This window comes from Luteimonas sp. A478 (assembly GCF_054052025.1).
In genome coordinates this window covers 114,000-339,262 of sequence record NZ_JBSVRF010000004.1, presented here as the reverse complement: position 1 = coordinate 339,262, position 225,263 = coordinate 114,000, and the positions used below count along the sequence as shown (strand labels likewise).

Here is a 225,263-nt window from a genome sequence, read left to right as displayed (position 1 = left end):
TCAGCTCATAGCGGGCTTCACCCAGCGCCTGCAGCGGCGCGGACGGATCTTCCGCCGTGGCTGCTTGCTGCGAAAGCCGCGACAGCCCGCTCCATACCCGGTTCAGGGCCATCGGGCTGCGGCCGATGAACCCGAGCGGGTTGGCCACCTCCATGCGGATCGCCGAAAGCAGCGGGAAACGCCGCTCCGAAGCATCCCGGCTGGGCCGCAGGTGGCCACAAACCACCAGCCGGCTGCGCGAGCCCAGGAACGAAAAATGCACCGGGGCCGCTCCGTCATACAGCCGCTTCCAGTCCGGATTGCGGCTCAGCAGCTCGATCCCGCCGCCCGCCCAGCGGTCCAGCAACGCCATGAGCTGGTGGTTGCCCGCCGCGCGCACGAAGTCCCCTCGCGCGGGCACCTTGCCGAAATAGCCGACCTCTGCCGTCATCGTCTGCGTCATGCACCGTCCTCCGCTTCCTGCGTCCCTTCCCCTGCCACTGACGACACCGCCGCCTGCTGCCCCACCACAACCGCGGGCAGGCGCAGCCCCCCCTGCCAGTCCCCACCGCCGCCCGAGTGTCCCTGGGTGCGCATATCAACCGTGACCGACACGTTCTGCACGTTCCAGGTCAACGTGCTGCTGTCCTCACGCTGCTGCACCTGGGCCAGCTGCATCATCCTGGCGAAACCGTTGGCCCCCGGGGCATCCACCACGTCCACGGTGCGCCCGTCACTGGTCACCGCGGTGACCTTCGCCCCCGGTATCGCGCCCGGATTGGGCCACTGGAAGCTTTCCCACACCGGCGGCGTGTTGCGATAACGCAGGCTCTGGCCATCGATCACCAAGGTGTATTCGATCGCCCCCGTTGCCGGTTCGGGCCGGATCTGGAAGACGGTGATCTCCTGCCCCTCGGCCCCGGCCGCCTGGCCGCTGACCCAGTCGCCGTAGCCGGCCACCAGCTGTGGCGCCAGGGCAACGCCAAGACCCGCCCACCGGCGCGGCTCAAGCAGGTTCCCGCGCTGGATCACCAGTGAGCCCAGCGCATCCCGGTTGAATTCGGCCACGGCGCCCGACGGACCAAAAATACGGGCGATATCCGCCGCCGCCGCATCGACATCGGCGTTCTGGTCAAACGGATAGCGACGCCCGATGCCGGTGCTGTATGGCTCATGCACCTGCGCCGCCCAGATGCGGTTGATCTCCGCTTCCGTCACCGGCACAAGCGCCGCGAAGGTCTCGGTCAGCGGGCGCAGCAACAGGCTGCGCAGCGCCGCACGCTGGGCCTCGTCCAGCCCCGACAGCAGCTGCTCATCCACCAGCGCCAGCGCGGTGTTCAGCTCGGAGCCTTCATTGCTGAGCGTGTCGCGCATCAGCCGGGCCGCGCCCGGACCCGGCTCACCTTCGGTCTGGATGGCATTGAGCCTGCTGCGCAGACCGCCCAGAGTCTGGAAGTAGTTGTCGATCAGCGGCGCGTTGCCGTCACGCGGCGCCACCAGCCGGGCGAAGCCTTCGAACGCCTTGCCGATTGGCCCCATAGGCGCCGGCCCCGACTCGCCATCCGGGCCGGTCTGGGCGCCGGGCGAGGGCGATCGGCGCAGGATCACCCGCTGGAACCAGGCCACGAAACCGCCCTCCTTGCCGCCCTGGGAGCGCATGGCGCCCGGGTTGTCCCAGATGGTCTGTTCGTTGACCGCCTCAAGCAGCGCCCGCAGCGGCGAGTTGCGCGGATCGCCGATCGCGTTCATCCGCGCAATGGCCACATCGAAGTTGGCAAACCCCGACATGCCCACGCCCTGCAGGAACTTCCTCCATTCCTGCGCGTATTCCTGCTTGTACAGGGCCACCATTTCTCGGGCGATGTGCTCGGGACTGCCCGCCAGCGAGAGGTCGCTGCGCTCGGTCGTGTCCAGCACCCAGTCTGTGGTGCTCAACTCGGTATTGGCGGCCTCGTTGATCGCACCGCGGATGTAGTCCTCCCAGGCCTTGCGGGTGAAGGCGCCGGAAATGGCATAGCTGCCGGTAATGATGTCGTTGTTGGCTTCCTCACCGATCAGGGTATTGACCGTCACCGTCGGGAACCGCGTGGCCGCCCGCGCCTTCACCTGTGTATACACCCGACTGATGGCCGGCTCGCCGCGGGTAGCCTGGGTCAGGGCGGCGCGTGCGTCGGACACCAGCGACACCTTGCTGTCGATCTGCGGCCAGCCAGGTGCATCGGCGCGGGCCACATGGAAACTCATCAGGCGCTCGGCGGCGCGGGCCACGTCCTCGCGCGACATCTGTCCGCGATTGGCTTCCAGCCATCCGCGCCAGAAGCGGGTCAGCTGGTGCGCAAGGTGGGCCTGCTCCACGCGATCGCTGTTGCCCAGCATCAGGTAGGTCTTGAGCGCGTTGTAGGCATCATCCGCGTCGGTCGGGGACGGCTCCTGATACAGCCCCTGGCCGCGCTCATCGTCACCGGGGCCGGCCTGGGAAAGGTCTGCCCCATGCGCCACCACCTGTCCAAGATAGGCCTCCAGGCGGGCATTGGTGGGCGCCAGCATCACCTGGCGCATGCCATTGAAATATTCGTGCTGGAGCTTGGTCTCGATCCGGTCACCCTGGTACAGACCCAAGCGCGCGATGACTCCCCGCTGCTGGCGGTGGCGGGACAGCTGTTCCAACCGGTCCTGCAGCAACAGCAGCGCGTCGATCCGCGATTCCAGGTCCACCCGTTCGTCCTGCAGCCTCACTGCCTGCTCCAGGTCGCGGGTGGCATTGGCCACCAGTTGGCGGTTGGTGGTGTAGGACCAGGTCCACAGGCCGACCACCAGCGCCAGCGCGGCCACCGCACCCAGGAACACCGCATAGCGCAGCCGCGTCCTGTGCGGACTGGAGTACTGGCGCACCAGGTCGCGGTCGGCAAAGACCACCTTGCGGAACAGGTCCTTGAGGAAGTGCGCGGTCTGCCCGGCAGGTTCGCTCGCCTCCCGTCCGGGCTTGGCCTGCAGGCTGAACTCGCGCCCCACCCGCTCGGAGGCGTAGTGCACCGAATGGCCTTCCTGCAGCGCGCTGGTGAAGTAGAAGCCGCGGAACACCGGCTGGTACTGGTAGGGGTTGTCCTCGAACAGGGTCGCGATGAAGGTGCGCAGCGCCGGCTTGATACCGGTGAACTCCAGCGGCAGGGTCAGCAGGCCGGGCGACACCTCCCGCCCGCGCGCCATGGCCATCTGCGCCAGGCTCATCTCGCGCAGCCCCTCGGCCAGTTCATCAAAGTGCTTGTCGAAGCTTGCCAGCGCGTCGGTTGCCGCACCTGGCTCGAACGGCAGCGTCGCACCCCAGACGTTCTCGCGTTCGGACGGATCCAGCCCGCGGAAGAATTCGGTGAAGCCGGCGATCAGGTCGGCCTTGGTGAACACCACGTACACCGGTGCGAACACTTCCAGCCGCTCGGTGACCTCCTGCACCCGCTGGCGCAGGTTCTTGGCCAGTTCGATGGCGAACTCCGGCTTGCTGCCCGACAGTTCGGCGATGCTGGCCGCAATGATGATGCCGTTGACCGGCGCACGCGGCCGGTTCTTCTTCAGCAGGTCCAGGAAGGTCAGCCACTCCAGCCGGTCCTCGACGCTGACCGAGTAGCGGCCGGCGGTGTCGAGCACGATGCCCTCGGTGGTGAAGTACCAGTCGCAGTTGCGGGTGCCGCCAATACCCTGGATGACGTTGCTGCGATTGTCCTCGAACGGGAACTTGAGCCCGGAATTGAGGATCGCCGAGCTCTTGCCTGCGGCGGGGTTGCCGATGATCACGTACCAGGGCAGCTCGTACAGGGCGGCTTTTCCCTTGAGCACGCCGATGCGCGAGGATTTGATGGCCTTGACCGCCTCCAGCATGCGTTCGCGCAGCGCCTCGGTATCGGCACGCGCGGCAGGCGCCGCGGCAGCGACGGCACGGCCGGTCTCTTCCTCGACCATGTCATCAAGCTTGCCGGCTGCCCGCCGGCCCTGGACCCTGCGCACGATCCACACCAATGCCCAGACCAGGGCGAGGAGCACGATCAGGGCGACGACCCACACGCCCAAAGTCGCGAGCCCATCGCTGCCGAAATACATCAGCGCGGCGGCGGAAACGATCCCGGCCACCGCCAGCACGCGGTAGTCGGTGAGGTAGTACCTGAGTCTGTAGAACATCGAGAACATCGGCGGCAACTTCCGTATCAGGCGGCAGGGTCCGGCTTGGGGCCGGCATCACTGGACAGGGGTTCATTGGCTACCGCAGCGCTGCCAAGCAGCGCCGCGTAGCGCATATGTGCAGGCTCGACCGACAGCGCCACCACCGGGGCATCGGCCTCGCGGGCAGCGGCAGCAGCGAGGGCAAGCAGCACCAGCGGCCCTGCGTGGCCCAGGTAACCGCTGGCATTACCCAGCGCCGGGCATTGGGCGACGGGATCAAGTTCGGGACATGCACGGGCTGCAGCCACGGCGGCCTCGACCGAGCGGCTTGGCCGCTGGTCGGCATCGGTGAGCACCATGGCAACCGACTCAGCGGGGAGCGCGGCCGAATCCAGCAATTCCTGCAGCAGCCGGGCGGTGGCATTCGCGGCCTGGCGCGGGGTCCCCCCCTCCGCGGCCGCCTGCTTTCGCAGGGCAAGCAGTTCAATTCCGGTCTGGCCGCTGTCCTGCAGCAGCGCGGCACCGGCCGGGCGCAACAGCACGCCCGCCGCGCCTTCCCCGGGCACCATGCCTTCGACATTGCGGCCTGATGCCAGCCCGCCCCCGGCAGCCAGGGCCTGCACTCCGCGCTCCCCGATCAGCGAGGCCGAAGTCAGCAGCAGGTGCCAGTCGCCCTGGTTGGTAGCCTGTCCAGCAAGCAACGACCGGATCCGTTCCCATACCGCCGCCGCGTCCGCCACGGCGACTGCTTCGAACGTGCTCCGGCGCGGGTCCAGCCCGGCATCTGCGGCCAGACCGTGCAGCCAGCCCACGCTAGCATCGCGCAGCGTGGATGTCATGTCCTGCGGCAGCAGCGCCAGCACATGCACGCTGCCGCTGTTGCGTGGTGCGGATTCCACCCGGCGCCGCAGCCCTGCCACCACCCGCTCTTCCACTTCGGGAAGCGGCGGCAGCAGGCGTTGGGCTGCTGCAAACAGGTCCAGGGCCACCGGCTCAAGTAGCGCGAGCGCGCGCAGGTGTTCTTCCGGCGAGCGCCGATCCGAACCGCTGCGCACCTGGTCTTCGATCAGCGTGGTATCCAGCTCCTTGCAGAAAGCCGCCAGCACGGGCAGACCATCCCGGTCGCGCAGTGTGGGATGCAGGCCCGGGCGGCGAAGCTCCCCCAGGCGCGGAGCCAGCACGGCGGCATCATCGCCACAGGGAAGGTTGATCGCCTGGGCCAGGACGCCCCGTGGGGGCGTGTCTGGAAGGGTTTCCTCATCTGCCGGCAGTGCTTCGACAGACGGTTCGGCATCGGAGCCTGCCCTCGCGCGGCGGCGCAGTCGCACTGCAAGCCAGAGGGTGGCCAGGACCGCCAGCGGCACCAGCACCAGCCAGCCGAACATCGCAGCGCCGCCGGGCGCGGCACCGCTGGAACGCCACCACAGGATCGCGCACGCCCAAGCCGCTGCGAACACCGCCAGCACCACCAGACCCACACGCAAGATCCCCGACACCCTCACATCCCGCTCCCTGCGCATACCGCTTCCGCGGTTTTCCCTGCGTCGCGCCGAAGCGCGCAATCCATGGCATCCATCTTTGCCGTTCCCGGCCGCCATCAGCGACCGGTCCGGAAAGATAGCAGGACTTGGGGCTGGATATCACCCGGCGCGGCGGCGCGCTTCGCGTGCAGCCAGGCAGGCCTGGCGCATCTCCACGTGGCCGAAGTCCCCCCAGCTCCAGCTGCCGCCCCAGACCAGGCCGGCCTCCTCGGCCAGTTCGCCATAGAGGAAATACGCGCGCTTGGTCCACGGATCCCCCATGTCCCACTGCAGCTTTCCGTCGCGCATGGGCGCGCTGTCCAGGGCCAGGCCGTACTGGTGGCAGCTCTGCCATGCGCCGGCCCGGGTCACCCGGCCTTCGCGGTACAGCTCGGCCTGGCGCTCAGGACTGCGATAGCCCTGCACCAGCACCATGCGGATGCCGTGCTCCTGGGCCAGCACCCGGTAGATCGCCAGCACGCGCTGCTGCAGATCCGGATCCAGGCGTTCCCAGCGGCGATCGGCGGTGGCGATCTCCGGCATCGCCCGCTGCGCTTCGGCGGTGGTGAACACTTCCGGCGGCGGCGCGGGCGGCGGCACCAGCCGCTCCCCCCGCATCAGCACGGCAATCGTGGATCGCGATACAGACAGGTCCTCGCCGGCAAAGCCTTCCAGCACCACCTGCTGGCGCAACACGAGGATCAGCACCGGCGGCACGCACAACACCAGTGCCGCGACCACCAGCACCACGCGGTGGCGCCGCATCGCCGCTGCCGTGCCGGAACCGCCAGAGCGTACTGCCCTTCCTGATTCGCCTACCCGGCGCGCTACCCGGCCGCTTCCGGCGGCAGCCCTTCCCGCCAGTGCCCGCCAGGCGCGTGCCGCCATCGCTGCCAGTCGTCCCCCCGCTTCCGGAAACACCAGCAACCAGGTCACCACGCACACGCCAAGGAACCCCAGCGCGATCCATGCCAGGATCATTCCCGCGGCTCCCGTCGGGTCGACCACGTTGACGCGCACGGGGCCACGGCTAGAATGCGGAAAAGGACTTTCTCCGGCGCCTGCCGGTCAAGAGCGGGATTGCACTTGAATATCGAAGGATCGAACCGTCCAAGTCTGGTCGCGGGGAACAGCGCCAGCGCATCGAACCAGGGATCCGCCAGCCGGATCCTTGCCGACATGGAAAATCGCAAACCAGGCACCGGCGACGCCGTACCCCGGGGCGGCACGCATCGTCTGCGATGGCTGCTGGCTGGTGCTGTCCTTGTCATCGTTCTCATCCTTGTTGCCGCCGCGCGCCTGTCCGGTTCCACCGGGGCTGACCCCTGGCGGGCCGACGGGGCAGGAACTGTCGGCCAAGCAACCCCCGCGGTGCAAGCACCTGGCAAAGATGCAGCCGCCAGGACCGCCTCGCAGCCGGCGCGGATCGTGGATGAGCGCGCTGATATCCCGGATCCGGAGTTGCGCCAGAATCCGCTCAGCCGCCTGCAGGTGCCCTCCTCGGATAGAAGCGCCACGGATGGAAGCGTGGCGGCCGGTCCGCAGGGTCAAGCAGCGTCTGCTGACGACAGGATTGCCGCGCCAGCTGTTGCGACGCGTGCCGCCTCCGCGCAAGGGCGACCCACTGGTTCGGCCCGGTCATCCCGACCCGGCCCCGAGACGAGCACCCAATCAGGCAACGACCTGCTCTCGACCCTGCTCGGCATCATCAGACAGGACAGCCCTGCCACTGCCACGAGCAGCCCGATGGATGACCTCATCGCCCAGGTGCTCACCGAGAACGAGCGGACCTACAACGAAACCAGCGCCGCGCTTGCTTCGCTGGGCCAGCCGCAGTCCGCTCAGACCGAGTCAAAGCCCGTCCGCCTGAGTCGTGCCCAGCGGGCCCTGCAGTCCTGCCCGGCCGCCAACACCGTCCAGGGCATCAACTGCCGCGACCGCGTCTGCGCGCGATGGGCCGGCCGCGACCCCGCCTGCCCGGGGCGCTGACTACTACTGGTCCAAGTGCTGCTCCAACGCCTGCTCCAGGCGCGCGAACGCGGGGCCAAGCTGGCGGCGGGCAGCGTCCGGCAGGTGTCGCAACGCAGCGCCCGGCTCCAGTTCCCCGGGCCGCAGATCGTCGAGCCACGCGAACGCCACCCGGTTGCTCATCTTCGGCTCCTCCAGCATCACCACGCGGTCGCCAAAGCTTTGTTCCAGCAGATCCGCATGCCCCGCCGCATCGGTACTGAACAGGTTCACCGCCATCACCCCGCCTGGGGCCAGTGCGGCGCGACAGTCCTCATAGAAAGCCAGGGTGGATAACGCCTGCGGGATCCCGCGCTCGTCGTATCCGTCCACCAGCAGAACGTCGTAACAACCCTGCCGCGTGCGAAGGAACTGGGCGCCATCGCCGAGATGCACCTGCAGGTGCTCGTCATCGTCGGGAATCGAAAACTCGCGGCGCAGGGCAATCACCGCCGGGTTGTTCTCCACTACTTCCACCCGCGACTGCGGCAGGTGGCGATGGCAGAATTTCGCCTGGGAGCCCCCACCCAGCCCAACCATGCCGATGCGGGCCGGCTCCGGCTGCAACAGCAGGGCCGCCATCATGGTCCGGGTGTAGTCGATCAGCAGAGCATCAGGATCTGCACTGAGCATCCGGCTCTGGGTCTGGGAACGGCTGAACTGCAGCGAGGTATAGCGGCCGTGCCTGCGCACGAACGGCCGCGGCAAGTCGCCGGGCTTACGGCCACCGAACAGGAGCGCCAGGCGTGCGGCCAGGCCAACGCCGGCCTTCTTCCCGTCCTCTCCACCCATCGTCGATACACACCGCGCAGCTGCCAGCAGGCCAGCGTAACGCACCGGCAAGGGCCGCGTCACCGTTGCCGCGCGTCCAGCGGCCGGGCCGCTGCGCCCGGCCTGCCATCCGCGTTAAGCTGATTGATTACCCGAACCACAGTGATTTCAACATGCGTCTTCAACTTTGCACCTGGCCGGAAGTCGAGGCCCGCCTGGCCCGCTCGACCGGCATCATCGTCCCGATCGGCTCCACCGAGCAGCACGGTCCCAACGGCCTGATCGGCACCGACGCGATCTGTCCGGAAGTGGTGGCGGAGGCCGCGGCCGAACGCATCGATGCACTCGTGGCACCGACCATTTCCATCGGCATGGCCCAGCACCACCTGGCCTTCCCCGGCACGATCTCTCTGCGCCCGGAGACGCTGATCGCGGTAGTCCGTGACGTGGTGCAATCGCTTGCCCGTCATGGTTTCCGCGAGATCTACTTCCTCAATGGCCACGGCGGCAACGTAGCCACGGTGCAGGCCGCCTTCGCCCAGTTCCATGCCGAAGCCAGCTTTGCCGGCACGGACGGTCCCGCGCCGCGGCTGAAGATCGCCAACTGGTTTGCCGGCCGCCGGGTGGCCGCGCTGTCGCAGGAGCTGTTCGGCGAGGCTGAAGGCAGCCATGCAACACCGTCGGAAATCTCACTCACCTGGCATGCCTACCCCGATCGCGCCCGGCCCATGCAGATGGAACCCAAGCTCGCACCCAAGGGCGCGTTCGGTGACGCCTTCGATTACCGGCGCAGGTTCCCGGATGGACGCATCGGTTCGGACCCGTCGCTGTCCAGCGTGGAAGCCGGCACCCGCCTGTTCGAAGCAAGCGTCGACGACACGATCGAGGATTACGGCGCCTTCGCCGCCGGCCACTGAACCTCATCCGTGACATCCCCCCGCCCGTGCCATTGGGGGGATGTCACCCCGGCGACGACATTGCTAAGGTGCAGGCCGTTGCGGCAGCCGCCCGGCAGCCAGTCAAACTTGGGGAACCGCGTCGATGGAGCAACTGCAAGCCACCCTGGACCAGATCAGCTCATTCGTCTGGGGGCCGTTTCTCCTCATCCCGCTGCTGCTGCTGACCGGCCTGTACCTGACCATCCGCCTGCGCGGCCTGCAGTTCCGCGTGCTCGGCCACGCCCTGTGGCTGGCGCTGGTGCGGCGCAAGGAATCCGCCGCGTGCGCCGGTGACGTTTCCCATTACCAGGCGCTGGCCACCGCCATGGCGGCGACCATTGGCGTGGGCAACATTGCCGGCGTGGCCACCGCCATCGGAATCGGCGGCCCGGGCGCGCTGTTCTGGATGTGGATGACCGGTCTGGTCGGCATGGCCACCAAATACGCCGAAGGCCTGCTGGGCGTGAAGTACCGGCAGTTGGACGCCAAGGGTGAACAAAGTGGCGGCCCGATGTACTACCTGACCAACGGTATTGGCGGTTTCTGGGGCAAGAGCCTGGGGGTCGCCTTTGCCCTGTTTGGCGCCATCGCCGCTTTCGGCATCGGCAACATGGTCCAGGCCAACACCGCCGCTGGCCAGCTGCAGGCCACGTGGGACATCCCGCCAGCCTGGAGCGGCATGGCCATGGCGGTCTGCGCCGCGGCGGTGATCCTGGGCGGGATCAAGAGCATCGCCCGGGTCGCGGCCGGCGTGGTGCCGCTGATGTGCGTGATGTTCATCGGCGCCAACCTGCTGGTGCTGGTGGTGTTCGCCGACCAGCTGCCCGCCGCGATCGCGCTGATATTCACCGATGCGTTCAGCGGCAGCGCGGCTGCGGGCGGCTTCGCCGGCTCTGCCGTGATCCTGGCGATACAGATGGGCGTGGCACGCGGCATCTTCTCCAATGAATCGGGCCTGGGCACCGGCGCCATCGCCGCCGCCTCGGCGATCACCGATCAGCCGGTGCGGCAGGCGATGGTGTCCATGACCCAGACCTTCATCGACACCCTGATCATGGTCACCCTGACCGCGCTCTCGATCATCGTCACCGGCGCCTGGATGCAGGAAGGCCTGACCGGCGCGCCGATGACCGCCTGGGCACTGGAGCAGGCCATGGGAGGTGGCTGGGGCAACGTGACGATTGCGCTCGGGGTGCTGGTGTTCTCGTTCACCACCATCCTGGGCTGGTGCTACTACGGCGAACGCTGCATCGAGCGCCTGGTCGGCCGCCGCGGGGTGATTCCCTACCGGCTGGTGTTCTCGGTGGTGGTGTACTTCGGCGCGGTGTTGTCACTGGAACTGGTGTGGACGTTCTCCGATATCGCCAACGGCCTGATGGCCCTGCCCAACCTCGTCGGTTTGCTGCTGCTGTCGGGCGTGGTGGTGAACGAGACCCGCAAGTACTTCGCCAATCCAGATTGGCGCGACGCCTCGTAGGTCGGCCCTGCGTGGCCGACGTGCGCGGTGGCCGGAGCCACGATGTCGGGGGCGTAGCCCCGACCTACCGCAGCTGGCTGTCCTTGCTGCCGCGGCGGTTGTAGCCGCTGTCCAGGGCTTCGCGCGCGTCTTCCTGCTCCTGGCAGGCCACGCACAGCCGCACCCCTGGCACCGCCTGACGGCGCGCCTCGGGGATCGGGGCTTCACAGTCTTCACAGTGGGTCAGCCCCGGACCCTGGCGGAGCTGGCTGCGGGCACGATCGATACCGTCCTTCACCGTGGCGTCGATCTGATCCTGGACAGCCCCATCACCTGCCCATCCGGTTGCCATTGCGTTACCTCCACAAAAAATGCCACCGCAGCACAGTGCCACGGCATGACTGAATATCGGGTCGATGGCGCGCCCGGACAAGTGTCACCAATCGGGATGGGTTAGGCTTGCAACCGGCCTGCGCTGATGCAGCGCGGCCCCCTGCCCATAGCACCTGCCGGACACCCTCATGCTGCGACTGTTTCTTACCTGCACCCTGCTTGCCCTTGCCACTGCTCCGGCCATGGCCAGCAGCTTCGCCGGCACCACCGCGGGCTCCGCGGCTGGCGGCTCTTCAGCGTCCAGCGGGGCGACCTCGGGCTCCACTTCAGGCAATGACAAGGTAGTGCTGCAGGCGCGTGAGGATGCCGCCGGGTTCGTGGCCAGCGAAGGCCGCATCCGCGGCGCCTATCTGGAAGCCGCCCTGCGTCACCTGCGTGAGCGCAGCGACGAGCCTCAGGTGCTGCAGGCCAGCGACATGGCCCTGGCAAAGGCCATCCTGGCCCTGTGAACCAGCCGTTGTGAACCAGCGGCGCCGCTGGCGCCCGCTGCGCTGGCTTGCCACCTGCCTGCTTGCCTGCGCGGCAGGCGCTGCGTCAGCAGACCCCACACCATTCGAGCTGGACACCTCCAGCCTGCGCGCCGAAGAAATCCAGGCCACCCGACGCCTGCTCGATGACGCCTGGTCGCGGCTGCCTGCAGCCTGGTCGCGCTCGCTGGAATCGCCCATCCGGGTGCAGTGGCGCAGCGACCTGCCCAGTCACGTGCAGGGGCGCATTCGTGGCCAATCCATGCGCCTGCAGCGCACCCTGCTTGACGACTGGATGCGCGACGACGACCCTGCCGCGCTTTCGGCAGTCATCCATGAATTGGCACACCTGCATGACCGGTCCGCCGCGGGCGGGCTGTCACGCGATCCCCGCCTGCTTGACCTCGCCGGCTGGCAGGTGCGCCCGTTCCGGCTGCTGCCCCGGCTGGGCCGGAATTCTTTCGGCGATCGCAGCCCCGATTCTTACGAACTGGAGAGCCCGGCCGAATTCGTTGCGGTGAACCTGGAGCACTTCGTGCTCGACGCCAGCTACGCCTGCCGGCGACCGGCACTTGCCGACCACTTCGCCCGCCACTTTGAAGTCACGCCCGATACAGAGAACTGCGCATCCGGCCTGCCTTTCCTGGCGCCCGGCGAGACCGGCGCCGCCCAGTCACTGCTGCAACTGGATCCGGACCGGGTGTACCAGGTCGACTACCTGCTGGCCGAGGGCAACGAGCGCCTGATGAGCCACTGGGGTCACAGCATGCTGAGGCTGGTGGTCTGCGCTCCCGACCGCCCGCTGGGGCCTGATTGCCGGCTGGATCTGGACCATCACTTGGTGCTCTCATTCCGCGCATTCGTGGACGACGTTCAGATTTCCAACTGGCGCGGGCTCACCGGCTCATATCCATCGCGGCTGTTCGTGTTGCCGCTTGACCAGGTAGTGGAGGAGTACGCGCGGACCGAGCTGCGCGGACTGCTCTCATTGCCCCTTCAACTGGAACCGGGGGAAGTCTCTTCGCTGCTGCAACGCGCCGCGCAGCTGCACTGGAGCTACGACGGCCGCTACCGCTTCATCGGCAACAACTGCGCGGTCGAAACCTTCAAGCTGCTCCACGATGGCGTGCCCCGACTGGGCGCGGAAGATCTGGCCAGCATCACCCCGACCGGCCTGCAACGGCGGCTGGAGCGCGCCGGGATGCTCGATGTTTCCGTGCTGAAAAACACGGATGAAGCGACCCGTCTGGGCTACTACTTCCCGCCGCTGAGTGCGCACTACGCCGAACTGTTTGACACCGCGCGCGACGCTCTTGGCCTGCCCTACCAGCATCTTGAGCATTGGCTGGACCTTGCTCCAGAAGAGCGCGCAGGCTGGCTCACCCAGACCAGCCTGCGCGCCGGTGCAGCCCTGCTGCTGCTGGAACAGGCTGCCCTGCGCCGGGAAGAACTGATGGCCCGGGATGAGCTCAAGCGCCGCTTCCTCAACCCGTCCAGCGTTGACGGGACAGCGGCCGTGGAAGCGCGTGCGGCACTGGATGAACTGCTGCAGCTGGAAGACTTCCTGACCCGCCCGGCGTCACTGCTGCCCGATTCGGGCTACGGGCTGCCACAGCAGGCGGAGCGGACTGCGCTGGAACACGCGGCACAAGAGCACATGGAGCGGCTGAGCGAGGGTGGTCTGCAGCTGCGGAACCAGGCCCGGCGCTGGCTGCCGCCACAGCGGCGCGCCACGTTGGAGGGCATCGAAGCCAACCTCGGCCAGCTAGGCGAGCATCTGCGCAGCCTGCACCGGACGCAGGATGGCCTGCGCCTGTGACGCTGCATCGCCGCCCGGCGCGCCGTCCTGTGTAAGATTCCCACCTCAATCGACAACCCGAGTACCCGCCATGCTGGAACTGGATGACCTGCTGGCCCCGATCTCCCCAGATCACCCCGCAGGCGAAGATCTTTCTTTCTCCGCCGAATTCGACGCGATCCAGGAAGCCCGTCGCGCCGACGATCCAACCCTCGACCAGGGGGAGTGGATCACCGATATCAAGTACGCCGACTGGCCGACCGTTGCCCGGATCTGCGAGGAACTGCTGCGTGCCCGTACCAAGGATCTGCGCGTGGCGGCCTGGCACACCGAGGCCAGCGCCCAGCTGCGCGGATTCCCCGGGCTGGCCGCCGGCCTGCGCGCGATGGCCGGCCTGTGTGAACACCACTGGGATCATGTGCACCCTCAGGACCACGATGCTGGCCACGAAGAGCGCATCGGCAATCTCGGCTGGCTGCTGGCCAATGCCGGGCAGTGGGTACGGACGCTGCCGATCACCCAGGCGCCGCAGGGCAGCTTCGGCGTGGGCGACTTCGAAGCCGCCCACGCCCGCGGCGGCGACGGCGGGGACAACCCCGACGGCCAGCCCGGTCTGGAAGTGCTGGAAGCCGCCCGGCGCGGGACTTCGCACGGGTTCTACACCCAGTTGCTGGCCGACCTGCCCGACTGCAGGGCAGCGCTGGAACAGCTCCGCGACGCGGTTGATGTGCGCCTGGGCGCCGACGGCCCCAGCTTCAGCGCGCTTTTCGACCAGCTCGAACACCTGCAGCACACCGTGGCCCGCTCGGCGCGCGAGGCGGGACTGCTGGTTGACGGCACCGAAGCAGCCGACGACACACCGGCAACCGCCGGCGCGACGGAAAGCGGCGCCCCTTCACCCGGCAATGGCGGCCCCATCGCCTCACGCCGGCAGGCGCTTGCCCAACTGCGCGAAGTAGCCGAATTCTTCCGCCGCACCGAGCCGCACAGCCCGGTGGCCTACCTCGCCGACAAGGCCGCCAGCTGGGGAGAAATGCCCCTGCACGTATGGCTCAAGCGGGTGATCAAGGACGACAGCACGCTCTCCCAGGTGCAGGAGCTGCTGGACGTAGCCGAGAACCAGGAGTCACTTGGCGGCTGAGGACGCCGGGCTCATGGCAGCCGCAGCTGGCACCACCGCTGCGGCGATGCAACATCGCCCTCCTCCAGGGCGACGTAGAATGCCGCCATGAGCACTCCCAATCTGCCGGACATTCCTTTCCAGGGCCGCGACAAGCTGATCGCCGCGGTGGACGAAGCTGTCGCCGGTGAAGATGTGCACGCCATTACCGCGGCGCTGCGCGGCGCCATGTGCGAGCTGATCCGCGATCCCGCGGTACAGCTGCCCGATTGCGTGCATCAGCCCATCCAGCACCACTACGCCCGCCGCGAGCTGTACCGCAGCCCGGAGCATGGCTACAGCATCGTCGCGATGACCTGGGGCCCCGGCCAAGGCACACCGATCCACGATCATTGCGGCCTGTGGTGCGTGGAGGGCGTCTGGGACGGCGAGCTGGAAATCACCCAGTACGAACTGCTGGAAAGCCTCGGCGAGCGCTGCCGTTTCCGCCCCGCTGGCGGCCTGCGCGCGGGCCCCGGCAGCGCCGGCAGCCTGATTCCGCCGCACGAATACCACACCATCCGCAATGCCAGCGACGATCGCGTGGCCATCTCCCTTCATGTCTACAAAGGGCCGATGGACCGCTGCTGCACCTACCAGCCCGAGGAGGGCGAGTGGTACCGGCGCGCCGATGCGGCGCTCAGCCTGGACGGCGTCGCCTGATCCGCTGCGGGTCCGTTATAATCCACGACCGCGCCGGAATGGCGGAATCGGTAGACGCAACGGATTCAAAATCCGTCGCCCTTAAAAGCGTGAGGGTTCGAGTCCCTCTTCCGGCACCAAACGGCCTGTCCCAGGCCAGGTCACGGCCTACGCTCCGGCATCCCCGGACAGCTTGGCCGGCAGCTCAAAGCACTCCACGAACCGGCGCGCCAGCCGGCGGTCGCCTCCCAGCCGCAGCGCGCCCTCCTCTTCGGCCTGCTTGAACGGCCGCTTGCCGTAGATCAGGGTCACGAAGGTGGTGGTGTCGGTGTCGAATGTCGCATCGGCTTCCTCCGCCTCGCCGCGCTCGATCTCCAGCCCCTCCGCCGTAAGCCGGCCCACGAACGCGTTGCCGGGGAAGCGGAACGCCACGCTCATCGACAGCGGCTTGCGATCAGCACGCAGCGTGGTCCGCAGCGAGAGCATGGCCGAGACCGCCGACAACGGCCGCATCGGGTCGTGCAGCGGCGAGCGCATCGCCCAGCGACCCAGCGTCTGGAAGATCGGCTCAGCCTCCAGGCCCCATTCAGTCAGCTCGTAGACCTGCACGCTGGCCGGCGGAGGCAGCTTGCGCCTGCGCACGATCCCCGATCGCTCCAGTCCCGCCAGCCGCTGGGTCAGGACGTTGGCACTGATTCCAGTGAGATCGGCCCTGAGCTCGGAGAAGCGGCGCGGGCCCAGCATCAGCTCGCGCATGACCAGCAGCGACCAGCGCTCGCCGACGAATTCAAGCGCGAGCGCGGTCCCACAGGCGTCGTCGTACCAGCGCCTGGAAACGGGCCCATCACCTTCACTAATTTTTTCTAACTTCATAGTTGTTTTTTATAACTCATAGGCGCAGGATCTTCAACGAGTCCCGACGTGAGACCGCCCTCGCATCCTGTCAACGGACACGGGGAACACACAACCCGAGAGCAAGAGGAGCAAATCCAATGACCTATATCCAAGGCTTTGTTGCCGCCGTGCCAAGCGCGAACCGGGAGGCCTATCTTGATCACGCACGCAACACGCTGCCTCTGTTCAAGGAGTTCGGTGCCACTCGAATGGTCGAGGCGTGGGGGGACGACGTGCCACCGGGCAAGCAGAACGATTTCCAGGGCGCAGTGCTGGCAACCGCAGAGGAAACCGTGGTGTTCAGCTGGATGGAGTACCCGGACAAGGCCGCGCGCGATGCCGCATTCGAGAAGATGATGGCCGATCCGCGCATGCAGGAGATGCCGCAGATGCCTTTCGACGGCAAGCGCATGATCTTCGCCGGCTTCGATGCGCTGGTCGATGCCGGCAGCGGGCGTGGCGGCTACTTCGACGGCTACCTGCTGCCGGTGCCGGCCAGCAATCACGAAGCCTACCGGGAGATGGCACGCAAGGCCGCCGAGGTGATCCTCGAATACGGTGCCCTGCGCGTGGTTGAGACCTGGGGCGACGACGTGCCCGAGGGCAAGCTCACCGATTTCCGCCGCGCGGTCCTGCTCGAGGACGGGGAAAATGTGGTGTTTTCCTGGGTCGAGTGGCCCTCCCGGCAGGTGCGTGACGAAGCCTGGCCGAAGCTCAGCGAAGACCCGCGCATGAAGCCGGCAGGCGGCATGCCTTTCGATGGCAAGCGCATGATCTACGGCGGCTTCGCGCCGCTGCTGGACGACTGAGGAGACGACGATGAGCGAAATGATCACTTGCCTGTGGTTCGACCACGGCCAGGCCCATAAGGCGGCGGAATTCTACGCCGCCACCTTCCCCGACAGCCACGTCGGCGAGGCCATGCATGCGGCCGTCGACTATCCCGGCGGCGAACGCGGCAAGGAACTGACCGTGGACTTCACCGTGCTGGGCCGGAAGTTCCTCGGCCTCAACGCTGGCCCGGGGATCACGCCGAACGAGGCGGTCAGCTTCATGATCCTGACCGAAGACCAGGCCGAGACCGACCGTTACTGGAATGCCATCGTCGACGGCGGCGGGAGCGAGAGCGAATGCGGCTGGTGCAAGGACCGCTGGGGATTTTCCTGGCAGATCACCCCGCGGGCGCTGATGGAGGCGATGACCGATCCGGATCGCGAGGCCGCCGGGCGCGCCATGCAGGCGATGATGACGATGAAGAAGATCGACATCGCCGCGATCGAGGCGGCGCGCATGGGAGGTCCCGGGCATGCGTAGGGTGATCGGCGGTGCATTCATTTCGGTGGACGGCGTGGTCCAGGCGCCTGGCGGACCGGAAGAGGATCCGACCGGCGGCTTCGACTTCGGCGGTTGGGCGACCCCCTACTTCGACGACACCCTGTCCGGCTTCCTTGGCGAGGTCTTCGGTGCGCCCGAGTACGACCTGCTGCTCGGGCGCAGGACCTACGAGATCTTCGCGGCCCACTGGCCGTACCAGACGGACGATCCGATGGGCCAGATGTTCGACCGCATCCGCAAATACGTGGTCACGTCAACGCCCGAGCTCCTGACGTGGAAGGGATCGCAGGCGCTGGTTGGAGATCCCGCAAGTACGGTCGCCGAGCTGAAGCACGGCGACGGCCCGGACCTCCTGATCCAGGGCAGCAGCGAGCTGTACCCGGCCCTGCTCGGCGCCCGCCTGATCGACCGCCTGTTCCTGGTCACGATGCCGGTGATCCTGGGACGCGGCAAGCGCCTGTTCTCCGGTGCTGCGGCGCCGACTGGGCTGAAGCTGGTGGACCATCGCATCGCCTCGACCGGTGCCGTCGTCACGGTCTACGAGCAGGCAGGTGAGGTGGCAACCGGGAGCTTCGCCAGTGAAACCCCGAGCGCCGCCGAACTTGCCCGGCGCGACAAGATCAAACACGAGGCCCAGCCATGACCGTCGAACTGTTCGCACTCCTATCGCAGGCCTGACGATCCCTGCGGCCGTCCCCGGCTGCAACGGGCTTTGCCGGGCCGGGGAGACCGTGTACGGTTTGGTGCATGTGCCTGATCGCCCTGGCCTGGAATGTCCACCCCCGCTACCCGCTGGCGCTGATCGCAAACCGCGACGAGCTGCACGCGCGGCCCACCGAACCCGCCGGATTCGATCCTGAAGCGCCGCATGTCTACGGCGGCCGGGACCTGGTGGCCGGCGGCGGCTGGCTGCAGGCATCCACCCGCAGGCGCCTGGCCGCGGTCACCAATGTGCGCAACGGCCTCTCGCAGGACCAAGCACCGCGCTCGCGCGGAGCGCTGGTGCGCGACTTCGTGCGTGCCGACGGCGGAGCGATGGAATCGGTCCGCGCACTGGACGAAGAGTCGGCCCGGTTCGGCCCGTTCAACCTGTTGCTGTGGGACGGGCGCGAGCTTGCCTTCGCCAGCAACCAGCCCCGGGCCCAGCACGCGCCGGTGACATCGGGCGTCCACGCCATGTCCAACGGCGCCTTCGACGCGCCTTGGCCCAAGAGCACCTTCGCCACGCGCGCGCTGGAGGCCTGGATCAGGTCGACCCCGGACAGCGGAACAACCACGCACGATCCGCCGGATATCGAACCGCTTTTCGCCGCGTTGGCCGACAGGGGCATCGCCCCCGACGACACCCTGCCCGATACCGGCGTGGGCATCGAGCTTGAACGCGTGCTGTCACCGCCGTTCATCCTGGACGAACGCTACGGCACCCGCTGCAGCAGCGTTGTGTTGGTGGGCGAAGAAGGCATCCTGTTCGCCGAGCGTCGCTTCGATTCCAGCGGCGCGTCCATCGGCGAATCCTCGGCGGTGCTGGCGACGGACTGCAGCAGGTACGGTCCGCAACACAGCGGTTGAGGATCACGCAGGACACCGAGCATCGCTTGCCCATAAAGCAGAAGGCCCAGTCTGCCGGGTTTGACCCCGGACGGCTGAGCCTTCCTTTGTCGAAGCTGTTGCGTTCCGGCTTTCGCCTTCCCGCTTTTTCTTCGACAGTTGGAGGTTGCCACAGGCTTCGTTAGCACGGCGTCAAATCGGATGACCGTTCGTCGGCAAGCCCATGCTCAACCCCATGGCCACCAGCCGCGGCCGGTGAGTGCGTAGCGATCCGCCGCACGCTCGAACCGGTTGCGCACGCTGATCCCGCCGCACAGCAGGTACAGCGGCAGGAACAGCGGACCCAGCACCATGTACTGATGGACGTGGGCGCGCTCATGGTCGCCCAGGCGCATCGCCGGCTCCTGGCATTGTCCAGCCCGGTGCGCATAGCTCATGCAGCGTGCGTCCAGCGACGCTCCGGTGTGGATGATCACATTGCCGAATGTGATCGCACCGCCCGGCCCCCAGGGCCAGCGGTTGAACACCACGGCGAGCTCGCCGCGATCCAGGTGCATGCGCGCGCCAAACGGAAGACCTGCCGCGCCAAGCATCAGCCCGAGCACCGTGTTGGGCAGCGTCCAAGCCATCCCCAGCCCGCGCAGCACGGACAGACCGAACCGGCCCATGCCGCCGCTCAGTCGCCCTCGGGCATCAGCAGCCACAGGATCAGGTAGACCAGGATCCCCGGGAAAGCGGCCGAGAGCACCGAAGCGACGACGTACACAACGCGCAGCATGGTGGAGCTCCAGCCGAAGCGGCGGGCAATGCCGCCGATCACCCCGGCGAGCACGCGATCATCTGTGGAGCGGGACAGGGTGAGTTTGGCCATGGTGGCGATTCCCTTGCTTACGACCTTTCGGCCAGCCATTGATGAATTGCACTGGGCACTTCCTTCTGCGCCCGGCCGGACACGTAGATGCCGATATGCCCGCCGCGGAATGACAGTTCGGAATAATCCCGGCTGCCCACCACGTCCTTCAGCGCGCGCGACGCGTCGGGCGGCACCAGGTGGTCATGCTCGGCATAGATATTGAGCACCGGCATCTCCACCAGGCCAAGGTGCACTTCATCATCACCAATGGTGATGCCGCCGTTGATGAAACCGTTGCCCTGGTAGAACTGCTTGATGAACTGGCGGAAAGCTTCGCCGGCCTGGTCGGGTGAATCGAAGATCCACTTCTCCATGCGCAGGAAATCCTCAAGCGCCTTGCTGTCGTCGAGGATGTCCACCAGCCCCACATACTTCTGCACGAACAGCCGCCAGGGCTTCAGGGTGAGGTAGGTGAAGTTCATCAGGTCCGCCGGCACGTTGCCAAGCGTGTCGACGAACAGGTCCACGTCCAGGTCGCGGGTCCAGTTGGACAGCATGTTGTCCGGGGTATGGAAGTCGACCGGCGTGACCATGGTGATGAGGTTCTGCACCTTCTCCGGATGCAGCGCCGCGTAGCACAGCGAAAACGCCCCGCCCTGGCAGATGCCGAGCAGGTTGATCGCGTCCAGCCCGGAGGTTTGGCGCAGGTGGTCGACCGCGCCGCCGATGAAGCGCTGGATGTAATCCTCCAGGGTCAGGAACCGGTCCGAGCGGTCCGGGTAACCCCAGTCGATGATGTACACATCCTCGCCCCGCTCCAGCAGGCCCTTGACGATCGAGCGGTCGGCCTGCAGGTCGACCATGTACGGTCGATTGACCAGCGCGTAGCTCATCAGCAGCGGCACCTTGGCAGTGGGCGCCTTCTCGCCAATGAAGCGGTACAGCACCACCTTGCCATCGCGCCAGACTTCCTGTTTCGGGGTTGCGCCGTAGTCGAAGTCCTCCACCTCGCGCAGGGTCTGCAGGCCTGCGCCGAGCTTGCGCTGCATGCGCGCGGCGTCTTCCACGATCCGGTCCATGCCGATGTTGAGCGGTCCGTTCATCTCAACCCTCCGTCCGTTTGGTAGCGGCCTTGCGCGCCAGGGCTGTCTTCTTTGCAGCCTTGGCGACAGCCTTCTTCACGGTTTTCTTCGTGGCCGCCTTCTTCGCCGCAGTCTTCTTGGTTACCTTCCTTGCCGGTGCCGCCGACTGCCCGGCCTCGACCAGGTCGCGCAGCCGACGCACTGCGCGCTCCAGCTCGACGATCTTGCGGTGGGCGCCGTCCAGCTCGCTGCGGGTCGGCAGATCAAACTGGCGACTGGCCTGCTCTATCTGGGCCTGGATGCCCGCGCGCAGGCGCATCTGGGCGTTGGCCAGTCCGGCATAGGCCTTGCGGAACTCCACTGACAGCGCGACCTCGGCATACGCCTCTTCGGCGGCATCGATCCACAGGTCGAACAGCGCCCGCGGCGATTCGATCTGCCGCCCCGGCTCCTCATGCTCAACCAGTTTGCGTTCGAAGATGTCGAATGCGGACCGGGAGGCCTTGCGCATCAGCGCGTTGTAGACGCTGTCAGCTTCCTGGTATTCCATGTGCGCCTGCGCCAGCTGCTGCAGCCGCTCCTGGTGCTCGCGGGTGACGCCGAAGGCAGGCAGGCCCAACCAGGCCTTGCCCTCCCGCAGGGTGGCGTCCAGGTAGGGCGCGGCGCTCTCCATCCACTGGTCGATGCCCTTGAGTCCCTCGCCGCGCATGCTGCGCAGCATCCCCGCAAACAAGTCCTCGCCGCCGGTCCGCAGCGACTCGCGCCAGGCGGAGGCGACGTCGCGCGCCGCATGATCGCGCCCCGCAAACTGTGCGGCGATGTCCTGCATCTGGCCGAACCATGCGCGCGCCTGGCTGTTGAAGCGTCCGACCACGTCGTCGGCGCCGCTGCTGTTTCCGCGAGCCTGGCGGCTCCACCAGTCGATCGCATCCTGCCAGCCCTGCATGCCTGCGGCCAGACCGGTGGGGGCGCCACCGAGCGTTGCGCCGGAGCCCGGCGCCGCACTGCGCATCGTCTCCGCCCAGGCACCCCAATACTGCTGTGCAAGCTGCTCGAAATCAGCCGGGCTCCACGGCCCCTGCTGCCACCTGTTGTCCGCCATTACGCTCTCCCGGGATACGGGCCGATCATAGCAACGGCCCATGCACCACAGTGCGACCGGTTGCACCCGGCAATGCGGCTATGGGATCGAAAGCTGCGCCCGGGTCGGCACGGCTGCACCTTCACGGCTGGCGGGCCTGATGTCCGCATCCACCGGAAGCGGAGCTTCACCGTCGAGATGAGCCGTCACCTGGTCCAGCGTCGCATGCACATAGGGAATCAGCGGCACATAGCGCGCTGCGTAATCGGGCAGCACCAGGAAGCCGTCGAAATGCTGCGCTCCATGCACCCGCCACAGCGAGACGTCGCGGCCCGCGGCCCGAGCCCATGCAACGTAGGGATCGCTGGTGAAAGCAATCGGGATCAGGCCGTCGTCCACGCCGTGCACCAGCGCCACCGGCAGCCCGGCCCGCGGCAGGCCGGCACGGGTGGCGGTCACGCCCTCGCCCACCCGTCGCGCCGCCTCACTGTCGTCCTCGGCCAATGCCCGCAGGCATTGCACCCCGGCCAGGGTGGGATCCGGCATCGCGGCCTGCGGATCAATGATGCCCACGCCGTTGCCGGGGGGAATGCCGCTGGCGTCGCTCCACCATGCGGCACGCTCGACCGCCGTGGTTGGACGCGGACTGAAGTCGGCGTTCTGGGCGGCGAACCCGAAGCCGCAGGGGTGTTCCCCAGCGCGATAGCGACCATAGGCGGAGGCGTAGGTCACCGCCACCGAGCGCCACAGGTCGAAATCCACCGACAGCGCTCCGGCGCGCAGCGCCTCCTCGCTCCAGCCCGCATCACGCAGCTGCTGCCATGCCGAAGCCGCCTGCTGTTCAATGTCCGCGCCTTCCACCAGGCCGGCCGCGGCCAGCGAGGCGCAGCGTGCCGCGCGCAGCGGCGCGGAAACCGGCGACAACGGCGACATGGGCAGGTCTTCGCGACCAGCCAGGGCACAGGACATCAGCAGGGCCGCTTCGGTGGTGTAGTCATACAGGCTCCGCGAGCCTTCGCCCGGCGAATAGACGCTGGGCTCCCCGGCCACCACCGCATCCAGCCAGTCACCCTCCAGTTCGGCGGCGCGCAGCACCGCGCCGCCGCCGTTGGAGATACCCACGGCGATGATGCGGGTGTTGGCGAAGGTAAAAGGCCCCAGCCCGGGAAGGGCTTCACCCAGGGTGTGCAGGGCGAACTCGGCCGCCTGGCGCACATGCCGGCCCCAGTCCGCTTCCGGGTTGTCCTGGGAGTGCGCATGGGCAAATGCCACGCCGGATGCGTCGGCGGCGGCATCGGGGGCAAACACCGCCGCGCCACGGTTGGCGCCGGACTGGCCGGCGGCATCGATGCCCATGCCCAGATCCAGGTCGAAATAATCGCTGCCCGCGCCCTTGTCGGTATAAGCCACCGCGCACCCGCGCGGCAGGCCCCAGCCGCCGGCGACGGCGATCGATCCGTAGATGCCGCGTGAGCCGGAGGAAGCCGTCACCACCAGGCAGGGACGGCTGGCATCGAACGCGTCGGGAAGCTGCAGCATCACCCGGTGCGGATGGCTTGCATCCGGCAACCGCGCCAGCGCATGGAACTCGCGCCCGGGCACCGGATCCAGGCCGCCGTACTCGTCGCCCACTCCGCCCGGCCGCAAGTCGGCGATGCCACGCCAGCTGGTCCACAGCGCACGCTGGCGCAGTTCTTCAGCGGCAGGCTGTTCCGGATCGGCGAATGCCGGGGCGACCGGCGTGCGCAGCCCGGCCACGCCCAGCCCGGCGCTGAGCAGGTCGTCGCCATCACGGTGGACGCTGTTGCGATGGTCGGTGAATGTCATGGCCTGCGGAGCCGCCGGGCCGGCGCCGGAAGCGCAGGCCACCAGCAGCGTTGCCAGCGCGAGAGTGGGGATACGGACGGATTCTGCCTTCATGCGCCGACGATATCAGCCACTGCCCGAAGCAGCATCGTACCTTCGTACAGCCAGCACACCCTGCAGTGGCCCCTACAATCAGACCATGCCCACCCTGTTGATTGCCGACGACCACCCCCTGTTCCGCGCCGCATTGCGGGGTGCGGCGCTGGAAGCCGTGCCGGACACGGTGGCCTGCGAGGCGGACTCGTTCGCCGGCGTCATCGAACTGCTCGAGACGCACGCGGAGATCGACCTGGTGCTGCTGGACCTGCACATGCCCGGCAACCACGGCCTTGCAGGGCTCGCCGCCATCCGCGCACAGTTCCCGGCGGTGGCGGTGGTGCTGGTCTCGGCCAACGAGGATCCGCAGGTGATCCGCCGCGCCCTGGACCACGGCGCCGCCGGCTACATTCCCAAAAGTGCGGGCCTGGACGAGATGCGCGAGGCCATCCGCACCGTGCTCGCCTGCGAGCAGTGGCTGCCGCAGGCGCTGCGCGGTGCGGTGGAGCGCGCCGATTCGCTGCCCGGCGATGCCGACTTGGCGGGGCGCCTGGCCAGCCTGACTCCGCAGCAGTTCCGGGTGCTGACCCTGGTGGCCGAGGGCCTGCTCAACAAACAGATCGCCGACCGCCTGGACGTGCAGGAACGCACGGTGAAGGCGCACCTGTCGGCCATCTTCGAGAAGCTGGGCGTGCGCAACCGCACCCATGCCAGCGTGGTGCTGCGCGAGCTGGAGATCGGCGACCCCGCGCGCCAGCTCGAGGCCTGACCGCGAGACTCAGATCCGCCCTGAGCCGGAGGCTCAGATCCGCGAATAGTTCCAGGACAGCATGCGCCCGTCGCGGTACGGCATCACCCCGTGGAAGGCGCGCAGGTCGGCGTCGAACACCAGCGGCAGGAACTCGCGGTCCCCCTCCCAAAGCGGCAACTCCATGATCCGGTCCACCGCCACCCATTCCAGGGTGCCTTCCGGATTGGATGTGTACGGCGTGCCGCTGAAGCGGTCGATCACGAATACGAAGCCCAGCCAGTCCTCGCCGTTCTTGCCAAAGCCGGGCCAGCTGATGGTGCCGCGCAGGCGCAGTTCGTCGCACTCGATCCCCGCCTCTTCGCGGATCTCGCGGCGCATGCCGGCGACCACATCCTCGTCAGCCTCGATCTTGCCGCCCAGGCCGTTGTACTTGCCCAGGTGCTGGTCGTCCTTGCGGGCGTTGCGATGGATCAGGAGCGCTTTGCTGCCATCGGGCGAGAGCACATAGCCAAGGGTAGCGACGATCGGTGTGTAAGGCATCCCGCCATTGTATCCGCCGATCGATGTCACGCGGCTTCGCGCGCATGGCGCGCTCCTACAGCTGGGCGGCGAGCATGCGGTCGAGGACGGATTTGAGCGCCAGCGGCCGCACTGGTTTGGACAGCAGCGCCAGCCCGATGTCGAGCGTTTCGCGGCGCACCTCGGCGGTCCCGTCCGCGCTCAGGATCAGCGTGGGCCGCGCCCCGAACCGCTCCATCAACCGTGCGTGCAGCGCCACCCCGGTATCGCCGTCGTCGAGGTGGTAATCGAACAGCCACAGCGCACAGGGGCGCGATTCGAGCACCGCGGCGGCCTGTTCGCCATCGGCCACGGCTTCCACCTCGCAGCCCCATCCCCGCAACACACCCGCCAGTGCCTCCAAAGCCACGGGATCGTTGTCCACTGCCAGGATCCTGGTCCCTGCCAGCCGCGCACGGGGCGCCGCAGGCGCAGCAACCCGCGCCCCGGGGGCGCGCGGCAGCAGCAGGCTGAACGTGGTGCCCCGGCCCACCGTGCTGCTGACCCGCAGCGGCGCATCCAGCAGCCCCGCGATGCGCTCGGCGATCGCCAGGCCCAGGCCAAGCCCCTGCCCGGCCGCACCTTCACCACGACGGAACTCCTCGAAGATCGAAGCCAGTTGCGCCGGCTCAATCCCCGGCCCGGTGTCATGCACTTCGATGCGCAGCCGTTCGCCCTCCGACCGTACCCCCAGAAGCACCCGGCCGCTGTGCGTGTAACGCACCGCGTTGGCCAGGAAGTTCTGCAGCACCCGTCGCAGCAGCTGTGGATCGCTGCTGGTCCAGGCGTGGCTGGGGCGATAGCGGAACATAAGCCCGCGCGCCGCGGCCAGCGCACCGAATTCGGATGCCAACGGATCAAGCACCTCGGCCAGGGGGAACCGGCGCGGCTGCGCCACCAGTCCCCCGGCTTCCAGCCGCGACATGTCGAACAGACCGGTCAGCAGATCGCTGGTCGAATCCAGCGCACCGCGGATCTGCCCCAGCTGCTCGTGCTGCGGGCCGCCCGGCAGCTGCCGGCTCAGCGAATCGGTGAATAGCTGCGCCGCGTGCAGCGGCTGCATCAAGTCGTGCCCCACTGCGGTCAGGAACCGGCTCTTGGCGTCATTGGCACGCTCCGCCTCGCGCCGGGCCTGGTCCAGGCTGGCGGTGCGATCGGCCACCCGCTGCTCCAGCGTTTCATTGGCCTGGCGCAAGGCTTCTTCGCTGCGCCGGAACGCAGTCACGTCGGTGAAGGTGGCCACAAATCCGCCGCCCGGCATCGGGTTGCCGCGGATCTCGATGATTCCGCCACCCGGGAACCGGCGCTCGGTCACGTAGGGGGTTCCAAGGCGCATGTGGGCCAGGCGCTTGTCCACCTCCATCTGCACATTGCCCGCTTCCACCAGCCCGGCGCCCACGTTGTGGCCCACCAGTTCGGCCACCGGCACGCCCACCCGCAGCAGCTCAGGCGGATAGTCGAACAGCTCGGCATACGGCGTGTTCCACGCCACCAGCCGCAGGTCGTAGTCCACCACGCTGATGCCCTGGCTCATGTTTTCCAGGGCTGCCTCCAGCACCCGCTGGTTGAAGCGCAGGTCCTGCGATGCCTCGCCCACGATCGTGGCCACGGTATCCAGGTCCGGCCCGGCTTCCCGCCGGGCGGCGTCCAGCAACAGGCGGGCCGAGGCGCTGCCGAGCACCGCCGAGAGCTCACGCTCCAGGCGTGCTTCGATCGCCGCCGGCACCGGTCCGCTGGCCGGCGCCTGTTCCAGCACCTGGTCCACCAGCGCCGGCGGCAGGAACCGCCGCCCGGCCCGACGCAGCGTCTGCCGGTCGGCCGTGCCGGAGCGGCGATCCCCTTCGCGATGCTCGGCCAGCCCCGCCAGCACCGTTACCAGCGTGCCAATGAACAGCGTCGCCCCGACCGCGCGTCCCAGCCGGCTCCATCCGGTGAGCCCGAACAGCCCGTCCGGTGACAGCCAAGCCAATCCCAATGGTCCCTGCACCAGCCACGTGGAATCGACGCCTGCCAAGGCCGGCACCAGCATCACCCACGCCCAGATCGCGAATGCGGCCAGCACCCCGGCGATGGCCGCCCGCGGCGGCGTATGCGGTCGCCAGACAGCAAATCCCAGGGCCGGCGCCAGCGTGGCCAGCGCGGAGAACGACACCGCGCCGATATCGGCCAGCATTTCGCTCTCGCCCACCACCCGACCGTAGGCCCAGGCCAGCAGCATGATTGCCAGGATCCCGACGCGCCGCAGCAGCAGCAGGCCGCCGCGGTGGTCCCGCTCCCCCGCACCGCTCCGCGACCAGGCGCCGCGCAGCAGCCCCGGCGCGAACCAGTGGTTGCCGATCATCAGGCTCAGGGTGAGCGTGCTCACGATCACCATGCCGGTGGCCGCGCTGAGGCCGCCGAGGAACGCGAACAGCGCGATCCCGTTCGCCCCCTGCGACAGCGGCACCGCCAGCGCATACATATCCGACGGCACGCTGTCGCCCAGCAGCGCCATGCCCGCCTTCGCCAGCGGCAGGCCCGGTATCGCGATCAGCAGCAGGTACAGCGGGAACTGCCAGCGCGCCGTACGCACGTGCGCCTCATCGCGGCACTCCACCACCGCCACGTGGAACTGGTGCGGCAGGATGAACATGGCCAGCCCGCCCAGCAGCACCAGCGGCACCAGGCCGCCAGTGGACGCCGCCACCGGCGCCGGCGGCACTTCCGGCAGCGGCCCCAGCGCCAGCCAGACGAACGCGCCCAGCGCCAGCATCGCCCCCAGCTTGAACAGCGACTCGAACGCCAGCGCCAGCACCAGCCCGCGATTGTGCCCGGCCGCACTGACCCGGCGGGTGCCGAACAGCATGGTGAACAGCGCCATCGCCAAGGCCACGTACAGGGCACTGTCACGCCACGGTGGCACCTGGGCTACGTCCACCACGACGGCCCCGGTCAGCGTGCCGAAGCTCATGGTCACGGCTTTCAGCTGCAGGGCGATATAGGGAACCAGCCCCAGCGCCGCCACCAGGGTGACGGTGGCGGCCAGCCACGCATCCTTGCCAAGCCGGGTGGCGATCAGGTCGGCCAGGGAGGTGGAATTGCTTTCCCGCGCCAGCCGCACCAGGCGCATCATGAATGCAAAAGCCAGCGTGTAGAACAGGATCGCGCCGAGGAAGGTCGGCGGCAGCGGCCAGCCATGCCGGGTGGCCTGGGTGATCGTGCCGTAGAAGGTCCACGACGTGCAGTGCACCGCCAGCGACAGCACATACACGTGCCGCCAGTGCCGGGCAAAGGCCTGCGGATGGCGCTCGCCGAACAGCGCCGCGGCAAACAGAACGCCCAGCCACAGCAGCGCCGCCAATCCCACCGCACCCACGCTCAGCATGCGCGGCCCACCCCTTTTTTATGCTGTGTCCGCATGCTGCCCGTGGCCGCCCATGCCCGCGATCGCGACCTTGCCGAGCATAGCGCAGCCATCACGCCCGCCGCGTACCCTGAAGTTCCTCGAGCAGCCTTGGGCCAAAGCCCGGAGAGGCGTCATGGCAAGACACACAGACCCCGGCCCCTACGTCCTGGACGAGCGCCTGGCCACGGACTCCCATCCCGTCCACGTGCTGCCGCTGTGCGAGCTGCGGCTGATGGACGATGCCAACTACCCGTGGCTGGTACTGGTGCCCCGCGTCGCCGGCGCACGCGAAATGATCGACCTGGATCCCGCCCAGCGCCTGGAACTGTCAGACGAAATAGACCTGGCCCAGCACCTGTTGAAGGAAGGATTCCGCCCGCACAAGCTCAACGTGGCCGCACTCGGCAATTTAGTGCCGCAGCTGCACGTGCACGTGATCGCCCGGTTCGAGCACGACCCTGCATGGCCCGCCCCGGTATGGGGACGGGTGACCGCGCGGCCCTATTCGCCCGAAGCGCTGGTGGAACGGATCCGGCTGCTGCAGGGAGCCCTGCTGGGATGAGCCCGGCGCTCAGGTGCGCGGCAAGGTGACCCCAGTCTGGCCCTGGTACTTGCCGCCACGATCCTTGTACGAGGTCTCGCAGACGTCGTCCGCGGCCGCCTGGAAAAACAGCATCTGCGCCACGCCCTCGTTGGCGTAGATGCGCGCCGGCAACGGCGTGGTGTTGCTGAACTCCAGCGTCACGTGGCCTTCCCACTCCGGCTCGAGCGGGGTCACGTTGACGATGATCCCGCAGCGCGCGTAGGTGCTCTTGCCCAGGCACACCACCAGCACATCGCGGGGGATGCGAAAAAACTCCACCGTGCGCGCGAGCGCAAACGAGTTGGGCGGGATGATGCACACGTCATCCACCACGTCCACGAAACTCTTCGGGTCGAAGTTCTTCGGATCGACGATGGTGGAATTGATGTTGGTGAACACCTTGAACTCGCGCGAGCAGCGCACGTCATAGCCGTAGCTGGAAGTGCCGTAGCTGACGATCCGCTCGCCATCAGCCGCGTGCTTCACCTGGCCGGGCTCGAACGGCTCGATCATGCCGCCGGGAACCTCGGACACGCGCCGGATCCAGCGGTCGCTCTTGATGCTCATGCAGTGATATCCCTCAGCAGGCGGGCGGTGAGCCGCGCATTGTAGCCGTCACCGTGCACGGCGACGGCCCCCTACGACGCTTACAGCAGCGATGCGGAAATCGAGACTTTTGCCCGTGGACGCTTCTCCAGCTCTTCCACCAGTCGCTGCGCCACTTCCCGATAGGCTTGCGCGGCGGACGAGTCCGGCTGCGCCGCCACCAGCGGCGTACCCACGTCGCCCTGCTCGCGGATCCGTGCTTCCAGCGGCAGCGATCCAAGCAGGGGCACGCCGTACTTTTCAGCCATCTGCATCGCGCCGCCCTGGCCGAACAGGTGTTCCACGTGGCCACAGTTGCTGCACACATGCTGGGCCATGTTCTCAACCAGCCCCAGGGTGGCGATATCCACCTTCTCGAACATCTTCAGCGCCTTGCGCGCATCCAGCGTGGCCACTTCCTGCGGCGTGGTCACGATCACCGCACCGGCTACAGGGATCTTCTGCGCCAGGGTCAGCTGGATGTCGCCGGTACCCGGCGGCAGGTCCACGATCAGGTAATCCAGCCCTTCCTCGCCGCCCCAGCGGGTATCGGCCAGCAGCTGGCTGAGCGCCGAGGTGGCCATCGGTCCGCGCCAGATCATCGGCGTGTCGGACTCCACCAGCAGGCCGATCGACATTGCCTCCAGCCCGTGGGCGCGCAGCGGAATGATCGACTTGTTGTCAGGGCTTTCCGGCCGGCCCGAGATCCCCAGCATGGTGGGAATGCTTGGCCCATAGATGTCGGCGTCCAGCACTCCTACCCGTGCTCCGGTAGCTGCCAGAGCCAGAGCCAGGTTGACCGAGGTGGTGGACTTGCCGACCCCGCCCTTGCCGGAGCCGACCGCGATGATGTTGCGGACGTTAGGGAGGGGAGTCAGCTCCCCTTGGACTGCTCGGGGATGCACCTTCATCTGCATGTTGCCTCTTGCACGTTACGCCCCACTGGGCGATGAGACGACTAGTTTATCAACTGCATCAGGCGCGCAGGTCAGCGCCTTTCCAGTCGGGCGCCTGCGCACAAATTAACGGCAACTGAACCCACCTTGAAAATCAGCTAATCTCGGCCGTACTGGAGCCGAAATTTGGCGCTCACTCCAAGATGGGAAGGGATGCATGATCACCAGAGCCACACAAATTCACCTTGCACTTCTGTCGCTCACATTGGCGACTGGGACCTTGTTCGCACGCGAACCTATCCCAGCCGATGCCTTTGCCCGCACACCGGACATCCAATCCGTCTCAATGAGCGTAGACGGCAAGAACCTCGTGGCCCTGGTTGCTGCGCCTGGTACGAACTATCGTGATACCGCCCTGGCCACCTGGGATCTTGATGATCTGGACGCCGGACCAGTGATCACTCCCTCGGGCGACCGCATGAAATTCATCGCGGCCAACGCCATGAAGGCTGATCGCGTCCTTGTCATAGGTCGCCAGGAATGGACGGGACAACTGGGCGGTTGCGGTGAGGGCCGGACAACCGGCGCAACGAGAACTTTTGTCACCAAGGCCTACCTGACCGATTCCAAACACCGCGATTTCGACGAGGCATTCGCAAACAATACCCGCCGGATCGGGGTGAGCGAGCAAACACAACGTTGTATGGAGCTAGCCGGCACGGCCTCGCTGGTCCATACCCTGCCTCTGGACCCGGACAACGTCATCGTCAATCAGATCAGTACGGCCACCCTGGGCGGCAACTACTATCTCTACAACCTGCGCACCGGGGCGACGACTCTGCTGTTTCGTGCTGGTGGACGCACCAGTCCCGGACTGTTCAACCCGCGCGACGGCACGTTGCTCACCCGCACGCAGCTCGAGCCAATTTCGAGCGATGAGTACGAGCAAAGAATCCTGATCAAAAACCGGGAGACAGGCGAATTCGAAACGCACGAGAACCTGACCCGCCGCTTGAGCGAACGCTACACAGTGGAGGTCGTGGGTATCGATGAAGAGACCGGTAAGTTCTATGTACTCACCGACCTGTTCTCCGACCAGGTCCAGGCGACGATGTACGACCCTGACACTCGTGACTTCGATCACGAGCCGCTGATCGCCCATCCGGACTACTCCATCGCCCGTCTGATTTTTGGGAATCAACCCAGCGACTTCAACCGCGTTCTGGGCTTCGTCGTCGATGGCCCCCAACGTGAAGTCACTTACGTGGATCCGGAGATGCTGGCAATCCACACTGCGCTGCAAGCCGCGTACCCTGGGCAAAGTGTTTCTATCGACGGCTATAACGACGATCTTTCGCGAGTGCTGTTCACCACCTCCACCGCTCAACACTCACCAACCCACCAACTTCTCCTTGATCGTGAAAAAGTGGTCCCGCTGGGCAGCCAACGCCCACATGTGAATCCTGACAGCATCGGTGAACAGCGCTGGGTGACTTACCCGGCCCGCGATGGCATGCAGATTCCAGCCATCCTCGACTTGCCGGCCGGATGGAGCGCGGAAGATGGCCCTCTGCCCACCATCATTCACCCACATGGCGGCCCTTGGGCTCGCGACTACGCTGGCTGGGACGGAACCGGCTGGGTTCCGTTCCTTACTTCCCGTGGCTACGCAGTGCTGCGCCCACAGTATCGAGGCTCCGCCGGGTTGGGCCGGGATCTTTGGCTCGCCGGGGACGCGGAGTGGGGTCAGAAAATGCAGGACGACAAGGACGACGGCGCTGCTTGGCTGGTGGAACAGGGAATTGCCGATTCGGGGCGGCTCGCGATCTTTGGTTATTCGTACGGAGGGTTCGCGGCCGCAGCCGCTGTGGTCCGCCCGAACAGTCCTTATCAATGCGCCATTTCTGGCGCCCCGGTCACCGATCTTGGGCGGTTGAGCACCACTTGGAGTGACAACAGGCTGCAACGTATCTTGCAAGGCCGGACGGTCAGCGGCATGGATCCGATCCGCCATTCGGATCAAGCCAACATCCCGGTGTTGTTGTATGTCGGTGACCGCGACGTACGCACTCCCGCCTTGCACGCCCGCAACTTCTACAACGCGGTGCAGGGAAGTGTTCCCGCCAGATTCGAACTCATTGCTGACATGCCGCACAGCATGCCTTGGTACTACAGCCACCAGGAAAAGATGCTCAATCTGATCGAAGGTTACCTGGCAACGGAATGCGGCACAGATGGCCTTTGATCAGCGGACAAAGCTGACTGCTTGATAAACGGTAAATCCTCAGCAATACTCGCCTTAACAGCAGAGTAACAATCAGACTTCATGGGGAAAGGGGAAGTAGCTATGCGTCAAACCATTAAGCGGGGACTGGCTTTCAAGAAAAAAATGCCGCTGTTCATTGCGGTAATGGGTTGCCTGTACGGAGTTCCAGCGCTGGCCCAAGAGCAGAGCGATCCGGCCGATCTGGATCAAGTCGATCAGCAGCAGGAAGAGCAGCCAGCGCAGCAGACCAGGTCTGCTGAACAGCCCACCGAGCTGGACAGGATGACGGTTACCGGCTCGCTCATCAGACGCGTTGAATACGACTCGACTTCCCCGGTCCAGGTAATCACGGCGGACACCAACGTATCCCTGGGGCAGATTGAAGCTGCGGAGTTTTTGCAGAAGTCCAGCATCGCCGCCGGCTCTACCCAGATCAGCCACCAGTTCGGCGCTTACGTCACCGAGGGTGGTGTTGGCGCTCAAACCCTCTCCCTTCGTGGTCTCGGCGCCAACCGCACTCTGGTCCTGCTGAACGGCCACCGCCCTGGCCCCGCCGGCACACGCGGCCAAGTCGGCGCCTTCGATTTGAACGTGTTGCCTACTTCGGTAATTCAGCGCATAGAGCTTTTGAAAGATGGGTCTTCGTCCATCTACGGCTCGGACGCCGTTGCCGGCGTGGTGAACGTGATCACCCGCAAGAACATTGACTCGCCGGAGGTGTCCTTCAATTTCCGCGTCCCGGTGTACGGCGGCGGCGAAGTGTTCAACATCTCTGCCGCAAACGGCTGGAACTTCAACACCGGAAGCGTGGTGTTGGCCGGTGAATACTACAAGCAGGAGCCGCTCCGGCTTGGCGATCGCGACTTTTTCCGCTGTGCGGAAGATCTCGTGTGGGATGCCCAGGGCAACCGCATTGACCGCGTTGACAGGTCTACGCTGGCAGGTACGCGTTGGGGCGGATGTTCAGCAACCAACCTATATGCCAACACAGTCATGGATGCGCTCTTTGGTGACCGCTGGGTTCCTTCATGGGATGGCACGACTGTCGGCAATATTCCCGGCTATCGCCCACGTGTGAGCACCAACTACCAGAACTCCGACCAGGCAAGCTACACCGACTGGTTGAACTTCCCGTTTTTCGGCGACGGAATGGTCGTCCAGGATATGGAACGGCAGAGCGTCTATGCCGCCGCCGACTTCTCTTTTGGCAGCGTCAACTGGAACGCCGAATTCCTGTACAACCGCCGCAAGACCAGCTACGAAGGCTTCAGGCAATTCTTCCCGATCATCGCGGGTAGCCCCCAGTACGGCTACACGTACGCCAATGATCCCGACTTTCTCAATACGGCAGTCCCCAGTGGCGTCGCCCAGCCGGTAATGCCGTTCCGCTCATCCAGCAACCAGACCGTTGACTATTTTTACTTCAACACTGGTCTGGACGGACTTTTCGCTGACACCTGGTCCTGGGAAGTCAACGCCTCCTATTCGCGCTCCGATGGCGACTACAACAACCTGGTCATCGACGCATCGAAGACGGGCGACTGGCAGTACAGCGACAACGCACCAACGATCAACTATTTCGACCCTGGCTTCCTCAGCGGCGAGCGCATGGATGAGCTGGTGGGTCTGATTGGCACATGGGACGGCGGCAACACTGTCTACGACCAGACCATCTTCAGCGGTGTGGTCACCGGCGAACTGTTCAGCCTTCCGGCCGGCGCTGTTGCCGCCGCAATTGGCGCGGAGTACCGCAAATTCAGCATCGACGACCAGCCGGGCCCGTTGTCCGCCGCCGGCTTGCTTTGGGGCCAAAGCTCCGCACAGCAGACCAAGGGCGACGATTCAGTAAAGGAGATCTTCACCGAGCTGGACATTCCGCTGCTCCGCGGCCTGCCTGGCGTGGAAGCTCTTACTTTCAACGTGTCCGGCCGGTGGTTTGACTACGATTCCGTCGATGGGTCGGACTCTGTCTGGAAAGCTGGTCTGGGCTGGCAGATCGTACCTGCCCTGCGCCTGCGCGCGACCAAGGGCACCTCGTACCGCGCCCCGGGGCTTTACGAGCTTTACCTGGGTAACCAGTCCGGTTTCCAGGGCCAGCTCGCCATTGACCCCTGCATCGACTGGGGCGAAAGCACCAACTCCTTCCTGAGGGCGAACTGTGCAGCCTCGGGTATTCCGGATGACTACAGCGGCGCACCGTCATCAGCCATTGTGTACTCGGGCGGCGGCCAGGGCTTCCTGGAGCCCGAAACCTCAGAAGCCTTCACCACCGGGCTGATCTGGACTCCGGAGTTTGCACCGATCAGCATCGCCCTCGATTACTTCGAGATCACCGTTAATGATCAGATTGCGCAATTAGGAGCGGCTGCAATCGTGGGCAGCTGCTATGGCGCCGAGATCTTCCCGAACGACTTCTGCGGCATGTTCACCCGTAACCCCGCCAACGCAGATGTCGAGCCAAACAAGATTGACGACATCTATGCCAGCTACGTCAACATCAACAAGCAGAAGGTCAAGGGCTACGACTTGCTGATGCGCTACGACGATGACTTTTCGTTCGGCTCTTTGACCATGGAAAGCCAGATCACCTATACCAAGGAGGACGTTACGCAGCTGTTCGACAGCCCCTTGGCTGGTGGCGAATCGATCTCCGACTACGTTGGCGGTATTGGGCGGCCCAAGCTGGTGGGCAACCTCGTCACCTCGCTCAAGCGTGGTGACTGGACTTACACCTGGGGCATGGACTACGTACACAACACGAAGCGCCTGACACCCCTCTCCGCCAGCGGGAGCTACAACTATCTGGGCTGGGAGGACGCAGTGGTGGATATAACGGCCGACAGCCGCCTCTACCATTCCATCTCAGCCAGATTCGATCAGCCGAAGTGGTCGGTGCTGGCCGGCCTCCGAAACGTGCTCAATACAAAGCCGGACACTGTTTCGGCCGCAGCCACCGGATCACGCTACGGAAACGTGCCAGTCAATGCGACGCAGTACGACTACTATGGCGTCTCTCTGTTTGCACGCTTCAACTACAAGTTCTGACAGCCAGCTGAAAGGGACGCAATAAAGGCAGCCCAAGCCTGAACTGCCGCTTGCGCTCAATGACCAGCAATGCCCGCAACCCAGTTGCGGGCATTTTTTTTAGTCGATGGAACGCATGGTTTATTGGCTGCGAAGTTCACACTTAGTGCGTACGAAATGGCAGGATGAGGCCTGAATTTTCTGATCCTCCGGAGGCCATCTTGACGCTCTTTTTTCGAACAGCATTATTCGCCGCCGCCCTGCTGGGAGCCATGGCGGTGCACGCCCAGCAGGGCCCCGAGGGCCGCTGGAAGACCATCGATGACGAAACCGGACAGACCAAGTCGATCGTGGAGATCAGCCGCGCCTCCAATGGCACCCTGTTGGGCACGGTGGTCGAAATCCTGCAGTCGGACAGCGGCCCCGACCCGGTATGCGATAAATGTTCCGGCGCCCGCAAAGGCCAGCCCATCCAGGGCATGACCATCCTCTGGGGAATGACGCAAAAGGGCGAGGAATGGGCCAACGGCACCATCCTTGACCCCGTCAAAGGTCGCACCTACCGCTCGAAGATGCAGATGCACGGCGATGACCGGTTGGGCGTGTCCGGCTGCATTACGTTCATCTGCCGCGAACAGGTGTGGCAGCGCGAATAGAGCGGCTTCTGCTTCCAGTGGCCATTGCGGCCCGGCCTCGGTCGGGTCGTTTCTTTTCCTGCGGAGCGGCCGGGCGGCATCGCGCGGCCCGCATGCGATAATCCCCTGCCCTTCAAATACTGCCTGCCATGTCCCGCACTGCGATTGTCTCTACTGCCCTGCCCTACGCCAACGGCCCGCTGCACCTGGGCCACCTAGTCGGCTATATCCAGGCCGACATCTGGGTACGGGCACAGCGAATGGCCGGCAGCACGGTGCACTTCGTCTGCGCCGATGACACCCACGGCACGCCGATCATGCTGGCGGCGGAGAAGGCCGGGACCACTCCGGAGGAGTTCATCGCCGGCGTCCAAGCCGGGCACGAGCGCGACTTCGCCGATTTCGGCGTCGCCTTCGACCATTACGACTCCACCCACTCACCGCGCCATCGCGCCCTGACCGAGGCGTTCTACGCCCGCCTGGAAGCCAACGGCCACATCAGCCGGCGCTCGGTGGAGCAGTTCTATGACCCGGCCAAGGGCATGTTCCTGCCCGACCGCTACGTGAAAGGCACCTGCCCGCGCTGCGACACGCCTGACCAGTACGGCGACAACTGCGAGCACTGCGGCGCCACCTATGCTTCCACCGAGCTGAAGAACCCCTACTCGGTCCTGTCCGGCGCGGCGCCGGAGCTGCGCGAGTCCGAACATTTCTTCTTCGAGCTGGGCCACTTCGAGGGTTTCCTGCGCGAATGGCTGCGCGGCGATGTCGCCGTGCCCGGAGTCAAGGCCAAGCTGCAGGAATGGCTGGACGGCGAAGGCGGCCTGCGCGCCTGGGACATCTCCCGCGACGCGCCCTACTTCGGCTTCGAGATCCCCGGCCATCCGGGCAAGTTTTTCTATGTCTGGCTGGACGCGCCGATCGGCTACCTGTCCAGCCTGCAGGCGCTGAGCGAGCGCGAGGGCCTGGATTTCGAGAGCTTCCTGGTGCCGGACAGCAAGGCCGAGCTGCACCACTTCATCGGCAAGGACATCGTGAATTTCCACGGCCTGTTCTGGCCAGCCGTGCTGCACGGAGCCGGCAAGCGGGCCCCCAACCGCCTGCACGTGAACGGATACCTGACGGTGGACGGCGCCAAGATGTCCAAGTCGCGCGGCACCTTCGTGATGGCCCGCACCTACCTGGACAGCGGCCTGCGCCCGGAGGCGCTGCGCTACTACTACGCGGCCAAATCTTCCGGAGGCGTGGACGATCTGGATCTCAATCTTTCCGACTTCGTCAGCCGGGTCAACTCCGACTTGGTGGGCAAGTTCGCCAACCTCGCCAGCCGCTGCGCGGGCTTCATCAGCAAGCGTTTTGACGGCCGCCTGGCAGCGGCGCTGCCCGAACCGGAGATGTACGCGCGCTTCGTCGAGGCGCTAGGCCCGATCCGCGAAGCCTATGCCCGCAACGAGGCCGCCACGGTCCTGCGCCGCACCATGGCGCTGGCCGATGAGGCCAACCGCTACATCGACGACCACAAGCCGTGGGTGATCGCCAAGCAGGGAGGGGCCGACGCCCAGCTGCAGGCGGTGTGCACACAGGGATTGAACCTGTTCCGGGTGCTGGCCGGCGCGCTGCGTCCGGTGCTGCCCGGCGTGGCTGCGGAGGCCGAGGCCTTCCTCAACGCGCCCGTTACATCCTGGGCGGACCTGGACGCACCGCTGCTGGCCCATGATGTGTCCAGCTATGCCCCCCTGTTCACCCGCGTCGACCCCAAGCACATTCAAGCCATGATCGACGCCAGCAAGGACACCCTTGCCCCCGCAGCCGACGCCGCCAGCACCGCCGCCCCGGAAAAGAAAGCCGACGGCAAGGCCAAGGCAAAGGCGGACGACGACTTCATCAGCATCGACGACTTCGCCAAGCTGGACCTGCGTGTCGGCAAGGTCCTGGCATGCGAGCTGGTGGAAGGATCGGACAAGCTGCTGCGCTTCGAACTGGACGCTGGTGAACTGGGCAAGCGCCAGATCATCTCGGGCATCCGCGCCAGCTACGGCGAGCCGGAAAAGCTGGTGGGGCGCAGCGTGGTGTTCGTGGCCAACCTGGCGCCGCGCAAGATGCGCTTTGGCGTCAGCGAAGGAATGATCCTCTCCGCCGGTTTCGATACCGGTGAGCTGGCCCTGCTGTCCGCCGACGAGGGTGCGCAGCCGGGCATGCCGGTGCGGTGAGTCCGCCGGGCCTGGTCGAGCGCATCGACCGGATCCTGCCGCAGACCCAGTGCCGCCAGTGCGGCTTTGATGGCTGCCGCCCCTATGCCGAAGCGCTGGCCCGGGGCGAAGCGGATATCGACCACTGCCCTCCCGGCGGCGATGCCGGGGCACGCGCCCTTGCCAACCTGCTGGGCGTGCCAGCCAAGCCCTACGATCGCGCCCGCGGCAGCCACAAGCCGCCGCAGGTAGCGCTGGTGATCGAGGCGGATTGCATCGGCTGCACCAAATGCATCCTCGCCTGCCCGGTGGATGCCATCGTCGGCGCGAGCAAGCACATGCATGTGGTGATCGAAGCGCTCTGTACCGGGTGCGAGCTGTGCGTGCCGGCCTGCCCGGTCGACTGCATCGTCATGCTCACGCCTACCGGTTCACCGCTCCGGTAGGAGCGCGCCATGCGCGCGAAGCCGCGTCAACCAAGGCATCGCGACAAGCCTTCGGCCACCCCGTCGTGCCCGAAGCCCCGCGCATAGCCAAATGTCACGCGGCTTCGCGCGCGCGGCGCGCTCCTACAAGACCAGGGCGGCCTGGATCATTCGGAACAGGCGGTGCAGATCCTCTCCAGCTGGTAGCCCTTGGCCCCCAGCTTCTCCACCACGCCATCCTCACCCAGCAGGTGCAGCGCACCGACTACGACAAGGGTGTTGCCAGTGCCATCACCATCCAGCATGGCCTCGATCTGCGGCACCCAGGCGTCATTGCGTTCAACGTTGATGCGCTGGTAAAGGGCCGGGAATTCCTCGGCCATTTCCACCGCCATGCCATCCCAGATGGCCTGCGCATCACCACTGCGCCAGGCGTCGTGGAGCTTGGCGATTTCCACCTGCCCTTCTTCCCCGGTGCCCTCCAGCGACGACTGCAGGAACTGCAGCTGCTCCTGGTCAGACATGCCGGTGAAAAAAGCGATCTGCTGGTCGGCGGTTTCAAGGCCCGAGGTGCGCTTGCCTGCCTCTGCAGCGCGCTTGGCCATGTGGTTGTCCAGCCCGATTTCCGGATCCAGTCCGAACTTGCCCATCTCGGTCACGGTGACCATCAGCGAGACGAACCAGGGCTGGAACATCTGCAGCACCTGCGGTGCCAGCTGCATCTGCTGCAGCTGCGCGGCGTTCTCCGTGGTCCAGGCATCCAGCGCGGCCACGGTCTCCTCGGGCAGCTCGCTGTTGAGCGGGGTACCGTCGGTGCGCATCGCCGCCTGGCCCATCTTCATGCCGAGCTCGGGCGACTGCAGCTGCTCGGGTGGGATCTCGAACACCACCGCTTCCGAATCGGCAAACGCGGCGTCCACGTCCGACGACAGCGGGTAGTCATCCGGCTTGAGCAGGTGGAAGGAGCCCAGCAGGTAAACCACACGTTCGCCGCTGCTCGCCTTCCACAGCAGCGGGACCGGCGGCTGATGGCCGACCGCCGGCCCGGTGGCAGCAGCGGTCTGCGGCTGATCGGCCAGTGCAGCAGCGCAAAACAGGCCGGCCGAGACCAGCAGCAGGGTTGATAGGGTCTTGCGTCCAGCCAGGCGTGTCATCAGCTTCATCTGGATCTCCAGTTGGTGATTGGTCAGCCTGCCGGGGCCTGGTAAGCCTTTTCACCGGCAGTAATGGCCAGGTCCAGGCGATTCTCCAGCGGCGGCAGCGGGCAGGTGGCGTAGTTGGTGAAGGCGCAGGGTGGATTGTAGGCACGGTTGAAGTCCAGCATGACCCGGCCATCGGCATCCGGTGCGCTGGCGTCCAGATAACGGCCGGCGCCGTAGCTGCCCTGGCCCGAAGTCCGGTCGGCCAGGATCAGCAGCAGTCCATCGGCACCGTCATCCAGTGCCTGCAGGCGGAATACCTGTCCATCGCGGTCGAATTCGACCACCCCCGGATTGCCCATTCTTTCGGTACCGCCGATGAGTGACGCCACTTCAAGCATCTGTCCCAGCGGATGGGCTGAAAACCGCCCTTCGATCAACCATGAAGCATCGACCGGCCAGTAATCGATGCCGGCAAAGCGCAGCCGCGAGTCGGCGTCGAGGTGCCGCACGCGGAGCGCCCGGCGACCACCGCGTTTGATCACGCCGATCTGTCCCTGCCCGGCATCGAAATCGATCAGGGTCGGTGTGCTGCTGCGATCCGAATGCAGTTCCGCACGTCCGGTCAGACGCTCCCCGTCCACCGTCAGATCCACGCCGCGCTCCGGGGTGAAGTACAGCCGCCCCTCGCGCTGCTGCAGCATTCCCAGCCGTGGCGGCCCCTTCGCCAGGCGCATGCCGCTTTCGCGACTGCTGCCAATGTAATGCGCGTTGAGTTCAATCCAGTGCAAGCCCACCAGCGTGGTCCAGCCGTCCGGCGCAAGCAGCCGGTCGCGGCGCTCGGCACGCCAAGCCTCCTGCCCGGTAACAAAGGCCGCATCGGCCGCGGCCGTGGCGACGGCGTCCTTCGCATCTTCGCTGCGATCGCCACTGCAACCGGCCACCGTCAAAGTCATGCCCAGCAGCAGCGCGGCAAACATCCGGCCCCTCCCCCTGTCCAACAGCCTATCCAACAACATTTCCCCTTTGTCGCGAAAGCGGCGCTCAGCGTCCGCGCATGAACCAGCGATCGATCTCGGCCAGGCTGAAGCGCGCCCAGGTCGGACGCCCATGGTTGCATTGTCCCGAGCGTTCGGTCTCTTCCATCTGCCGCAGCAGTGCGTTCATCTCGGGAATGGTCAGGCGCCGGTTGGCGCGCACGGACCCGTGGCAGGCCATGGTGGACAGCAGCTCGTCGCGGGCACTGGCCACCCGCAGGCTGTCGCCATGCTCACGCAGGTCTGCCAGCACATCACGCAGCAGCGCCTCTGTATCGCCCTCGGCCAGCAACGCCGGCACGCCGCGCAACAGCAGCGACTGCGGTCCGGTACGCGACACCTCGAAACCCAGCGCCTCGAGGATGGCTGCCCCGCTTTCGGCCACGTCCGCCTCGCGCTCGGCCACGGCCAGGGTCTGCGGCACCAGCAGCGGCTGCATGCGCAGGCCTTCGCTGTCATGAGCGCGCTTGAGTTTCTCGTAGCCGATACGCTCGTGCGCGGCGTGCATGTCGACCACGATCAGGCCGTCCGCACACTGGCTGAGGATATAGATGCCATGCAGCTGCGCGATCGCATAGCCCAGCGGCGGCGCAGTCGTAGCATCGGCAGCCGGCAGCGACGACAGGCTGCCAGCGTCCATGCCCGGTGGCTGCGATGCGACAGGCCAGGACTCCGGCGCCGCGGCAGGCGATACGTCGCCGTACAGGGCCGCGTAGCCGGCACGGGCTTCATCGGTACGCAGCGCCAGACCTGATTGCGCGGCCATCCACTGCTCCGGCCGCGCAGGGGCCGCACCACCGAAGGCGCCTGCCCCGGCCGTTTCCGCAGCCGCGGCCTGCTGGCCGGCACGGGTCCCGGCCAGCACCTCGTGCAGGGTGCGGCGGACGAAGTCGTAGATCAGGCGGGACTCGCGGAAGCGCACCTCATGCTTGGCCGGGTGCACGTTCACATCCACCCGGGCCGGATCCATTTCCAGAAACAGCACGTAGGCAGGCTGCCGGCCGTGATAGAGCACGTCGGAATAGGCCTGCCTGACCGCGTGCGCCACGCTGCGGTCGCGCACGCTGCGGCCGTTCACGTACAGATACTGCTGGTCGGCGCTTGCACGTGAATAAGCAGGCTGGGCGATCCATCCATGCAGTCGCAGCCCGGCACCTTCCTGCTCCACCCGCAGCGCATGCCGCGCGAACTCCGCGCCCAGCGTTTCATGCAAGCGCTCGTCGGAAAACAGCTCGGCGCTGCCCTTGTAGCGGCGGGAAGGCTTGCCGTTATGGCTGACCCGCAGTTCCACATCCGGCCGGGCCAGCGCTAGCGAGCGCAGCCACTCTTCGATATGCCCGGTTTCGGTCCGTTCGGCACGCAGGAACCGGCGCCGCGCGGGCACGTTGTAGAACAGCTCGCGCACTTCGATGGTGGTGCCGTGCGGGTGCTGGCGCGGTTCCACCTCTCCTACCGTGCCGCCTTCCACCGCCAGCGCGCTGCCGTGCTCGTCTTGCGCCTGGCGCGAGACGATCAGGAACTGGCTGACCGAAGCAATCGAGGGCAGCGCCTCGCCACGGAAACCCAGCGTGGCAACCGACTCCAGGTCATCAAGCGAAGCGATCTTGCTGGTGGCATGGCGCGAGACGGCGAGCGGCAGGTCCGCTGCCGGGATCCCACCGCCATTGTCACGGATCCGGATCAGGCGCACGCCGCCTTCCTCCAGCTCGATGTCAACGCGGGTGGCGCCGGCATCCAGCGCGTTTTCCACCAGTTCCTTGACCACGGACGCCGGCCGCTCTACGACCTCGCCCGCGGCGATCTGGTTGATGAGGACGTCGGAAAGCTGCTGGATACTCACTGCGGGCGGCGCGAGGCCGTCATTGATATCGGTCAACGATGATACCGGGCTGCGACCGTGCCGTATGCAGCGCGGCCCGCGGCGTGTCCCCGCCTGTCAATCAGGGGCTGCCGCCGGAAACAGCCGCGGCCTGGCCGGCCGCTTCCGCCCTGGCTCGCGCCGCGAACAGGGTGCCCGGCGGTGGCTGGTCGGAGAAGTAGGTGTTCACCCCGTCCAGGACAGCGCGCGCCACCGTGCGCTGGAACTGTGGATCGATCAGCCGCTTTTCCTCTTCCGGATTGGAAAGAAACGCGGTTTCCACCAGCATCGAGGGCATGTCCGACGTGCGCAGCACGGCAAAATTGGCCCGTTCGATATGCGGCTTGTGGTTGTTGCCGATGCGCTTGAGACCGTCGAGGATGTGCCGGCCAGCGTCTTCCGAGGCCTTCATCTGCCCGCTCTGGGTCAGATCCAGCAGCACCGAGGCCAGGGTGTCGTCGGTTTCCTCAAGGCGCACGCCACCAATCAGGTCGGCAGCGTTCTCTTTGTCGGCCAGCCACCGCGCCCGTTGCGAGGACGCGCCGCGCAACGACAGCACGTACACCGATGAACCCTGGGCATTGCGATTGTGGGCGGCGTCGGCATGGACGGAAATGAACATGTCCGCCCCGGCCTCACGCGCGAGCCGGGCGCGGTGGTTGAGGGGAATGAACACATCGGTGTCGCGGGTCAGGTAGGACTTCAGCCCGGGGGTGGTATCCACCTGGCGCGCCAGCTCGCGGGCAATGGCCAGGGTGACGTCCTTCTCGCGGGTCCCGCTGGGACCGACGGCACCGGGATCCTGCCCGCCATGGCCGGCATCGATCGCGATGACCAGCGGACGCATCACGGCCGCGGGCTGCACCGGAACAGGCGCCTGTTGTACAACGGCCTGCTGTACGACGGGAGGCGGAGGAGTGTCGATCACAGCGGGTGGCGGCGCTGCGGCCGTGGCTGCAGGCGGTGCCGGCGTCGGCACGGACGCCGCAGGCGTCGAGACGGCCGACACCTGGGAAACCAGCCGGTCGGTCGCCGCCCGGGAAGCCGCGGAAGGATTGGCAGGCGGCTGTGCAGCCGTGTCCGGCTGGGATACCTGGGCGATGATCCGTCCGATCGGATCGGCTCCGGCCGGGCCGTCACCAGGCCATTCCACCACCAGTCTGGCCCCCTCGGCCGAGGGTTCCATGCGCGGCCCGATCGCCGCCACGCTGGTGGCCAGGTCAAAGACGATCCGGGTCACGCCGGGCTCAGGCTGTCCATTACGCACGGCCTTGACCAGCCCGGCGGCCGCCGGAAGCCGGAAACCGCTGGCCAAACGGGCACCCGGCAGATCAATCACCAGCCGATCCGGGTTGGACAGCCTGATCACCTTGAATTCCGTCTCCCCGGCCAGCGCCAGCTCTGCACGCGTGCCGGTGGGACCGCTATCGAGGCGCAAGTGATTGATTTCCGTTGCCTTGGCAACGTTCCACACCAACCCGGCCAGCAGCGCTAGGCCGAGCAGCAGTTCCTGGAGTCTGGCGCCGCGAATTCGCATGGGGCCCAGTCAATCATTCCAGCCCCCCCATTGCAAGCACTTTCTCCTTGTAAATCGGGCACCTGCCGTCCCTTCCTGCAGTTACGGTTCAGGAAAGGACGCCAACTCGTCTTCATCTGCCAAAGCTGCCAGCCAGCACTCGCCCAGCGGACTGCTTGCGACAAGCCTGGCGCTGCGGCCTGGACCATGGATCGCCAGCGCGATCGAAAGGTCGGCCGGAGGCAACCCGCCCGCACCGCGCTCCGGCCATTCCACCAGCCATAGACGGGCCGGCTCATCGTCCAGGCCGAGGAATTCAAGTTCTCCACCCGATCCGATGCGGTACAGGTCCAGATGCAGCGCTTCCGAGTCACCCAGCGGATAGCGTTCCACCAGCGTGTAGGTGGGGCTGCGGATGGTTCCGGTGACGCCCAGGCTGCGCAACCAGGCCCGGGCCAGGCTGGACTTGCCCGCACCCAGGTCACCTGCCAGGTACACCACACCCGGTCCTGGCTGGCTGTTCGCCAGCAGGCGCGCCAGGCGCGTGGTTGCCGCCTCGTCGGGCAACACCAGCTGCAGGGACGGTCCGCTCATGCGTTTACCAACCGGCGCAGCGGGGCGAAAAGATCCGAGGCAAGCATTCCGCGCTCTCCTTCCTGTGCGGCCATATCGCCAGCGGCGGCGTGCAACAGCGCTCCCGTGCAGGCTGCTTCGAACGCCGGGTAACCTTGCGCGCGCAGCGCGGCAATGATGCCGGTCAGCACATCACCGGTACCCCCCGTCGCCAAGCCCGGATTACCTGCGCCAATCACCCGCGGTGTTTCATCCGGTGCCGCCACCACCGTGCCGGCCCCCTTGAGCACCACGACGCAGCCGAACTGTTCGCACAGGGCGCGTGCAGCCACCAGACGATCAGCCTGCACCTGGGCGGTGGTGGCTCCGAGCAGGCGTGCGGCCTCGCCCGGATGCGGTGTCAGCACCGTGTCCGGCGCAAGTTCCGGGCGGTCCCGCTTGGCCAGCAGGTTCAGCGCGTCGGCGTCGAGCACCAGCGGCTTGCCTCCACCCAGCGCCACTGCGAACTGCGCCGAACCCCATGCTCCCTGTCCCAGCCCGGGGCCGATGGCGACCACGTTGGCGCGTTCGATCAGCTCCCGCAGCGCCCCCGCGCCTTCTACCGCCCGGGCCATCACCTCCGGTCGGCGGGCCAGCATGGCGGCCACGTGCGCGGCGCGCGTGGCCACGCCCACCAGTCCAGCGCCGCAGCGCAGGGCCGCTTCGGCCGTGAGCAGTACGGCTCCTCCAGTGCCCTCGTCTCCTCCGATACACAGCAGGTAACCGGCATCGCCTTTGTGCGCACCGCGGCGCCGCGGCGGGAAGCGGCCGGCCAGATCCGCCGGGCGCAGGCACACGGCAGCGGGTTCGATTGCGGACAACAGCTGTTCCGGCAGATCCAGCGTGGCTACCGAGGATTCGCCAGCCCAATCGAGCGCTGCCCCCGTGTGCAGGCCCACGTGGGCACCGATGAACTGCAGCGTCACCTGCGCCCGAATCGCTGCGCCGGGCACCGCGCCGGTATCGGTGTCGACGCCGCTGGGCGCATCCAGCGCCAGCACCGGTGCGCCGCTGGCATTGATGGCCTCGACCAGCCGCGTGGCATCCATCTCCAGCGAGCGCGACAGGCCGATGCCGAACAGGGCATCCACCCATATATCCGCCGCCGGCAGCCGGCCCTTGAATTCTGCGACACTGCCGCCCGCAGCAACGTACTCACGGCATGCGCGCACTGCCAGTTCCCCACGCGGCTCATGCCCGGGCAATCTCAGCACCGTTACCCGCCGCCCCGATTCCAAGGCATGGCGTGCAAGGACATAGCCGTCGCCGCCGTTGTTTCCGGGGCCGCAGACCGCCACGATCTCCTGTGCCTGCGGCCAGCGCCGCAGCAGCTCGCGCCAGGCGGCCTGTCCCGCCCGGGACATCAGCGCAAAGGGATCCCCGCCCAGGTGCCCAGCAGCCGCCACCTCCAGCGCGCGCATCGCCGCACGCGTGTTCAAGCATCCGGACCGGACTGGCGAGCTCGCACTCATGGCCCAGATTCTATACTTGGCCACCATGTCCAGCCCCGACGCCATCTCCGGTTCCTGCGATCCGGCCGCAATTGCCGCGCGGATCCGGGCGCTCGTCAGCGCGGCCGGGTTCCAGCGCTGCGGTATCAGCGGCATTGAACTCGGTGAAGACGAGGCCCACCTGCACAGCTGGCTGGCCGAGGGCCTTTACGGGGACATGGACTGGATGGCCCGCCACGGCAGCAAGCGCTCGCGCCCGCAGGAGCTGGTGCCCGGCACCCTGCGTGTGGTGTCGGTCGGCCTGGATTACGGGCCCGACAACCACGACGAAGCCTGGGCCACCCTGGCCGACGGTGAGCGTGCCTACGTGGCCCGCTACGCCCTGGGGCGCGATTACCACAAGCTGATGCGCAGCCGCCTGCAGAAGCTGGCGGCACGGATCGCCGATGAGATCGGCCCGTTCGGCTTCCGCGTTTTCGTCGACTCCGCACCGGTGCTGGAACGGGCCCTGGCGCGCAACGCCGGCCTGGGCTGGATCGGCAAGCACACCTGCCTGATCGACCGCGATGGCGGCTCCTGGTTTTTCCTCGGCGAGATCTACCTCGACCTGCCGCTGCCGGTCGATACGCCCGCCACCGCGCACTGCGGCAGCTGCACCCGCTGCATCGATATCTGCCCGACGCAGGCCATCGTGGCTCCGAACCGGCTGGACGCGAGGCGCTGCATCTCCTACCTGACCATCGAGCACGAAGGGTCGATCCCGGAACCGTTGCGCCCCGCCATCGGAAACCGCATTTTCGGCTGTGATGACTGCCAGCTGGTCTGCCCCTGGAACAAGTTCGCCCGCCGCACCGACGAGCCCGACTTTCGCGCCCGCAACAATCTGGATACCGCCAGCCTGGCCGAACTGTTCGCCTGGGAAGAAGACGAATTCCTGCGCCGCACCGAAGGCTCGGCGATCCGCCGCAGTGGCCATCGCCGCTGGCTGCGCAACATCGCCGTGGCCCTGGGCAATGCGGCCACCACGCCCGAAGTACTGTCCGCCCTGCGCTCGCGCGCCGACAGCGAAGACCCGCTGGTGCGCGAGCACGTCGCCTGGGCCCTGGCCCGCCACCAGCGCCCCGCGTAGGAGCCGTTCTCCCTACAATTGGAGCGCTGCCCGGGGAACATGCGACCGATGATGACCAAGCGAATCAAAAGGATCTTTGGCTGGGGCCTGTTTACCCTCGGCACGCTGGTGCTCAGCGGCATCCTGCTGGCCGATCATTTGACCCCACCCGCCACTGGCACACCCAGCCATGCCCTTCCGGTACAGGCCGACCAGACCCTGCTGGACCAGGAGCTGGCGCCGCTGCTGGCCCGCCGGCCCGGGCAGAGCGGCGTGGTGATGCTGATTGACGGGCGCGACGCGTTCGCCGCCCGCGCCATCGCTACCCGCCGCGCCGGGCGCAGCATCGACCTGATGTACTACATCTGGCAGGACGACCTGGCCGGGCACCTGCTGCTGGGCGAGCTGCGGGAAGCCGCCGAGCGCGGGGTCCGGGTGCGCATGCTGCTCGACGACATCAATGCCAAGGGCAAGGACGGTGCCCTGCTGGCGATGGTGGAACACCCGAACATCGAAGTGCGGGTCTACAACCCGTTCCGCAACCGCGACGGCATCGGGCGGCTGCTGGAGATGGTGCAGCGCAGCTGGAGCATCAACCACCGCATGCACAACAAGGCATGGATCGCCGATGGCCGGGTGGCCGTGGTGGGCGGGCGCAACGTGGGCGTGGAATATTTCGACGCCGCCGAGGACACCAATTTCCGCGATCTGGACGTGGCCCTGTTCGGCCCGGCGGTTGAAGAGGCCAGCGCCATCTTCGACACCTTCTGGAACAGCGAGCAGGTGGTGCCGATCTCGGCCCTGAACCGCAAGTCACGGCGCACCCTGGAAGCGGTGATGGAACAGATCCGCGAGGAAACCCGCAGCCCGCAGGCGCGACGGTTCCTGGACAAGGTGGATACCTCCGACAACGTGCGCCGCTACATCACCCAGACCCTCACCCCGTACTGGACTGATCGCATCCGGGTGCTATCCGATCCTCCCGACAAACGCCCAAGCGAAGACCGCTCGCAGTGGCTGATCCACGCCATCCTTGAGGATCTGGCGTCTGCCCGGCACAAGGCCCTGCTGATCTCGCCCTATTTCGTCCCCGGCAGCGAGGGCGTGGTCGCCCTTGCCAACGCCGCGCGGCGCCATGACGCCCACGTAGGCGTGATCACCAATTCGCTGGTCGCCAACGACGTGCTGGCCGTGCACAGCGGTTACAGCAAATACCGCGAACTGCTGCTCAAGGCCGGGATCCACCTGTACGAAACCAAGGCCGATGTCGCCACCGATTCCAGCCTGTTCGGCAGCAGCGGCGCCAGCCTGCACACCAAGGCCTATCTGGTGGACGACCGGCGCGGGTTCGTGGGCTCGTTCAACATGGATCCGCGCTCGATCAACCTGAACACCGAAATGGGGGTGCTGTTTGACGATCCCGAGCTGGCGGGCGCACTGCGCGAGGAGTACCTCACTCTCTCGAGTGCGGAACTGAGCTACTGGCTGTATCTGGACCAGAAAAACAAGCTCCGCTGGCTCGACGGTGCTACCGATCCACCCACCGTCCACACCACCGAACCGGGCGCCTCACTGCTGCAGCGCAGCATCGTTCGCGTGCTGCGCTGGCTGCCGATCGAATCGCAGCTGTAGCCCGGGAAGCGTAGAATACCGGCCCTATCGGCGCCCCTGCGGCGCCGCGCTCACGTTCAGATTCCACCCACCAGACACGCCGGTCCGTGCACATCACGGGCCGCCACGGAGCCAGCAATGATTTTCGAACAACTCGACACTTCCGGCCACGAACAGATCGTGTACTGCCACAACAAGGACGCGGGCCTGAAGGCCATCATCGCGATCCACAACACGGTGCTGGGCCCGGCCCTGGGCGGCACCCGCATGTGGCCCTACAAGAACGAAGCCGAGGCACTGAATGACGTGCTGCGCCTGTCGCGCGGCATGACCTACAAGAACGCGGTGGCCGGCCTGAACATCGGCGGCGGCAAGGCAGTGATCATCGGCGATCCGGCCAAGGACAAGTCCGAAGCGCTGTTCCGCGCCTTCGGCCAGGCCGTGGAATCGCTGGGCGGGCGCTACATCACCGCCGAAGACGTGGGCATCGATGTCAACGACATGGAGTTCGTGTTCCGCGAGACCCAGTACGTGACCGGCGTGCACCAGGTCCACGGCGGCTCGGGCGATCCGTCGCCGTTCACCGCCTACGGCACCCTGCAGGGCCTGCTGGCGACCCTCAACCGCAAGCACGGCAACGAGGAAGTGGGCAATTACAGCTACGCGGTCCAGGGCCTGGGCCACGTGGGCATGGAGTTCGTGAAGCTACTCAAGGAGCGCGGCGCGAAGATCTTCGTCACCGACATCCACCAGAACCTGATTGACCAGGCCGTGACCGAATACGGCGCCGAGGCTGTGGCTCCGGACGAGATCTACGACGTCGACGCCGACGTGTACTCGCCGTGCGCGCTGGGCGCCACGGTCAACGAGGACACAGTGCAGCGTCTGAAGGCGAAGATCATCTGCGGCTCGGCCAACAACCAGCTGGCCAACAACGAGATCGGCGACGAGCTCGGCAAGCGCGGCATCCTCTACGCCCCGGACTACGCGGTGAACGCGGGCGGCGTGATGAACGTGTCGCTGGAGATCGAAGGCTACAACCGCGAACGCGCCATGCGCATGATGCGCACGATCTACCACAACCTGACCCGCATCTACGAAATCGCCGAGCGCGACAGCATCCCGACCTACAAGGCGGCCGACCGCATGGCAGAAGAGCGGATCGAGCTGATCGGCAAGCTGAAGCTGCCGCTGGGCCGCGCGGCACCGCGCTTCCAGGGTCGCGTCAAGGGAAGCTGATCCCAGGCTTCGCCTGGATCAGCCCAAAGTTGCTTTGCAACTTCGGGTCCCGCTTTGTGCTTCCAAAACCCCGCCGCTTCGCGGCGCCCCCTTTACTAAAGGGGGCTTGGGGTTCCCAGCTTCACCGAGAGATTTGAGGTCGTATATGCGAGCGTTTCCGCTGGGCGAAGAGATTGATGCACTACGCGATGCGGTGAGGCGCTTCGCAGAAGCGGAGATCGCCCCTCGCGCGGAAGAGATTGACCGCGACAACGCGTTCCCCCAGGAGCTGTGGCTGAAGCTCGGCGAGATGGGCCTGCTGGGCATGACCGTGCCAGGCGAATACGGTGGCAGCGAAATGGGCTATCTCGCCCATCTGGTGGCGATGGAGGAAATTTCCCGCGCCTCCGGATCGGTCGGGCTGAGCTACGGCGCCCACTCCAACCTCTGCGTCTCCAACCTCTACGCCAATGGCAATGAAGCCCAGCGGCAGAAGTACCTGCCGAAGCTTTGCAGCGGGGAGTGGAAAGGCGCGTTGGCAATGAGCGAGCCGGGTGCCGGCTCCGATGTGGTGGGCTCGATGGCCTGCCGCGCGGAATTCCGTCCTGAAGCCGGGCGTGACGGCGAGTGGATCGCCAACGGCAGCAAGATGTGGATCACCAACGGCCCCGAGGCCGACGTGCTGATCGTCTACATGCGCACTGCCGGCAAGGAGGCAGGCAGTCGCAGCATGACCGCCTTCCTGGTGGAAAAGGGCATGCCCGGATTTTCCACCGCGCAGAAGCTCGACAAGCTCGGCATGCGCGGCTCCAACACCTGCGAGCTGGTGTTCGAGGACTGCCGGATTCCACAGGAAAACGTGCTGGGCGAAGTCCACCTTGGCGTCAAGGTGCTCATGCGCGGGCTCAACACCGAGCGCCTGGTTCTCACCGGCGGTCCGCTGGGACTGATGCAGGCGGCGATGGATATCGCCCTGCCCTACGTACGTGATCGGCGGCAGTTCGACGTCGCCATCGGCAGCTTCGGGATCATGCAGGCCAAGATTGCCGACATGTACACCGCGCTGCAGTCCAGCCGCGCCTTTGCCTACCAGGTGGCGCGGGATTTCGACGCCGGCCAAAGCTCACGGGTCGACGCCGCCAGCTGCCTGCTGCATGCCTCGGAGTCCGCCGTGCAGGTGGCACTGGAGGCCATCCAGTCGCTGGGCGGCAATGGTTACATCAACGAATACCCTACCGGCCGGATCCTGCGCGACGCCAAGCTCTACGCCATCGGCGCCGGCACCAACGAAATCCGCCGCATGCTCATCGGCCGCGAGCTGTTCGAGGACCGCTGAGCGCCGGGGCCGCAGCCCCGGCGATCAGTGCCGGGCGCCGGGGTCAGAACCCCTGCGCGTACCTCAACGACACCATCCGCGCATCGCCACGCGGGCCGAACCGCTGGTCATAGCCCAGCGTGACCAGGCCGCTGCGTCCGACCGGCGCATCCAGGCCCAGCCCGAACAGCCCGCCCGAACGCGCCGGCTGCAGCCCCATCAGCGGCGCCCAGGCATCGACGCCGGTAAAGCCGGCCTCCAGGTCGAGCCCCTGCGCGGACAGGGTCTGCTGCCACTCTGCATAGCCCTGCAGCCTCAGCCCCGACAGCCACCGGCGCTCACCGCGCAGGCCGGCCATGGCCTGACTGCGGCTTGAACTCCAGGCATCAGCACGCAGACCCAGTCCGTCCCCGCCCAGCTCGTTGAACCCATCGCTGCGGATGCGGCTGTATTCGACGCCCACATACGGGGTGACTCCCGCCTCCGCGTCGCCCAGCCGATAGCCCGACTCCAGGCTGGCAGTCATGAAATCGCCCGCGTAGTTGCTGAACACCCCCATCGAACGCTGGCCGGTGAACAGATGGCGCTCCAGCTGGCGGTCGAAGCGGCCAAACCCGACCTGGCCCAGTGCGTAGGCCTGGCTGCCGGCAATACCGGCATACATCAGGCTCTGCGCCTGGCGGTCGCGACCACGGTCGCGGCTGCCGTCGCGGCGACTGTCGGCCGTGGTTTCGCCGAAGGCAAAGCCGGCGATGGCATTCCCCAGCCGCACGTCGCGGCCGATCATCCAGCCATCCATCGCCTGCTCGCTGCCGGAGAACCCGCCCTGGCCCCCTCCTCCAAGCTGCCGTGCCCAAGCCGCTGGCCGCTCAACAAGGTTGGCCCCCGAAGCAAATTGGTCGGACAGCGCCCGCCGGTTCATGTCGATCGCGTCGAACGTGGTCGAAGACGCCAACGCGTGCAGCTCGCCGGACAGGCTGGCCAGTGAAACATGCGCCATCCGCGCATCGGCAATCCGCTGGAACTCGCCGGCCGCGCGGATCAGGCCGCTGGCCACCGGTCCGTCCCCTGACTGCTGGCCGTCCAGCTCACGGAACGCGTTCTCGACCCGTTGGGCCGAAGACAGCGAGGCGGCCGTAGCGTTGGCCAGGCGGGCCGCGGTGGCATGCACGTCCAGGCGGGCAATATCCAGCCAGACATTCTGCAGGTCATAGGCCAGGTGCGCCTGCAGAAACATGGTGTCGGCGTTGTAGGTGAGCTCTTCGAAATAGCCGTTCATTTCGCCGTACACCTGCAGGACGTGCTCGCGGTCGCTGGTGACATAGCTGTCGCTCACTCCGGCCACGTGCACGCTGCCACCGTCGATATCCGCATCGCCATTCACCACCAGCGGGCCATGTCCCAGCACCAGCGCCAGGGTCGCGCCGTTGGCATGCGTGTAGTTGCCGGTGATCTCGAACTGATCCGCCCGACCGATATCGCCCTGGTTGACCAGCACCGTGCCGTGGTTGGTGACGCTGCCGAAAACGGTCCCGCCGCCGCTGAGGGTGCCATCCGAGCCAACGGTCACGCCCGACCCGGCAACCGAGCCGCTGACGTGCAACGTGCCCCCGTCAACGCGCGTCGCACCGCGATAGGTGTTGGCCCCGGACAGTTCAAGCGTGCCGCTTCCACGCTTGGTCAGTCCGCCCGCACCGGCGATATCGTTGGCCCAGATCGACGTCTGGTCGCTGAAGTTCGCAGTCACCGTGCCCCAGTCGAACCTGCCCGGCCCCTGCACCGCCTTGCCGACATCCAGCAGCCCGTAGCCGAAGATCTCATCTACCCCGGCCGGGCCGATGTCCTTCGCGGTGCCAAGGATGGTCTGGCGCACCAGGTCGTTGTTGAACCAGGGGAAAGCCTCCCACACCAGCGCCGCCGCGCCGGACACCTGCGGGGCTGCAAACGAGGTCCCCTCAGAGATCCAGTATTCCGGCGAATCCGGAGCATCATCAGTGCCGGTGAAAACCACCTGGCCGGGTGCGGCCAGGCAGTAGTTCATCGCGACACCGCAGGCGTTGGAATATTCGGCCAGCAAGTCCGGGTCGTCACCGTCCAGGGCCACGACTGTCAGCCAGCCAACCTCCAGGTCCGCAGCCGGCGTGCTGCCGCCGGTGCCCTGCTGGCTCGGCAGCGCAGCCATGTCGGTCGGGTCGTCACGCCCCACGTTGCCAGCCGCAAACACCACCAGCCCGTCATGGCTCAGGATGAAGCTCCTGTACTCGGCCGCGATCGGCGAGGTGGCCGCCGGATTGCTCCAGTACAGCCCGCCCCAGGAGTTGTTGAGGATCTTCACCCCGCGGGAAATCATGTCGTTGTGGATCGGCTCCAGACCCAGCGCGCCGCCCACCTCATTGCCGTCACCGCTCCCATCATCCTCGGGCGGTTCGTCATTGATGATCCGCGCTGACACGATCTCCGCGCCCTGGGCGATGCCCCCCGGCCACTGTCCGAACGGCGTGCCGGCCGCAATCTGCGCGACCGAAGTACCGTGTCCGTCCTTGTCATCCACGGACATGTCGTTGGTATTGCGGTTGACGTAGATCAGGTTGTCCACCACCCGACCGGCCAGTGACGGGTGGTTGCGATTGACACCCGAGTCAATGACGCCGATCCGCACGCCCTCGCCGGTCAAACCCGCATCGATCGCCGGCTGGGCGTTGGTCAGCGTGATGTGGTCGCTGAAGTCGGGATTGGCCGGCTCCACCACCGTTGGCGGCGGAGTAGGAGGCGGTCCTGCGGGCGGTGGATCCGGACGCAACGGACCTCCCCCGCCACCGCCACAAGCCGTCAGCGCCAACCCTACAGCTGCCGCAAGCAGCGAACGCTGCGCGGCCCGCGATTTCGCCACTCCCTGCCAAACACCAGTCATCGATCAACTCCCTCTGTGGGTCAGATGCGCATACCTATACCGCAACGCGGCAGCCCACGATATGCCATGGTTCCCAGAATCGCACTGAATGCAGTACACGGTTCCCTCGGCGGTTTGCCGCGTGGGAGCGCAGGCACGATAATCGGACACATTCCATACCCCACACCCAGGTGGAGCAACTCCATGAGCGACATCATCATCGCCGGTGCCAAGCGCACCGCCATCGGCTCTTTCCTCGGCCAGTTCAATGGGGTCCCGACGCCGACCCTCGGCGCGGCGGCCATCCGCGGCGCTCTCGAGCACGCCGGCCTTTCCGCAGACAAGGTGGATGAGACCATCATGGGCTGCGTGCTGCCCGCCGGCCTCGGCCAGGCACCGGCGCGCCAGGCTTCGCGCGCAGCCGGGATCCCCGATGCTGCTGGTTGCACCACCATCAACAAGGTGTGTGGATCGGGCATGAAGGCAGTGATGTTCGGCCATGACCTGATCCGCGCCGGATCGGCGAAGGTGGTCGTCGCCGGCGGCATGGAATCAATGACCAATGCCCCGCACCTGCTCAACGGCTCGCGCAACGGCGTGCGCTACGGCAGCGCAGAATTCCTCGACCACATGGCCTGGGACGGCCTGACCAACCCCGATGACGGCAAGGCCATGGGCGTATTCGGTGATGAAGCCTGCCGCAAGTACGGCTTCAGCCGCGAAGATCTGGACGAGTTCTCGGCCGAAAGCGCCCGTCGCGCCCAGACGGCGATTGCCGACGGCTCATTCAAGGACGAGATCGTCCCGGTCACCGTCAAGACCCGCAAGGGCGAGCACGAGGTGGCCACCGATGAGGAGCCGGGCCGGATCGACCTGGCACGGATCCCCACCCTGCGCGCCGCGTTCGGCAAGGAAGGCCTGCTCACCGCAGCGTCGTCCTCGAAGATCTCCGACGGTGCTGCCGCGCTGGTTCTCACCTCAGCCGAGGAGGCATCGAACCTGGGACTGACCCCGCTGGCCCGGATCGTTGCCCATGCCGGACACGCCCACGAACCGGAATGGTTCACCACTGCGCCGATCAAGGCGATCGACAATGTGCTCAAGCGCGCCGGCTGGACTGTGGAAGATGTGGACCTGTTCGAGATCAACGAAGCCTTCGCCTGTGTGGCCATGGCACCGATGAAAGACCTCGGAATTCCCCACCAGAAGCTGAACGTGAATGGCGGTGCCTGCGCCCTCGGCCACCCCATCGGAGCCAGCGGCGCACGCCTTATCGTGACCCTGCTGCATGCGCTGAAAGCCCGTAATTTGAAGCGTGGCGTGGCTTCGCTGTGCATCGGCGGAGGCGAAGCCACTGCAATTGCAGTGGAACTGATCTGACCTCGTTAACATCCTCTTTACTTAAAAAATCAAACAGATACTTGACAGCGATTGCGCGACCGTCATGATGTTTCCCGGCACGTGCTAACCAGCGCGTTTGTCACTTTGATTACAACGACGAGGAAATCCACAATGTCCATCAACAAGGCTCTGCTGGCCCTGACCATGGGTTTCGCCCTGGCTGCGTGCTCGAACCAGGACGCCGCTCAGGACGCAGCTGCTGACGCTGCTGAAGCCGCTGCCGAAGCGCAGGCCCAGGCCGATGCCGCCTACGGCCAGTTCGAAGATACCGCCCAGGCCGCTGCCGACACCGCTGCCGAAGCCGCTGACCGCGCCACCGACGCCGCTGCCGACGCAACCGACGCGACCAGCAACGACATCGAAGACGCTGCTGCCGACGCTGCCGAGACTGCAGCCGACGCCGCCGAAGAAGCTGCCGACATCGCCGAAGACGCTGCTGACGCGGCCGACGACGAGATCTGATCCAGCCGGAAGCCTTCGGGTTTCCAGCAAAGGAAAGATCGAAGGACCGCCGGGCAACCGGCGGTCCTTTTTTTATGCGCCCGAGAAGATCGGCGGGCCCGTGCCATGGGGAAGTTTCAGTTCCACGCCCCCTTCACTCTCCCGGCCCAACACTTGCGTCGTCCCCACAGCAACAGGTTTCGCAATGAACAATCGCTCCCTTGTGTTGATTGCCGCCGGTGTGCTCGCCCTGAGCGCGTGCAGCAACGATCCGCCCTACGAGACCCAGGAAGGCGCCGAAGCCGCCGCTGCCGCGGAGCGCGCGCGTGCCTCCGCCGCTGAGACGATCGATCACACGGGCACTGCGATCTCCGAAGGCGCTGATGCCGCCGCAACGCGCACCCGCGCCGCCGCCGATGACGCTTCAGAGGCTGCACGACGCGCGGCCGACGACGCCGCTGCCGCAGCGGACCGGGCCGGCAATGCGGCACGCGAGGCTGCCGCCGATGGCACCGAAGCAGCTGGCCGGGCGGCCGATTCCACTGCCGACGCCCTGGATCGTGCCGCTGAGCGCGCAGAACGCCAGGCCGAGGAAATCCGCCGCGACGACTGAACCTGACAGGCCCCGGCCAGTCCGGCCGGGGCCTGCCATCGCGGGTATCCTGTGCGGTCCATCCACCTCACGATGCCGAGCATGCCCGCACTGAAGACCCGCTTGGACCCAGGCTCACAGGAATTCATCGACAACTCCGCCTACCACCGCGAACTGGTGGACGAACTTGACCGCCGGCTGGCCCGGGCCGCGGACGGCGGCGGTGAAAAGGCACGCGAACGGCATCTGTCGCGAGGCAAGCTGCTTGCTCGGGACCGCATCAGTACGCTGCTCGATCCAGGCTCGCCCTTCCTTGAAATTGCTCCGTTGGCAGCGGAGGACATGTACGACGGTGACGCCCCTGCAGCCGGCATGGTCTGCGGCATCGGCCGGGTCATGGGACAGGAAGTGGTGGTGGTAGCCAATGACGCCACCGTCAAGGGCGGCACCTATTTCCCGATCACGGTGAAGAAGCACTTGCGGGCGCAGGAGATCGCCCGCGAGAACAACCTGCCGTGCATCTATCTGGTCGACTCGGGCGGCGCCTTCCTGCCGCTGCAGGACGAGGTGTTTCCGGACAGGGAACATTTCGGCCGCATCTTCTACAACCAGGCCCGGATGAGTGCGGAAAACATTCCGCAGGTGGCCGTGGTCATGGGCAGTTGCACCGCCGGCGGCGCCTACGTACCGGCCATGAGCGATGAAAGCATCATCGTCCGGGACCAGGGCACGATCTTCCTTGGTGGCCCTCCACTGGTGAAGGCGGCTACCGGCGAAGTGGTGGACGCCGAATCGCTGGGCGGCGCCGATGTCCACACCGCGGTGTCGGGCGTAGCCGACCACCTGGCCGAGAACGATCATCACGCCCTGCAGGTGGCCCGCGACATCATTGCCAACCTCAACCGGACCAAGACGCTCCCGGTAGCGCTGCAGGAGCCGGCCGCGCCCCTGTATCCGGCCGAGGAGCTGTACGGGATCGTGCCCCGCGACACCCGCCAGCCGTTCGATATCCGCGAAGTGATCGCCCGCATTGTCGACGGCAGCGACTTCCAGGAATTCAAGGCGCGCTACGGCAAAACCTTGGTGACCGGCTTCGCCCACATCCACGGCTGCCCGGTGGGCATCGTGGCCAACAACGGCATCCTGTTTTCCGAGTCCGCGCTCAAGGGCGCGCACTTCATCGAACTGTGCAACCAGCGCGGCATCCCGCTGGTGTTCCTGCAGAACATCACCGGGTTCATGGTGGGCAAAAAGTACGAGAACGCCGGCATTGCCAAGGACGGGGCCAAGATGGTCACCGCCGTGGCGTGTTCCAGCGTGCCCAAGTTCACCGTGGTGATTGGTGGCAGCTTCGGCGCGGGCAACTACGCCATGTGCGGGCGCGCCTATGGTGCCCGGTTCCTGTGGATGTGGCCCAACGCGCGAATCAGCGTGATGGGCGGCGAGCAGGCCGCCAGCGTGCTGGCCACGGTGCGCCGGGACGGTATCGAAGCGCGCGGCGGTCAATGGAGCGACGAAGAGGAAGAGGCCTTCAAAGCGCCCATCCGCCAGCAGTATGAAGACCAGGGCAGCCCCTGGTACGCCACTGCCCGGCTGTGGGACGACGGCATCATCGATCCTGCCGATACGCGGCAGGTGCTGGGACTTGCCATTTCCGCCTCGCTCAATGCCCCGATCGAGCCCGCCCGATTTGGCGTATTCCGCATGTAATCCATCGACGGGTCCTGGTCCCGTCGCCTGACCCCTTTAGCGCAGCCGTCTGTACCCGGAATCAGTGAGTGGGGTCACAACAAGGCCCCACATGCCACGTGATAGGCTCGTGAAATACGACCCTGTCGTTGCCGCTCCGGCCCTCTGCGGCCGGTGATCCTGCCCGCGTTGCACCCAGTTCCAGGAGTCCCCCGTGATGGCCATTTTCAACCCGTCCAGCCAGCCCAAGAAGGACGCCAGCCCCTTCGCCTCCGACCAGTCCGCGGTGCCCGCCCGCGAAGAGCGCCCGGCGGTGGCCGATTTCAATCCCACCTCGGGTCCGCCACGCCAGGCGCCAGCAGCGGGCTCCAGTGCGAGTGCCAAGGAGTCGCTGATCGCGGCCAACCTGACGATCGAAGGCAAGATCGAGGGCACCGGCCACGTCCGCATCGCCGGCCAGTTCAAGGGCGACGTCAACGTCAAGGGCGATCTGACGATCGAGCGCGGCGCCAAGCTCAACGGCAGCGTCCGCGCCGACAAGGTCACCGTGGCCGGCGACCTGGAGGGCAATATCGAATCAGCCGAGCGCGTTGAGCTGCTGGACAGCGCCGTGCTCAACGGCGACCTCAAAGCCGGCACCCTCACCGTCGCGGCCGGATCCCGGATCCGCGGACACATCGACTGCGGCTGGGACGAGGCGGACGCCCGCTCCGGCAAGGCCTCGGCCGATGCGAAGGCCGCAGGCAAGTCGGACAGCAAGACGGGCGTCGAAGCCGTCTCGTGAGCAAGGGCCGGCCGGGCGCGGCGGGCGCCACCCGCACCTGTCCACACTGCAAGACCACGATCCTGCAGAGTGCTGCGATCTGCCCGTCCTGCCGGCATTACCTCCGCTTCGATGCATCCGCTCCGACCACCGGGGACGCCGGAAATGCCGAAGCCGAATCTACCAATGCGCTGCAGGTGGAAGGCACCATCCGTCATCCGGCCGAGGGCGGCGCCTGGGAGTACTCGGTGGTGCTGGTGGTGCGCGACGGCGACGGCAAGGAAATCAACCGCCAGGTGGTCGGCGTGGGCGCGATGTTTCCCGGCGATGAACGCAGTTTCAGCCTTGCCGTTGAGGTCACTCCCACAGACGATCATCGCCGTCCCGGGCGTCGTCGCCTGCGGCACTGAGCGCGCCATCATTGCAGCACCACGCACCCCGCGTGCGGGCGGCCGTCCCCAGCTGAACCGGTATCATGGCCGGCCGTCCACTTCCACGGTGAGCTGACGCCCATGTCCGATGCCCTGACGATCAAGCGCGAAGGCCCGGTCGCCCGATTGCGACTCGAACGGCCCGAGCTGCACAACGCATTTGACGCGGCGCTGATCGACGCACTGACCACCGCCCTTGAACAGCTGGCAGGCGATGCTGGCGTGCGCGTGGTGGTGCTGGAAGGCGCCGGCCGATCGTTCTCGGCGGGCGCCGACCTCAACTGGATGCGCAGCATGGCCTCCGCCGGCGAGGCGGAGAACCGGGAAGATGCGCTGGCGCTGGCGCGGCTGATGCGCACGCTCGACGAGCTGCAAAAGCCAACCATCGCCCGCGTCCACGGCGCCGCGTTTGGCGGCGGGGTCGGCCTGGTGGCCTGCTGTGATATCGCCATCGGCGTGCCGGAAGCGAAGTTCGGGCTGACTGAAAGCCGGCTCGGCCTGCTGCCGGCGGTGATCTCCCCCTACGTGATCGCCGCCATCGGTGCGCGCCAGGCCCGCCGCTGGTTTTCCACCGGCGAGGTGTTCGACGCCGCCCAGGCCGAACGCTTCGGCCTGCTCCACCAGGTGGTTCCAGCCGAAGCGCTGGACGGCGCCGTGCAGCACCAGATCGACCTACTGCTCAAGGCCGGACCGGTGGCCGCGGCCCAGGCCAAGACCCTGATCCGTTCGGTCCAGCCGCATATCAACCGCGACGCGCTGGACGGCGCTACCGCCGACCTGATCGCCGCCCTGCGCGTGTCGCCGGAAGGCCAGGAAGGCCTGGCCGCCTTCCTCGACAAGCGTGCGCCGGCCTGGACCGGGGGCTGACCATGTTCGAAAAGATCCTGATCGCCAATCGCGGCGAAATCGCCTGCCGGGTCATCCGCACCGCGCGCCGCATGGGCATCCGCACCGTGGCGGTGTTCTCCGAGGCCGATGCAGACGCGCAGCACGTGCGCCTGGCCGACGAGGCCTACCCCATCGGCGGTCCGCGGCCGCAGGACAGCTACCTGCGCGCCGACGCCATCCTGGAAGTGGCCCGGCGCAGTGGCGCCCAGGCCATCCATCCGGGCTACGGCTTTCTGAGCGAGAACGCAGACTTCGCCGAAGCCGTGGAAGCGGCCGGGATCGCTTTCATCGGCCCGCGCGCGGCATCCATGCGCAAACTCGGCAGCAAGGCCGGGGCCAAGGATCTTATGCAGGCGGCCGGGGTGCCCGTGGTACCGGGTTACGCCGGGGCGGACCAGTCGCCGCAGCTGCTGGCGGAGGAAGCTGCGCGGATCGGCTTCCCGCTGATGATCAAGGCGGCCCACGGCGGCGGCGGCAAAGGCATGCGGATCGTGCACGATGCCAGCGGTTTCGAAGCCGCACTCGACAGCTGCCGGCGCGAGGCCGCAAACGCGTTCGGCAATGATCGCGTGCTGCTGGAGCGCTATATCGAATCGCCACGCCACATCGAGTTCCAGGTGTTCGGCGATGCCCACGGCAACCTCATCCACCTCAACGAGCGCGAATGCTCGGCCCAGCGCCGCTACCAGAAGGTGCTGGAAGAATCGCCTTCGCCATTCCTCACCCCGGATGCGCGCCAGCGCATGGGCGAGGCTGCGGTGCAGGCCGCGGGCGCGATCGACTACGTCAACGCGGGCACGGTGGAGTTCATCGTGGCGCCGTCGGGCGAGTTCTGGTTCATGGAGATCAACGCCCGGCTGCAGGTGGAGCATCCGGTCACCGAGATGGTCACCGGCCTGGACCTGGTGGAATGGCAACTGCGGGTCGCCGCAGGTGAGCCATTGCCGCTGGCCCAGGACGCGATCCCCAGGAATGGCCACGCTATCGAGGCGCGTCTTTACGCGGAAGATCCGGAAGCCGGCTTCCTGCCCGCTTCCGGCTGGCTTGAGCGTCTGTCACTGCCCGAGCCATCCAACGGGGTGCGCATCGACTCGGGCGTGGTTGAAGGCGACACCGTCACGATCTTTTATGACCCGATGATCGCCAAGCTCATCGTCCATGCCGACGACCGACCTGGCGCGCTGGCGCGCATGCGCGAAGCCCTGGCTGCATGCACGATCACCGGACCGAAATCCAACATCAGCTTCCTGGAGCGGCTGGTCCGTCATCCCGTGGTGACCGGGGCCAGCATCGATACCAGCTGGCTTGACCGCAACCCGGATGCGCTGCTGCCCTCGGCGGAGCCACCCTCGCCTGCCACCGTTGCAGCGGCGGCCGTGACGGCGCTGCTGCTGCAGGAGCAGGCCAGCCTGGCGGCCGCGGCATCCACCACGGAGCCGCATTCCCCGTGGACGCGCGCCGACGGTTGGCGCCTGGGCCATGCAGGTGAGCGCCTGCTGCGGTTGCAGCAGGGTTCCGTACACCATGAAATCCATGCCTCGGGCAGCGACGGCACCTACCGCCTTCGCAGCGGCGGGCATACCCATGTGGTGGAGGGTGCCTGTCGACAGGACCATCTGCTGTTACTGCGGCTGGACGGTGAAGCCCGTCGGTTCCGCGTTGACGGCACTGCCACCCAGGTGGTGGTCCATGACGGTACCCGGCGCCTGGCATTCGACCATGTCCCTGCATTCCAGCCGGACACGGCCGCCGAGTCCACCGGGGACGGCCGCATTGGCGCACCGATGCCTGGACGCGTGGTGCTGGTCAGGGCTGTCGTGGGTGATACGGTGGCAGAAGGCGATGAACTGCTGGTCATGGAGGCAATGAAGATGGAACTGACGCTGCGCGCCCCGCGTGACGGCACGGTGGCTGAAGTCCGCGCCGCGGCCGGCGATTTCGTTGAGGCAGACGCCGTGCTGGTCACCCTCGAGCCGGAGGCGGAAGCCACGCCATGAGCCGCCTGCCCGCCGCCGTACGCATCGTTGAAGTCGGCCCACGCGACGGGTTGCAGAATGAAAAGGCCATCGTGCCCACCGCTGACAAGGTCGAGCTGATCAATCGACTGTCCGCGACCGGCCTGCGGTCGATCGAGGCCACCAGCTTCGTCAGCCCGAAGTGGGTTCCGCAGCTGGCCGATGCGGCCGAGGTGTTTTCCGGCATCGAACGGCTTCCGGGCGTCTCCTATCCGGTGCTGGTTCCCAACGAGACCGGCTATGAGCGGGCCCGTGCGGTGGGTGTGGAAGAGATCGCGGTATTCAGCGCGGCCTCGGAGGCGTTCAACCGCAGGAACATCAACGCCTCGATCGACGAATCACTGCGCCGCTTCGAACCGGTGCTGGCCCGTGCGCGGGAAGACGGCGTGCGCGTACGCGGCTATGTTTCCACCGTGCTCGGCTGCCCCTATCAGGGCGAGGTACCGGTGGCCGACGTGGTGCGGGTTTCGCGTGTACTGCACCAGATGGGATGCCAGGAAATCTCCTTGGGCGACACGATTGGAACCGGCACGCCAGGCGCGGCCCGGGCGATGCTGCGCGCCGTGGCCGAAGAGGTTCCGATGCAGGCACTTGCCGTGCATTTCCACGACACTTACGGCCAGGCGCTGGCCAATATCCTCGCCTGCCTGGAGGAAGGCGTGGCGGTGGTGGATGCGGCGGTTGCCGGTACCGGCGGATGCCCCTATGCCCGCGGCGCCAGCGGCAACGTCGCCACCGAAGACGTGGTGTACATGCTCCAGGGCATGGGTATCCACACCGGCGTCGACCTGCCCGCCCTGGCCGCCACCGGCCGCTGGCTGGCGGAGCGGCTGGGACGCGAAACCGGCAGCCGGGTCGGACGCGCCATGACAGCGGGCAACGACTGAAATGGATCGCCCGGCTCGCCGCAGGCCCGACGCCCTGCCAGAACCGGACGACCCCCAGCGCGTTGCCGCTGCCCTTGAGGCCGCCTGCGGCAACCCATCCCTGCCCAGTGATCTGCGTGAGCTGCTGTCATCCGCCCGCAGGGCCCTGGAATCGGTAACCCGCGATGCTGAAGGCGCGGATCTCCGATACCGGGCATTGTTTGATGCGGTGCCCGATCCGGTCAGCATCCTGGATGAGCAGGGAATCGTGCTTGACCTCAACAATGCGGGCATGGCCGCCTATCGCCGCCCGCACGAAGAAATCGTGGGCCAGCCGATCGAAGTGCTCAACCCCGATCTACCCAAGGATCACATGCAGCCGGTGCTTGAAAAGCTGCGCCGCGGCGAGACCTACGTGATCGAAGTGACCAACATGCGCGCCGACGGCAGCCGCTTCCCTGTGGAAGTGCACTCGGCCGGGTTCATGCACGACGGGCGCCGCTGCGTGGTGGCGGTGGCACGCGACCTCAGCGCCAGGCGCGAGGCGGAACTGCGCTACGGCCAGCTGCTGTCGGTAATCGACAAGGGCGTGCTGGCGCTGGATGCCGATGGCCACGCGCTGCAGGCCAACGCCGCCGCGATGCGCATCCTGGGCGCACGGCCGGACGACAGTCTGCGAAACATGCTGGATCCCGCGATCTGGACCCTGCTGGACGAGTCCGGTCGCAGCATCGGTTTCGAAGACCTGCCCAGCCAGCGCACCCTGCGTACCGGCCAGGCCACGGAAAGCACCGTGATCGGCATGTATCACAAGCCCGAACGGCGCTTGCGCTGGCTCTCGGTCACCACCGTGCCGCTGTTTGCCCCCGGCGGGCATGCGCCCTACGAGGTGATTTCCCTCTTCAGTGACGTCACCCGCCTCAAGCGCGACAGCGCGCTGTTCAGCCGTGCCCAGGCACTGGCGCGGATCGGCGGCTGGGAATGGGAAGTCGGGCGCGATGCGCTGTACCTGACCGACGAGGCCATCCGCATCCTCGGCCAGGCGTCTCCTCCGGCCACCATGGAAGGGCTGCTGATGTGCCTGAGCATCGGCGACCGCGTGCGCCTGGGCGAGGCCCTGCGCGTGGCCGCGGAGCACTCCGTGCCCATTAACCTGGAGCTGCAGGGCCTGCGCCGGGACGGACGGGCGCTGTGGATCCGGATCATCGGCGAGGCCGAGACCGATGAATCCGCCAACGTCAGCATCACCGGCACCCTGCAGGACATCAAGGAGCGCAAGCAGGCCGAGGAAAGCCTGCGCGTACAGGCACGCACCGATCCGCTCACCGGGCTGCTCAACCGCGACGCAATCCTGGGCGAGATCGGCCAGCGCATGGACGATCCCTTGCAGGCCCGGCTGGCTGTGCTCTACATCGACCTGGACCGCTTCAAGATGGTCAACGATGGCCTCGGCCACGCGGCCGGGGACCAGCTGCTGTGCCATGCCGCCCAGCGCATCCTTGCGGCGGTGGACGACGACGGGCTGGTGGCCCGCTTCGGCGGTGACGAGTTCCTGGTGCTGTGCCAGCTGGAAGGCGGGGACGCCCTGCCCGAACAGATCGCGCAGCGGATCGTGGACGCCTTTGATGCCAGCTTCCACCACGGCAGCGAAGAGTTCCACGTGACCGCCAGCATCGGCATCGCCCTTGCACCTCACGATGGCGACCGCCCCCAGGCCCTGATCCAGAATGCGGACGCGGCGATGTACGACAGCAAGCGCCGGGTCCGCAACGGCTGGCTGCTGTACTCACCCGCCCTGCAGGAATCGCGCGAAGACCGGCTGCGGCTGGAAACGCACCTGCGTCGTGCCGTCGACAACGGCGAATTCCATCTTGTCTATCAGCCCCAGGTGTGCCTGCGCAGCGGTGAGATCATTGCCGCCGAGGCGCTGATCCGCTGGAGCAATCGCCAGCTGGGAGAGATGCGGCCGGACCACTTCATCGGCCACGCTGAAACCAGCGGCGACATCGTGCGCATCGGTCGCTGGGTGCTCAGCGAAGCCTGCCAGCAGGTGGCCGCGTGGCGTGATGCCGGGCACGGGATCGTGCGGGTGGCGGTGAATGTGTCCTACCGCCAGTTCCTGGGCGATGACCTGGCCGGGTCGGTGCGCACCATCCTCGAGGAGTACGAGCTGCCGGGCAACGCGCTGGAGCTGGAGTTCACCGAGCGCGCCCTGATCGAGGATTCGGCCGACACCCTGCACGCCTTCGCCGAGCTGCGGGAGCTGGGGGTCATGCTGACCATCGATGATTTCGGCGAAGGCTACAGCGCCCTCAATTACCTGCGTCGGCTGCCCATCCACGGGCTCAAGCTCAGCCAGCTGTTCGTCGGGGGTGCTCCCCGCGACCGCTCCGACGTGGCCGTATGCCAGGCGATCGCAGGTATCGCCCGGAGCCTGGGTCTTGGGCTGGTGGCCGAGGGCGTGGAATCGGAGGCCCAGCGCCAGTTCCTGCTGGAGCTGGGCGTGCGGGTGGGCCAGGGCTTTCTGTTCGCCCCGGGCCTGATGCCGGCCGAGTTCAGCCGCCGCCTCGCTGCCGGCCACCGCCATGCCCGGCTTGCCGAGAGGATCAGCGCGGTGGAGCCCACCAGTTAGAATAGTGGGCTTTCCGCACCCGCAGGGGCGTCCATGCAGCTTTCCGATATCCGCGCCATCGTCACCGGCGGCGTGTCCGGCCTCGGCCTGGCCGTGACCGAACACCTGGTCGCCCACGGCGGCAAGGTGGTGATGTTCGACGTGAACGATGACAAGGGCGCGGCGGCGGTGTCGTCGCTGGGCGAGGACAAGGTCCGCTACGTGCGCACCGATGTCACCTCCGAAGACGGCGTGGTCGCCAGCGTGGACGCCGCCAGGGAGTTCCTGGGCGGGCTGGACGTGCTGGTCAACTGTGCGGGCATCATCGGCGCTGCCCGGGTCCTGGGCCGTGACGGCGCGATGCCGCTGTCCACGTTCTCCAACACCGTGATGGTCAACCTGGTGGGCAGCTTCAATGTGGCCAAGGCCGCCGCCGCGGTGATGCAGCACAACGAGGCCGGCGAAGATGGCGAGCGCGGGGTGATCGTCAACACCGCCTCGGTGGCCGCCTACGACGGCCAGATCGGCCAGGCCGCCTACTCCGCCTCCAAGGGTGGCGTGGTGAGCATGACCCTGCCGATGGCGCGTGAGCTGGCGCGCTTCGGCATCCGGGTGAACACCGTTGCCCCGGGCATTTTCCACACGCCGATGGTTGACGGCATGCCTGAGGAAGTGCAGCAGTCGCTGAGCGCTTCGATCCCCTTCCCCCCACGCCTGGGCCGCCCGCAGGAGTTCGCCGATCTGGTCGGCTACATCCTTGGCAACCGCTATCTCAACGGCGAAACCATCCGCCTGGACGGCGCGGTACGCATGGCACCGCGCTGAGGAACTGACAGATGAGAGCAAGCGACGCGAAAAGGGGCAGCGTGGTCGAACACGACGGAGGCACCTGGCAGATCCGCGATATCGACCGCAGTTCGCCCCAGGGACGTGGTGGCAACGTCCGCTTCCGTTTCACCATGTACAGCGTGCCGGACGGCAACCGCATCGACGCCAGCTTTGACGCGGACGAGGAGCTGCGCGAAGTGGAGCTGTCGCGCCGCGCGGCCAGCTATTCCTACCGGGATGGCGACGCGTTCGTGTTCATGGACGACGAGGACTACACCCAGTACGTGCTGGATGCCGACGCCGTTGGCGATGCCGCCGGCTACATTACCGACGGACTGGGCGGATGCCACGTGCAGGTCATCGATGACCTGCCGGTAGGCGTGCAGCTGCCGCAGACGGTCGCACTGGAAGTGGTGGAAACCCCGCCCGAGCTCAAGGGTGGTACCGCCACCAAGCGTCCAAAGCCCGCCAGGCTGAGTACCGGCATCGAGATCCAGGTGCCCGAATACATCGCCAACGGCGAGCGGGTCCTGGTGAACACCACCAGCGGCGAATTCGCCGGCCGGGCCGGCTGAGCTCCACTTCGTCCAGGACAGCATGCAAATGAATGACAACGACACCGCGGCCCCACCGGCCAGCCCTCTCGCCCGCCGGTTTCGCGGCTATCTTCCGGTGGTGGTGGATGTGGAAACCGGCGGCTTCGACTGGAACCGGCACGCGCTGCTGGAAATCGCCGCGGTGCCGATCGACCTGGATGAAGCCGGTCGCTACGTGCTGGGAGAAACCACCAGTGCGCACGTGATCCCTGCCGAAGGCACCGAGATCGATCCGCAATCGCTGGAAGTGACCGGGATCGACCTGGATCACCCGTTCCGCCTGGCCAAACCCGAGCGCGAAGCGCTCAACCACGTGTTCGGCCCGATACGCACGGCGGTGAAAAAACACGGCTGCCAGCGCGCGATCCTGGTTGGGCACAACGCGCACTTCGACCTCAACTTCCTCAACGCCACGGTGGCCCGCTGCGGCCACAAGCGCAATCCGTTCCACCCCTTCAGCGTCTTCGACACGGTGACCCTGGGCGGGGTGGCCTATGGCCAGACCGTCCTGGCCCGCGCGGTGCAGGCGGCGGGCTTTGAATGGGACGCCGCCGAAGCGCATTCGGCCGTGTACGACGCCGAACAGACCGCGCGCCTGTTCTGCGCGGTCCTCAACTCCTGGCCCTGGCCTCCCGCACAACAGCTGTAGGAGCGCGCCATGCGCGCGATGCCGCGTGACATCGATCGGCACCGCGTGGCTTTGGCCCTGACGCATTCGCCGAAGCTTCTCCGCGAACCATGATTCACGCGGCTTCGCGCGCGTGGCGCGCTCCTACGGGACAGCGGATCAGGGGGAGGCGAGCTTGAGGCCGATGATGCCGGCCACGATCAGTCCCAGGCTCACCAGGCGACCGGCGTTGGCCGGCTCCTGGAACAGGAAAATCCCGAGGATGGCGGTACCCACCGCCCCTACGCCCACCCAGACGGCGTACGCCGTGCCCAGCGGCAGCGAGCGCATGGCGATGGCCAGCAGGTAGAAACTCACCCCCATCGCCGCCAGCGTGCCCAGGCTCGGCCACAGCCGGGTGAAACCTTCCGTGTACTTCAGGCCCACGGCCCACGCGACTTCAAACAGACCGGCAAAAAACAGGATCAACCAGGGCATGACAGCCTCCGCGATTGCTGGGGCCGTCCCCGGAACGATGTGGAGCGGCGGGGTCGTCCCCGCTTCCTGAGCGCCAGATTATCGCAAGCAGGCGATGACCCGGATGTAACCCGCAGCGGCTAGATCCTGCGCTCTTGGCGGATTTCGGCCAGCAGCGCGCGAGTGACCGGATCGTCCACTTCCACATCTTCTCCGCGCACCGCTGGCAGCAGCCTGCCCGCGATCCGCTTGCCCAGCTCCACGCCCCACTGGTCGAACGCATTGATGCCCCACAGCACCGACTGGGCATACACGCTGTGCTCGTACATCGCGATCAGCGCACCCAGCGAATGCGGGGTCAGCGCATCCACCAGCAGCATCGTGGAGGGGCGGTTTCCGGGATAGGACTTCTGTGGGTCGGCGTCCTCGTGCCCGCGGGCCAGCGCTTCCGCCTGTGCCAGCAGGTTGGACAGCAGCGCATCGTGATTACCGGCATGCGTGTGCGCTGGATTCACCACCCCGATGAAGTCCGCCGGCACCACCTGGGTCCCCTGATGCAGGGCCTGGAAGAAACTGTGCTGGGAAGTACTGCCCGCCCCGCCCCACAACACCGGCACGGTGTCCACGGGGACCGCGCTACCCTCTGGCGTGACCGACTTGCCCAGGCTTTCCATGACCAGCTGCTGCAGGTACGAGGGCAGCAGTTCCAGGCGCTGGTCGTAGGGCAGTACTGCGTGCGCAGGCAGGCCCAGTCCGTTGCGGTTCCACACCGCGGTCAGCGCGTGCAGCACCGGCAGGTTGGCAGCGAGCGGGGCCTGCAGGGCGTGCGCGTCCATTTCCGCCGCGCCCGCCAGCAGTTCCTCAAAGCGCTCCATACCAACCGCCAGGGCAATGGCAAAGCCCACCGCGGACCACAGTGAAAAGCGCCCGCCCACCCAGTCCCACATCGGCAGCACGCGTTCAGCGGACACCCCGAATGCCTGCGCTGCGGGAACACTGGCACTGACGGCATACAGGCGATCGCCACCGCCCATCCAGTCGCGCAGCAGCGCACCGTTGAGCAGGGTTTCCTGGGTGCCGAAGCTCTTGGACACCAGGATCCCCGCAGTGCGCCGCGGGTCGAGGCCCGCCAGCGTGTGCTGGACAGCGCTGCCGTCCATGTTGGCCACGAAGTGCAGGCGGAACCGGCCGTCGTGGAAGTCCTTGAGCGCGTCGACGATCAGCCGCGGGCCCAGATCGGAGCCGCCCACGCCCACGTTGACGATGTCGGTGACGCCGGAGCCTGCCAGTTCCGCCACGAGAACGGCCATGCGTGCACGCGCGGCCGCAGCCAGACTGCTCGCTTCCCTCGCCGTCGCGCTGTCACCCAGCGAGGAACGCAGCGCCACGTGCAGCGCGGGACGATCCTCGGAAGCATTGACCTTGCCCCCGTCGAACAGCTCAGCGAACGCTGCCGGAAGGCCCGCACCGGCAGGCCCGGCCAGGTCCAGCAGGGCTGCCAGCGCCTGGCGGTCATAGCGCTGCCTGGCGAAGCTGGCATACAGCGGGCCGACCTTCAGCGAAAAGTCGATGGCTCGCGCCGGATCGGCATCCAACATGTCTGTCAGACGCACGCCCGACAACCGCGCTGCGTGTGGCGCCAGCGTACCTTCCAGGTCCGGCGCCGCCGGCATCCTCAGGGCACCTGGGTGGGGATGGAGTCGTTGGTATGGGTCATGCGGTTTTCGCGGTCCACGTAGACCAGGCTCGGCTTGAACTTCGACACTTCCGCCTCGTCGAGCATGCCGTAGGCGCAGATGATCACCAGGTCGCCTGGTGCGGCCTTGTGCGCGGCGGCGCCGTTGACCGAAATCACGCCGCTACCCTCCTCGGCCCGGATCGCGTAGGTGGCAAAGCGCTCTCCGTTGTTGATGTTGTAGATCTCCACGCGCTCGTATTCACGGATGCCCGAAATATCGAGCAGGCGACCGTCGATCGCGCACGAACCTTCGTAGTGGAGTTCGGCGTGGGTGACGGTGGCACGATGGATTTTGGCTTTGAGCAGGGTCAATTGCATGATCTGGCTGCCGGTTCACGGCAAAAACGGGCGGTGGGGCGCCACGGAACAGGAAAGTATAGGGACCATCTGCCGCATCGCAACAATCGGCCCCCGGACCGCTCAGGTGGCGGCCATCTCGAACTCGAGGTTGTCGATCAGCCGGGTACTGCCCAGCCGCGCCGCGATCAGCAGCACCCGCGCTCCGGCGTCGTTACCCGGCTCCGGCTCCGCCAGCTCGGGGGTGCGCACCACGGCATATTCAACCGCGAACCCGGCGGCCTCCAGCCGCTGCAGGGCCGAAGCTTCCACCTGACCTGCCTCATCGCCGGCAAGCAGGCGTTCACGCATGGCCTGAAGGCTGCGATGGATCTGTGAGGCCTGCTCCCGTTCCGCCGCGGAGAGATAGCGGTTGCGCGAACTCATCGCCAGGCCGTCCGCTTCGCGCACGGTTTCCCCTGCCAGCAGTTGGATGGGGAATGCGAGATCGCACACCAGATAGCGGATCACCGCCAACTGCTGATAGTCCTTGCGCCCGAACGCGGCGACATCAGGCTGCACCTGGTTGAACAGGCGCGAGACCACCGTGGCCACGCCGTCAAAATGCCCCGGACGGCGCTCGCCCTCCAGCACGTCCGTCACCCCGGGAACGCGCATCTGCACCGCGTTGGCCGCGCCAAACGGATACATGGTCTGCACCGACGGCATCCACACCGCGTCGCAGCCGGCCGCTTCCAATCCGGCAGCATCGTCTTCGGGGGTGCGCGGATAGCGGTCGAAATCCTCATCCGGCCCGAACTGGGTCGGGTTGACGAACACGCTGGCCACCACCCGGTCAGCGTGCTCCCGGGCCAGGCGCACCAGCGAGTGGTGTCCGGCGTGCAGGTTGCCCATGGTGGGCACGAACCCGACCCGCAGCCCCTCACGCTTCCATCCGTCCACTCGAGTGCGCAACGCACCCAGTGCCGTGATCGTCTCGATCCTGCTCATTCCCTCGCGCCTCAGCTGTAGGAATGCGCGTCGTCGGGGAACGAGCCGTCGCGCACTGCCGCCACGTAGGCCCGCACCGCGCCGGCCACCGAGCCACCTTCGGCGAGGAAATCCTTGACGAACTTCGGCCGGCGCTGGCCCGAGTCCAAGCCCAGCATGTCGTGCAGCACCAGCACCTGGCCATCACAGCCGGCGCCGGCACCGATGCCAATGGTGGGGATCGGGCTCTCGGCTGTGATGCGGGTAGCCACATCCGCCGGAACGCCTTCCAGCACCACCAGCGCCGCGCCGGCTTCCGCCACGGCACGGGCCTCGTCCATCAAACGCTCGGCGGCTGTCTCGCCGCGGCCCTGCACCTTGAAACCGCCAAAGCGCAGCACCGACTGCGGGGTCAGCCCCAAATGGGCACAGACCGGGATCTCGCGCTCCACCAGATAGGAAATCGTTTCCAGCTTGTGGCCAGCCCCTTCCAGCTTGATCATGCCGGCGCCGGCCTGCAGCAGCCGCGTGGAGGCATCCAGGGCCCTCTCGGGGGTAGCGTCTGCCTGGAACGGAAGATCGGAAACCAGCAGTGCGCGCGACAGGCCACGGGCCACGCAGCGTGTGTGATAGACCATGTCGTCCACTGTGACCGGCAGGGTCGAGTCGAGCCCCTGCACCACCATTCCCAGCGAGTCACCGACCAGCACCAGGTCGATGCCGCTGGCGTCCAGCGTGCGGGCGAAGCCGGCGTCGTAGACGGTCAGCATGGTCAGTTTGCGCCCTTCTTGGCGGGCGGTGGAAAGGTCGGGAACGGTAACGGGGCGTGTGGGAGTATTCATCCCGATAGTATGGCCCGGACGCGGTTACGGTTGCAGGAATGTGGCGCCCTGACCTTGCGCGACAGTCCTACAGTCGCTGGATATCGCCGGCATCCAGCGCAGCCAGCGCCGCGCGGGCCGTGCCGATGTCGGGAATGTGGGCATCCGGCGCCACGTCCAGAAGCGGCACCAGGGCAAATGCGCGCTCGTGCAAACGGGGATGCGGTACCCGCATTCCGGGCGCGTCGATCACCGCGTTTCCGTACAGCAGCAGGTCCAGATCCAGGGTGCGCGGCCCCCAGCGGTCGCTGCCATCAGCGGCACGGACACGGCCGAAATCACGCTCGATCCCAAGCAGCGCGTCCAACAGCGCCTGCGGCTCCAGGGCGGTCTGGATTGCCGCCGCCGCGTTGATGAAGTCCGCCTGGTCCTCGACACCCCAGGCGGGCGTGCGGTACAGCGCCGAGGTGCCCAGCACAGTACTGTCCGGCAGGTCTTCCAGCGCAAGGAAGGCGCGGCGCAGCGTCTGCTCGCTGTCGCCCACGTTGCCGCCCAGACCGACGACGGCAATCACCGGGAGTTGCATCAGCCGTTCACAGGCCGGCGTCGGCGCCGCCGGCGCGGACGCGGGTCCTGCCCGGCATCATCCATCGGCGGATGGGCAGCGATCGCCAGGTCGGGATCCTGCTGCGCCTCGCGCCAGAACTCCACGTCTTCGGCATGCTCACTGGAAGCGCTCTGGCGCAGCATCAGAAAATCGAACGCAGCGCGGAAGCGTGGGTGCGCCAAGGTACGCATGACCCGCTTGCGCTGGCGCAGGGGGAAGCGCGTCTGCAGCAGCCAGATCTCCTGCATCGGCAGCGAGAACCGCCGCGGCAGGGCCACGGTGGACAGCTGGTGCACGGTGACCCGATCAGCGGCGCGGCGCTGGGCCTCTACCGGCTGCACACCCTGGGCCTGCAGCGCCATCAGCGCGCGGCAATAAGCCGGCCACAGCAGCAGCGCGAACAGGAACGCCGGCGAAACCGGTTCCTCGGCCGCTACCCGCGCATCGGTGTTCTTCAGACCGGCGATCAGCATCTGCCGCAGCGCGCCGCTGCGGTTGGCCGCCAGCGCCGCCGCCGACTCGGGAAACAGCGCCTCCAGCAGGCCATATCGCTCCAGCCCCAGAAAGCTGCGTTCGGCGTGGCCCGACAGGAACAGCTTCAGACACTCCTCGAACAGGCGCGCCGGCGCCGCCTCGGCGAGCAGCCCGGCCAGCCTCGGGATCGGCGCGGCGGTGCCCTGCTCTATGCTGAACTCGAGCTTGGCCGCCAGCCTCACGGCGCGCAGCATGCGCACCGGGTCTTCGCGATAACGCAGCTCCGGATCACCGATGAGGCGCAGCACCCGGTCCTGCACGTCCTCGAAGCCGCCCACGTAATCACGCACCGAGAAATCCTCGATCGTGTAATAGAGCGCGTTGGCGGTGAAATCGCGCCTCACCGCGTCTTCTTCGATCGTGCCGTAGATATTGTCCCGCAGCAGCATGCCGTCCTCGTGCTGCTGGCGATCGCCGCTGCCGTCGTCCACGTTGGCGCGGAAGGTGGCCACTTCGATGACCTCACGCCCGAACAGCACGTGCGCCAGGCGGAACCGCCGACCGATCAGCCGGCAGTTGCGGAACAGCGACTTGACCTGCTCGGGCGTGGCGTCGGTGGCAACGTCGAAATCCTTGGGTTTGACTCCGGCCAGCAGATCGCGCACCGCGCCGCCGACCAGGTAACCCTGATGGCCGCCCTCCTTCAGCCGGTAAAGCACGCGCAATGCGTTGGGGCTGATGTCCTTGCGGGAGATGGGATGGCTGTCGCGGGCAATGCTGCGAAGCTGCGGGAAAGCGGGTGCGTTGTGGGTTGGCATCAAGTCTTGGATCGACGGAAAGCCTGCTATACTACCAAGCTGCTCGGCCGTTCAGGCCCGCAGATTGGCAGACAATGCCAAAAGGGGCCCGGCCCCAGCTCCGCTCCCTTCGTCTAGCGGTCCAGGACGCGGCCCTCTCAAGGCTGAAACACGGGTTCGATTCCCGTAGGGAGCGCCATATCGCGCGGGACACCCCGCAACCGGTCCGCCCCTGGCGCGGACCGGGCGCAACAGCCCGGCTCCGGCCGGGCTGTCCGTTTCCGGACCCGTGCCGCGCTGTCCTACAATAGTGCCAGTACCACAGGGATCCGAACCGCAATGGCTTTCGTCGTTACCGAGAACTGCATCAAGTGCAAATACACCGACTGCGTGGAGGTGTGTCCGGTCGACTGTTTCCACGAAGGCCCGAATTTCCTGGTGATCGATCCGGACGAATGCATCGACTGCACCCTGTGCGAGCCCGAATGCCCGATCGGCGCCATTTACCCTGAAGACGACGTCCCCGCTGGCCAGGAGCAGTTCATCGCCCTCAACGCCGAACTGTCGCAGGAATGGCCGGTGATCACCGAGCGCAAGGACGGTCCTGCCGACGCCAAGGAATGGGAAGGCAAGCCCGACAAGCTCAAGCACCTGGAGCGCTGACGGCAAACGGCGGGCCTGGGCCCGCCGTTTTCATACCTTCTGCTGAGCGGGCCCGCGCCCGCCCCGCCTGTTATCCGCCGATCTGCGCGCGCAGTACTTCGATCAGCTTGCGCGCAGCGTCGCCCTGCGCCGGCTGGCCGCGCGGATCCACCGCACTGACGTACGACCCGTCTTCGGCTGTGACGATCCGGATCATAAAGTTGCTGTCTTCATAGCTCAGGTCGTAGGTGCCCAGCAGCTTGGCACTGCTGACCACGCTCAGCCCTTCGGTGGCAGCCAGCACCTGGCCTACCTGTTCGTACACCGCATCACGTTCGCCGGCGACGCCAAACCCGACGGCGCTGCTCGCGGCTGACTGCTCCGACATGCCGGAGCGGGTCACCGAGCCAGGTCCTTCCGGAACCACCATCCCCCCGGCCGCGCTGGGACGATCCAGATCGGGCGGCACTTCCAGCGGCCTGTTCTCCGGGCTGGCTGCATACAGAGGGTTCTCTTTACGGAACCAGCCGCAGCCGGAGGTGGCCAGCACGGCGACCGCCAATGCGGACAGCACGCCGGTGCGCAACACATGGGGACGAACGGACATCTTGTCTCTCCTGAAGTCAGGCCGCGAGTGTATCGCGACAGTCATGTTCAATTTGCTCCAACAGGCCCAGAATGCGCGCAGCTTCCGGCTGCAGTTCCTGTGACAACGGGAGCAGCGGCAGACGCAGCCCGTGCCCGATTCCCTGGCGGGTGAGCAGGGCCTTGATCGGGATCGGATTGGGCTCGCTCCCGGCAAACGCGTAGAGCGCTGCCAGCTTTTCATCCAGCTCCGCCGCCTTGCTTTCGCCGGCCAAGCGGCACAGCAGGCGCATCGCGTGGGGCGCCACGTTGGACACGACCGACACCACGCCCTCGGCTCCGGCCTGGATGGAATGCGCGCAGCTTGGATCATCGCCGCTGAGCACGGTGAAATCGGGGCCGCGCAGGGCCACCAGCGCCTGGATCCGCTCCGGCTCGCTGCGGGCCTCCTTGATTGCAATGATGCGCTCGTGGCCAACGAGCCCCGCCACCGTTTCCGGCAACAGATCGCATCCGGTGCGCGGGGGAACGTTGTAGAGCACCACGGGCAGCGCCCCGTCATCGGCGACACCCCGGTAATGCGCAGCCAGTCCCGCCTGAGTCGGGCGCACATAGGGAGGGGTTACCACCAGCGCCACGTCGGCGCCCAGGGCAGCCGAGCGCCGGGTCTGCTCGATGGTGCGCGCGGTGCTGGACTGGCCGGTACCGGCGATCACCGGAACCCTGCCCGCCACCACTTCCACCGCGGTGCGCAGCAGCAGATCGAATTCGGAGTGGAACAAAGCCGCCGCTTCGCCGGTCGATCCGGCCACGACGAGCCCGTCGATACCCGCATCCAGCTGCTGCTGCAGCAGCCTGCGCCAGGCTGGGAGGTCGACTTCGCCAGCCAGCGTGAACGGGGTGGCCAGTGCGGTGATACAACCTGTGAGTCGCAAGCCTGTGGTTTCCTGAGCGGGTGCCAACGATCTTACTTGCGGCTCCAAAGCGCGGGCAAGTATGCTGGCAGGTGGCAGCGGCCCGGCACCGGGCTGCTGTTCAGGACCAGAGCGAGACCCCTTTCCCCCGGACGTTGCCTTGACCGAACCCGACATCGTTGCCAGGCCTGCGCCGAACGAAAACCTCCTGATCATCAACGCCTACACGACGCATCCGCAATCACCGTTGCTGATGCTCAGCCGGCGCATCGCCGACAGCGGCTGCAACCTGGCCGATGCCCGCCTGTCCACGGTGGGGCGCGATGTATCCATGACGGCGCTGGCGGTCGGCTCCTGGGATGCGGTAGCCAAGCTGGAATCCATGCTCACCCGGCTGGACCGCGAGGAAGGCCTGAAGCTGGTCTGGTACCGCACCGGACCCAAGGCGCTGCAGTCCAACCTGCTGCCTTATGTGGTGGAGGTGATCGCGGCCGACAAGCCCGGCATCCTGTTCCAGCTGGCGGACTTCTTCGACCGCCAGGGCATCACCATTGAAAGCCTGCATTCCTCGCGCTACCAGGCAATGCAGACCGGCGCGGACATGTTTTCCGCCCAGATCACCATCGGCGTGCCGGCCGACATGCACATCGCCGCCCTGCGCGATGATTTCCTCGAGTTCTGCGACCATCTCAACCTGGACGCGATCATGGACCCGATGAAGTTCTGATCGTGCAGGATCGACGGCACTCCGCCACGACCCACCCCGCAACACAGGGACACGATCCATGAACGAAGGCGACATCCTCGGCCAGGACATCCTGGACCTGCCGCTGAATCTTTCCGGCGGCGCCACTGCCACCCTCGGCGATTACGCCGGCAAGTGGCTGATCCTCTACTTCTATCCCAAGGACTCCACCCCCGGCTGTACCACCGAGGGCAGGGACTTCAATGCCCTGCTGCCGGCGCTCGAGGAACACAACGCCGCCGTGCTGGGCGTCTCGCGTGACTCGGTGAAGTCCCATGACAGCTTCTGCGCCAAGCAGGGTTTCAGGTTTCCGCTGGTCAGCGATTCCGATGAAGCCCTGTGCCGGGCCTTCGACGTGATCAAAGAAAAGAGCATGTTCGGCCGCAAGGTGATGGGGGTCGAGCGCAGCACCTTCCTGATCGACCCCGAAAGCCGCATTGCGGCTGCATGGCGCAAGGTGCGCGTGCCCGGGCATGCTGACGCGGTCTTCCAGGCCCTCAAGTCAATGTAACCAGGGCCCTCCGGCCCCAACGCCCAGTCACGGAGCTCCAGCGGATGATGACCCAAGGCAAGCGCGTGTACGTGCTCGACACCAACGTGCTGATGCACGACCCCACGGCGCTGTTCAAGTTCGAAGAGCACGACGTGTACCTCCCGATGCAGGTCATCGAGGAGCTGGACAACGGCAAGAAAGGCCTGACGGAGTCATCGCGCAACGCACGCCAGGTCAGCCGCTTCATCGATGAGCTGATCGAAAGCCAAGGCGCGGACAGGATCACCACCGGCCTGCGCCTCACCCCGCCCAGCGGCCTGCTGCTGCGGGGCGAAGAAGCCATCGGCTTCCTGCGCTTCCAGACCACGGTGCCGAAGGAGGACAAGACCTCGTTCGGCGCGGTGGCCCCTGACAACCGCATCCTCGGCGCCATCCTCGCGCTGCGTGCTGAGGGTGGCGACACGCCGGTGGTGTTCGTTTCCAAGGACATCAACCTGCGGATCAAGGCGGCGATCGCCGGCATCCCCAGCGAGGATTATGAGAACGACCGCGCGCTGGATGACTTCAGCCTGCTCTATACCGGCGCCGCCGCCCTGCCCGAGGACTTCTGGCAGCGCCATGGCCGCGATCTGAAGTCCTGGACCGACCGCGGCCGCACCTTCTACGAACTGGACATGGCCGAGGGCGATGACTGGCAGACCAACCAGTTCCTCTACCTGCCTGGCGACGAGCAATCGGAGTTCCAGGTCACGCGGGTGGAGGGTGGCAAGGCCACGCTGCAGATCGTTGACGACTATCGCACCAGCCAGCACGCGGTGTGGGGAATCATGGCGCGCAACCGTGAGCAGAATTTCGCCCTCAACGCGCTGATGGACCCGGAGATCGATTTCGTCACCCTGCTCGGCACCGCCGGCACCGGCAAGACCCTGCTCGCCCTGGCTGCCGGCCTGGCCCAGACCATGGACCAGCGCCGCTACCGCGAGATCATCATGACTCGGGCCACGGTGAGCGTGGGCGAGGACATCGGTTTCCTGCCCGGCACCGAAGAAGAAAAGATGACCCCGTGGATGGGGGCGCTGACCGACAACCTGGAGGTGCTCACCCACAACCAGGAGGGCGGCAACTGGGGCCGCCAGGCCACCAATGACCTGCTGGCCAGCCGGATCAAGATCCGCGCGCTCAACTTCATGCGCGGGCGCACCTTCCTCAGCCGCTGGCTGATCCTGGACGAGGCCCAGAACCTCACCCCCAAGCAGATGAAGACCCTGGTCACCCGGGCCGGCCCGGGCACCAAGATCGTCTGCCTGGGCAATCTGGAGCAGATCGACACCCCGTACCTGACCGAAACCACGTCGGGCCTGACCTATGCGGTGGACCGCTTCAAGACCTGGCAGCACAGCGCCCACATTACCCTGCGCCGCGGCGAACGCTCGCGCCTGGCTGATTACGCATCCGAAGTGCTGTAGATGACGTACTAAACATCATTAAAGACTCTTTTAACTTGATTAAGCGGGCCTGATCGCCAAGAATAGGGGGTGTACCCATCTTCGCCCCCAGCATGATCTCTCCCGGACAACTACGCGCCGCGCGCGCCCTCCTCGGTATAGACCAACGCTCGCTTGCCGCCATGGCAGGCGTCTCGTTGCCCACCATCCAGCGCATGGAGGCCAGCAGCGGCGACGTGCGCGGCGCCATCAGCACCCTGACCAAGGTGGTCGAGGCACTGGACGCGGCGGGGGTCGAGATGATCGCCAATGACCAGCCCAGCCAGGGCCGCGGCCGCGGCGTGCGGCTGAAGGGCCCGGCGCAGTGAAGATCGACCGCAGCTACCTGAAGATGTTCGAGCCCAAGCTCGTCACGGCTTTCCGTGAGGGCTATGGCTGGGGCGATCTGCGCGCCGATATCGTCGCCGGCCTGACCGTGGCGATCGTTGCCCTGCCGCTGGCGATGGCGCTGGCGATCGCCAGCGGCACCACGCCGGACAAGGGCATTTCCACCGCCATCATCGCCGGCTTCCTGATCTCCGCCTTTGGCGGCTCGCGGGTGCAGATCGGCGGACCCACTGCGGCCTTCATTCCGGTGGTATTCGTGGTGATCGAGCGCTTCGGCTACGGCGGGCTGATCCTGTGCACGCTGATGGCCGGCCTGATGCTGATCGCCGCCGGCCTGCTGCGGCTGGGCACGCTGATGCGCTACATGCCGCAGCCGGTGATCACCGGCTTTACCGCCGGCATCGCCGTGACCATCTTCTCCAGCCAGATCATCGACGCATTGGGGCTGCAGATCGCCGAGGTGCCGGGCGACTTCATCGGCCGCTGGACGGCCTACGCCCAGCACATCGCCAGCACCCAGCCGGTGGCGGTCGCGCTGACGGTGCTCGGGCTGGCAGTGATCGTCGCCCTGCGGCGCTGGCGCCCGAACTGGCCCGGGTTCCTGGTCGCGCTGCTGGCCTGTACCGGCGTGGTGCTGGTGTTCGGGCTGCCGGCCGAGACCATCGGCAGCCGCTTCGGCGCCCTGCCCAACACCCTGCCGGACTTCAGCTTCCCGACGATCCCGTTCGAGCGCACCTTCGAAATGCTGCCGAGCGCTTTCACCATCGCCTTCCTGGCCGCGGTGGAATCGCTGCTGTCGGCGGTGGTCGCCGACGGCATGACCGGCGGACGCCACCGCTCCAACGGCGAGCTGGTGGCCCAGGGCGTGGCCAACGTGGGCTCGGCGCTGTTCGGCGGCCTGCCCGCCACCGGTGCGATCGCCCGCACCGCCACCAACATCCGCGCCGGCGCGCGCTCGCCGATGGCGGGCATCCTGCACGCCGGGTTCCTGCTGGCGTTCATGCTGCTACTGTCGCCGCTGATGGGCTATGTGCCGCTGGCCGCGCTGGCGGCGGTACTGCTGATCGTGGCCTGGAACATGAGCGAGCACGAGAACTTCCGCGCCACCATGTCGGCGCCCATCGGCGACCGCGTGGTGCTGCTGCTGACCTTCGGCCTGACGGTGCTCTTCGACCTCACCGTGGCGATCCAGGCTGGCATCGTGGTGGCCGCGCTGGTGTTCATGTACCGCATGTCGGAGTCGGTGGAGATCAGCTCCGGTATCCGCACCTTCGATGACGATCTCTACAAGGACGGGGGGCCGCAGCTGGCCGAAGGGGAGCAGCGCCGCCTGCTGCCCAAGGGGGTGGAGGCCTACCAGATCACCGGCCCGCTGTTCTTCGGCGCCGCCAATCGCCTGGACAACCTGCTCGACCAGTTCTTCAAGCCGCCCAAGGTGTTCATCGTGCGCATGCGACTGGTGCCGATGATCGACTCCAGCGGCGTACATGCGATCAAGGCGCTGGCCGAGCGCTGCCGGCGCAAGGGCATCGTGCTGATCATCTCCGGCCTGCAGGACCAGCCCAACCGGATCCTGGCCAGCATGCAGCTGCACGAACGGCCGGGCGAGCTGTACTACGCCAACAACTTCCACGCCGCCCTCAGGATCGCCCGCTCAATCGTGTAGGAACGCGCCATGCGCGCGAAGCCGCGTGACGTCCGTCGATGCGACGGTCCTTCGGCCAGCCACGTTGCTGGCCGACGCCTTTCCGCCGCTCCAATTGCCCGCGGCTTCGCGCGCATGGCGCGCTCCTACGGGGCACAATGGATGGATGAATGAACTTCCTTCCGCCCTCACCATCGCGGGCTCCGATTCCGGCGGCGGTGCCGGCATCCAGGCCGACCTCAAGACCTTCGCTGCCCACCGCGTGCACGGCCTGTCGGCGATCGCCGCACTCACCGCCCAGCACACCCGCGGCGTCACTGCCGTGCACGTTCCGCCATTGGAATTCCTGCGTGCGCAGATCGACGCCTGCTTCGACGATTTCCGCATCGGGGCGGTCAAGATCGGCATGCTGGCCAACGCCGGGGTGATCAATGCGGTGGCCGATGCGCTGCAGGCACACGGCAACCCGCCGCTGGTGCTCGACCCGGTGATGATCGCCACCTCCGGCGCCCGGCTGCTTGAATCCGAAGCCCTCGACGCGCTGCGCGCACGGCTGCTCAACGGCGCCGCGATCCTGACCCCCAACCTGCCCGAAGCAGAGCTCCTGCTCGGCCACCCCATCAACGACCGCCAAGCCATGCGCGACGCTGCCACCGAGCTGTTACAAGCCGGCGCCCGCGCGGTGCTGCTCAAGGGCGGCCACCTGGAAGACGGCGCCGACGACGTCATGGACCTGTTCGCCGATTCCGAGGGTCTGGTCCGTGAGTTCACGCATCCGCGCCTGCCGCAGGATGCCCACGGCACCGGCTGCACCCTGGCGGCTGCGATCGCCGCCAATCTGTGCCGCGGCCTCTCCCCGGCCGATGCCTGCGAAGCCGCCACCGGCTACGTCCACCGCGCCCTGCGCGGCGGCTACCGTCCTGGCCGCGGCGACGTACTGGTGCTCGACCACTTCGGCGCCGCCGAACCGGCGTGACGCCCGCGCACGACAGCCTGGCACTGGAAGCAGCGGACGGCCACCGCTGGCAGCTTTACGCCTGCTCCCCGGCGGAGCCCGTCGCCACCGTGCTGTGGCTGCCAGCGCTGGGCGTCGGCGCGCGCCACTACCTGCCGTTCGCCCAGGCCCTGGCCAAACGTGGCATGGCCACGTTCCTGCATGAGTGGCGCGGCGCCGGCAGCAGCAGCCTGCGCGCGGGGCACGATTGCAACTGGGGCTACCGGGAGCTGCTGGAGCTGGACATCGCCGCCAGCGCCGACGCGGTCGATCGGACCCATCCGGGTCTTCCTTCCATCATCGGCGGCCACAGCCTTGGGGGACAGCTCGCATCCTGCCGGTTGGCACTCGCGCCCGACACCGCCCAGCAGCTCTGGCTGGTGGGCAGCGGCGCGCCGTATTGGCGCGCGTTTCCGCTCCCCCACCGACCGTGGTTGCCGCTGGCCTACCGCTTCCTGCCCTGGCTCGCCGACCGCAACGGGGCGCTGCCTGGCCGCAGGCTGCGCTTCGGCGGTCGCGAGGCGCGCGGGGTGATGCGCGACTGGTCGCGTACCGCGCTGACGGGCACGTACGCTGCCGACGGCCTGGATACCGACCTGGAGGCCGGGATGGCCAGGGTCCAGGCGCAGGTGAGCGCCGTAGTGTTCGAGCGCGACTGGCTCGCCCCGCCTTCTTCGCTCCAGCACCTGCTGTCCAGGCTGCCGCAGGTGGACACGCAGGTGATGTCCTTCGACGACGGCTCCCTGGGCGTGCGCGCGGATCACTTCCAGTGGATGCGGGCGCCCGGTCCGGTGGCGGACTGGCTCAGCCGCTGATCGCAATGCTGGCCGCGGCCGTGGCCAAAGCTCCATCGGCCTCGAGCAGGCCCGTTTCCGGATCACTGTCATAGCCTTGGGGGTTGTGCGCCTGCCAGCGCCAGGCGTCGCGGCACATTGCATGGACATCAAGCCTGGCGCGCCAACCCAGCAGTTCCCGCGCCAGCGAAGGGTCGGCGTACACCTCGGCCACATCTCCGGGCCTGCGGGGAACAATGTCGTAAGGAATCGTCCGCCCGCTTGCTCGCTCGAATGCACTCACCAGCTCCAGGACGCTGGTCCCGCGCCCCGTGCCGAGGTTGATGGCCGCACTGCGCTTCTCCCGCACGAGGAAGTCGAGCGCGTCGGCGTGCGCGTGCGCCAGGTCCATCACATGGAGGTAGTCGCGCACCCCGGTGCCGTCCACCGTGGGCCAGTCGCCGCCGAACACCGCCAGCCGCTCCCGCTGGCCCACGGCGACCTGGCAGACATACGGCATCAGGTTGTCGGGAACCCCGCCGGGCGCCTCGCCTATCAGGCAGGAATGATGTGCTCCAACCGGATTGAAGTAGCGCAGGCTGACCGCATGGAAAGCCGGATCGCTCGCGCACAGGTCGGCGATCAGCTGTTCCATCACGAGCTTTGAACGTCCGTAGGGATTGGTGACCCGAAGCGGCGCGTCCTCGCCCACCGGGACCACGTCGGGATCGCCGTAGACCGTGGCCGAAGAGCTGAATACCAGTCGATCCACTCCATGCGTGCGCATCGCCTTGAGCAGCTGGATCGTGCCGCCGATGTTGTTGTCGAAATAGTCGAGGGGCCTGGCGCAGGACTCGCCGACCGCCTTCAGTGCCGCGAAGTGCATCACCGCGTCGAAGCGATGGCCGTCGAAGAGTCGCGCCAGCGCCTCCCCGTTCCCCAGGTCCACGCGGTGGCAGGCCACCGGCATGCCGATGATCTGTTGCAGGCGTTGCAGCACCCGCGGCGAGCTGTTTACGAAATTGTCGGCAATCACCACCTGATGGCCGCGCCCGGCCAGCTCCACGCAGGCATGGCTGCCGATATAGCCGGCACCGCCGAAAACCAGAATAAGCATCAGCCCCCTCCCGTACGTCTTGCCCGGGATAACGCGGAAAGCGGACTTTGCCGGCAATGCACGGTTTTCGCGTTGGAACAGACACACCACTTCACCGGTCGCGAATGCCAAGGGGACACCCGCCGGAACAATGGCCGGACCGTCGCCCATGTCGCGTTACATCGTAGGGAAACTGGAGAACGGACCTATGAACAGCTTGTGTTCCGCACTGCTTGGAGTCTCGCTGTCGATCCTGATGGCTGCCTGCGCCACCACCAGCGGCGACGGCTCCGGCCCGCCACCTGCACTAGACCAGTCCGCCGAGGCCTACCTCATCGGCGTGGACGACATGGTCCAGGTGTCGGTGTGGGGCAATCCGGACGCGGGCGTCACCGCGCCGGTCCGCCCCGACGGGATGATCTCCGTCCCGCTGCTGGGGGACGTGGCCGCCGGGGGCCGTACCCCGCCCGAGGTCGCCCAGGACATCGAGGGACGCCTGCAGGAGTACATCAAGGACGCCAGGGTCTCGGTGATCCTGACCGAACTCAACAGCCACGAATACCTGTCCCGGATACGCGTCACCGGAGCAGTCCGGCAGCCGGTTTCGATTCCATACCGGCCCGGCATGACGGTGCTGGACGCGGTGCTGGCCGCCGGAGGGGTGACCGAATTCGCGGCCGCCAACCGTACCCGCCTGCACCGCAGGAGCGGAAGCGGCACCGGAAGCTACGCGGTCATGCTGGACAACGTGCTCACGACCGGCGACCTGACGACCAACTACACCGTGGCGCCGGGCGACGTGCTCACCGTGCCAGAACGCATGCTGTAAGGGGGATAGATGACCAGTCTTGCCGAATGGAGGGCTCCCGCTCCCGGGAGCCGACCGACCATTGTCCAACTGTTGCCGGCCGCCACGAAGGAGGCCCGGCGGCGACGCTGGACGCTCGTGGGCCTGTTCGGGGCGATCGTGATCGCCGGGTTGGTCCTGGTCCTGGCCATGCCCAAGGAGTACACCGCCTCGACCACGCTTCTGGTCGAGGAAACAGACGTCATCCAGCCGCTGCTGGAAGGCCGGACGGTGCCGACCAGCGTGGTCGACCGGGCCGCGATCGCACGCGAGGTGGCGTTCAGCGGCCAGTCCATGGAGCAGGTCCTGGAGACCGGCGGCTGGCTGGCAACCGATCCCGATCCGCTGCAGCGCGCCCAGCTGGCCAGCCAGATCATGGGCCGGGCCGAGATCACCAACCCGCGTGAAAATCCCAACCTGATCAGGATCAGCTACTCCGACTCCGACCCGCGGCGGGCGCAGGCGGTCACATCCCGCTTCGGCGAACTGATCATCCAGGAGAGCCTGAGCACCCGTTCCCGGGAGAGCCGGGCCGCCTTCGAATTCATCGACTCCCAGGTGGATGACTACAGGACCAGGCTGAATGACGCCGAGGACAGGCTGGCGGAATACCGCGAGGCCCATCCTGAAGTCCTGCTCGGCGACGAGGAAAACGTCGCCCGGCGGATCAGTGAACTGCAGTTGCAGATCGACAGGTCTTTGATGGACCAGGCGGAGCAGAGCTCCCAGGCTGGAAGCTGGGCAACCCACGTGGCGCGCGAGCAGTCGATCAGCGCGGTGCAGACGCGCACCGGCCCGCTGCAGCAGCGCATCGCCGAGCTTCAGGCCGAGCGGATGACGCTGGCCGGCACCTATACCGATCAGCATCCCGACATGGTCCGGTTGCAGGCCCAGATCAACGACCTGCAGGCGCAGCTGCAGCGCGGCGGGATACCCGTCACGGCCGCGGCGATGCCCGTTGCCGCCAGCGGAAACCTTGATCGCGGCAGGCTGACCGAGGCGCGCAGCCGCAGCGTCGGTACGGCCTCGCGCATCGCTACCGGCAACCAGCTGCTGCAGGGGGAACTGCAACGCCTCAGCCGCGTGGCGGCACTGGGAAGCGACCTGGCGAACCTGACCCGCGACGTCCAGGTCAATCTCGATCTGTACCAGGATCTGCTCGAGCGGCGCGAGAACGCCCGGCTGTCGATGAACCTGGACATCCAGCGTGGTGGCCTCAACTTCCGCGTGCAGGAGCCCGCGGCGCTGCCGCTGATGGCCAGCAGCATCAGCCGGACCCATGTCGCGCTGGGCGTGCTGGCCCTGGCCATCATCGCTCCCCTGCTGCTGCTGCTGGCCTGGCTGCGGTTCGACCCACGGGTCCGCATCGCCTCCCAGATCGAAACCATCGGGCTGCCGGTGCTCGGGACGATACCGCCGGGCGGCTATTCGCGGCCCCGTCGCCGTGCACCCGGTCAAAAGGCGCTGGCTTTGACCAGCGCAGTCCTGCTGGCCCTACCCATTGCCGCCGCCGTTGCACTGATGCCGAGGTAGGACCCAGATGACCGCCAACACGCCTGCATTTGAAAACCTCCAGCCGGTCGCGGATCAGCATCCGCTCCCGCACCTGACGGAAACACGGCTCGTCCCGTCCCCGGCGTTTGGCCGCGCGCAAATGGACGAGCGGGCGACGATCTCGCGCGCCGGCATCGGCCAGCCTCACGTAGATGCGTTCAGGACCCTGCGCACACGCCTGCTGGCCGCCACCAACGGTGCTCCCAGCGCCACGATAGTGGTCGCCCCGGTCAGTCGTGGCAGCGGCGGCAGCTACGTGGCACGCAACCTCGCGGCTGCATTCGCGTTCGACGAGACCATCAACGCCGTGCTGATCGACTGCGACCTGTTCCACGGAACACAGCACGACACCCTGCGGCTGGACCCCGTCAATGGCGGCCTGGTGAACTACCTCGAGGATCCGGCGGTGCTGGTAGGCAGCATGCTGTATGAAACCGGCGTTCCGCGGCTGCACCTGCTGCCGGCCGGCACGGCGACCGGGGCCAGCGCCGAGTACCTGTCGTCCTTCCGCATGCGGCTGCTCATCGATGTTCTGCGCAGCCGCACTCCCCCGCGCCACGTGATCCTGGACAGTCCGGCCGTGAAGGACAGCCCGGATGCCCGCATCCTCGCCGACTACGCAGACCTGGTGGTGCTGGTCGCAGGCTACGGCCGCGACAGCCCGGAACAGATTTCCCGCGCTGCCGCCGAGTTCAATCCCGGCAAGTTCGCCGGCGTGGTCTTCAACGAAGGACCATGAGGAGCAACCATGAGCAAGGGACGGGGATCCGCTTATCGACTGCGCGCGCGCGCCCGCGCCGGGACCCTCCCGGGGCTGGCGCTCATGCTCGCCATATCCGGCACCTGTGCCGCGGCCGAGATCGACTATGAGCTCGGCTTGTCCGGCGCACACAGCAGCAACATCGCGCTCAGCGAGGACGCCGAAACCAGTGACACCATCCTCGCACCGAGGCTGCGTTTTGCAGTGGCTCAGCGGGGCTCGGCGTTCGCCCTGCAGGCCCGTGGCCTGGTCGAGCACCGTGACTACCTTGACGACACATTCCCGCGCGAATGGCGCGGCGAACTCGCCGGCCAGGCCGAATGGACGATCGCCCCGGACCGCTTCAGCCTGGTGCTCGAGGACTACCTGAGCCACCAGCCCGTCGATATCGGCGCCGGCCTGTCACCCGGCAACCTGCAGCGGGTCAACGTGTTCATCGCCGGCCCCACGTTCCAGACCCGCTTCAACGGAACCACCCGCGCCCAGCTCGACGTGCGCGCCGCGAAAAGCTATGCCGAGGTGACCGAGGAGTTCAACGGCGACCGGCTCAGCGCCGCCGCGCGGTTGCAGCGGGAAACGGGCTCCCTCGGCCACGTCGCGCTGAACCTGGTGGCGTCCGAGGTCGAGTTCGATGACCCCGGGCAGGACTCCGATTATTCACGCACGGACGCCTATGCAAGCTACCGCCGCGAGCTGGCACACGGCAGCTTCGAGCTGGACCTGGGACGCTCCTGGGTGGATCCGGATCGGGGGGGAAGCACTGTGTCCGCGACCCTGGCCCGCGCGGGGTTCGTTTGGGCGCCCACCGGCCGCAGCCGATTCGACCTGCAGGCCCGGTACCAGCTTGCTGACAGCGCCCAGGAACTGATCATCCGCCAGATAGACCTGGCCGAGCCTATGATCCAGGAACTGTTCGCTTCCACCCTGGAGGTCAACGCGGATGTACATCGCCAGAGAAGGCTGCAGCTCGATTACAGGTTCCGCGGCGATCGCTTGGAGCTGAGGCTGCGGCCCCGCTACCGCAGCTACCGCTATCTGCAAAGCACGCTCAGCGATCGGGAAGATGTCAGTGGATACACGGAGCTCGCCTATCGCATCCGTCCGCGCACCACGCTGGCCATCTATGCCACGGCGCTCAACCGCGAGTTCATGACTACCCAGCGCAAGGACCGGGACCGCATCTACGGGATCAGGGCCGAACACCGCTGGACCCGTCACCTGACCACCCAGGTCGGGTTCCACCGCAACACCCGCGACTCGACCACGTCCGGTTTCAGCTATGGGGAGAACGTGGCCACCATCACCCTCCTCTGGGTCCGCTCCAGTGGACGGTGAACGGGCCGGTGCGCCCGCGCCGCGGCGCGTGCTGTACGTGGTTTCGCTTTTTCCGATCCTGGCGGAAACCTTCATCGTCCGTGAGATCCAGGCGCTGATCGACAGCGGCGTCGACGTACGCATTCTTTCGCTCAAGACCCCGCGCGGCCAGACCATCGTGCATCCCGAGGCGTCCGCCCTGCTGGACCGCGTCCGCCAGCCGCAAACCCCGGCCGTCGCATTCTGGAACACCCTGCGCGCCGCGCTCTCCCATCCGGTCATGGTGAGCCGCGATGCGGCCATCATCGCTGCCGGGACCTGGCGCACGCCGGTGGCCATGATCAAGTCGCTGGTAGCGATGGCCCGGGGGCTGGAACACCTGTCGTGGATGCGCGACTTCGACCCGGAATTCATCCACGCCCATTGGTCGACCTACCCTTCAACCGCCGCCTGGGTCCTGTCACGGGCCGCGGGGCGCCCGTTCGGCTTCACCTGCCACGCCCACGACATCTTCGTCGATCGGCACATCCTGGCCCGCAAGATCGCGGACTCCGCCCTGGCGGTCACCATCTCCCGGCACAACGTCGACTGGATCGACCGGAACGTTTCGCCGCTGACGCGGCACAAGCTGAAGGTCGTGCACTGCGGCGTGGACCTGGCGCAGCTTCCATGGTCGGGCAACGGCAGGGACGGGGCCCACATCCTCGCCATCGGCCGGCTGGTTGCGCAGAAAGGGTTTGGAACGCTGATCGACGCGCTCGCGCTGATGCATGCCAATGGAACCGGCTTCCGCTGCACGGTGGTCGGGGATGGACCGCTGCGAAAAGACCTGCAGGCACGGATTGACCGGCTCGGTCTCGGGGACAGGGTCGAGATGGCCGGCGCGCTTTCGCAGCAGGCGATCCGCGCCAAGTTGCAGAAAGCCACGATCTTCGCCCTGCCCTGCGAGGTCGCCCCCGACGGCAACCGCGACGGAATCCCGGTCGCGCTGATGGAAGCCATGGCCGCCGGCTGCCCGGTGGTCAGCTGCGCGGTCTCCGGCGTGCCCGAACTCATTACCGACGAGGTCCACGGGCTGCTTGCAGCCGAGTACGACCCGGCCGCGCTGGCCCGGGCGCTGGAGCGGCTGCTCCACGACCCCGGACTTCGAATGCGGCTCTCGCTTGCCGCCCGCCAGCGCATCGAGCTGGAGTTCGACGCGCGCAAAGAGGCCCTGAAGCTGCACCGGCTGATGGCGGAGGCACTGTGCAATGCGACCTGAGCGCCTGCTGCTGGTGGTCGACGAAATGGAGGTGGGTGGCAGCCAGCGCCAGATCCAGCACCTGCTGGCCGGCCTGGACCGCGAACGCTGGGCGCCGGAGCTGGCGTATTTCCGCAGTGATTCGTTCCTGCTCGGCGCCATCCAGCGCAGCGGCGTGCCGGTGCACTACCTGCCCAAGCGCGGGCGGATCGATGTCCGCTTCCTGCTCGCGTTCACCCGGCTGCTGCGGCGGCGCAACTACGCCCTGATCCACGCGTTCTCGCAGACCGCGGAAATCTGGTCGGTACTGGCCAGCGGCCTCTCCAGGCGCACCCCGGTGCTGATCGCTTCCGAACGCAGCTTCGCACCCGACAAGCGCGCCAGGCATTGGCTGCTCAAGCGCGTCGTGGTTGCGCGCAGCGCGGCGGTCATCGCCAACTCCCGCGCCGGGGCACGCTCGACCGCACGCCATACGCGCATGCCCGAGGCGAAGTTCGCAGTCATCGGCAACGGAGTGGCGCTGCCGCCGGCGATGTCCGCGGCGGAGCGCGCCGCCCTGCGGCGCACGCTCGGCGCACCGGCAGGGCGCGCAGTCGGGCTGTTCGTGGGGCGGCTGGTGCATGCGAAGAACCTGTCCTGCCTGATGGAGGCCGTGGCATCGCTGCCGCCCGGACATCGGCCATGGATCGCACTGGCCGGCGAAGGACCAATGCGCGCTTTGATCCAGGCCCAGGTCGCAGCGGCTGGCATATCCGACAGCGTGTGCCTGCTCGGGGAAGTGGAAAACGCGGTGCAGCTCATGCAGGCCGCCGACTTCCTGGTGCTGCCGTCCCACTTCGAAGGCCAGTCCAATGCGCTGCTGGAAGCGATGGCTGCAGGCTGCCCGGTCATCGCCTCCCGGGTCGGCGGCACCCCGGAACTCGTCGAAGACGGCCGCACGGGCGTGCTGTTTCCCCCGGGAGACGCGCGCGCCCTCGCGGCCGCAATGGCCAGCCTGGCGTCAGAGCCGGACCTGCGCAAGCAGCTTGCGGATGCGGCCCGGGAGTTCGTGGCCCGGCATCACAGCGCAGCCGCCCTCGCCGCCGCCACGTCGGCCGTTTACGAGCGCTGCCTGGCCGCGGGCGGCAGGAGACCAGGCCGGGCGGCCGGCGGGCTCATTCCTTCGCCGCGCCAGCGTGAGTAGGAACAACCGATGAACCTGCTCTACGCCCTGCCGATCATCCTGCTGCCGTATTCGCTGTTCCTGCCGCCGGACGTGGGCGTGGGCGCGTCCGTGCTGCTGCTGCTGTGGGCAAGCATGTTCGGCCGGCGCGATCCGCACGGGCTGCCCCGCACCAGCCTCCTGCTGCCGCCACTGGTGGGCCTGTTCCTCGCCTTCCTGCTGGGCTGGTTCATTGCAATCAGCCGCGATCCCTCGAGCCCCGGCGCAATCGTGCTGCAGGCGAAGTACGCGTTGACCTACCCGTTGCTCTACCTTGCCTACCGCCATTGCGGCCTGGATGCCAATGGCACCCGCCAGCTGATCATGCTCACGCTGGTTGTCGCTGCGGTCGCAGGGCTCCAGGCGGTATCGCAGGGGCTCCAGTTCGACCCCGCGCAGTTCGCGGACGGACAGCGGGCAACCGGCCCGTTCGGTGCAATCAGCGCCGCGAACCGCGCCGGCGTGTACTTCGCCATGTTCCTGCCCATGTTCGTTGCACTGGCACTGCAGCCCGACTGCCAAAAGCCGCTGCGGCTGATGGCCGTGGCTGCCGGCGCGGTGCTCGTGGCAGCGATTCTGTTCACGTTTTCCCGCCAGTCCTACGTGATCGCCGCACTCGGGATCACGCTGCTTCTGTTTCATCGCAGCTTTACGGCGGCGGCGCTGGCCATGCTGGTGATAGCGATCATTGGTGCCAGCGTGTTGCCGGACAGCGTGATCCAGCGGATCGATGAAACGCGACAGATGAACGCCGGCGGCGTGGCGTCATTCGACGGCAGCACGGCGAGCCGGCTGGAGATCTGGAAAGGAGCGCTTGCAATGCTGGCCGACCACCCGGCTGGCGTGGGCCTGGGACGTTTTCGCGAGCACATCGGTGACTACACCGTGTATCCGGGCATGGATGCACACAACGGATTTGTGCGCGCGCTGGCCGAATGCGGCCCGTTGGCCCTGGCGATGATGCTGTGGCTGGTCTGGCGGCTGTGGCAGCTCGCCCGCAGGGCACGGAGTGCCACCCGCGACAGCAACCCGGCTTCGCGCGCTTTGGGCGTTGGCCTTGCAGTGGCGGTGATCGCGATGGTGCTCGGCAATCTGTTCGGCAGCCCATATTTCGACGGCCTGGTGATGCACAGCTTCTGGATCCTGTGCGGGCTGATGGAACGCTACGCGGTCATCCAGGCCCACGCTCCGGGTACCCGTGCCGACGCCGGCCGCTCCGCGCAGGCCGCGGTCGCGGCAAGTCGTTTTCCCGCCGCGGCCCGGATATTTCCGGGCCTGGTGCGCAGGCCGGACCCGGGGCCGGGTGAGTGATCCGGCTGCGGCGCCTATGGTCCTCGTTGATGGCCAGGTCCGCGCTGGTAGTGGCCGGGACGGCGTGCATGGCGGCATGTCACGCAGTGGACACACCCGATACCGTCACGTGTTTCCAGGTGCAGCCACCGTTGCCGGCGCCCACGGAGGCAGCAGCCAATCGCGACCGCGGAGGAGCCACCTACCACGTCCGTACCGACGGCGGCACCGCCAGCCAGTGCACCGGCCGCGCCGACGCGCCCTATCCGGGCAGCGGCAGCGCACAGAACTGCGCCTGGAACAGCCCCCTGGTCGCCCTGCCCGCCTCCGGCTCGGCCCGCATCTCCGGTGGTGACACCCTGATGATCGGCGCCGGCACTTACACCATCGGCAGCCAGATGCGGCCCGTGCCCAGCGGCACCAGCTCCGCCCGCACCCGCATCCTGGGCAAGTCCGGCACCACCCCCAAGCTGGCCGGCAGCAACGGCATCCACCGGGTGCTCAACCTGGAAGGCAGCTCCCACGTCGAACTCGGCCACCTGGAGGTCACCGACGGCAGCGACTGCGTCTTCGGTCACTCCAGCTCCAGTGCCAGCTGCGGCTCCGGTGACCGGTGGGCCCGCGTGGGCCTGTACGCCAGCGGTTCGCGCAACGTGTGGATGCATGACGTCAACATCCACGGCATGGGCGCCCGCGGCATGCAGGCCGGCGGCCTCACCGACTGGACCATTGAACGGGTCAAGCTCAACCGCAACGGCACCGCCGGCTGGGACGGCAACGTCGGCAGCAACAGCTCCAACGCCGGCAACATGATCCTGCGCGACATCGAGATCAGCTGGAACGGCTGCGGCGAGCGCGTCTCCACCGGTGAGCCCTGGGCCTGCTGGGCCCAGCAGAGCGGCGGCTACGGCGATGGCCTGGGCCTGCCTGCCTCCGGTGGAAAATGGCTGATCGAGGACGCCTTCGTCCTCTACAACACCTCCGACGGCCTGGACTTCTACCACATGGATGGCGCCCCGGGCACCAGCGTGACCCTGCGTCGGGTGTACGCGGCTGGCAACGCCGGCAACCAGGTCAAGATCACCGGCAATTCAACGGTTGAAAACTCGGTCCTGGTCGGTCACTGCACCTACTTCAAGGGCAAGTTCAACATGGCCGACGGTGATATCTGCCGCGCCTACGGCGCCACCGTGCTGCTGGTGCTCAACGGCGGCCACACCGCCACCCTGCGCCACAACACCCTGGCCGGCGAAGGCGATGGCAACATCACCTACAACAGCGGCAACTCCTCCGACCGGATCGACATCCGCAACAACGTCGTGGTCGGCTTCCCGTACTTCGTCAATGGCGGCAAGCGTGCGTTCAACGCCGGCCGGGCCCCCGGCACGCTGAACATTTCTGGAAACCTCGCCTGGAACGTGGGCTCATGCCCCGACGGTGCCACCTGCCGGGCGGAGAGCGGCGGAATCGACATCGGCACCATCGCGCCGTGCACGCGGCTGACCCTGCCTGGCGGCCGCTGACTGCATGCTCATCGCAGCGGTGTCCAGACCACGACTTTCCGGCCCCTGATGAAGCGCACGAGACTGATCGCGGAAGACAGGTTGGTCAGCAGGAAATAATACGGCTGCGCCAACAGCTTGAATGCCCCCAGGCGGGGCAGCGGCAGGAAGCCCAGCGATCCCACCAGGATGCCCGCGACCTGGAGCCCCAGCAGCCACACGTACCGGTCCTGCATGGCCAAGGCGAGGTTCGCGCCCAGCGCCACCGCCCAGAAGACCGGCGAGAGGTATCTCAACAGTTTGTGTGACACCAGCTGCCACGCAAAAACGCCGTAGCGGAACGGATTCAGCAAGTGTCGGTTCCTGGCAAGCACCAGCAGGCTCCGCAGGGTCACCCGGTTGCGCATTGACAGCTCCTGGCGGGGCCGGTCCAGGGTCTCCTCGAAGCAGATCGCCTCCGGCTCGAGCACGGTGCGCAGTCCCTGGTCGCGCACATCCAGGGCGATCATGAAGTCGCTGATCAACTCCGTGGGGATGGGACGATAGGCGCTCGCGCGCACGGCGGACAGCGCACCGCTGACGCCGATGAGGGACCCCAGGGAGCTTTCCGCACTCCGCAAGAGGCTCTCGTATTTCCAGTATGACGAGCCGCCATGCCCGGTGGAATCGGTCGAGCGCGCCGTGTACACCAGGCGGGCCGCAACGCACCCCACTTCAGGGTCGTTGAAGTTCCTGGTGATTGCACGCAACGCGCCGCCGTCCACCACCGTGGTGGCATCAGCGAAGACCAGCACCTCGCCGGACGCGGCGGCAGCGGCCGCGTTCTGGCATGCGGTCTTGCCCAGCCGCCCCTCGATCCGCAACAGCCGTACCCCAGCCGCAGACCAGGCCTGCACGATCCCGTCGGTGGCATCCGTGGATGCGTCTGATACCACAATAACCTCGAGTTTATCCGCAGGATAATCGAGGGCCAGCGTATTGCTGATTTTCGCGCCTATATGTTTTTCTTCGTTATACGCGGAAATAATAAATGTGACAGGCGGCTCGAACTCTGCGCGCGCCACCGGGCGCTGGAACAGGCGAGCAAGAATCAACGTCAGGGCTGGATAACCCAGATAGATATAAACCAGCATCCCGATTGCGCCCCACATCACGATCTCGAGCATGTGCCGCCTCCCTGTAAACAGCCGTTCCGCGCCGTTGCACCTGAATGAACGTGGAATCCGGGGCTGGACGGCCATCTTTCCGGCCGATGGCGCATACAAATCAAACTGACGGCTTAACCGTTACATCAGCAACCTGCGACGTTGGTCGAATATCCGACTGAACCGTGAACTGCGTCGCAAGGCTGGATGTTGCGCTGCACATAAGATGCAGGCCGGACCACGGAGGGCCCAATTCCCCCAAGCCCTTCGGAGAGTCCCTGTAGTGATTCGTATATTGAATAATTTTCGTACTTTGAGAAGCATTTCTCTTTCGCCTGCTTCTTTCCTCTTCACTTCCCTCCTCGTCCTGAGCGCGATCGGTTCGGCCCAGGCAGCGACCTACCACGTCCGTACCGACGGCGGCACCGCCAGCCAGTGCACCGGCCGCGCCGACGCGCCCTATCCGGGCAGCGGCAGCGCACAGAACTGCGCCTGGAACAGCCCCCTGGTTGCCCTGCCCGCCTCCGGCTCGGCCCGCATCTCCGGTGGTGACACCCTGATGATCGGCGCCGGCACTTACACCATCGGCAGCCAGATGCGGCCCGTGCCCAGCGGCACCAGCTCCGCCCGCACCCGCATCCTGGGCAAGTCCGGCACCACCCCCAAGCTGGCCGGCAGCAACGGCATCCACCGGGTGCTCAACCTGGAAGGCAGCTCCCACGTCGAACTCGGCCACCTGGAGGTCACCGACGGCAGCGACTGCGTCTTCGGCCACTCCAGCTCCAGTGCCAGCTGCGGCTCCGGTGACCGGTGGGCCCGCGTGGGCCTGTACGCCAGCGGTTCGCGCAACGTGTGGATGCATGACGTCAACATCCACGGCATGGGCGCCCGCGGCATGCAGGCCGGCGGCCTCACCGACTGGACCATTGAACGGGTCAAGCTCAACCGCAACGGCACCGCCGGCTGGGACGGCAACGTCGGCAGCAACAGCTCCAACGCCGGCAACATGATCCTGCGCGACATCGAGATCAGCTGGAACGGCTGCGGCGAGCGCGTCTCCACCGGTGAGCCCTGGGCCTGCTGGGCCCAGCAGAGCGGCGGCTACGGCGATGGCCTGGGCCTGCCTGCCTCCGGCGGAAAATGGCTGATCGAGGACGCCTTCGTCCTCTACAACACCTCCGACGGCCTGGACTTCTACCACATGGATGGCGCCCCGGGCACCAGCGTGACCCTGCGTCGGGTGTACGCGGCTGGCAACGCCGGCAACCAGGTCAAGATCACCGGCAATTCAACGGTTGAAAACTCGGTCCTGGTCGGTCACTGCACCTACTTCAAGGGCAAGTTCAACATGGCCGACGGTGATATCTGCCGCGCCTACGGCGCCACCGTGCTGCTGGTGCTCAACGGCGGCCACACCGCCACCCTGCGCCACAACACCCTGGCCGGCGAAGGCGATGGCAACATCACCTACAACAGCGGCAACTCCTCCGACCGGATCGACATCCGCAACAACGTCGTGGTCGGCTTCCCGTACTTCGTCAACGGCGGCAAGCGTGCATTCAACGCAGGCAAGGCCCCCGGCACGCTGAACATTTCCGGCAACATCGGCTGGAACCTGTCCTCGTGCCCGAGCGGTGTCAGCTGTGCGGACCCCAAGCTCACCAACATGACCCTGGCGAACTTCGACGCCGAGCCGCGCTCCGGCAGCCCGGTGATCGACAAGGCACCGATGATCAGTGCCGTCACCACCGACTTCCTGGGCGGCAAGCGTCCGGTTGGCTCCGCCAACGACATCGGCGCCTATGAGTACGGTGCCGCGGCGGACTCAGCGACCCCGACCCCGACTCCGACTCCGACTCCGACGCCTGATCCGGCCCCGAGCTGCACCCGCCAGGCGGCTACCGTCAGCATCGCGGGACCCTCGAGCGGGGCGGCAGCAGGCAGCAAGATCAACTACACCGTATCCGTCCGTAACAATGACCCCGCCGACTGCTTCAACGGCAAGACCTTTTTCCTGGCCGATACCGTGCCCAGCGGCTGGAGCGCCGCACTCGGTGCCAGCAGTGCCTACATCAACACCGGCGAAACCTTCACCACGACGCTGGGCGTGACCTCGCCTTCCAGCGCCAAGGCCGGCAACTACGGGATCGCCATCGGTGCGAGCACCACCATCGCAGCACATGCGGGCAATGGTTCCGCGACCTACACGGTCATCGATGCGGCCCCGACCTGCGAGCGCAAGGCTCCGACTGTCAGCGTTGCCGGACCTTCGACGGCGACGGCGGCGGGCAGCACGGTCACCTACACCGTAACCGCGCGTAACAATGATCCCGCCTCCTGCTTCAACGGCAAGACCTTCTTCCTTGCCGATACCCTGCCCAGCGGCTGGAACGGCTCACTCGGTGCCAGCAGCGCCTACATCAACGCTGGCGACACCTACAGCACGACGCTGCGCGTGACCTCGCCTTCCAGCGCCGAGGCCGGCACCTACGGAGTCGGTGCGGGCGTGAGCAGCACCATCGGTGCCATCCACTCCGCCAATGGCTCGGCTACCTACCGGATCGCCGACACGGCCACGAGCTGCGCGCGCCGCGAGCCGACCGTGACGCTGAGCGGCTTGTCCTCCGGCCGGGCCGGCCGCACGGTCAGGTACACGGTGTCGATCCGCAACAACGACGACCGCTGCAATACTGCGCAGACGTTCCAGATCGGGCAATCCGTTCCGTCCGGCTGGAGTGGCTCACTGAACGCAAACAGCGCACGCATTGCCCCCGGCAGGACGTATCGCACCAGGCTGGAAGTAGCTTCGCCCTCCAACGCCCGATCCGGACGCTATGGCATCTCCGCGAACGTGAAGAGCGGCGCGGGCGATGTCCACAACAGCAACGCTTCAGTCACCTACACCATCCGGTAATTGCGTCCTGCGGCGTGCCGTGGCCCGCGCCAGGAGCGCGAGCGCGGCCTGCCGCAGGTCCGGATCCAGGACCAGCACAGGCAAGGCATACAGGGGCACGAACAGTGCCCCTGCTACCGCCAGGCGTGCCCACGCCCCCTGCACTCCAAACAGGTCGGCACCCTGGGCAACGGACACCAGCAACGTCCCAAGGGCTATCGCCACCGCCAGCGTGCGGGCGGCGGGCAGTTGCACCAACCCCTTTGGACACCAGATGAATCGCGCCGTGCTCATGGCCGCGTAACTGATCGCGACAGACCACGCGGCGCCCATGTATCCCATGCGTGGGATCAGGATGAAGTTCATCACCACGCTGACGGCCGCGGTACCGACGGTGATCATCAACACCGGCATCGTGCGGCGCTTGAGCAGCATGCCGAAGTTGGAAATGCAGAGTAGGGAATGCGCCGCCACCGCGATCCCGAGCACCACGAACACCTCACCGGACGCGGCTTTGGACGGCCCGCTCAGCGCCACGATCAGGTCCTCTCCCGTCACCAGCACCATCGCGATGATGGCCACCACGGCGTAGGTCATGGGCACCAGGACCTGCTTTTTCAGCGCGCGAACGGCTTTGTTGCCGCCAGTCTCATAGGCCCTGTTGGCCACCGGGACAAACGCCTCCGACAGCGTCGTATCGATGAACAGGTTCACCTGCAGAGCCAACGCCATTCCAATGGTGTAGATACCCACGACGGCGAAGTCATCGGTGATCGCCCTGAGCATCACGCGATCGACGTTGCTGAAAATGGCGTAGGCAAGCTCGTGCCCCATCAGCGGCAGGCCGTAGACCAGCGCACCGCGGAAGGCCTCGGTGTCGATCGCCTCGCGCGCGAACCGGACATTGCGGCGCAGCCAGTGCATCAGCCACGCCAGCAGCAGGACCGTCGCAACAAGCTTGCCGCCGTACACCGCCAGAGCGCTCTGCTGCACCAGGATGACAGCGCCCAGTACCAGCACCAGCTCCAGCATGCGGCCGATGATGCGCGTGACCATGACGACGTCCGAGCGCTCGCCCGCCCGCATCACCGATTGCACGATGGCGCTCGCCGCCAGCATCGGCGTAATTGCCACCACGCACCACAGCACGGGACTGAAGCTTCTGCCGCTCCAGCCGCTCCACAGCAACATCCCCACGATAGCCACCGCGCACAGCGTCGCCGACATCACCAGCGGCAACAGGACGACATTGGTGCCGAATGTCCGCATGCGCCCGGGATCGCCGTAGGGGTACAGGCGCACGATCGCGTGTTGCGAACCCAGCTTCGCAAGTGCGACCCCGACCAGCATGAAGGTTTCGTAGTACCGCAGGATCCCGAACTCGGTGTTGTCGAGCATCCGGGTGAGGATCGGAAAGGAAATGAACCCCGCCAGCAGCACCAGCGCGTTGGACACCGAGTAGCGCAGGTAATGGGTGCCCAGCCCCGGCGGTTTCCGCAGCAAGCCGGCTGGCTGCGTGATCGCTGCGGTGGCCTTGTCCGGGGGGCTGCCCATGGCGCTCAGCTGCATCCCGCCAAATCACCATCGAACAGGCGAAGCCGGGCGGAGCCGGCCGGCGGGCGGCCGGCGACATCCAGCACTTCGCAGTCCCCACCGGCGCTGTAGGTATGACAGCCATGCAGCGCCGGCCCCCAATCAGGAGTCAGCCGCGACAGCTCGCGCTCGCGATACACCTGTGGCCCGAGCTCAAGCACTTCATTGAACACCACGGCACTGCCGTAGTTCGGCCCGCAGTCCTGGGACGGCCTGATCAGACGACCCTGGTGGTGGAACAGGCGGCCCGCCATCCTGGCCCGCCTCACATCGCACACAAGCGGACTCGCGGGATGTGGCCTGAACGGCCCCTCCAGGCTTGCAGCTACGAACAGGAACAGGTCGTCGCTGGTGCCGTCACCGCTCTCGGCCACGTTGAGGAACAGGTACCAGTGGCCATCGTGATGGTGCAGCACCGGATCCACGCAGGACCAGCCTGTCACCAGATCGCGTATTCGGACCCACTGCAGGGGGAACTCCACGGCCCGGTAAAGGCTCGCCCTCCTGGCGTAGCCGGACTCCACGGTCATGTACCACTGTCCCTGCCAAGCGAATACCTGCGGAAACGACAGGTGGCCCGGCTCCCTGAGCGCCGTTCCGAGCCGGCGGGCACCCCCGTCGACCAGCTCCACACACGCAATGAAGGCCTTGTTGGTTACCAGGTCCATCTCTTCGACGAATACGATCGTCCGCGACCCGTCGGTCACTACGCAGGGGTCGGCCCACCAGCCCTCCGATGCCTCCAGGATGGCGTGCGTACCGATCACCGGGGCGTCGGGATCGAGCGGGTCCTGGTTGGTGCGAACGACCAGTGCCCAGCCCTGGTAGTTGAAACGCCTTGCCAGCGAACGGACCTTGGCCAGGGACGTCGACAGGAGCAGGCGCAGCCCTTCGCCTGGCCGGGTCGCCACGCGCGACGACAGCTTCAACGTCGCCGGCTGGCGCTCCGGCCAACCCTCCATGTTCGAGGAGCTGGTGCTGGTGCCAGAGGCGGAGGCAGCCCGCAGGAGCCCGCGCAGCAGGAGCTGGGGCAGCTTTGCAAATGCATCGTCGCGGGTCATCAGGAACGAAGGCACCCGGGTCCTGCCCGAACTCCCCGCCAGGACGGCGTCCGTCCCGGCTGCGCCCTGCAGCACCAGCTCAACCCGCGTCGCCGCGTCACCCCGCAGCACCGATCCGACCAGGCTCAGACCCGCGTAACGGGGATCGGTGAGGCTGGCGTCCAGATGCCAGCAGCCAAGGCGAGCCATTGGAGCAAGGCTGGATGCCCATGCCTGCGGTCCGGCCAGGAGCACCACATCGGGAGACAGTGTTTCCACCTGCTCCAGCTGACGCTCCAGCGCGCCTTCGCCGCGGTGTTTGGGCTGCTCGCGGGAAATCACTTCCGGATCGAGGCTTGCGTTGGCATTCCGATGCAGGGTGCGCTCCACGGCCAGGAACAGGCGCATGTCGAGGCCGACGTCTCCAAACGCGGGCAACGGCACGTCGAAGCCGGACACCACGACAAGGTCCACCCAACCGGTGCGCACCGCCAGGTCACGGAACGCGCGCAGCCAGCCGGGGACGCTCGTCGGCGCCACCAGCACCACCCGCAACGGCCTGCCCGGATCCCTGGACGCCGAATACAGCGGGGTGACCGCCACGGCTTCGCGATTCACGGCTCCACTCCTGCCGCCAACCCGACCATCCATTGATCGATCGTCGCGATCAGCCGGTCACGCTGGATCCTTCCGAAGTAGGTGTGATCGCTTTCCGGCCAGTAATGCATCACCACGCGCGGGCCACTGGCCAGCGGACCGAACGTCCAGGCGAACTGGCGCGGATGCAGGAAACGGTCCTCGTAGCCTCCGCTGAAGATGAAAAGCAGTCGGGCATCCCGCTGCAACAGCTGCTCGAACTCGCGCCGCGCCCGCGCGCGGTCCGGCCAGGTCCGGAAATCCCCGGAGTCCAGGCCGGCACCGCCCCGCATGCGTGACTGCAGCTTCCGTGCGAACGAAGGCCACTCGGCTGGCAGGCGCCGCAGCAACCCGATCATTCGCGCCCACGCGTACCACGGCCCGGCAAAGCAGATGCCATCGAGCAGCAGCAGCGCCGATACCCGCGAATCCAGGCTTGCCACCTCCCAGCCTGTATCCGCGGCGCTGCAGACCCCGCCCACCGCGAAAGTGCGGCACCCATGGCGCGATTCCAGCGCATCCATGGCGGCACGCGTAGCTCCCACGGCGTCGCATCCGGCCAGCCGTGGCGCTTCTCCCACGCCCGGAATGTCGTAGCGGAAGCTGCGGATGCCGCTGGCGGCCAGCCGCTCGGCCAGCTCCACGTGCAAACGGAAGGGGCCGGCGCGTGGTTGCAGTCCTGCGCTGGGCAGGAGCAGCGTGGGCCCGCTTCCATGCGCACCTGCCAGCACCCCCGTCAACCGGTCGTCCGGGCCGAACTGCACAAGCACGTTCGACGCCGTCCCGGTTGCGGGCCGCTCGCTGCAATACGCCACGTTCATATCCATGGCGTCGCGCATATCGCTGAACCCAGCCCGCGCACCAGCTCACGCATCGGCGGCGTCATGAACAGCGTGCCGGCCATCGACGGCCCACCCTCCAACCTCGGCGCCGATGCTGGCAGGGGCACGACCCGCTCGACCTGCACCGGTGACGGCAGATCTTCCTCGCGCGCCACCGCCCACATCCGGGAGCGGTCCACCGGCAAGCCCGCATCCAGCCGCGCCCGCGCCAGGTCATGGCGCAGGCGTGGCGAAACCATGAAACCCATCAGCTGACCGTCGGGGGCGTCGCCCGGGCGGGATACGCCCGGGCGCGGAGGCGGCTGGGTCGCCCTTGTCTCAGCGTCGGCCTGCACCAATCGTTTCAGCCAGCGGGCGCCATCGGGTAGCGCATCCCAGAGGACGACAAGGTCTGCTGCCCCGCCCCGTGCCAGCCAGTTGTGCACAACCAGCGCCGCCCCACTCCAGGCCACCAGCACCACCCGTCGCGCGCCGGTCCGCGCGCGCAGTGCGGCAGTGGCCAGGTCCAGGTCGCAGCGCATGGACTGGAAATCCACTTCATCACCGCGGCCGCAGGAGTCCCCGGTGCCAAGGAAGTCAAAGCGCAGCGAAGGTAGACCCAACTCCGCCAGCTCACTGGCCACTTCGGTAATGAAACGGCGGCTGCGCGGCTGCTCGTCCAGCAACGGAGGCACCAGCACCACGCCCACCGGCGGCACGCCCGGCACCGGGTGCAGGGCGGCGTACAGCGGCCGCGCGGGCGACCCGAGCCAGAATGGCTCCCAGTTCCCGTTACTCATTGCGTCCCCCTCCCCACCTGATCATCCATCGCGTAGCCGTTCGCCCCGCCGCCATCACTGCGGCGAGTCCGCCGTGCGCTTGAAAAGGCGCCGCACGCTGTTGCCTATCCGCGCCCGGAAACCGGACGCCTTTTCGGCCCCGTCCGCGGACATCGGAAGTCCCTCGGCAACCTGCGCCAGGGTTTCGGCCCCCAGCCGGATCAGCTTGATCCGCACGCCCGTTTCCCGCTCGACGCGGTTCGCCATCTGCACTGCCAGCATGGAGTGGCCTCCCAGGTCGAAGAAGTTGTCCTCCGGGCCGGCGGACATTCCCAACAAGCGCGACCAGACTTCAGACAGGTAGAGCACGCGCGGATCGGTCACCCCGGCCACTTCCCGCGGCGCCTGGACGGCATGTGCTGACGGTACCGGCAGCGCATTGCGATCGACCTTCCCGTTCGGAAGCAGCGGCAGGGCGGCGAGCGCGACGAAGTGCTGCGGCACCATGTACGCGGGAAGCAGGCCGCGCAGATGGCCGCGCAGCGCATCCTCCTCAATCCCCGCACCGGTGGCCGCGACGACATAGGCCACCAGCCGCTCGTCACCTGGCCGATCCTCACGCACCATCACCAGGGCACGGGCCACCTCGTCGCGGGCCACAAGCAGGGTCTCGATCTCGCCCGGCTCGATCCGGTGGCCGCGCAGCTTGACCTGGAAATCCAGCCGCCCTTCGTGCCTGAGTACGCCATCGTGGCGCCAGCGCCCGCGGTCGCCGGTGCGGTAGAGCAGCGCTGGAAGCGTGGACCCATTGAACCGCGCCACGCCCGGGAACGGGTCGGGAATGAAGCGCTCGGCGTTGAGCTCCGGGCGGTCGTGATAGCCCAGGCTCATCCCGGCTCCACCGATGTGGATCTCGCCGGGCACTCCGGGCGCACAGGGCCGGTCGCGTGCATCAAGCACCCACACCGTGGTGTTGTCGATCGGGCGGCCGATGTGGATATCCAGTGCGCCACCACGTTCGGGCGCATGCACCCGGGCGCAGGTGGACCAGACCGTGGTTTCGGTCGGGCCGTACATGTTCCACAGCTCGACGTCCTGGGCCAGCAGCTGCCGCGCCAGGTCCTCCGGCAGCGGCTCACCGCCGCACAGTGCCTTCAAGCCCGGGCGCGCCTGCCACCCTGTCTCCAGCAGCAGCCGCCAGACCGACGGCGTGCCCTGCAGGAGCGTGGCCTGGCTGGCATCCAGCAGACGTGCCAGCGCCGCGCCGTCGAAGAGCTGTTCGCGCGTGGCCAGGACGATGCTCGCACCGGCGGCCAACGGCAGGAACAGCTCCAGCACTGCAATGTCGAAAGACGTGGTTGTCGCCGCCAGCAGCCGGTCGGAAGGCACGATGCCCGGCTCGCGCTGCATGCTGCGCAAGAAGTTCACCACGGCCCCATGGGGCACGCTCACGCCTTTCGGCTTTCCGGTCGACCCGGAGGTGTAGATCACGTAGGCCGGCGCATCGGGCCCAACCTCCGGGAAGGCGGCGGGTGGCGCGGACGCGATCTGCGCGCTATCGGCGTCCAGCAGCAACTGCTGCTGGCGAGGCCACTGCAGCGGCGCCGCCAGGTCGCCTTTGCTGACCACCAGCTTCAAGTCGGCATCCTCGGCCATGAAGCGCAGGCGGTCCGGCGGATAGGCGGGGTCCAGCGGCACATAGGCGGCGCCGGCCAGCAGCACCCCGATCATGCCCGCGACCAGATCGACGTCGCGATCCAGGCACACGCCCACCAGGTCGCCGCTGGTGACGCCGCGCGCCACCAGCGCCGAAGCGATGCGCTCGCTGCGCGCCTGCAGCTGCGAGCAGGTCGTCACCTGGCCTTCGAAATGGATCGAAGCGGCCGTTGGCGTGGCGCGCAGCTGCGCCATGACCATCGCGTGGACGCTGGCCGGCGGCTGCAGGGGCACGCTGGTCGCGTTCCATTCCTCCAGCGCACGGCGATCTTCCGCCCCCAGGCAGTCGATATCGCCCACGGCGATCTCCGGCCCGGCATGCACCGAGGCCAGCAGCGCTTCGAACCCGCGGCGCATGCTCGCTGCCGATTCCGGAACGATGATGTCGGCGTTGTAGTTCAGGGTGGCCACCAGCCCGCGTCCATCGGCCTGGCACCACAGCGCCAGGTCGGTGGTGGCGGAGGTGTGTGGCCGCTGGAGCGGCTCGCTGACCAGCGTGCCCCAGGCAGGCGCAGGGCCGGCCTCCTGGAACGAGAACACGGCCTGGTAGATCGGGCTGCGACCAGGGTCACGCCGCAGCCCCAGTTCTCTCATCAGGTCTTCCAGGGCAACATCCGGATTGGCGAAAGCATCCAGCGCGGCGCGGCGCACCTGTTTGAGCAGCTCCAGGAACGGCATCTCCGGATCGACGCGCACCCTGACCGGCAGGATGTTGACGAAGAACCCCATGACACGGTCCATTGCTTCGGAGAGGTGGCCTCGTACCGGCACGCCGACCACGAGGTCCTGCTGGCCGGTCATCCGGTGCAGCCAGGCGAAGTACCCTGCAAGCAGGGTCATGAACAGGCTGGCGTCGGTGCGCGCACCTACCTCACGCAGCCGGGCCAGCGACGGTGCGTCGAGTCGAACGGGCTCGGAGCCACCGCGCCCAGTCGGCACGGAGGGCCGCGGGCGATCCTCGGGGAGCTGCAGCGGTGCGAGCTCCCCCGACAGCGACTCCTTCCAGAACGCCAGTTGCCTGCGCGCCTCCGCACCCTCCGCCCGCGCCAGGTGCCAGTGGACGAAGTCCACATAGCTGCGTTCCAGCTCCGGCAGGTCCGCGGTCCGTCCTTCGCTCAGGGCCGCGTACAGCGCGGCAAGTTCCGCGCCGAACAGGTTCTGCGACACGCCGTCCCAGATGGCGTGGTGAACCATGAAGAAGAACACATGCGTTTGCGCGTCAAGCCGGTACAGGCGGGCGCGGAACAACGGTGCCTTGTCCAGGGCGATGGGCTGCGTGGACACCTCGGCCATCCGACGCGTGGCTTCACTGCGGACATCCTCCGGCGGCAACATGGACAGGTCTTCCACCGGCAAGGACACCGCCACGTGCTCAAGCACGCGCTGCACCACCACTTCGTCCGTGTCGTCCAGCTGTGTGCGCAGCGTCGGCTGGCGACGAACCACTTCGGACAATGCCGACTGCAGCGCCTGGGCGTCCAGGCGCCCACTCAGGCGCCAGGCGGAATTGATCGTGTAAGCCACCCGGTCCGGCAGGATCTGCTCCTGGACCCACACGCGCTGCTGCATCCGTGACAGTGGTGCCAGCGACTGCTCCGCATGGCGGGGAATCTCTTCCCGATCCAGCTCGCCCCCGCGGGCGACCATGGCCAGTTTCGCCAGCTGCTCGACCGTGGACGCCTTGAACAGGACACCCAGCGGCAGTTGCACCTGGAGCTCCCGCCTGATGCGCCCCAACAGCCGCGCGCCCAGCAGCGAGTGCCCGCCGAGGGCGAAGAAATCGACATCGATCTCGACACCGGGTACGCCCAGCACGTCCGCCATGATCGCGGCGATGCGCTGCTCGAATTCGCTGCGCGTCTGCGGCTGTGAACCACCGGTCACCTGGCCATCAATGTGGGTCGCCGCGATCGCCGCTTTCGGCGATTCACTGGTGGCGTTCAATCCTGGCGGCCCACGATCCGCCGCGCCCACGCAGTCGACCTTGCCGACGGGGGTCTCCGGCCCGGTGCGCACCGACGCCAGCAGCGCCTCGAACCCGCGACGCATGCGCGCGGCGGAATCCGGGGCGATGATGTCGGCGTTGTAGTTGAGGGTGGCCACCAGCCCGCGCCCATCGGCCTGGCACCACAGCGCCAGGTCGGTGGTGGCGGAAGTGTGCGGCAACTCCATCGGCTCGCAGGTCAGCGCTCCCCAGGCGGGTTCGCGGCCGGCCTCCTGGAAGGAGAACAACGCCTGATAGATCGTGCTGCGGCTTGGGTCGCGCGGCAGGCCGAGCTCCCTCACCAGATCTTCCAGGGCGAGATCCGGATTGGCGAAGCAATCCAGCACCGCGCGGCGCACGTGTTTAAGCAGCTCCACGAACGGCATGTCCGGATCGACGCGCACCCTGACCGGCAGGATGTTGACGAAGAAGCCCATGACGCGGTCCATCGCCTCGGACACGTGCGCGCGCACCGGCACGCCGACCACGAGGTCCTGCTGGCCGGTCATGCGATGCAGCCAGGTGAAGTACGCCGCAAGCAGGGTCATGAACAGGCTGGCGTCGGCGCCCGCCCCCACCTCACGCAGACGGGCCAGCGACGGAGCGTCGAGTCGAACCGGCTCCGAGCCGCCGCGCCCGGTCGGCACGGACGGCCGCGGGAGATCCTCGGGCAGCTGCAGCGGTGCCCGCTCCCCGGACAGCGACTCCTTCCAGAACGCCAACTGCCTGCGCGCCTCGGGGGATTCCGCCCGCGCCAGGTGCCAGTGGACGAAGTCCACGTAGCTGCGTTCCAGCTCCGGAAGGTCCGCGTCCCGCCCTTCGCTCATGGCCGCATACACGGCCGCCAGCTCCGCGCAGAACAGATTCCGCGACACGCCGTCCCAGATGGCGTGGTGCACCATGAAGAAGAATACGTGCGTCCGCGCACCCAGCCGGAACAGTCGGGCACGGAACAGCGGTGCTTGATCCAGGGCGATGGGCTGCGTGGACAGTTCGACCATCCGCCGCGTGGCCTCGGCGTCGATGTCGGCGGGCGGCAGGCTGGACAGGTCCTCCAGTGGCAGGACCACCTTCATCTGCTCGAGGACACGCTGCACCTCCCCGTCGTCGCACTCGCTCACCTCCGTACGCAGCGTCGGCTGGCGCCGCACTACTTCGGCCAGCGCCGACTCCAGCGCGCCCACGTCCAGCGGCCCGGTCAGACGCAGGGCGGTGGTGATGGTGAAAGCCGCCTGGCCGGGCAGAAGCTGCTCCTGCACCCACACGCGCTGCTGCATCCTCGACAGGGGCGCCTGTGACTGGTCCGGCTGGCGGGCAATCTCCTCGCGCTCCACGTGCGGGTTTCCGCCCGCCTCGACCTGTTCCGCGAGCCGCTCGGTGGTGGATGCCGCGAACAGCGCATCAAGTGACAGCTGCACCCCGAACTCCCGCCCGATGCGGGCCAGCAGCCGCGCGCCCAGCAGCGAATGTCCGCCAAGGGCGAAGAAATCGTCTTCCACATCGACCGAGGGCACCCCCAGCACGCCGGCCATGATCGCGGCGATACGCTCCTCGGCTTCGCTGCACGGCTTGCGCGAGGGGGTCGCACTCGTCGACGGGGCCAGCGGCGCGGGCAGCGCACCGCGGTCGATCTTGCCATTGGGGAGCAGCGGCATTTCGGCCACTGTGACCAGATGCTGCGGCACCATGTAGTCCGGCACCTGCTGGCGCAGGTACGCCATGCAGGCCGCCACGTCGATCACCGCGCCGGCCTGCGCCACCATGTAAGCGACCAGGCGCACGTCACCCGGACGGTCTTCCCGCGCCACCGCGGTCACCCGCGCTACGCCGGGACATTGGGCCAGGACCGCCTCCACTTCACCCAGTTCGATCCGGTGACCGCGGATCTTGACCTGAAAATCAAGCCGACCGAGGTGTTCGAGCCGCCCGTCGGAGCGCCAGCGGCCGAGGTCACCGGTGCGGTAAAGCAGGCCCGGGCCCGCCCCCATGTCGGTGCTGAAACGGTCGGTGACGAAGCGATCGGCGGTCAGCTCGGGACGGTCCAGGTAACCCAGCGTCACCCCCTCGCCGCCAATGGCGATCTCACCAGCCACGCCGGCGGGACAGAGTCCGCCACGCGGATCCAGCATCCAGATACGCGTGTTCGCAATCGGGTGTCCGATGCCGACGTCGGGCCTGCCACCCGCATCCGATGCAGGCAGGATCCGGGCGACGGTCGACCACACCGTGGTTTCGGTCGGGCCGTAGAGATTCCACAGCTCACCGCATCGCGAAAGCAGCTGCGTGGCGAGCTCCGGCTGCAGCGGTTCGCCACCGCACAGCGCCTTGAATCCCGGCGCGCCCTGCCAACCGGCTTCCAGCAGCATCTGCCAGGTCGAAGGCGTGCCCTGCAGCACCGTGGCGGCACTGCTGGCGAGCAACCCGGCCAGCGCGAAACCGTCGGCCCCGGTCAGTTCATCGGCCAGTACGATCGTCGCGCCCACGCCAAGCGGCAGCAACAGCTCCAGCACGGCGATGTCGAAAGACAGCGTGGTCACCGCAAGCAGCCGGTCGTCGGCGCACAGCCCGGGCTCGTGCCACATGCTGGCCAGGAAGTTGGAAACCGCACGATGCGGCACCTTCACGCCCTTCGGCCGGCCAGTGGTCCCCGAGGTGTAGATCACGTAGGCGGGCCCCTCCGGCTCCGCGGCGCCTGCATCGCGGCCCAGGCGGGTACCGGGGGCTGCGCCGAGCGCCGTCTCCAATTCATCAAGCACCAGCACCGGTCGGCCTTGCAGGTCGAAGACGCTCGCGTGCTCACGCGTGGTCAGCAGCGCTGCCAGGCCGGCATCGGCCGCCATATAGGCCAGCCGTTCATGCGGGAAGCCCGGGTCCAGGGGAACGTAGCCGGCGCCCGCCTTGAGCGTCCCGAGCAGCGCAGCCAGCATGTCGAACCCGCGATCCACCGCCAGGCCCACCAGCGCGCCGCGGCGCACGCCGTGGCTTCGCAGCAGGTGGGCAATGCGGTTCGATCGCTCTTCCAGCTCTGCATAGCTGAAACTGGAGGCACCGAAGCTGACCGCGATCCGGTCGGGTGTCCGGTCGCACTGCAGCTCGAAATACTCGTGCATCAGCCGGTCGCGTTCGAACGGAACCGGGACCGGCTGCAGAGCTGCCTGCTCCGCCTGTTCCACTGCATCCACCAGCGGCAGGTCGCCGAACTCGACGGACTGCTGATCCACTGCCGCGCGCAGCAGTGCTTCGTAGGCGCGCAGCCAGCGGCGCACGGTGCCCTCGTCGTACAGGTCGCGGTTGTACTGGCACTCCAGGCGCAGGCCGTCACCGACCCGGGCTGCGTTCACGAACAGCTCGAGCGCCTCGAAACTGCGTGGATTGTGCCCAGCCTCGATCGCCAGACCCGGGAAAGCATCCTTCTCCTTCTCGTACGCCTGCTCCAGATTGAACATGACGCTGACCAGCGGCACCCGCGACGGATCGCGGGCGATGCGCAGCTTGCTGAGCAGCGTGCCGAACGTGCAGCGCCGATGCTCCATGGCATCGAGCAGGTGTGCCTGGGAGTCCTCCACCAGGTCGGGGAATGGTTTGGACGGATCGACATCGAACCGCAGCGGCAGCGTGTTCACGCAGTGCCCGACCAGGCTCTCGTGTCCTTCCGCAGGCTGCCCCGCGGCCGGGATCGCAATGACGATGTCCGACTGGCCCGACAGCCTCGACAGCAGCCCGGAGAGCCCTGCCAGCAGCGTCGCGAACAGGCTGGCACCGCGGCTGGCGCCCATGCTCCGCACGGCATCCAGCAACGCCTCGTCGATCGTGTGGTCCACGCGCGCGGAAACAAAGCTGCGCCGCGCCGGCCGCACGCGGTCGGCCGGCAGGTCGAGCGGCGCCGGCGGCGTCTGGAAGCGCGACAGCCAATACGCCTCGTCCGCGCTGTCGAGGCTCTCGCGGGTCCGCGTGGCTTCGTTCCTGGCGTAGTCCAGGAAGCTGGCCGGCTCTGGCAGTGCCTCGCTCGGCTCGCCCAGCTGGCGCCGGTACAGCACGCCCAGCTCACGCACCACCAACCCCCACGACCAGCCATCGCAGATGACGTGGTGCGCAGCCAGCAACAGCAGGTGTTCGCCGTCCTCCAGCTGCAGCAGCTCCGCGCGGAACAGGGGGCCGGCATCAAGCTCGTATGTCTCCTCGGCCGCCAGGCGCACGCGCTCCTGGAGCCGGGCCTCACGCGTCTCGTTGTCCAGAGCCGTAAGGTCGATGATCTTCAGGTCGATCCCGGCGTCGTCGAGCACGTGCAGGGTCTGCCCATCGGTGGACAGGCGGGAGCGCAGCGCATCGTGCCGTGCAACCAGATCCTTCAATGCGGATCGCAGCGCCTGCACGTCGAGCCGCCCGCGCATGCGCAACGACATCGACAGGTTGAAGGCGAGCGCGCCTTCCCGCCCCATCTCACCCGCCAGCCAGATTTCCTGCTGCGATGCCGTCGTCGGCGCCTCCGTTGCGGCAGGCCCGTCATCCGGCCCGGCTTCGGCCGGCCGGGGACCCTGGGGCAACGACTCTGTGGCCGGCAGTTCCCGGTCAAGCCACGCCGCCAGGCGCTCCAGGGATCCAGACTCGCCCATCAACTGCCGGAACGTCACTGGCACGTCGAAAGTGCCCTGCAGCTTCCTTGCCACCTGGGTCAGCATCAGGCTGTCCAGGCCGAGCTCGACGAAACTGGTGGAATTGTCCTCGATGTCGATTTCCATGCCCAGGAACCCGCCAAACAGGGTCCTGAGCTGCGCCAGCAGCCGTGCCTGGCGATCGGCGTACTCCATTTGCCCGGCAGCGCCCTCCTGGGCCATGACCGCTTCGGCCGGAGTATCCATTGCCCTGGCGATCATCTGCGCTGCCTGCGCCTGGCGGGGATCCACAGCCACTGCGGGTGCGGCTTCCACCCAGAAGCGCTTGCGCTCGAACGGATAGGTCGGCAGGCGAAGGCGGTGGCGGACATTGCGACGATCGAACATGCCCGGGTCCAGGTCCACGCCCTGTGCCCACAGCTGCCCGGCCGCCAGGCGAAACGAGGAGATCTCGTTCGCCGGGGAATCAGCCAGCGACGCCACCATCGTAGCCCCCTGCTGCTGCAGGGCCGGATGTTGTCGCGACAGGGACGTGAGGGTGGTGCGCGTGCCAACCTCGAGCAGCACGCGACCGGGCGTTTCCAGCACCCGGCCCAGCGCCGTGGCGAAGCGGACCGGCTCCAGCAGGTGCCGCGCCCAGTATTCCGGGGAATTGGCCGTGTCGGCATCCAGCCACTCGCCGGTGGCCGTGGACACCAGCGGCAGCATGGGGGCCGAACGCTGGATCGCCTCGATCTCGGCCAGCAGCGGCGCGACCACCGGCTCCATCATCTTCGAGTGGAACGCGTGCGATGTCTGCAGCATGCGGCAGGCCACGCCTTCCGCGTCCAGCTGCGCCTTCAGCCGCACGATCTCCTCCGTCGGACCGGATGCCACGCTGGCTCCCGGCGCGTTTTCCGCCGCCAGCGACAGCCCGGGTGGCAGGCGCGCCAGCAGCTCGTCACTGGCCATCCTCACCGTCAGCATCCCGCCCGTGGGCTGGGCCTGCATCAGCGCCCCGCGCAGCGCCACCAGGCGCAGCGCGTCGGGCAGTGAAAACACCCCGGCAAGGGTTGCCGCGACCAGCTCGCCAAAGCTGTGGCCGATCATCGCCACCGGCTCCAGCCCGCGCTCCATCCACAGCCGCGCCAGCGCGTACTCCATCGAGAAGATGGCCGGCTGCATCACTCCAGTCGGCAGCAGGGCCGCCGGATCGTCTCCGAACACCAGCGCGCGCAGGTCCAAGCCGCGCCCGGTGCTCAGGCCTTCGACACACTGGTCGAAAGCTGCGGCGAACCCGGGCTCGGCCTGGTAGAGGGCACGCCCCATGCCGGCGTAATGGGATCCCTGGCCAGGGAACATGAACACCACCTCACGATGCCTGGCCGGCCTGCTGCGCCTGATGGTGGTAGCCAGCTCCGGGCTGCGCAACGCGGCAGCCGCTGCCGTTGCCTCCGACGCCACGACCACGGCGCGGTGCGCGAACGCCTTGCGCCCGGCCGCCAGGGTCCAGGCCACGTCGGCGAGGTTGATGTCCTTTGTACTTTCCAGGAAGTCCGCCAGCTGCGTGGCGGCGGTGCCCAGCGCAGCGGGTGAGCGGGCCGACAGCACCAGCAGCTGGGGGCCTTCGCCCGGCTCGGATGCCGGGAGCACGGGCGCCTGTTCCAGCACCACGTGCGCATTGGTGCCACCGACGCCGAATGAGCTCACGCCCGCCCGCAACGGTCCGTCCGCGTCGCTCCATTCGCTCATGGCGGCGTTGACCACGAACGGCGTCGCGGGGAAATCAATGGCGGGGTTGGGGTGTTCAAAGTGCAGGCTGGGCGGGAGCCTGCGTTCTGCCAGCGACAGCGCGGTCTTGATCACGCCCGCGGCGCCGGCGGCGATCACAAGGTGCCCGAAATTGCTCTTGACCGAACCGATCCTGCAGAAGCCGTTATCGGCGGTTCCACGACGGAACGCTTTCACCAGCCCTTCGATCTCGATCGGGTCGCCCATCGGGGTCGCGGTGCCGTGCGCCTCCAGGTAGCTGATGTCGCGCGGCGACACCCCCGCCCTGGCGTGAGCCATCGCAATCACCGCGGCCTGGCCGTCGCTGCTTGGCGCGGTAAAGCTGGCCTTGCCGCCCCCATCGTTGTTGACTGCACCACCCTTGATCACCGCATAGACGGGGTTGCCGTCCCTGATCGCGTCGGAGAGCCGCTTCAGCAGCACCACCGCGGCGCCATCGCTGAACACGGTTCCCTTGGCCGCGGCGTCGAACGTGCGGGTGTGGCCATCGGGGGACAGCATTGCCCCGTCCTGGTAGATGTGCCCGCTGCGCGGAGGACACACCACGGAACTGCCGCCGGCCAGGGCCATGTCGCACGCGCCTGCGCGCAGGCTGTCCATCGCCTGGCAGATCGCCACCAGCGAAGTCGAGCAGGCGGTGTACATGCTGATCGCGGGCCCGGTGAGATTCAGCTTGTGGGCAACGCGGGTGGCGATGTAATCCTTCTCGTTGGCCAGCGTGACCTGGTAGGTCCCGACCTCGTCCACCAGTTCCGGATGCGCGGCCACATGCCGCCGCAGGTAAGTCGAATGGTAAGTGCCGGCGAACACGCCCACCGGCACGGTGGAGGCATCGGGTATTTCCCCACCGCGCTCCATGCACTCCCAGCACAGCTCCAGGAAGATCCGGTGCTGCGGGTCCATCAGCTCGGCTTCGCGCGGACTGATGCCGAAAAAAGCGGCATCAAACTGCTCCACGTCTTCGATGATCCCGCGCGCGGTCACGTAGGACGGATGCATTCGATCGGCCAGCGCAACGGACGGGTCAAGCTCGTCGGGGGCAAAGACGGTGATCGAATCGCGCCCGGCACACAGGTTGTCCCAGAACGCCTCCACATCGGCGGCGCCGGGGAAACGCCCCGCCATCGCGATGATGGCCACCGGCTCGTGTGCCGGCCCCGTCTGTCCGGCAGCGCCCGGCGCATCGCGACGCGCACCGGCGAAGCGACGCTGGCCAACGTCCGTCGCCGCTCCCTGCACCAGCGCAGCGGCAAATGATGCCGGGGTCGGATGCGCGTAGATCAGGGTCGCCGGCAGTGGCCTTTCGGCGTGCTGCTGCAGGCGCCCGAGCAGTTGAACGGCCAACATCGAATTGCCGCCAAGGTCGAAGAAGTTGTCGTGCCGCCCGGCCCGCTCGATGCACAGGACAGCCGCGAACGCCGCGCACACCTGCTGTTCCCGCGCTCCGACCGGGGGCGCGTATGCCACCGCCAGATCGGGCCGTGAACTGCCCGGGGCCGGCAGTGCGGCACGGTCCAGCTTTCCATTCACCGACAGCGGCATCCGCTCCAGGGCGATGCACAGGTCCGGGACCATGTACGCAGGCAGGCTGCCGGCCAGCAGCGAGCGCAGGCCGACCGGCGTGACCTCTTCGCCGGCAGCCGCCGCACGCAGTACGTAGTAGCCCACCAGCCGCACGTCGCCCGGCCGGTCCTCGCGCGCCACCACCACCGCCTCGCGGACGCCGGGGCATTCGCGCATGTGCGCTTCTATCTCGCCGGGCTCGACGCGGTTGCCGCGGATCTTGACCTGGAAGTCCCTCCTGCCGGCAAACCGGTAGTTGCCATCCGGCATGAGCTGGGCAAGATCCCCCGTGCGATAGAGCAGGTCGTCGGGGCCGTTGCCGTACGGATTGCGGAGGAACGCCGCTGCGGTCAACCCCGGCTCGTTGCAATAACCCAGGCTCCGGTAGGGCGTGCTGATGAACATTTCGCCGATTTCCCCCGGCGGGCAGTGCTCCAGGTTTCCGTCCAGCAACAGCGCCTGGGCGCCGGGGATCGGCTTGCCGATCGGGACGAACGTGCCATCGACCGGAGTCGCCGGCAGCCGGTGGAAAAACTTTGCCAGGGTGGTTTCGGTGGGTCCGTACAGATTGACCAGGCGGATCCGTTCACCAAACAGGGCGATCCAGTTATTGGCGTCGGCAGGCGCCAGGCTCTCGCCCGCCAGCAGCACCAGCTTGAGTGCCGGGAAGCTCTCCGAAGAAAGGTCGGCGGCCAGCAGGATGCGGAATACCGAAGGGACACAGTGGACCAGGGTGATCCGCTCCCGTTGGATCCAGTCCGCCAGTTCCACCGGCGCTGGCAGGCGCCCGGCCGGGGGAATGCATACGGTGCCGCCGCTGCAAAGCGCGGCAAACACGTCACGCAGGTACACGTCGAATGCAGGCCCGCTCAGCTGGCTGATGCGTGAGCCGGGCCCCAGCTTGAACTCGCCGATCTCCCACTCGATAAAGTGGGCAAGTCCACGGATCCTTCCCACGATCCCCTTGGGCCGGCCGGTGGAGCCGGAGGTGAAGTAGACGTAGCAGGGATCGTCGGGCTGGGTCGACACGGATTCCGCCTGCCGGGCGCAGGCAGATGGCTGCAGAACCTCGACCGGCTGCCCGGCAAACTGCCCGGCCAGCAAACCGTCCGTGTCCATGGAAACGATGGTGCCCACGCGGTGGGCCTGCATCAGCCCGGCGGCAACCGGAGCGGTGGCGGCCTCCAGGATCAGCCACTGCGCGCGCATGGTGCCCAGCATGTCGAGCAGGCGGCGCTCAGACCAGGTGGCATCAAGTGAGGCGAAGACGCATCCGGCCTTCAGGCAGCCCAAAGTGGCAATGATCTGCTCAAGCGGATTGTCCAGCAGGATGGCAACAATGGTGCCCTTCGGCGCGCCACCGCTGATCAGCGCGTTGGCCACCTGGTTGGAGCGTTCGTCCAGCTCGCGGTAGCTGGTGTCGGCCGATCGCCAGGAAACAGCGGGCGCGGTGGGGTCCGCGTCGACCGCCGCATGGAAAAGCCCAAGTACGTTCCCGGCATTGCTCACGTCTACCCTCCTGTCCAAGCTGAAACGCCGGCCACTGGCCACAGCGGCCAACGTCGTGCGGTACATGCCGTGCTGCGCCGACGCGCCGGCCCGCTCACCGCGCACCCTTGCGGAACAGCACGACTTCCACCGTCTGCAGCAGGATCATCAGATCGAACACCAGCCGCTGGTTCTTGACGTAATAGAGGTCGAAGGTGAGCTTCTCCTCGGCGTCGCGGACGGATGCACCGTAGGGATAGCGCAGCTGTGCCCAGCCGGTCAGCCCCGGCTTCACGCAGTGGCGAACGCCGTAATAGCGGATCTGCTCGGCGAGCATGTCCACGAACTGCGGGCGCTCCGGCCTGGGCCCGACGAAGCTCATGTCACCGCGCAGCACGTTGAACAACTGGGGCAGTTCGTCGAGCCGCGTGGTGCGGATGAAGCGGCCCAGGCGCGTGCTGCGATCGTCGTCCTTGGAAGCCCACCGCGCGACACCATCACCTTCGGCGTCCAGCCGCATGCTGCGGAACTTCACCAGCTCAAAGCAGTGGCCGTTCTCGCCGACGCGCGTTTGCCGGTACAGCACCGGGCTCCCGGACTCCAGCCGGATCGCGAGCGCCACCAGCAACATCGCCGGCCAGGCGGCCAGCAGCAGGGCAACGGCGGCAGTGACGTCGAATATCCGCTTTGTCAGCCGCCGCGCCGCGGTATGGTCAAACCCCCCGGAGAACACCAGCCAGGAAGGGTCCGCCACGTTCGCGTTGACCACCCCGGCCTCACGTTCGAAAAGGGTCGACAGATCCAACACGACGACACCGCTCTGTGCGCAGCCCAGCAGCTGCGGCATTGGCAACCCGCCGCGGCGCTCGTCCGGGGCCACCACCACTTCATCCACACGCAGTGCGCTGGCCAGCTCCAGGATCCCGTCCGGCGCCTCGATCAACAATTCCGGTGCAACCGCGGTCACCTGGCCGGGGACCGGGACGAAGCCGACCACGACGAACGACTGCCGGTCGCTGTCGCGCCGCAGCCTGCTGTTGATAAGGTCGGCATTCCTGCCCGCGCCGTATACCAGGACCCTGCGCTTGAAGGCAGTGCTGCCAAAATACCGCCGCGTGATCACGCGCAGCCCCACGACAGCCCACAGGCCCAACAACAGCGCTATCGCGAGGATGCCGGGCTCGATCCAGGTGGCTGCCACCAGCTGATGCAGCACGAACAGCCCAATGGCTGCGGCTGCGAATGACAGGAGCAGCCGGAATACGAAATCACCGCGGCCGTGGCGGGCGTGCACCTGGTACAGCCCGAATGCGGCCATCGCCCCGGTCACGAACAGGAGTACCGGCAGGATCCGGATGGTTGCCTCGCCGAAGGAGGTTGCCGGGCCCATGAACCGGGTGATCTCCGGCAACTCCGCTTCCACGGCTGCTGCGGTAAAGAGACCGGGCAGTTCCGCTGCCACGGCTACCGCAGCGACAAGGGCCAGCATTTCCGCCAGCCACAGCGTCCGGAACGCCCGCACCTTGCGACTTTCCGCAGTCGCGCCCATGAGCCGCCTCCGCCAGTTCTCCGTACGATTGAGAGGTCCCCGGGGGGCAAACCAGCCGCCCACTCAGTCCCCACTACAATCCAACGGACTAACGCTGACGCAGCGGCCAGAACGGACGCAACCTGGCGTATTCCACCAGGATTCCCGGGGGCGCGGCCACAGCTCCGATCCAGCCTCCACCAAGATCGAGCGCCTGCAGCCGGGTCAGCGCCGGTCCGGGCGGTGCCAGCACCAGGACCTCGTTCTCGGGAGCGCAGAAGGTGTGCATTTCGCGCGCCATCCCCGTACCCGCCGCCTTCAGCAGCGCCTCCTTGCGAACCCACAGCGCGAGCAGTGACCGGTCAACCGCGGGCGTCGACTCACGACCCAGGGCAGCCATTTCATCCGGATGCGCCACCCGTTCGGCGATTTCGGGCATCACGCCGGCGCGGTCGGCAGGTTCGATGTCGACCCCGACCGGGCCGGCCGTGGACAGCGCCACGGCAAACCCGCCCCCGGCATGGCTGAGACTGGTGCTCACGCCGGTGCCGGGGACCCGAGGGCAACCCAGCGCATCGCGCACCAGCGGTACCGTTACCGGTTCGATACCCAGGTGTGTCCCGATCACCAGCCGGTGGATCGCGTAGCAGAGCGTCAGCTCATCGCGCTCATGCGGGTTGCGCCGCCGCTGGACACGCGCCAGGTCAGCCGCGTCCAGAAGTGCGGCAGCGCCCGCCAGCCATCCCAGCCACTCACGCGTGATGAACAGCATGACCTGGACCCGGGACCCGGATCCGGCGATAAAGCCCGCCCGCCGCAATCCCGAACGGAACGCCTCACCCAAGTCCACGCTTGTCTCGCCACCGTCCATGTCATCCGATTACGTAATCGGCCCACCACCCCGGACACCGCAGCGCAACGCGCCTCAAGCCAAGGCTTCGTACGCCTCGCGCACCGCGATCGCCCCGTGACTACGTTCAAACGCGCGGATGGTGAAGTGCCCTTCGGCCATCTGCTGGAAATGACGCATGAAGAGCGTATTGAGGGTGGCGCCGCTGACCGCGCCGATAATGGGCACGGCCTGCGCCGCAACCTTCTGGCTGACGGTCACCGAGAATCGCGAACCTACCGACGCCAGCAGCTGCACGATCGCCGGACCGGTGTTGTTCACCACCCCGTGCACCGCGATGTATTCGGCCGCAGCCGCCACCTGCTGTGCCAGCACCGCGCGGGCAGCGAAGTAGCCGGACTCGGCGCCATCGTCGGAGGCGCTGCGCCCGCCCATCGTCAACACCTCAAAGCACGCCAGGGCGGCCGCTGGATCGTCCAGGTCCTCACCCCGGCTGCGGGCGATGTCGGCGATCGATCTCAGGATCATCGTGGTGGTCACCGGCAGCTCGACCGCCAGGCCCGCCAGACCGAAGGCCCCACCCGCCGCGCCGGTCGCCGCGGCCAACCAAGCGTGGGTGCGCGTGCGGGCCGGCGCGTGCAGCTCACCGCGACGCAGGGTCGCCGTGGCCACGCGCAGCGCCTGCTCCAGCGACTTGCGCGTGGCGGTGTTTATCAGCCGGGTAACCGAAGACGGTAGGCGCCGGGCCAACACATACTCCATCGGCGCGCCAACCACGTTGGCCAGCTGCGCTGCCAGACCGGGATTTTCAAGAATATCCCGGGCCCGCTTCAGCTCTTCGAGCTCGCCGTCGCCCAGGGTGGGGATCATCTGGTTCATCGCGGCAGAATACTGCCCGCAGCGTGAAGCTGCACTGGCCGGCCCGCAGCCGCGCCCCGCCCCGATCCTCCTGTCGGGTCCGCCCGCTTGCGGCAAGTCCTGGTGGGCGCGACAGGTTGCACAGGCACTTGGCCTTCCGGCGACCATGATCGTGATGCCCAAGGTCACCGCCTCGTTCGTGCTTTCCGGCAGCACCGCAAGCTGGTCCAGTGCCCGCCCCGGCCGGATCGTGGAGGCGTTCATCGGCACCGATATCGCTAATCCGGTCATCATCATCGACGAGATCGAGAAGGCGAGCGCGGTGCGGTACGACCCCACGCCAGTGGTAGAACTCGCATGAGGCGCTACCTGGTGCTTGACCTGGAGGCCACCTGTGACGACCAGGGATCGGTTCCGCGCGACGAAATGGAGATCATCGAGATCGGCGCGGTGCTGCTCGAGCCTGGCACCTGGCTGGTCAGCGACGAGTTCAATGCGTTCGTACGCCCGGTGCGTCATCCCCGGCTGACGCCGTTCTGCACGCAGCTGACTTCGATCACGCAGGCTGATTTCGACCCTGCCCCCGGCTTCGTCGACGTCGTGGCACGGCTACAGGACTGGCTCCGCCCGATCCGCCTGACGGCCTGGGGCTCGTGGGGCAACTACGATCGCCGCCAGATCCAGCAGGACGCCGACTTCCATGACATCGGCTTTCCGATCCAGGCGCCCCATTTCAACCTCAAGGACCGTTTCACCAAGCGCCTCAAGCTGCCCCGTCGTCCGGGTCTCGGCACGGCTTTGGGCATCGCCGGACTGGCGTTCCAAGGCACGCATCACCGGGCCATCGACGACGCGCGGAACATCGCCCGGTTGATGCCGCTGATGTACGGGACGTCGCGGGACTTCCCGCCGCCATGCGGGGGATGATGACCTGTCTGGATCGCAGATGGTAAGAGGACCCAAAAGCAAAAGGGCCAACGGAGATTATCCGTTGACCCTTTGCGTTGTATGGCGCGCCCGGAAGGATTCGAACCTCCGACCCCCAAGTTCGTAGCCTGGTGCTCTATCCAGCTGAGCTACGGGCGCAGAAGCGGAATTATGAAACGTCTTGTCGTTTTCGTCAACGCCGTTTCAGTCAAAGCCGTTTCAGTGAAACTTTGAAACTGGCGGAGAGTGAGGGATTCGAACCCTCGATAGAGCTATAAACCCTATACTCCCTTAGCAGGGGAGCCCCTTCAGCCGCTCGGGCAACTCTCCGAAATGTTCCCTGCGCACTGCAACCGCAGCGGGCAGGCGCAGAATGTTACCGGGTCAGCCGCTGCGCGGCAAACCTTTTTCAGGATTCGGGGTCCGAGGGGGCTTCGCCACCTGCCTCGTCGCGCTGGATCCGCTGGTAGATCTCCTCGCGATGGACGGCAACGTCCTTCGGCGCGGTGATCCCGATCCGGACCTGGTTCCCCTTGACGCCAAGAACCGTGACCGTGACGGTGTCACCGATCATCAGTGTTTCCCCCACGCGCCGCGTCAAAATCAACATAGAACTCTCCAAGGACTGGTGGCAGGATCCACCAGCAACCGCACCGGGCGATCCTGCCCTCGTGCGGTCTGCAATTCAGTTAACGACAAAGGGTAATGATACCGGTCGCGACGCGTCGGAAGATAGGCAAAAAGTAACGCTCCGCTTACTGGAGTTGATCTTTCACCCAGCCGTTCACCTGCGAGAGGGCCTTGACCAGCGCCGCTCCGTCCGGCCCGCCTCCCTGGGCCAGATCAGGCCGCCCGCCACCCTTGCCGCCGATCTGCCCGGCCACGTGCCGCAACAGGTCGCCGGCCTTGATACGGCCACTCGCGCTCCCGCCTACCCCGGCGATCAGCGAGGCCTTGCCGTCACTGACGCCTGCCAGGATCACCACCGCGTCCTTGAGCCGGTCCTTGAGCTGATCAACGGAATCGCGCAGCGCCTTGGCATCCAGCCCCTCAAGCCGTGCGGCCAGTACCTTGACCCCATGGATTTCGGTCGCGCCGGCGGCAAGCTCGGCAGTGACGTCGGTTGCCGCCCTTGCCTTGTGCGCGGCCAGTTCGCGCTCAAGCTTCTTCTGCCGATCCAGCAGGGCTCGCAGCTTGTCACCCACTTCGCCAACAGTGCCTCCCAGCAAGCCGGCAGCCTGCTGGAGCTGCTGCTCGCCGCCGGTGACATGATCCAGCGCTGCCTGCCCGGTCAGCGCCTCCACGCGCCGCACGCCAGCGGACACGCCGCCTTCCGACACCAGCTTGAACAAGCCGATGTCGCCGGTATGGCCCACGTGCGTGCCGCCGCACAATTCGACCGATCCGCCCATCTGCACCACGCGTACGCGCTCGCCGTACTTTTCACCGAACAGGGCGATGGCGCCCGCATCCATGGCTTCCTGCATGCCCATCTCGCCGATGACGACGGGATGGTTTGCACGGATCTCGTGGTTCACCTGGCGCTCGACCTCTGCCAGCTCCTCGGCAGTGACCGGATTGAAGTGGGAGAAGTCGAAGCGCAGGCGGTCGGGTGCCACCAGCGAGCCTTTCTGGGCCACGTGCGTGCCCAGCAGGCCGCGCAGCGCGCCGTGCAGCAGATGGGTGGCGCTGTGGTTGAGCACGATGCTGGCGCGGCGCGACGCGTCGATGGTGCCCGACAGTTCCTGCCCGACGCGCAGCGTGCCGCTTTGCAGGCGACCGAAGTGGCCGTGGAACTGGCCGGCAAGCTTGCGCGTGTCGTCCACGTGGAAGCTGACACCCTCGTCCAGCAGCTGACCGGTATCGCCCACCTGCCCGCCCGACTCGGCATAGAACGGGGTGTTGGACAGAATCACGACTGCCTCGTCACCGGCTTGAATCACCTCGACCGGCCGGCCGTCGTGCAGCAGGGCCAGCACCTGCAGCCCTTCGGCCTGCACCTGGTCATAGCCGAGGAACGCGGTCGGCTGTAGCTGGGCCACCAACTCGGCTGGCAGCACCGTGCCACCGCCGAACCGACCCGCGGCGCGCGCAGTTTCGCGCTGCTTTTCCATGGCCGTCTCGAAGCCGGCGAGGTCCACTTCCAGGCCGCGCTCGCGGGCGATGTCCTGGGTCAGGTCCAGCGGAAAACCATAGGTGTCGTACAGCCGGAACGCGTCAGCGCCCGGAATGCGGCCGCCACTGCGCTCGGCGACCTCGTCGAAGATCCGCATGCCGGCGTCCAGGGTCTCGGCAAAGCGCTCTTCCTCCGCTTTGAGCGCCTTCTCCACGGTGGCAAGCTGCGCCCGCAGTTCGGGATAGGCCACGCCCATCAGCTCGTCGACGGTTGCCGCCAGGCGGTGGAAGAAGGGCTCGCGCACGCCCAGCATCCAGCCGTGGCGCAGCGCCCGGCGGATGATCCGGCGCAGCACGTAACCGCGCCCTTCGTTGGAAGGCAGCACGCCGTCAACAATGAGGAAGGCGCTGGCGCGGATATGGTCTGCAATGACCCGCAGCGACTTGTTGTCCAGATCGGTCGTAGCGGTCAGCTCGGCTGTCCGCCCGATGAGCGTCTGGAACAGGTCGATCTCGTAGTTGCTGTGCGCGCCCTGCAGCACCGCGGCGATGCGCTCAAGGCCCATACCGGTATCCACGCAAGGCGCCGGCAGCGGCTGCAGGCTGCCGTCGGGCTGACGGTCGAACTGCATGAATACCAGGTTCCAGATCTCGATGAAGCGGTCGCCATCCTCGTCGGGCGATCCGGGCGGACCACCCGGGATATGCGGACCGTGATCGAAGAAGATCTCACTGCTGGGACCGCAGGGACCCGTATCGGCCATCTGCCAGAAGTTATCCGAAGCCCAGGGCGCGCCGAGGTTGTCGCCGATACGGATGATGCGCTCGGGCGGCAGGCCGATCTCATCGCGCCAGATGGCGTAGGCCTCCTCATCGGTGTGATAGACAGTGGCCAGCAGTCGCTCTGGCGGCAGTCCCCACACCGTGGTCAGCAGCTCCCACGCCCAGATAATCGCATCCCTCTTGAAGTAATCACCGAACGACCAGTTACCCAGCATTTCGAAGAAGGTGTGGTGACGGGCGGTGTAACCGACCGCATCCAGGTCGTTGTGCTTGCCGCCGGCACGCAGGCAGCGCTGCACATCGGCAGCGCGCACATAGCCCGGCTTTTCGGCGCCCAGGAACACGTCCTTGAACTGGACCATGCCCGAGTTGGTGAACAGCAGGGTGGGATCGTTGCCAGGAACCAGCGGCGCAGAGGGCACGATGGTATGGCCGCGCTCGCGGAAGAAATCGAGGAATTCCCGGCGGATATCGGAGGTGGTTTTCATCATGGAGTCGGCAAATGTGAAGGGGCGCCGTTCCGGCGCCCGACCGATTCCAGATGCGGCCATGACGTGGAGCTGACTACCCGAAACGCCTAGGTTAACAGGAGCGCGTGCGGCTGGCGCCCACCCCCGACCCGATGCCACCCCGGTCAGTCTTCGGGCATGAAGCCCGTGCTCCGCCGCGCGGTTTCCACATCGAATCCGCGCCGGAGCAGGAACTCGGCTGCCTTGAGCCGGCGCGCCCGGTCGGCGTCCTCCAGCGAGCCGTAGCGCCGCTCGATCAGATCCCTGGCCTTGCCCTGCCAGTCGTCTTCGCCGTCCTCGGCCAGCGTCTCGAATGCCGCATCCGCCGCGCCCGCATCCAGCTGGTGCATTTCCAGCTCCTGGCGGATCCGCAGCGGGCCATAGCCGGTACCGACGCGACTGCGGGCCAGGCTCACTGCGAAGCGGGTGTCATCCTGCCAGCCTTCGCTGCGCATGCGCTCGATCGCCTCGGCGGCTTCTTCCGCGCCCACGCCACGGGCCTGCAGTTTACGTTCCAGCTCGCGGCGCGAATGTTCGCGACGCACCAGCAGGCTGAGCGCCCGCTGGGCCGGGCTGGGTTCGGGCCTGCGACGGCGCCGCTTGACCGGGCCCGCATCCGCCGCGTCCTGATCATCGCTGCCAGGACCGCCTTGGCGCTCGTCAGCCTCGGACATTGCCCCCTCCTGTCAACCGGCCGGCATTGTGCCGGCCAACCAGGACCATCATTGGACAGAACAGACCGGACAAAACTCAGGCCTTGGCCTCTTTTTTCGGGGCTGCTTCGTCTTTCTCCGCCTCGACAACGGGCTTGGGCATCAGCCGCTCGCGGATCTGGGCTTCCAGGCGGGCGGCGAGCTCGGGATTGTCCTTCAGATACTGACGGGCATTCTCCTTGCCCTGGCCGATGCGCTCTTCACCGTAGCTGTACCAGGCACCCGCCCTTTCGACCAGCTTTTCGTTCACGCCCATGTCGATCAGCTCACCTTCGCGGCTGATGCCCTGGCCGTAGAGGATCTCGGTGATCACCTGCTTGAACGGCGGGGCCATCTTGTTCTTGACCACCCGGATCCGGGTCTGGTTGCCGATGACCTCATCGCCCTTCTTGATCGCGCCGATGCGGCGGATGTCCAGCCGCACCGAGGCGTAGAACTTGAGCGCGTTGCCGCCGGAAGTGACCTCCGGGCTCTGGCCCGGCATCATGATGCCGATCTTGTGGCGCAGCTGGTTGATGAAGAACACCATGCAGTTGCTGCGCTTGATGTTGCCGGTCAGCTTGCGCAGCGCCTGGCTCATCAGCCGCGCCTGCAGGCCGGGAAGCTGGTCGCCCATCTCGCCTTCGATCTCGGCCTTGGGTGTGAGCGCGGCAACCGAGTCGATCACCACGATGTCCACGGCGTTGGAACGCACCAGCATGTCGGCGATCTCCAGTGCCTGCTCACCGGTGTCGGGCTGCGAGAGCAGCAGGTCGTCTACGTTGACCCCCAGCTTGGCCGCGTAGCCGGGATCAAGCGCATGCTCGGCGTCGATGAAGGCCGCAGTGCCGCCCTGCTTCTGGCATTCGGCGATGGTCTGCAGGGTCAGCGTGGTCTTGCCGGACGACTCCGGTCCGTAGATCTCCACCACCCGGCCCTTGGGCAAGCCGCCAATGCCCAGCGCCAGATCAAGCTGCAGGGAGCCGGTGGGAATCGATTCGAACGCCTGCTGGATGCCGTCGCCCATGCGCATTACCGAACCCTTGCCGAACTGTTTCTCGATCTGGCCCAGGGCGGCTGACAGCGCGCGTTTCTTGTTCTCGTCCATTTTGGCTTTCCTCTGCAATGATGTTGATCCGGTTGATGGGCAATCTATCGGGGTCGGGTCGCACAGGCTGCGACCACGGATTGATGTTGGGCAATGCTCCGGTCTGCAACGAGGCGGGAACGCCGCTGCACCGGGTAGGGAAAGACCGCGCCACGTGCCGGGGAAACAGGACGGGCGACGGCCCGCCTCACCGGTTCGGCCTGACCAGTCCGCAGTACAGGCCTTCTATCGCGAAGTCCTGGTCCGGCAGCACTTCGATCGGCGCGTGGTCGGGGTTGCGCGGCAACAGGCGGATCCGGTCGCTGCCGAGCTTGAGCAACTTGACTGTGATTTCCTCGTCCACCCGCGCGACCACGATCTGGCCGGAGTGGGCGTCACCGGTACGATGCACGCCGATCAAGTCGCCATCGAAGATGCCTTCGTCGCGCATCGAATCGCCCTTGACCTTGAGCAGGTAATCCGGCGCGGGCGAAAACAGCACCCGGTCCAGGATCAGGTAATCGTCCGCCTCCAAGGAGGAAAAGGAGTCCGGCGCACCGGCACTGATCGGCCTGCCTGCCGCCACCTCGCCCAGCACCGGCAGGCGCAGCGCGTTGTCGTCGGCGGGCGGGGTGACAGTTCCCAGATCAAAGCTGCGCTGTGGCTGCTCCGGCGTGACCAGCAGGCGGATGCCGCGGGCCCGGCCGGGGATGCGCTCGATCGCCCCTGCGGCCTCCAGCGCCTCCAGGTGGTACTGGGCCGCACGCACACCGCTGAAGCCGAAGGCGCGGGCAATCTCGGTCTGCGAAGGCGGCATGCCCTCGGCCTCGATGCGCTCGGCGATCAGGGCAAGCACGTTACGCTGGGTTTCGGTGATCTGCATGTGGGTAGTAATACTACTAACCACGGGAACCGTCAACGAAAATCACCCGCCGGCTCAGCGGCGCCGACCGCTGCGCCAGATGGAGAACACGATCCAGATACCGCTGAGCGCCGCGCCCAGGAACCCGAGCACGCCCATGGCCATCAGCGCACGATTGGAAGCGCCGCCGGCAACGCTGTTCATCACGATCGAGGAGCCCACGATCAGCGCCGCGGTGATCACGCCCACGGTCAGGCGGTTGGCGGCGCTGTTGACCTGGCTGCCGAAGTCCTTGAGCGAAGTGACCTCGATCTGCGCCCGCAGGCGCCCTCGCCGCGCAGCTTGCAGCAGGCGGCGCAGGTCGCGCGGCAGGGTTCCCATCAGGTCCATCGCGCCGGAAACCGTGCGCCGGCCGCGGCGGGCCAGCGCAGCCGGCGAATAGCGTTGCAGCAGCGCGCGCTCCAGATACGGTTGGGCTACGGCGGCCATGTCGAAGTCGGGATCCAATTGCCGACCCAGGCCCTCCAGGGTCAGGAAGGCCTTGATCATCAGCGCCAGGTCCGGCGGCAGCGACAGCTTGTTGCGCCTGAGCATGGCGGCCACGTCCAGCAGCATCGCGCCCATGCGCAGCTCCTTCAGCGGCACCCCGCGGTACTGGTCGACAAAGGCGTCCACATCGGTCTGCAGCCGGCCTTCCTCGACATCCCCGTCGCCGTCGCCCCACTCGAGCATGATGTCGGCCACGGATTCGGAATCCTGCGACACCATCCCGTACAGCAGCTGCGCCACCTGCTGCCGGCGGCGCTCACCCACCCGTCCGACCATGCCGAAATCGATCACGCCGATCCGGCCGTCATCCAGGTAGAAAATGTTGCCCGGGTGCGGATCGGCGTGGAACAGGCCGTCCTCGAGCACCATCTTCAGCACGATCCCGGCACCGCGGCGCGCCAGTTCATGACGGTCCAGCCCCAGCGCATCCACGGCGGCCAGGTCGGTGCCCGGGATTCCGGACATGAACTCCTGCACGTTCAGCCGTTCGCAGGTCCACTGCCAGTGGATGGCGGGAATCGCGATGCGCTCGTCATCGGCAAAATTCTCCGCGATCCGTTCGGCGTTGCGGCATTCCGCGGCAAAGTCCAGCTCGGTCCGCAGCGAGGTGCCGAACTGGTGAACGATGTCGGTCGGGCGGTAACGGCGCAGATCGGGGGCCCGGGTCTCGACGATCTCCGCCAGCCGCGCTAGCAACCGCAGGTCAGCCTCCACCTGTTCGCGGATGCCGGGGCGGCGCACCTTCAACACCACGGCCCGCCCATCGTCCAGCCAGGCACGGTGGGCCTGGGCCAGCGATCCCGCCGCGAGCGGCACCTGTTCAATCCGCGCGAACACCTGTTCCGGCTCGCCTCCCAGGTCTTCCACCAGCTGCGGGCGGATCTCCTGCCAGGACAGCGCGGGTACGGCGTTCTGCAGTTTGCTGAGTTCGGTGATCCACTCCGGCGGCAACAGGTCCACCCGCGTGGCCAGCACCTGGCCGAGCTTGACGAAGGTGGGCCCGAGTTCCTGCAGCGCATGACGCAAACGCGCGGACGGCTCCATCCGTGGCCGTTCGTCGGCCTGCCCCCAGTGCAGCAGGCGCCCTGCCCGCTCCAGCGCACTGGACAGACCGATCCGCTGTACGAATTCGCCGAAGCCGTAGCGGATCAGCGCCGATGCAATTTCCTGCAGCCGGCCCAGGTCACGGACGGTGCCCAGCGTTTCCCACATCAGCCTGCTCCTGCCCGTGCCGGCGCGCAGGCATTCACAGCAGCTTGTCCAGGCCCTGAAGGGCGACCAGCACGGTCTGGCGACGCACCGCGTCGCGATCGCCCGGGAAGTGGAACAGCTCGGCGTGGGTGTATCCCGCCCGGCGTTTCCAGGCGATCCATACGGTTCCCACCGGCTTGTCTTCAGTGCCGCCGCCTGGTCCTGCAATACCGGTCACCGCCACGGCGACGGTTGCGCCGGAATTCACCAGCGCGCCCGACACCATTTCCACCGACGTCTCGCGGCTGACCGCACCGTGCTCTTCCAGCGTGCCCGGCTGCACCCCCAGCATCGCCTGCTTGGCTTCGTAGCTGTAGGCCACCAGACCACAGTCGAACCACTCCGATGAACCGGGAACATCGGTCATGGTCTTTGCGATCCAGCCGCCGGTGCAACTCTCGGCGGTGACCAGCATGTGGCGTTCGCCGCGCAGCCGTTCGCCCAGTTCGCGGGCCAGCTCATACAAAACAAGGTCGTCGGGGGCCTGGTCCATCGCTGTGCTGCTCAGTGGGGTGTGCGGTGATTGTCGCATTCCAGCCCGCGACACGGAAAAGCCCGCGCATCCGGAGATGCGCGGGCCCTTGGCTCGCGTTGGGCTAATCAGCCCGGCCGACTACAACTCAATAACGGAAGCGCAAAGTCATGCCGTAGGTGCGCGGTGCGCCCAGGTAGGTGTTCCAGGACTGGGCCTGAATCGGGGCATCGATGCCCACCTGCTTGTAGGTCTCGTCGGTAAGGTTCTGACCCCAGAACTCGACCATCCAGCCCCGGTCCTGGCGGCCGAAGCCCAGGCGGGCGTTGAGCAGCGTGTACGCCTCCTGTTCCTTCTGCGGGTCCAGGTCCGAGCCGGTGTTGTAATCGGACATGTACTTGGCGCCGATGTTGAAGCGGCCCAGCAGGTTGGCTCCGATGTCCCACTCATAGGTCACCGAGGCATTGCCCGACCACTCGGGGGCGAAGCTCATCTGGTTGCCCGGCAGCAGGCTAAGGTCGGGATCGGGCAGCAGGTCGTTGCCGTACTCGGTCTCCGCATAGGTCAGCCCGCCCTGCACCATCAGGCCGGTGATGCCTGTCTGCCACAGCACGTCCATGTCCACGCCGGTGGAGGTCACTTTGGGAATCGAGCGCACCACGAACGCCGTGCCCAGGAAGCTGTTGAGCTGGAAATCCTCGTACTCCTGGTGGAACAGCGCCGCGTTGAACAGCAGGTTGCCGTCCGCCCAGGTGGTCTTCATGCCCAGCTCGTAGCTGTCCACGAACTCACCCGGGAAGTAGGTGTCATCCTGAGGCGTCACCCCCACCTGCACGCGATCAAGGTTGAAGCCGCCGCCCTTGTAGCCGCGCGCCGCCGACACATAGCCCATCACGTCGTCGGAGAAGTCGTAGGCCACCTTGAGCGTGCCCGACCATTCCTTCTCGGTCCGCTCCTGCCGGGTCTCGCGACCGTTGTGGAGCACGTTGGCCCACGGCAGGCACATGAAGCCGGCCACCTGCTGGATGGCCGGCTGCAGCTGCGGCAGCATCTGCGCCATCAGCTGCTGCTGCAGCGCCGGCGGCAGGTTGGCGAACCCGTCCACGCGGCCGATCATTGCCCCGCCCACGGCGGCGGCCGGATCGGACAGGGTAATGCCACAAGCCGCGCTGCCATTGGGGTTGGCAAACGACGAATCGAGCGTCTTCTTCTCGTGGGTGTAGCGCAGGCCCAGGGTGATATCCAGGGTGTCGCTGACGTGGAAGGTGTTGTTGGTGAAGATCGCCGTGCTCTTGGCATTCTGCGCGTACCGGTCGTGTGCACCAATGCCGGTGAAGTTGGTGCCGAACGGCCGTCCGGTGACCTCTGATACAAAGGTCGCCGGGTTGCCTGTATTGACGCTCAGTCCCAGCGGACCGACCGCCTGCTGCAATCCGGCCACGGCCTGTGACAGGCCGGCCAGCACCTGGCTGCCCACCAGGGTGGACAGGTACGGCTCGTAGCCGGCACCCATGTGATAGGAATCATTGCGGGCCAGGTCCTCATCGGAATAGAACACGCCCACCATCCAGTCGACACGGTCGGTCGAGCCGGTCATGCGCAGTTCCTGGCTGAAGGTGTCGAACGCGACCAGCGAATAATCCTCGTCCGCGGGCCGGAACATGATGTCGGCCGCGCTGTAGTCGAAGTCGATGCTGGTGATCGCATCCCAGGTGCGCGCCGCGGTGATCGAGGTCAGCGTGGCGTTGTTCGCCCACGGCGTGGTCCAGTTGATCTCAGCCGACACGCCCTTGTCCTTCAGGTCCTGCTCGGAGGGACGGTTGGCATAGGCCAGTCGTCGATCCAGGTCCGGCACAGGAATGATGCCTTCCCCGCCGGGAGTGAGCGCATCAATGATGTCCGCGGTCGGACCGCGGTGCGTGGTCATGCTGACGCAGCAGCTTTCCTCGCGGCTGGCGTAATCACCGGCGAAATTGATGCTCAGGTCGGCCGTGGGCTCGAACAGCAGCTGCATGCGCATTGCGTGGTAGTTCTGGTCCGCATCATCGGTCTGGGTGCGCGGACCGTTGGCGGTGAACACGTTGTCGACGCCGTCGCGCTTGCGCTTGGTGGCATAGACGCGGAAGGCCGCGTTTTCACCCAGGGCATCGTTGTAGGAGCCCCCCACGCCCACCAGGCCGTAGTTGCCCACGGTCACCTCGCCCTCGGCTTCCTGGCTATAGCTAGGCTTGCGGGTGACCACGTTGATCACGCCTGCCGACGTGTTCTTGCCGAACACCGTGCCCTGCGGACCCTTGAGCACCTCGATGCGTTCAAGCTCGCCCAGGTCACCAAAGCCGACGCTGTTGCGGGCCCGGTACACGCCGTCGATCACCACGCCCACCGACGACTCAAGCCCCGGGTTGTCACCCACGGTGCCGATGCCGCGGATACGGGCGGTAGTCTGGGCGGCGGACTGGGTACTGGTCACGGTCAGGCCCGGCACCAGCACCTGCATGTCCTTGATGTCGCGCACGCCGGTGTCCAGCAGCAGCTGCTCGGGCAGCACGTTGATCACGATCGGCACGTCCTGCAGCGCTTCCTCGCGCTTCTGCGCGGTCACCACCATGGTTGCCAGGGTGGCGGGCTCCTCGCGGTCACTGGTTGCAGGCTGCGTGTCCTGAGCCTGCGCAAGAGGGACCTGGGACAGTGCAACCAGGCCGGCCAGGACGGCCGCGGCCAGCAGATTGCGTTGCGGTTGGATCGATTGCATGGATGACATCCCCCAAAACCAGTTGATCGAATCGACAAGACGGCGCAGGCGTGGCTGCCCGCTGTTGTTGTCGGCTTCGGTCCCGGTGGGGGGCGTGACCTGTGCCTTGCGGAAAAGCTAGCACACTTCCAAACGCAAGCGTATGGGGAGCGGGTCAGCCGCCGGCCTGCGGAAACGGCCGGAGTTTGCCCTCATGCAACTCCATCACCCGGTCAAGGCGCCGTGCCAGGCTGCGGTCATGGGTCACCATCACCAGGCTGGTCTGCTGCTCACGGTTGAGTTCAAGCATCAGTTCGAACACGATCGCCGCGGTCTTCTCATCCAGGTTGCCGGTGGGTTCGTCGCCCAGCACGCAGGCGGGGCGGTTGACCAGGGCGCGGGCCACCGCGGCCCGCTGGCGTTCACCGCCGGACAGTTCACCCGGCTTGTGTCCCAACCTCGGCCCCAGGCCGACCGCCTCCAGCAGCGCGCGCGCCCTGGCCGTGGCGTCCTTCACTTCGGATCCGCCCAGCAGCACCGGGAGCATCACGTTTTCAAGCGCGGTGAATTCAGGCAGCAAGTGGTGGAACTGATAGACGAAGCCGAGCGCCCTGTTGCGCAGCTGGCCGCGCGCCGCGTCCGACAGGCCGCTCATGCGATGCCCGTCAACGAACACTTCTCCGGCGGTGGGTGTGTCCAGCCCGCCCAGCAGATGCAGCAGGGTGCTTTTGCCCGCACCTGATGCGCCCAGGATGGCGACTGTCTCGCCCCGCGCAACCTCAAAGTCCAGCCCCGAGAACACCGCTGTGTTGAGACCGCCTTCGGAATAGACCTTGCCCAGGCCTTCGGCACGGACCACTGCATCATTCATAGCGCAACGCCTCCGCCGGCGCGGTGCGCGCAGCGCGCCAGGCCGGGTATACGGTTGCCACCAGCGCCATGGCCAGCGCCACCACGGCAATCACCACCACGTCGGGAGCGCTGAGTTCGGTTGGCAAACCGGTGATGTAGTAAACATCCGGCGGGATCAGCACCACGTTGAAGGTCCGTTCGATCGCACGCAGGATGTGCTCCAGGTTGAGGGTCAGCAGGATGCCACCAACCACCCCGAGCACGGTGCCGAAAATCCCGATCATGCTGCCCTGGACCATGAAGGTCTGCATCACCCCGCGCGGGGTCAGGCCCAGGGTGCGCAGGATGGCAATGTCGGCCTGCTTGTCGGTCACCAGCATCACCTGCGATGACACCAGGTTGAACGCGCCCATGGCGATGATCAGTGACAGCAGGATCGCGATCATGGTCTTTTCCAGGCGCAGCGCACGGAACATGTTCGCGTTCTCGCTGCTCCAGTCGCTGACCTGGTACGGGCCCTGCAGGCGCAGCACCAGATCGCGCGCCACCTCCCTGGCCTGATCCATGTCGTGCAGGCGCAGGCGCACTCCGGTCACGCCATCGCCCATGCGCAACACCCGCTGCAGGTCCTCCATGTTCGCCACTGCCAGGCTGCGGTCGAACTGCTGGTGACCCACCTGGAAAATGCCGCTGACGGTGAACCGCTTGAGCTGCGGCACTGCGCCCATCGGCGTGGTCTGGAAATCGGTGGTCACCACCACCTTGTCGCCCACGCCCACCCCCAGCCACAGCGCCAGGTCGCGGCCGAGAACGATATTGAAGCTGCCGGGAGCAAGGTCATCCAGGTTGCCGGATACCATGCGCTCGGCGATTTTGGACACCTCCCGCTCGTGCTCGGGCACCACGCCCTGCACCATCGCGGGTTCCCGGCGCGGTCCGGAGATCAGCGCCTGGGTTTCAACGAACGGCGCCGCACCGGCCACCCGCGCGTCCACCATCGCCTCGGACACGGCGCCCTGCCAGTTCTCCATCGGCTCGCCGTAGGCGCTGATGGTGGCGTGCGCGGTCATTTCCAGCATCCGGTCGCGGATCTCGCGCTGGAACCCGCTCATCACCGACAGCGCGGTGATCAGCACCGCCACGCCAATGGCGATGCCCAGGATCGACGCCAGGGAAATGAAGGAAATGAAGCCATTGCGGCGCTTTGCGCGCAGGTAGCGCAGGCCGATCGCGACGGGGACGGGCTTGAACATCGGCTCTCGCAGGCAGGACGGATGCCGCGGCGGTGCCGGGCACAAGGGCCGCTATGTTGCCACTGAAGCGCCCTTTCGCGCAGCCCGCCTTAAAGGAGCGGCCAGCCTCAGTTCACGCCGCAGCGGCGCCGGCAGGGTGTCCGGCCACCAAGCCAACCGCCTCGTACGCCCTGCACCGTCATTCCAGCGCAGGAAGGCGAGCGGGCCGCGCCAGGTCACGCTGGCCTCGTGGACGGGCACGCCGTCAATCAGCACTGGGCCGTCCTGGCCAGTGAACACGAAACGGTGCACGGGCTGCGCGTGATGCCGTACGGCCGACAACAGCCCGTAGGCCAGGGCCAGCACCGCCAGCGGCCAGGCAACCATGCGCGGCATTTCCGACGCGTTTATGGCAAACGCGGCCAGCATCGCAAGCAGTACCAGCCCCGCGCAAAGCCAGCGCGAGGGTTGCCACTCAATGTGGCAACCCAAGGATCCGCTGGATGAGCTGCTTGAGCTCGGCATCGGGGACATCCTCATAGCCCATGAACCAGCGCCAGAGCTTATCGTCCTCGCACGCCAGAAGGCGTAGGAAAACCTCGCGCTGGGCTTCGGAATCCGTCGCCCAGGCATGGTCCAGATGGCGGTTGAACAGCACGTCCAGCTCGCGCATGCCGCGCCGCGCGCGCCAGCGCAGCCGGCGCAGTTCAACCTGGTCTTCGGGAGTCACGGCGTTCTGCGACTCAGCCCTGGCGGGCCAGCATCAGCCGCTTGATCTCACCGATCGCCTTGCCCGGGTTCAGCCCCTTGGGGCACGTGCGGGCGCAGTTCATGATCGTGTGGCAGCGGTAGAGCTTGAACGGGTCTTCCAGGTCGTCCAGCCGTGCACCGATATCTTCGTCGCGGCTGTCAACGATCCAGCGATAGGCCTGGAGCAGGATCGCCGGGCCCAGATAACGGTCGCCGTTCCACCAGTAGCTTGGGCAGGCGGTGCTGCAGCAGGCGCACAGGATGCATTCGTACAGGCCGTCCAGGCGGTCGCGCTCCTCGGGCGACTGCAGCCGCTCGCGGTCCGGCGGCGGCTTGCCCTGGGTGCGCAGCCACGGCTTGATCGAGGCGTACTGGGCGAAGAAGTGGGTCAGGTCCGGCACCAGGTCCTTGATCACCGGCATGTGCGGCAGCGGATAGATCGGGACTTCCTGCTTGGCGCAGTCCTCGATCGCCCGGGTGCAGGCCAGGGTGTTGGTGCCGTCGATGTTCATCGCGCACGAGCCGCAGATGCCCTCGCGGCAGGAGCGCCGGAACGTGAGCGTCGGATCGATCTCGTTCTTGATCTTGATCAGCGCGTCCAGAACCATCGGCCCGCAGCTGTCCAGGTCCACCTCGTAGGTGTCGGTGCTTGGATTGCGACCCTCGTCCGGACTCCAGCGGTAGACCTTGAAGGTGCGCGTGCGCTTGGCCCCGGTGGCGGGGAAGTGCCGGCCCTTCTGGACCTTGGAGTTCTTCGGGAGCGTGAATTCAGCCATTGTCTCTATCTCCCGTCAGTAAACGCGCGCTTGCGGCTGCACTACTTCGACCTCGTCGTCGAGCGTGTACATGTGCACCGGGCGGTAGTCGATTCGGGTGCTGCCGTCTTCTTCCAGCCAGCACAGGGTGTGCTTCTGCCAGTTGACGTCATCACGATCGGGGAAATCCTCGCGCGCGTGGGCCCCGCGGGATTCCTTGCGGTTCTCGGCCGAAGTAATGGTCACCAGTGCCTGGCCGAGGAGGTTCTGCAGCTCCATGGTTTCAATCAGGTCCGAGTTCCACACCAGCGAGCGGTCGCTGACCTTGACGTCGGCGAAGGAATCACGGATCTCGCGCACGTGCTCCACGCCTTCAGCCAGGGTTTCCTGGGTGCGGAACACCGCAGCGTGGCTCTGCATCGTGCGCTGCATGTTGTCGCGGATGACAGCGGTCGGGGTGCCGCCGCTGGCGTTGCGCAGACGGTCCAGGTTGGCCAGGGCACGGTCGCAGGCGTCGCCAGCCAGGCGCTTGTGCGGCTGGCCCGGCTTGATGGTTTCGGCACAGCGGTTGGCCACCGCGCGGCCGAACACCACAAGGTCGAGCAGCGAGTTGGAGCCCAGGCGGTTGGCACCGTGCACCGACACGCAGCCGGCCTCGCCGATCGCGTACAGGCCCTGGACCACGGAGTCCGGGTTGCCGTCCTTCAGCTGCACCACTTCGCCGTGGTAGTTGGTCGGCACGCCGCCCATGTTGTAGTGGACGGTGGGGATGACCGGGATCGGCTGCTTTTCCACGTCCACGCCGGCGAAGATGCGCGCGCTCTCGGCGATGCCCGGCAGCTTCTTGTGGATGTCGGCCGGATCCAGGTGGGTCAGGTCGAGGTGGATATGGTCCTTGTGCTCGCCCACGCCGCGGCCTTCGCGGATCTCGATGGTCATCGAACGGCTGACCACGTCGCGGCTCGCAAGGTCCTTGGCGTTGGGCGCATAGCGCTCCATGAAGCGCTCGCCGCTGGCGTTGCGCAGGATGCCGCCTTCGCCGCGCACGCCCTCGGTAATCAGGCAGCCGGCGCCGTAGATACCGGTGGGATGGAACTGCACGAACTCCATGTCCTGCAAGCCCAGTCCGGCGCGCAGCGCCATGCCGCCGCCGTCACCGGTGCAGGTGTGGGCCGAGGTGGCCGAGAAGTAGGCGCGACCATAGCCGCCGGTCGCCAGCACCACGCCGTGGGCGCGGAACAGGTGCAGGGTGCCGTTGGACATGTCCAGGGCGAGCACGCCGCGGCATGCGCCCTCCTCGTCCATGATCAGGTCGAGCGCGAAGTATTCAACGAAGAACTCGGCGTCATGGGCCAGCGACTGCTGGTACAGCGTATGCAGGATGGCGTGGCCGGTGCGGTCGGCGGCGGCGCAGGTGCGCTGCGCGGTGCCCTTGCCGTAGTGCGTGGTCATGCCGCCGAAGGGACGCTGGTAGATCTTGCCCTCTTCGGTGCGCGAGAACGGCACGCCCTGGTGCTCGAGCTCGATGATCGCGGGGATGGCCTCGCGGCACATGTACTGGATGGCGTCCTGGTCACCGAGCCAGTCCGAGCCCTTGATGGTGTCGTAGAAGTGGAAGCGCCAGTCGTCTTCGCCCATGTTGCCCAGCGCGGCGGAGATCCCGCCCTGCGCGGCGACTGTGTGCGAACGGGTCGGGAAGACCTTGGTGATGCACGCGGTCTTCAGGCCCTTGTGGGCCAGGCCGAAGGTGGCGCGCAGTCCGGCGCCGCCGGCGCCGACCACGATCATGTCGTACTGGTGCTCGGTAATTGGATAGGCAGTAGTCATTGCAGCTCTGTCGAAAAAGTGGGGTCAGGCCAGCAGCGCGATGCGGCCGATGGCAAACAGCGAGGCGAGTGCGCCAAGTACGCAGACGAAGATGACGATCAGCTGCAGGGCCCGCTCAAGGCCGCCGTGTAGGTAATCGCTGATCACCACCTGAAGGCCCATCTGCATGTGCCAGAACATGGCGATTGAGAACGCGGCAAACAGGATCGCGTTCCAGGGCCGTGCAATCACCTCCTGCACCGTGGCCAGGTCCGCGCCAACCAGCGAGATGAGGGTGCCGAGCAGCCAGGCTACGAGCGGGATCATCGCCACCGCGGTCACCCGCTGCCACCAGAAATGGCTGGTGCCGGACTTGGCCGAACCCAGTCCGCGGGCGCGGGCCAGGGGCGTGCGGAATTCGCGCACGGTACCGTCCTGATCAAGCCTCGTATCGCTCATGCCCCACCCCGCATTGCAAAGAACCAGATGATGCCGGTCAGCACCACCGTCAGCACCGCCACCGTATAGCCGGACCGGTAGAGTTCGGGAATCGACATCCCGTAACCCATGTCCCAGGACAGGTGGCGGATGCCGTTGAGCAGGTGGTACACCAGCGCCAGCGAGAAGCCGGCCAGGGCGATCATGCCCAGCGGCGAGGCCAGGCACTCGGAGAAGCTTGCGTATGCCTCCCCGCCCTGGGCGACCGCCAGCAGCCACCAGGCCATGCCCAACGCGCCGACGGACAGCACGACACCGCTGGTGCGATGCAGGAAGGACATCACCGTGGTGATCTGGAAACGGTATGTCTGCCCCAACATGAAAGGGGACAGTGGACGTTGATGGTGACTCATCGCAGGAAGGATCCTCGCTGGGCGGCTGCTGGAACGCGGGCCGCGTGGCAGGTGGCGGACAGTGCCGCCTCAAAAATCAATGCAGCGGCCGTTCTTTTCCCAATCCCCGTAGCGGGTCGGGTCTGGCCCCTCCCGACCGCCGATTTCCCGCGGACGTTCAGGCTCAGGCACCGGTTCCACGGGCTGGTCCTGTTCGGGCACGGCTTTGCTTTCGCCTATGATGGCTGGGTCTTTCACCTCTTCAAGTCTAAGTCCCACCCCCATGTCCGACAAGTCGCCGTCACTACCTGATCAGTTCTCCCCCCTTCCCGGTCATCGCGTATTGGCCCTGGAAGGCCGGGATGCAGCCAAATTTGCCCAGGCCCAGTTCACCAACGATGTGGACGGGCTGGCCGACGGGCATTGGCAATGGAGCGGATGGTTGACTCCCAAGGGGCGGATCGTGGCCCTGTTCGCCCTGCTGCGCTTTGACGCCGAGCGTCTGTGGCTGCTGCTGCCGGACGCCGATCCGGCGGATCTGGCCGCCCAGCTGCAGCGCTTTGTATTCCGTACCAAGGTGACGCTGCGCCCGCTGGAAGCAGTGCATGCCGCTGCCGCATTCACTGCCCCGCAGCAGGCGACGGGGTCTGCGTTTGCCGGCGATGAGGACAGCGGCGTGGAACTGGACATGGGCACTCCCGCTGGAGCCCGCACCCTGCGCCTGGGCGCGACCACCGCGCCGGTCAGCGATGATGTGGCCAGCCGGTGGAGCGCGTTCGACTTGTCCCATGGCTGGCCGCGGCTGGATCCGGACCAGACCGAAAAGTGGACCCCGCAGCAGCTGTCGTTGCAGCGTCTGCGCGCCTACAGCGTGAAGAAGGGCTGTTACCCCGGCCAGGAGATCGTTGCCCGCACCCACTTCCTGGGCCAGGCAAAGCGCGGCCTGGTGCGACTGCAAGTTGATTCCGCGGTGGCTTCCGGCGACGCGGTCACCTCGGGCGAGCGCGAGATCGGGCGGGTCGTGTGTGCTGCCGGCCGTGAGGCCCTGGCGGTCCTGCCCCTGGAGCGGGAAGACGCCCCCCTCGCCATCGGCGGGACTCCATGCATGGTGGCCGCGCTGGAGGACGGCCTGGCACGCTGAAACGCCCCTGCTGACTCCCCTCCTGCCCACTCCCTGCGCCCTTTCCAGGGCTGTCCAAACTGCAATCCGCGGCTGCTATGCTCCGAACGGCAGGGGGGAACCAACCAGACATGGAAATGGGGGAGAAGGAACTATGACGATCAAGCCTTGGCTGACGCTGGCGGCAGCTGGCTTCGTGTTGCTTGCCAGCGCATGCAGCACCACGCCGGAACAGGAACCGGTACCGGAAGCGCAGGACATGCAGCCACTGCCGTCCTCGTTCCTGGAGCGACTGTCGGCTGACGGCATGTTCGCCTTCGGCAAGTCCAGCATCGAAGACCTGAGCCCGGAGGGCCGGATTGCCCTGGACGAACTGGCCACCAGGCTGGCCGAACGCCCGGTGGAGATCGTGCACGTGATCGGGCACAGCGACCGGCTGGGCACCGCAGTGGCGAACCAGACGGTATCGAGCCAGCGCGCCAACGCGGTGCGTGATTACCTGATCGAGCGTGGCATTCCCGAGGAGCGCATCACCGCGGTCGGGCGCGGAGCCGTTGAGCCGGTGGTGGACTGCGAGGGTCGCGGCGGCCAGCAGGTCATCGACTGTCTGGCTCCCAACCGCAGGGTCGAGGTGCGCGTCCAGTTCGCGGACTGACCGCCCCCGCCCCGCGGCGCCTCCGTCGTAGGAGCGCGCCGCGCCCGCGAAACCGCGTGACTCTGGTCACGCGGCATGGCGTCGGATAGGTCGACGTTGCCGGCGCCCCGCGGCAACGCCGGCCGTCACCCGGCTTCGCGCGCTCCTACGGCAGGGCGGCGGCGGCGGCGACGATGTCGTCCTCGGACGGGATCACCAGGAACGCCGCCCCAGCAAGCGGGGTGAACGTATCCGCCCCCACCACCCGCTGCAACGGGCGATCTCCCAGTCCGGCTTCCGCGATGGCGGTGATGACGCCCTCGCCGATCCCCGCGCTGCGCCGGCCTTCATCGACCACGATCGTGCGCGCGCATTCGCCAACGTGGCGGACGATGGCCTCTTCGTTGAGCGGCAGCAGCCAGCGCAGGTCGACGACCCGCACCTTCCACCCGTGCTTGGCCTCGATGTCGCGGGCGGCACGCAGGCTCATCGGCACGCCGTTGCCGAAGGTCAGGATCACGCAGTCGGTCGCTTCCGGGTTGTAGACGCGCTCGGCGCCGAACTCCATGGCCTCGCCCGGGGCCGGGAAAGACGTCAGCCAGCCACCGTCACCCGCCTCGTAGAGATCCTTGGCCATGTACAGCGCGATCGGCTCCAGGAACGCACACACGCGGCCGTCTACCTTGGCCAGCGCGGTCAGGGTGCGGAGCATGGTCACCGCATCGTCGCCGCGGCTGGGGCAGCCGATCACCAGGCCCGGGATGTCGCGCAGCGCGGTGATCGAGTTGTCGTTGTGGAAGTGCCCGCCGAAACCCCGCTGGTAACCCAGCGACGCAATCCGCATCACCATCGGGTTGCGGTACTGGCCGTTGGAGAAAAACTGCAGGCTGGCTGCCTCGCCGCGGATCTGGTCACCAGCGTTGTGGAAGTACGCCAGGTACTGGATCTCCGGCAGCGGCAGCATGCCCATGTTGGAATAGCCCTGCGCCAGGCCCAGGATCATGGTCTCGTCGAGCAGGGTGTTGAAGACCCGGCGCGGACCGAATGCCTTCTGCATGCCCTTGGTGACCGTGTACACCCCGCCCTTCTGGGCCACGTCTTCGCCGAACAGCAGGGTTTCCGGGTACTTGGCGAACAGGTCGTGCAGGGCCTGGTTGATCTGGATGGCCAAGTGCCTGGGGGGCAGATTTTCCGGCAGTTTCGCTTCGCCGCCGAACGCCTGCAGCCGGCGCTCGTCATAGTCGGCGCGCTTGGCCTCGGCCTGGACCGCTGACGGGGTGTACGGCGCCAGCGGAGCGATCACGTCTTCCAGCGATTCCAGCCGCGGGCGCCGATCGGCATCCTCGGCGGCGGCAAAGCACTTCACCCGGGTCGCTTCATAGAGTTCGAGCACCTCGTCCTTGGACATCAGGCCCGATTCAAGCGCAATGGTGGCCGAGCGCAGCAGCGGATCGGTCGCCTCCACCGCGCACAGCTCCTCGAGCCTGCGCCATTCGATTTCGAAATCCGTGCCCGCGTGGCCCATGATCCGCGTGGTGCGCAGGTGCAGGAAGGTCGGCCGGCGCGTGCGGCGGCAGTGCTCCACCGCCTGCTGCACCTGCCCATAGCCCCCCGCCAAATCGAGGCCGTCGGCATGGAAGTAATCCAGGTCCGGGCGGTCGCGGAAGTTGCGCGCGATCCAGCCGTCGGGAGTTTTGACCGAGATGCCGATGCCGTTGTCTTCGCACACAAACAGGACCGGAGCCGGCAACCCCTGGTAGGCCGTCCAAGCGGCGGCATTGAACGTGGTCTGGGCGGTCGCATGGTTGCTTGAAGCATCGCCGAACGAGCACACCACGATGCTGTCATCGGGCACCGGCAGCTGGTGGCCGATGCGCCGACCCTGTTCGATCGCCACCGCGGTCCCCATTGCCTTGGGCAGATGCGAAGCGATGGTCGAGGTCTGCGGAAGTACCCACAACGGCTTGCTGCCCCACACCTTGTGGCGGCCGCCGGAGGCCGGGTCTTCCTTCGATGCGGCAAACGACAGCGCCGAATCCATCACCGGGTCCATCCCCGGCAGCTTGCGGAAACGCTCGGCCATGAAGCCGCCGGAGCGGTAGTGCAGGAATGCCGGATCGGTGTGCCGGGTCAGCCGGGCCACCATCGCGTTGCCCTCGTGACCCGACGAACCGATGGTGTAGAAAACCTTGTTCTGCACCCGCAGCACGCGGGCCATCAGGTCCAGGTGGCGGCTGATCAGCTGCGACTCGAACAGTTCGCGAAAGCTCTGGGCATCGAGCGCACTGCCCTCCAGCACCGCTGCGCCCGGCGATGGCGCGCGCGCGGCGCTGCCTTCCCAGCTGCGCACGAACTCCTGGAAGTTGACGTCGCAGATCTCGGCGCGGTTGAGGCCCCTCATGCGGGCGGGAATGGGATCGGGAACCTTTGCGAACATATTGCTCTCTCGTAGGGCGGGCGCAGGCCCGCCATGGGCGAATATCAGTTGGCGGGGCCGGACCCGCCAAGGGGGTGATTCCGGCGCCAGTGCGCACCGGTTTGGCCCCACACATCCACGGCGATGTGCGCGTGTGGCGGCGGCAGCATGGACGGCCCCTGCAGGGTGGATCCGAGCCGTGCGGCCAGCTTTTGCGAAGCGGTGTTTTCAGGCGCGATGCAGTGGATGAAGCCGTCCCACCCCAGGTGCTCCAACGCCCAGTCGATGGCCGCCGAAGTGGCTTCCAGCGCAAAGCCGCGGCCCCATGCATCGGGATGGAAGGCATAGCCGATCTCGTTGCCGGGCCACCCTTCCGGGCGCCATGGCCCGGTCTGGCCCATCCACCGGCCGCTGTCCCGGTCGATGACCGCGAACATGCCGAATCCTTGCAGCTGCCAGGCACCCGGCTGCCACAGGAACCTGCGCCAGGCTTCCGTGCGCGAGACCGCACCGCCGATATGGCGGGCAGCCGCTTCATCGCCCTGCAGCTCGGCAAAGCGGTCGAAATCCTCGATCCGCGGAACCCGCAGGATCAGGCGCGGGGTTTCAATGCGAAGCTCGGCCAGTGCCATCCAAGCCCCTCCCAGGGCTATGCGCATCGCCGCCTGCCGGGCCGCTGGTCCAAGGGACACGCGGCCCGGCAACGGCGACGGCAGGATCAGAACGCGTTGATGCCGGTCAGCTCGCGGCCCACCACCAGCTGGTGCACGGTCTCGGTGCCCTCGTAGGTGATCACCGATTCCAGGTTCAGCGCGTGGCGGATCGGCGAGTGCTCGGTGGTGATGCCGGCGCCGCCCAGCAGGTCACGGGCTTCGCGGGCGATGTCGATCGCCATGCGGCAGTTGTTCCACTTGGCCACGCTCACCTGGGTCGGCTGCATCTTGCCGGCTTCCTTCAGCCGGCCCAGCTGGAGGCTCAGCAGCTGCGCGCTGGTAATGCGGCGGGCCCAGTCGGCCATCTTTATCTGCGCGCTCTGGGTTGCCGCCACCGGGCGCCCGAACAGCATGCGCTCCTTTGAATACCCCAGCGCCTCGTCCAGGCAGGCGACGGCCGCGCCGATCGGGCCCCAGGTGATGCCGTAGCGGGCCTGGGTCAGGCAGCCCAGCGGCCCGCGCAGGCCCTTCACGTTCGGCAGCCGGTTGGCCTCGGGCACGCGCACCTCGTCAAAGAACAGCGCGCTGGTCACCGATGCGCGCAGGCTCATCTTGTGCTTGACCTCCTGCGCCTTGTAACCGGCGAAGTCCTTCTCCACCACAAAGCCCTGGATGCCGTCGTCGGTCTGCGCCCAGACGATGGCGATGTCGGCCAGGTTGCCGTTGGTGATCCACATCTTGGAGCCGTTGAGGATCCAGTCATCGCCGTCGCGCCTAGCGTGGGTCTTCATGTTGGCCGGATCGGAGCCGCCGTGGGCCTCGGTCAGACCGAAACAGCCGATCACCTTGCCCGCCGCCATGTCCGGCAGCCAGCGCATCTTCTGCTCTTCGGTGCCGTAGGCGTAGATCGGGTACATGCACAGCGAGGACTGCACGCTGGCAAAGCTGCGCAGGCCGGAATCACCGCGCTCGAGCTCCTGGCAGATCAGGCCGTAGCTGACATCGCCCAGCTCCGAGCCTCCGTACTCGGCCGGCAGGGTGGCACCCAGCAGGCCCAGGCCCGCGATCTCCGGGATCAGCTCCGCGGGGAAGCGGCCTTCATCGAAGCATTCGCCGATGATCGGCAGCACCTTCTCGTCGGTGAAGCGCGCCACGGTGTCCTGCACCGCACGCTCTTCATCGGTGAGCAGGGAACGGACGTCGTAGAGATCAAGGGGATTCAGGGCCATGGCACTCTGGAAGTTGGCGGGAAACCCCCATTGTATCGATCCGGCCTCCCTCTTGGGCCTGCCTTTGGTGGGTAGCGCCAAGCGGCCCCGCGTCGTGTCAGCGCTGCGCTTTTCCAATTGGAGAAGAAAGAAAAAGGGGCCGGATTGCTCCGACCCCTCGTTGACTTCCGGCTACGACAGAATTACTGACGCGTGGCGCCGTCTTCCTGGCTGGCGGCGGCCGTCTGCAGCACTACCTGCCCATCCAGAACCGGCAGGCGGTCACCCGGCTGCTGCTGCATGCGCACCGTGCGCTCGTCTCCTTCGTATTGATAGGTGACATCCCATGCGATCGGCACCTCTTCCGTACCCAGCTTGATGCGCTCGCCGGGCTCACTACCGGTGCGCATGGTGCCAGTGCTTCCATCGGGGTTGCGATAGGTCACGTTGTAGGCCACCACCCGCGACGACTGCGAGGTGTCCTGGACGGTGCGGCATTCCTGCTCCGTCACGGTCTGTACGTTGTTGGCCTGCTGGCGGCCCTGGATGGCGCGGCCCGCAAATGCACCGCCCACTGCGCCGCCCACCGTGGCCAGCTTGCGCCCGTCACCGCCACCGACCTGGTTGCCCAGCGCGCCGCCCACCACCGCGCCGATCGTGGTGCCGGCAACGCGGTTGGGGTCGCGGGTCGGAGCCTCGTACTGCACCACCACGTCCTGGCACACCTGGCGCGGCGTGCTGGAGGTAGTGGTCTCGCTCACCGGCTCAACGCCCAGCACCTGGGCGTAGAAGTCCTGCTGCTCGGTCACCGCCTGCACGTCCAGGACGTCGGCGTAATCAAGACGCCCGGATACCGGAATCGAGTCGATACCAGCCCCCGTTTCAATGTCGTCCGCAGAGGTCGCTGCATCGTCGTGAGCAATGTCATCGCGAGTGTTGTTCTGGAACGCGGCGACGGCTACGCCGCCAACCAGCAGCGATGCCAAAGCGATTGCGAGGGTGTTGTTTTTCATGTCGCGCTCCTTGTCATTCCTGCAGGCACATCGCCTGCGTTGCGTGCAGAGTGATTCGACCACTTCCAAGCTGAACCGGACACGGCTGCGGGCGCTGAAAATGACCGGGCCATGAATATCGGCCCCAGTACACCGTGATAGCGTGACCACCATCCATCGCATTGGAGAACTACGCCATGCGCCACCTGTTGCTGGCCCCGCTGCTGCGCTGGCTTACCCGCCTCAGCTTTCCCCGGCTGTTCATGGTCACTGCCACGTTGTTTGCATTGACCCTGGTGATCCCGGATCCAATTCCTTTCGTGGACGAGCTTCTCCTGGGCCTCGGCACGCTGCTGCTGGCAAACTGGAAGCGACGCGGCAAGGTTGCCCCGGCCCCCAGCGCGCGGCCGCCGATCGACGGCCAGGCCAAGCGCGAACGCTGAGGAGCAGGCGCATGACCTTCCTCATCGACAGCCATTGCCATCTGGACGCAGACGCGTTCGATCCCGATCGCGATGCCGTGATCCAGCGCGCGCAAGCGACCGGAATCGGCGAACAGGTGGTGCCCGCCACCCACGCCGATGCCTGGCCCAAGCTGCGCGAGGTCTGCGCCAGCGCCCCGGGGCTGCACCCGGCCTATGGCCTGCATCCCGTGTTCCTGGAGCAGCACAAGATCGCGCACCTCGACGCACTGGCCACCTGGATCGAACGCGACCAGCCGGTGGCAGTGGGTGAATGCGGGTTGGACTACTTCATCGAGGAACTGGACCGCGACGCCCAGCAGTACTACTTCAACGCCCAGTTGGAACTGGCGCGTAACCATGACCTGCCGGTGATCGTGCACGCCCGGCGTGCGGTGGAGGCCACCCTCATTGCAATCCGCCGGGTGGGCGGCCTGCGCGGGGTGGTGCACAGCTTTTCAGGCAGCCCGGAGCAGGCGCGGCAGCTGTGGGACCTGGGCTTCATGATTGGCCTGGGTGGCCCGGTGACCTACGAACGCGCACAGCGGCTGCGGCGCCTGGTGGCGGACATGCCGCTGGATCAGCTGTTGCTGGAAACCGACGCGCCGGACCAGCCCGACGCCGACAACCGTGGCGGCCGCAACGAACCGGCCCTGCTGGTGCGGGTGCTGGACGTGATCGCCAGGCTGCGCGACCAGGACCGCGAGGAGATTGCCGCTGCCACCACCGCCAACGCCCGGCGCCTGTTCAAACTGCCGTCGGCGGCCTGAGCAGGATCTCCAGCGCCTTGCCCACCGCCGCGAAGGCGAACGTGCCGGTGAGATGGGTAGCCGCCCCCAGCCCCGTGCCGCAATCCAGCTTGAGGGCGGCATCCGGACCGAGCTGCGGGCGCAGGCCGCACACGCTGCCATCGCCCTGCTGGTAGCGGACGTTCTCCAGCGAGTACACCGCCGGGACGCCGAAGTAGCGCTTGGGGCCGCGCGGGAAGCTGAAGTCCCCACGCAACTTTTTCCGCACCAGGGCCAGCATGGCGTCGTGCTCGGTGCGCGACAGGTCCCGGATCCGCACCAGGGTCGGATCGATCCGCCCCCCGGCCGACCCGACGGTGATCACCGGCAGCTTGCGCCGCCGGCACCAGGCAATTGCTTCGACCTTGGTACGGAGGCTGTCACAGGCGTCCAGCACCAGGTCGTGGCCGCGATCAAGCAGCTCATCCAGGTTGCCGGGGGTAAGGAAGCTGGCGACGGGCTCCACCGTGGCCAATGGATTGATGGCCAGGCAGCGCTCCGCCATCGCCTCGGCCTTGCCGCGCCCGTACTGACCCTGGAGTGCCGGCAGCTGACGGTTGGTATTGGACACGCACAGGTCATCCGCATCGATCAGCACCAGGCGCCCCACTCCGCTGCGGGCGAGCGCTTCAGCCATCCACGAGCCGACGCCACCCAGGCCCACCACCGCCACCTGCATGCGCGACAGGCGCGCAACGGCGCCGCTGCCGTACAGGCGGTCAATGCCGCCGAAGCGGTCCATCCAATCAGGTTCCATGCGCCCATTTTAGAGTGATGCCGGGCGATCCGTCGCATCGGTTGGCCATACTATGGCGCCCTGCCAACCATCAGGACCGATCAATGCCCAACCTGCCCATGCCTTCTCGCGACCGGAAGCCGTCCGCCGCCGCGCGTTATCTGATCGTGTTCGTACTCGGAATGGCGGTGGGCATCTTTGCGGCCGTGGTGGTGATCCGGGCGATACAGGCGCGCAGCGACCACTTTGCTTCCAGCGTGATGCACGTGCAGGAGTGGCACATGACCCAGCTGCATCGGCGGGCAGAAGAGAACCGCTGCAATCCCACCGATGTATTGCCGCACCTGCGGGCACTGCGCGTATTGGCGGAAGACCTGGAACCGGCCTTCCCGCGCCTGGGCGAGGACCAGCGCTTCGCCCGCCATGCCGCACGCATGCGCGCAACCCTGGATGCGGCGCTGCAGTCGCCACCGCTGAACTGCGCTGGCGTGCAGACCACCAACAAGCAGCTGCAGGATTCCTGTCGCGACTGTCACCGGGATTTCCGCAGCTGAGATGTGGCCAGCGTCGCGGGCTGAATGCCCGCTGCACGCACCGCAGCGATCGGGCGTGGTTGGCGCCGCGTTCATCCTCGGGTTCCTATCGTCAAAGCTGACTTGATGACGAGGAGCCCTGCCATGAATTTCCGCCAGATCAGTGCCGCTGCCGCAGTTGCCGCATCCCTTGTCCTGGCCGGGTGCGCTACGCCCGCCGGCAGCTACGGGTCGGGATACGGCAATGCTCCGGGCTACGGCAGCCGAGCCTGTGACTCCTGCGGCACGGTGACCCGCATCGAGCGCGCCGGAACCACCAGCTCACCGAACGTGATCGGCCCGGTGCTCGGCGGCGTAGTTGGCGCGGTGGCGGGCAAGGAACTGGCGCGACGCAATACCGACAGCGACGGCCGGCGCAACGTGGCGACCGCCGGCGGGGCGGTAGCAGGCGCGGTGGCCGGCAACGCCATCCAGAATCGCGTTGAAGGCGGCGCGGTCTATCGTGTGCACGTACGCATGGACGACGGCCGCAGCACCGTGGTGACCCAGGGCGAACTGGATGGCCTGCGCGAAGGGTCCTACGTGCGCATCCAGAATGGCCGCGCCTGGGCGCAGTAACGGGCGCGATGGATCTGACCCTCGTCTGGTACCTGATCGCGGCGATCCTGGTACTGGCCGGGCTTGCCGGCGCCGTGCTCCCTGCCCTGCCCGGCGTGCCGCTGGTGTTTGCGGGCATGCTGTTGGCTGCGTGGGCCGACGGGTTTGACCGCGTCGGCGTCGTCACTCTTGCGGTGCTGGGCGTTCTCACCGTGGTCTCACTGGTACTGGACCTGTGGGCCAGTGCCATGGGCGCGCGCAGGGTGGGAGCGAGTGGAAAGGCGCTCGCCGGGGCTGTGATCGGCACCATTGTGGGCTTGTTCTTTGGCCTGATCGGCGTGTTTATCGGCCCCTTCGCCGGGGCCGTCATTGGCGAGCTGGCGCACCTTCGCAGCGTGGACCGGCACGGGATCGGGCAGGCAGCGCGGGTCGGCATTGGCACCTGGATGGGAATCGTGATCGCGGTGGGGCTGAAGCTGGCCCTTTCCTTTGCGATGATCGGCATCTTCGCGCTCGCCTGGCTGTTGGCATAGCGCACCTTTCAGGGTTCAGGGTCCATACCGATGAAAACTACTTCCGGCCTCACGCTCGCCATCAGCCTTTCACTTGCGGGCGCCTGTGCGTACGCACAGGAAGCGCCCGCAAGCCTCGGGGCCTGCGCGGCGATCGGCGCTGACGCCCTGCGCCTGGCCTGCTATGACAAGTTCGCCAACAGGCAGACGCCCAGCGTGGCCGAAGCGGACGCGGCGGCGCAAGCGGCGGCAGAAGCTGCAGAGGCAGCGCGGCTGGCGCAGGCATCCGAGACCAGCGCGGAGGAATCCAACGCGACCCGTCGCGAACGCGCCCGCCAGGCCATCGACAGCATGTTCGTCTACGACAGCAGCGATCCGCATGCCGAAGCGATCGCCAACGTGGGCCAGGGGTCGCTGCTCGATACCCGCTGGGAGCTGGCCGCCGGCTCCAAGCTGGGCCTGTTCAACTTCCGTGCCTACAAGCCCGTGTACCTGCTGCCTGCGTTCTGGACCAGCAGTACCAACCCGACGCCGCAATCGGCCAATCCGGAAAACACGGTCACCGACCCGCAGGAGCTGGACAGCCTGGAAGCGAAATTCCAGATCAGCTTCAAGACCAAGGCGCTGGAGAATATTTTCGGCAACAACGGCGATCTGTGGCTGGGCTACACCCAGAGCTCGCGCTGGCAGGTGTACAACAACGACCTGTCACGCCCGTTCCGAGAGACCAACTACGAGCCCGAGGCGCTGCTGGTGTTCCGCAACGGTTACGGCCTGCCCGGCGGCTGGCGCGGACGGATGGCTGCGGTGGGCATCAACCACCAGTCCAATGGCCGCGGTGATCCGCTGTCCCGCAGCTGGAACCGGGTGATGTTCAACTTCGGCTTCGACCGTGAAGACTGGGCTCTGATGGTCCGGCCGTGGGTGCGCATCTCCGATGGCAGCGACGACGACAACCCCGACATGGAGAATTACATGGGCCGCGGCGATGTCACCCTGACCCATGTGCGAGGGGGCCATCGCTATACCCTGATGGCGCGGCATTCGCTGCGCGGCGGCGACCGCTCGCACGGGGCGCTGCAGTTCGACTGGGGCTTCCCGATCCACCGTGCGTTCCGAGGTCACGTCCAGATCTTCAACGGCTACGGGGAAAGCATGATCGACTACAACCACAAGGCCACCTACGTGGGCTTGGGGATCTCGCTGCAGGACTGGCTCTAGGGCAGCACGCGCCCGATCAGGGCCTCAAATCCAGCGTCCGCCGACAGGGTGCCGAAGGCAAGACCGTGGCTGTCGCCCAGCCGGCCGCGGCAGAAGTCCACGGCAGCGGGACTGCCGGCACGCAGCAGCACCGATGCCTGCAACGCCAGCGCAAGCCGCTCGACGAAGCGCCGCGCGCCGGCCTCGAGCAGCGCTTGGGGGTCTGCAAGCTGTTTGCGCAGCCTCCCGCACTCGGCGTCCAGATGTCCATCCATGCCGTCCGCCGCATCCAGTTCGGCCAGCACCGCTTGGCCGCTGGCCGGCTCGCGGGCCAGGGCCCGCAGCACGTCCAGGCACTGGATGTTGCCGCTGCCTTCCCAGATCGAGTTCAACGGCGCCTGCCGATACAGGCGCGGCAGGATCGATTCCTCGACGTAGCCGTTGCCGCCCAGGCACTCCTGGGCCTCGTTGACGAACGCCGGCGCCCGCCGGCAGATCCAGTACTTGCCGATGGCGGTGGCAATGCGCGCGAACGCCGCTTCATTCGCGTCAACCGGCGCCGCCCCCACGGCGCGCGCCACCCGCATCGACAGTGCCAGCGCCGCCTCCGCCTCCAGTGCCAGGTCGGCCAGCACGTTGCGCATCAGCGGATGCTGCACCAGTTTGCGTCCAAAAGTCTCGCGGTGGCGGGCGTGATGGACCGCCTGCGCCAATGCCATGCGCATCAGCGCGGATGAACCAAGCATGCAGTCGAGCCGGGTGAACATCACCATCTCGATGATGACCGGCACCCCGCGTCCTTCTTCGCCGACCCGCAGCGCCCAGGCATCGTCGAACTCGACTTCGCCCGACGCGTTCGACCAGTCGCCCAGCTTGTCCTTGAGCCGCATCAGCCGCAGCGCGTTCCTTGTTCCATCCGGTCGCCAGCGCGGCAGCAGGAAACAGCTCAGCCCCTGCGGTGCCTGGGCCAGCACCAGGAAGCCATCCGACATTGGCGCGGAGAAGAACCACTTGTGCCCCGACAGCGCGTATTCGCCCTCGCCCATCAGCGGGATGGCGCGGGTGAGATTGGCGCGCACATCGCTGCCGCCCTGTTTCTCGGTCATGCCCATGCCAAGTGTGACGCCGCGCTTGCCGCTGATCGGTACGTCCGCGGGGTCATACGCAGCGGCGATCGATTTTTCCGCCCATTCGGCCAGGGACGGTTGCCGCTTCAGCACCGGCACTGCTGCGTGGGTCATGGTCAGCGGACAGCTGCTGCCGGCATCCGCCTGGTAGTGCAGGTAGCTCATCGCCGCCCGCGCTACGTGCGCGCCGGGCCGCGGGTCGGTCCACGACAACGATGTCACCCCGCTTTCGATGGCATGGCGCATCAGCGCGTGGTAATCGGGATGGAACTCGACCCTGTCCAGGCGCTGGCCGAAGCGGTCGTGGGTGCGCAGGCGCGGCCGGTCGCGGTTGGCATCAAAACCCAGCCGGTACAGCTCGTCTCCGGCCAGGCGCCCGTAGCGGGCCAGGCGGTCGGTGAACTCCCCGGCGCCCTCCCGTGAAACGGCCTCGCGCAGCACGGCGTCCGATTCCCACAGGTCCAGCGGCGCGAACTCCGGCGGCTGGTTGAGCGCACCGGCGGTGTGATCAGGCGACAAAGCGTGCATGGCCCGGCTCTCCCTGAAAAAAAGAACCCCGCACGGATGCGGGGTTCCAGGTGACCTGAAATCGGACCGGTCAAGCGACCGGCGTCACCGCCGATGCCTGGGCGCCTTTCGGGCCCTGGGTGACTTCATAGCTGACGCGCTGGCCTTCCTGCAGGCTGCGGAAACCGTCGGAGGAAATCGCGCTGTAGTGGACAAACACGTCCGAGCTTCCATCTTCCGGTGCGATGAAGCCAAATCCCTTGGCGTCGTTGAACCACTTCACTGTGCCGTATTGCATGAACTTTCCACCTCGTCTGGATTACGAATGCGCGCGCGTTTCCGCTGTCGCGCCAGCCGAGTATGCAAAGCAACGTTGACAACATCAACGCCTTTATTGCTTCAGCAGCTCGCGCAGCACATCCGGGAGGCGGGAAGAAGCGGCTTCCACGTTATCCAGTACCTCCTGAAGCGTGATCTCGTCCACGGAACCTCCGCAGCCTGCGGCCCAGTTGGCAACGATAGCGATACTGGCGTAATCCAGCCCCAGTTCGCGTGCCAGGGCAGCCTCCGGCATACCGGTCATGCCCACGAGGTCGCAGCCATCCCGGCGCATGCGTTCGATCTCGGCTTTCGTTTCCAGCCGCGGTCCCTGGGTGGCGCCGTAGCAGCCGCCATCCACCATCTCCACGCCGGCCTGATGCGCCGCCTGCAGTACCCGTCGCCGCAGCGAAGGCGTATATGGATCGCCGAAGTCCACGTGCAGCACCTCGGTGCCCGGTTCTTCGCACAGGGTCGAGATCCTGCCCCAGGTGTAATCGATGATCTGGTCCGGACAGGCGAGCACCCGCGGACCGTACGCGTCGCCGATGCCGCCCACGGTATTGAGCGCAAGCACGCTCCGGGCGCCCAGGGCGTGCAGCGCCGCCAAGTTGGCGCGGTAGTTGATCCGGTGTGGCGGCACCGAATGTTCTTCGCCGTGCCGGGCAAGGAAGGCGACCGGCTGCCCGGCGATGCGGCCGATGCGCACCGGCCCGGAGGGCTCGCCATAAGGCGTATCCGGCTGTTCGGTACGCACATCTTCCAGGCCGCTCAGCCGGTAAAGGCCGGTGCCGCCGATCACCGCCAGCACGGGCGCATTCTCCGCCATGCCGCTCACTCCGCCAGCGCGTAGATCGCGGGCAGGTTGCGTCCCTGTTCCTGATAGTCCATGCCGTAGCCGAATACGTAGCGGTCGGGAACTTCCACGCCGCAGTAGTCGGCTTCCACGCCTTCGATCCGCCTGTCGTGCACCTTCTCGGTGAGTACGGCAATGCGAACGTCCTGGGCATTCTGGTCTTCGCACCAGCGCTGCACGGCCTGCAGGGTGTGGCCTTCGTCAAGGATGTCATCGACAAGCAGCACCCGGCGGCCCCGCAGCGGCGTATCTGGCCGGTGCAGCCAGGCCAGTCCGGACCCGGAGGTGCGGCCGCGATAGCGGGTGGCATGCAGGTAATCGAACTCCACATCCAGCCCCCGCTCGCCCAGGGCAAACGAGAGCTCGGCGGCGAAGTGCAGACCACCCTTCATCACGGTAATGAACAGCGGCGCCACCTCGTCATCGCTGTAATCGGCCACGATTTCGTCGGCCATTTCTCCGATGACGTCGTCAAGCGCCTCCTGGTCGAAAAGCAGCTCCGCATTGCGCAGCGCATCGGCCAACTGTCCACTACTCATGCCACGCTTCTCCCGTGTGCTGCCAACATGCCCTGCGCATCGGTGTAACGCGCATCGGCGATCAATCCATCCCAGCCCAGTGCGCCGCGGCCAATCAATCCCGCGAGTGCCATGGTGTTGAGGCTGCGGCCTTCCACCGCCGCCAATGATTCGGGCACAAGCTCCGGGTGGCAGACCAGCACCACGTCGCAGCCGGCGTCCAGGTGCGCATCCACCCGTGCCTTCACCCCGCCCACGCCGTGGGCGGCGGCCATGCCGATGTCATCGGAGAACACCACGCCGCGAAAGCCCAGGCCTCCATCGGACACTTCCCCGCGCAGGATGTCGTTGATCCAGCGTTTCGAGTATCCCGCCGGTTCCGGCGCCACCTGCGGATAGACCACGTGGGCCAGCATCACCGCGTCGGCACCGGCCTGGATGCCGGCGGCGAAGGGAACCAGGTCTTCGGCACGGATGACTTCCAGCGGACGATCGTCGATGGCGTGGTCGAAGTGGGTGTCTTCCCGCACCGAGCCATGGCCGGGGAAATGCTTCAGCGTGGCCGCCATGCCGGCGGCGTGCATGCCTTCGACATAGGCGCGGGTGAACTCGCCCACCACCTCTGGTCGCTCGTGGAAGGCGCGGTCGCCGATGGCCAGGTTGCCGCGACCAAGATCAACCACCGGCGCGAAACTCAGGTCCACACCGGTGGCCAGGATCTCGCTGGCCATCAGCCACGCGTGGTCGCGTGCTGCCGCCAGCGCCGCCTGCGGATCGGTGGCGTATTGCTTGCCGAAGACCTCAAGCGGGGGCAAAGCGCTGTAACCCTCGCGGAAGCGCTGCACCCGGCCGCCCTCCTGGTCCACGCACACCAGTTGCGGGCGCGGCGCGGCCTCGCGGATTGCGGCGGCCAAGTCAGCCACCTGCGCGCGTGAGGCGAAGTTGCGGGTGAACAGGATCACGCCGGCACAGGCGTCATGCTGCAACCACTCGCGTTCGGCCGGGGTCAATTCGGCGCCGGCAATGCCGATCACGAGCATGCGGTTTTCCTCCGTTGATGCCGGTGCGGCATCACTGTGGTCATTGTGGCAGATGCGATGCTGGCGGAAGCGCCAGCGCCTGGCGGATGGCGTCGGCGAACGCTTCTGGCGGCTGCGCGCCGCGCACGGCCAGCCGGCCGTCCAGCACGAAGAAAGGAACTGCTGAAATCCCGATCTGCCGGGCCTGGCCCATGTCGTTCTGCACGTCCTGCTCGCCGTCCTCTCCCGCCAGCAGGGCTTGAACAGCTTCTTCCGCCAGACCGCCTGCGGCCCCGGCCCGCACCAGGGTGGCCGGATCGGCAAGGCTGTGGCCTTCGGCAAAGTGGGCATGGAACAGGGCGTCGGCCACGGCGTCGACATCCATCCCCTGCTGCCGCGCCAGCCACATCAGCCGGTGCGCATGGCGGGTAGTCACCCGTACCTGTCCGCGGCTGAGGTCGATCGGCAGGCCGGCCTCGCGCCCGGCACCCTGTACCCGCTCGAACATGACCCTGGCCTGTTCTTCCCCACCGAACTTCTGGGCGTAAGCCTGGGCCAACGGAACGGGGGTCGCATCCGCGTCCGGGTCGAGCATGAAGGCCCGCCAGCGCAGCTCCACCGGCGGCGCGTCACTGCCCAACAGTTTCAGGCCGCGACGGAAGTGGGTGATGCCGATCCAGCAGAACGGGCATACCAGGTCCGACCAAAGATCAACGCGCATCGTCAGCCTCCTCCGGCCCCTGTCTTTCCGCTTCGCTCCATGCCGCGAACGGGTGCCTGGACAAGGCGATGTTGTAGTAGCGCTGGAAATCGGTGACCTCGGGCCCCAGCCAGTCGGGACGCAGGAACTCTTCGTCCACCCCGCCCAGCTCGACTTCCGCCACCACCAGCCCGGCGTTCTCGCCTTCGAACTCGTCCACTTCCCACAGGTGTGCCCCATGGCGGACGTAGTGGCGCTGCTTCTCCACCCGCCCGCCGGTGCACAGGGCTAGCAGCGCGCGGGCGTCATCGACCGGCAGCGGGTACTCGAACTCCTGGCGGCTGCGCCCCCCTTCGCAGGACTTGATGTTGAGCGCCGCCCGCGGCCCTTCCAGGCGCACACGCACGCTGGCCAGGTCACGGCCCGCCAGACCGTCGACCTGATTCAGATAGCCCTGGGCCATGGCCTCGGAGCGCTCGGCGGCCTCGCGCCAGGCATCGCCACGTACCAGGAATTTGCGTTCAATCTCGATGGCCATCCGGACTCCTCAGCCGCGCTCAAACATTGCGATCGATTCCACGTGCGCCGTGTGCGGGAACATGTCCATCACACCGGCCTTGCGCAGCTTCCAGCCGCGCTCGTTGACCAGATAGGCGGCATCACGGGCCAGCGTATCCGGGTGGCAGCTCACGTACACGATACGGCCGAAGCGCTCCAGCGGCAGCTGGTGCAGCACGTCGATCGCGCCCGAACGCGGCGGATCCAGAAGCAGGCGGTCAAATCCCTGCGCCATCCACGCAGTTCCGCTCTGGTCCTGGGTCAGGTCCGCTGCGTGGAATTGCACGTGCCCCAGCCCGTTGCGCTGCGCATTTGCTCGCGCCCGCGCCACCAGGCCGGGATCTCCCTCAACGCCCACCACCTCGGCGGCGGTGCGTGCCAGCGGCAGGGTGAAATTGCCCAGGCCACAGAACAGATCCAGCACCCGCTGGCCCGGCCCGACCTCCAGCAGTTCGAGCGCCAGCGCGATCATTTTCTGATTGAGTCCGGCGTTGACCTGGATGAAATCCAACGGCTGGAAGCAGAGCTCCACATCCCACGGCTCCAGCCGGAATGACAGCGGCGGCGGCTCCGCCGGCCACAGTGGGTGCACCGAATCCACGCCGCCCGGCTGCAGGAAGATCGCCAGATCGTGCTCGCGTCCAAACGCTTCCAATGCCTTCAAATCGTCCGCAACCAGCGGCTCCATATGGCGGAATATCAGCGCGACGGCCGCATCACCGGCGATGAACTCCACCTGCGGGATCACCTGCCGCGCCTGCATCGACTCGACCAGGGTCGACAGCGCGGCGATCTTCATGCCCACCTGCGGGATGGCGGTATGGCATTCGGCAAGGTCGGCGACGAAGCGTGGATCCAGCTCGCGGAACCCGACCAGGGTCTTGTCCTTCTTCTGCACCCGGCGCACCGACAGCCGGCCCTTGCGCCGGTACCCCCAGGCCGCGTCCACCAGCGGCTCCAGCACGGTCTCCGGGGTGACCCCGGATTCGCGGAACTTCTCCAGCAGCCGGGCCTGTTTGGCCAGGATCTGCTGCGCTCCATCCAGATGCTGCAGCACGCAGCCGCCGCATACGCCGAAGTGCGGGCATCGCGGCTCCACCCGGTGGGGCGAGGCGTGCAGCACCTCTACGGTGGCCGCCAGATCCGCCTCGCGCGTGCGCCGTGTCTGCTTGGCCAGCACCCGCTCGCCCGGCAGCGCGCCCGACACCAGTACGGTCTTGCCGTTATCACGACGGCCTACGCCACGGCCGTCGTGGCCCAGCTCCAGGATTTCGATTTCAAACGGCGTCTGGTCTATTCGGGCCACTGCGTCACTTGGATGAGGGAAGGGTCGCTATTGTCTCATCCACGACCCTGCCCCTGTCCGGCCCGATGTGTGTGCAGCCTGTTACTTCTGCCGCCAGCTTCCGCCTGCATCCTGGTACCACCAGCCGGCCCGCGCCCGCTCGATCCACTGTCGCGCAAACACTCCGCGGATTTGCCCCTCCCACTCCGGACGGCCGTTGGCTATCGCGATTTCCCGATAGACCGCACGCGCATCGCGGTTCTGCTCTGCCACCGCCTGGTTTGCCGCCACCCGCGCAGACAGCGGGATCGCACCCGCATCGCGCACCTGGACCGAACCATCGTTGCCGAAGCCCAGCGCACCGCTGTCGAAATGCGGACGCAGGGTATTGCGGAACCGGTCGCGCATACGCGCCCGGATGGCGTCGATCGCCGGCGTGCTGACGGTGATGTCCGGGCTCTGGGCATGCGCAGTGCCAATGCCAAGCAGCACCAGCGGGTCGAACCGGACCGGTGCCGAAGCCATGCCGCCCTGCTCTTCGGGGAACAACAGGTCATCGTCGGCCGGAACATCCCCCGGCCGGCCGATCACGTCATCGACGAATTCGCGGGCCGCTTCGCGCGCCTCCACCGCCGGGAAATGCACGTTGATCGTCACGCAGGCCGTCAACAACAGCACTGCGGCAAAACCGGATCCCAGCCAGCGTTTCATTCGTCAATCTCCATTCGATTCCAGGGAGTGGGCATCAATGCCCGCATCAATCCACTACCGGTGACACATCACCGCCGATCGCCGCGCCGATCCGCTCCACCAGCGTCTGCCAGTCAACGTTACGGTTGTGGCCGACCACCTGCAGCCGCGGAATGCCGGCGCCTTCCACGATAGTAAATGTGTTGCCGGCTGAACGCAGGCCGCCCATGCGGCATACCCCGTTCTCCAGGCGACAGCTGATGCCGATGCGCGAATAGCCGAAGTCATCGAAGAAGCCGATCAGCTGGCCCTGCAAGCCGCCCATCAACGAGCCATTGCCTACGCTGGAAATGTTCTGCACCGCCCGCTGACTGATCCGCTGGCGCACGCCGTGGCGTGGCACCGTGCCCAGCTCGGCATCAAACGCGGACAGCTGCCAGTCCACCAGCCGCAGGCCGTCCACGTGGCCCGACAGCCGGCCGGTGATGTGGCCCAGGTCGAACACCTCGGTGATCGCAAACAGATCCAGCTCGTGCAATTGCAGGTCCGCAGACAGGGTCGGCGCGACGCCAAAAGGCCGGTCCATGGACAGCGAACCCACGTCGATCCGGCCGTCGAACACATCGACCGACAGCCCGCCTTCGAACTCCAGCCGCTCATCCTCATAGCGCCCGGCCGGGATCCGCCCGCTCAGCCTGCCGCCAAAGGCCGGCCAGCCGAAAGCCGCCGCCAGCTGCTCAACCTCCACGTCTTCCACCGCCAGGCCGAAATCCAGCCGAAGTCCGTGACCCGCCGCCGGCAGGCGCACGGACAGCGGATCCAATACCACCCTTCCGCCCAGCAGCTCGACCTGGGCCGGCTCACGCAGGCGCAGTTCCCCATCAAGTCCCTGCAGCGCCAGCTGCGCCGGACCGAAGGGCAGCCCACCAACCGCGGCAGTGCGCCACTGCAGCAGGCTGTCTGCAGCGGTGCCGGACGCAAGTGCGACTTCGCCTTCGAGGCCTTCGAAGGCGAACCGGCCGCCCTGCCCCAGCAGATCCAGATCATCCAATCGCAGACGGCCGTGGCGGATTCCCTCCGGACCCAAGCCAATGCGCGCATCCAGGCCGCCGCGCATCTGCAGCTCGGCCAGGCCCACCAGCGAAAGCCAGCCGGACAGGTAGCGTGCCGGCAGCAGGGAGGCGTCGTCGCTGGCCAGCTCCACGTCCAGGGACCTGAGTGCGGCATCCGGCCCGAACTCCGCAGCGCCACGCGCTGCCAGCGTCGAACCGTCCTGCCAGCTGAATCGCTCCAGCAGCCAGCCGGACGAGGGCGCTTCGCGCACCGCAGCCACCCGTACCGGCACCGGAGTTTCCGGCAGGTCGATGAAGGCGTTGCCAAACAGCAATGCGCCGCCGCCCACCACACCATCGACCGCTACAAGGTTGCGGCCACCGGGGCTGCGGAAACCCACGTGCAACTGCGCCTCCAACCCTTCGCCGGCTGCGCTGGCATCAGACGTTTCGAACGCGGCTTGCGCCAGCCGCAGCTGCGCATCCAGCCCCAGCGTCCCGCCAGTCGGCGAGCTGATCCGCACGCTGCCATCCACGGTGCCCACGCCCAGTTGCGCCGCCTGCCATGCCTGCGCCACCAGCGCCTGGGCCCAGGCCAGCGGCACCTGGACCAGCTCGATCCGGGTCAGGTCGGGCGTGCGCGTGTCACGGGCCAGTGTGATCCGCGAATCACCAGCGGCCAGCGAGGCATGGAGCCCGGAAGCACCCAGGTCCACCGCCAGGCGCATTCCCGGCCCTCGTCCTGATCGCAGCTCGCCTTCGCAGAGCCATCCACCCTGCACATCTGGTGCCCGCTCCAACGGACACTCCCAGGTGAGATCCTGGAATGCGTAACCCAGATCCGCTGCTGCCACGCGGCCGACGGTCAGACGCAGCCGGCCTTCTTCGGACAGCTCCGGCCACTCCAGCCTTGCCGTCACCTGGTGGAGCACCGCGACCGGACTGTCGATGCGATCGATCCGGGCTTCCAGCACGCGCGCCTGTCCTGATGGCGCCCAGGCCAGCAGGACCGTTCCCAGCATCAGTAGTAGGATGCAACGCACCATGCCGCGAGCATACCGAGGGAACGGGAGCGGACAATGAAGCCGAGACTGCTGCTGCTGGAGGATGAGCCCACGAGCCGGATGTTCCTGGTCACCGCGCTGGCGGAACTGCCCGTGGAGATTGACACCGCGCAGACCGTGGCCCAGGGCCGGGACCTCGCCGCGGGCGGCACCCACGCCCTGTGGCTGTTCGACGCCAACCTGCCTGACGGCACCGGCGGCGGGCTGCTGGCTGAACTGCGCGGGCGCGGACTGTCCACTCCGGCCCTGGTCCATACCGCGGCCGTCGAGGCCGGGGAACGCCAGCGCCTGCTGGCCCAGGGCTTTACCAATGTGGTGGTCAAACCCCTGAGTGCCGGAGCATGGCGCCAGGCCGTCAGCACCGCGCTGGCCCAGGCTCCCGCACCGCTGCCCATCGGCGAAAGCCCAGCCGGCTATGCGTCCACCGAGCTGCCGGTGTGGGACGACGAGGCCGCGATCGCCGCGCTCGGCGGCAGCCGCGACAACGTCGATGCCCTGCGCGGACTGTTCCTGGCCGAACTGCCCGCCGCGCGCGACGAGATCATGGCGGCGGTGCAGGCCGGCGACCATGCCGCCATGCACGACACCCTGCACAGGCTCCGTGCCAGCTGCGGTTTCGTCGGCGCCGCACGCCTGGACGTTGCCGGGCACGCCCTGCGCGACGCTCCCCACTGTCCGGTCCGCCTGCAGACCTTCATGGAGGCGGTGGAAGCCACTGCCGCGTGACTGTCCGTACCCGCGTCGCGCCGTCCGGACACGACCGGCTCACTGCTTGCTGATCCGCGCCAGCTCCCCCATCAGCTCCCAGGATTTCAGGCCGCGTCCACCGAGGTGATGGGTCAGCGTCTCGCGCAGTGCACGACGCAGGCCGGGCATGTCTTCCCGCTCGGGCAGCGTATCGGCCGCCAACGCCAGCAGGCCGCGCCCGGATGCGTCACTGCGTTCACCGGCGCGCTGATCGCGTACCCGCCACAGTCCGAGCTCGGGCTCGACCCGGTAGCGCCCCGCCGGATCCAGCGGAGCCCCCTCGGCATCCACACTGAAATCAAACCCGACCCCCAGCACCCCCAGCAGGTCCCGCTCGAAACGGCGCAGCGTCCACGCCAGTGGCTCAAGGTTTCGCAGGCGCTCGCGCACCAGCCCGTACAGCGAGTACAGCTGCAGCTGCGGGTCCTGCCGTGGTACCAGCCGCAGCACCAGCTCACCCAGATAGAAGCCCGCCATGCTGGCCTCGCCGACCAGCAGCGGCGCGCTGTCCACCTGTTCGGCGGAATTGAGCCACGCCAGCTCGCCGCGCTGCGTGGCATTCACCCTGATGTGTTGCAGCGGCTGCAGCGCCGCGCGCAGGGACTGGCGCTTCGGCCCGGTCACCCCCCGCGCCACCAGCCCCAGTCTGCCGTGGTTGGCGCTCAACACTTCGACCATGAGGCTGGTCTCCCGCCAACGCCGCGCGTGCAGCACGTAGGCCGGCTCGGCGAGGTAGCGCAATTACGGTTCCTCGTAGCCGAACGCCCGCAGCGCCGCCTCGTCGTCGGACCAGCCCTGGCGTACCCGTACCCAGGTCTGGAGGAACACCCTGGAGCCGAACAGGCGCTCCATCTGCTCGCGCGCCCGGGTCCCGATCTCACGCAGGCGTTCGCCGCCCTTGCCGATCACGATCGCCTTCTGGCCTTCACGCTCTACCCAGATCACCGCACCGATGCGCAACAGCACACCGCCCCTGGGCGAAGGCTCCTCCACGAAGGATTCAAGCTCCACCGTGGTGGCATACGGCAGTTCAGCGCCGAGCTGGCGCATCAACTGCTCGCGCAGCAGTTCCGCCGCCAGGAAGCGCTGGCTGCGATCGGTGATTTCATCTTCGCCGTACAGCGCCGGCTGCTCCGGCAGCAGCGCCAGGGCGCTCTCCACCAGCCCGTCCAGCCCCTTGCGCTTGAGCGCCGAGACCGGATGCACGCTGGAGAACTCCCGCCCTTCGCTGATCTTTGCCAGATACGGCAGCAGCGAGCCCTTGTCCTGGATCCGGTCGACCTGGTTAACCACCAGCATCACCGGCACGCCGGCCTGACGCAGGGTGTCATAGGCCGCGCTGTCCTCGTCTTCCCAGCGTCCTGCGTGCACCACCAGCATGGCCGCGTCCACGCCTTCCAGCGCTCCGCGCGCGGAGCGGTTCATCCAGCGGTGCATGGCGCTGGCCGTGGCCTTGCCGTGGTCACGATGCAGCCCAGGCGTGTCCACCAGCACCAGCTGGCCGGCCGGGAAGGTGGCAATGCCGAGCATCCGGTGGCGGGTGGTCTGGGGGCGATTGGAGACAATGCTGATCTTGGCCCCTACCAGGGCGTTGACCAGGGTGGATTTGCCGACGTTGGGGCGGCCGATCACGGCCACATGGCCGGCACGGTGGGGGGCTGAGTGTGTCATGCGCCCATTGTAGGACGGGTCTCGAGCTGGGCGAGCACATTTTCTGCGGCCTGCTGTTCAGCAGCGCGACGGGAGCCACCCTCGCCCTCGGCAGTGGCAGCCGGCTGCGACGTGCTGCAGCGCACGAGGAAGATCCGGTCATGGTCGGAACCCGTTTCGCCGAGCAGCTCGTAGCTGGGCAGCGGATGCTGCCGTCCCTGCAGCCACTCCTGCAGCCTGGTCTTGGGGTCCTTTTCCACCTTGCCCACCGCCAGTGCCCCGAGCTCCGGCTCCAGCCAGCCCATCACGACGGCGCGGCAGGCGTCCATTCCAGCATCAAGGTAGATCGCCGCGATCACCGCCTCAAGCGCGTCGGAAAGGATCGAATCACGGCGGTGGCCGCCCGATTTCATCTCGCCCGGGCCCAGCACCAGCCGCGGCCCCAGATCAAGCCCACGGGCAATCCTGGCGAGGGTGGATTCGCGCACAAGTTCGGCGCGGGCACGGGTCATGGCGCCCTCGTCGGCCCGGGGCCAGCGCTGATACAGCGCTTCGGCGGCGATCAGGCCAAGCAGCGCATCGCCGAGGAATTCCAGCCGCTCATTGTGCGGCGCCCCGGCACTGCGATGGGTCAGGGCCTGCTTGAGCAGGTCCTGGTCATTGAAGCGGTGACCGGGGAAATCAGTCGATGCTGCCGGCACGCGTAAGCATCTGGACTGAATTGAACTTGCCCACCACATCGAGGTTGCCCACCAGCGGACGGCGCACCTCGTACTCGACGTTCATTTCCCAGCCGTTGTCGACCCGGCGCAGTTTCACGTGCTCTTTTTTCACGTTTTCCGAATAGCTGATGTACAGCCGGCGGAAGAACAGGTCGTGGATCCTTGCCGGATCCTGGGTGGCGATGCCCGGCTCGTTGGCCAGCCCCTTCATCGCCGAACGCACGCTGTAATACTCCGAATACATCGGGAACAGACGCATGGCCACGTAGGCGAAAAAGCCCACCACGGCCAACACGATCACGAACCCGAGCAGGGTCATCCCCTCTTGTTTGCGCTTCATTCTTCCTCTCCCCAGGAACGCGTTGTTGCCATGCGCTGTTACGGAATCCGGTTGCCGATCCGGTCGAAGCCGATGCCCCCGGCATCGCCGTCCCAGTTCATCCAGATCAGGAACGCCTTGCCACGCAGCTGGCTTTCCGGAAGCGTACCCCAGAAGCGGCTGTCATCGCTCCTGTCCCGGTTGTCGCCCATCACGAAATAGTGACCCTCGGGAACCGTCCACGGGCCGCGCTCGGCCGGATCTGCGATCGGCAGGTAGGTTTCCAGAACCTGGTGGCTGCGCCCGCGGCCGGGCACCGTTTCCGCCAGCAACTGGGCGCCGTCCATATCGCGCCCACGTCCACGCCCCTGGTAGTCCCCGATCGGAGCGTATTCGAAGGCGGTTCCGTTGACGTAGACGGTGTTGTCCACGTAGTCGATCGTGTCGCCCGGGATACCGATCACGCGCTTGATCCAGTCCTGCTCGGGCTGGTGGGGCGGGCGGAACACCACCACGTCACCGCGCTTGGGCTCGCCAATCGCGATCACCTTTTTATTGTTGATCGGCAGGCGCAGCCCGTAAGAGAACTTGTTGACCAGGATGAAATCGCCGATCAGCAGGGTCGGCATCATCGAGCTGGAAGGAATGCGGAACGGCTCGGCCACGAAGCTGCGCAGGATCAGCACCACGATCAGCACCGGGAAGAACGCTTTGGAGTAGTCGACCGCGATCGGCTCCCTTTCTTCCAGGAGCCCCGCCTTCGCCGCCCGCCGCTTGGCGAACACCAGTTTGTCGAGCAGCCAGATGATGCCGGTTGTGAAGGTCAGTACAACCAGGCCGATTTCAAACCATTTCATTGCGGCTCCTTGGGAGCAATCACGAATCGCGGCCGGTGTTGAGCACGGCCAAAAAGGCCTCCTGCGGGATCTCCACCCTGCCCACCTGCTTCATCCGTTTCTTGCCTGCCTTCTGCTTTTCCAGAAGCTTCTTCTTGCGTGAAATATCGCCACCATAGCACTTGGCCAGCACGTTCTTGCGCAGCGCCTTGACCGTGGTGCGGGCGATGACCTGCGCGCCGATCGCGGCCTGGATCGCCACGTCAAACTGCTGGCGCGGAATCAGCTCGCGCATTTTTTCGGCCAGGTCGCGGCCGCGCCGGTCAGCGTGACTGCGGTGGACGATGATCGACAGCGCGTCCACCTTGTCGCCGTTGATCAGGACGTCCACGCGCACGAACGGACCCGGGTCAAAACGAAGGAAGTGGTAATCGAGCGAGGCATAGCCGCGGCTGACCGACTTGAGCCGGTCGAAGAAGTCCAGCACCACCTCGGCCATCGGCAGCTCATAGCTCACCTGCACCTGGCTGCCCAGGTACTGGATGCCGATCTGGCTGCCCCGCTTCTCTTCACACAGGGTGATCACCGAGCCAACGTAATCGGGCGGGGTGAGGATGTTGGCGCGGATGATCGGCTCGCGGACCTCTTCCACCTCGCTGGACGGCGGCAGGTCGGCCGGGTTGTCCAACGGCAGTACTTCGCCGTCGATCTTGAGCACCTCGTAGATCACCGTGGGCGCGGTGGAGATCAGGTTCAGATCGTATTCGCGCTCCAGCCGCTCCTGCACGATCTCCATATGGAGCATGCCGAGGAAGCCGCAGCGGAACCCGAAGCCCATCGCTTCGGAGCTTTCCGGCTCGAAGCGCATGGCCGCGTCGTTCAGGCGCAGCTTGTCCAGCGCCTCGCGCAGGTCGGGATAGTCATCGGCATCGACCGGGAACAGTCCGGCGAACACCCGCGGCTGCATTTCCTGGAAACCAGGCAGCGGATTTTCGGCCGGATCACCGGCCTGGGTCAGGGTGTCGCCGACGGGCGCGCCGTGCACATCCTTGATGCTGGCCGTGACCCAGCCCACCTCGCCCGCCGACAGCTTGCCGGTGGGCGTGCGCTTGGGTGTGAACACGCCCACGCCGTCCACCTGGTGGGTACGCCCGGTGGACATCACCCGCAGCTTGTCGCCGCTCTTGATCTCGCCCTGCATCACCCGCACCAGCGAGACCACGCCCAGGTAGTTGTCGAACCAGGAGTCGATGATCAGCGCCTGCAGCTTGTCGGTGTCGCCGCGCTGGGGCGCGGGGATGCGGGTGACGATGGCTTCCAGCACGTCTTCAACGTTCAGCCCGGTCTTGGCACTGACCGCGATCGCGTCGGAGGCGTCGATGCCGATCACCGCTTCAATCTCTTCCTTGGCCCGCTCCGGATCGGCCGTGGGCAGGTCGATCTTGTTCAGCACTGGAATCACTTCCAGGCCCTGCTCTACCGCCGTGTAGCAGTTGGCCACCGACTGCGCTTCCACGCCCTGGGCCGCATCGACCACCAGCAGCGCGCCTTCGCAGGCCGCCAGCGAGCGGCTGACCTCGTAGCTGAAGTCCACGTGCCCGGGGGTGTCGATGAAGTTCAGGTGGTAGGTCTGCCCGTCCCTGGCCGTGTACGGCACGGATACGGACTGGGCCTTGATGGTGATGCCGCGCTCGCGTTCGATCGGATTGTTGTCGAGGACCTGCTGTTCCATCTCGCGCGCAGTCAATCCTCCACACAGCTGGATGATGCGGTCGGCCAGGGTCGACTTGCCGTGGTCGACGTGGGCGATGATGGAAAAGTTGCGGATATTCCGCATCGGATCACTCATTGGGCAGGCATCACTGTCGCGAGGTGGCGGGGAAACGAGACATTATCGCATAGCAAAGCGCCCGCCCCTGCAACAGGAACGGGCGCTGGATCGACCTTGGCGCCGGGGCGCCAGGCCGGAGTTCAGTCGTCGGAGTCGCGCGGGGTGACCGCCACGAACTCCGCGCCGCCACCGCGATGGCGCAGCAGCATGACCGTCTGCCCGGGCTTGACGTCACGCAGCTGGCGATCCAGCTCCTGTGCGCTGCCAACCGCCGTGCGCCCGACCCGGGAGATCACATCCCCCGGCTGGATGCCGGCGCTGCGCGCGGCCAGCCCTTCCACCCGCACGATGCGCACGCCCTCACCGTCAGCCAGGCCGGCCTGGCGGCGCTGGGCGTCGGTGAGGTCAGTGGCCACCAGCCCCAGCGGATTGCTCGATTCCGCGGCGTCCGGACGTGCATCCTGCCCACGGGCAGGGCCGGAGGCCGGTCCAGCCAAGGCAGCATCGTCCAGCGCAGCCAGGGTGACATCGAAATTGCGGGTACGGCCTTCGCGGAACACCTCCAGGCGCACCTTGGTACCCGGGGCCATGTTGCCCACGATCGGCGGCAGATCGCTGGCCTGGACAACGGCCGTACCATCAACGGCGCGGATCACGTCGCCGATCTCGATCCCGGCATCCTCGGCCGGGCTGTCCGGCTGCACGCCGATCACCAGCGCACCGCGGGTATCGGGCAGGTCGAAGCCGGCCATGGCGTCCCGGCTCACCGGCCCCACGTTCACGCCAACCAGGCCGCGCTGCACGCTGCCGGTGTCCTTGATCTGCTCGGCCACGTTCATGGCGATATCGATCGGAATGGCGAAGCTGACGCCCTGGTAGCCGCCGCTGTTGCTGAAGATCTGCGAGTTGATCCCGATCACCTCGCCGCGGGTGTTGAGCAGCGGGCCGCCGGAGTTGCCGCGGTTGATCGCCACGTCGGTCTGGATGAACGGCACGTACTGCTGGTTGGCATAGCGATTGGAGCGGCCGACCGCACTGACGATGCCGGCGGTGACCGACTGCTCCAGCCCGAACGGTGAGCCGATCGCCACCGCCCACTGCCCGGCGCGCACGCGGCCGGCATCGCCGGGGCGCAGCACGGTCAGGTCATCAGCCTCGATCTTGAGCACGGCCACGTCGGACTGCTCGTCGCTGCCGATGACCTCCGCGTCGTACTGGCGCTGATCGTGCAGCCGCACGCGCACCTCGTCGGCATTGGCGACCACGTGGTGATTGGTCAGCAGGTAGCCGTCCTCGCTGATGAGGAAGCCGGTGCCCATCGACAGGCCCCGCGGCGCCGGTGCCTGGGGACCACCCGGCGCGTCCGGCATCGAAAAACCCGGACCGAAAAAGCGCCTGAAAATCTCCGGGAACATGTCCTGGCTAGGGGCCCTGCGCTGGGCGGTACGGCCGGTGATGGTGGCCTCGATGCTGACCACGCCGGGCCCCACCTGCTCCACCAGCCGGGTGAAGTCCGGCAGACCGGTCACCAGTTCGGGAGCTGCGGCCTGGGCGGCGCGTGCACTCGTTGCCTCCTGGGCTGCGGGTTCGGCAGTGGCGGAAGGCAGGATCACGGCAGCGGTTGTCGCCGCGGTGGCCAACACCAATATCAAAACAGGAATACGGGCTTTCATTCTGGAAGCGTCCTCAAATGATCAATGAAGGGAACGGCGCGCCGCAAAAGGCGCAGCCGGAATCTGCTCAGCGTGGGCCGATATCGGGATCGATCTGCTGCGCGGACGCGGGCACGGCCGGCGCCTGCGCACCGCGAACGGCGCCGGCACCAATGGCCGTCTCAACGCGCCTGCCGACCATGCGTGCCGCCACTTCGGGCGGAAGTCCGAACCGCTCTGCTGCGGCCTGCGGCTCCGGCGGGGCCGCCATCAGCCAAGTCGCTGCCGGCTGCATTGTCTGGCCCAGGCCGACCGCATAGGCATTGCCGGCGCCGGACACTCCGGCGCGCGGCCAGGGCCGGCTGCCGACGGTCATCGGCAGTGAATGGAACGGATCTGTGTCAATTCCCTCAGACGAGCTGGGCAGCAGGGCCACAGCGCTGCCCTGTGTTGCTGGAAATGGCACCACGACGGCCTCCCGCGAGGTGGGCGTTTCCACCGATGCAGCAGCTGCAGCCGGAGCGGCGTCGACCGCGGCAAGCATCTGCGAGGACCGCACACTGGCTGTGCCAGCGCTCGAACGCGACGCCACTGCCGGTTGCACCTGCCGCTGCGCGTCGGCGCTCCCAGCGCTGCTGTGCGGTGCTTCGGCCAGGACAGGGCCGGTCGGCGACGCCACACCGTCGATGACCGGCGCACTCTGAATCTCAGACTCCGAGGGAGCTGAAACAGCCGGCCCGGGGGAAGCCCCTGCAGTGGCGGCCAGCGCAGGCACTGCCCGCACGGGCGCCTGTTCCGTCATCGGCCCGCCCTGGCGGCCAACCAGCAGCGCCGCCATGGCCACCGAAGCCGCCAGCGCGGCCCCACCGCCCCAGCGCAACACGCGCTGCCCACCGCCGCGGGCCCGCTGCGGGACAGGCTGGGATTCCTGTTCGGTGATGGCCATGGAGACCCGGCTGGCGAAATCAGTCGGCAACAGCGCGTTGCGCTGCCCGCGCAGCACGTCACCGGATATCTGCCAGCGCTCCCAGCGCTCGGCCAGCTCCACGTCATGCTGCAGACGGCGCAGCATGAAGCGCGCCTGGTCCGGTGACAGCTCGCCATCAAGCATCGCCGACAGCTGCTGGCGATGGTAACGATCGAGTTTGTCCGCATCCGGCAGGATCTGGATGCTGTCGCTGTCTTCGTGTTGCATCATCGTGTTGCACGCTCCGAGCTGGTTTCACTGTCCATCAATGGTTTGAGCTCCTCGTCGATTGCCTCCCGGGCGCGGAAGATGCGCGAACGCACCGTCCCCACCGGGCAGCCCATCCTCTGGGCGATCTCCTCGTAGCTCAGGCCGTCCACCTCTCGCAGCGTGATCGCGACCCGAAGCTCTTCAGGCAATTGTTCGACAGCACGCAGCACCGTTTGTTCCATCTGCTGGCGCATCATTTCCCGTTCCGGGGTGTCGGTGTCGCGCAATCGCACGCCCGAATCGAACTGTTCGGCGTCCGCAACGTCAATGTCCGAGCCCGGCGGCCGACGGCCAAGGGAGACCAGATGGTTCTTGGCGGTATTGACCGCAATGCGGTGCAGCCAGGTATAGAACTGGGCGTCGCCACGGAAGCTGCCGATCGCCCGGTAGGCGCGGATGAACGTTTCCTGGGCCACGTCCTGGCATTCACTCCAGTCCGACACGTAACGACCGATCAGGCCAGCAATCCGATGCTGGTATTTGCGCACCAGCAGGTCGAAGGCGGCCATGTCGCCGCTCTGCACGCGTTTGACCAGTTCCTGGTCCAACTGCTGGGTGTCATTATCGGCCATCGGGCCGGGCTCCTTTCTTGACCCGGCAATCTGCCGGGCGCTGCGGCCTGGGGAGCGGGCTGGACTGGTCCGTGCGCCCACCGTGAATGGTTCAAACTGGGGGCGTGAGGCCGATCAGGCAACCCCCGGCAAATGTGAAGGAGCGATCCAACGCCGCATGGCAGGATTTGACGCCGGGTGAGCGACCTCTGGATCATAGGAGGTTTCCCGTACCCTAACGGATGGTGTCGCATGATTGCAGGCCTCGACGGACTGCGTTTCAGCCATTGGAAAGCCGAGCAGCGCGAAGACGCCGTGCTGGTGCTTTCCCTCGACCGCGAGGGCGAGTCGGTCAACACGTTCTCCCAGGACGTGCTGCTCGAGCTGGACAGCTTGCTGGAACGCCTGGCCCTGGATCCTCCCAAGGCACTGGTACTGCGCTCGGCGAAGGCCAAGGGTTTCATTGCCGGCGCAGACATCCGTGAATTCCGCGAGTTTGATGAAAAGGGCACGATTGGCGATTCCATCCGCCGCGGCCAGCAGGTGTTCCAGCGCCTGGCCGAGCTGCCCTGCCCCACGGTGGCCGCGATCCACGGCTTCTGCATGGGCGGCGGTACCGAGATCGCGCTGGCGTGCGATTACCGGGTGGCCAGCAGCGATGGCTCAACCCGCATCGGCCTGCCCGAGGTCAACCTGGGCATCTATCCGGGCTGGGGTGGCAGCGTGCGCCTGCCGCGGCTGGTGGGCGCGCCGTCCGCGTTCGACATGATGCTGACCGGCCGCGCCCTGTCGGCCAAAGCAGCCCGCGCGATCGGCCTGGTGGACCAGGTGGCCGAACCGGCACTGCTGGTGGACGCGGCTGTGGGGCTCGCGCTCAAGGGCGCCACGCGCCCGTTCAAGCAGCGCTTCATGGGCTGGGCTACCAATTTGTGGCCGGTGCGCCAGCTGCTGGCGCCGATCCTGGTCAAGCAGGTGGCGCGCAAGGCGCGCAAGGACCACTACCCCGCGCCGTATTCGCTGATCGAGACCTGGCGCCGCAGCGGTGGCGGTACCCGGGCCCTGCTGGACGCCGAGCGCCGGTCGGTGGTCAAGCTCGCCGGTACCTCGACCGCGCGCAATCTCACCCGCGTGTACTTCCTGCAGGAACGGCTGAAGGGCCAGGGCAGCGGCGAACACAAAGTGCAGCGCCTGCATGTGATCGGCGCCGGCGTGATGGGCGGCGATATTGCCGCCTGGTCGGCCTATCGCGGCATGCAGGTGACCCTGCAGGACCGCGAACAGGCCTACATCGACAAGGCCCTTGAACGTGCGCAGGAGCTGTTCGCCAAACGGGTCAAGGACGATGCCAAGCGGCCGGAAGTGGCGGCGCGGCTGAAGTCGGACCTGGCAGGCGCCGGCCTGGCCGAAGCGGACCTGGTGATCGAGGCGATCATCGAGGACGCGGACGCCAAGCGCGGCCTGTACGCGCAGGTGGAACCGAAGCTAGCTCCGGGCGCGTTGCTGACCAGCAACACCTCTTCCATCCCGCTGGCGGAGCTGGCCGATGGCCTGCAGCAGCCGGCCCGGTTCGCCGGCCTGCACTACTTCAACCCGGTGGCGAAGATGCCGCTGGTGGAGATCGTGCGCCACGATGCGATGGACCCGGCCACCGCGCAACGGCTGGCCGCGTTCTGCCGCGCCATCGGCAAGCTGCCGGTGCCGGTGGCGGGTACGCCGGGCTTCCTGGTCAACCGCCTGCTGTTTCCGTACATGCTGGAAGCGGCCACCGCGTACTCGGAAGGCATCCCGGGCGCGGCGATCGACCGGGCGGCGGTGAAGTTCGGCATGCCCATGGGCCCGATCGAGCTGATCGATACCGTGGGGCTGGATATCGCCTCGGGCGTGGGCCGCGAACTGGCCCCGTTCCTCGGCCTGGACATCCCGCCTGCACTGGCGACGCCGCCCGAGCCCGGCAAGCGCGGCAAGAAGGACGGCCAGGGCCTGTATGCATGGGAGAACGGCAAGCCGAAGAAGCCCGAACTGCCCAAGGACTACAAGGCGCCCGATGACCTCGAGGACCGGCTGGTGCTGGCCCTGCTCAACGAGGCCGTGGCGGCGCTGCACGAAGGCGTGGTGGAAGACGCCGACCTGCTCGATGCAGGGGTGATCTTCGGCACCGGCTTCGCGCCGTTCCGCGGCGGGCCGATCCAGCACATCCGCACCGTCGGCGCCGACAAGCTGCTGGAGCGGCTGAAGGCGCTGCAGAGCCGGTACGGCGATCGTTTCGCCCCGCGCCCGGGCTGGGACAACCCGACCCTGCGGGAAGCATCGGTGGCGTAATCACCGGCAGCAGCCGGCCTACATCGTGTGGGTCGGCTTGTCCGAATTCAGGGTCCCGGCCAGCAGGGTCTCGATGCGACCCTTGGCCGCTTCACCCTCATTGCTGTCAGCGAACTGCACGCCAACGCCAGCGGTGCGGTTGCCCTGGGCACCGGTGGGCGTCACCCAGACCACCTTGCCGGCCACCGGCACCCGGTCCTGGGTTTCGGGCAGGGTCAGCAGCAGGAAGACCTCGTCACCAAGGAAGTACCGCTTGGGCGTCGGCACGAAGATGCCGCCGTGCTTGAGATACGGCATGTAGGCGTTGTACAGCCCCGCCTTGTCTTTGAGCACCAGCGACAGGATCCCCTGGCGCATGCCCGGTACGGTTGCCCCCATGTCTATCTCCTCCTACCCGGCTCGCGGCGGGCCGCGGTCAGGTCATGCCATTGCAGCAGCAGTGCGCCCACCGCCAGGTCCGCGCGTACGGTGGTACGCAGCAGATCGCGGGTGCGGTTGGCTTCATCAAACCATTCAGCAAGACTGCGGCTAGACCGGGGGTCGGTCAAGTCCGTCGCCCTGGCCAGGACGAAGTCGGCCGCATGGCGCAGGCGCAGGGCGGCGACATCGCCATCGGTCCAACGTTTGGCCACCTCCGAAGGCGCCAGCTCACCGCGTGCCAGACCCGCCAGGTCCGCCGCCACTTCACGCCGCAGCTCGATGCCGCCGTCGCGCAGCCAGGAGTCCGCCAGGCCCGGATGGCCGCGTGCGGCATCCAGGGCTTCGGCCGCAGCCGTCGCGGCATGCCCCTGCTGTTCCAGCCAGGACAGACCTTCGGCCATGGAAGGCAAGCGGAATTCCAGCCGCTGGCAGCGGCTGCGGATGGTGGCGGGCAGCCCCGCCGGATTGGCACTCAACAGCCACAGGTAGCGCCCCGGAACCGGCTCTTCGAGCGTCTTGAGCAGGGCGTTGGCGGCGTTGGTGTTCATGTCCTCGGCCGGATCAATGATGGCAACCTTCACCACGCCGTACTGGGGCGTGGTAGCCAGGCGCTCGGACAAAGCGCGCACCTGGTCCACGGGGATGACCGTCATCTGCCTGGGCGGCGACGGCGTCATGCGCCAGGCATGGCCCACGAAAATCGCATCGGGGTGCGCCGGGTGCCCCCGGGGATGGGACAGGGAGCCGTCAGGGCGCTGCTCCAGCGGCTCCTTCTGCGAGCGCGCCTGGAACAGGCTGCAGCCGCGGCAGGCGCCGCAGGGACGCGCGCCGTGATCGGGCGCCTGGCACAGCAGGCGCGCGGCGAGGCGTTCGGCCACCCGGCGCTTGCCCAGCATGGCCGGCCCGCTGAACAACAGCGCATGGCCCATGCGGCCAGCGTCCAGCGACGCCGCGGCCTGGTCGTACACGCGCTGCTGCCAGGGCGTCAGTGGCTGGTCGTGCGTATTGCTCATTGCGCCTCCCGCCACACCTGCAGCGCGGCCAGCGCGGCCGCAGCCACCGCTTCCACTGGCTGCGCGGCATCGATCACCCGGAACCGCGATGGCTCGGCCGCGGCACGGTCGCGGAACACCGCGCGCACGCGCTCGAAGAAGCCGTCGCGCTCACGTTCGATGCGATCGGGCACCAGGTCGCGGCCGCGGGTCCGCTCGCGCCCGGTCACCACGTCGAGATCCAGCAGCAGGGTCAGGCCTGGGCGCAGGCCCACCACCGCGTGCTCCAGGGTTTCAATCAGGCCTGCATCCAGTCCCCGCCCGCCGCCCTGGTAGGCATAGCTGGAATCGGTGAAGCGGTCACACAGCACCCAGGCACCGCGCTGCAGCGCGGGACGGATCACCTCACGCACGTGCTGGGCACGCGCGGCAAACATCAGCAGCAGCTCGGTCTCCGGCGCAGCGGGTTCATGTCCGGGGTCCAGCAGCAGGCCGCGGATGGTTTCGGCCAGCGGCGTCCCGCCCGGCTCGCGGGTCAGCACCACTTCCTCGCCACCGGTCGCCAGGGCGCGGCGCAGGGTGCCGAGTACCGTGGTCTTGCCGGCGCCCTCGCCGCCTTCCAGGCTGACGAAGCGCGGATGAGTCGGCAAGGTGCTCATTGCGACCGGGCCCCCGGGGCAAAACGCTCCCGGTAGCGGCGCACGTATTCGCGCACAGCAACCTGGTGCTCCGCATAGGTGCGGGAGAACACGTGCCGGCCGCTGTCATCGCCGACGGCCACGAAGTACAGCGCATCGCCTGCCTCGGGCCGGGTGGCGGCGCGGATGGCGTCGGCCCCGGCCATGGCGATCGGCGTCGGCGGCAGGCCGTCGCGGGTGTAGGTGTTGTAAGGGGTATCGGTCTGCAGGTCGCGACGGCGGATGTTTCCGTCGTAGGAGCTGCCCATTCCATAGATCACGGTCGGATCGGTCTGCAGGCGCATGCCGCGCTGCAGGCGGCGGGTGAACACGCCGGCAATCTTGCCGCGCTCTTCGGCAATGCCGGTTTCCTTCTCGATGATGGACGCCAGCACCAACGCCTCTTCGGCGCTTTGCAGCGGCAGTCCATCGGCACGCTGCTCCCAGGCCTGCTCCAGCTCGCGGTCCAGGGCGGCGGCGGCGCGGCGCAGCAGGTCAAGGTCGCTGTCGCCACGGGTATAGAGATAGGTTTCCGGCAGGAAGCGGCCCTCCGGATGTACGCCCGGGCGCTCGAGCGCTGCCATCAACCCGGCGTCATCGAAGTCCCGGGTCTCGTGCACCAGCGGCGTCGCGGTGGCCAGGGCCGCGCGCAACTCACGGATGTTCCAGCCCTCCACGAGGGTGAAGCGGTGCCGGATCACCCGGCCTTCGCGCATGGCGAGCAGCAGCGTACGCGCGCTCATGCCAGGCTCCAGTCGGTACTCACCCACGTGCAGCCGGCCACCGGCGTCGAGCCGGCGGGCCAGCAGCTGCCACTCGATTCGGTGGCCGTCGCTGATGCCGGCCTCGCGCAGCTTGTCGAGCATCCGCAGGAACGAGTCGCCGCGCTCCACTACAAGCGTCTGGCCTTCATCGATACCCGTGAGCGGGCCATCCACGAAGTTCTGCCAGCGTGCGTAAGCCAGGTATGCGAAGACCCCGGCGAGCAGCGCCGAGACCACGAAAAACAGCCCGATTGCGCGCCTGCGTCCGCCTTTTGCACTCACCGGCGGACGCCCTGGAAAGTTGGAGATCCAATCATGGCTTCAGGATACCTTGATGGCTCACGCGGGAGGAGCAGCCGATCCACCCAGTGCAAGCAGCATGCCGCGAGCCTTGGCGCGCGTTTCGGCCAGCTCGCGCCCGGGCACCGAATCGGCAACGATGCCCGCGCCGGTGCGAAAACGCAGGGTCGTTCCCTCCACCTCCGCACTGCGGATCAGGATGTTCAGGTCCATGTCGCCATCGCGGTTCAACCAGCCCATCGCTCCGGTGTATGCGCCGCGGCCGACGCCTTCCAGTTCAGCGATGATCTGCATGCAGCGCACCTTCGGACAGCCCGTGATGCTGCCGCCGGGGAACACCGCCGCAATCACCTCGCCGGGCGTCGTATCCGCGCGCAGGCGGCCGCGCACGTTGCTGACAATGTGGTGGACCTGGGCATAGCTCTCCACTGTCATCAGCTCGTCGACCTCCACGCTACCCGGCTCGCACACCCGGCCCAGATCGTTGCGCTCAAGATCCACCAGCATCACGTGCTCGGCGCGCTCCTTGGGGTCGCCCACCATCTCCTGGATCCGGACGGCATCGTCGTCACCTGGCAGGCGCGGCCGGGTCCCGGCGATCGGCCGGGTCTCGACCACATCCCCGCGCACCGAGACCAGGCGCTCGGGCGACGCGCTGGCCACTGCCCAACCCCCACCGCAGAACAGGCCGGAAAACGGCGCGGGACTGGCTTCGCGCAGCCGCGCATAGACGGCAGCTGGTTCCGGCGCCTTGGCAAAGCGCGCCTGCCAGGCGCGGGAAAGATTGACCTGGAACACATCGCCGGCGGCAAGGTACGCCAGGATCCTTTCCACCCCTGCGGTGAAGGCTTCGGGATCGTCTTCCATCAGATCGACCGGCGCCGCCCACGGCGGCAGCGCAGGCTGTGCTGCCACCACCGCGGCGTCGGCCACGATCCGCTCAAGCAGGCCTTCATGTCCACGCTCGGCCACCGCCACGCATTCACCGCTGCCTCGATCACGCAGCACCGCGGCGGGGCAGCGAAGCGCAACGGCTGCCGGCAGGTTGCCGGGCGCCGGCGGCAGACGCAGGACCGGTTCCACCTGGGCAGCCAGCTCATAGCCCAGCAGCAGTGCCCAGCCGCCGCGGAAGGGCCACCGCGGCTCCACCCGTGGCGTCCGCAGCTGGCGCCACTGTGCATCCAGCGCCTCCAGGAAGGGGGTGTCCAGCAGGGTTCCCGCGCCATCACGGGTGAGGCCGTCGGCATCGAGAGTCAGGCAAGCGCCGGTTGACGCCAGCAACATGTCCCACTGCCCCTGGGCCGTGCCATGGGCAACGGACTGCAGCAGCACCGGATAGCGCGCGGGCGCCGCACGGTGCAGCGCCAGCAGGCCAGGATCGGCCGGCAGCGGACGGGAGATCAGCATGGAGCCGGTCCTGGACAGCGGGGGCGCGGTGCGCCCCGGTGGGTCAGACCCGGGTAAAGACCAGGGTGCCGTTGGTGCCGCCAAATCCGAACGAGTTGGACATCACCACGTCCACCTTTGCCTCGCGGGCGGTGTGCGGTATGTAGTCCAGGTCGCAGCCTTCGGAAGGATCGTCCAGGTTGATCGTGGGCGGCAGGATGCCGGACTGGATCGCCATGGCGGAGAACACCGCTTCCACTCCGCCCGCGGCCCCGAGCAGGTGCCCGGTCATCGACTTGGTGGAGCTGACCGCCACCTTCCGGGCGTGCGCGCCCAGGGTAGCCTTGATCGCCATGGTTTCCGCCAGGTCGCCGGCCGGCGTCGAAGTCCCGTGGGCGTTGATGTAACCGATCCGCTCCACATCCAGGCGCGCGTCGGCAATGGCGTGTGCCATGCAGCGCGCCGCGCCCTCGCCGCTCTCACTGGGCGCGGTCATGTGGTACGCGTCGCCGCTCATGCCGAAACCGGCCAGTTCGGCGTAGATGCGCGCACCACGCGCCTTCGCCCGCTCGTACTCCTCCAGGATCAGCACGCCGGCGCCGTCGCCCATGACAAAGCCGTCGCGACCCTTGTCCCACGGACGGGAGGCCTGCTGCGGGTTTTCATTGTTGGTCGACAGTGCACGCATCGAGCAGAAGCCGCCCAGCGAGGTCGGGGTGGTGGCGTATTCGGCGCCGCCGGCGATCATCACGTCGGCATCGCCGTACTGGATCATGCGCATTGCCAGGCCGATGTTGTGGGTGGCCGTGGTGCAGGCGGTCACCGCGGCAATGTTCGGCCCCTTGGCGCCGGTCATGATCGACACCTGTCCGGCAACCATGTTGATGATGGTGCTGGGCACGTAGAACGGCGAGATCTTGCGCGGACCACCCTCGTGGTACTTGATGGTGGTTTCCTCGATGCCCTTGAGCCCGCCGATCCCGGCGCCGAGGGCCACACCGATGCGCTCGGCGTTGGATTCATCGATCTCCATCCCGGCGTCGGCAATGGCCATCATCGAGGCGCCCACGCCGTAGTGCACGAACGGGTCCATCTTCTTTACGTCCTTGGGCGCGATCCACTTCGTGGCGTCGAAGTCCGGAACCTCGCCGGCGATCCGGGTGGGGAACGCGGAGGCGTCGAAGTGGGTAATCGGCCCGATGCCCGAACGCCCGGCCACGATGCCATCCCAGCTGGAAGCCAGGTCCGCGCCCAGCGGCGACAGGATGCCCAGGCCGGTGATGACCACGCGTCGTTTGGACATGGAGTGCTCCTTGGATAGATACCGGTAACTGACGGGCGCGCTGATCGCGCTGCCCCGGAAATGCACGAGGCCGCAAATGCGGCCCCGTGTCCATCAGTGCCCCGCCCCTGGACCAGCCCGGGGCGGTGCACGGTCCTGGATGCGCGACCGATGGCCTGCGCATCCCGACCGTTCGCGATTACGCCTTGACGTTGGTCTTGACGTAATCGATGGCCTGCTGCACCGAGGTGATCTTCTCGGCTTCTTCGTCAGGGATCTCGCACTCGAACTCTTCCTCGAGGGCCATCACCAGTTCCACGGTGTCCAGCGAGTCGGCGCCAAGGTCGTCGACAAAGGAAGCACTTGCGCTGACCTCGTCTTCCTTCACGCCCAGCTGCTCCACCACAATCTTCTTGACGCGTTCTTCGATGCTGCTCATGGGTACTTTGCTCCGTGGGGCCGAAAATTCTTGCGGCCGGATAGTTTAAGGGAAAGCCGGGCGTTCGGCGAAGCCCGCCGCCGCCCTTTCCTGTTCAGGGGCTTGCGCCCCGGAATGGGGGTTACGGCATGTACATGCCGCCATTGACGTGCAGGGTCTCGCCGGTGATGTAGGCAGCCGACGGTCCGGCAAGGAAAGCCACTGCCGCTGCCACGTCTGCCGGGTCGCCGAGGCGGCCCAGCGCGATCTGCTTCGACATTTCCTGCTTTGCGTCTTCGGGCAGGTCGCGGGTCATGTCGGTGGCGATGAAGCCTGGGGCCACCACGTTGACGGTCACGCCGCGCGAGCCGATTTCCCGGGCCAGCGACTTGCTGAAGGCGATCACGCCGGCCTTGGCCGCGGCATAGTTGGACTGGCCGGCGTTGCCCATCACCCCGATCACCGAGGCGATGTTGATGATCCGGCCCTTGCGCGCCTTCATCATGCCGCGCATCACCGCCTTGGAAGCGCGGTAGACACTGGTCAGGTTGGTATCCAGGATCGCCTGCCAATCCTCGTCCTTCATCCGCATCAACAGGTTGTCGCGGGTGATGCCGGCATTGTTGACGAGGATGGAGATGGCTCCGAATTCCTTGCCGACCTCGGCGATGAGCGCGTCGATGGCGTCGCCGTCGGCCACGTCCAGCACCCGGCCGTGGCCCGTGCCGATCGTGGCCAGGCGCGCGGCGAGCGCATCCGCGCCGGCCTGGCTGGTGGCAGTGCCGATCACGGTCGCGCCCTGCTCTGCCAGCAGGTCTGCGATGGATGCGCCAATACCGCGGCTGGCGCCGGTGACGAGGGCAATTTCGCCCTTCAGGGGTTGGGTCATGGGTTCGGTTCCTTGCAGGTGCGATGGTGCCGCGTCAGCTTTTCCATTGTGCCAGCGCGGCGTCAAAGTCTTCCGGCGTGCCGAGCGGCAGCGCCTGGAGCGAACGGTCGATGCGCCGGACCAGGCCGGAAAGGACCTTGCCGGGGCCGCACTCGGCGATCACGCCGGCACCGCGTGACGCCAGGGCCTGCACGCAGCCGGTCCACTGCACCGGCAGGTACAGCTGGCGTACCAGCGCATCGCGGATGGCATGCGCGCCCTCGTGCACCTCGGCGTCGACGTTCTGCACCACCGGCACTTCGGGATCATTCCACTGCAGCTCGCCCATGGCGGTGGCCAGCCGGTTGGCGGCCTCGCGCATGAGCGGCGTATGCGAGGGCACGCTGACCGCCAGCTTGACCGCCTTGCGCACGCCGCGTTCGCCCAGCAGGGCCAGCGCACGATCAACCGCGGCCGCATGTCCGCCGATCACAACCTGTCCGGGGGAATTGAAGTTGGCCGGCACCACCACCCCATCGCCGGAAGCCTGCTCGCAAGCCTCGGCCACTACTTCATCCTCGGCACCCAGCACGGCCGCCATGGCACCCGTGCCCGCGGGCGCCGCAGCCTGCATCAGCTGTCCGCGCAGGCGTACCAGTCGGGCGGCGTCGCCCAGCGGCAACACCCCGGCGGCGACCAGCGCGGCGTATTCACCCAGGCTGTGCCCGGCCATCAACGCCGGCTGCGCCCCACCCCGTGCCTGCCAAACGCGGTAAACCGCCACACCTGCCGCCAGCAGCGCGGGCTGGGTGAATTCGGTGGTGTTCAGCTGTTCTTCCGGGCCACCCTGGGCCAGCGCCCACAGGTCCACGCCGGCGCCTTCCGAGGCCTCGGCGAACACAGTGGTGATCTCCGCGTGGCTGGCGGCCAGATCGGCCAGCATCCCCAGCGACTGGGAACCCTGGCCGGGAAACACGAAAGCAAGCCGGGAATCGGTCAACACACACACCCGCAGTCGAAAGCCAACCGCCAATGATACCGGCCCGGCCGCCGGAATGTCTGTACGACGGCGTATGTCGCACTATCGGGAACAGGAACGTGCGGGTCGCTAAACCGCGCTGTGGCGCCGATTTCATGCATGGCCGGAAAAACGCAAACCGCCCGCGATCATGCGGGCGGCCTGTAGCGGTAACGAGGGGGAATGCCCGCCCTGCGGGCGTTCCGGGGTCAGTAGCGCAGCAGCGCCGAACCCCAGGTAAAGCCGCCGCCGAAAGCTTCCAGCAGCACCAGTTGGCCACGTTCGACCTTGCCCGAGCGCACCGCTTCGTCCAATGCCAGCGGCACCGAACCCGACGACGTGTTGCCATGCCGATCCACGGTCACGATGACCCGGTCCATCGACATGTCCAGCCGCTTGGCGGTCGCTTCGATGATGCGCAGGTTGGCCTGGTGCGGGATCAGCCAGTCAAGATCACTCTTGTCCAGGTTGTTGGCCGTCAGCGTCTCATCGACTACGGAATCCAGCGCGCGGACCGCGTGCTTGAACACTTCGCTGCCCGCCATGCTGATGCGCACGCCGGCGTTCTTCTCGTTTTCCTTGAAGCCGACCGACACGCCCACCGGGTTCCACAGCAGCTCCTTCTTGCCGCCGTCGGCGTGCAGGTGGGTGCTGAGGATGCCGGTTTCGGTATCGGCCTTGAGCACCACCGCGCCGGCGCCGTCACCAAACAGCACGCAGGTGGTGCGGTCTTCCCAGTCGACCATGCGGGTCAGGGTTTCCGCGCCCACTACCAGCACGGTCTTCGCATCGCCGGTACGGATGAACTTGTCGGCGACCGACAGCGCAAACAGGAAGCCGGAGCAGGCGGCGTTGACGTCGAACGCGCCACAGCCGTTGGCACCCAGCCGGTGCTGCAAAAGGCAGGCGCTGGAGGGAAAAATCAGATCAGGGGTGGTGGTACCGAGCACGATCAGGTCGAGCTCTTCCGGCTTGACGCCGGCCGCTTCCAGCGCGCGCATCGACGCGTGGTAAGCCAAGTCCGAAGTGGTTTCACCCTCGGCCGCCACGTGACGCTGGCGGATGCCCGTGCGGGCTGCGATCCATTCATCGCTGGTGTCCACGACCTTGGCCAGGTCGTCGTTGGTGACCACATTCTCAGGCAGATAGCTGCCAGTGCCCGCAATGCGCGAAAACACGCGCTGGGGCGTACCCGTTTGATTCATCTGCACAACCCGTCCTCGGCCGGATGCCCGGCTTCTCCGGGGCATGCTACACGGGCGCAGCGGCACGCGTTGCCCGCAGGGCCGCCGTCCTCGGACGGCGGCGCTAGGGATCAGTCTTCTTCGACGACGCCCGCCCGCGGCACGATCACCTGCTTGCCGCGGTAGTAACCGTCAGCGGTGATGTGGTGGCGGATGTGGATCTCGCCGGTGGTCGGATCGGTGGACAGCTGCTTGGCCGTCAGCTTGTCGTGCGCGCGGCGCTGGCCACGGCGGGAGGGGGAGACACGGGATTTCTGCACAGCCATGGGAATTGCTCCAGCAACAGGTTCAGTTGTTTCTAAAGTTTCTTTTTAAGTTCCGCCAACGCCGAAAACGGGTTGGCGCGCATTTCTTCGTCCGCGTGAACGGGCCAGTCCCGCTCCACCGATTCCGAGCCGGGGCTGACCGGGATCAGTGGCACGGCGAGGATCAGTTCATCCTCCACCAGCGCAACCGGATCCACGTATCCGTCCCCATCCGGCAGCAGTGCCTCATAGCCTTCCGGCAGTGCGGCTTCATCGGCCTCGTCACGGATGATCCCGTAGCGCTGCACGATCTGCACCGGATGCTCGAACCGCTGCAGCGTCCGCCGGCATTCCAGCGGCAGCCGCGCATCCACACGGACTTCCACGAACGGCACGTCCAGTTCATCGCGCCCGAAACCGGCCGACCATTGCACCTGGCCTTCGGCATCGAACAGCAAATCACAAAGACGCGCCATCCCGGCCAGCGGCAACTGTCCTTCCAGTTCCCGACCTGCAGCGACTGCGCGCCGCCAATCGACGTTTCTGGACAGTTCCGCGGACATAAGAGGCGAAATGGTAGGGCTGCAGCGGTGCGGTGTCAAACCACCCCTGCTCCGATTGCCCGGGCGCGGCGGGGAAATTTGCCCGTCCCGCCGGTGGCCTGCAGACTGGCCGCTGACCCACTGCCTCCCATGCCGTGACCCCACTCCTCTCCGCACTTCTCGCTGCAGCGCTCATTCTCGCCTGTGCCTGGGCCTTTTCAAGGCGCCGCGCGGTCGGGCGTCGCAACCGCGCCATGTCCGGCGTGCTTGATGCGGCCGATGCGTTGGAAACGCGACTGCGCGCCGCCCGGGCCGAGATCCAGGCGGTTGCCGGTGACCACCAGAACCCGGTGCAGGAGGCCTTGCAGGAAATGCTGCGCCAGCGCCTGTGGCTGCAGGAACACGGAGCCAGCGCCTCGCTGCAGCAGCTTGACGCGGTGCGCCGATCGATCGATCACGCCCGCCAACGCATCGAAGGGCAGCTGCTGCAGATCGAGCGCGCGCGGGCGCCCCAGCACTGACACCGGGAATTGCCCATGCGACTGATCCTGGCTTCAACCTCACCGTATCGACGCGAACTGCTGCAGCGGCTTTGCCTGACGTTCGACACGATCCGGCCACAGGCCGATGAAACCCCGCTGCCCGCCGAGCCGCCTGCTGCGCTGGCGGGACGACTGGCGCAACTGAAGGCGGAGGTGGTCGCCGCGAACGAACGCACTGCGTGGGTGATCGGTTCCGACCAGGTAGCGGAACTGGACGGCACCCCCCTGGGCAAGCCGGGCCATCGCCAGGCCGCCATTGCGCAGCTGGGCGCAATGTCCGGGCGCGAGGTGCGTTTCCACACTGCGGTGGCCCTGGCCCAGCATGGCGGGCCGGTCCACGCTGCGCTGGACACCACGACGGTCAGCTTCCGGCCGCTGTCCGCCGGGGAGATTGAACGCTACGTGGATACCGAGCAGCCGTTCGACTGTGCGGGCAGCTTCAAGGCCGAAGCCATGGGCATCACCCTGTTCGAATCGATCCACAGCACGGACCCCACGGCTCTGGTCGGGCTGCCGCTGATTGCCACCGCCCGTTTGCTGCGCCAGGCCGGATTCGTGCTGCCCTGAGGCGGAACCAGGTCATTCAATGATGACCGGCTGCTCGCTCCACTCTTCCACGCTGCCGTCCTGCCCATGCAGGCGCAGCCCGAGCCAGTAGCGCCCTGGACGCGCCGGCGGCTGGCCACCAAGTGTTGCCTGGAAGCCGACCCCGGGGTGCGACGGATCGTTGGAGATCTGCCAGTAACTCGCCACGTAGGGGACATCGAGCCCGTACTCGGCCTCGGCTACCGTCACCCCATCCAGCAGAACCTCCACCCGCGAAAGGCCAACGCCATCCTTGAACGCCCAGCCGGTGACCTCCATTGGCCAGCCGGTCCGGCCACCGCTCACAGGCGTATCGATCCAGGCCATCGCCGGCGCGGTGCAGCCGGCACTGTCTCCTGCATCAGGGTCAAGAGCGAAGACGAGGAAGCGCTGGCTGCCATGGTCCACGTTGAGCACCCGCCGCGGCGCGGGCAGCGGCCCGACGCGCTCGCACAGCGCGTGGTAGCGGCGCAGGAGGTTGCGGTAGGACACATCGCTGGCACCCACCACCAGCAGCACCGGGTCATCGCCCCACTGCGACCGGCCCGCTGTCTCAAGCCCCCACAGCTGCAGCTGCGGCGCGCGGCCATGGAACCGGTTGAGCGGATGGTCCAGGACCTTGATCCGTGGGTTGTCCAGGCGGAAGCCCAGCTCGGCCCCGATCTTGAAGTTGTCGGCCACCAGTCGCGTGCCCTCCGGCATCTGCGCCAGCTCTTCCTCCACCGCGTCAGCCAGCACGTTCCAGCCGGCGAAGTTGGAGGGATACCACTTCCAGGCGGCACTTTGGGCGCGCACGGAGGGGATCGACACGGCCGCGTAGTACGCGAACACCGCCACCAGCCCGGCACCGGCCAGTGCCCAGGTGGCGCGTCGCAGCCAGCGCGGCCAGCTTGCCAACAGCGCGGGCAGCAGCGGGATCAACGCCAGGTAACCCGGCAGCGGCCAGTGAAAGCTGACCCGCTCCGTGTCGGCAAAAAAGCCCAGGGCGAAAAAGCCCAGGACCACCAGTCCGCCAAGCAGGCCGAACAGCCGCACCACCTCGCGCTCGCCGCGCCACGCGCCGCGCCAGCCCGCCAGCAGCAGTCCGGCCAGCAGCAGCGGAGTCACGAAGGCGGCCTGCAGCGGAATGAAACTGAAGCCGCTGGCATGCAGCGCCCAGGGATGACGCTCGACCAGCTGGAAACGCAGCCCGGCCTCGGCGTTCTCGATATTCCAGGCCAGCAGCGGCACCCAGGCGGCTGCGCCGAATGCGACCGCGATCCACACCCGCGGATCACGCAATGCACGGCGCCCGCCCGGCAGCAGCGCCAGGGCGATCACACCCACGCCGATCACCGCAATGAAGCGATAGTGGCTGAGCGCGCCGATCGCCAGTCCCAGTGCCAACAGCAGCACCGCGCCGTTGTCCACGCGGCGCAGCAGGCGCGCACCCGCGTCAAGACACAGCATGGTAGCCAGCGCCATGGGCACATCGGGCAGGGCCATGATGCCCAGCGTGCCGGCCAGCGGCAGCAGTACCGTCGCGCTGCCGGCCAGCCAGGGCGCGCTGCCCTCGCCCAGCTCGCGGCGCACCATCCCGACCATCATCCACGGCAGCGCCGCGCCCATCAGCAGGAAGGGCAGGCGCACGCCGAAATGGTTGTTGCCCGCTACTTCAACCCCGAGCCTGATCAGCCAGGCGGTCAGTCCCGGCAGGTCGGAATAGGCCCAGCCCGGATGCTGCCCTTCCTGCCAGTAGAATGCCTCGTCCACGAACAGCGGAAGCTGGGTGGCAACCCCAAGCTTGAGCAGCAGGACGACCAGCCACAGCGCAACGAAGGCGCGTTTCGCCCCGGCGATCTGCAGTCCATCATCACGCATGTCGTTGGCGTTCGGCATCCGTATTCCACCCGTTACACTGGATTGGCGCCAGCGCGAAATTGCGCCCCGAGAACCGGAGAGGCAGATGTCAGTATCCCCAGCGCCGGCGGACATGCTAACCGACGGATTGTTAAGCGCGCTCGACGCGGCACAGGGACAGGTCAACAGCCTGGTACTGGGCAAACACGAAGCGGTGGGGCTGGCCTTCACCGCCCTGCTTTCAGACGGCCACGTGCTGATCGAGGACCTGCCCGGCCTGGGCAAGACCACCCTGGCCCATGCGCTGGCGGCCACCCTGGGGCTCGGCTTCCAGCGGGCCCAGTTCACTTCCGACCTGCTGCCCTCGGATATCGTGGGCGTGTCGATCTATGACACCGGCACGCGCAAGTTCGAGTTCCACCAGGGCCCGGTGTTCACCCACGTACTGCTGGCCGATGAGATCAACCGCGCGCCGCCCCGCACCCAGAGCGCCCTGCTGGAAGCCATGGCCGAGCGCCAGGTCAGCATGGACGGTCGCACCCATCGGTTGCCGGACCCCTTCTTTGTCATCGCCACCCAGAATCCGCTGGACCTGGCCGGCACGTACCCGCTGCCCGACTCGCAGCTCGACCGGTTCCTGCTGCGGATCAGCCTGGGCTATCCCGACCAGGCTGCCGAGCGCGAGCTGCTGGCCGGTCGCGATCGCCGCGACCTGATCGCCAGCACCACTGCGGTGCTCGACCTGCAGGACCTGACCCGCCTGCGCGCAGCAGCCGCAGCAGTGCATGCCAGCGAGGCCCTGGTCGACTACGTGCAGGCGCTGGTCAACCGCAGCCGCCACCATGACGGCGTCCGCGTGGGCCTGTCGCCGCGGGCGGGGATCGCCCTGTTGCGCGCGGCGCGGGCGCATGCGCTGATGCGCGGTCAGCACCATGTGCTGCCCGATAACGTCCAGGCGCTGTTTGCCGCGGTGGCAGGTCACCGGTTGGTGCCCGAAACCGACGCCTCCGACGGCGTGGCCCTGTCCCGGGCGATCCTGCATGCGGTCCCGGTGGACTGACCCGGGCGCGCGCGGACCGGTCCGCCGGCTGCAGCTGCTCGCCCGCCCACGCCACCCGGAACCGCTGCCGGTCCGGTTCGACCGCCGTCGCACCTATGTGCTGCCTACGGCGTTCGGGCTTTTTTTCCTGATCCTGCTGGTGACCATGGGCGTGGGCGCGCTCAACTACAACAATAACCCTGCCCTGCTGCTGGCCCTGATGCTGGCCGGCACCGCCCTGGCCAGCCTGATCGCAGCTCACCTGCAGCTGAGCGGCCTGGTGGTGCATGCGGTGGGTGCCGAGCCGGTTGCAGCCGGCAAACCCCTGCTGCTGCGCGTGCACTTGCGCGCCGATCCACGCAGGCCACGGCGCGGGCTGCTGGTGCAAGCGGAAACCGCCACTACGCGCCTATCGCTCGACCGGGGCGGTGGGGAAGCGGCGTTGGAGATCCCCACTGTCCGCCGCGGATGGCTGCCCCTGGACCGCCTGCGGATTTCCACCACCCGCCCGCTGGGGCTGGCACGGGCCTGGAGCTGGGTCTGGCCGCAGGAGCCGCTGCTGGTCTATCCCTCACCCGAGGCCGATGGTCCGCCTCTTCCCCTGGGCGCCGGCGACAACGCCCAGGCACGCATGCACCCGGCCGGCGACGACCTGCACCACCTGCGCACCTGGCGCAGCGGTGACAGCCGCCGGGCCATTGCCTGGAAGCCTTCTGCTCGGCGCGATGTGCTGCTGGTGCGCGAGTACGAGGAACCCCAGGGCGCCGATATCGTCCTGGACTGGAGTGCGCTCGACGCGCTGGCGGCAGAAGCACGGATCCGGCGGCTGGCACGCTGGATCGACGAGGCCGAACGCGATCAGCGTCGCTACCGGCTGCTGCTGCCCGGACACCCGCCAATGGGTCCGGCCAGCGGCCCTGCTCATCGCCACGCCTGTCTGCGTGCGCTGGCACTGCTGCCCGGCGAGGAGGCCGCCTGATGGCCCGCCGTCGCCGCCCTTCCCCACCCCTGGATCTGTCCAGCCGGCGCTGGTCATTGGCCGCCGCAGGCGCCTGCTTGCTGCCGCTGCTGCTGCAGCTGCCGGGCAACGTGGCCAGCGGCATCACCGGGCTCGGCCTGCTGGCGCTGCTGTTGTCCTGGCGCAGACACCTCCCGGCCTGGCCGCGACCGCTGCTGGCGCTGGCCCTGTTCGGCCTGGTGCTGGTCAATTTCAACTTCCACCTGGGCCGCGATACCGGCTGCGCCCTTCTGGCGGCCATGCTGGCGATCAAGCCGATGGAACTGCGCAGCCTGCGCGATGCCCGCAGCCTGCTTGGCTTCGCCCTGTTCGCCCCGTTCGCCACCTTCCTGCTTGATCAGGGCCCCTTGTCCCTGCTGCTGGGCCTGATGGGCGCAGTGCTGGCCTTGATGGCGCTGCTGCGCCTGTCGGAGCTGGAGTCGGGGGATGCCGGGCCGGCAGCCAATGGCCCGCGGGCGGGGCAAGCGTCCCGCCGGGCCTGGTGGAGGCTGCGCACCACCGGCCGCTTGGTTGTCGTGGGCCTGCCGCTGGCCCTGGCGGCGTTCTGGCTGTTTCCCCGCATCGCCTCACCGATGTGGGGTGTGCCGGACCGGGCAGTCGCGCGGCCCGGCCTGTCGGACACCATGTCACCCGGCGAATGGATCGACTTCATGGGCGATGATTCGCCCGCGCTGCGGGTAAAGTTCCACGGTCCGGTGCCGGAGGCCTACCAGATGTACTGGCGCGGGCCGGTTTTGATCGACTTCGATGGCCGCACCTGGGAGCGTTCCGCCTGGTCACGCGGATTGCCGCCTGCCGAGGTGGTCCGCGGCGAACCCGTCTGGGAATACGACATCGAGGCCGAGCCGACCGACCGTCGCCACGTGGTGGCGCTGGAGCTGCCGCTGTCCGCGCCGGATGGGCTGCACCTGGCCCACGACTACAGCATGGTGTCGCCCCGGCCGCTGGGGCAGGTGCAACGCTGGCGCATGCGTTCCGCTCCGGCGGAGGCTTTCGAAGCGGAACTGCGCCCGATGCTGCGCCAGGCCGCGCTGCGCCTGCCCGAAGGCTTCAACCCGCGCACCCTCACGCTTGCCCGGCAGTGGCGCGCCGAGGCCGGACCCACGGACGACCTGCAGATCGTCAAGCGCGCCCTGCAGTGGGTCACCAACGAGTTTTCCTACACCCTGGCCACGCCCCTGCCCGGCCGCCATTCTGTGGATGAATTCCTGTTCGATGAGCAGGCCGGCTTCTGCGAGCACTTCAGCTCGGCGTTCGTGGTGCTGATGCGCGCGGCCGGCATCCCGGCGCGGGTGGTGACCGGCTACGCGGGCGGTTACCGCAACCGTTTCGGCGATTACTGGGTGGTGCGGCGCATGGACGCACACGCCTGGGCCGAGGTGTGGCTGGATGGACGCGGCTGGGTGCGGGTGGACCCGACTGCCGCGGTGGCGCCGGAGCGTATCTTCGACACCCTGGAAGACCGCCCGCAGGTCGGGCTGGACATCTTCGGCAACATTGCCGTGGCATCGGAACTGGGCGACTGGATGCGGCGCGGCTGGAACAACGCCTTCCTTGGCTTCGACGCCTCCCGGCAGCGGCGCCTGCTGGCGCCCGTCGGCATCCAGGACCTTGGCGTATCGCAGCTGGTGATCCTGTTTTCGGCACTGTCGGGCCTGGCCCTGGCGTGGATGCTGTGGCTGGTGGCGCGCGGTGAGCGCGAGCGGGATCCGGTGCTGCGTGCCTGGCGCCGCATGGGTGAGCGCTACGCCCGGCTGGGGATGGCGCCTGATCCGCACGAGCCCGCCGCTGCGTGGACCCGTCGGGTGTCCGCTGCCCTGCCCGATGCCGCCACTACACTGGAGCCGCTCAGCGCGCGTTTCATCCAATGGCGCTACGCTGACCGCAAGGCTGACCCGGCGTCTGCCCGCGCCCTGGTCCGCGACCTGCTCGCGCACCGGCCGCGGCGCAACGCCAGACTGGAGGATCCGACATGACACCCCTTACCAAGCGGCCCCGCAACAAACTGGGTGCCCTGATTGCCGGCTTGGCCCTGGCCGGCGTGCTGCTCAGCGGCTGCGTGACCCAGCCGGTCCCGCTGCAAGGCGAGTACCTGCCGGTGACCCCGCAACAAGCCAGTGCCGGTAACCACACCGGCGCTCCTGTGCGCTGGGGCGGGCGGGTGATCGAGGTGGAGCCGCAGGCGGACCGCACCTGTTTCACCATGCTGTCGGCGCAACTGGACTCATACGGCCGCCCCTCGCAGAACCCGGATGGAGGCGACGGGCGTTTCATGGCCTGCCGCAGTGGTTTCTACGACCCGGCGGTGTTCAACGCTGATCGTGAGGTGACTTTTACCGGGCGCATTGCCGGCTATGAGGACACCCGCATTGGCGAATACGACTACCGCCTGCCGCGCATGGATGCCGACGTGGTCTATCTGTGGCCCGAACGCAGCGACACTCGCACCATCATCCACCACCCGCACCCCCACCCGTACTTCTGGCATCCGTACGGATGGTGGTGGTGAGCCGCCCGACCTGAGCCGGTTTACGCGGCGGTGCCGAAGCGCCCCAGCGGCGCACCTGCCAGCAGGTGCAGGTGCATCTGATACACGGTCTGGCCGCCTTCATCGTTGCAGTTCATGACGATCCGATAGCCGCGCTCGGCCAGACCTTCCCGCCGCGCATAGTCGGCCGCGGCAGTCGCCAGCCGGCCCACGAGCTCCGCATCCGCCGGGCCCGCTTCATCCAGGGAACGGATGGTCCTCTTCGGCACGAACAGGATATGCACCGGCGCCTGCGGGGCGATATCGTGGAAGGCGATCATGTGTTCGTCCTCATGGACGATATCGGCCGGGATCTCGCCCCGCATGATCTTGTGGAAAATCGTGTCCTCGCTCATCGTGCGGCTCCTGGAAGGGGCCTCCATTGTAGGAGGCCGCAGGATCGCGCGCCGCGCGGCTACGGGACTTCGCTGCGACTGCCGAAGGCGTGCGAGAGCGTGCCCCGGTCGATGTACTCGAGCTCGCCGCCCAGCGGCAATCCGTGCGCCGGACGGCTGGGACGCACGCCGTGCTGACGGCCCAGCTGTGCCAGGTAGTGGGCTGTGGCTTCGCCCTCGACCGTAGGGTTGGTGGCAATGATCAGTTCCTGCACCTCACCACCGGCCAGGCGTTCGGCCAGCCGGTCCAGCCCGAGCTCACGCGGGCCAATGCCGTCGAGCGGACTCAGCCGGCCCTGCAGCACGAAATACAGCCCGCGATAGTCGGTGGCCTGTTCGATCGCCAGCCGGTCCGCGGGGGTTTCCACCACGCACAGCTGGTGCCCATCGCGCGAAGGACTGGCACAGACAGCACACTCGGCTGTCTCGCTGAAGTCCCGGCAGCGCTCGCAATGGCCGACGCGTTCGACCGCCTCGGCCAACGCAGAAGACAGCCGCCTGCCTCCCTCACGCTCGCGTTCGAGCAGGTGATAGGCCATGCGCTGGGCGCTCTTCTGACCGACGCCGGGCAGCACCCGCAGCGCGTCGATCAGCTGTTCAAGCAGGACTGACAATCACCCTCTCCCGGGCAGGCAGGTGGTCAGAACGGCATCTTCATGCCGGGCGGCAGGTTCATGCCGGCGGTAGCCGCACCCATCCGCTCCTGGGACTGGGCGTTGACCTTGTTGACAGCGTCGTTGAACGCGGCGGCCACCAGGTCTTCGGCCATTTCCGGGTCCGACAGCGCGGCGGGATCAATCCTCACCTTGCGGCATTCCATGCGGCCGGTCAGGGTCACTTCCACCATCCCGCCGCCGGCGCTGCCGGTGACTTCTAGATTGGCCAGCTCTTCCTGGGCGCGCTGCATGTTTTCCTGCATCTTCTGCGCCTGCTGCATCAACTGGGCGATGTTTCCACGCATCGGGTTCACCTCGGGTCGTAGGGTCTGGGTTGCGACGGTCAATTATCGTCGAAGGGGCGTATGGAATCCGGCACGAGCTTGGCTCCCGGCTGGGCCATCAGGCGCTGCACGTCGGGGTCGGCCATGAATGCGCCTTCGGCCTCACGCTGACGGGCATCCTGCTCGCGCACGCGGCGCTCATGCAGGGTTTCACCCTGGGCCGGCGCCTCGGCGGAGAAACGGATCTGCGGCGCGGCGCCGAAATGGGGGCCGAGCGCGGCGGCCAGCTGGTCAACCAGGAAGGGCGCTTTCAGATGGTCGTCCGAGGGCGGCAACGACAGCTGCAGCACGCCGCTGTCATAGCCCACGAACGCGGTATGCGCACCCAGCTCGCGAACCGGTCCACGCAGCCCAAGGCGGGTGATCAGGTCTGGCCACGTGGCTGCATCAACGGCGGCAGCAACGGGAGCATTAACAGGAGCAGGAGCGGCCGGCGGCGTGGCCGCCCGGGCTGGCGCCTCGGAACGGGGCGGCTCGGAGCGGGGGGGGTCGGAGTGCGGCGGTGCCGACGGATGATCCATACGGGGACGATCCATGCTGGCGCGGATCGGAGCTGCGTCCGGCGCGGGCTGGCGGACCGGCGGCGGCGCCTGCTGCCGACTGGCCGGCTGCTCTTCCGGCGTGGGCTGCGGCGGGGGCTGCGGCGGAGAAACGGGCGGCGGAGCTTGGCTGGCCGACGGCCGCGCGGGACGCTCCGGGGCGCGTGCGGCCTGCGCCGCGGGGGCAGCATCCAACGCCGCCCGGGCCATCGCCGCAGCGGCATGCCCGCTGACAGCGCCCCGACCGCTCGACGCGGTGGATGGCTGCGCGGCGGATCCTGGGCTCTCGCCCTGCTGCGGGCGGAATGCCAGCATCCGCAGCACGTTCATCTCGAAACCCGAGCGCGGGCTGGGAGCCAGCGGCAGGTCGCGGCGCCCGGTCAGGGCCATCTGATACCACAGCTGCACCACCTCGGGCCTGAGGCTGGACGCCAACGCGTCCAGGTCCACGCCGTCGGCCTCCACCACGCTGCCCGGCACCAGCTGGCGCACCTGGATCCGGTGCAGCGCTTCGGCCATGGCGTCGAGCACGCTGCCCCAGTCCGGCGAGAACCCGGCCAGGGTCTCCACCTCGGCCAGCAGGGCCTGGCCGTCACCGGCCGACAGCGCGTCCAGCAGCGCTGCCACCCGGGTGCGGTCCACGGTGCCGAGCATCGCGGCCACGCCGGCATCGTCCAGCTTGCCGCCGGTGTAGGCGATGGCCTGGTCCAGCAGCGACAGCGCGTCGCGCAGGCTGCCATCGGCGGCCTTGGCCAGCTCGCGAATGGCCGCTGGCTCGGATACAATCTCCTCGGCCTGCAGGATCTTCGCGACCTGGCCTTCGATCTGGTCCAGGTCCAGCCGCTTCAGGTTGAACTGCAGGCAGCGCGACAGCACGGTCACCGGCAGGCGCTGCGGATCGGTGGTGGCCAGCAGGAACTTCACGTGTCCTGGCGGCTCTTCCAGCGTCTTCAACAGCGCGTTGAAGGCGGACTTGGAGAGCATGTGCACTTCGTCGATGAGGTACACCTTCACCCTCCCGCGGGACGGCATGTACTGGGCGTTGTCGATCAGCTCGCGCACATCGTCGACGCCGGTGTTGCTGGCGGCGTCGATTTCAAGCAGGTCGATGAAGCGGCCGGCATCGATATCGCGGCAGGAATTGCACTGGCCGCAGGGCTCGGCCGAGGTGCCCTGTTCGCAGTTCAGGCTCTTGGCGAAGATGCGGGCGATGGTGGTCTTGCCCACGCCCCGGGTGCCGGTAAACAGGAACGCGTGGTGCACGCGGCCGGTATCAAGCGCGTTGCTGAGGGCCCGGACCACGTGCTCCTGGCCAACCAGTTCATCGAAACGGCGGGGGCGCCACTTGCGGGCGAGGACGAGATAGGACATGCGCCCATTCTGCCATGCCGGCCGCCCCTTCCAGCCGGTTCATCATGTTCCTTGTTCCGCATCGTGCCGGAGCGTAGAATTGCCGGCCCGGCACCTGTTCATCGGCGCCGGGACCCAGTGCGGAGAGGTGTCCGAGCGGTTGAAGGAGCACGCCTGGAAAGTGTGTAAGCGTCTAAACCGCGCTTCGGGGGTTCGAATCCCCCTCTCTCCGCCAATCTATGGTGACCCCGTCGGTCCCTCGCAACGCTAGATCGAAAACTCCGCCAGGGCCGGAAGGCAGCAACGGTATCGTTCGACGCGGGTGCCGAGGTCAACTGGCGGGGTCATCGCCTTTTCAGGCAGGCGCACCCTCATCTGGATGCAGCCAGCCGGCATCGCCATCCACGTAATGCTCGTGCTTCCAGATCGGCACGCGGTGTTTGACCTCGTCGATGACCCAGCGGCAGGCCTCGAAGCTCATGTCGCGGTGCCCGGCGGACACGCCCACCCATACGGCCAGCTCGCCGATGGCCAGCTCGCCCACCCGGTGCACGCAGACCGCCTGGGCCAGTGAAAAGCGCTCGCAGGCTTCTTCCAGGATCTTTTCGCCCTCGGACTCGGCCAGCTCGCGGTAGGACTCGTAGCGCAGCCCGCGCACCGGCCGGCCTTCGTTGTAATTGCGCACCCAGCCTTCGAAGATGCTGCAGGCGCCGGCGGCGTCATGCTGCAGCCGCGCGTGCAAAGCGGATGCGTCGAAAGGCGTGTCGGAAATACGGAAGCGTTTCATATCGGTCTGCTCAGCCGCCGCTGACCGGCGGAATGAATGCGATCTCCGCACCTTCGCGCGGGGCGTCTTCCCAGCGCGCAAAGGCGCCGTCCACTGCGACCCGCAGCCGATCGGCGGGTAACGCAAAGCCGTGCTTCTGCTGCAGCTCCAGGTACAGGGCGCGCAGGTCCGCTGCCGCGGTCGGCAAGGTTTCGCGCTCGCAGCCGGCGGCGTCGCGCAGGCTGGCGAAATACAGCACGGTCACGCGGGTCATGCGCCTGCTCCCGAATCCCCGCCGGAGCGGCCAAAATCACGTTTGCCGCCGCGCTTGCCGGCCAGACTGGCCGGGCCCAGCACGATGTCGTGCGAAAGCGCCTTGCACATGTCGTAGATGGTCAGGGCGGCGATGGTGGCTCCGGTCAGCGCCTCCATCTCCACCCCGGTGCGGTGCACCGTCTTCACGGAACACACCACCAGCAGCTCGCTCGGGCCATGCCAGTCGATGGACAGTTTCACTCCATCGATCGGCAGCGGATGGCAGAACGGGATCAGTTCGTGGGTGCGCTTGACCGCCATGGTGCCGGCGACGATGGCGGTATCGACAATGCCGCCCTTGGCGCTGCGCAGCCCGCTTTCGCGAAGCTGCGCGGCGACATCATCAGGAAATTGCACCAGACACTCGGCAACCGCTTCGCGCGCGGTCACCACCTTGCCCGACACATCCACCATGGCCGGGCGGCCGGAAGCGTCGAGATGGGTGAGTTTGCCCTGGGGGGAAGAACTGGACATGGCCATCCGGAAACAATGCGGCCCCTGATGATACCGGCCCCCGGCAAACGCCTGCGCCGAATCAGCCGCCGATGAGGAACATTTCCACCCGGCGACCGGAGCCGCTGGCGGTGCCGCGTTGTTCACTGTAACGGTCGGCGCGGCGCGACCACAGGCCGGCCACGTGCTCGGCCATGGCCAGTTCGCCGCCGGCCAGGGCAGGCTTCAGGTCCACCCCACCGGCCGCGAACAGGCAGGTGTACAGATGGCCATCGGCCGAAACCCGCGCGCGGTTGCAGTCGGCGCAGAACGGCGCGGTCACCGAGCTGACGAATCCGACTTCGCCGGCGCCGTCCTGGAAAGCGTGGCGTTCGGCCACCTCCCCACGGTGCTGCGGATCCAGCGACCGCAGCGGCCAGCGCGCATGGATCATCCCGTGCAGTTCGGCCGAAGGCACCACCCGCGTCCGGTCCCAGCCATTGCAGGTGCCCACATCCATGTATTCGATGAACCGCAGTACGTGCCCGCTGCCGCGGAAGTGTTCCACCAGCGTCAGCACCTGATCGTCATTGACCCCGCGCTGGACCACGCAGTTGAACTTGATCGATTCAAATCCGGCCGCTTCTGCGGCGCGAACGCCCTCCAGCACCCGGGCGACTTCGCCGCGCCCGCCGCTGAGCCGGCGGAACACCTCCGGTTCCAGCGCATCCAGGCTGATGGTCAACCGCCGCAGGCCGGCATCACGCAGCGCCTGCGCCTGGCGGGCCAGCAGGCTGCCATTGGTAGTCAGGGCCAGGTCTTCGATGCCCGGGACCGCAGCCAGCCGGGTTATCAGTTCGGGCAGGTTGCGCCGCAACAGCGGCTCGCCACCGGTGATGCGCAGCTTGCGCATGCCGGCCAGGGCAAAGCCGCGCACCAGGGTTTCTATCTGGTCAAACGACAGCCGCGACGCCGAATCAAACCCGTAGTCGTCCGGCACCCGATCCGCCGGCATGCAGTAATCGCAGCGGAAATTGCAGGCCTCGATCACCGAAAGCCGCAGGTCACGCAGCGGACGCCCGAGGCGGTCGAGCGGAAGCGGAGTCTGGTTCGGGACAGGAGCGGCACTCATGACTGCTCCATGATGCCCGACGTTGGCGCTTGCAACGCCAAAATTTCGCCGGGTGCGGCCACCCGATGCCCGCGCGCCCGCATGGCGTCGCCGTCTGCGGCGCTTGCGTAGTGGTAGAGAACGCAGCGTTCCAGCAGCTCGGGCGGGTATTCACGCTCCAGCTCGTCCAATCCCGCGTGCGACGGATTGCCGTGCAGGGCACAGTCATGGGCCACGGTTTCGCCGGCAGCCGCATAGACCTTCAACAGTTCGGCGATCGGGCGGGTATCCCCGCTCCACACCAGGCTGCCCGGCAGGCGCAGGCCGAACGCGGTGCGCGGCCAGTGATGACGCACGGCAAAGGTTTCCAGCCGCACCCCGTCATGCCAGAACCAGTCTCCCACCGGGATCAGCTGGAATGCCTCCCAGAAATTCGCCCCGCCCTCGGCCAGCGCATTGGGGTAATCACCAACCCGCTGGTGCAGCAGTGGCACCACGCTGGCCGGCACGTAAACGGGCACGCGACCGCGCCGCTGCGGATCGAAATACATCCGCGAAAACAGCCGTTCGAACCCCGACACGTGATCCATATGGGTATGCGTGATGAACAGCGCCCGCGGTGGCTGGCCGTAATGGGCGAGGTACGCGCTCAATCCCTCGCTGCCGCAGTCAATGGTCAGCCACGGCTCGCCATCACGTTCGATGGTGGCCATGGAATTACCCAGCTCGACCGCGTCGGCGTTGCCAACCCCGTGAAATCGCAGCGCCCAGCCCATGCTCAATATCCCTTGTCCCAGCGCGCGTCATAGGCGGCGCGCAGACGGGCGATACCGGTTTGCACCTCGGCCCTGGGGCGTCCGCCATGCAGCTTGAGCAGCGAGCGTTCCAGCCGCGCCAGGTTGCGCATGCGCCACCCCGTCTGCGGCAGGCGCCGCTGGCAGCGGTCCAGATCGATCACCCAGCCGCGACCGTCGTTTCCAAACAGGATGTTGTGGGCGTTCAGGTCGACGTGGTCGAGTCCTCCGCGGTGGCATCGTGACACCAGCTCGCCGGTCTGCTCCCAGGGTGCGGCGGCGCTGTCGGCCTTGACGAGGTCAGCCAGGCTGACGACGTCTTCCAGCCGCTGGACCAGGATGGCCGCGCGGTAAAACAGGCCACGGCGCAGGTAGCAGGCGGCGATCGGCTCGGGCACCGGCAGCCCATTCTTGTGCAGCTCGCGGGCCAGGCGGAATTCGGCAAAACTGCGCACTCGCTCGCTGCCCCGCCACAGATGAAGGTCGCGATTCAACCTGGCCACCAGCCCGCCACGCAGGTAGTGGCGCAGCACCGCCGGGCCGACAGGGCTGTCAACGAACCACGCCCCACCACGTCCGCCGCTGGTCACCCGGCGCGCAGCATCTCCCCACCAGGCAGGGTCGAACCAGCCCTGCTCGACTTGCCGCACGATCGCGGCATCGCTCAGAATCGATCCAAACCCGCCGCCTTCATCGCGGAACGGCGTCAGGCTTTCAGTGGCGTCGAATCTCACCATCCAGCGAGTCTAACAAGCCTTATGCCACTTCCACCGCCGCCTTCCCGCTCCCCGGTCCCGGGGTCGATCTGCCTGCTGCGGCTGTCGGCACTTGGCGATGTCACCCACGTGCTGCCGCTGGTGCACACGCTGCGCTCGGCCTGGCCTGAAACTTCGCTTACCTGGGTGATCGGCAAGGGCGAGCGACGCCTGCTGGATGGGCTGCCGGGGGTGGAGTTTGTGGTGTACGACAAGAAGTCCGGCGTGGCCGGCATGCGCACGGTGCGCCGTGAGCTGGGGGGCCGCAGATTCGACGCCCTGCTGCAGCTGCAGGTAGCCGGCCGCGCCAATCTGCTGTCGGCTTTCATTCCGGCGCGACGCCGGATCGGCTACGACCGCGCCCGCTCAAAGGACCTGCACGGGCTGTTCATCAACGAGCGCATCGCCGATCGTCCCGGCATCCACGTGCTCGACGCCATCGGCAGCTTCTGCGAGCCGCTGGGCCTGGCGCGAGGCAAGACGGTGTGGAACCTGCCGGTGCCGGAGGATGCACACGAATGGGCGCGCGCCCAATGGCCCAGGGATGACGTGCGCACCCTGGTGATCTCGCCCTGCTCCAGCCATGTGCGCCGCAACTGGTACGCCGACCGCTACGCCGCCGTGGCCGACCATGCCGCAGCCGCCGGCTGGCGGGTGGTGCTATGCGGCGGCCGCAGCGCGCTGGAACGCGAAACCGCCGATGCCATCGCCGCCGGGACCCGCGCGCCGCTCATCGACCTGGTCGGCAAGGACACGCTCAAACAGCTGCCCGCCCTGCTGGCCCGCGCCGATCTGGTAATGACTCCGGACTCGGGCCCCATGCACATCGCCAACGCCATGGGGGCCAAAGTGCTGGGACTGCACGCGGCCAGCAACCCGGCGCGCAGCGGCCCCTATTCGGACCGGCGCTATTGTGTGGACCGCTATGACGCCGCCGCCCGCAAATACCTCAAGCGCCCGGCGGCAGAGCTGCGCTGGGGCACCAAGATCGAGCACGACGGGGTGATGGAACTGGTGACGGTGGAGGATGCGATCGCCGCTTTCGAGCGTTTCCGCGCCGACCACCCCGGACCGAAGGGCTAAGCGCCCGCGCCGCGGTAGTCCTGGTAGGACTTTTCTTCCACGAAGGACGAGCCCAGCGCCAAGTTGATCTCTTTCTTGATCCGCGCCCGTTCGTCATTTTCGAAGTACACGCTGCGCGCCAGGCGGACGAATTCCTCGTCGAACGCCCCCGCCTTTTCCTGGAGGCGGATCTCGTCCTCGATCTCCCACAGACGCTCGTTGACCGACTTCAGGTCGGCGCGCAGGCGGACCACGTCGCGACCGGCCGCCGGGTGCGCCATCCAGGTCTTTTCCAGCGCCGACAGCTCCCTGCGCACGTTGGCCAGCTTGCCGGGGTCCTGCATCCGCTCGGACTTGATCTGCAGGATGGCGATCTTGTCGAGCAGTTCGCCAAAGGAAACGGGCACTTGGACTTCAGGCATGGGCTTGGGCACCGGTGTGATCTGGGAACGGCAGTTTAACCGCAAGGCCGCCGGGCGCCTTGTTCCCTGCCCGGCCGCCGCTTATCATGTCCGACTTCGCTGCCGGCTGGCGGCGAAAACCACCGGAGAGGTGGCAGAGTGGTTGAATGTACCTGACTCGAAATCAGGCAGGCGTTTATAGCGCCTCGGGGGTTCGAATCCCCCCCTCTCCGCCAATTGCATAATGGAATCAATGACTTACATATGATTCCAGCTTGAGCCACACTTCTGGCCCAACAATGAGAAAGGGACCCGCTCGGAGTCCCTTTTCTCTTCCTGCGCGGGATAGATTCCGCCCAATTAGCACCCTCTATCGCTTAGCAGGGCCAGCGCCTAACGCTTCCAGTAAGGCGTCTGCGATCCTTCCGACCTTGAGCGTGTTGGACTGACCGGCATCCACCGCCTGTTCCTTGAAGTCGCCGGGAAGCATGACGGCGAACTTGCCGATGGTGTCGCTCAAGTCGCCCTCTAGCCCCTCTACTAAGTCGGACAATGTGCCTCGCGGGTCTTCATGGTCGCGAAGGGAGTACGCCAATGCTGCGGCCACCAGGGCATTGATGGAGGCAACCCGCCCGAGTACCAAAGCGTGCAGGGGTGTCAATTCGTCGCTCACGTTTCGATCCTCTTAGGTTTGTAGTCTGAAGTTACACGTGCCAAGGGGCCTACACCTGCTCCCTCCAGCCAAACCGAGACTTGCCGGCCCGGCCGATCGCGCCGCCGTTGGCTAGATCGTCGGCCACCACGTCGATCACCATCCGGCGCAGCACCGAACCATCGGGCATCTGCTGGCGTTCCTCACGGGCGCTGACTCGCTGCGGTCCGTGATTGTTGACCACCACCTGCATACCGCCTGCAGCAGCCATCGCCGGGACCATGTGGTTAGGCGTGATGTGCCCCCCGTTGCCGCCCATGCGCAGTAGCTCCGGCCCACGCTCACCCACCAGATACGTGCCACCCGCACGCACCGGCCCACCTGCAGCCCGCTTGCCGGACAGCCCGCCCAGCAGGGACCCCCACCACGTACCGCTGTTGTTGGCGCCCAGCGCGCCCAGCGCCTCCAGCAGCTTGGATGCCGCCAGCTCGGCCATCATCCGCTTGATCATGTCGCTGAAGCTGTCCGCGATGTCGCGGAAGTTGCCGTCCAGCAGGTCATAGGTGGCGTCACCCAAGAACGACTGGATGTTTCGTGCCGCCTGCTCGGCAAAGACGGTCATCTCACCCGTCGCGGCATCAACCTCGGCCACCACGTTCCCCAGCGTCTGCCCCATCGCCTGCGCTGCTCGGGTGTAGTCCTCAAACGAAACCTCCCCCACAGCGAGCGCGGCATTGAGTTCTGCAAGCTCCCTGCGGAAGTGCAGGGTCGCCACGGCAGCCGGACCCTCGACGCGGGCCACCATGTCATCGATCCGGTCGAGCCACCGCAGCCGGACCGCCTCGCCGTCCATCATCTGCTCGGTCAGCCGCTGTTCGGACAGCCGCGCCGCCTCGTTGGCCTGCGCCAGTAGGTCAGCGGCATTTGTGGCTGCCGTGGTGGCGGCGGGGTTGAAGTCGAAGTCAGTGCCAGCCGGGTTGTAGAAATCCGCCAGCTGCCGTTGACCCGGCCCAGGCTTCGGCGGGTTGTCGTACCACTGCTGGATCATCGTCTCCAGCTGCCCCAGCCGCGTCTGCAGCTCGTCCGTGGTCGGCAGCCCGACAACATCGCGCATCCAGTTGCCAGCGGCCCCAGCGGCTGGCCTGTTCGCCGCGAACGCGAGCTGCTTCTTGATCCGCTCGGCTTCCTGCTCCAGCCTCACGATGTCGTCTGCAGCCGCGCCGTGGGTCCGTGCCGCCACTTCCTCGGCAAGGAACGTGGTGACGTTGGCAGTGGTGACGGCAAGCTCTGCCAGCTTCTGGGCAGCGGTGACCGCGCTGTTGATGATGTAGCCGAACCCGCTTCTGAACTCCTGCGAATTAAGCAACGTGGCGAAATCGTCCAGTTTCGGCAGCAGGTCAATGGCCGCAGTGCGCCACACGCCATCCATGCCGATCTTCAGCCGCGCCATCTTGTTATTGAATTCCTCGGCCTGCCGTCCCGCCTCCGTGGATAGGGTGTGGCCCAGGCGGTCGGACTCATCGGCCAGCGCCTCCAGACCCTCCCGACCATCCAGCAACATCGGGATCATGTTCTGGAAGGACCGCCCGAAGATCTGCATACCGGCTGCCATCACGTCGGTACTGCCGCGACCCTTCCGGAACGCCTCGGCAACGTCCATGAACACCTCGCGGCTGTTGCGCATCTGGCCGCTCGCATCGCGCACCCGCACGCCCAGGCGCTCGAATGCCTGCAGCGGGGCTGCCAGCCCCTTGGCGGCGGCGTCCTGCGCCCTCTGGAGCCGCCCCATGCTGGTGACCAGGTCGCCCATGGAGAGGTCGGACATGTTCGCCGCGTGGGCCAATCGGCTGAATTCCTCCGTGGGCATCTGCGACCGCTGCGCCGCCTTGGACAGCTCGTCCATGGCGTTGATCTGCTTGTTGAGCTGGACCGTGCCGTAAGCGACCGCCCCGGCGAACGCCACGCCGATGGCTGCACCCACCCGCTTGGCCGTCCGTTCCATCTCCTTTAAGCGGCGCTCGGCCTGTTTTGTGTCGGTCGAAAAACTGCCCGTTTTCAGGAGCAAGTCAATGGTTACGCTGCCTAAGGCCATTTCAGTTCACCTCGTTGGTCAGGGTCGCCTCCACGGCGTACGCGCCGCCGGGACGAACCCCGGCCTTGAACGTCACCCGGTCGCCCTCTGCGATGCTCACAGGCGCTGCAAACGCTCGGACGTGCAGGAATACGTCAGCGCCGCCAAAGTCCGGGGTGATGAACCCGAACCCGGACTCGGGCACCCACTTCACCACTGTTCCTTGTTCCACGACGGTCTCCACATTCGCCAAGAAAAAGGCCCCGGCCTGGGCGATCCAGCCGGGGCCATGCCTGTTTCCTTTGCCGGTAGGCGCACCGACCGCTAGGGGGGAGAGGTAACCGAACGGCCCCCATCGCGACAACCCGTTCGGTTAATCGGTCAGGTCGAACTTGTGCACGGCGTCCGTATCCAGCACTTCCAGCCCGGCGCGCATCTCGCCCAGGATGGCGACCAGGTTGCGGATGAAAAAGTCAGCGTGCGTGTTACTCGCCATGACGGTCAGCTGTTCGCGATCCAGCACGGTCACGAACCCGGTGTCGAGCGTCAGCGCCTGGCCCGCAGGCATCGAAGGCGTCCGCACGATCGGGGTATTCCACAGCGACGGCGCAGCCGGGGCGGTGGGGGAGCCGAACACGTACTCTTCGTCCGTGGCGTTCTTGCGGGTAATCTGCAGGCGATACCAGTCCATTGGATTCATGACAATCAGGCCCGGCTGATAACCGTTATTCGCCAGCGTCACCAGAGACTCGCCGATCCGGTCCGCCGGGGTCTCGCCGATGGCCGGGGCCATGACGGTCGCCTGATTCAGCAGGCCGTTGATCCGGCCATCGCCACCGGGGCCGTTGATGATCTGGTGCTCCAGACGGGTCAGCACCTTGTGACGGATCACCCGGTCGACCTGTTGCGCCAGCGCCGCCTGATCGGCCAGCACCTGCCTGGATGCACTGGTCCATGCAGCGATAGTCACGATGTTGGCGATCTGCGCCGTTCCGGCCACCTCCAGCTCGGCTTTCTCATCACCCTCTTCGATCTGCTCGGCAGCATCGCCGGTCGCGCTGATCTGGATGAACTCCACCGAGTCGCGGGTGGTCGGGCGGCTGGGCAGCACGTCCAGCAGCCGCAGCGGGCGCTGGACGGGGCCGACAAGGCCGCGGTGATCGGACTGCCCAGGGATCCCGGTATCGCCTTCGCGTCCGCGGCCCTCATTGGTCAGCGCAGCCTTGATGCTGCCGTCCAGGTTGATGCGGGCGGCAAACTGGCTGGGCTTCATGCCACGGCCCACGGCCTCGGCTGCAGCCGCGAACGCCGGATCCTCGCGCAGCGAATCCATCGCACGGGTGCCGATGCTCGGGCCTGCGTCGGAATGGTAGGAACCGCCCTCGGTGTCAAGCTTGGCGACGTGCTGCTCGAGCACCTGAAGCTGCGTGCGCAAGCCGGCCTGGGACTGCGTGAAGTCCTTCCAGCCGTTCAGCATTTCGCCGACCACTTCCTTGGTCTCCGCCAGCGAGGAAGCGATCACACCGACCGTCTCGGCACCGCGGCCTGCGGCAAACTCGGTTTGTATGGCATCGCGCATATTGCGGATGTCCTGTGACTGTGGTCCGTTAACCAGGTGGGACATGTCAGGCATGTTTCGTTTCTTGGGCATGGGTTTTCTGCGTTCGGGAATGTGAACCCATCATCCGAGAAACACCGCTCCGAGTTAATCAGTTTCAAACGGCCTGCATGGGTTTGCGTGGGGTTACCTGTCCCGATGTGCCTCAATCCATCGGGCCACGTCGATAATCCGATACGTCACCCGGTGCCCGCGCCCTCCAATCGCATACGCCATCGGCGCGGTGCCCTCCCTGCGCCTGTTCGCCAATGACCCCGGCGTCAGGCCGATCATGGCCGCCACGTCCGTCTCGCCCACGCGCCCATCAGCAGAGACCCAGTAGCCGGCATCCTGCGCCGCAGCCTCCAGCCGTTCGGCGGTGTCGTCGATTGCCTTGTCGCCCGTGGTGTCAATCTCCCGCAACTGCGTGCGCGTGCGCTTCACCTGGACGATGGCGCGCCTATGCTCCATGTCAGTGACCCCTCGGCATCCGCCCCGGAATGGTCATCAGGCGCTTGGGTTTCTCATAGTCATCCAGCACCTGCCAGACAATGCGCGGACTCTCCGGGTCGAACTCCAGCGCCAGCTGCATGCGCTCGCCGTGCTGTAGCGCCTGCGCGGCCTTGGCGGCAATGTCCGGGGCTTCCGCCTGCAGCTTCTCAAGCAAGGCGTCAGCGAGCGTTGTAGCGGCCTCCACGTAAGCCTGGGCGGCGGCGTCGATCTTCTGGTCGCTCATCGTTCAATCCTCTTCGCAGTGGCAGCCTTCCAGGCGATGCCGGCGTAGACATGCAGGGGCAGCTTTCCTCGCAGCACGTTGAATGGCAGTCGGGCCACCACGGCCTCCGCCTCCTTCTTCGGGGATCCGGCTCGCCTGAGCTGCTTCGCAACTGCACGCTTCGTCAGGGCCACAAGCAAGGTCTTGTCGGTCATTTCTCATTCCTCGGGTTTGAAAATTGTTGCGGTTTAGCTCTAAACAGCTCGGGCGTGGTGCCACGGCTTCGCCGGCGCTGCAGCCTTCCGTGATGTGGTGTCTGCCTTGTCAGCCCGGTAGCGGCTCTGCTGCGTCAGTCGCATGGACCGGGCAAGGGACACCTTCTGCGCCGCCAAGCCCGCCTGTATCTTTCTCAGCTCTTTGTACCGATCAAGCTCACCCGGATCAGCGAGCATCGCCTTTCCAGTTGAGCGAACCAAGTCGGCAACCAGGTCTGACTGGACATCAGCCCGACAGTATTCCGTCAGCAATGGAACGCTACCCGCGTCCCACCACTCGGCAGGCTTCGTCGCTGTCACCTTCGCCCAGACAGCCGCCTCTTCCTCTGTCAAATCATCGGGTGGCTTCACCAGGCGCAACGGCATCGCCGTCACGGTGGCCATTTCAGCCCCCGATTTGCGGCCGCGCTGCTTCACTTTCTGTACTCCAGGGTTTAGAAAAACTACGAATTTAGGTCAGGAGCGATATGGCGTGGTGCTCGATTTTCGAGGTGCTCGAACTTACCGATAGCCCCCGGGCCTGCGTCAGTGCGCCAGTCGTGCGCCAGTGCTGCGCCAGTCGTCCAAGGCAGGCATTGACGCGCGCGCCAGTGGAGCGCGTCAGTGCCAGTGGGGGTATGGGGGTATATAACCGACGCACTTTTAAGCCGCCTCCTGACGCACCATCTGCGCCAGTGCCCAGCGTTCGCCGGGGTGTCGGTTGGGCTTCCTGTATGCCTCCCGCTTGATCCGCTTGCGCCTCTCCAACGCCACCAGCGCGGCCTCCAGGCGCTTGCGTCCCGGCTTGTCGCGGTAGACCTCCTGCAGCTCGGGAAGCTTCTGCAGGGAGTGCCATGCCGTGTACGGGCCTGACTCTGCCGTCGGGACCGTCTGTTCCGCAGTGAACGCCACCTGCAGGATGGTGAGGATGGCATCGGCGTCTGCGTCTGCCTGCAGCTGTGCGGCCTGCTCCTGCGCCTCGGGGTTCACGTCGACCGGGACCAGCACACCATCATTCGACCAGGCTAGATAGATCGGAGCGGCACGCCTGCCCACGTTCAACTTCTCCTGACCCAGCACGATCAACCCGCTGTCCTCTTCCTCGGTCAACGCCAGCCGGGACCGGGCGCTGTTGTGCCAGGCAGTGGAGCCGGAATAGGTATTGCCCCGACTGCCAAATTTGGCGGCGGCTTTATCCACGTGGGCCAGCAGCACCAGGCCGGCGCCGTTGGCCTTGGCAATCTGTGCGAGCCTGCGGACGAACTGACGGACCTGCCTGCGGTCGTTTTCATTGGCGTCGAAACCGTCCGATGCGTTGTCCACGACGATCAGCTGCGCACCTTCAGCGGCCTGTTCGACTTCGGCCATGATCGGGGTGGCAGCCAGTATCCGGTTGCCGTGGTCGTTGATCTCGGTCATCAGGGCGGCGTCAACGTCCGTCCCATCCAGCACCCGCAGCCTGCCGGTCAGCTCGACCCAATCGATGCCGTACTCGCGAACGATCTTCTGTAGGCGGTACAGCACGACAGGGCCGGGATCTTCCAGCGAGACAAACAGGGCGTTCCCATGCTCGACGTGCAGCCCGCCCCAACGGATCCCGGCTGCAACATGTGCGCACCAGGTCAGCGCCAGGGTCGACTTACCTGCGCCGCCATGTGCCCCCAACAGCGTGGCGGTTCCTCGCGGGATCAATGGCTCCACCACGAACTCGGGCACCGGCACGCGGGCGTGCATGGCGTCGGCAATATCGACCTCGACTAGCAGGCGATCGGGTTCCTCTGTCTCCGGCTTTATCCCCAGCACGATGGCGCGGTACTCATCCGACTCAAGCAGCCCCTCGCCGGGAATGGGAACGTAATCAGGGAAGCGCGGCCCTGTCATTGGCGGGCCTCCGGCGGCAGGGGCGCCTCCAGGACGCTGCGGGCGTCAAACAGCCGCAGGGCGAGCCGGTGCAGGCGTTGTGGGGCATCGGCGGGCAACGGCATGTCGCAGGACATCAGCCACGCGCACCGCATTGCGTAATCCAAGTCCGGACTCAGCGCATCGATTGCGCAGGCGTTGGCCGACAAACGGAATTGCAGCCGCTCGATAATGCGGGCATGATTGACTGACAGCCCGTGCCCATTGGTCTGTGCCCCAGCGCCTCGACCCTGCCCGGTCGGGGCGCTCTCGTTTGGCGGCCTCATTCGGTCACCTCCAGCGCCTTGATCTGCCGGATGTGCGTCATGACACCGCTCAGGGTTTGCAGAGCGGCATCGCATTTCTCAGGCGTCGGATCCCGTGCAAGCTCGGTCATCCGCGTGGCAATGCACTCGCCCAAATCGGGAAGCTGCTTGGTCAGGTGGGCCTGATAGACGTCCCGGCAATCGGGCGTGAGGGCAGCCAGACAGCGCAGGGCTTCGATCTCGGGGCCGGTCATGCCGCCTTCTCCGGCTGGCCCTGCGCTTCCAGCCACTGGCGCACCTCACCCCAGCGCCAGCACGTCATGCGGCCTTCGAGGCGGATCGGTTGCGGGAAGTCGCCGGTCTTCACCCTGCGCCACAGCGTCGGGCTGGAAAACGGAATGATGGGGAGCAACTCGCGCTCGCGCAGTAGGGCGCTAGCGGGGAGATTGTCGAACTGAACTTTAGTTGCCACGGTGTCACCTCATGCGATGGGGTGACACTTACTTTATGCATCAGAAACCTAGCGACTAGGAATCCATTTCCGGAATTTCCGGGGCCACGTCCTTACGGTCTTTCCAAGCGGCCTCAACTTGCGTGGGCGTGGTGAATATCCGCGATGTTGAACACCGATCCGCAACACGCTCGAAGATCACCTCCCACGGGTCACCCGTCATCCTCCGCTCGTAGTAGCAATCCCACGCCAGGAACTCGCGGTGGGCATCGTCCATCTGGGCTCTGGGCTTTCTTCCACGCTTCCCTCGCTGGGATCCCCATACCGCCGCGTTGATCGCGTCCGCTCGCTTCTTCTCGCGATCATCCCGCAGCACACTGACCAGCCCGTCTAGGCGATCGGTGAGCCATGCCGTCAGTTCCGGTGGCGGGAGCGTGCCCGCCTTGAGCCAAGCCGCAGCGTGCCCGTAGGCGAGAGCCACGGCCTTCCTGTTGCCAGGCGTGGCGTCAGCCAGCACATGCTCGGGCAGCGCCTTGTGTGGCTCATCAGCCCCCGCCTTGGCAGGGGCTTTCTTCGTTGGCCGTTTGGCGGTCATTACTGGTCCAACAATCCGCGGACCTCGTAGAGCAGTCCCTCCGCTGCCCAGCTGGCGTAATGGATCGCATCGTCGGGCAGATCCTCCAGGCTGGCGGCTCGGATCACCTGCATGATTCCGATCGCTTTTAGCGTCAGCTCGTTGATTTGGTCATAGATTTCGGTCTGCGCAGCCGTGCTGGTGGTTACACTTTCAATTGCCATGATCGTTCTCCTATGGGGAACGGTTGTGGAAGGCGGGCCGGGCGGTAGAGTCGCCCGGTTCCGCCGCTTAACCGGCCTTTCGCCGGATGGGGGTCACGTTGCCCGTAGCAGGCGGCGTGTCGATATAGGCGGCCCAGTCGGCCATCATCCGGGCACGTTTCGCGAGCATGTCGCCGCGCCGATAGGCTGCCTCTGTCTTGTCTCCGATGGTGTGCGCCAGGGCCATCTCGGCCACATCGCGGGGATGGTTGGTGCACTCAGCCGCCCAATCGCGGAACGTGGACCGGAAGCCATGCGGTACGGCTACACGGGGCCTGCCCTTGCCATCGCGCTGCTTGGGGTCCATGAACCCCTGCCTGCCTGCCGCTACGTCCGCCGCGTGCATACGCCGGATGGTGGCTGCCAGCGTTGAATCTGATAGCTCGGTGCCGCCGTGACCGGGAAAGACAAGGTGCGATGCGGCCATCCGTGGAATCCCCTCCAGAAGCTCCACAGCACGCGCAGGCAGCGGGACTACGTGCTCCCGGTCAGCCTTCATGCGCTCCGCCGGGATCGTCCACAGCGCCGCTGCCAAGTCAATCTCGGGCCATGTCGCCCCGCGCACCTCGCCGCTACGGGTCGCAGTCAGAATCAGGAACTCCAGCGCACGCGCCGCGCCGGTCATCTGGCGCAGCGCCTGCAGAAACCGGAACATTTCGGTATAGAGCAGCGCGGGCTGGGAGGCCTTGCGCTTAACCTTGTTGGGACTCGCCAGCAGGTGCTCCAAGTTCCCACCCCAACGGGCCGGGTTGTCGCCCGTGCGATGGCCTGCAACCGTCGCCCAATCCAGCACAGACTCCATACGCATCCGCACACGGCTGGCGGTCTCTGTTTTGGTGTGCCAGATGGGGGACAGCACGGCCTCGACGTGGCGGACCTCGATCTGATCTACCGGCATCACGCCGATGATCGGGCTGGCGTACGTCTGCAGGGTGTTGCGCCACTGCTCCCGGTGCTTGGGGTTTTTCCACTCAGGAGCTTTGGCGGCAATCAGACGCTTGGCGGCTTCATCAAACGTAAACCCCCGGGCGGGCCTCTGGCGCGGTTCCTGCGCTGCCCGGTGCTCGATAGGGTCGATGCCATCACGTAGGAGGCGGCGGGCCTCTCTGGCGCTCTCGCGGGCTTCCGCCAGACCGACCTCCGGCCATGCGCCCAACCCCAGATCACGCCTCCAGGGCTTGCCATCCTCGGTTACGCCTGCGGTGTATCGCAGCAGCCACGACTGGCGCGACGGGCGGACCTGCACATACAAGCCGGGGACGCCTCCCACGGCGATCATCTTCTTGACCCCGGACGCGATGGCGGTGCGGACCGCCGCCACCAGCGCCTTCTGGGTCAGTTCCTTCGCCACCTTCGCCATAGCCCCCTCATCTGGCCCAACGCTTGGGCCGCGCAAAGATGCTATGACATGACACGACGGGAAGCAAGCTTTATTTGTGAATCAAACGCTTGTGGAACTTGTGAGCCGGCATGACACGGCCAGAAGTTCGATTCCCGCCGCCCCCCTCTCCGCCAGTTTCGAAAGGCCCCCGCAAGGGGGCTTTTTTGTGGCTTTTCTTCCAGTCGAAACGCTGGATACCGGCTTCGATGCGATTCGGCGCGACCTGACGGGCCCCGGCGCCCCGCGCCGTATCAGCCCAAGGCTTCACCCGCGCCCTATCCCAACACGATCGCTTAAACTTCCCGCATGCCAAAAGATCCCGCCAACGAACCCTCTCCCGTCGCTGATTTCGAGAAATCCCTCGAACAGCTCGAATCTCTCGTCGACACCATGGAACGGGGCGAACTGAGCCTCGAAAAGTCGCTCGAAGCTTATGAGCGCGGCGTCGGCCTGTACCGGCGCTGCCAGCAGGCGCTGGAACAGGCGGAGCTGCGGGTAAAACTGCTCAGCGATCCGGACAGGCCTGAAGACGCGGTGCCGTTCCCCGGAACGTCCGACGATGGCTGACACCCCGGGCGCTGATTCCGCGCTGCAGCTGGATGTCTGGCGCACGCGGATCGACGCCGCGCTGGAACGCGCACTGGATCTGGTCACCGGGTCGGAGTCGCGCCTGACTGCCGGCATGCGCCACGCCGTGCTGCTGGGCGGCAAGCGCATGCGGCCGCTGCTGGCCCACGCTAGTGGCCATGCCTGCGGAGCGGATCCCGACGTGCTGGACGGTCCGGCCACGGCGATCGAGCTGATCCACGCCTATTCGCTGGTCCACGACGACCTGCCGGCAATGGACAACGATGACCTGCGCCGCGGCCAGCCCACGGTGCACGTGGCTTTCAATGAAGCAACCGCCATCCTGGTGGGCGACGCCCTGCAATCGCTCGCCTTCCAGGTGCTGGCCGACACGCCTGTCACCGGCGACCGGCGCGTGGCCATGCTGCGCGAACTGGCGGTGGCCTCCGGCGCCATAGGCATGTGCGGAGGCCAGGCCCTGGACCTCGCGGCCACCGGCAAGGGCGCCGAGGCCAGCCTGGAGGATCTCGAACGGCTGCACGCGCTCAAGACCGGCGCACTGATCCGCGCCGCCGTCCGCATGGGAGCGCTCGCCGCCGGGGCCGACGATGACCAGCGCAAACAGCTCGACGTATTCGCCGATACGCTCGGACTGGCCTTCCAGATCCGCGACGACCTGCTCGACGTGGAAGGTGAAAGCGAAACCCTGGGCAAGACCGCCGGCAAGGACGCGGCACAGGACAAGGCTACGTTCCCGGCCCTGATCGGCGTCGAGGCCTCGCGTTCCCGGCTGGTTGAATTGGCCGACACCATGTCGTGCGCGCTGGATCCGCTGGGGCCACGCGCCGCCCCGCTGCGCGCTCTTGCGGAGCTGGCAATCCACCGCTCCCACTGATCGGACCCAGGGACGCCGTGGGACCGGGACCCGCTTCCACCTCCAGCAAGCGGTCCTTCACCGGCACTGCTTGACCGGTTACACCGCAACCGCATCCCGGCGCGGGCGCAGCTCGATCTGCAGCAGCCACGCCTGGTCCTGGAAGAAGCGGTGGCGCAGCAGGCGGTCATCAACCCAGCGCGAGGCACGGATGACAGGCCTGCTGTTGAAGAACAGCATGGGCGCATACGGGCGCATCAGGGCCTGGTAACCGATTTGCACCTCGAAATGGCGCCGCAGCAGTTCGATGGCCGCGTGGTCAAAGGGGTATTCGTCGGGCGTGCGCAACTGCGGCGTCAACCTGCGGAAGGCGCGCACCAGCACGTTGCCCTGCGCCGGCTCGATGAATCGCCCGACCCCCCGCGCCGAGAGCTTCCTGGCCAGTGCCGGGGCAAAACGCGGCAGGTCCAGATGATGCAGAACGCCGTGGCCGAACGCGAAGTCCACCTCGCCGTCGGCCATACTGCCGAGCACGTTCGCATCATCGACGCGGAATTCGAACGCGGGCGGCAAGCCGAGCGCCCTGCAGTGGTCAATGGCGGCTGGGCTGATGTCGATGCCCACGTAGCGGCCGCGAAACCTGCGGAGCGCGGACGCATGATCGCCTCGGAAACACCCGATCTCCAGGACGGTGCCGTCGAGGAAATCCGCAGGGACCGAGCCGAACGCATAGACGTCCGCAACAGAAGCGTAGACGTACCCGAGACCACGCCGGCCTTCGTCCTCGCCCTGGATCCGGGAATCGTGGAATTCGGCTTCCGCCCTAACGCGGGCCTCGGCGTCCCGCTGGCCGTTCATGTGGCTGTTCATCCCCTCGTCCGCGGCATGTGTTTCCTGCTTTCACGGGAACCGCGCGGCGAACCGGCCAGCTGCCCCCGTGGCATCGCTCCCTGCATGAGGATGTCCCGTCAGCCGGCCACATCACTTGATCAGCCGCACAGCGAACGGATAGCGGTAAAGCACACCGTCGTTGGACTTGCGCGCCGCTGCACTGCGCGCTCTGGCAGAGCTGGCGATCCACCGCTCCCACTGACCCTGTCCGTCGACGTCTCCGTTTGGCGTGTATGGAGGGGATAGGCGGACAACACAGGGAAAGCAGTGGCGGGAAAGATCGGGGGCCGACTGGCGGGGGCCGTGGATTCGGCCATGGCCGCAGCCAGCGTGCGCTTCATCGATGCCTGGGCGGTGGTGGAGCGCGCCTATCGGCGGCCACTGGCGTGGATCACTCAGCGGCTGGGCTTCGGTTTCTATCCGCTGCTTGCCTTGGTGATGGTGGGCGCACTGGCCTGGGACTGGCAGCACGGCCAGTCGCTGGCCGAGGCCGAAGACGCGGTGTTCGATCGGGTCATCAGCTGGCGGCTGGTTGAACCCGTTCCCAGCGGACGCACCGTGGTGGTGGAGATCGACGACTGCTCGATCGATTACTACCGCGCACGCGGCGAAGGCGGCTGGCCCTGGAGTCGTGAGCGCCACGCCGACCTGCTGGATGCGCTGGACCGGGCGGGCGTGCGCGCAGCCGGCATCGACATCCTCTTTGCCGACCACGCGGCGCATGATCCCGCCGGCGACACGCTGCTGGATGCCGTGGCCGAGGGTGGCAACGGGCGCTTCATCTTCGCCGCCACGCGGCTGCATCCGGACTTCGACGCGGCCTCACCGCTGCGGGCAAGCCGGGTGCCCGGGGCGTTCCGGCTGAATGCGAATGCTCCGGCGCCCGGACCGGCCGTGGCCATGATCCAGCCCTATGGCGAGGCCATGGCCCGCCACTCGGGCTTGGTGAACATCCATCGCGGCCGCGATGGAATGTTGCGCGACGTGCGTCTCTACGAAGCCGCGGGGGGATGGGCCCTGCCCTCCCTGGCGCTGCGGCTGGCGCAGGCGGGCGGCGCCGATGTCGACGCGGCGGTGGCTGCACGTGGGGGAGAACTGCGGATCAATTGGCGCGAGCGCAGTGGGCTGCCGTTTGCCAGCGCCGCCGACCTGATCGAAGGCATGCCGGTGTGCGGCCAAGCGCTGCCGACCCTGCAGGATACCTTGGTGGTCGTGGGCCACACCGCGGCGGGCATCAACGATGCCAAACCCACCCCGGTGGACATGGCCATGCCGGGCGTGGCGATCCTGGCCGAAGCCGTCGAGGCGCTGGCCACGGACAGTTGGATTCGCATGCCCCCGGGCTGGCTGAAGTACGCGCTGGCCAGCCTGCTGGTACTGCTGTCGTGCCTGGTGTTCTGGCGCGGCGAGCCGCATACCGACGTGGAGCCGGTGTTCGTGGCCCTCAACCTGACGCTGCTTGCGATCGCCTTCACAGGGCTCACCTTCTTCGGCTGGTTCATCGACATCTTTGCCAGCCTCGGCTACGGCGCACTCTGCTTCGGCCTGTGCCGGGGATACTCGGCGGTCCAGCGCGGACGCGCCGAGGGCAACTCGGACTATCGGCCTGGATACGATCCCATCGCCCGGCCCTGGCTGCTGCTGGTGCGGCTGCGTTTCGAACCCGACCCAAGCCTGTCCGCACAGCAGGTGAAACGCAGACGCCGGGAGTACCGCCGGGTGCTGCGCAAGCTGGTCTACACCAGCCCGGACATTGTGATGATCGAAGGCGTGATCGAGCGCAAGCACTGGATGCAGCCGATCCTCGATGACCTCGTATTGCTGACTTGGACCGGCAGCACACATGCCGCAGTGAACGCGCGGGCCGGACACGACCTGGATGCGCTGTACGCCGCCCTCAACACTGACAGCGAGCGCCTGGAAGGCAGTGGACGGGTGATGGTGTGCTCAACCAGCACCTGCCTGAATGCTGGCGAGGTCGATGACCACAGCGTCTTTCGACTGCGCCTGCGCGCCCTGCTCGGCCAGGACCTGGAGCGCCTGCCGCAGCGCCCGCTGTCAGCCAATAACCCTTTGCCCTTTCTGTTGGATCCACCCGAGGAGATCGTTCCATGCGCAGCAGCTTCCGCAACCTGAGCCTGGCCCTGTTGGCCAGCGCCCTCATGACCAGCGCAGCGCTGGCAGCCGGCATGCCCGCGGTAGTCCACAAGCGCTCGGTTGAAGTCCGCCAGGCGCCGGATTTCTCGGCGCCGGCGATCACCACGCTCAGCCGGGACACCCAGGTCCGGATCAGCGACCAGCAAGGCCTCTGGTACGCGCTGATGTTGGAGGACGGACGCAGCGGCTATGTGCGGGTCAACGAGGTGCGCATGGCCTACGCCGGCGCGGAAACCCCCGATGCCGCCCGCGGCGCCCTTTTGCAGGGCAATGCCGGTCGCGGGCGGGTCACCGAAACCGCGACCGTGCGCGGCATTGACGCCAGCGACCTGGCCGCCGGTCGCCACGACGAAGCCAGCCTCTCGCGGATGGAGTCCTATCGCGTGGACGCCGCCAGCGCGGCGGCCCATGCGCTGGCGCAGGGCTGGCAGGCCCGCACGGTGCGCTGGCCGGCGGAGGCTTCAGAGCTCGACACCTCTGGCGTCCAGGCCACCCAGGCGGACAAGCGCGGCGCCCTGTCCAGCGCGCGCGGCCTGCTGTCACGGGTGGGGGGCGGCATGCTGGCCAACCAGGCCACCCGCGTTGCCGACCGGGCCATGGGCAAGTCCGACCAGGAGATTGCGGAAGAAGAGCGCGCACTGGGTCCGGCGGTGACCGGGCGCGTGCTTGGCGTAGCGCCCTTCTGGGAAGATGACGCCGCGCAGCGCCGGGTTAATCTCGTCGGCCGCTGGCTGGCATCGCAGACCTCGCGCCCGGACCTGCCGTGGAGCTTTGCCGTGATTGATGACGGCGAAATCAACGCGTTTGCCGCACCTGGCGGTTACATCATGCTGACCCGCGGCCTGTATGAGCTGCTCGCCGACGACGCCGAGCTGGCCGCAGTGATCGCGCACGAGCTCGGCCACGTGGTGCAGCGCGATCACTTCGAAGTCATCCGCAAACAGCAGGTGCGCCAGGCCGGCAAGGACGCCCTGCTGTCACAGGTAAAGGTGCCCGGCGCGGCGGCCTATGCCCGCGACTATGTGGACCAGCACGGCGCGGCGGTGCTGCTGACCGGACTGGACCGGGAGGCCGAATATCGTGCCGACCATGCTGCCGGCATCTACCTGGAGCGCGCCGGCTTCGATCCGCTGGCGTTCTATTCGGTGCTGCAGAAGATGGCTTCGTTCGGCGAACGTCCCGCCCGCCTGGCCCAGCTTTACCGCACCCACCCGCCGCTGGACGAGCGCATGGACCGTCTGGACAGGGTTGGGGAACGGAGCCGTTGAAGCAGGACGGCGGGGCGGCGCGCATGGCGCACGCCGCCCGCCGGAATCACTTGATCAGCCGGATTGCGAACGGATAGCGGTACAGCACACCGTCGTTGGACTTGATCGCGGCGATGATGATGAACACCAGCCCGGTGATGCCAATGATGAACATCAGCGGCAGCGCGAGCAGGAATCCGAGCCCCAGGGTCAACAGGCCGAACAGGAACAGGACCAGCATGATCCCGGCCAGGGTGATGTTGAAGTTCAGCGCCTCTTTGGCCTGGTCGGCCACAAACGGCATGGTTTCCTTCTTCACCAGCCAGATGATCAACGGGCCCAGGAAGCAGCCGATGCTGGCGCCCCAGCCCGCGGTGACCAGCCCTCCCAGCAGGGCCGACAGGTGCGCGAACATCGCCCACTGCCGCTCCTCGGCACTGATGCCACTGGGATGCAGCGGTGGCTCGGAAGCCGGCGGCGGCGGCGGTGCTGGCTGCGGTGGCGGCGTGGCGCCCTGATTTGGTTCAGTCATGTCCCCTCCTTCCAGGCCCGGATGGCCCCGGCGACCGCAAGCATAGCGTTATTGGCTTCCGGCCACGGTCATCGGGCCCATGAGGATCGAGCCGGTGCGCGTGTGCGAACGCGGGTCGACATCGCTGCCCACCGCCTCGATATTGCGGAACATGTCCTTCAGGTTGCCGGCGATGGTGATGCCGTCCACCGGATGCACGATTTCACCGTTTTCCACCAGGAACCCGGCGGCACCCCGGGAGTAATCGCCGGTGATCGGATTCACGCCCTGGCCCATCAGCTCGGTCACCAGTACCCCGCGGCCCATCGTGCGCAGCAGCTCGTCCTGCCCGCCGGCGTTTGCAGCAACCTGGAGGTTGCGCACGCCGCCCGCGTTGCCGGTCGTTTCCAGGCCCAGCCGGCGCGCGGAGTAGCTGCCCAGCACGTAGCGCTGCAGCACGCCGCCTTCCACCAGCGCCGAGTCACGGGTGGCGACGCCCTCGCCGTCGAACCAGGCCGAACGCAGGCCATGGACCAGATGCGGCTGCTCATGCAGCGCAAACCATGTGGGAAACAGCTGCTCGCCCACGCTGTCGGGCAGGAAGCTGGAACGCCGGTACTGCGCCCCTCCGGACACTGCGCCCAGCAGGTGGCCGATCAGTGAGCGCGCCACCGGGGCATCGAAAAGGATGGGGTATTCGCCCGTTGCCAGCGGCCGTGGATCAAGCCTGCCGACGGTGCGCAATGCGGCGCGGCGTCCAATCGCGGCCGCCGGCTCCAGGTCGGACTCGGCCAGGCCGATGCTGTACCAGCCCGCTCGCTGCATGGCTTCGCCGCGCCCTGCAATCAGCGCGCACGAGATGCTGTGCAAGGTATCGCGCTCGGCGCCCACGAAGCCGTGGCTGTTGGCGTAGACCCCCAGCGACTGTCCGCTGCCCACCGAGGCGCCATCGGAATTTGTGATCTGCCGATCCGCGTCCCGCCCGGCTGCCTCGCAGGCCAGCGCCAGTTCGACCGCGCGCTCAGCGTCCAGCCCCCAGGGATGCCAGGTGTCCAGGTCGAGCGACCGGGTCGCCATGCGGGCGGGATCGGCGAGGCCGGATGCCGGATCCGGTTCGGTCACCCGGGCGATCGCGCAGGCCTGTTCCACGGTGGCCTGCAGGCTCGCCTCGCGCAGATCGGCGGTGCTCGCGCTGCCTTTGCGCTGGTTGAAGTACACGGTCACTCCGATCCCGCGGTCACGGGTGGCCTCAACGGTCTCCACCTCGCCCATGCGCGCGCCCACACTCAGCCCACGCTCTTCGGAGCAGCTCACCTCGGCCTGGTCGGCGCCGGCGGCCCTGCATGCTTCCAGCAGGCGCCCGGCCAGCTGCTCAAGGCGCACCAGCCGCTCCCGGCTGTCATCGGTCTGCGCTGCCACGGGGGTCGGGGTCGTCAATCGATTATCCTTTGCAAGTCCGCTGCCTGGCGCCATTCTCGCCCATCCGGCCATTCCGGTGTCGCAGCATTCCAACGATCCAGGAGTCCCGATGCGCGGCATCGATGAAGAAACCGGCGAATACCGCGGCCCCAGCCGCAGCCAGCAACGGCGTGATGCGCTGGAAGTGCGCACGCTCGCTGAAGCGCTGGTGGAACTGTCCTCGGCCCGGCTGGCCCGGCTGCCCATTCCCGATCAGCTGCTGCCGCACATCCACGACACGCAGAAGATCACCTCCCACATCGCCCGCAAGCGCCAGCTGCAGTTCCTGGCCAAGCAGATGCGACGGGAAGACGACGAAACCCTGCACGCGATCAGCGATGCGCTGGATGCCGGCGGTGAGGCGTCCCGGCAGGAGACCGCCCTGCTGCACCGGGTCGAGGCCTGGCGCGAGCGGCTGCTGGAAGAAGGTGATGCAGCCCTGGCCGCATTGATCGCCGAACACCCGCAGGCCGAACCCCAGCAGCTGCGCCAGCTGGTGCGCAACGTGCAGGCCGAGCGCAAGAAAAACAAACCACCGCGCGCCTTCCGCGAACTGTTCAGGCTGCTGCGCGGGATCCTCGAGCAGCCGGAGGAAAGCGCCGACGGCGAGTAGATCCCGCGTCGCCGACGCGCCGGGTCAGGCCCGGGTGCCGCCCACCGTCAGCTGGTCAATCAGCAGCGACGGCTGCCCCACGCCGACCGGAACGCTCTGCCCGTCCTTGCCGCAGGTGCCCACGCCGTCGTCCAGGGCGAAGTCGTCACCGACCATGGTCACCCGCTGCATGGTTTCCGGGCCGTTGCCGATCAGCGTTGCACCCTTGACCGGGGCGGTGATCCGCCCGTCCTCGATCAGGTAGGCCTCGGTGGCCGAGAACACGTACTTGCCGCTGGTGATATCGACCTGGCCGCCGCCGAAGTTGACTGCGTACAGCCCCTTCTTCACCGATCGGATCATTTCCTCGCGCGTATGGCGCCCGGCCAGCATGTAAGTGTTGGTCATGCGCGGCATGACCAGATGGGCGAACGACTCGCGCCGGCCGTTACCGGTCGGCTCGGCCCCCATCAGACGGGCGTTGTGGGTGTCCTGCATGTAGCCCACCAGCACGCCATCCTCGATCAGGGTGGTGCAGCGGGTCGGCGTTCCTTCATCGTCGATATTGAGCGAGCCGCGGCGACCGGCCAGGGTGCCGTCATCGACAATGGTCACGCCGGGCGCGGCCACGCGCTGGCCGATGCGCCCGGCATAGGTACTGGTGCCCTTGCGGTTGAAGTCACCCTCCAGCCCGTGACCGACGGCCTCGTGCAGCAGCACGCCCGGCCAGCCGGCGCCCAGCACCACCGGCATCACTCCGGCCGGGGTGTCCACGGCCTCCAGGTTCACCAGGGCCTGGCGCAGGGCCTCGCGCGCGAAATGTTCAGGGCGGCCATCGCCAAGCAATTCGGCGTAGGAATAGCGCCCGCCAAAACCGGCATAGCCGGATTCGCGGCGTCCGCCCTGCTCCACGATCACCTGGATGTTCATCCGCACCAGCGGCCGGACATCGCCGGCCAGCAAGCCGTCCGAACGTGCCACGAGGAAGGTTTCAACGGCCCCACTCAGGTTCACCATCACCTGGAACACGCGCGGATCGGCAGCGCGCAGGAACTGGTCCACGCGGCGCAGCGCTTCCACCTTCACCTGGCTGTCCAGCGCATCGATGGGGTCATCGGACGGATACAGCAGGCGGCCGCTGCCAGCGGTCAGCGGATGCGGGGCGCGGGCGTCACCGGAGCGGGCGATGGCCCGTGCCGATCCGGAAGCAGCCAGCAGCGCCTGCGCGTCGATCTCATCGGAATAGGCAAAGCCGGTCTTCTCGCCGGAGATCGCCCGTACCCCGACGCCCTGTTCGATCGCATGCGCGCCATCCTTGACGATGCCATCCTCCACCGCCCAGCCCTCGCGCCGGATGTGCTGGAAGTAGAGATCGCCAAAGTCGATGCCCGGCCCCATCAGGGTGCCAAAGGCGCGCTCCAGCCCCCCGCTGTCGAGCCCGGCGGGCTGCAGCAGGCGGCTGTGGGCGATGGCAAGCGGTTCGGCGGTATTGGTCATGATGTCCTTGATTGGGGCGGGAAGGTCAAAGGCCAAGCGGGCGCGGCCACCATTGGCAGTGGCACGGTACCAGCGCCAGGGCTATTGCTGCGGCGGCGGGCGGTCACGCTCGGCCACGCGCGGGGCTTCGCGGCGGACCACCTCCACCTCCGGCTCGCTCCACGGACCGCTGATGCGGTAGGTGGTGGATCCCAGTTCGCTCAGCGGCCGGCGCAACACGGCGTTGGCCATCGCGCCGACCGCAGCGCCCACCGGGCCCGCGGTAATCGCGCCCACCGCGGCCAGCACATTGCCAGACTTGGGCAACACTTCAACGGTCTGATCGTAGGTACGCGCACGCAGGTCGGCCTGGCCCGAGATCTGGATCCGGGCCGCAGGCCCGTCCATTACCAGGCTTTCGCTGCGCGCCTGCCCGGCCACCACCTGGACTTCACCCTCGATGCGGTTGAAGGCAAAGCCCTTGGCGAAGAAATCGCGGAAATCCAGCGACAGCCGGCGTGGCAGTTCAGCGATGCTGAGCAGCCCCAGCAGTCGCCCCGCCCCGGGCTGTACCTCAAGCAGCTGGCCATCGCGCAGCCGCAGGCCGAGCGTTCCATCCAGCAGTTCAGCCTTGAAGCCGGCCGGGCTTGCAGGCCATGCCGCAGCCAGCTGCAGGCGCCCGTCTGCGCCGTTGACGTGTCCGTGGTAGCCGAGCCCATCCAGCAGCTGGCCGAAATTGGCGCTGGCCACGCGCATTTCCATCCGCGTATGCGCCGCGCCGCCGCGGCCCGTCCAGTCGCCGCTGGCCACCACGTGATGGACAGGCGACTGGGTTTCCAGCTGCTCGATGCGCATGCCTCCAGCTGTCCGGCTGGTGACCAGGGTGGCGGTTCCCAGCTGTGCCTGATCCACTCTCAGGTCCTCGACCGATAAGCGGATGGGTGGGATCCGCGATGGATCCGGTCCCTCTCCGGCCACGACGGCGTCCTCCAGGACGTCGGAAGGCGCAGTCGCGGCGCCTTGCCCATGGCCCCGGTGCCAGTGCCAGTGCAGTCGCTGGAAGTGCCCTGCCAACGCGGTGCTTTCACCCTCGGGCAGGGTCAGCGTGCCGGCAATCGCCTCACCGTTGAAGTCCAGGCGCGTCCCTTCATCGTCGCGCCCGGCGCGGACATGGACACTGCCGAAGCTGCCGCCAGCCAGTTGCAGCCGCTCGACCTGGAGATCCACGTCGGCCAACGCCAGGCCGTCCGCCTCGCCGCTGCCGTCCCCGGCCACCAGGCCGGCCCACTCCAGCGCGGCCAGCTCGGGCGTACGGCCCTCAATCACGAGGCCCGCAGTGGGTACGCCAGCCACTGCGCCCCCCATGCTCACCCTTACGGCAGGTGGGCCATCGCCCGCACGCGCGCGCAGCGACATCCGCTGGCCGAACTGCACTTCCACATCGCCACTGCCCAACGGCAGCGGAATGGCTACCCGCGCCGGCAGCGCAAGGGCCGCGGATTTGGCCAGCGGCGCAGGCAGCTCCAGCGTCGTGCCCACCAGATCGGACTCCAGGGTCAGCCGCGCCGCGGTCGCCTCGGCGTTGTTTCCGGGCACGGTCACGGCAACCGTCCAGGCTGAACGACCGTGCAGGTGCGGCCGCAGCCAGTCCAACTGCGGCGCGCGGGCCAGCAGCCCGGGCGCGTCCAGGACGCTGCTGAATTCGCCTTCAAACAGGGTCTTCGCATCCACCACGTGCCCCGTGCCGGCGCGCAACGCCACCCGGCCCGGATGCCCGTCGACCCGGGCGCTGAGCGATCGGGCCTGGAAGCCATGCTGGTCATACACCAGCTCGCCGCGCAGGTCATGGAAGGAAAGCCCCCACTCCGGAATGGCGGCCTGCACCCCGGTCAGACCAGCGCTGCCCTCGATTCGCGGCCTGCTTCCACCGCCGTGCAAAGACAGCAGCATGGCGAAGTCGGCCCGCAATGGACCCCCGGCCTGCAGCCCTTCCAACGCCGCGACCGCCAGTGGACTGCGCTGCAGCATTGCGATGGCATCGCCGGCGTCGGTGTCCGGCGCGGTCCTGGCGGTAATGGCCAGTTCGGCGCGTCCGAATTCCGGGATGCCGGCCTCAAGCTGCTCCACCGCCACGTCGGCGATCGCGCCCGTGCCGTGGAAGTCGAACCCGGAGCCGATGAAGCGCAGCTGGCCCTGCAGCCGTTCCGCAGCCGGCCAATCAGGCTGGAACGCGAGGGTGGCATCCACCAGCTCTGCTTCGGCGTGGAACAGACCGGTGCCGGCGCGCCCCGGGGCTTCGTCGAAAGGCCAGTCATCGAGGTCGCCGGACAGCACGGCGCGCCCGTTGCGCACCAGCCCTTCAACGAGGGCCGCATCCAGCCATGCAAGCGTCTTCTCCGACATCTTGTGGCGGACCCAGAACTTCTTGGCCACCGGAATCCGGGTCTCGTCCAGGCGTGCGGCCAGATCGATCCGCGGGCGGCGGCCGTCGCCCAGGAAAGCCAGTCCGCCGCGCACATCGACGCCGTAGCCGTCGCCCTCGAGGCGCAGCGCGGGGGTCTGCACCCGCCAGCCGTCGTCCTCGACCCACGCGACCACATCGCCGGCCAGCGACACCAGATGCACCTCGCCGAAGCCGCTGGGCCAGTCAAACTGCACCCGCGCCTCGGGGTCGGGGGTGAACACCAGGCCTTGGGAATCCGCCACGAGTTCGCCCCGAAGGCCCGCCAACCCGGGCCCGTCACCCACGGCATCGAATGCCAGCGTTTCAATCTGCGCCCGCGCCCGCAGCGGCCCGCCGCGCACGCCCGCCAGCTCCACATCCGTCAGTACCGCGTTGGCGCCTGCCCGGTCCAGCCATGCACGCAGCCCGGTGCCTGGCCTGTCGCTGAGGGCAAGGATTTCCAGCAGCGGAGCCGCCTCGATCCGATTCGCCGCCAGGGCAAAATCGCTGCCGATCCGGGCCGCGAGTCCCGTGGTCAGCCAGTCCTGTCCGGCGCGCCGCAGGCGCAGCTCCGGAACATCGATCCGCCAGCCATCGTTCGCCTGGCGCCACCGGAATTCCGCGTCCAGCTGGTTAAATCCGATCCGCGCTGGCGCGGCGTCGTCAGCGGTGCGGGCAAGGCCCACGTCTTCCAGCGCAGCGCGCGCCGTCACCGATTCAATGCGCGCGTCGTGCAGGTCAGCCCACGCCTGGATCCGGCCATGACCCTGCTCCAGGCGGACCCCGGCCAGCTGCAGCAGCGCCGACCAGGCGTTGAGATTGGCCCCATCCACGCTTGCGTACAGCTGCCCATCGCCGCTGTTGCGGTCAAATCGCGCGGTCGCTATCAGCGGGGCGTCATCGGCCGATATCCAGGCCCGGCTTGCCGCACGCACGCGGTCGCCGTTGACACGCAGGCGCAGGTCGATGTGGGGGACCCGGGCGTACAGCGCCAGGTCCGGCGCGTCCACGGTCAGACTGGCATCAATCACCTGCAGTTCGCCCAGACGCTCAAGGGCCGTGAATGGATCCCCACCATTCCCCTGGCCAGGCAGGCCGCGCGCGTGCCAACGGCCGTCGGGATCACGCTCCAGGGTCAGGTCAAGGTTGCGCAGCCGCAGTTCGGTCAGTGAACGCCCCGGCAGCAGGCCGCTGTACTGGGCCACCAGCATTTCGGCCTCGCCAATGGTCACCGCGCCTACGCCCTGGCCCACCTGCAGGCCACGCAGCTGCAGCAGAGGCCCACGCCGGGTCCATTCCGCCTGCAGGCCGTCAAATGTCACCGGATGCCCGGTGCGATCAGTCAGCCACGCCTCCACCCGCTGCGGATTTCGCTCCAGCGCGGGCAGCAGCCGGCTGGCCACCACCGCACCCAGCGCCATGAGGACCAGCAGCGCGGCCAGGGCATACCAGAGCGCCCGCCGCGTTATCCGCAAGCCAGTGCGTGCAGCGGCATTCACCGCGCCAATCCGCTCACGGAATCAGAGCAGCACCACATCGAACTGCTCCTGCGGATACTGGTCGTCGGCCTGGAAGCGGATCGACTTGCCGAGAAATTCCTCCAGCTCCGCCACTGCCACTGATTCATCCTCGGTGATGTGGTTGACCACGGGGGGGGATGCGATCACCAACAGCCGCTCGGCATCGAACTGGCGCACCGCGCGGGTGATTTCGCGGAACACCTCGTAGGTGACGGTTTCGGCGGTCTTGAGCATGCCGCGCCCGCCGCAGGCGCCGCAGGGCTCGCTGAGCTGGCGCTGCAGGCTTTCCACAGTGCGCTTGCGGGTCATCTCCACCAGGCCCAGCGGCGAGAAGTCGTACACCGTGGTCTTGGCATGGTCGCGGGCCAGGGATTTCTCCAGCGTGCGCAGTACCTGCCGCCGGTGCTCGGCCTCCACCATGTCGATGAAGTCGATGATGATAATCCCGCCGAGGTTGCGCAGGCGCAGCTGCCGGGCCACCGCCTGGGCCGCCTCCAGGTTGGTGCGGTAGACGGTTTCCTCCAGATTGCGCTGGCCCAGGAAAGAGCCGGTGTTCACGTCCACCGTGGTCATCGCCTCGGTCTGGTCAATCACCAGGTAACCGCCGGATTTGAGCGGCACCTCTTTGTTCAGCGCGCGGGCAATCTCGTCTTCCACCCCGTACAGGTCAAACACCGGGCGCTCACCGCCGTAGTGCTCGATCTTCTCCGCCAGGCCGGGCACGTACTGGGCCGCGAACGCGCGCAGGCGGTCGCAGGTTTCGCGCGAGTCCACCTTCACCTTTTCCACGTCATGGCGCATGAGGTCGCGCACCGCACGCATGGGCAGGGTCAGGTCTTCGTAGATGCAGCTGCCGACCTTCGTCTCCCGCGACTGCTGTTCCACCAGCGCCCAGACACGGGCCAGATAGGCCGTGTCCTCGGTCAACGCGTCCTCGGACTGGCCCTCGGCATTGGTGCGCACGATGTATCCGTGTCCGCTGCCCGCGGCCGACAGGCCGGACACGATCGTCTTCAACCGGGTCCGCTCCTGCTCATCCTCGATGCGCACCGAAACGCCGATCACGCTCGAATGCGGCAGCAGCACCAGGAAGCGCGACGGAATGCTGATCTGGGTGGTGATGCGCGCGCCCTTGCCGCCGATCGGCTCCTTCACCACCTGCACCACGATGTCCTGGCCGTCACGCAGCAGCTCGGTGATCGGCGGCACCGGGGCCGGCGCCGGCAGTCCGGCGGCATCGGCTTCCATGGCCGGCTCGGGCAGCGGCCGCATGACATCGTTGGCGTGCAGGAACGCGGCCCGCTCAAGGCCGATGTCCACGAACGCCGCCTGCATGCCGGGCATGACCCGCTGCACCTTGCCCTTGTAGATGTTGCCGACCACGCCGCGGTTCCAGCCGCGCTCGATGTACAGCTCCTGCAGCATGCCGTTTTCAACTACCGCCACGCGGGTCTCGCGCGGGGTGACGTTGACCAGGATTTCCTCGCTCATGCCTGTGCCCCCTGCGGAACCGTCCCGCGTTCCGTATCCATTCCCACCGCCGGCCCGCCTTCAATGCCGGCTTCGCGCAGCAGGCAGGCCGTCTCGTACAGCGGCAAGCCCATCACGCCCGAATAGCTTCCCGACAGGCGCACGACGAACGCCTCGGCCCCGCCCTGGATCGCATACGCGCCGGCCTTGCCCATGGGCTCGCCGCCAGTCACATACGCATCGATCTGCGCCGGAGTCAGCGGCGCGAACTCCACCACGGTCACCGACAAGGCCTGGAGGCTTCGATCGGGAGCGCGCAGCGAGACCGCGGTGAGCACCCGATGTTCGCGGCCGGACAGCCGCGCCAGCATCCGCGCCGCGTCATCGGCATCGACAGGCTTGCCGAACACCTCGCCATCCAGCACAACCTCGGTATCCGAGCCCAGGACCCATGTGCCGGCATCGCGCCCAAGCTGGCCCAGGGCCGCGACGGCCTTTTCATCCGCAACCCGGGCCACGTAGTCCTCCGGAGTCTCACCTTCGGCGCGCACTTCCGGAATATCCACCGCCTGCACGGAAAACGGCACGCCCAGGCGGGCGAGCAGTTCGCGGCGGCGGGGGGATTTGGAAGCCAGATAGAGCATCTGGACAAGGATACCCTCCAGGCCTCGTCACTCCGGAGCGCAGCCGGCCCCGACCCCGTTCCGGCTCACGGGCCGTTCACTGGACGACGACAATCCTTAACCCGATTCTTTCAGGAGCTTCCGATGGCCCGTTTTCTTGTTCCCGCCGCCCTTCTCGCCCTTGCCGTGGGCACCGTTGCTGGTGGCGCGCATGCCCAGCAGCCGGCCGTAGCTACCCCAGCCAGCCAGAACGGCACCTTGCTCTCTGTGTCGGCACAGGGTGAGAGCAAGCGCGTTCCCGATGTGGCGACACTGTCGACCGGGGTTGTGACGCAGGCGGCGGATTCCAGCGCCGCCATGCAGGCCAACGCCCAGCAGATGAACCGCGTCATGACGGCCATCCGCGACGCCGGCATTGTCGAGCGCGATATACGCACCAGCGGAATCAGCATTTCCCCCCGATATCGGCATACCGAGGACGAAACTCCGCAGATCAGCGGCTACGAGGCCCGCAATACGGTCAATGTGACCGTGCGCGACATCAGCAAGCTGGGCCAGGTGCTGGACGTGCTGGTGGCCAGTGGTGCCAACCAGGTCCACGGCCCGCAATTCGAGATCGGTGAGCCGGAGGAGGCCTACAACGAAGCCCGCCGCGCCGCACTGGACGCCGCCCGTTCCCGCGCCGGACTGTATGCCGATGAGCTGGGCCTGAAAGTGCGGCGCATCGTCAGCATCAGCGAAGGCGGCGGCTTCATGCCTCCCCCGATGCAGATGATGGCCTCCCGGGCCATGGACAGCTACGAGTCGACTCCGGTTTCACCCGGTGAAAGCACCCTGTCGGTCAATCTGGACGTGGTCTTCGAACTGGGCCGTTGAACGGCCGGAGCCCCATGACTGGAAAACACCGCACCACACCGCACGACAGGACCATCCCGGCCCGACGCGACGACGACAAGTCCGGCTATCCCGAGCGCACCCCGCGCGACCGGGAGGACGCCCGCAACCCGGACGGCAAGCAGCCTCGCGATCCGGACGACGGCGGCCTGGACCGCGAACCGGGGGACAGCGCAGACCCGGCCAGCGATGACGACTGAGCGGACTGTTCAGGCGCGGTGATAGGGGTGGTTGGCCAGCATGGCCGCGGCGCGGTAGAGCTGCTCGGCCACCAGCAGCCTGACCAGCATGTGCGGCAGGGTCAGGCGTCCGAGTGACCAGCGCTCATCGGCCCGCTCCAGCACCTGATCGGCGTGGCCTTCGGGCCCGCCGATCAGGAATGCGAGGTCGCGTCCCTGGCCGCGCCAGTGCTCCAGGCGCACGGAAAGGGCTTCTGAATCCCACTCGCGACCGCGCCCGTCCAGGGCCACCACGTGGATATCCCGCGGCAATGCCGCCAGCACGCGCTGGCCTTCGTCATCGATCGCCCTGGCAGGATC

The 225,263-nt window shown here is 67.1% G+C and carries 208 protein-coding genes, 6 tRNA genes, 1 other RNA gene and 1 pseudogene (2 of these 216 cut by a window edge); 84 read left to right on the top strand and 132 right to left on the bottom strand.

Going from position 1 to position 225,263, the window contains the following annotated elements; genetic code table 11:
* From tagF to ACW7G3_RS10555, 4 genes are all read right to left on the bottom strand, one after another.
* On the bottom strand, positions 1 to 442 hold the start of the coding sequence (gene tagF, locus ACW7G3_RS10570) for a type VI secretion system-associated protein TagF (protein WP_456982708.1). The gene continues 542 nt to the left of window position 1, outside the view; the window shows 442 of its 984 coding nt (coding positions 1-442); its start codon is at positions 440 to 442; its stop codon lies beyond the left edge, outside the window.
* Positions 439 to 4,149, bottom strand: a complete 3,711-nt coding sequence (gene tssM / locus ACW7G3_RS10565) for a type VI secretion system membrane subunit TssM (protein ID WP_456982707.1) — start codon at positions 4,147 to 4,149, stop codon at positions 439 to 441. Before tssM ends, tagF begins: the two co-directional genes overlap by 4 nt.
* 26 nt (positions 4,150 to 4,175) lie before the next feature.
* The gene (locus ACW7G3_RS10560) at positions 4,176 to 5,627 is read right to left on the bottom strand and encodes a hypothetical protein (RefSeq protein ID WP_456982706.1); all 1,452 of its coding nucleotides are present in this window, start codon (positions 5,625 to 5,627) and stop codon (positions 4,176 to 4,178) included.
* 144 nt (positions 5,628 to 5,771) lie between these two features.
* The gene (locus tag ACW7G3_RS10555) at positions 5,772 to 6,632 is read right to left on the bottom strand and encodes a M15 family metallopeptidase (RefSeq protein WP_456982705.1); all 861 of its coding nucleotides are present in this window, start codon (positions 6,630 to 6,632) and stop codon (positions 5,772 to 5,774) included.
* Between the two features lie 765 nt (positions 6,633 to 7,397).
* Between ACW7G3_RS10555 and ACW7G3_RS10550 the strand changes: the two genes are divergently transcribed.
* Complete coding sequence (locus ACW7G3_RS10550; protein ID WP_456982704.1) at positions 7,398 to 7,640, top strand: hypothetical protein; 243 nt, start codon at positions 7,398 to 7,400, stop codon at positions 7,638 to 7,640.
* 3 nt (positions 7,641 to 7,643) lie between these two features.
* Here ACW7G3_RS10550 and ACW7G3_RS10545 read toward each other — a convergent pair whose 3' ends face one another.
* A complete protein-coding gene (locus tag ACW7G3_RS10545; protein ID WP_456982703.1) occupies positions 7,644 to 8,495 on the bottom strand; it encodes a fused MFS/spermidine synthase in 852 nt (283 codons plus the stop codon).
* Between the two features lie 107 nt (positions 8,496 to 8,602).
* On the opposite strand from ACW7G3_RS10545, the gene ACW7G3_RS10540 reads away from it, so the two are divergent.
* Complete coding sequence (locus ACW7G3_RS10540; protein WP_456982702.1) at positions 8,603 to 9,346, top strand: creatininase family protein; 744 nt, start codon at positions 8,603 to 8,605, stop codon at positions 9,344 to 9,346.
* Between the two features lie 124 nt (positions 9,347 to 9,470).
* Positions 9,471 to 10,844 (top strand): alanine/glycine:cation symporter family protein, encoded by a 1,374-nt coding sequence (locus ACW7G3_RS10535; RefSeq protein WP_456982701.1) that lies wholly within the window; start codon positions 9,471 to 9,473, stop codon positions 10,842 to 10,844.
* A 64-nt stretch (positions 10,845 to 10,908) separates the two neighbouring features.
* Here the strand turns inward: ACW7G3_RS10535 and ACW7G3_RS10530 are convergent, their stop codons facing one another.
* Entirely contained in the window at positions 10,909 to 11,175 is a 267-nt protein-coding gene (locus ACW7G3_RS10530) for a DksA/TraR family C4-type zinc finger protein (RefSeq protein WP_456982700.1), read from the bottom strand.
* A 169-nt stretch (positions 11,176 to 11,344) separates the two neighbouring features.
* On the opposite strand from ACW7G3_RS10530, the gene ACW7G3_RS10525 reads away from it, so the two are divergent.
* From ACW7G3_RS10525 to ACW7G3_RS10505, 5 genes are all read left to right on the top strand, one after another.
* Positions 11,345 to 11,665, top strand: coding sequence for a DUF2388 domain-containing protein (locus ACW7G3_RS10525; protein WP_456982699.1), 321 nt, complete (start codon positions 11,345 to 11,347; stop codon positions 11,663 to 11,665).
* 10 nt (positions 11,666 to 11,675) lie between these two features.
* The gene (locus ACW7G3_RS10520) at positions 11,676 to 13,502 is read left to right on the top strand and encodes a DUF7844 domain-containing protein (RefSeq protein ID WP_456982698.1); all 1,827 of its coding nucleotides are present in this window, start codon (positions 11,676 to 11,678) and stop codon (positions 13,500 to 13,502) included.
* 70 nt (positions 13,503 to 13,572) lie between these two features.
* The gene (tssA, locus tag ACW7G3_RS10515) at positions 13,573 to 14,622 is read left to right on the top strand and encodes a type VI secretion system protein TssA (protein WP_456982697.1); all 1,050 of its coding nucleotides are present in this window, start codon (positions 13,573 to 13,575) and stop codon (positions 14,620 to 14,622) included.
* Between the two features lie 87 nt (positions 14,623 to 14,709).
* Positions 14,710 to 15,303: a cysteine dioxygenase gene (locus ACW7G3_RS10510; protein WP_456982696.1), complete on the top strand. Its 594-nt coding sequence runs from the start codon at positions 14,710 to 14,712 to the stop codon at positions 15,301 to 15,303.
* A gap of 32 nt (positions 15,304 to 15,335) precedes the next feature.
* A tRNA-Leu gene (locus ACW7G3_RS10505) sits at positions 15,336 to 15,422 on the top strand.
* Between the two features lie 28 nt (positions 15,423 to 15,450).
* Here ACW7G3_RS10505 and ACW7G3_RS10500 read toward each other — a convergent pair.
* Positions 15,451 to 16,155 (bottom strand): winged helix-turn-helix transcriptional regulator, encoded by a 705-nt coding sequence (locus ACW7G3_RS10500; protein WP_456982695.1) that lies wholly within the window; start codon positions 16,153 to 16,155, stop codon positions 15,451 to 15,453.
* A 119-nt stretch (positions 16,156 to 16,274) separates the two neighbouring features.
* Here ACW7G3_RS10500 and ACW7G3_RS10495 point away from each other — a divergent pair.
* From ACW7G3_RS10495 to ACW7G3_RS10475, 5 genes and pseudogenes are all read left to right on the top strand, one after another.
* Positions 16,275 to 16,604, top strand: a pseudogene (locus ACW7G3_RS10495) (DUF1428 domain-containing protein); the annotation flags it as partial.
* Positions 16,587 to 16,985 (top strand): DUF1428 domain-containing protein, encoded by a 399-nt coding sequence (locus ACW7G3_RS10490; RefSeq protein WP_456982721.1) that lies wholly within the window; start codon positions 16,587 to 16,589, stop codon positions 16,983 to 16,985. The pseudogene ACW7G3_RS10495 and the gene ACW7G3_RS10490, both read left to right, overlap by 18 nt.
* Positions 16,986 to 16,995: 10 nt before the next feature.
* Positions 16,996 to 17,490 carry a VOC family protein gene (locus tag ACW7G3_RS10485; protein ID WP_456982694.1) on the top strand — a complete coding sequence of 165 codons (495 nt, stop codon included), beginning with the start codon at positions 16,996 to 16,998 and terminating at the stop codon, positions 17,488 to 17,490.
* A complete protein-coding gene (locus tag ACW7G3_RS10480; protein WP_456982693.1) occupies positions 17,483 to 18,154 on the top strand; it encodes a dihydrofolate reductase family protein in 672 nt (223 codons plus the stop codon). The genes ACW7G3_RS10485 and ACW7G3_RS10480 overlap by 8 nt, the downstream gene beginning before the upstream one ends.
* A gap of 104 nt (positions 18,155 to 18,258) precedes the next feature.
* Positions 18,259 to 19,080: an NRDE family protein gene (locus ACW7G3_RS10475; RefSeq protein WP_456982692.1), complete on the top strand. Its 822-nt coding sequence runs from the start codon at positions 18,259 to 18,261 to the stop codon at positions 19,078 to 19,080.
* A 206-nt stretch (positions 19,081 to 19,286) separates the two neighbouring features.
* Here ACW7G3_RS10475 and ACW7G3_RS10470 read toward each other — a convergent pair whose 3' ends face one another.
* From ACW7G3_RS10470 to ACW7G3_RS10450, 5 genes are all read right to left on the bottom strand, one after another.
* The gene (locus tag ACW7G3_RS10470; RefSeq protein ID WP_456982691.1) at positions 19,287 to 19,727 is read right to left on the bottom strand and encodes a hypothetical protein; all 441 of its coding nucleotides are present in this window, start codon (positions 19,725 to 19,727) and stop codon (positions 19,287 to 19,289) included.
* An 8-nt stretch (positions 19,728 to 19,735) separates the two neighbouring features.
* Entirely contained in the window at positions 19,736 to 19,930 is a 195-nt protein-coding gene (locus ACW7G3_RS10465) for a PspC domain-containing protein (RefSeq protein WP_456972689.1), read from the bottom strand.
* 17 nt (positions 19,931 to 19,947) lie between these two features.
* Complete coding sequence (locus ACW7G3_RS10460; RefSeq protein ID WP_456982690.1) at positions 19,948 to 21,015, bottom strand: class III poly(R)-hydroxyalkanoic acid synthase subunit PhaC; 1,068 nt, start codon at positions 21,013 to 21,015, stop codon at positions 19,948 to 19,950.
* A gap of 1 nt (position 21,016) precedes the next feature.
* Complete coding sequence (gene phaE / locus ACW7G3_RS10455) at positions 21,017 to 22,096, bottom strand: class III poly(R)-hydroxyalkanoic acid synthase subunit PhaE (RefSeq protein WP_456982689.1); 1,080 nt, start codon at positions 22,094 to 22,096, stop codon at positions 21,017 to 21,019.
* Between the two features lie 78 nt (positions 22,097 to 22,174).
* A complete protein-coding gene (locus tag ACW7G3_RS10450) occupies positions 22,175 to 23,995 on the bottom strand; it encodes a 3-hydroxybutyrate oligomer hydrolase family protein (protein ID WP_456982688.1) in 1,821 nt (606 codons plus the stop codon).
* 85 nt (positions 23,996 to 24,080) lie between these two features.
* Here ACW7G3_RS10450 and ACW7G3_RS10445 point away from each other — a divergent pair, with 85 nt between their 5' ends.
* Positions 24,081 to 24,746, top strand: coding sequence for a response regulator transcription factor (locus tag ACW7G3_RS10445; protein ID WP_456982687.1), 666 nt, complete (start codon positions 24,081 to 24,083; stop codon positions 24,744 to 24,746).
* A 33-nt stretch (positions 24,747 to 24,779) separates the two neighbouring features.
* Here ACW7G3_RS10445 and ACW7G3_RS10440 read toward each other — a convergent pair whose 3' ends face one another.
* Together ACW7G3_RS10440 and ACW7G3_RS10435 are read right to left on the bottom strand one after the other, a co-directional pair.
* Positions 24,780 to 25,268 (bottom strand): NUDIX hydrolase, encoded by a 489-nt coding sequence (locus ACW7G3_RS10440; protein WP_456982686.1) that lies wholly within the window; start codon positions 25,266 to 25,268, stop codon positions 24,780 to 24,782.
* A 55-nt stretch (positions 25,269 to 25,323) separates the two neighbouring features.
* Positions 25,324 to 28,650, bottom strand: coding sequence for a hybrid sensor histidine kinase/response regulator (locus tag ACW7G3_RS10435; protein ID WP_456982685.1), 3,327 nt, complete (start codon positions 28,648 to 28,650; stop codon positions 25,324 to 25,326).
* 154 nt (positions 28,651 to 28,804) lie between these two features.
* On the opposite strand from ACW7G3_RS10435, the gene ACW7G3_RS10430 reads away from it, so the two are divergent.
* A complete protein-coding gene (locus ACW7G3_RS10430; protein WP_456982684.1) occupies positions 28,805 to 29,233 on the top strand; it encodes an HIT domain-containing protein in 429 nt (142 codons plus the stop codon).
* A 9-nt stretch (positions 29,234 to 29,242) separates the two neighbouring features.
* On the opposite strand, the gene dcd is transcribed toward ACW7G3_RS10430, so the two are convergent.
* Together dcd and apbC are read right to left on the bottom strand one after the other, a co-directional pair.
* Positions 29,243 to 29,821 carry a dCTP deaminase gene (gene dcd / locus ACW7G3_RS10425; RefSeq protein ID WP_456972707.1) on the bottom strand — a complete coding sequence of 193 codons (579 nt, stop codon included), beginning with the start codon at positions 29,819 to 29,821 and terminating at the stop codon, positions 29,243 to 29,245.
* An 80-nt stretch (positions 29,822 to 29,901) separates the two neighbouring features.
* The gene (apbC, locus tag ACW7G3_RS10420) at positions 29,902 to 30,756 is read right to left on the bottom strand and encodes an iron-sulfur cluster carrier protein ApbC (protein ID WP_456982683.1); all 855 of its coding nucleotides are present in this window, start codon (positions 30,754 to 30,756) and stop codon (positions 29,902 to 29,904) included.
* Positions 30,757 to 30,952: 196 nt separating this feature from the next.
* Here apbC and ACW7G3_RS10415 point away from each other — a divergent pair, with 196 nt between their 5' ends.
* From ACW7G3_RS10415 to rnfB, 5 genes are all read left to right on the top strand, one after another.
* Complete coding sequence (locus ACW7G3_RS10415) at positions 30,953 to 32,980, top strand: alpha/beta hydrolase family protein (protein WP_456982682.1); 2,028 nt, start codon at positions 30,953 to 30,955, stop codon at positions 32,978 to 32,980.
* 102 nt (positions 32,981 to 33,082) lie between these two features.
* Positions 33,083 to 36,046: a TonB-dependent receptor plug domain-containing protein gene (locus ACW7G3_RS10410; protein WP_456982681.1), complete on the top strand. Its 2,964-nt coding sequence runs from the start codon at positions 33,083 to 33,085 to the stop codon at positions 36,044 to 36,046.
* A gap of 251 nt (positions 36,047 to 36,297) precedes the next feature.
* Positions 36,298 to 36,681, top strand: a complete 384-nt coding sequence (locus ACW7G3_RS10405) for a DUF2147 domain-containing protein (protein ID WP_456982720.1) — start codon at positions 36,298 to 36,300, stop codon at positions 36,679 to 36,681.
* Between the two features lie 128 nt (positions 36,682 to 36,809).
* Positions 36,810 to 38,870: a methionine--tRNA ligase gene (metG, locus tag ACW7G3_RS10400; protein WP_456982680.1), complete on the top strand. Its 2,061-nt coding sequence runs from the start codon at positions 36,810 to 36,812 to the stop codon at positions 38,868 to 38,870.
* A complete protein-coding gene (gene rnfB, locus ACW7G3_RS10395) occupies positions 38,867 to 39,295 on the top strand; it encodes an Rnf electron transport complex subunit RnfB (RefSeq protein WP_456982679.1) in 429 nt (142 codons plus the stop codon). Before metG ends, rnfB begins: the two co-directional genes overlap by 4 nt.
* A gap of 146 nt (positions 39,296 to 39,441) precedes the next feature.
* Here the strand turns inward: rnfB and ACW7G3_RS10390 are convergent, their stop codons facing one another.
* From ACW7G3_RS10390 to ACW7G3_RS10365, 6 genes are all read right to left on the bottom strand, one after another.
* Complete coding sequence (locus ACW7G3_RS10390) at positions 39,442 to 40,437, bottom strand: TraB/GumN family protein (RefSeq protein ID WP_456982678.1); 996 nt, start codon at positions 40,435 to 40,437, stop codon at positions 39,442 to 39,444.
* 23 nt (positions 40,438 to 40,460) lie between these two features.
* Entirely contained in the window at positions 40,461 to 41,393 is a 933-nt protein-coding gene (locus ACW7G3_RS10385) for a DUF1684 domain-containing protein (RefSeq protein ID WP_456982677.1), read from the bottom strand.
* A 64-nt stretch (positions 41,394 to 41,457) separates the two neighbouring features.
* On the bottom strand, positions 41,458 to 43,290 hold the full coding sequence (gene mutL / locus ACW7G3_RS10380) for a DNA mismatch repair endonuclease MutL (RefSeq protein WP_456982719.1): 1,833 nt from the start codon (positions 43,288 to 43,290) through the stop codon (positions 41,458 to 41,460).
* A gap of 100 nt (positions 43,291 to 43,390) precedes the next feature.
* Positions 43,391 to 44,845, bottom strand: coding sequence for an N-acetylmuramoyl-L-alanine amidase (locus ACW7G3_RS10375; RefSeq protein WP_456972726.1), 1,455 nt, complete (start codon positions 44,843 to 44,845; stop codon positions 43,391 to 43,393).
* 81 nt (positions 44,846 to 44,926) lie between these two features.
* On the bottom strand, positions 44,927 to 45,418 hold the full coding sequence (tsaE, locus tag ACW7G3_RS10370) for a tRNA (adenosine(37)-N6)-threonylcarbamoyltransferase complex ATPase subunit type 1 TsaE (protein WP_456982676.1): 492 nt from the start codon (positions 45,416 to 45,418) through the stop codon (positions 44,927 to 44,929).
* Positions 45,415 to 46,857 carry an NAD(P)H-hydrate dehydratase gene (locus tag ACW7G3_RS10365; protein ID WP_456982718.1) on the bottom strand — a complete coding sequence of 481 codons (1,443 nt, stop codon included), beginning with the start codon at positions 46,855 to 46,857 and terminating at the stop codon, positions 45,415 to 45,417. Before ACW7G3_RS10365 ends, tsaE begins: the two co-directional genes overlap by 4 nt.
* A 76-nt stretch (positions 46,858 to 46,933) precedes the next feature.
* Here ACW7G3_RS10365 and queG point away from each other — a divergent pair, with 76 nt between their 5' ends.
* From queG to ACW7G3_RS10345, 4 genes are all read left to right on the top strand, one after another.
* The gene (gene queG, locus ACW7G3_RS10360) at positions 46,934 to 48,016 is read left to right on the top strand and encodes a tRNA epoxyqueuosine(34) reductase QueG (protein ID WP_456982675.1); all 1,083 of its coding nucleotides are present in this window, start codon (positions 46,934 to 46,936) and stop codon (positions 48,014 to 48,016) included.
* 51 nt (positions 48,017 to 48,067) lie between these two features.
* Positions 48,068 to 49,627, top strand: coding sequence for a phospholipase D-like domain-containing protein (locus ACW7G3_RS10355; RefSeq protein ID WP_456982674.1), 1,560 nt, complete (start codon positions 48,068 to 48,070; stop codon positions 49,625 to 49,627).
* A 117-nt stretch (positions 49,628 to 49,744) separates the two neighbouring features.
* Positions 49,745 to 50,845: a Glu/Leu/Phe/Val dehydrogenase dimerization domain-containing protein gene (locus ACW7G3_RS10350; RefSeq protein ID WP_456982673.1), complete on the top strand. Its 1,101-nt coding sequence runs from the start codon at positions 49,745 to 49,747 to the stop codon at positions 50,843 to 50,845.
* 145 nt (positions 50,846 to 50,990) lie between these two features.
* Positions 50,991 to 52,160, top strand: coding sequence for an isovaleryl-CoA dehydrogenase (locus ACW7G3_RS10345; RefSeq protein ID WP_456982672.1), 1,170 nt, complete (start codon positions 50,991 to 50,993; stop codon positions 52,158 to 52,160).
* 43 nt (positions 52,161 to 52,203) lie between these two features.
* Here the strand turns inward: ACW7G3_RS10345 and ACW7G3_RS10340 are convergent, their stop codons facing one another.
* On the bottom strand, positions 52,204 to 55,050 hold the full coding sequence (locus tag ACW7G3_RS10340) for a S8 family serine peptidase (protein ID WP_456982671.1): 2,847 nt from the start codon (positions 55,048 to 55,050) through the stop codon (positions 52,204 to 52,206).
* A 183-nt stretch (positions 55,051 to 55,233) separates the two neighbouring features.
* Here ACW7G3_RS10340 and ACW7G3_RS10335 point away from each other — a divergent pair, with 183 nt between their 5' ends.
* The 13 genes from ACW7G3_RS10335 (at position 55,234) to rnt (ending at position 68,799) form a co-directional block, all read left to right on the top strand.
* On the top strand, positions 55,234 to 56,409 hold the full coding sequence (locus tag ACW7G3_RS10335) for a thiolase family protein (protein WP_456982670.1): 1,176 nt from the start codon (positions 55,234 to 55,236) through the stop codon (positions 56,407 to 56,409).
* 132 nt (positions 56,410 to 56,541) lie between these two features.
* Positions 56,542 to 56,892 (top strand): hypothetical protein, encoded by a 351-nt coding sequence (locus ACW7G3_RS10330; RefSeq protein WP_456972742.1) that lies wholly within the window; start codon positions 56,542 to 56,544, stop codon positions 56,890 to 56,892.
* Positions 56,893 to 57,076: 184 nt separating this feature from the next.
* Positions 57,077 to 57,484 carry a hypothetical protein gene (locus tag ACW7G3_RS10325; protein WP_456972744.1) on the top strand — a complete coding sequence of 136 codons (408 nt, stop codon included), beginning with the start codon at positions 57,077 to 57,079 and terminating at the stop codon, positions 57,482 to 57,484.
* Positions 57,485 to 57,565: 81 nt separating this feature from the next.
* Complete coding sequence (locus ACW7G3_RS10320; protein ID WP_456982669.1) at positions 57,566 to 59,173, top strand: carboxyl transferase domain-containing protein; 1,608 nt, start codon at positions 57,566 to 57,568, stop codon at positions 59,171 to 59,173.
* A 196-nt stretch (positions 59,174 to 59,369) separates the two neighbouring features.
* Positions 59,370 to 59,936 carry a bactofilin family protein gene (locus tag ACW7G3_RS10315; protein WP_456982668.1) on the top strand — a complete coding sequence of 189 codons (567 nt, stop codon included), beginning with the start codon at positions 59,370 to 59,372 and terminating at the stop codon, positions 59,934 to 59,936.
* Positions 59,933 to 60,325: a hypothetical protein gene (locus ACW7G3_RS10310; RefSeq protein ID WP_456972750.1), complete on the top strand. Its 393-nt coding sequence runs from the start codon at positions 59,933 to 59,935 to the stop codon at positions 60,323 to 60,325. Before ACW7G3_RS10315 ends, ACW7G3_RS10310 begins: the two co-directional genes overlap by 4 nt.
* A 102-nt stretch (positions 60,326 to 60,427) precedes the next feature.
* Positions 60,428 to 61,213 carry an enoyl-CoA hydratase/isomerase family protein gene (locus tag ACW7G3_RS10305; protein ID WP_456982667.1) on the top strand — a complete coding sequence of 262 codons (786 nt, stop codon included), beginning with the start codon at positions 60,428 to 60,430 and terminating at the stop codon, positions 61,211 to 61,213.
* 2 nt (positions 61,214 to 61,215) lie between these two features.
* Positions 61,216 to 63,231 carry an acetyl/propionyl/methylcrotonyl-CoA carboxylase subunit alpha gene (locus tag ACW7G3_RS10300; RefSeq protein WP_456982666.1) on the top strand — a complete coding sequence of 672 codons (2,016 nt, stop codon included), beginning with the start codon at positions 61,216 to 61,218 and terminating at the stop codon, positions 63,229 to 63,231.
* Positions 63,228 to 64,136: a hydroxymethylglutaryl-CoA lyase gene (locus ACW7G3_RS10295; protein ID WP_456972756.1), complete on the top strand. Its 909-nt coding sequence runs from the start codon at positions 63,228 to 63,230 to the stop codon at positions 64,134 to 64,136. Before ACW7G3_RS10300 ends, ACW7G3_RS10295 begins: the two co-directional genes overlap by 4 nt.
* A 1-nt stretch (position 64,137) precedes the next feature.
* Complete coding sequence (locus ACW7G3_RS10290) at positions 64,138 to 66,747, top strand: sensor domain-containing protein (protein WP_456982665.1); 2,610 nt, start codon at positions 64,138 to 64,140, stop codon at positions 66,745 to 66,747.
* 33 nt (positions 66,748 to 66,780) lie between these two features.
* Positions 66,781 to 67,551, top strand: coding sequence for an SDR family NAD(P)-dependent oxidoreductase (locus tag ACW7G3_RS10285; protein ID WP_456982664.1), 771 nt, complete (start codon positions 66,781 to 66,783; stop codon positions 67,549 to 67,551).
* A gap of 11 nt (positions 67,552 to 67,562) precedes the next feature.
* Positions 67,563 to 68,129: an elongation factor P-like protein YeiP gene (yeiP, locus tag ACW7G3_RS10280; RefSeq protein WP_456982663.1), complete on the top strand. Its 567-nt coding sequence runs from the start codon at positions 67,563 to 67,565 to the stop codon at positions 68,127 to 68,129.
* A 22-nt stretch (positions 68,130 to 68,151) separates the two neighbouring features.
* The gene (gene rnt / locus ACW7G3_RS10275; RefSeq protein WP_456982662.1) at positions 68,152 to 68,799 is read left to right on the top strand and encodes a ribonuclease T; all 648 of its coding nucleotides are present in this window, start codon (positions 68,152 to 68,154) and stop codon (positions 68,797 to 68,799) included.
* A gap of 138 nt (positions 68,800 to 68,937) precedes the next feature.
* On the opposite strand, the gene sugE is transcribed toward rnt, so the two are convergent.
* The 7 genes from sugE to pcnB all read right to left on the bottom strand — a co-directional run bounded on the left by sugE (position 68,938) and on the right by pcnB (position 74,958).
* The gene (gene sugE, locus ACW7G3_RS10270) at positions 68,938 to 69,255 is read right to left on the bottom strand and encodes a quaternary ammonium compound efflux SMR transporter SugE (RefSeq protein ID WP_456972766.1); all 318 of its coding nucleotides are present in this window, start codon (positions 69,253 to 69,255) and stop codon (positions 68,938 to 68,940) included.
* Positions 69,256 to 69,374: 119 nt separating this feature from the next.
* The gene (gene pgi / locus ACW7G3_RS10265) at positions 69,375 to 70,907 is read right to left on the bottom strand and encodes a glucose-6-phosphate isomerase (protein ID WP_456972768.1); all 1,533 of its coding nucleotides are present in this window, start codon (positions 70,905 to 70,907) and stop codon (positions 69,375 to 69,377) included.
* Between the two features lie 2 nt (positions 70,908 to 70,909).
* Positions 70,910 to 71,290 carry an aspartate 1-decarboxylase gene (gene panD, locus ACW7G3_RS10260; RefSeq protein ID WP_456972770.1) on the bottom strand — a complete coding sequence of 127 codons (381 nt, stop codon included), beginning with the start codon at positions 71,288 to 71,290 and terminating at the stop codon, positions 70,910 to 70,912.
* A 102-nt stretch (positions 71,291 to 71,392) separates the two neighbouring features.
* Positions 71,393 to 72,259 (bottom strand): pantoate--beta-alanine ligase, encoded by an 867-nt coding sequence (gene panC, locus ACW7G3_RS10255; protein WP_456972771.1) that lies wholly within the window; start codon positions 72,257 to 72,259, stop codon positions 71,393 to 71,395.
* A gap of 11 nt (positions 72,260 to 72,270) precedes the next feature.
* Positions 72,271 to 73,080, bottom strand: a complete 810-nt coding sequence (gene panB, locus ACW7G3_RS10250) for a 3-methyl-2-oxobutanoate hydroxymethyltransferase (RefSeq protein WP_456972773.1) — start codon at positions 73,078 to 73,080, stop codon at positions 72,271 to 72,273.
* Between the two features lie 67 nt (positions 73,081 to 73,147).
* Complete coding sequence (gene folK, locus ACW7G3_RS10245) at positions 73,148 to 73,645, bottom strand: 2-amino-4-hydroxy-6-hydroxymethyldihydropteridine diphosphokinase (RefSeq protein WP_456982661.1); 498 nt, start codon at positions 73,643 to 73,645, stop codon at positions 73,148 to 73,150.
* Positions 73,645 to 74,958: a polynucleotide adenylyltransferase PcnB gene (gene pcnB / locus ACW7G3_RS10240; protein WP_456982660.1), complete on the bottom strand. Its 1,314-nt coding sequence runs from the start codon at positions 74,956 to 74,958 to the stop codon at positions 73,645 to 73,647. Before pcnB ends, folK begins: the two co-directional genes overlap by 1 nt.
* Before the next feature lie 102 nt (positions 74,959 to 75,060).
* Here pcnB and ACW7G3_RS10235 point away from each other — a divergent pair.
* Together ACW7G3_RS10235 and fdxA are read left to right on the top strand one after the other, a co-directional pair.
* Positions 75,061 to 75,136 (top strand) — tRNA-Glu (locus tag ACW7G3_RS10235).
* Between the two features lie 140 nt (positions 75,137 to 75,276).
* On the top strand, positions 75,277 to 75,600 hold the full coding sequence (fdxA, locus tag ACW7G3_RS10230; protein WP_456972780.1) for a ferredoxin FdxA: 324 nt from the start codon (positions 75,277 to 75,279) through the stop codon (positions 75,598 to 75,600).
* Between the two features lie 70 nt (positions 75,601 to 75,670).
* Here the strand turns inward: fdxA and ACW7G3_RS10225 are convergent, their stop codons facing one another.
* Together ACW7G3_RS10225 and dapA are read right to left on the bottom strand one after the other, a co-directional pair.
* Positions 75,671 to 76,186: a hypothetical protein gene (locus ACW7G3_RS10225; RefSeq protein ID WP_456972782.1), complete on the bottom strand. Its 516-nt coding sequence runs from the start codon at positions 76,184 to 76,186 to the stop codon at positions 75,671 to 75,673.
* A 16-nt stretch (positions 76,187 to 76,202) separates the two neighbouring features.
* Entirely contained in the window at positions 76,203 to 77,099 is an 897-nt protein-coding gene (gene dapA, locus ACW7G3_RS10220; protein ID WP_456982659.1) for a 4-hydroxy-tetrahydrodipicolinate synthase, read from the bottom strand.
* Positions 77,100 to 77,238: 139 nt separating this feature from the next.
* Here dapA and ACW7G3_RS10215 point away from each other — a divergent pair, with 139 nt between their 5' ends.
* From ACW7G3_RS10215 to ACW7G3_RS10185, 7 genes are all read left to right on the top strand, one after another.
* Positions 77,239 to 77,805, top strand: a complete 567-nt coding sequence (locus tag ACW7G3_RS10215; RefSeq protein ID WP_456982658.1) for a glycine cleavage system protein R — start codon at positions 77,239 to 77,241, stop codon at positions 77,803 to 77,805.
* 58 nt (positions 77,806 to 77,863) lie between these two features.
* Entirely contained in the window at positions 77,864 to 78,334 is a 471-nt protein-coding gene (locus tag ACW7G3_RS10210) for a peroxiredoxin (RefSeq protein ID WP_456972788.1), read from the top strand.
* 47 nt (positions 78,335 to 78,381) lie between these two features.
* Positions 78,382 to 79,782 (top strand): PhoH family protein, encoded by a 1,401-nt coding sequence (locus ACW7G3_RS10205; RefSeq protein ID WP_456972856.1) that lies wholly within the window; start codon positions 78,382 to 78,384, stop codon positions 79,780 to 79,782.
* Between the two features lie 92 nt (positions 79,783 to 79,874).
* The gene (locus ACW7G3_RS10200) at positions 79,875 to 80,129 is read left to right on the top strand and encodes a helix-turn-helix domain-containing protein (RefSeq protein ID WP_456972790.1); all 255 of its coding nucleotides are present in this window, start codon (positions 79,875 to 79,877) and stop codon (positions 80,127 to 80,129) included.
* Complete coding sequence (locus ACW7G3_RS10195; RefSeq protein WP_456982657.1) at positions 80,126 to 81,814, top strand: SulP family inorganic anion transporter; 1,689 nt, start codon at positions 80,126 to 80,128, stop codon at positions 81,812 to 81,814. The genes ACW7G3_RS10200 and ACW7G3_RS10195 overlap by 4 nt, the downstream gene beginning before the upstream one ends.
* 145 nt (positions 81,815 to 81,959) lie before the next feature.
* On the top strand, positions 81,960 to 82,769 hold the full coding sequence (thiD, locus tag ACW7G3_RS10190) for a bifunctional hydroxymethylpyrimidine kinase/phosphomethylpyrimidine kinase (RefSeq protein ID WP_456982656.1): 810 nt from the start codon (positions 81,960 to 81,962) through the stop codon (positions 82,767 to 82,769).
* The gene (locus ACW7G3_RS10185) at positions 82,766 to 83,602 is read left to right on the top strand and encodes an alpha/beta hydrolase family protein (RefSeq protein ID WP_456982655.1); all 837 of its coding nucleotides are present in this window, start codon (positions 82,766 to 82,768) and stop codon (positions 83,600 to 83,602) included. Before thiD ends, ACW7G3_RS10185 begins: the two co-directional genes overlap by 4 nt.
* Here the strand turns inward: ACW7G3_RS10185 and galE are convergent.
* A complete protein-coding gene (galE, locus tag ACW7G3_RS10180) occupies positions 83,592 to 84,677 on the bottom strand; it encodes a UDP-glucose 4-epimerase GalE (protein WP_456982654.1) in 1,086 nt (361 codons plus the stop codon). The genes ACW7G3_RS10185 and galE overlap by 11 nt on opposite strands.
* Positions 84,678 to 84,864: 187 nt before the next feature.
* On the opposite strand from galE, the gene ACW7G3_RS10175 reads away from it, so the two are divergent.
* The 8 genes from ACW7G3_RS10175 (at position 84,865) to ACW7G3_RS10140 (ending at position 94,385) form a co-directional block, all read left to right on the top strand.
* Positions 84,865 to 85,485 carry an XrtA/PEP-CTERM system exopolysaccharide export protein gene (locus tag ACW7G3_RS10175; RefSeq protein WP_456982653.1) on the top strand — a complete coding sequence of 207 codons (621 nt, stop codon included), beginning with the start codon at positions 84,865 to 84,867 and terminating at the stop codon, positions 85,483 to 85,485.
* Positions 85,486 to 85,494: 9 nt separating this feature from the next.
* On the top strand, positions 85,495 to 87,036 hold the full coding sequence (locus ACW7G3_RS10170; protein ID WP_456982652.1) for an XrtA system polysaccharide chain length determinant: 1,542 nt from the start codon (positions 85,495 to 85,497) through the stop codon (positions 87,034 to 87,036).
* Positions 87,037 to 87,157: 121 nt separating this feature from the next.
* A complete protein-coding gene (locus ACW7G3_RS10165; protein WP_456982651.1) occupies positions 87,158 to 87,796 on the top strand; it encodes a polysaccharide biosynthesis protein in 639 nt (212 codons plus the stop codon).
* A 9-nt stretch (positions 87,797 to 87,805) separates the two neighbouring features.
* Complete coding sequence (locus tag ACW7G3_RS10160; protein WP_456982650.1) at positions 87,806 to 89,152, top strand: hypothetical protein; 1,347 nt, start codon at positions 87,806 to 87,808, stop codon at positions 89,150 to 89,152.
* On the top strand, positions 89,142 to 90,392 hold the full coding sequence (locus ACW7G3_RS10155; protein ID WP_456982649.1) for a glycosyltransferase family 4 protein: 1,251 nt from the start codon (positions 89,142 to 89,144) through the stop codon (positions 90,390 to 90,392). Before ACW7G3_RS10160 ends, ACW7G3_RS10155 begins: the two co-directional genes overlap by 11 nt.
* Entirely contained in the window at positions 90,382 to 91,554 is a 1,173-nt protein-coding gene (locus ACW7G3_RS10150; protein ID WP_456982648.1) for a glycosyltransferase, read from the top strand. Before ACW7G3_RS10155 ends, ACW7G3_RS10150 begins: the two co-directional genes overlap by 11 nt.
* A 9-nt stretch (positions 91,555 to 91,563) precedes the next feature.
* Positions 91,564 to 92,883, top strand: coding sequence for an O-antigen ligase family protein (locus ACW7G3_RS10145; RefSeq protein ID WP_456972812.1), 1,320 nt, complete (start codon positions 91,564 to 91,566; stop codon positions 92,881 to 92,883).
* Positions 92,884 to 92,969: 86 nt separating this feature from the next.
* Positions 92,970 to 94,385, top strand: a complete 1,416-nt coding sequence (locus tag ACW7G3_RS10140; protein WP_456982647.1) for a hypothetical protein — start codon at positions 92,970 to 92,972, stop codon at positions 94,383 to 94,385.
* 8 nt (positions 94,386 to 94,393) lie between these two features.
* On the opposite strand, the gene ACW7G3_RS10135 is transcribed toward ACW7G3_RS10140, so the two are convergent.
* Entirely contained in the window at positions 94,394 to 95,530 is a 1,137-nt protein-coding gene (locus tag ACW7G3_RS10135; protein WP_456982646.1) for a glycosyltransferase family 2 protein, read from the bottom strand.
* Positions 95,531 to 95,804: 274 nt separating this feature from the next.
* On the opposite strand from ACW7G3_RS10135, the gene ACW7G3_RS10130 reads away from it, so the two are divergent.
* Positions 95,805 to 98,423 (top strand): NEW3 domain-containing protein, encoded by a 2,619-nt coding sequence (locus tag ACW7G3_RS10130; protein ID WP_456982645.1) that lies wholly within the window; start codon positions 95,805 to 95,807, stop codon positions 98,421 to 98,423.
* Here ACW7G3_RS10130 and ACW7G3_RS10125 read toward each other — a convergent pair.
* The 8 genes from ACW7G3_RS10125 to ACW7G3_RS10090 form a co-directional block, all read right to left on the bottom strand.
* Positions 98,400 to 99,971, bottom strand: a complete 1,572-nt coding sequence (locus ACW7G3_RS10125) for an oligosaccharide flippase family protein (RefSeq protein ID WP_456974881.1) — start codon at positions 99,969 to 99,971, stop codon at positions 98,400 to 98,402. The two genes, ACW7G3_RS10130 and ACW7G3_RS10125, sit on opposite strands and share 24 nt — an antisense overlap.
* Positions 99,962 to 101,653, bottom strand: a complete 1,692-nt coding sequence (locus ACW7G3_RS10120; RefSeq protein WP_456982643.1) for a glucosamine inositolphosphorylceramide transferase family protein — start codon at positions 101,651 to 101,653, stop codon at positions 99,962 to 99,964. The genes ACW7G3_RS10125 and ACW7G3_RS10120 overlap by 10 nt, the downstream gene beginning before the upstream one ends.
* Positions 101,650 to 102,510, bottom strand: a complete 861-nt coding sequence (locus ACW7G3_RS10115) for a hypothetical protein (protein ID WP_456982641.1) — start codon at positions 102,508 to 102,510, stop codon at positions 101,650 to 101,652. The genes ACW7G3_RS10120 and ACW7G3_RS10115 overlap by 4 nt, the downstream gene beginning before the upstream one ends.
* Positions 102,489 to 103,292 carry a hypothetical protein gene (locus ACW7G3_RS10110; RefSeq protein WP_456982639.1) on the bottom strand — a complete coding sequence of 268 codons (804 nt, stop codon included), beginning with the start codon at positions 103,290 to 103,292 and terminating at the stop codon, positions 102,489 to 102,491. Before ACW7G3_RS10110 ends, ACW7G3_RS10115 begins: the two co-directional genes overlap by 22 nt.
* A gap of 54 nt (positions 103,293 to 103,346) precedes the next feature.
* On the bottom strand, positions 103,347 to 116,426 hold the full coding sequence (locus tag ACW7G3_RS10105) for an amino acid adenylation domain-containing protein (RefSeq protein ID WP_456982638.1): 13,080 nt from the start codon (positions 116,424 to 116,426) through the stop codon (positions 103,347 to 103,349).
* A gap of 94 nt (positions 116,427 to 116,520) precedes the next feature.
* Entirely contained in the window at positions 116,521 to 117,954 is a 1,434-nt protein-coding gene (locus tag ACW7G3_RS10100) for a TIGR03013 family XrtA/PEP-CTERM system glycosyltransferase (protein ID WP_456974871.1), read from the bottom strand.
* A gap of 88 nt (positions 117,955 to 118,042) precedes the next feature.
* Entirely contained in the window at positions 118,043 to 118,705 is a 663-nt protein-coding gene (locus tag ACW7G3_RS10095; protein WP_456982636.1) for a 4'-phosphopantetheinyl transferase family protein, read from the bottom strand.
* A 153-nt stretch (positions 118,706 to 118,858) separates the two neighbouring features.
* A complete protein-coding gene (locus tag ACW7G3_RS10090) occupies positions 118,859 to 119,662 on the bottom strand; it encodes an EcsC family protein (protein ID WP_456974867.1) in 804 nt (267 codons plus the stop codon).
* On the opposite strand from ACW7G3_RS10090, the gene ACW7G3_RS10085 reads away from it, so the two are divergent.
* Positions 119,643 to 120,002: an AAA family ATPase gene (locus tag ACW7G3_RS10085; protein ID WP_456982634.1), complete on the top strand. Its 360-nt coding sequence runs from the start codon at positions 119,643 to 119,645 to the stop codon at positions 120,000 to 120,002. The two genes, ACW7G3_RS10090 and ACW7G3_RS10085, sit on opposite strands and share 20 nt — an antisense overlap.
* An 11-nt stretch (positions 120,003 to 120,013) precedes the next feature.
* A complete protein-coding gene (locus ACW7G3_RS10080) occupies positions 120,014 to 120,568 on the top strand; it encodes an exonuclease domain-containing protein (protein ID WP_456982632.1) in 555 nt (184 codons plus the stop codon).
* Between the two features lie 82 nt (positions 120,569 to 120,650).
* On the opposite strand, the gene ACW7G3_RS10075 is transcribed toward ACW7G3_RS10080, so the two are convergent.
* From ACW7G3_RS10075 to ACW7G3_RS09985, 19 genes are all read right to left on the bottom strand, one after another.
* A tRNA-Arg gene (locus tag ACW7G3_RS10075) sits at positions 120,651 to 120,727 on the bottom strand.
* A 78-nt stretch (positions 120,728 to 120,805) separates the two neighbouring features.
* A tRNA-Ser gene (locus ACW7G3_RS10070) sits at positions 120,806 to 120,898 on the bottom strand.
* A 79-nt stretch (positions 120,899 to 120,977) separates the two neighbouring features.
* A complete protein-coding gene (csrA, locus tag ACW7G3_RS10065; RefSeq protein WP_343258977.1) occupies positions 120,978 to 121,178 on the bottom strand; it encodes a carbon storage regulator CsrA in 201 nt (66 codons plus the stop codon).
* A gap of 145 nt (positions 121,179 to 121,323) precedes the next feature.
* Complete coding sequence (alaS, locus tag ACW7G3_RS10060; RefSeq protein ID WP_456982630.1) at positions 121,324 to 123,957, bottom strand: alanine--tRNA ligase; 2,634 nt, start codon at positions 123,955 to 123,957, stop codon at positions 121,324 to 121,326.
* Between the two features lie 143 nt (positions 123,958 to 124,100).
* Positions 124,101 to 124,649 carry a regulatory protein RecX gene (locus ACW7G3_RS10055; protein ID WP_456982628.1) on the bottom strand — a complete coding sequence of 183 codons (549 nt, stop codon included), beginning with the start codon at positions 124,647 to 124,649 and terminating at the stop codon, positions 124,101 to 124,103.
* Positions 124,650 to 124,725: 76 nt separating this feature from the next.
* On the bottom strand, positions 124,726 to 125,775 hold the full coding sequence (recA, locus tag ACW7G3_RS10050) for a recombinase RecA (protein WP_456974854.1): 1,050 nt from the start codon (positions 125,773 to 125,775) through the stop codon (positions 124,726 to 124,728).
* A 187-nt stretch (positions 125,776 to 125,962) separates the two neighbouring features.
* Positions 125,963 to 126,637, bottom strand: a complete 675-nt coding sequence (gene lexA, locus ACW7G3_RS10045; RefSeq protein WP_456982627.1) for a transcriptional repressor LexA — start codon at positions 126,635 to 126,637, stop codon at positions 125,963 to 125,965.
* Positions 126,638 to 126,691: 54 nt separating this feature from the next.
* Positions 126,692 to 128,377: a 2-polyprenylphenol 6-hydroxylase gene (ubiB, locus tag ACW7G3_RS10040; protein WP_456982626.1), complete on the bottom strand. Its 1,686-nt coding sequence runs from the start codon at positions 128,375 to 128,377 to the stop codon at positions 126,692 to 126,694.
* A gap of 34 nt (positions 128,378 to 128,411) precedes the next feature.
* Positions 128,412 to 128,909: a CinA family protein gene (locus ACW7G3_RS10035; RefSeq protein WP_456974848.1), complete on the bottom strand. Its 498-nt coding sequence runs from the start codon at positions 128,907 to 128,909 to the stop codon at positions 128,412 to 128,414.
* A 127-nt stretch (positions 128,910 to 129,036) separates the two neighbouring features.
* Positions 129,037 to 131,640: a TonB-dependent receptor gene (locus tag ACW7G3_RS10030; RefSeq protein ID WP_456982625.1), complete on the bottom strand. Its 2,604-nt coding sequence runs from the start codon at positions 131,638 to 131,640 to the stop codon at positions 129,037 to 129,039.
* 154 nt (positions 131,641 to 131,794) lie between these two features.
* Positions 131,795 to 132,490 (bottom strand): lipoprotein-releasing ABC transporter ATP-binding protein LolD, encoded by a 696-nt coding sequence (gene lolD, locus ACW7G3_RS10025; protein WP_456974844.1) that lies wholly within the window; start codon positions 132,488 to 132,490, stop codon positions 131,795 to 131,797.
* Positions 132,483 to 133,724 (bottom strand): lipoprotein-releasing ABC transporter permease subunit, encoded by a 1,242-nt coding sequence (locus ACW7G3_RS10020; protein ID WP_456982624.1) that lies wholly within the window; start codon positions 133,722 to 133,724, stop codon positions 132,483 to 132,485. Before ACW7G3_RS10020 ends, lolD begins: the two co-directional genes overlap by 8 nt.
* A 51-nt stretch (positions 133,725 to 133,775) precedes the next feature.
* Positions 133,776 to 134,090 (bottom strand): hypothetical protein, encoded by a 315-nt coding sequence (locus ACW7G3_RS10015; RefSeq protein WP_456974840.1) that lies wholly within the window; start codon positions 134,088 to 134,090, stop codon positions 133,776 to 133,778.
* Between the two features lie 88 nt (positions 134,091 to 134,178).
* Positions 134,179 to 134,376: an FAD assembly factor SdhE gene (locus tag ACW7G3_RS10010; RefSeq protein WP_456982717.1), complete on the bottom strand. Its 198-nt coding sequence runs from the start codon at positions 134,374 to 134,376 to the stop codon at positions 134,179 to 134,181.
* A gap of 70 nt (positions 134,377 to 134,446) precedes the next feature.
* Positions 134,447 to 135,229, bottom strand: coding sequence for a succinate dehydrogenase iron-sulfur subunit (locus ACW7G3_RS10005; RefSeq protein WP_456974838.1), 783 nt, complete (start codon positions 135,227 to 135,229; stop codon positions 134,447 to 134,449).
* 15 nt (positions 135,230 to 135,244) lie between these two features.
* On the bottom strand, positions 135,245 to 137,035 hold the full coding sequence (sdhA, locus tag ACW7G3_RS10000) for a succinate dehydrogenase flavoprotein subunit (RefSeq protein WP_456974836.1): 1,791 nt from the start codon (positions 137,033 to 137,035) through the stop codon (positions 135,245 to 135,247).
* 24 nt (positions 137,036 to 137,059) lie between these two features.
* Positions 137,060 to 137,473, bottom strand: coding sequence for a succinate dehydrogenase, hydrophobic membrane anchor protein (gene sdhD / locus ACW7G3_RS09995; protein ID WP_456974834.1), 414 nt, complete (start codon positions 137,471 to 137,473; stop codon positions 137,060 to 137,062).
* The gene (gene sdhC, locus ACW7G3_RS09990) at positions 137,470 to 137,865 is read right to left on the bottom strand and encodes a succinate dehydrogenase, cytochrome b556 subunit (protein WP_456974832.1); all 396 of its coding nucleotides are present in this window, start codon (positions 137,863 to 137,865) and stop codon (positions 137,470 to 137,472) included. The genes sdhD and sdhC overlap by 4 nt, the downstream gene beginning before the upstream one ends.
* A 69-nt stretch (positions 137,866 to 137,934) precedes the next feature.
* Entirely contained in the window at positions 137,935 to 138,129 is a 195-nt protein-coding gene (locus tag ACW7G3_RS09985) for a DUF1674 domain-containing protein (RefSeq protein WP_456974830.1), read from the bottom strand.
* Here ACW7G3_RS09985 and ygfZ point away from each other — a divergent pair.
* Positions 138,128 to 138,985, top strand: coding sequence for a CAF17-like 4Fe-4S cluster assembly/insertion protein YgfZ (ygfZ, locus tag ACW7G3_RS09980; protein WP_456982623.1), 858 nt, complete (start codon positions 138,128 to 138,130; stop codon positions 138,983 to 138,985). The genes ACW7G3_RS09985 and ygfZ overlap by 2 nt on opposite strands.
* A 133-nt stretch (positions 138,986 to 139,118) precedes the next feature.
* Positions 139,119 to 139,619, top strand: a complete 501-nt coding sequence (locus ACW7G3_RS09975; protein WP_456974826.1) for an OmpA family protein — start codon at positions 139,119 to 139,121, stop codon at positions 139,617 to 139,619.
* A gap of 145 nt (positions 139,620 to 139,764) precedes the next feature.
* On the opposite strand, the gene ACW7G3_RS09970 is transcribed toward ACW7G3_RS09975, so the two are convergent.
* The 4 genes from ACW7G3_RS09970 to ACW7G3_RS09955 all read right to left on the bottom strand — a co-directional run bounded on the left by ACW7G3_RS09970 (position 139,765) and on the right by ACW7G3_RS09955 (position 144,888).
* Positions 139,765 to 141,999: a thiamine pyrophosphate-dependent enzyme gene (locus ACW7G3_RS09970; RefSeq protein WP_456982621.1), complete on the bottom strand. Its 2,235-nt coding sequence runs from the start codon at positions 141,997 to 141,999 to the stop codon at positions 139,765 to 139,767.
* A gap of 80 nt (positions 142,000 to 142,079) precedes the next feature.
* Positions 142,080 to 142,646 carry a GNAT family N-acetyltransferase gene (locus ACW7G3_RS09965; protein WP_456974822.1) on the bottom strand — a complete coding sequence of 189 codons (567 nt, stop codon included), beginning with the start codon at positions 142,644 to 142,646 and terminating at the stop codon, positions 142,080 to 142,082.
* Positions 142,647 to 142,732: 86 nt separating this feature from the next.
* Entirely contained in the window at positions 142,733 to 143,896 is a 1,164-nt protein-coding gene (locus ACW7G3_RS09960) for an acyl-CoA dehydrogenase family protein (RefSeq protein WP_456982620.1), read from the bottom strand.
* Between the two features lie 182 nt (positions 143,897 to 144,078).
* Entirely contained in the window at positions 144,079 to 144,888 is an 810-nt protein-coding gene (locus ACW7G3_RS09955) for a glycine zipper 2TM domain-containing protein (RefSeq protein WP_456974818.1), read from the bottom strand.
* 176 nt (positions 144,889 to 145,064) lie between these two features.
* Between ACW7G3_RS09955 and ACW7G3_RS09950 the strand changes: the two genes are divergently transcribed.
* Complete coding sequence (locus ACW7G3_RS09950) at positions 145,065 to 145,310, top strand: DUF6116 family protein (RefSeq protein WP_456982618.1); 246 nt, start codon at positions 145,065 to 145,067, stop codon at positions 145,308 to 145,310.
* Positions 145,311 to 145,321: 11 nt separating this feature from the next.
* A complete protein-coding gene (locus tag ACW7G3_RS09945) occupies positions 145,322 to 146,098 on the top strand; it encodes a TatD family hydrolase (RefSeq protein WP_456982617.1) in 777 nt (258 codons plus the stop codon).
* Here ACW7G3_RS09945 and ACW7G3_RS09940 read toward each other — a convergent pair.
* The gene (locus ACW7G3_RS09940; RefSeq protein ID WP_456982615.1) at positions 146,076 to 146,873 is read right to left on the bottom strand and encodes a tRNA threonylcarbamoyladenosine dehydratase; all 798 of its coding nucleotides are present in this window, start codon (positions 146,871 to 146,873) and stop codon (positions 146,076 to 146,078) included. The two genes, ACW7G3_RS09945 and ACW7G3_RS09940, sit on opposite strands and share 23 nt — an antisense overlap.
* Before the next feature lie 83 nt (positions 146,874 to 146,956).
* On the opposite strand from ACW7G3_RS09940, the gene ACW7G3_RS09935 reads away from it, so the two are divergent.
* From ACW7G3_RS09935 to ACW7G3_RS09920, 4 genes are all read left to right on the top strand, one after another.
* The gene (locus ACW7G3_RS09935; RefSeq protein WP_456974811.1) at positions 146,957 to 147,406 is read left to right on the top strand and encodes a hypothetical protein; all 450 of its coding nucleotides are present in this window, start codon (positions 146,957 to 146,959) and stop codon (positions 147,404 to 147,406) included.
* 123 nt (positions 147,407 to 147,529) lie between these two features.
* A complete protein-coding gene (locus tag ACW7G3_RS09930; RefSeq protein ID WP_456982614.1) occupies positions 147,530 to 148,003 on the top strand; it encodes a glycine zipper 2TM domain-containing protein in 474 nt (157 codons plus the stop codon).
* An 8-nt stretch (positions 148,004 to 148,011) separates the two neighbouring features.
* Positions 148,012 to 148,515, top strand: coding sequence for a DUF456 domain-containing protein (locus ACW7G3_RS09925; protein ID WP_456982612.1), 504 nt, complete (start codon positions 148,012 to 148,014; stop codon positions 148,513 to 148,515).
* Between the two features lie 30 nt (positions 148,516 to 148,545).
* Positions 148,546 to 149,715: a phospholipase A gene (locus ACW7G3_RS09920; protein WP_456982610.1), complete on the top strand. Its 1,170-nt coding sequence runs from the start codon at positions 148,546 to 148,548 to the stop codon at positions 149,713 to 149,715.
* On the opposite strand, the gene ACW7G3_RS09915 is transcribed toward ACW7G3_RS09920, so the two are convergent.
* From ACW7G3_RS09915 to ACW7G3_RS09870, 10 genes are all read right to left on the bottom strand, one after another.
* Positions 149,712 to 151,349 carry an acyl-CoA dehydrogenase family protein gene (locus tag ACW7G3_RS09915; protein WP_456982609.1) on the bottom strand — a complete coding sequence of 546 codons (1,638 nt, stop codon included), beginning with the start codon at positions 151,347 to 151,349 and terminating at the stop codon, positions 149,712 to 149,714. The two genes, ACW7G3_RS09920 and ACW7G3_RS09915, sit on opposite strands and share 4 nt — an antisense overlap.
* A gap of 70 nt (positions 151,350 to 151,419) precedes the next feature.
* A complete protein-coding gene (locus ACW7G3_RS09910; RefSeq protein WP_343258950.1) occupies positions 151,420 to 151,626 on the bottom strand; it encodes a cold-shock protein in 207 nt (68 codons plus the stop codon).
* A 93-nt stretch (positions 151,627 to 151,719) separates the two neighbouring features.
* Positions 151,720 to 152,475, bottom strand: a complete 756-nt coding sequence (locus tag ACW7G3_RS09905) for an S-methyl-5'-thioinosine phosphorylase (RefSeq protein ID WP_456974801.1) — start codon at positions 152,473 to 152,475, stop codon at positions 151,720 to 151,722.
* A 5-nt stretch (positions 152,476 to 152,480) separates the two neighbouring features.
* Entirely contained in the window at positions 152,481 to 153,041 is a 561-nt protein-coding gene (locus ACW7G3_RS09900) for a hypoxanthine-guanine phosphoribosyltransferase (RefSeq protein WP_456974799.1), read from the bottom strand.
* Positions 153,038 to 154,060, bottom strand: coding sequence for a beta-N-acetylhexosaminidase (nagZ, locus tag ACW7G3_RS09895; RefSeq protein ID WP_456974797.1), 1,023 nt, complete (start codon positions 154,058 to 154,060; stop codon positions 153,038 to 153,040). The genes ACW7G3_RS09900 and nagZ overlap by 4 nt, the downstream gene beginning before the upstream one ends.
* Positions 154,061 to 154,100: 40 nt before the next feature.
* Positions 154,101 to 154,760 carry a DsbA family oxidoreductase gene (locus ACW7G3_RS09890; protein ID WP_456982607.1) on the bottom strand — a complete coding sequence of 220 codons (660 nt, stop codon included), beginning with the start codon at positions 154,758 to 154,760 and terminating at the stop codon, positions 154,101 to 154,103.
* Positions 154,750 to 155,277, bottom strand: a complete 528-nt coding sequence (locus ACW7G3_RS09885) for a CYTH domain-containing protein (RefSeq protein WP_456974794.1) — start codon at positions 155,275 to 155,277, stop codon at positions 154,750 to 154,752. Before ACW7G3_RS09885 ends, ACW7G3_RS09890 begins: the two co-directional genes overlap by 11 nt.
* A 9-nt stretch (positions 155,278 to 155,286) precedes the next feature.
* Positions 155,287 to 156,603, bottom strand: coding sequence for a 23S rRNA (uracil(1939)-C(5))-methyltransferase RlmD (rlmD, locus tag ACW7G3_RS09880; protein WP_456982605.1), 1,317 nt, complete (start codon positions 156,601 to 156,603; stop codon positions 155,287 to 155,289).
* An 81-nt stretch (positions 156,604 to 156,684) separates the two neighbouring features.
* Positions 156,685 to 157,293 carry a YdbL family protein gene (locus ACW7G3_RS09875; protein ID WP_456982603.1) on the bottom strand — a complete coding sequence of 203 codons (609 nt, stop codon included), beginning with the start codon at positions 157,291 to 157,293 and terminating at the stop codon, positions 156,685 to 156,687.
* A gap of 46 nt (positions 157,294 to 157,339) precedes the next feature.
* The gene (locus ACW7G3_RS09870; protein ID WP_456982602.1) at positions 157,340 to 159,346 is read right to left on the bottom strand and encodes a hypothetical protein; all 2,007 of its coding nucleotides are present in this window, start codon (positions 159,344 to 159,346) and stop codon (positions 157,340 to 157,342) included.
* A 57-nt stretch (positions 159,347 to 159,403) separates the two neighbouring features.
* On the opposite strand from ACW7G3_RS09870, the gene ACW7G3_RS09865 reads away from it, so the two are divergent.
* Positions 159,404 to 160,114 (top strand): response regulator, encoded by a 711-nt coding sequence (locus ACW7G3_RS09865; protein WP_456982600.1) that lies wholly within the window; start codon positions 159,404 to 159,406, stop codon positions 160,112 to 160,114.
* Positions 160,115 to 160,153: 39 nt separating this feature from the next.
* Here ACW7G3_RS09865 and recO read toward each other — a convergent pair whose 3' ends face one another.
* The 9 genes from recO to rpoE all read right to left on the bottom strand — a co-directional run bounded on the left by recO (position 160,154) and on the right by rpoE (position 168,954).
* Positions 160,154 to 160,813, bottom strand: a complete 660-nt coding sequence (gene recO, locus ACW7G3_RS09860) for a DNA repair protein RecO (protein WP_456982716.1) — start codon at positions 160,811 to 160,813, stop codon at positions 160,154 to 160,156.
* Positions 160,814 to 160,876: 63 nt separating this feature from the next.
* Positions 160,877 to 161,806, bottom strand: a complete 930-nt coding sequence (gene era, locus ACW7G3_RS09855; protein ID WP_456982599.1) for a GTPase Era — start codon at positions 161,804 to 161,806, stop codon at positions 160,877 to 160,879.
* Entirely contained in the window at positions 161,803 to 162,486 is a 684-nt protein-coding gene (gene rnc / locus ACW7G3_RS09850) for a ribonuclease III (RefSeq protein ID WP_456974782.1), read from the bottom strand. The genes era and rnc overlap by 4 nt, the downstream gene beginning before the upstream one ends.
* On the bottom strand, positions 162,467 to 162,847 hold the full coding sequence (locus ACW7G3_RS09845; protein ID WP_456974780.1) for a DUF4845 domain-containing protein: 381 nt from the start codon (positions 162,845 to 162,847) through the stop codon (positions 162,467 to 162,469). Before ACW7G3_RS09845 ends, rnc begins: the two co-directional genes overlap by 20 nt.
* A gap of 38 nt (positions 162,848 to 162,885) precedes the next feature.
* Positions 162,886 to 163,683, bottom strand: a complete 798-nt coding sequence (lepB, locus tag ACW7G3_RS09840; RefSeq protein ID WP_456974778.1) for a signal peptidase I — start codon at positions 163,681 to 163,683, stop codon at positions 162,886 to 162,888.
* A gap of 19 nt (positions 163,684 to 163,702) precedes the next feature.
* Positions 163,703 to 165,499: a translation elongation factor 4 gene (gene lepA, locus ACW7G3_RS09835; RefSeq protein WP_456982597.1), complete on the bottom strand. Its 1,797-nt coding sequence runs from the start codon at positions 165,497 to 165,499 to the stop codon at positions 163,703 to 163,705.
* 134 nt (positions 165,500 to 165,633) lie between these two features.
* Positions 165,634 to 167,166, bottom strand: a complete 1,533-nt coding sequence (locus tag ACW7G3_RS09830) for a Do family serine endopeptidase (RefSeq protein ID WP_456974774.1) — start codon at positions 167,164 to 167,166, stop codon at positions 165,634 to 165,636.
* Positions 167,167 to 167,233: 67 nt separating this feature from the next.
* Positions 167,234 to 168,343, bottom strand: coding sequence for a sigma-E factor negative regulatory protein (locus ACW7G3_RS09825; RefSeq protein ID WP_456982595.1), 1,110 nt, complete (start codon positions 168,341 to 168,343; stop codon positions 167,234 to 167,236).
* Positions 168,340 to 168,954, bottom strand: a complete 615-nt coding sequence (rpoE, locus tag ACW7G3_RS09820; RefSeq protein ID WP_456982594.1) for an RNA polymerase sigma factor RpoE — start codon at positions 168,952 to 168,954, stop codon at positions 168,340 to 168,342. The genes ACW7G3_RS09825 and rpoE overlap by 4 nt, the downstream gene beginning before the upstream one ends.
* A gap of 231 nt (positions 168,955 to 169,185) precedes the next feature.
* Here rpoE and ACW7G3_RS09815 point away from each other — a divergent pair, with 231 nt between their 5' ends.
* A complete protein-coding gene (locus ACW7G3_RS09815) occupies positions 169,186 to 171,252 on the top strand; it encodes a 3-hydroxyacyl-CoA dehydrogenase NAD-binding domain-containing protein (protein ID WP_456982592.1) in 2,067 nt (688 codons plus the stop codon).
* 18 nt (positions 171,253 to 171,270) lie between these two features.
* Here the strand turns inward: ACW7G3_RS09815 and ACW7G3_RS09810 are convergent, their stop codons facing one another.
* The 12 genes from ACW7G3_RS09810 to ACW7G3_RS09755 form a co-directional block, all read right to left on the bottom strand.
* Positions 171,271 to 171,630, bottom strand: a complete 360-nt coding sequence (locus ACW7G3_RS09810; protein ID WP_456974766.1) for a PilZ domain-containing protein — start codon at positions 171,628 to 171,630, stop codon at positions 171,271 to 171,273.
* A gap of 2 nt (positions 171,631 to 171,632) precedes the next feature.
* Positions 171,633 to 172,685, bottom strand: a complete 1,053-nt coding sequence (locus ACW7G3_RS09805) for a DNA polymerase III subunit delta' (RefSeq protein WP_456974764.1) — start codon at positions 172,683 to 172,685, stop codon at positions 171,633 to 171,635.
* Positions 172,682 to 173,323, bottom strand: a complete 642-nt coding sequence (tmk, locus tag ACW7G3_RS09800) for a dTMP kinase (protein WP_456982590.1) — start codon at positions 173,321 to 173,323, stop codon at positions 172,682 to 172,684. Before tmk ends, ACW7G3_RS09805 begins: the two co-directional genes overlap by 4 nt.
* Entirely contained in the window at positions 173,320 to 174,387 is a 1,068-nt protein-coding gene (gene mltG, locus ACW7G3_RS09795) for an endolytic transglycosylase MltG (protein WP_456982589.1), read from the bottom strand. Before mltG ends, tmk begins: the two co-directional genes overlap by 4 nt.
* A 57-nt stretch (positions 174,388 to 174,444) precedes the next feature.
* A complete protein-coding gene (locus ACW7G3_RS09790; protein ID WP_456982588.1) occupies positions 174,445 to 175,812 on the bottom strand; it encodes an aminodeoxychorismate synthase component I in 1,368 nt (455 codons plus the stop codon).
* 43 nt (positions 175,813 to 175,855) lie between these two features.
* Positions 175,856 to 177,094 (bottom strand): beta-ketoacyl-ACP synthase II, encoded by a 1,239-nt coding sequence (gene fabF, locus ACW7G3_RS09785; protein ID WP_456974756.1) that lies wholly within the window; start codon positions 177,092 to 177,094, stop codon positions 175,856 to 175,858.
* Between the two features lie 178 nt (positions 177,095 to 177,272).
* A complete protein-coding gene (gene acpP / locus ACW7G3_RS09780; protein WP_456974754.1) occupies positions 177,273 to 177,512 on the bottom strand; it encodes an acyl carrier protein in 240 nt (79 codons plus the stop codon).
* 121 nt (positions 177,513 to 177,633) lie between these two features.
* Positions 177,634 to 178,380 carry a 3-oxoacyl-ACP reductase FabG gene (gene fabG / locus ACW7G3_RS09775; RefSeq protein ID WP_456982587.1) on the bottom strand — a complete coding sequence of 249 codons (747 nt, stop codon included), beginning with the start codon at positions 178,378 to 178,380 and terminating at the stop codon, positions 177,634 to 177,636.
* A gap of 34 nt (positions 178,381 to 178,414) precedes the next feature.
* A complete protein-coding gene (gene fabD / locus ACW7G3_RS09770) occupies positions 178,415 to 179,359 on the bottom strand; it encodes an ACP S-malonyltransferase (protein WP_456982586.1) in 945 nt (314 codons plus the stop codon).
* Between the two features lie 227 nt (positions 179,360 to 179,586).
* Positions 179,587 to 180,582, bottom strand: a complete 996-nt coding sequence (locus ACW7G3_RS09765) for a beta-ketoacyl-ACP synthase III (RefSeq protein WP_456974748.1) — start codon at positions 180,580 to 180,582, stop codon at positions 179,587 to 179,589.
* Between the two features lie 110 nt (positions 180,583 to 180,692).
* On the bottom strand, positions 180,693 to 180,887 hold the full coding sequence (gene rpmF, locus ACW7G3_RS09760; RefSeq protein WP_456974746.1) for a 50S ribosomal protein L32: 195 nt from the start codon (positions 180,885 to 180,887) through the stop codon (positions 180,693 to 180,695).
* A 32-nt stretch (positions 180,888 to 180,919) separates the two neighbouring features.
* Positions 180,920 to 181,429: a YceD family protein gene (locus ACW7G3_RS09755; protein WP_456982584.1), complete on the bottom strand. Its 510-nt coding sequence runs from the start codon at positions 181,427 to 181,429 to the stop codon at positions 180,920 to 180,922.
* A gap of 233 nt (positions 181,430 to 181,662) precedes the next feature.
* Between ACW7G3_RS09755 and ACW7G3_RS09750 the strand changes: the two genes are divergently transcribed.
* Both ACW7G3_RS09750 and ACW7G3_RS09745 read left to right on the top strand, forming a co-directional pair.
* Positions 181,663 to 181,929, top strand: coding sequence for a hypothetical protein (locus tag ACW7G3_RS09750; RefSeq protein WP_456982582.1), 267 nt, complete (start codon positions 181,663 to 181,665; stop codon positions 181,927 to 181,929).
* A gap of 15 nt (positions 181,930 to 181,944) precedes the next feature.
* Positions 181,945 to 182,517, top strand: coding sequence for a Maf family protein (locus tag ACW7G3_RS09745; protein WP_456982581.1), 573 nt, complete (start codon positions 181,945 to 181,947; stop codon positions 182,515 to 182,517).
* Between the two features lie 12 nt (positions 182,518 to 182,529).
* Here the strand turns inward: ACW7G3_RS09745 and ACW7G3_RS09740 are convergent, their stop codons facing one another.
* Positions 182,530 to 184,413, bottom strand: coding sequence for a glycosyltransferase family 39 protein (locus ACW7G3_RS09740; RefSeq protein ID WP_456982580.1), 1,884 nt, complete (start codon positions 184,411 to 184,413; stop codon positions 182,530 to 182,532).
* 67 nt (positions 184,414 to 184,480) lie between these two features.
* On the opposite strand from ACW7G3_RS09740, the gene ACW7G3_RS09735 reads away from it, so the two are divergent.
* Genes ACW7G3_RS09735 through ACW7G3_RS09720 form a run of 4 tightly spaced genes read left to right on the top strand, consistent with a single transcriptional unit; the run spans position 184,481 to position 188,940 of the window.
* Entirely contained in the window at positions 184,481 to 185,434 is a 954-nt protein-coding gene (locus ACW7G3_RS09735; RefSeq protein WP_456974737.1) for an AAA family ATPase, read from the top strand.
* Entirely contained in the window at positions 185,415 to 186,392 is a 978-nt protein-coding gene (locus tag ACW7G3_RS09730; RefSeq protein ID WP_456974735.1) for a DUF58 domain-containing protein, read from the top strand. The genes ACW7G3_RS09735 and ACW7G3_RS09730 overlap by 20 nt, the downstream gene beginning before the upstream one ends.
* The gene (locus tag ACW7G3_RS09725) at positions 186,392 to 188,407 is read left to right on the top strand and encodes a transglutaminase TgpA family protein (RefSeq protein ID WP_456982578.1); all 2,016 of its coding nucleotides are present in this window, start codon (positions 186,392 to 186,394) and stop codon (positions 188,405 to 188,407) included. Before ACW7G3_RS09730 ends, ACW7G3_RS09725 begins: the two co-directional genes overlap by 1 nt.
* Positions 188,404 to 188,940 (top strand): Slp family lipoprotein, encoded by a 537-nt coding sequence (locus tag ACW7G3_RS09720; RefSeq protein ID WP_456974731.1) that lies wholly within the window; start codon positions 188,404 to 188,406, stop codon positions 188,938 to 188,940. The genes ACW7G3_RS09725 and ACW7G3_RS09720 overlap by 4 nt, the downstream gene beginning before the upstream one ends.
* Positions 188,941 to 188,960: 20 nt before the next feature.
* Here ACW7G3_RS09720 and ACW7G3_RS09715 read toward each other — a convergent pair whose 3' ends face one another.
* From ACW7G3_RS09715 to dnaX, 4 genes are read right to left on the bottom strand one after another with little or no spacing between them, the layout of a single operon-like run.
* Positions 188,961 to 189,314 (bottom strand): histidine triad nucleotide-binding protein, encoded by a 354-nt coding sequence (locus ACW7G3_RS09715; protein ID WP_456974729.1) that lies wholly within the window; start codon positions 189,312 to 189,314, stop codon positions 188,961 to 188,963.
* 59 nt (positions 189,315 to 189,373) lie between these two features.
* The gene (gene recR, locus ACW7G3_RS09710) at positions 189,374 to 189,967 is read right to left on the bottom strand and encodes a recombination mediator RecR (protein WP_456974727.1); all 594 of its coding nucleotides are present in this window, start codon (positions 189,965 to 189,967) and stop codon (positions 189,374 to 189,376) included.
* Between the two features lie 26 nt (positions 189,968 to 189,993).
* Positions 189,994 to 190,314 (bottom strand): YbaB/EbfC family nucleoid-associated protein, encoded by a 321-nt coding sequence (locus ACW7G3_RS09705; protein WP_456974725.1) that lies wholly within the window; start codon positions 190,312 to 190,314, stop codon positions 189,994 to 189,996.
* Positions 190,315 to 190,352: 38 nt separating this feature from the next.
* Positions 190,353 to 192,263 (bottom strand): DNA polymerase III subunit gamma/tau, encoded by a 1,911-nt coding sequence (gene dnaX / locus ACW7G3_RS09700; protein ID WP_456982576.1) that lies wholly within the window; start codon positions 192,261 to 192,263, stop codon positions 190,353 to 190,355.
* 121 nt (positions 192,264 to 192,384) lie between these two features.
* Between dnaX and ACW7G3_RS09695 the strand changes: the two genes are divergently transcribed.
* Both ACW7G3_RS09695 and ffs read left to right on the top strand, forming a co-directional pair.
* Positions 192,385 to 192,477, top strand: a tRNA-Ser gene (locus ACW7G3_RS09695).
* A 13-nt stretch (positions 192,478 to 192,490) separates the two neighbouring features.
* An RNA gene (ffs, locus tag ACW7G3_RS09690) (signal recognition particle sRNA small type) lies at positions 192,491 to 192,587 on the top strand.
* A 10-nt stretch (positions 192,588 to 192,597) separates the two neighbouring features.
* Here ffs and ACW7G3_RS09685 read toward each other — a convergent pair.
* The 6 genes from ACW7G3_RS09685 to ACW7G3_RS09660 form a co-directional block, all read right to left on the bottom strand.
* The gene (locus tag ACW7G3_RS09685; protein ID WP_456974721.1) at positions 192,598 to 193,029 is read right to left on the bottom strand and encodes a molybdenum cofactor biosynthesis protein MoaE; all 432 of its coding nucleotides are present in this window, start codon (positions 193,027 to 193,029) and stop codon (positions 192,598 to 192,600) included.
* Between the two features lie 10 nt (positions 193,030 to 193,039).
* A complete protein-coding gene (locus ACW7G3_RS09680) occupies positions 193,040 to 193,282 on the bottom strand; it encodes a MoaD/ThiS family protein (protein WP_456982575.1) in 243 nt (80 codons plus the stop codon).
* Positions 193,279 to 193,797, bottom strand: a complete 519-nt coding sequence (gene moaC, locus ACW7G3_RS09675) for a cyclic pyranopterin monophosphate synthase MoaC (RefSeq protein ID WP_456982573.1) — start codon at positions 193,795 to 193,797, stop codon at positions 193,279 to 193,281. Before moaC ends, ACW7G3_RS09680 begins: the two co-directional genes overlap by 4 nt.
* 61 nt (positions 193,798 to 193,858) lie before the next feature.
* Positions 193,859 to 194,887, bottom strand: a complete 1,029-nt coding sequence (moaA, locus tag ACW7G3_RS09670; protein WP_456982571.1) for a GTP 3',8-cyclase MoaA — start codon at positions 194,885 to 194,887, stop codon at positions 193,859 to 193,861.
* Positions 194,884 to 195,642: an MBL fold metallo-hydrolase gene (locus ACW7G3_RS09665; protein ID WP_456974713.1), complete on the bottom strand. Its 759-nt coding sequence runs from the start codon at positions 195,640 to 195,642 to the stop codon at positions 194,884 to 194,886. The genes moaA and ACW7G3_RS09665 overlap by 4 nt, the downstream gene beginning before the upstream one ends.
* A gap of 2 nt (positions 195,643 to 195,644) precedes the next feature.
* Positions 195,645 to 196,397 carry a 3-deoxy-D-manno-octulosonic acid kinase gene (locus ACW7G3_RS09660; RefSeq protein ID WP_456982569.1) on the bottom strand — a complete coding sequence of 251 codons (753 nt, stop codon included), beginning with the start codon at positions 196,395 to 196,397 and terminating at the stop codon, positions 195,645 to 195,647.
* Between the two features lie 21 nt (positions 196,398 to 196,418).
* Between ACW7G3_RS09660 and ACW7G3_RS09655 the strand changes: the two genes are divergently transcribed.
* A complete protein-coding gene (locus ACW7G3_RS09655; RefSeq protein ID WP_456982567.1) occupies positions 196,419 to 197,498 on the top strand; it encodes a glycosyltransferase family 9 protein in 1,080 nt (359 codons plus the stop codon).
* On the opposite strand, the gene ACW7G3_RS09650 is transcribed toward ACW7G3_RS09655, so the two are convergent.
* A complete protein-coding gene (locus tag ACW7G3_RS09650) occupies positions 197,495 to 197,899 on the bottom strand; it encodes a DUF6165 family protein (RefSeq protein ID WP_456982565.1) in 405 nt (134 codons plus the stop codon). The genes ACW7G3_RS09655 and ACW7G3_RS09650 overlap by 4 nt on opposite strands.
* A gap of 124 nt (positions 197,900 to 198,023) precedes the next feature.
* Here ACW7G3_RS09650 and ACW7G3_RS09645 point away from each other — a divergent pair.
* Positions 198,024 to 198,114 (top strand) — tRNA-Ser (locus tag ACW7G3_RS09645).
* A gap of 134 nt (positions 198,115 to 198,248) precedes the next feature.
* On the opposite strand, the gene ACW7G3_RS09640 is transcribed toward ACW7G3_RS09645, so the two are convergent.
* From ACW7G3_RS09640 to ACW7G3_RS09570, 15 genes are all read right to left on the bottom strand, one after another.
* Positions 198,249 to 198,551, bottom strand: a complete 303-nt coding sequence (locus tag ACW7G3_RS09640; RefSeq protein WP_456982563.1) for a hypothetical protein — start codon at positions 198,549 to 198,551, stop codon at positions 198,249 to 198,251.
* A 49-nt stretch (positions 198,552 to 198,600) separates the two neighbouring features.
* On the bottom strand, positions 198,601 to 200,532 hold the full coding sequence (locus tag ACW7G3_RS09635) for a hypothetical protein (protein WP_456982561.1): 1,932 nt from the start codon (positions 200,530 to 200,532) through the stop codon (positions 198,601 to 198,603).
* A 91-nt stretch (positions 200,533 to 200,623) separates the two neighbouring features.
* Positions 200,624 to 200,833: a cold-shock protein gene (locus ACW7G3_RS09630; protein WP_456982559.1), complete on the bottom strand. Its 210-nt coding sequence runs from the start codon at positions 200,831 to 200,833 to the stop codon at positions 200,624 to 200,626.
* Positions 200,834 to 200,974: 141 nt separating this feature from the next.
* Positions 200,975 to 202,225: a phage major capsid protein gene (locus ACW7G3_RS09625; protein ID WP_456982558.1), complete on the bottom strand. Its 1,251-nt coding sequence runs from the start codon at positions 202,223 to 202,225 to the stop codon at positions 200,975 to 200,977.
* 120 nt (positions 202,226 to 202,345) lie between these two features.
* Positions 202,346 to 202,669: a helix-turn-helix transcriptional regulator gene (locus ACW7G3_RS09620; RefSeq protein ID WP_456982557.1), complete on the bottom strand. Its 324-nt coding sequence runs from the start codon at positions 202,667 to 202,669 to the stop codon at positions 202,346 to 202,348.
* A 1-nt stretch (position 202,670) separates the two neighbouring features.
* Positions 202,671 to 202,934 (bottom strand): hypothetical protein, encoded by a 264-nt coding sequence (locus ACW7G3_RS09615; protein WP_456982556.1) that lies wholly within the window; start codon positions 202,932 to 202,934, stop codon positions 202,671 to 202,673.
* Positions 202,931 to 203,128: a hypothetical protein gene (locus tag ACW7G3_RS09610; RefSeq protein WP_456982554.1), complete on the bottom strand. Its 198-nt coding sequence runs from the start codon at positions 203,126 to 203,128 to the stop codon at positions 202,931 to 202,933. The genes ACW7G3_RS09615 and ACW7G3_RS09610 overlap by 4 nt, the downstream gene beginning before the upstream one ends.
* Positions 203,129 to 203,167: 39 nt before the next feature.
* Complete coding sequence (locus tag ACW7G3_RS09605) at positions 203,168 to 203,605, bottom strand: hypothetical protein (RefSeq protein WP_456982552.1); 438 nt, start codon at positions 203,603 to 203,605, stop codon at positions 203,168 to 203,170.
* A gap of 225 nt (positions 203,606 to 203,830) precedes the next feature.
* On the bottom strand, positions 203,831 to 205,048 hold the full coding sequence (locus tag ACW7G3_RS09600) for an AAA family ATPase (protein ID WP_456982550.1): 1,218 nt from the start codon (positions 205,046 to 205,048) through the stop codon (positions 203,831 to 203,833).
* On the bottom strand, positions 205,045 to 205,236 hold the full coding sequence (locus ACW7G3_RS09595) for a hypothetical protein (protein ID WP_456982549.1): 192 nt from the start codon (positions 205,234 to 205,236) through the stop codon (positions 205,045 to 205,047). The genes ACW7G3_RS09600 and ACW7G3_RS09595 overlap by 4 nt, the downstream gene beginning before the upstream one ends.
* A gap of 113 nt (positions 205,237 to 205,349) precedes the next feature.
* Entirely contained in the window at positions 205,350 to 205,586 is a 237-nt protein-coding gene (locus ACW7G3_RS09590; protein WP_456982547.1) for a hypothetical protein, read from the bottom strand.
* Positions 205,583 to 205,804: a helix-turn-helix transcriptional regulator gene (locus ACW7G3_RS09585; protein ID WP_456982545.1), complete on the bottom strand. Its 222-nt coding sequence runs from the start codon at positions 205,802 to 205,804 to the stop codon at positions 205,583 to 205,585. Before ACW7G3_RS09585 ends, ACW7G3_RS09590 begins: the two co-directional genes overlap by 4 nt.
* A gap of 55 nt (positions 205,805 to 205,859) precedes the next feature.
* Positions 205,860 to 206,378 carry a hypothetical protein gene (locus ACW7G3_RS09580; protein WP_456982544.1) on the bottom strand — a complete coding sequence of 173 codons (519 nt, stop codon included), beginning with the start codon at positions 206,376 to 206,378 and terminating at the stop codon, positions 205,860 to 205,862.
* Positions 206,378 to 206,581 carry a hypothetical protein gene (locus tag ACW7G3_RS09575; protein ID WP_456982542.1) on the bottom strand — a complete coding sequence of 68 codons (204 nt, stop codon included), beginning with the start codon at positions 206,579 to 206,581 and terminating at the stop codon, positions 206,378 to 206,380. Before ACW7G3_RS09575 ends, ACW7G3_RS09580 begins: the two co-directional genes overlap by 1 nt.
* A 67-nt stretch (positions 206,582 to 206,648) precedes the next feature.
* Positions 206,649 to 207,980 carry a tyrosine-type recombinase/integrase gene (locus ACW7G3_RS09570; RefSeq protein WP_456982541.1) on the bottom strand — a complete coding sequence of 444 codons (1,332 nt, stop codon included), beginning with the start codon at positions 207,978 to 207,980 and terminating at the stop codon, positions 206,649 to 206,651.
* 327 nt (positions 207,981 to 208,307) lie between these two features.
* On the opposite strand from ACW7G3_RS09570, the gene ACW7G3_RS09565 reads away from it, so the two are divergent.
* The gene (locus tag ACW7G3_RS09565; RefSeq protein ID WP_456982540.1) at positions 208,308 to 208,568 is read left to right on the top strand and encodes an exodeoxyribonuclease VII small subunit; all 261 of its coding nucleotides are present in this window, start codon (positions 208,308 to 208,310) and stop codon (positions 208,566 to 208,568) included.
* Complete coding sequence (locus ACW7G3_RS09560; RefSeq protein ID WP_456982539.1) at positions 208,561 to 209,463, top strand: polyprenyl synthetase family protein; 903 nt, start codon at positions 208,561 to 208,563, stop codon at positions 209,461 to 209,463. The genes ACW7G3_RS09565 and ACW7G3_RS09560 overlap by 8 nt, the downstream gene beginning before the upstream one ends.
* 78 nt (positions 209,464 to 209,541) lie before the next feature.
* On the opposite strand, the gene ACW7G3_RS09555 is transcribed toward ACW7G3_RS09560, so the two are convergent.
* Positions 209,542 to 210,312, bottom strand: a complete 771-nt coding sequence (locus ACW7G3_RS09555; protein ID WP_456982537.1) for a class I SAM-dependent methyltransferase — start codon at positions 210,310 to 210,312, stop codon at positions 209,542 to 209,544.
* Positions 210,313 to 210,648: 336 nt separating this feature from the next.
* Here ACW7G3_RS09555 and ACW7G3_RS09550 point away from each other — a divergent pair, with 336 nt between their 5' ends.
* Complete coding sequence (locus ACW7G3_RS09550; protein ID WP_456982535.1) at positions 210,649 to 212,469, top strand: CHASE2 domain-containing protein; 1,821 nt, start codon at positions 210,649 to 210,651, stop codon at positions 212,467 to 212,469.
* The gene (locus ACW7G3_RS09545) at positions 212,445 to 213,758 is read left to right on the top strand and encodes a M48 family metalloprotease (RefSeq protein ID WP_456982533.1); all 1,314 of its coding nucleotides are present in this window, start codon (positions 212,445 to 212,447) and stop codon (positions 213,756 to 213,758) included. Before ACW7G3_RS09550 ends, ACW7G3_RS09545 begins: the two co-directional genes overlap by 25 nt.
* Positions 213,759 to 213,804: 46 nt before the next feature.
* Here ACW7G3_RS09545 and ACW7G3_RS09540 read toward each other — a convergent pair whose 3' ends face one another.
* Together ACW7G3_RS09540 and pmbA are read right to left on the bottom strand one after the other, a co-directional pair.
* On the bottom strand, positions 213,805 to 214,269 hold the full coding sequence (locus ACW7G3_RS09540; protein ID WP_456982532.1) for a DUF4870 domain-containing protein: 465 nt from the start codon (positions 214,267 to 214,269) through the stop codon (positions 213,805 to 213,807).
* A 48-nt stretch (positions 214,270 to 214,317) separates the two neighbouring features.
* Positions 214,318 to 215,721, bottom strand: coding sequence for a metalloprotease PmbA (pmbA, locus tag ACW7G3_RS09535; protein ID WP_456982531.1), 1,404 nt, complete (start codon positions 215,719 to 215,721; stop codon positions 214,318 to 214,320).
* 55 nt (positions 215,722 to 215,776) lie between these two features.
* Between pmbA and yjgA the strand changes: the two genes are divergently transcribed.
* Positions 215,777 to 216,319, top strand: a complete 543-nt coding sequence (gene yjgA / locus ACW7G3_RS09530; RefSeq protein ID WP_456974692.1) for a ribosome biogenesis factor YjgA — start codon at positions 215,777 to 215,779, stop codon at positions 216,317 to 216,319.
* A gap of 24 nt (positions 216,320 to 216,343) precedes the next feature.
* Here yjgA and tldD read toward each other — a convergent pair whose 3' ends face one another.
* The 4 genes from tldD to ACW7G3_RS09510 all read right to left on the bottom strand — a co-directional run bounded on the left by tldD (position 216,344) and on the right by ACW7G3_RS09510 (position 223,851).
* A complete protein-coding gene (tldD, locus tag ACW7G3_RS09525) occupies positions 216,344 to 217,795 on the bottom strand; it encodes a metalloprotease TldD (protein ID WP_456974690.1) in 1,452 nt (483 codons plus the stop codon).
* A gap of 81 nt (positions 217,796 to 217,876) precedes the next feature.
* Entirely contained in the window at positions 217,877 to 221,692 is a 3,816-nt protein-coding gene (locus tag ACW7G3_RS09520) for a YhdP family protein (protein ID WP_456982530.1), read from the bottom strand.
* Positions 221,693 to 221,737: 45 nt separating this feature from the next.
* Positions 221,738 to 223,228 (bottom strand): ribonuclease G, encoded by a 1,491-nt coding sequence (gene rng / locus ACW7G3_RS09515; RefSeq protein ID WP_456974686.1) that lies wholly within the window; start codon positions 223,226 to 223,228, stop codon positions 221,738 to 221,740.
* On the bottom strand, positions 223,225 to 223,851 hold the full coding sequence (locus ACW7G3_RS09510) for a Maf family protein (protein WP_456974684.1): 627 nt from the start codon (positions 223,849 to 223,851) through the stop codon (positions 223,225 to 223,227). The genes rng and ACW7G3_RS09510 overlap by 4 nt, the downstream gene beginning before the upstream one ends.
* 123 nt (positions 223,852 to 223,974) lie before the next feature.
* On the opposite strand from ACW7G3_RS09510, the gene ACW7G3_RS09505 reads away from it, so the two are divergent.
* A complete protein-coding gene (locus ACW7G3_RS09505; protein ID WP_456974682.1) occupies positions 223,975 to 224,706 on the top strand; it encodes an SIMPL domain-containing protein in 732 nt (243 codons plus the stop codon).
* 14 nt (positions 224,707 to 224,720) lie between these two features.
* Positions 224,721 to 224,924: a hypothetical protein gene (locus ACW7G3_RS09500; RefSeq protein ID WP_456974680.1), complete on the top strand. Its 204-nt coding sequence runs from the start codon at positions 224,721 to 224,723 to the stop codon at positions 224,922 to 224,924.
* 9 nt (positions 224,925 to 224,933) lie between these two features.
* On the opposite strand, the gene rlmH is transcribed toward ACW7G3_RS09500, so the two are convergent.
* A protein-coding gene (gene rlmH / locus ACW7G3_RS09495; RefSeq protein ID WP_456974678.1) for a 23S rRNA (pseudouridine(1915)-N(3))-methyltransferase RlmH crosses the window boundary here: on the bottom strand, positions 224,934 to 225,263 show its 3' portion. It continues 141 nt past the right edge of the window; only the last 330 of its 471 coding nucleotides appear in the window; its start codon lies off the right edge, out of view; it ends in the stop codon at positions 224,934 to 224,936.

What these genes read in the sequence shown, in the direction of transcription:
- ygfZ (WP_456982623.1), top strand. Translation starts at nt 138,128, where the DNA reads ATGTCCGACAAGTCGCCGTCACTACCTGATCAGTTCTCCCCCCTTCCC.
- ACW7G3_RS09655 (WP_456982567.1), top strand. Translation starts at nt 196,419, where the DNA reads ATGCCACTTCCACCGCCGCCTTCCCGCTCCCCGGTCCCGGGGTCGATC.
- ACW7G3_RS09635 (WP_456982561.1), bottom strand. Translation starts at nt 200,532, where the DNA reads ATGGAACGGACGGCCAAGCGGGTGGGTGCAGCCATCGGCGTGGCGTTC.
- ACW7G3_RS09865 (WP_456982600.1), top strand. Translation starts at nt 159,404, where the DNA reads ATGAAGCCGAGACTGCTGCTGCTGGAGGATGAGCCCACGAGCCGGATG.
- ACW7G3_RS09550 (WP_456982535.1), top strand. Translation starts at nt 210,649, where the DNA reads ATGGCCGCAGCCAGCGTGCGCTTCATCGATGCCTGGGCGGTGGTGGAG.
- tssM (WP_456982707.1), bottom strand. Translation starts at nt 4,149, where the DNA reads ATGTTCTACAGACTCAGGTACTACCTCACCGACTACCGCGTGCTGGCG.
- ACW7G3_RS09505 (WP_456974682.1), top strand. Translation starts at nt 223,975, where the DNA reads ATGGCCCGTTTTCTTGTTCCCGCCGCCCTTCTCGCCCTTGCCGTGGGC.
- ACW7G3_RS10355 (WP_456982674.1), top strand. Translation starts at nt 48,068, where the DNA reads ATGACCAAGCGAATCAAAAGGATCTTTGGCTGGGGCCTGTTTACCCTC.
- fdxA (WP_456972780.1), top strand. Translation starts at nt 75,277, where the DNA reads ATGGCTTTCGTCGTTACCGAGAACTGCATCAAGTGCAAATACACCGAC.
- ACW7G3_RS10095 (WP_456982636.1), bottom strand. Translation starts at nt 118,705, where the DNA reads ATGCTGTTCATCACGCGTGAGTGGCTGGGATGGCTGGCGGGCGCTGCC.
- ACW7G3_RS10010 (WP_456982717.1), bottom strand. Translation starts at nt 134,376, where the DNA reads ATGCGCGAGCTGGACGTGCTGTTCAACCGCCATCTGGACCATGCCTGG.
- ACW7G3_RS09870 (WP_456982602.1), bottom strand. Translation starts at nt 159,346, where the DNA reads ATGCTGGGAACGGTCCTGCTGGCCTGGGCGCCATCAGGACAGGCGCGC.
- ACW7G3_RS09960 (WP_456982620.1), bottom strand. Translation starts at nt 143,896, where the DNA reads ATGGCCCTGAATCCCCTTGATCTCTACGACGTCCGTTCCCTGCTCACC.
- ACW7G3_RS09565 (WP_456982540.1), top strand. Translation starts at nt 208,308, where the DNA reads ATGCCAAAAGATCCCGCCAACGAACCCTCTCCCGTCGCTGATTTCGAG.
- acpP (WP_456974754.1), bottom strand. Translation starts at nt 177,512, where the DNA reads ATGAGCAGCATCGAAGAACGCGTCAAGAAGATTGTGGTGGAGCAGCTG.
- ACW7G3_RS10450 (WP_456982688.1), bottom strand. Translation starts at nt 23,995, where the DNA reads ATGAAGGCAGAATCCGTCCGTATCCCCACTCTCGCGCTGGCAACGCTG.
- ACW7G3_RS10390 (WP_456982678.1), bottom strand. Translation starts at nt 40,437, where the DNA reads ATGAAGCTGATGACACGCCTGGCTGGACGCAAGACCCTATCAACCCTG.
- ACW7G3_RS10210 (WP_456972788.1), top strand. Translation starts at nt 77,864, where the DNA reads ATGAACGAAGGCGACATCCTCGGCCAGGACATCCTGGACCTGCCGCTG.
- ACW7G3_RS10055 (WP_456982628.1), bottom strand. Translation starts at nt 124,649, where the DNA reads ATGTCCGAGGCTGACGAGCGCCAAGGCGGTCCTGGCAGCGATGATCAG.
- era (WP_456982599.1), bottom strand. Translation starts at nt 161,806, where the DNA reads ATGACACACTCAGCCCCCCACCGTGCCGGCCATGTGGCCGTGATCGGC.
- ACW7G3_RS09900 (WP_456974799.1), bottom strand. Translation starts at nt 153,041, where the DNA reads ATGAGTAGTGGACAGTTGGCCGATGCGCTGCGCAATGCGGAGCTGCTT.
- ACW7G3_RS09830 (WP_456974774.1), bottom strand. Translation starts at nt 167,166, where the DNA reads ATGAAAGCCCGTATTCCTGTTTTGATATTGGTGTTGGCCACCGCGGCG.
- ACW7G3_RS09500 (WP_456974680.1), top strand. Translation starts at nt 224,721, where the DNA reads ATGACTGGAAAACACCGCACCACACCGCACGACAGGACCATCCCGGCC.
- ACW7G3_RS10375 (WP_456972726.1), bottom strand. Translation starts at nt 44,845, where the DNA reads ATGCGAATTCGCGGCGCCAGACTCCAGGAACTGCTGCTCGGCCTAGCG.
- dnaX (WP_456982576.1), bottom strand. Translation starts at nt 192,263, where the DNA reads ATGTCCTATCTCGTCCTCGCCCGCAAGTGGCGCCCCCGCCGTTTCGAT.
- ACW7G3_RS10345 (WP_456982672.1), top strand. Translation starts at nt 50,991, where the DNA reads ATGCGAGCGTTTCCGCTGGGCGAAGAGATTGATGCACTACGCGATGCG.
- ACW7G3_RS09945 (WP_456982617.1), top strand. Translation starts at nt 145,322, where the DNA reads ATGACCTTCCTCATCGACAGCCATTGCCATCTGGACGCAGACGCGTTC.
- nagZ (WP_456974797.1), bottom strand. Translation starts at nt 154,060, where the DNA reads ATGCTCGTGATCGGCATTGCCGGCGCCGAATTGACCCCGGCCGAACGC.
- sdhC (WP_456974832.1), bottom strand. Translation starts at nt 137,865, where the DNA reads ATGAGTCACCATCAACGTCCACTGTCCCCTTTCATGTTGGGGCAGACA.
- ACW7G3_RS10285 (WP_456982664.1), top strand. Translation starts at nt 66,781, where the DNA reads ATGCAGCTTTCCGATATCCGCGCCATCGTCACCGGCGGCGTGTCCGGC.
- ACW7G3_RS10115 (WP_456982641.1), bottom strand. Translation starts at nt 102,510, where the DNA reads ATGCGCGACGCCATGGATATGAACGTGGCGTATTGCAGCGAGCGGCCC.
- ACW7G3_RS09650 (WP_456982565.1), bottom strand. Translation starts at nt 197,899, where the DNA reads ATGCCTGAAGTCCAAGTGCCCGTTTCCTTTGGCGAACTGCTCGACAAG.
- thiD (WP_456982656.1), top strand. Translation starts at nt 81,960, where the DNA reads ATGAATGAACTTCCTTCCGCCCTCACCATCGCGGGCTCCGATTCCGGC.
- ACW7G3_RS09745 (WP_456982581.1), top strand. Translation starts at nt 181,945, where the DNA reads ATGCGACTGATCCTGGCTTCAACCTCACCGTATCGACGCGAACTGCTG.
- fabG (WP_456982587.1), bottom strand. Translation starts at nt 178,380, where the DNA reads ATGACCCAACCCCTGAAGGGCGAAATTGCCCTCGTCACCGGCGCCAGC.
- ACW7G3_RS09955 (WP_456974818.1), bottom strand. Translation starts at nt 144,888, where the DNA reads ATGAAAAACAACACCCTCGCAATCGCTTTGGCATCGCTGCTGGTTGGC.
- recA (WP_456974854.1), bottom strand. Translation starts at nt 125,775, where the DNA reads ATGGACGAGAACAAGAAACGCGCGCTGTCAGCCGCCCTGGGCCAGATC.
- ACW7G3_RS10470 (WP_456982691.1), bottom strand. Translation starts at nt 19,727, where the DNA reads ATGGGCCGGTTCGGTCTGTCCGTGCTGCGCGGGCTGGGGATGGCTTGG.
- ACW7G3_RS10305 (WP_456982667.1), top strand. Translation starts at nt 60,428, where the DNA reads ATGTCCGATGCCCTGACGATCAAGCGCGAAGGCCCGGTCGCCCGATTG.
- ACW7G3_RS10530 (WP_456982700.1), bottom strand. Translation starts at nt 11,175, where the DNA reads ATGGCAACCGGATGGGCAGGTGATGGGGCTGTCCAGGATCAGATCGAC.
- ACW7G3_RS10200 (WP_456972790.1), top strand. Translation starts at nt 79,875, where the DNA reads ATGATCTCTCCCGGACAACTACGCGCCGCGCGCGCCCTCCTCGGTATA.
- ACW7G3_RS09750 (WP_456982582.1), top strand. Translation starts at nt 181,663, where the DNA reads ATGTCCGGCGTGCTTGATGCGGCCGATGCGTTGGAAACGCGACTGCGC.
- ACW7G3_RS09625 (WP_456982558.1), bottom strand. Translation starts at nt 202,225, where the DNA reads ATGTCCCACCTGGTTAACGGACCACAGTCACAGGACATCCGCAATATG.
- ACW7G3_RS10035 (WP_456974848.1), bottom strand. Translation starts at nt 128,909, where the DNA reads ATGGACCAGGCCCCCGACGACCTTGTTTTGTATGAGCTGGCCCGCGAA.
- moaA (WP_456982571.1), bottom strand. Translation starts at nt 194,887, where the DNA reads ATGAGTGCCGCTCCTGTCCCGAACCAGACTCCGCTTCCGCTCGACCGC.
- ACW7G3_RS09570 (WP_456982541.1), bottom strand. Translation starts at nt 207,980, where the DNA reads ATGGCGAAGGTGGCGAAGGAACTGACCCAGAAGGCGCTGGTGGCGGCG.
- ACW7G3_RS09975 (WP_456974826.1), top strand. Translation starts at nt 139,119, where the DNA reads ATGACGATCAAGCCTTGGCTGACGCTGGCGGCAGCTGGCTTCGTGTTG.
- ACW7G3_RS09720 (WP_456974731.1), top strand. Translation starts at nt 188,404, where the DNA reads ATGACACCCCTTACCAAGCGGCCCCGCAACAAACTGGGTGCCCTGATT.
- ACW7G3_RS10405 (WP_456982720.1), top strand. Translation starts at nt 36,298, where the DNA reads ATGGCGGTGCACGCCCAGCAGGGCCCCGAGGGCCGCTGGAAGACCATC.
- ACW7G3_RS09660 (WP_456982569.1), bottom strand. Translation starts at nt 196,397, where the DNA reads ATGGTGAGATTCGACGCCACTGAAAGCCTGACGCCGTTCCGCGATGAA.
- ACW7G3_RS10540 (WP_456982702.1), top strand. Translation starts at nt 8,603, where the DNA reads ATGCGTCTTCAACTTTGCACCTGGCCGGAAGTCGAGGCCCGCCTGGCC.
- recO (WP_456982716.1), bottom strand. Translation starts at nt 160,813, where the DNA reads ATGGTCGAAGTGTTGAGCGCCAACCACGGCAGACTGGGGCTGGTGGCG.
- ACW7G3_RS09740 (WP_456982580.1), bottom strand. Translation starts at nt 184,413, where the DNA reads ATGCCGAACGCCAACGACATGCGTGATGATGGACTGCAGATCGCCGGG.
- dcd (WP_456972707.1), bottom strand. Translation starts at nt 29,821, where the DNA reads ATGAGCATCAAGAGCGACCGCTGGATCCGGCGCGTGTCCGAGGTTCCC.
- ACW7G3_RS10340 (WP_456982671.1), bottom strand. Translation starts at nt 55,050, where the DNA reads ATGACTGGTGTTTGGCAGGGAGTGGCGAAATCGCGGGCCGCGCAGCGT.
- queG (WP_456982675.1), top strand. Translation starts at nt 46,934, where the DNA reads ATGTCCAGCCCCGACGCCATCTCCGGTTCCTGCGATCCGGCCGCAATT.
- ACW7G3_RS10365 (WP_456982718.1), bottom strand. Translation starts at nt 46,857, where the DNA reads ATGCGCGCGCTGGAGGTGGCGGCTGCTGGGCACCTGGGCGGGGATCCC.
- ACW7G3_RS10330 (WP_456972742.1), top strand. Translation starts at nt 56,542, where the DNA reads ATGTCCATCAACAAGGCTCTGCTGGCCCTGACCATGGGTTTCGCCCTG.
- ACW7G3_RS10090 (WP_456974867.1), bottom strand. Translation starts at nt 119,662, where the DNA reads ATGAACCAGATGATCCCCACCCTGGGCGACGGCGAGCTCGAAGAGCTG.
- ACW7G3_RS09600 (WP_456982550.1), bottom strand. Translation starts at nt 205,048, where the DNA reads ATGACAGGGCCGCGCTTCCCTGATTACGTTCCCATTCCCGGCGAGGGG.
- ACW7G3_RS10205 (WP_456972856.1), top strand. Translation starts at nt 78,382, where the DNA reads ATGACCCAAGGCAAGCGCGTGTACGTGCTCGACACCAACGTGCTGATG.
- ACW7G3_RS10030 (WP_456982625.1), bottom strand. Translation starts at nt 131,640, where the DNA reads ATGCAATCGATCCAACCGCAACGCAATCTGCTGGCCGCGGCCGTCCTG.
- ACW7G3_RS09680 (WP_456982575.1), bottom strand. Translation starts at nt 193,282, where the DNA reads ATGACCCGCGTGACCGTGCTGTATTTCGCCAGCCTGCGCGACGCCGCC.
- apbC (WP_456982683.1), bottom strand. Translation starts at nt 30,756, where the DNA reads ATGCAGATGAAGGTGCATCCCCGAGCAGTCCAAGGGGAGCTGACTCCC.
- ACW7G3_RS10320 (WP_456982669.1), top strand. Translation starts at nt 57,566, where the DNA reads ATGCCCGCACTGAAGACCCGCTTGGACCCAGGCTCACAGGAATTCATC.
- ACW7G3_RS10550 (WP_456982704.1), top strand. Translation starts at nt 7,398, where the DNA reads ATGGATGACCTCATCGCCCAGGTGCTCACCGAGAACGAGCGGACCTAC.
- ACW7G3_RS10485 (WP_456982694.1), top strand. Translation starts at nt 16,996, where the DNA reads ATGAGCGAAATGATCACTTGCCTGTGGTTCGACCACGGCCAGGCCCAT.
- rnt (WP_456982662.1), top strand. Translation starts at nt 68,152, where the DNA reads ATGCAAATGAATGACAACGACACCGCGGCCCCACCGGCCAGCCCTCTC.
- ACW7G3_RS10315 (WP_456982668.1), top strand. Translation starts at nt 59,370, where the DNA reads ATGGCCATTTTCAACCCGTCCAGCCAGCCCAAGAAGGACGCCAGCCCC.
- ACW7G3_RS10415 (WP_456982682.1), top strand. Translation starts at nt 30,953, where the DNA reads ATGATCACCAGAGCCACACAAATTCACCTTGCACTTCTGTCGCTCACA.
- sugE (WP_456972766.1), bottom strand. Translation starts at nt 69,255, where the DNA reads ATGCCCTGGTTGATCCTGTTTTTTGCCGGTCTGTTTGAAGTCGCGTGG.
- ACW7G3_RS09545 (WP_456982533.1), top strand. Translation starts at nt 212,445, where the DNA reads ATGCGCAGCAGCTTCCGCAACCTGAGCCTGGCCCTGTTGGCCAGCGCC.
- ACW7G3_RS09950 (WP_456982618.1), top strand. Translation starts at nt 145,065, where the DNA reads ATGCGCCACCTGTTGCTGGCCCCGCTGCTGCGCTGGCTTACCCGCCTC.
- ACW7G3_RS10480 (WP_456982693.1), top strand. Translation starts at nt 17,483, where the DNA reads ATGCGTAGGGTGATCGGCGGTGCATTCATTTCGGTGGACGGCGTGGTC.
- ACW7G3_RS10385 (WP_456982677.1), bottom strand. Translation starts at nt 41,393, where the DNA reads ATGTTTGCCGCGCTGCTGCTGGGCATGACTTTGACGGTGGCCGGTTGC.
- ACW7G3_RS10465 (WP_456972689.1), bottom strand. Translation starts at nt 19,930, where the DNA reads ATGGCCAAACTCACCCTGTCCCGCTCCACAGATGATCGCGTGCTCGCC.
- ACW7G3_RS10150 (WP_456982648.1), top strand. Translation starts at nt 90,382, where the DNA reads ATGCGACCTGAGCGCCTGCTGCTGGTGGTCGACGAAATGGAGGTGGGT.
- pmbA (WP_456982531.1), bottom strand. Translation starts at nt 215,721, where the DNA reads ATGGCGCCAGGCAGCGGACTTGCAAAGGATAATCGATTGACGACCCCG.
- ACW7G3_RS10175 (WP_456982653.1), top strand. Translation starts at nt 84,865, where the DNA reads ATGAACAGCTTGTGTTCCGCACTGCTTGGAGTCTCGCTGTCGATCCTG.
- ACW7G3_RS10475 (WP_456982692.1), top strand. Translation starts at nt 18,259, where the DNA reads ATGTGCCTGATCGCCCTGGCCTGGAATGTCCACCCCCGCTACCCGCTG.
- ACW7G3_RS09805 (WP_456974764.1), bottom strand. Translation starts at nt 172,685, where the DNA reads ATGAGCAATACGCACGACCAGCCACTGACGCCCTGGCAGCAGCGCGTG.
- ACW7G3_RS10165 (WP_456982651.1), top strand. Translation starts at nt 87,158, where the DNA reads ATGGACGAGCGGGCGACGATCTCGCGCGCCGGCATCGGCCAGCCTCAC.
- ACW7G3_RS10535 (WP_456982701.1), top strand. Translation starts at nt 9,471, where the DNA reads ATGGAGCAACTGCAAGCCACCCTGGACCAGATCAGCTCATTCGTCTGG.
- ACW7G3_RS10295 (WP_456972756.1), top strand. Translation starts at nt 63,228, where the DNA reads ATGAGCCGCCTGCCCGCCGCCGTACGCATCGTTGAAGTCGGCCCACGC.
- ACW7G3_RS10335 (WP_456982670.1), top strand. Translation starts at nt 55,234, where the DNA reads ATGAGCGACATCATCATCGCCGGTGCCAAGCGCACCGCCATCGGCTCT.
- ACW7G3_RS09970 (WP_456982621.1), bottom strand. Translation starts at nt 141,999, where the DNA reads ATGAGGGGCCTCAACCGCGCCGAGATCTGCGACGTCAACTTCCAGGAG.
- panC (WP_456972771.1), bottom strand. Translation starts at nt 72,259, where the DNA reads ATGAGCAGGATCGAGACGATCACGGCACTGGGTGCGTTGCGCACTCGA.
- ACW7G3_RS10490 (WP_456982721.1), top strand. Translation starts at nt 16,587, where the DNA reads ATGATCTTCGCCGGCTTCGATGCGCTGGTCGATGCCGGCAGCGGGCGT.
- yjgA (WP_456974692.1), top strand. Translation starts at nt 215,777, where the DNA reads ATGCGCGGCATCGATGAAGAAACCGGCGAATACCGCGGCCCCAGCCGC.
- ACW7G3_RS10350 (WP_456982673.1), top strand. Translation starts at nt 49,745, where the DNA reads ATGATTTTCGAACAACTCGACACTTCCGGCCACGAACAGATCGTGTAC.
- tmk (WP_456982590.1), bottom strand. Translation starts at nt 173,323, where the DNA reads ATGAGCACCTTGCCGACTCATCCGCGCTTCGTCAGCCTGGAAGGCGGC.
- sdhA (WP_456974836.1), bottom strand. Translation starts at nt 137,035, where the DNA reads ATGACTACTGCCTATCCAATTACCGAGCACCAGTACGACATGATCGTG.
- ACW7G3_RS10110 (WP_456982639.1), bottom strand. Translation starts at nt 103,292, where the DNA reads ATGAGTAACGGGAACTGGGAGCCATTCTGGCTCGGGTCGCCCGCGCGG.
- ACW7G3_RS09725 (WP_456982578.1), top strand. Translation starts at nt 186,392, where the DNA reads ATGGCCCGCCGTCGCCGCCCTTCCCCACCCCTGGATCTGTCCAGCCGG.
- moaC (WP_456982573.1), bottom strand. Translation starts at nt 193,797, where the DNA reads ATGTCCAGTTCTTCCCCCCAGGGCAAACTCACCCATCTCGACGCTTCC.
- ACW7G3_RS09540 (WP_456982532.1), bottom strand. Translation starts at nt 214,269, where the DNA reads ATGACTGAACCAAATCAGGGCGCCACGCCGCCACCGCAGCCAGCACCG.
- phaE (WP_456982689.1), bottom strand. Translation starts at nt 22,096, where the DNA reads ATGGCGGACAACAGGTGGCAGCAGGGGCCGTGGAGCCCGGCTGATTTC.
- yeiP (WP_456982663.1), top strand. Translation starts at nt 67,563, where the DNA reads ATGAGAGCAAGCGACGCGAAAAGGGGCAGCGTGGTCGAACACGACGGA.
- ACW7G3_RS10005 (WP_456974838.1), bottom strand. Translation starts at nt 135,229, where the DNA reads ATGGCTGAATTCACGCTCCCGAAGAACTCCAAGGTCCAGAAGGGCCGG.
- ACW7G3_RS09965 (WP_456974822.1), bottom strand. Translation starts at nt 142,646, where the DNA reads ATGGCACTGGCCGAGCTTCGCATTGAAACCCCGCGCCTGATCCTGCGG.
- ACW7G3_RS09575 (WP_456982542.1), bottom strand. Translation starts at nt 206,581, where the DNA reads ATGGCAATTGAAAGTGTAACCACCAGCACGGCTGCGCAGACCGAAATC.
- lexA (WP_456982627.1), bottom strand. Translation starts at nt 126,637, where the DNA reads ATGCAGATCACCGAAACCCAGCGTAACGTGCTTGCCCTGATCGCCGAG.
- ACW7G3_RS09790 (WP_456982588.1), bottom strand. Translation starts at nt 175,812, where the DNA reads ATGCTGATCTCCCGTCCGCTGCCGGCCGATCCTGGCCTGCTGGCGCTG.
- ACW7G3_RS09940 (WP_456982615.1), bottom strand. Translation starts at nt 146,873, where the DNA reads ATGGAACCTGATTGGATGGACCGCTTCGGCGGCATTGACCGCCTGTAC.
- lolD (WP_456974844.1), bottom strand. Translation starts at nt 132,490, where the DNA reads ATGAATGATGCAGTGGTCCGTGCCGAAGGCCTGGGCAAGGTCTATTCC.
- ACW7G3_RS09610 (WP_456982554.1), bottom strand. Translation starts at nt 203,128, where the DNA reads ATGACCGACAAGACCTTGCTTGTGGCCCTGACGAAGCGTGCAGTTGCG.
- ACW7G3_RS09810 (WP_456974766.1), bottom strand. Translation starts at nt 171,630, where the DNA reads ATGGGGGCAACCGTACCGGGCATGCGCCAGGGGATCCTGTCGCTGGTG.
- ACW7G3_RS09815 (WP_456982592.1), top strand. Translation starts at nt 169,186, where the DNA reads ATGATTGCAGGCCTCGACGGACTGCGTTTCAGCCATTGGAAAGCCGAG.
- ACW7G3_RS10410 (WP_456982681.1), top strand. Translation starts at nt 33,083, where the DNA reads ATGCGTCAAACCATTAAGCGGGGACTGGCTTTCAAGAAAAAAATGCCG.
- ACW7G3_RS10135 (WP_456982646.1), bottom strand. Translation starts at nt 95,530, where the DNA reads ATGCTCGAGATCGTGATGTGGGGCGCAATCGGGATGCTGGTTTATATC.
- ACW7G3_RS09685 (WP_456974721.1), bottom strand. Translation starts at nt 193,029, where the DNA reads ATGAAACGCTTCCGTATTTCCGACACGCCTTTCGACGCATCCGCTTTG.
- tssA (WP_456982697.1), top strand. Translation starts at nt 13,573, where the DNA reads ATGCTGGAACTGGATGACCTGCTGGCCCCGATCTCCCCAGATCACCCC.
- ACW7G3_RS09920 (WP_456982610.1), top strand. Translation starts at nt 148,546, where the DNA reads ATGAAAACTACTTCCGGCCTCACGCTCGCCATCAGCCTTTCACTTGCG.
- ACW7G3_RS09985 (WP_456974830.1), bottom strand. Translation starts at nt 138,129, where the DNA reads ATGGGGGTGGGACTTAGACTTGAAGAGGTGAAAGACCCAGCCATCATA.
- ACW7G3_RS09925 (WP_456982612.1), top strand. Translation starts at nt 148,012, where the DNA reads ATGGATCTGACCCTCGTCTGGTACCTGATCGCGGCGATCCTGGTACTG.
- ACW7G3_RS09845 (WP_456974780.1), bottom strand. Translation starts at nt 162,847, where the DNA reads ATGAAGCGCAAACAAGAGGGGATGACCCTGCTCGGGTTCGTGATCGTG.
- ACW7G3_RS09580 (WP_456982544.1), bottom strand. Translation starts at nt 206,378, where the DNA reads ATGACCGCCAAACGGCCAACGAAGAAAGCCCCTGCCAAGGCGGGGGCT.
- pcnB (WP_456982660.1), bottom strand. Translation starts at nt 74,958, where the DNA reads ATGCCAACCCACAACGCACCCGCTTTCCCGCAGCTTCGCAGCATTGCC.
- alaS (WP_456982630.1), bottom strand. Translation starts at nt 123,957, where the DNA reads ATGATGAAAACCACCTCCGATATCCGCCGGGAATTCCTCGATTTCTTC.
- ACW7G3_RS09930 (WP_456982614.1), top strand. Translation starts at nt 147,530, where the DNA reads ATGAATTTCCGCCAGATCAGTGCCGCTGCCGCAGTTGCCGCATCCCTT.
- rpmF (WP_456974746.1), bottom strand. Translation starts at nt 180,887, where the DNA reads ATGGCTGTGCAGAAATCCCGTGTCTCCCCCTCCCGCCGTGGCCAGCGC.
- ACW7G3_RS09705 (WP_456974725.1), bottom strand. Translation starts at nt 190,314, where the DNA reads ATGCGTGGAAACATCGCCCAGTTGATGCAGCAGGCGCAGAAGATGCAG.
- ACW7G3_RS09915 (WP_456982609.1), bottom strand. Translation starts at nt 151,349, where the DNA reads ATGCACGCTTTGTCGCCTGATCACACCGCCGGTGCGCTCAACCAGCCG.
- ACW7G3_RS10145 (WP_456972812.1), top strand. Translation starts at nt 91,564, where the DNA reads ATGAACCTGCTCTACGCCCTGCCGATCATCCTGCTGCCGTATTCGCTG.
- ACW7G3_RS09590 (WP_456982547.1), bottom strand. Translation starts at nt 205,586, where the DNA reads ATGACCGGCCCCGAGATCGAAGCCCTGCGCTGTCTGGCTGCCCTCACG.
- ACW7G3_RS09665 (WP_456974713.1), bottom strand. Translation starts at nt 195,642, where the DNA reads ATGGGCTGGGCGCTGCGATTTCACGGGGTTGGCAACGCCGACGCGGTC.
- ACW7G3_RS10160 (WP_456982650.1), top strand. Translation starts at nt 87,806, where the DNA reads ATGAGCAAGGGACGGGGATCCGCTTATCGACTGCGCGCGCGCGCCCGC.
- pgi (WP_456972768.1), bottom strand. Translation starts at nt 70,907, where the DNA reads ATGCCGGCGGCGCCGGACCTGGAAGGTACGCTGGCGCCACACGCAGCG.
- folK (WP_456982661.1), bottom strand. Translation starts at nt 73,645, where the DNA reads ATGCAACTCCCGGTGATTGCCGTCGTCGGTCTGGGCGGCAACGTGGGC.
- ACW7G3_RS09935 (WP_456974811.1), top strand. Translation starts at nt 146,957, where the DNA reads ATGCCCAACCTGCCCATGCCTTCTCGCGACCGGAAGCCGTCCGCCGCC.
- tldD (WP_456974690.1), bottom strand. Translation starts at nt 217,795, where the DNA reads ATGACCAATACCGCCGAACCGCTTGCCATCGCCCACAGCCGCCTGCTG.
- rng (WP_456974686.1), bottom strand. Translation starts at nt 223,228, where the DNA reads ATGAGCGAGGAAATCCTGGTCAACGTCACCCCGCGCGAGACCCGCGTG.
- csrA (WP_343258977.1), bottom strand. Translation starts at nt 121,178, where the DNA reads ATGTTGATTTTGACGCGGCGCGTGGGGGAAACACTGATGATCGGTGAC.
- ACW7G3_RS09555 (WP_456982537.1), bottom strand. Translation starts at nt 210,312, where the DNA reads ATGAACAGCCACATGAACGGCCAGCGGGACGCCGAGGCCCGCGTTAGG.
- rpoE (WP_456982594.1), bottom strand. Translation starts at nt 168,954, where the DNA reads ATGGCCGATAATGACACCCAGCAGTTGGACCAGGAACTGGTCAAACGC.
- ACW7G3_RS10525 (WP_456982699.1), top strand. Translation starts at nt 11,345, where the DNA reads ATGCTGCGACTGTTTCTTACCTGCACCCTGCTTGCCCTTGCCACTGCT.
- panD (WP_456972770.1), bottom strand. Translation starts at nt 71,290, where the DNA reads ATGCAATTGACCCTGCTCAAAGCCAAAATCCATCGTGCCACCGTCACC.
- ACW7G3_RS09875 (WP_456982603.1), bottom strand. Translation starts at nt 157,293, where the DNA reads ATGAAACGCTGGCTGGGATCCGGTTTTGCCGCAGTGCTGTTGTTGACG.
- ACW7G3_RS09615 (WP_456982556.1), bottom strand. Translation starts at nt 202,934, where the DNA reads ATGAGCGACCAGAAGATCGACGCCGCCGCCCAGGCTTACGTGGAGGCC.
- ACW7G3_RS10440 (WP_456982686.1), bottom strand. Translation starts at nt 25,268, where the DNA reads ATGCCTTACACACCGATCGTCGCTACCCTTGGCTATGTGCTCTCGCCC.
- galE (WP_456982654.1), bottom strand. Translation starts at nt 84,677, where the DNA reads ATGCTTATTCTGGTTTTCGGCGGTGCCGGCTATATCGGCAGCCATGCC.
- ACW7G3_RS09620 (WP_456982557.1), bottom strand. Translation starts at nt 202,669, where the DNA reads ATGGAGCATAGGCGCGCCATCGTCCAGGTGAAGCGCACGCGCACGCAG.
- ACW7G3_RS09730 (WP_456974735.1), top strand. Translation starts at nt 185,415, where the DNA reads ATGCGGTCCCGGTGGACTGACCCGGGCGCGCGCGGACCGGTCCGCCGG.
- fabF (WP_456974756.1), bottom strand. Translation starts at nt 177,094, where the DNA reads ATGTCCAAACGACGCGTGGTCATCACCGGCCTGGGCATCCTGTCGCCG.
- ACW7G3_RS09765 (WP_456974748.1), bottom strand. Translation starts at nt 180,582, where the DNA reads ATGAATCAAACGGGTACGCCCCAGCGCGTGTTTTCGCGCATTGCGGGC.
- ACW7G3_RS09735 (WP_456974737.1), top strand. Translation starts at nt 184,481, where the DNA reads ATGTCAGTATCCCCAGCGCCGGCGGACATGCTAACCGACGGATTGTTA.
- ACW7G3_RS10100 (WP_456974871.1), bottom strand. Translation starts at nt 117,954, where the DNA reads ATGGGCGCGACTGCGGAAAGTCGCAAGGTGCGGGCGTTCCGGACGCTG.
- lepA (WP_456982597.1), bottom strand. Translation starts at nt 165,499, where the DNA reads ATGCGGAATATCCGCAACTTTTCCATCATCGCCCACGTCGACCACGGC.
- ACW7G3_RS10225 (WP_456972782.1), bottom strand. Translation starts at nt 76,186, where the DNA reads ATGTCCGTTCGTCCCCATGTGTTGCGCACCGGCGTGCTGTCCGCATTG.
- ACW7G3_RS09890 (WP_456982607.1), bottom strand. Translation starts at nt 154,760, where the DNA reads ATGCGCGTTGATCTTTGGTCGGACCTGGTATGCCCGTTCTGCTGGATC.
- ACW7G3_RS09510 (WP_456974684.1), bottom strand. Translation starts at nt 223,851, where the DNA reads ATGCTCTATCTGGCTTCCAAATCCCCCCGCCGCCGCGAACTGCTCGCC.
- ACW7G3_RS09755 (WP_456982584.1), bottom strand. Translation starts at nt 181,429, where the DNA reads ATGTCCGCGGAACTGTCCAGAAACGTCGATTGGCGGCGCGCAGTCGCT.
- ACW7G3_RS10125 (WP_456974881.1), bottom strand. Translation starts at nt 99,971, where the DNA reads ATGCAGCTGAGCGCCATGGGCAGCCCCCCGGACAAGGCCACCGCAGCG.
- ACW7G3_RS10290 (WP_456982665.1), top strand. Translation starts at nt 64,138, where the DNA reads ATGGATCGCCCGGCTCGCCGCAGGCCCGACGCCCTGCCAGAACCGGAC.
- ACW7G3_RS10020 (WP_456982624.1), bottom strand. Translation starts at nt 133,724, where the DNA reads ATGTTCAAGCCCGTCCCCGTCGCGATCGGCCTGCGCTACCTGCGCGCA.
- ACW7G3_RS10510 (WP_456982696.1), top strand. Translation starts at nt 14,710, where the DNA reads ATGAGCACTCCCAATCTGCCGGACATTCCTTTCCAGGGCCGCGACAAG.
- ACW7G3_RS09825 (WP_456982595.1), bottom strand. Translation starts at nt 168,343, where the DNA reads ATGATGCAACACGAAGACAGCGACAGCATCCAGATCCTGCCGGATGCG.
- sdhD (WP_456974834.1), bottom strand. Translation starts at nt 137,473, where the DNA reads ATGAGCGATACGAGGCTTGATCAGGACGGTACCGTGCGCGAATTCCGC.
- ACW7G3_RS10170 (WP_456982652.1), top strand. Translation starts at nt 85,495, where the DNA reads ATGACCAGTCTTGCCGAATGGAGGGCTCCCGCTCCCGGGAGCCGACCG.
- ACW7G3_RS09715 (WP_456974729.1), bottom strand. Translation starts at nt 189,314, where the DNA reads ATGAGCGAGGACACGATTTTCCACAAGATCATGCGGGGCGAGATCCCG.
- ACW7G3_RS09885 (WP_456974794.1), bottom strand. Translation starts at nt 155,277, where the DNA reads ATGGCCATCGAGATTGAACGCAAATTCCTGGTACGTGGCGATGCCTGG.
- metG (WP_456982680.1), top strand. Translation starts at nt 36,810, where the DNA reads ATGTCCCGCACTGCGATTGTCTCTACTGCCCTGCCCTACGCCAACGGC.
- ACW7G3_RS10460 (WP_456982690.1), bottom strand. Translation starts at nt 21,015, where the DNA reads ATGAACGGACCGCTCAACATCGGCATGGACCGGATCGTGGAAGACGCC.
- ACW7G3_RS10015 (WP_456974840.1), bottom strand. Translation starts at nt 134,090, where the DNA reads ATGGTTGCCTGGCCGCTGGCGGTGCTGGCCCTGGCCTACGGGCTGTTG.
- tsaE (WP_456982676.1), bottom strand. Translation starts at nt 45,418, where the DNA reads ATGAGCGGACCGTCCCTGCAGCTGGTGTTGCCCGACGAGGCGGCAACC.
- ACW7G3_RS10300 (WP_456982666.1), top strand. Translation starts at nt 61,216, where the DNA reads ATGTTCGAAAAGATCCTGATCGCCAATCGCGGCGAAATCGCCTGCCGG.
- lepB (WP_456974778.1), bottom strand. Translation starts at nt 163,683, where the DNA reads ATGAAATGGTTTGAAATCGGCCTGGTTGTACTGACCTTCACAACCGGC.
- ACW7G3_RS10430 (WP_456982684.1), top strand. Translation starts at nt 28,805, where the DNA reads ATGGCAAGACACACAGACCCCGGCCCCTACGTCCTGGACGAGCGCCTG.
- ACW7G3_RS10555 (WP_456982705.1), bottom strand. Translation starts at nt 6,632, where the DNA reads ATGATCCTGGCATGGATCGCGCTGGGGTTCCTTGGCGTGTGCGTGGTG.
- ACW7G3_RS10500 (WP_456982695.1), bottom strand. Translation starts at nt 16,155, where the DNA reads ATGAAGTTAGAAAAAATTAGTGAAGGTGATGGGCCCGTTTCCAGGCGC.
- ACW7G3_RS10325 (WP_456972744.1), top strand. Translation starts at nt 57,077, where the DNA reads ATGAACAATCGCTCCCTTGTGTTGATTGCCGCCGGTGTGCTCGCCCTG.
- ubiB (WP_456982626.1), bottom strand. Translation starts at nt 128,377, where the DNA reads ATGTGGGAAACGCTGGGCACCGTCCGTGACCTGGGCCGGCTGCAGGAA.
- ACW7G3_RS09560 (WP_456982539.1), top strand. Translation starts at nt 208,561, where the DNA reads ATGGCTGACACCCCGGGCGCTGATTCCGCGCTGCAGCTGGATGTCTGG.
- ACW7G3_RS10435 (WP_456982685.1), bottom strand. Translation starts at nt 28,650, where the DNA reads ATGCTGAGCGTGGGTGCGGTGGGATTGGCGGCGCTGCTGTGGCTGGGC.
- panB (WP_456972773.1), bottom strand. Translation starts at nt 73,080, where the DNA reads ATGAATACTCCCACACGCCCCGTTACCGTTCCCGACCTTTCCACCGCC.
- ACW7G3_RS09910 (WP_343258950.1), bottom strand. Translation starts at nt 151,626, where the DNA reads ATGCAATACGGCACAGTGAAGTGGTTCAACGACGCCAAGGGATTTGGC.
- ACW7G3_RS09905 (WP_456974801.1), bottom strand. Translation starts at nt 152,475, where the DNA reads ATGGCGGAGAATGCGCCCGTGCTGGCGGTGATCGGCGGCACCGGCCTT.
- ACW7G3_RS10445 (WP_456982687.1), top strand. Translation starts at nt 24,081, where the DNA reads ATGCCCACCCTGTTGATTGCCGACGACCACCCCCTGTTCCGCGCCGCA.